This is a genomic window from Cognatilysobacter tabacisoli (assembly GCF_003586305.1).
GTDB classification, from domain to species: domain Bacteria; phylum Pseudomonadota; class Gammaproteobacteria; order Xanthomonadales; family Xanthomonadaceae; genus Cognatilysobacter_A; species Cognatilysobacter_A tabacisoli.
Map to the genome: position 1 here is coordinate 113546 of NZ_QXJI01000004.1, position 223355 is coordinate 336900.

The window sequence follows — 223355 nt, forward strand, 5'->3', positions numbered from 1 at the left end:
ATTGGCCAGCAGCGTGCCTCCGGTGCAGATCGCGAACGCCTTCGGGTTGCCTTGGGTGGCGATGGCGCAATTGATGGCCACGGACGACTCGGCATTCGGGTTGAGCCCGGCCAGCAGCTTGTCGCCGACGGCGCAGTAGCCCAGCGTCCAGTAGTCGGGCTGGCGCCCGGACTGCAGGTGGGTACGGGCGCAGCTGACGAGGTTCATCACGTTGGGGTCGACCTGGTCGCCGGCCAGACACAGCGGGTACTGGTCCCAACGCTCGCCGTACTGGGCGTAGCACTGGCGCACCTTCTCTAGATTGGCGCGTTCGTTGCCGCCCATGTTCTGTGCAAGCAGGCACAGCGTGGCTTCCTGCGGGGACGACGACGACTGCGAGCATTCCAGCGCTGCGCGCTCGCGCTGGCCGAGAGTGGATCCGAGAACGCAGCGATAGAACGCCGAGCTGTCGCCCGCGGCGCTGCTCAAGCAGGTGCTGGCTAGTGCCGGCGCGACGAGCAACGGCTGGCCGACGTACAGGCCCTCGTCGAACAGCTTGGCCGGCAACGTGCGCGGCGCGCCGAAAGTGCCTGGCGCGCCTACATTCTGCGGAGCGAATCCAAACGTGTAGGTCGCGTTGTTCGTCCAGGTAACGGGCTGCGGCATCGGAAACTGCGCCGCGAACATCGGATGGAAATTGCAGGTGCCGAACTGCCGGACACCGGCCTGCGAGATGCTGACGAAGGCGCCGTTGCGCGCGATCCAGAACTGCACGCCGTTAATGGCCGACTGCACCGCCAGCAGGTGGATGCCGGACGGGTCGGGCATCGCGTTGATGATTTCCGGCTGGCCGCCGGGGAACGGAGAGGGCGCGCCGAGGGCGGCGACCTTGTCCGAGTACTGGTTCGAGTAGAACCGCCGCACTTCCAGAAGGTCGTACGTGCGGTTGGCTACCCCGTCGTAGCACGCGCCCACGCGGGCGGTCTGCGTGCCGACCAGGAACGGCTGCGCGTGAGCGCCAGTGGTCACGGCGGCAAGCGCCAACATCCCGCAGAGCAGGCGAATCAGTTGTCTCATCGTCATTTCCTTGATTGAAGGATCAACCCGCGCGCACGTCTGCCCCGCTCGGAAGCGGTGTCCCAGGCTCAATTGCAGCGTCGGTACCGGCAGGCTCCCCAGCCCCGGCTTTGTGATCTTAATCGCAGAACGGGTGCCCGTTCAGGTCCGGCCGACATCGGAGTTGTTGCCGCGTCACGCGGCCGCAGGCTCCAGAAATGCAGACGCCCGACGGATGGAACGGTCTCCATCCGCCGGGCGTTGACTGGTACGGAACAGCGTTACGCCGGGTCAGTCCCCGCTGCCGGCGGCGCGCCGTTGCGCGGCGACTTGGCGAACCGCGACGACAGCTCGCGGCGCGCGGCCTTGAGGCTTTCGCCCTTGCCGGACACGCCGAGCAGGGCGTAGCCCTCCAGCGCGGTGGCCATCAGGTCGGCGCCGAGCGCGATCTCGGTGTCGCTGCCGCGCTCGGCCAGCTGGCGCAGCTGCAGCAGCCGCGGGCGCAGGGCGTCGAGCGCGACCAGATCGGCCTGCGCCTCGGCCAGGCTCAGGCTCGGCGGGACGATCTGGGGGTTGGCGGCCAGCACGTTGAGCGTCTGCCGGCAGAACGCCTCGGACTTCTCGCCCATCTTGGCCAGCCCGCGCACCTCGTCGGCCTGCAGCGTGACCAGCGGGGCGAACACCCGCTGGATCGTCACGATCGCCGCGTCCAGGTCGGTCAGGTCCTGCGCGGACAGGTTCAGCGAAATCAGGTTCTGCATGGCAACTCCTCGTTCCTTGAAGGGATGCACCCGCCGGCTGGCGGGGCCCGGCAAGGTTCGCGGAGTTCGCTGGGCGCGTCAGTCGGGCAACGGCGCGCTGGTGGGTAGGAAAATTCCTATGGCTGCCCGTCGGTCCTTGCTTGCCGCACGGCGACATTGCAACGATGGTGCCCGGGCGCCGGTCGCAATGCGCCGGTGCCCCCAACACCACCAGAACCGGTAAGTCGATTCATCCAGGCATGTGCCGGATCACAGCGGCGCGGTCGTCGCAATCGCACCAACGTCGCTTGACCCGCCGATCCCATTCCCTTCTTCTCCAGCAATCACTCGATGCCCCTGAGAGGAACAATGGACTTCATACGCCGGCACCGGCGCACCCCGCGCAAGTCGCTTCTCGTCGTGGTTCTGTGCTGCTCGGGTGTGATGTCCACGGCCGCCGCCGTCGCCGCATGCCCCAGCCCACCGGCGAGCGCTGGCGGCGTCGTCAACGCGCATACGCGCTTCATCGAGCAGAACGTCTTCCCCGCGGTCATCGAGGCCGGTGCACCGCCACTGCGCCTGCTCGACCGCATGCAGGCGTATGGGGTGCCGGGCATCAGTGTCGCCGTCGTCCATCAGGGCAAGCTGGACTGGGCGCGGGGCTGGGGCGTTCGCGACGCCGACAGCTGCGAGCCGGTGACCCCGGACACGGCGTTCCAGGCCGCGTCCATCAGCAAGCTCGTCACTGGCGCACTCGCCCTGCGCATGGCCGATCAAGGGCGGATCGGACTGGACCGCGACATCAACGCGTACCTGCGCGCCTGGCGATTGCCCGACGCCGGGGCGAGCGCAGCGGCCCCCGTCACCCTGCGACAATTGCTCAGCCACACCGCCGGACTGAACGTGCACGGATTTCCCGGCTACCGGGTCGGCGCTCAGGTCCCGACCGCCGTCCAGGTGTTGAGCGGACAGCCGCCGGCGAATACCGAAGCGGTCCGGGTGACGACGGCGCCGGGCGCCGAATGGCGCTACTCCGGAGGCGGCTACGTCATGGCACAGGTCGCGATGGAGGACGTGGCCGGCAAGCCTTTCGGCCGCCTCGCCGAGGACGAGATCTTCCGTGGGGTCGGCATGCGGCACAGCGCGTTCGCCCAGCCGCCCGCGGGAGCGCTTGCTACGAACATCGCCAAGGCGCATTCCGATGGAAAGGTGATCCCCGGCGGCCACCACGTGTATCCGGAGCTGGGGCCGGCCGGCCTGTGGACGACGGCAGGCGATCTCGCCCGCCTGATGATCGACCTGCAGGCTGCCGCCAACGGGCGACCGGCGCACGTACTGTCGCCGGCGATGGCGACGGCCATGCTCACGCCGGTGCAGGGGAGTTGGGGTCTCGGCCCTGCATTGACCGGCAGCGGCGCAACGCGGCGCTTCGGCCACGACGGCGTCAACGAGGGCTTCCAGTCGACGATGGTGGCCTATGTGGAGAAAGGCGAAGGCGTGGTCGTCCTCACCAATGGTGCGGGCAAGCGCTTGGCCGACGAGATCGTGCGCGCGATCGCCACCGACTACGGTTGGGACGAACTGGCCAGCAAGCCGACGGTCGAAATGCGCCTGCCCGAATCGGCCCTCGCGTCGCTGGTCGGTCGCTATGAAGGCGGCGGCCTGTCGGTCTACCTGGACCAGCGCGAAGGCAGTCTCTTCGCCCAGACCGGCGGACCCGAGCCGGAGCGACTGATCGCCCTGTCCGCGAATCGTTTCAGAACCTCCGTGAGCGGCATCGTCGTCGACTTCGACCGCGCGCCGGACGGCGCGCCGACGGGCTTCCGCATCATCGAGGGCGGACCTCCGATCGCGCTGGCGCGCAGCGCGGGTCCATCGACCGATCCGCTCACGGTGCCGCTGTTCGTTCGCGGGTCGATGAACGGCTGGAGCACCGCGGCGCCGCTGCTTCCGGCGACAGACGGCTCGGTAGTGGCCGATCTGTCGCTCGATGCGGGCGAGCATCAGCTGAAGATCGGGTCCGAGGACTGGCGGGCAGCCGACTTCGGCCTGATCGGCACGACCGTCGTCGAGGAGCCTGTCGGCGATCTGTCGCTGGTGCCTCACGGTGGCAACGTCCGCCTTCAGGTCGCGGCGCCGGGCACGTTCCGCTTTCAGCTCAAGCCCACGTCGGCCGGCGCGGTGCTGACCATCCGGCGACTGGAATCGCGCTGAACCGAGGCACCACGGCCGCCACGCGTTCGCGGGCGGCCTCCTCCATGCGTTGCGGCGGGCGACCCCTTGCACCGTGGCCGCATCGCAACGATGGTGCCCGGGCGCCGGTCGCAATGCGCCGGTGCCGTCAACACCACAAGGACCGACAGGGGGCTTCATGAAGGGATGTATCCGGATCGCCGCGGCGCTGGCCGCGGTGCTGGGAGTGGGCTGTGCGCCGCAGGGCGCGATCACCAAGGCCGATGCCGGGCCGCCGCTGATGCGGATCGGGCTGCTCGCCGACACGCAGCTGACCTCGCCGAAGGCGACCAGCAACTACCTGTTCCGCTCGCAGATCGCCGACCTCGCCGTCAACGTCGCCGTGCGCACGTCGGCGCAGGAGGTGCTGGCCGGCGAGCACCTGGGCTGCCTCGCCGAGGACCTGCTCGCGACGCAGCCCGACGTCCTGCTGTACCTCGGCGACGGCGCCAACAGCGGCTGCGACGACGAGATCGAGCCGTTCTTCGCGCAGCTCGAGCGCATCCGCACGCAGGCCGGCAAGCCGGTGTTCTTCGTCGTCGGCAACCACGACTACCTCGCCACCGGCAACCAGGCGGCCGCGTCGATGCGCACGAAGGCGTGCGCCGGCGGCGGCTACGTGACCAAGGCCGAGCTCATCGCCCGGACCGCGGCGTTCAACCGCGCGTCGTGGCAGCGTTTCGCGTCGCGCGACGCGCGTTTCGTGCGCTATGCGGACAGCCTCGACCATGTCAACGCGACGGACGGCGCCGGCTGCAAGGCCGGCGAAGCCCTGCAGCAGGAACAGGCCTGCTACTACGCCGCGGTGATCGAATGGAACGCGGGCGGCCATCCGACGCAGCTGGTTCTGGCCGACACGTCCGACTACACCGACGTGGTGCGGCAGCCGCGCATCGACGGCGTCGACATCGCCGAGTTCGCTGGCGCGCGCGGGTCGATGGGCTGGGAGGCCGGCGGCCAGAACGCGTGGATCGAGAAGGCGCTCGGCCCGTCGCCGGCGCGCACGCGCGTGATCGCCAGCCACTACCCGACGGCGGACCTGTCGTGGACGCGCTACTACTCGGGTCGGCCGGGCGACCTGATGCTGTCGGACGGGCACAACCTGTGGCTGTCGGGGCACACCCACGATCCCGATCCGGACAGCTACGTCATGCCCGGTTCGTTCGAGGACACCGGCCCGGGCGAGGAGGTGATGTACGACGAGATCAACGTCGGCTCCACCACCGACCACCGCGCGCACGCGGCACTGGTCGCGCTGCACCCGGGCCGTGCGACCAAGCAGCCGGTGCTGGCGATGGATGCCGAGGCGGCGAGTGCCTGCGAAGCGCGCATCGACGGCGTGCAGCTCGGCTCCGGGTACGCGTCGCCGTATCACCGCAACGGCAGCACGCGGCATCGACTTGGGCTGACCAAGCACTACCGCCGCACCGGCTACGACGCGGCGATCGCGCGCAAGAACATCGAGACGTTCCTGGCCGAGCCGGGCCAAGCGGCCGACCGTGAGCAGTGGGTGCGCTGCCTGATGCACGCCGGTGCAAAGGCGGAAGCGAGCAAGTGGCCGGGCTGGATGCTGTAAACGACGTGATCGGGGTGGGTCCCGTGCGCGGCATTCGATGCCGCGCACGGGCGTCACGGAAGTGAATGCGCACCAAGCTTTTTGCTGACGAGTCAGTCACGCATCAGTGCCTAGCGTCGGTTGTCCGAACCGCAACCAGCGAGGACGCGCACATGACCAGCAACAAGCAGCACGAAGGCCAGCACAAGGGCGAAGGCGGCACGGGCAACAACCCGGGCGGCGGGCGCAAGGAGAACGACGCGCCGCGCGCCGGCAACAACGGCGGCGACGGTGGGTTGAAGAACCAGGGCGAGCGCCAGCAGCGCGAAGGCGACGACAACCGCGGCAGCGGCGAAGGCCGCAGCGGCAGCGAGAGTGGCAGCGGCAAGCGCGCCGAGAACGACAACGACCGCAGCGGCGGCCGCGAGCGCGGCGAAGCCAAGCCCGGCGGCGGCGAGGGCGACAAGAACCGCGAGGGCGGCCCGGGCAAGGGCGGCGCCAGCGACGACGGCGGCCCCGGCCGCAAGCAGCACGAGGGCGCGGGCAGCGGCGGGCACTGACCTCCCGCGATTCCGGACGTTGCATCGGAAAGGGCGCCTCTGCGCCCTTTCTCGCGACAGCGGTCCGCGCCTGCTGCGGCGGGCCCGCTAGCGCCGGTGCTTCAGAGGTCCGCGCCGGTCTTGGGGGTTGCTCTAGCGCCTGTGCTTCTTGCCCTTCCCCTTGCCGCGCCCGCCGAACCAGCGCTGCCGCCACGACTGCCAGCGCGACGCCGGTGGCGCATTCCGGTAGCCGTCGTCGCGCGGCGCGCCGAGCGCGCGGGCGCCGAGCGCCGGCGCGGTGAACTGCGACCACATCCGCGCCGGCAGCGCGCCGCCGGTGACGCGCTGCATCGGCGCGTTGTCGTCGTTGCCGACCCACACGCCGACGGCGAGGTCGCCGGCCAGGCCGATGAACCACGCGTCGCGGTAGTCCTGCGTGGTGCCGGTCTTGCCGAACGCCGGCACCGACAGCCGCGCGGCGCGCCCGGTGCCTTCGTTGACCGCGGCGCCGAGCAGCTCGAGCAGGGCGACGCGCTCGTGGTCCTCGAGCACGGCGTCGCCCGGCTCGTCGTCTTCGCCCGTTCGTTGCAGGCCCCGCGGGCGCACCGGCGCGGTCGGCGCACCGAGCGCGGCGTACGCGGCGGTCAGCTCGAGCAGGTTGGTCTCGGACACGCCGAGCGCGAGCATCGGGTCGTCCTTCAACTCACTCTGGATGCCGAGGTCGCGCGCGGCGCGGATCACGGCGTCCGGTCCGACCCGGTCGACCAGCCGCGCCGACGCGACATTGCTCGACTGCGCGAACGCCTGCCGCAGCGGCATCGGCCCGGCGTAGGCGTCGCCGTGGTTGCGCGGGGTCCAGTCGCCCAGCGTGATCGGCGCATCCTCGACGATCGACTCCGGCGTCAGCCCGTCGCGCAGCGCCGCCAGGTACACGAACAGCTTGAACGTCGAGCCCGGCTGCCGCTGCGCCTGGGTGACGCGGTTGAAGGCGCTGTCGGCGTAGTCGCCGCCGCCGACCATCGCGACGACCTCGCCGTTGGTGCGCATCGCCACCAGCGCGGCCTGGCCGACGCCGTCGCGCGCGCCGCGGCGCAGGCCGTCGCGGACCACGCGCTCGGCCAGCGCCTGGAGCCGCGGGTCGAGCGTGGTCGGCACCGCCACCTCGCCGTAGGCGGCGTCGAACGCGGCCTTGGCCTGCGGCGACACCCAGTCGGCGAAGTACGAACCGACCGGCAGCGCCGCCCGGCCGTTGCGCAGCCGCGCCGGGCGCGCGTCGCGCGCTTCGGCCTCGGTGATCGCGCCGGCGTCGACCATCGCCTGCAGCACCACGCGCGCGCGTTTGCGGGCGCCGTCGAGGTTGTCGGTCGGCGCCAGCGTCGACGGCGCCTTGATCATGCCGGCGAGCATCGCCGCCTCGCCGAGGTCGAGGTCCTCCGGGGCGCGGTCGAAGTAGTGCCGCGCGGCGGCGCGCAGGCCGTACACGCCGTCGCCGAAGTAGATGCTGCTCAGGTAGCGCGACAGGATCTCGTCCTTGCTCAGGCGCGCCTCCAGCCACCACGCGATCAGCGCCTCCTGCGCTTTGCGCCGGAACGTGCGTTCGGCCGGCAGGAACGAGGTCTTGGCCAGCTGCTGGGTGATCGTGCTGCCGCCCTGTTCGATCTGGCCGGCCTGCGCGTTGTGCCGCGCCGCGCGCGCGACGGCGCGCAGGTCTATGCCGGAATGCTGGTAGAAGCGGCGGTCCTCGATCGCCAGCACCGCGTCGCGCACGTGCGCCGGCAGCGCGCGCGCATCGACCGGCGCCTCCTTCAGCGCGCCGCGCCGCGCGAACGGCGTGCCCTCGCTGTCGAGCAGCACCAGCGTGGCCTCCGGCAGCGGGTCGAGCGCCTTCGACAGCGGCAGCGCCCAGCTCAGCCAGGCGAACAGCAGCAGCGGCACGGCGAGCGCGAGGGCGGCCGCGCGCCACGGCGAGGCGGTGATCCACGCGCGCAGCCGCGCGGTTCGCGACGGTTCATCGCGTGACGGCGTCGTCGATGCGGGGACGGCGTGTGCGGCGTGGGCGTGTGCGGCAATGCCGGGCGCATCGACGAGGTCGTTCATGCGCGCAGTGTCGGCGGCGGGCCGTCATGGCCGGCGTGAAACGAGCGCGAGCGCCGCGCCGGCGCGCCCACGCGCGTGTGCCTGCGCGTGCATGCGCATGCGTGCCGCGTGTGCGTCGACGGATGCGACCATGAATGCGCACGATGCGACGACGAACATGAAGCAGTGGGCTTCGTGAGCGCGTTCTTCGCGCGCGGGTCACGCTCGCCTAATGGCACGCGGTCCACTCTGATCGTCCGACGATGAGTCGGAGCAAACGAAGGAGACCCACCGTGGCACATACGCCGAACCATCCGAGCCAGAACGATCAGACCAAGCGCGACATGCCGGGCAAGAACCAGGACCAGGGCCAGCAGGGCAACAAGAAGACCGAGCAGGGCCAGGATCAGACCCGCAAGGATTCCCCGCAGCGCGACGATCGCGACGCAGGCAACCGCTGACGCGGCCTGGCGCCGGGAGCCTTCGGGCTCCCGGTGCGTTTTGGCGCCTGAACGCGTGTGCGTCCGACGCCGCGCTGCCCACCCAGTGCAGCCCCATTCAGTGCAGCGGCCGCATCGCATTCGCAGCCGCGCCTCCCCTCCGATACGCCACCACCCCACACAAGGAACAACACCATGGCGCGCGACATCCTGAAGACGCTGCAGACCGAACACGAGAAAGTCCGCGCGCTGTTCGACAAGATCAATGACACCACCGATCGCGCCGTCAAGACCCGCGGCGAGCTGCTCGAGGACATCGAGGACGCGCTGATCCCGCACGCGAAGTGGGAGGAGCTGGTGTTCTATCCCGCGTTCAAGGAGCGTGCCGATCGCGACGGGCTGCAGACCCATGCCGAGGCCGTCGCCGAGCACCACGCGGTCGAGCAGACCGTGATCCCGGACGTGCACGCCGCGGAAGTCGATTCGCCGGCGTTCGCCGGCCGGGTGAAGGTGTTCGGGGAGTTCGTCGACCACCACGCCGGCGAGGAAGAGAAGACCATGTTCAAGATGGCGCGCAGCATGTTCTCGGCCGAGGAGCGCGCGAGCTTGGACGAGCAGTACGAGCAGTGGAAGGCGTCGTCCGAGGCGCAGGCCATCGTCGCCAAGGAAAAGGCCAAGGCGAGCCTGAAGAGCGTGGTTCGCCCGTCCTCGTGACGGCTGCGCGCTGCGCGCGCCGCGGATCGATGCAAGCGAGGGAGCCGGCGAATGCCGGCTCTCTTCGTTCGTGGGATCGGATGACTCCGTAACGGGCGCCGATGCGGCGCGGCGCGCGCTCGGGCCGCAGACCTACGCCGCCAGCCGGTGCTCGTAGTACGGCCGCTCGCGGTCGTCGAGGATCGCGTACAGCGACGCGAGGTCGAGCGGGTCCGGCTGCAGCCATGCGTCGACGTGCTCGCGGCGGATCGGGATGATGCAGCGGTCGTGTCCGGCGGCGGCGACCTCGGGCGGCGGCTCGTCGGTGATCGCGGCGAACGACAGCAGCTCGCTGCCGTCCCGCTCGACCGTGCGCGACCACAGGCACGCGATCACCATCTCGCGGTGGTCCTGCGGGGCGAACTCCAGCACCACGTCGCGGCCGTCGCGCTGCACGTGCTCGTAGAACGCGGTGGCCAGCACCACGCCGTGGCTGTGGCCGAACAGCGCGCCCCAGCTCTTCTCCAGCTTGTCGCGGCGCGCGTTGTAGGTGCCCGGGTACTTGCGCTCGGTGGCCTCGGTCCAGCCGGGCATGCGGCACTGGTAGCGCATCGGCCGCACCACCTTGCGGCCGTCCTCGACCGCCATCACCGGCACGAAGCTGCCGGGAAAGATCCGCGAATCGCGCGGCAGCGGCTCGCTGCGGCGCAGGTCGGCCAGCTGCGCCTTGATCTGCGCGATCTTGTTGCCGGAGATGCGCAGGTCCTCCTGCGCCTTCTTCGTCGTCTTCGCCTGCAGGCTGCGCTCGGCGTCGGCGCGGCGTCGGGTCTGGGCGAACAGCTCCTGCTCCAGCCGCGACGCGTCGGCCTCGTCCCACGCGCGCACCAGCTCGGCCAGCTCCGGCGGGCCCTCGCGCAGCAGGTCCAGGTCCATCGCGCGCGGCGTGCGCGGGCGCCGGTACGGGTCGCGGTCGCGGTCGATCCAGTACCGCTGCACGTACGACTTCAGGTCCATCACCGCGCCGAACTCGCGCTGGTACTTGCGGAACTCGGCGCGGACCAACGCGGAGTAGCACATGGCGGGCCTCGGGGTCGGGTGCGTCGGGCGCATTGTCGCGCGCCGGGCGTGCACGCGCGGCGGCGAGCCCGAGAACGCGGGCGGGCCGGCACTGCCGGCCCGCCGCGTCGTCAGCCGATGGCGCGGTCGGTCAGCGCCAGACGCGATCGGGCATGACGTCGGCGCACGGCGAGGCGCTGCCGGCCGGCATCATCTGCTGCAGCATCTGCGCCATCTGCCGCGCGTAGGCATCGGCGTCGGCTTCGGTCGACGTGCTGCGCTTCATTGCCACGCCGGCGCACGCGGCCCACACCTGCACGTTGGCCGAGTCGGTCTCGATGCGCGCGGCGTAGGACTCGGCCAGTGCCTCCCAGCGTCCGCTTTCGGCCGACTCGACGATCGCATCGGCGCCGCCGGACATCAGCACCAGCCGCGAGCCGACGTTGCCCGGCACATCGGGCTTGAACGCCTCGATCGTGCGCGCATCGAGGTAGCGGATGCCGTAGTTGGTCTGGGTGTTGTCGTTGTAGAAGTGGAACTCGTCGTCGTCGATGCGCGCGTACGGCGAGCGCTTGTTCGGCTCGACGACCACCAGCCCGTCGCCGTCGCGCTGGACGTCGATCGTGTAGCTGCCGCCTTCGAGCATGTAGGTGCCCGGGGTGACGTCGGCGGCGAGCGCGGCCGGCGTGGCGCAGGCGGTGAGCAGTGCGAGCGCGAGTGCGGCGCGCGGCGCGGCGATCCGCGCGCGCGGATGGAGCTTCAGCATGGTGTCCCCCTATGGACTGGCGTGCCCGCGCGGCGCAGCCGCGCGTGGCCCGGCCACGGTGCGGCCCGCGGCGGCCGCCGGCAAGTGCCGGAGCCGCGGAAGGCGACCGCCGCCGGCGCCGCTGCTAGGCTCGGATGAGTTTCTCGACGGCCGGAGCACCGCATGACCCGTTTCCAGTTCCTGCTCGCCGCGCTGCTGGCGCTGTGCAGCGCCGGTGCGCTGGCCGCGCCGCCGGCGACGCTGCGCGTCGACCTGCAGCACGGCGGTGACGCGACCGCGGAGCACTACGCGCTCGAGCGGGTCGTGGTCGAGCCGCTGCCGTGGCCGGGCCACCCGCAGCGCGCGATCGACACGACCAACCGCGGCAGCCAGAAGTTCGAGGTGGCCGACGCGGCCAGCGGCCGGGTGCTGTACTCGCGTGGCTACTCGACGGTGTTCGGCGAATGGCGCACGACCGACGAGGCCAAGGGCCTGCAGCGCAGCTTCCAGGAGTCGCTGCGCTTCCCGATGCCGGACGCGCCGGTGCGGGTGACCGTGTTCGGCCGCGACGCCGCCAACGCGTTCGCGCCGCAGTGGTCGGTGACGGTCGATCCGAAGGCGCTCGACGTCGAGCGCGGCGTGCCGGCGGCGGTCAAGCCCATCGCGATCCGCACCAGCGGCGACCCGGCCGACAAGGTCGACCTGCTGCTGCTCGGCGACGGCTACACCGCGGCGGAGCTGGGTGCGTTCGAGGCGCGGGCGCGCGAGCTGTCCGACTACCTGTTCAGCGTGTCGCCGTTCAAGGAGCGCGCGGCCGACTTCAACGTGTGGGCGCTGGCGCGGCCGGTGCCGGAGTCCGGCATCAGCCGGCCGTCGACCGGCGTGCAGCGCGCGACGTCGACCGGCGCGCGCTACGACATCTTCGGCAGCGAGCGCTACATCCTGACCCTCGACAACCGCGCGTTCCGCGAGCTGGCGCAGCACGCGCCGTACGAGTTCGTCGAGATCATGGTCAACGGCGAGACCTACGGCGGCGGTGGGATCTTCGGCCAGTTCAGTACCGTCGCGGCCAACAACGACTGGCGCAACTACCTGTTCGTGCACGAGTTTGGCCACCACTTCGCCGGGCTGGCCGACGAGTACTACACCTCGCCGGTCGCCTACGCCGCGGCCGACACGCCGACGGTCGAGCCGTGGGAGCCGAACGTGACCGCGCTGCTCGATCCGGCGCGGCCGAAGTGGCGCGTGGATGCCGCCACGCCGGTGCCGACGCCGTGGCCCAAGGGGCGGTTCGAGGCGTACCAGAAGCAGTACCAGGCGCGGCGCGCGCAGCTTCGCGCCGAGCGCCGGCCGGAGTCCGAGATGAGCGCGCTGTTGCGTGAGGAGCGCGACTTCACCGCGCGGCTGTTCGCCCATGCGCCGCACCGCGACGCGGTCGGTGCGTTCCAGGGCGCCAACTACTCGGCGACCGGGTACTACCGCCCGCAGCTGGAGTGCCTGATGTTCACCCGCAGCGAAACGTTCTGCGACGTGTGCAGCGACGCGATCGGCGAGATCATCGACCTCTACAGCCGCGCGCCGTAGCGGGGGTCAACATCGTTCCAGTGCCAGACAAGACGAAGGCCCCGGGAGGGGCCTTCGGTGCGCAGGGGGAGGGTCCGCGCGGTGAAGCGGCGGCTGCGCGGGTCCGTCGACCCGCGTGCCCGTGGTTTCGCGTCAGTAGCCGAGCGCGTTGGCGATCACGCCGGTGGCGATGTTGACCAGCAGGTAGCGGTCGTCCATCGGGCGCACCCAGCGGTAGCCGGCCGGCGGCGTCGTCAGCTGGTAGGCGCGGTAATCGTCGACGTAGTAGCGCTCGTCGATGTTCGTCCACACCACGCGGTCGCCGCGCTTGTACTGCTGCTTGTACCAGCCCAGGTGCAGGCCGTTGTCGCCCTTCATGGCGGCGGCGTGCGGGCCCTTGCCGTGGTGGCCCTTGTGTCCCTTGTGGCCCTTGCCGTCGCCGGCCAGCGCGGGGCTCGCGGCAAACGCGAGCGTGGCCAGCACGGCGGCGATCGGGGTGAGGCGGGTCATCCGGTTCATGGCGAAGTGCTCCTTCGTCGAGGTGTGCGACGCACGCTACGGGCCGGCCGGTGAAGGCGAGCGCAGCGCGCGCTGAACCCCGCGCAACAGTTCAGGCTCGCGAGCGGGGCGTGAGCGAACGCGGTACGCCTGTCGAGGCGCTCGGCGGTACGCCGTGACGTGGCATGCACCGGGTTCTGCAATGATCGCCCCATGACGACTTCGCACACCGCCTCCCTTCCGCCCCAGCGCGTGGCCGATGACCTGCGTGGACTGGGCCGCCTCGCCGTCGACGGCGTCACCGGCGTCGCCGGCCTGGTCGAATCGATGCACGCCGCGGTGCTGCACGCGCCGGCGTGGATCGGGCGCCCCGCGCCGCGCAAGACGCGCGGCGTCAGCCGCCTGGTCTACCGCAGCGTGCACGGCGTCGCGCGGCTGGTCGGCCACGGCGTCGACCGCTCGCTGGCCGGCATCGCGCCGCTGCTCGGCGAAGCGCGCTCGACGCCGCGCCGCGAGGCGCTGCGCTCGGCGATCAACGGCGTGCTCGGCGACCACCTCGAGGCCAGCGGCAACCCGCTGGCGATCCGCATGCAGCTGCGCCGCGACGGCGTGCCGCTGCCGCTGTCGCGGCGCGCGCTGGCCGCGCGCCTGCCGCACGCGACCGGCAAGGTCGTGGTGCAGGTGCACGGACTGTGCATGAACGACCTGCAGTGGACCGCCGGCGGCCACGACCACGGCCTGGCGCTCGAACGCGACCTGGCGCGCACCGCGGTGCAGCTGCACTACAACACCGGCCGCCCGCTGGCGGCGAACGGTCGCGAGTTCGCACGGCTCCTCGAGCGCCTGCTGAAGGCGTGGCCGGTGCCGGTGCAGGAGGTCACGCTGCTGTGCCACAGCATGGGCGGGCTGGTCACGCGCAATGCGCTCGATCACGCATTCGCCAGGCGCCTGCGCTGGTCCACCCTGCCGATCCGCGCGGTGTTCCTCGGCACGCCGCACCACGGCGCGCCGCTGGAGCGCGCCGGGCGCTGGGCGGAGCGATTGATCGGGCTCAGCCCGTACAGCGCGCCGTTCGCGCGGCTGGCGAAGCTGCGCAGCGCCGGCATTCAGGACCTGCGCCACGGCGTGCTCGACGACGTCGGCAAGCCGCTGCCGCTGCCGCCGGCCGTGCGCGCGTACGCGATCGCGTCGACGACGCTGCCGCAGGCCGCGGCCGAGCACGAGGTGCACCACCTGGTCGGCGACGGGCTGGTGCCGGTCGACAGCGCGCTGGGCCAGCACGCTGATCCGGCGCTGGACCTGCGCATTCCGCGGCAGCGCCGCTGGGTCGCGCACGGGGTGAACCACTTCGACCTGCTGTCGAACGCGCAGGTATACGAGCGCATCGCCCGCTGGCTGAAGCGCTGAGCCGCCGCGCTTCGGCCCGCGCGAGCGGGCCGGGGTCGTGCGTCGTGGTGAGGCGCGACGCTACAGCGTTTCGGCGATCAGTTTCGCGCGCAGCGCGTTGAGCTTGTCGACGTGGCCGCGCAGCGTCGGCAGCGTGGCGCTGGCGAAGTCGCGCACCGTGGTCGACCTGGCGTTGGCGGCCTCGCGCTCGAAGTCGGTGATCACCTGCGCGTGCACGGCGACCATGTGGTCGAGCCACTGCCGGTCGAACGCGGCGCCGCTGGCGCTGGACAGCGACTGCAGCCGCGCGCGCGTCGCCGCCTCCGCGGCGGGCGGGTCGCCGGCGCCGGTCTGGGCCAGCCGGGTGTTCAAAGCGGCGAGGTCGCTGCCGATCTGGCCGGCGAGCTCGCGCACGTCGACCGCGTCGGCCTGCTCGCGCGCCAGTTCGACCGCCGCAAGCGCGCGTTCGCTGTCGCCGAGCGCGCGGGTCAGGAACGCACGGTCGTCCGCGGTCACGGTCGCCGGCGATTCGGCGGTGGTCGGGGTGTCGACGTCGGTGCTCGGCGCGGACGTGGTCGAGACCGGCGTTTCCGGCGGCGGGATCGTCTGCGCGGCGGCGGGGGCGCACAGCAGCGCCAGCGAGGTGGCCAGCACGAGCGCGGCAGGCAGGCGGGTCATGGTCGGCTCCGGATCGGCAACGGGTGCAGACGATTACCGGTGCGTCGTCGCGAACGGGGCGTGACAGGGCCTTGAGTGCGCGCGAACGGTTCGGGCGCCGTTCGCGCTTGTCGCGATCGCCGTCACGCCGGCCCCGCGCCATTGGACTGGCCGGGGCCGGCCCCATCTTGAACGCTGCCGCGGCGCCCGCGGTCCGATGCCAGGAGCCCCCATGAGCGAGTACCGCAAGACCCCCGAAGCGATCGCGCGGCTGACCCCGGAGCAGTACCGGGTCACGCAGGAGGGTGCGACCGAGCGCCCGGGCACCGGCGAATACCTCGACAACAAGGCGCCGGGCATCTACGTCGACATCGTGTCCGGCGAACCGCTGTTCGCATCGTCGGCGAAGTTCGATTCCGGCTGCGGCTGGCCGAGCTTCACCAAGCCGATCGAACCGGCGCACGTGGCCGAGCTGCGCGACACCTCGCACGGCATGATCCGCACCGAGGTGCGCTCGGCGCACGGCGACAGCCACCTCGGCCACGTGTTCACCGACGGCCCGCGCGACCGCGGCGGCCTGCGCTACTGCATCAACTCGGCGGCGCTGCGCTTCGTGCCGCTGGAGGAGATGGACGCGGCCGGCTACGGCGCGTACCGCGACCAGGTCGAATCGCGCGACTGAGCGGCGCGATCGGGCGGCGGCGGGCGCGACCGGACGGCGGCGCCCTCCGGTTGCGCCCTGTGCTCATTGCAGCGCTTCGGCCTTGCCGCTGGCGATTGCTTCGTCGATCAGCGCGCGCGACTTCTCGTCGGCCTCGCGACTCATCTCGCCCAGCCGCGCGCCGAGCGCGCCGGCCTGCTCGCCGAGCGCCTGCATCGGCTTAGACGCGGCTTCCATCTCGCGGCCCAGTGCGGCCATCGGCTCGGCGGTCGCCACCATCCGGTTGCTGTGCTGCTGCACCTGCGCCATCAGCGGCCGCATTGCCTCCTGCTTCGCCAGCATCTGCGCCTGTAGCGCGGCGACCTGGCGCTGGTAGGCCTGCACGTCGGCCTCGCTGCCGCCGTCGCGGGCGCCGGCCATGGTCCGCGCGGCCTGCTCCATCTGCTCGCCGAGCTCGGCCTGCTCCTCGCCGAGCGCCTCGATCTGCCCGTGCAGTGCCTCGAGCCGCCCGGTGTCCGGCTCGTGGCTGGCGGCCAGCGCCTCCATGCGCCGGGCGAGCGATTCCATCTGCGCCTCGTGCGGCGCCATGCGCTGTTCGAACGCGCGCATCTGCTGGTGCAGCGGCTCGATCGGCTGCCAGGCCGCGTCGATGCGCGCGAGCACGGCGGGGTCGCGGATCAGGTAGCGCCGGTCGCCGCGGCGCGCCCACACGAAGTCGCCCTTCTCGCGGCTGCGCCAGCGCTCCACTTCGGCGCGATCGGCGTCGCTGCCGACCGTGTGCAGGCCGTCCCGGCCGGCGCGCACGACCGCGTAGCCGCCGTCGTCGCGGCTGGACACCGCGCTGCCGGTGGCGGTGGTCGTGGTCGTCACCGACGCGGTGGTGGCGGTGATCGCCAGCGGCGCGGTGCGCATGTTGATCGCCGCCGACGGCGCGGCGGGCTGCGGCCGGGTCTGCGCATAGGCGACGACGCAGACTGCGCACGCCCCGAGCAGCGGCACGGCGAAGCGCCAGTTCAACGGCGTGGGGGCGGGGCGGAGCAGGCGCTGGATGCGTGACATGAGGTGTCCTCCTTGTGCCGCGGGGGCGGGGTGGGCCGCGAGCGGGCCCGGGGTGTTGGCGCGAAAACGGTCGAGTTCGTGCAGCGCACGCGCCAAGCGGCGCGGGTCAGCGAGCGCGCCGGCCGCGAGGTCGTCGGCGATCTGTTCGCGTTCGACGCGGATCGCGCGCGACAGCCACCAGACCACCGGGTGGTAGAACAGCAGCGCTTCGACCGCGTGCTGGACGAGGTTGACCAGGTAGTCGTGGCGCCGGATGTGCGCGAGCTCATGCGCGAGCAGCGCCTCGACCAGGTCGGTCGGCAGGCGGGCCAGCAGCGCGGCCGGCACCACCACGATCGGACGCCACCATCCGGCGGCCAGCGGGCCGTCGCCGTCGTCGCCGATCCGCAACGTCACCGCGCGATCCAGGCCGATGCGCCGGGCCAGGCCGTCGAGCCGCTGCTGCCAGGCGGTGTCGGCCGGCGTCGCGCGGCCGAGCCGGCCGACCCATGCCAGCCCGGCGAACAGCCGCAGGACCAGCAGCGAGGCGCCTAACGACCAGAGCCCGACGATCCACGGCAGCCGGTCCTGCAGGTCCGGCCGGGAGCCGGACAGCGTGGGCAGCACCGGCGACAGCCGTGCCGCGGCCGCGCCCGCCTGGTCCGGCGGCAGCAGCGGCGCCGCGCCGGCGCGGGCCAGCGACAGCTCGTGCGCGAACTGCCACGCCGGCCACGCCACGCACAGCGCCAGCGCCGCGCACGCCACCGCGTAGCGCGCCTGCGGCCGGGCGTTGCGCAGCAGCGCCAAGGACGCGGCGGCCAGCGCGCCGACCACGGCGCCCTGCCAGACGAAGTGCAGCAGGGTCCAGCCGAGCGCGCGCACCGCGGCGTCGAACCCGGGCAGCGCGGCGATGCCCACGGCGTCGGGATTCATCGCTTGTCCTCATTGAGCAGGCGCTGGATCTCCTCGCGCTCCTTCGCGCTGACGTGGCCGCGCAGCGCGGCCATCACCAGCTCCTTGCCGGAGCCGGCGAACGCCTTGTGGATCAGGTCCTTCAGCAGCCGCGTGCGCAGCGAGTCCTGCGCCTGCGCCGGCGCGTAGACGTGCGAGCGCTGGCTCTCGTCGCGCTGCAGTAAGCCCTTGCCGTGCATCACCTGCATCAGCCGCAGCACGGTCGCGTAGGTGGTTTCCGGGCGTTCCTTCTGCACCGCCTCGTGGACCTGCTTGACCGTCGCCGCGCCGAGCGGCCACAGCGTGCGCAGCAGGTCGAGTTCGGCGGCTGTCGGTTTCGGCGCGGGGGTCGGCTTGGTCATCGGTTGGGCACGGGCGGCAGGCGACAGCGCCGATGCTGGACCGACTAGACCGCTTTGTCTAGACCAATTGGTCTATGACTGATGGCAGGGTGGGCGCCCGGCGCCGGCATGCACCGCGGCGCGGATGCCGCGGCCCGCCGTGCCGACGTCAGGCCAACGGGGTCGTGGCGACCGTATCGTCGAGCGGCTGGTCGAGGCAGACGCGGTTGCGGCCGGCGGCCTTGGCCCGGTACACGGCCGCGTCGGCCGCGTGGTACAGCGCGTCGTCGTCGGCGTGGACGGCCGGGTCGAACTCGGCGATGCCGATGCTCGCCGTCAGCGTCAGCGTGCGGTTCTCGAGCGCGACCGGATGGCCGGCCAGGTCGATGCGGAAATGCTCGGCGCGGCGGAAGGCCGCGGCCAGGTCGTGGCCGGCCAGCACCACCGCGAACTCCTCGCCGCCGACCCGCGCGGCCAGGGCGCCATCGTCGTGGAAGGTGTTCTTCAGCCGCCCGGCGAGCACCTGCAGGCAGGCGTCGCCGACGACGTGGCCGTGGCTGTCGTTGATCCGCTTGAAGTGGTCGATGTCCAGCAGCAGCAGCGCCAGCGGCTCGCCGGTGGCGCCGGCTTGGCGCGTCGCCGCGGCGAGCGCGTCGTTGAACTGGCGGCGGTTGGCCAGTTCGGTCAGCGGGTCGATGCGGCTCTGCCGCGAGAACAGGTCGCGCTGGTTGCGCAGCTCCTGGTCGAGGTCGAGCCGCTGCTGGTACTCGGCGTATGCGCGCAGCAGCGAGATCGCCACGTAGACCAGGTAGATCACCATCATCAGCCCGTTGGCGCGGTGCTGGGGCAGCAGCCACATCAGCACCAGCCCGGGGGTGACCAGCAGGCCGACGCCGGCGAACGCGAACGCGCGGCGCATGCTGAAGGCGTGCGCGATCGCGGTGGCCAAGCCGAGGGTGAACAGCAGCGCGGTGGTCTGCGCGGCGCCGAACGCCGGTTCCCACGTCGTCCAGAAGAACAGTCCGCCCCACAGCGCGGTGGTCGCCAGCACGATGCCCCAGTGCAGCTGCAGCCAGCGCGCGATCGCCGGACCGTCGCTGCCGTCGGGCAGCGGGCGGTGGACGAAGCGCCAGCTCGCCAGGCCGATGAACGCTATCAGCAGCGCCCAGCTCGCGACCGGGGAGCGGGTGAACGCGTCCCCGTAGATCCCGACCAGCAGCCACGACGCGGCGTAGAACATTCCTCCGGTCAGCGCACGCTGATACGTGTCGGCCATTTCCTGGGTGAGCCGACGGGTCTGGACGGGAGTCATCCGCGCACAATACGCACGCGCACGCGAAATTGAGGTGTTGGTCACACCTTGCCGCGACGAAGGGCGCCTGGGGGCGCGCCAGCGGCAGAGGAAACCGGGTCGGAACCGGCCACGGACGGCGTCCCCCGTCGCGGGGATGGCTCGCCGCGCGCGCGGGTGAACCATGGCGTCGACGGCGCCATCGGGGCGCCGGCCCATGGCCGCCGGCCGCCGCCCTCGCGGCACCGGCGCGAGGAGGTGTCCGATGGTCCGTTTCCCGGCCGCGTCCGCGGTCGCGCTGGTCGCCGTGGTGCCCGGTCCGCTCTGCGCCCAGGACCTCGCCACCACCGCCGGCAAGCAGGCCCAGGTGCTGCTCGACAACGAGCGGGTCCGCGTCATCGAGCTCGAGCTGCCGCCCGGCGCGAGCACCGGCGTGCATTCGCACGGCGAGCACCTGGTCTACTTCCTCGCCGACGCGACCGGTCGCCAGACGCACGCCGACGGCACGCATGCCGTCCGGCAGGTGAAGGCCGGCGAGGTCCAGTGGAACGCTGCAACCGTGCACGACACCCGCAACGACGGGGCTTCCCCGTCGCGCACGCTGGTGATCGAACTCAAACCGGCGAAGTAGCGCGTCGTCGATACTGGCGCCCCGTCGCGACGCGCGACGCAGCGCCCGCCGCCGATGCCGCCTCCACCGAAAGCGCCCGCGCCGCGTGCGCCGGCCGCCCGCCCCGCGGCGCCGACGCTGCACCCGCGCAACCGGCACACCGGCCGCTACGACTTCGCGCGGCTGACGGCGGCGCTGCCGGCGCTGGCGCGCTTCGTGCGCCCCGCGCCCGACGGCGACGCAACGATCGATTTCGGCGATCCCGACGCGGTGCGCGCGCTGAACCGCGCGCTGCTCGCCGCCGACTACGGCATCGCCCACTGGGACCTGCCGCCGGGCTACCTGTGCCCGCCGGTGCCGGGGCGCGCCGACTACGTGCACGCGCTGGCCGACCTGCTCGCCGCGTCGAACGGCGGCGTCGCGCCGCGCGGCGCCGCCGTGCGCGTGCTCGACGTCGGCGTCGGCGCGAACGCGATCTACCCGCTGGTCGGGCACCGCGAATACGGCTGGCGCTTCGTCGGCACCGACATCGATGCGGCGGCGCTGCGCGTGGCCGACGCGATCGTGCGCGCCAACGGACTGGCCGCTGCGATCGAGCTGCGCCACCAGCCGCGCCGCGATGCGGTGTTCGCCGGCGTGCTGCACGCCGACGAGCGCTTCGACCTGACGCTGTGCAACCCGCCGTTCCACGCGTCGGCGCGCGCGGCGGCCGAGGGCACCGAGCGCAAGTGGCGCAACCTTGGCCGCGACGCCTCCACGCGCGCGCCCGCGCTGAACTTCGGCGGGCAGTCGAACGAGCTGTGGTGCCCCGGCGGCGAGGCGGCGTTCGTCGGCCGGATGATCGACGAGAGCGCGTCGCGTGGCGCGCAGGTGCGCTGGTTCACCAGCCTGGTGTCGAAGGCTCAGTCCTTGCCGCCGCTGCGCCGCCGCCTGCAGGCAGTCGGCGCGATCGAAGTGCACGAGGTCGCGATGGGCCAGGGCAACAAGCGCAGCCGGTTCCTGGCGTGGAGCTTCCTGGACGCCGCGCAGCGCGCGGCGTGGCGCGCGCTGCGCGACCGGTAGCGCGCCGGCTTACTCGGACAGGCGATAGCCCATCGACATGACGGTGTGCAGCAGGGTCTTGTCGAAGCCGCGGTCGATGGCGCGACGCAGGTTGTACAGGTGGCTGCGCAGCGTGTCGGAGTCGGGCAGGTCGTCGCCCCAGATCTCCTGCTCGATCTCGCGGCGGCTGACCACCCGCGGCGACTCGCGCATCAGGATCGCCAGCAGCCGCCGGCCGATCGGCGACAGCTCGAGCGTGCGGGTGCCGCGCGTCGCCTGCTGGGAGACCGGGTCGAAGCGCAGGTCGCCGACCTGCATCACCGGGCGGGCCACCTCGTTGCGCGCGCGGCGGATGATGTTGCGCAGCCGCGCGTCGAGCTCCTGCGTCGCGAACGGCTTGACCAGGTAGTCGTCGGCGCCGGCGTCCAGGCCGGTGAGCTTGTCCTCGAGCGTGTCGCGCGCGGTCAGCATCAGCACCGGCGTCTGCACGCGGGTCTGGCGCAGGTGGCGGCAGACCTCGATGCCGTTGAGGCGCGGCAGCTGCACGTCGAGCACGATCGCGTCGTACGTGTTCTCTTCGGTCAGTCGCAGCGCGGACTGGCCGTCGCTGGCGTAGTCGACCTCGAAGCCGCGGTCCTCGAGATAGGCGCCGACGCTCTCGGCGATCCCGCGGTTGTCCTCCACCAGCAGCACCATTCCGCATCCGGCCGTGTCGAGCATGTCGGTATCTCCCCCAAATCAATGTGGCGGGGATTCTCCCGTTCGGGCTTGTCTACGGGGGGTGAAGCGCGGCGCGCCGCGCGGCCCGCGCCGACCGCGGTTCAGCGTCCGGCCAGCGTTCGCATTCGCCCTGCGCGGGCGCGGGCATCACAGGCCGTACAGCGCCTGCAGCTCGAACGCGAGCACCTGCAGCAGCGCGATGTCGTCTTCGCTGGTCGGCACCGGCGCGACGTCGAAATGGCACACGCTGCCGTAGGCGCGACCGGCGTGGTCGACCAGCGGCACGCCGCAGTACGCGCGCACCGTGGCGCGCTTGGGGTGGTCGTGCAGGCGTGCGTCGAGCAGCGCGTCGGGCGTGTGGAACACCCCGTGGCTATCGCGCACGAACACGCAGTACGACGCGGCGATCGGGATGTCGTCGGGGCGCGGCTGGTCGGGGTGTTCGCGGTCGTAGAACTCGACGCTGCGCAGGGTGTCGTCGTCGAACCGGTACAGCGAGGTGAAGCGGTGGCCGCTGAGGCCATTGAGGTAGATCAGCGCGTCGCGCACGGCGCCGCGCTCGAGCAGCGCATGCACCTGGGCGATGGCCTGGTCGTTCGGCACCGGAGCGCTCCCGCAACGCGACAGCCGCTGACGGGTGCAACGCGGCGCGCGCGCGGCGACGGCCGGCTGCGCGCACGACCCGGACAGGGGATGGCGTCAGCCCAGCGGCGTCAGGCCGTGGCGGGCGTCGGCGCAGACGACGGCCTCGTCGGCCGCGCTGGCGGTGGCCACGACGCTGACGCGGTCGCCGGGCTTCAGCGCGTCCAGTCCCTGCGGGGCCGGCGCCTGGCACAGGTTCCATCGCGCGGGGAACTGCACCTTCACGGTGCCGTGGGCGGCGGTGTCGACGACGACGACGCCGTTGCCGTCGTACGTCCACGGCGAGAGGTCGACGCTGACGACGCGGCCTTCGAAGCGGACCGGCTGCTCGGCGACCAGCGGCTGCACCGCGCGGCCGGTCGCGCAGCCGCCGGCGAGCACGGCGGCCGCCAGCAGCAGGACGGGCGCAAGTGCGCGCGCGGCGGAACGATGGAGGCGATCAATGAGGAGGCGTGGCGTCGGCTGCATGGGGGGCTCCGGTCGGGAGCCCGATCATCGCAGGCCCGCGTCGCCGCGAGGTGGTCGTGCCGACATGGCCGGCGCGCGCCGCCCCGGATCAGTCGGTCCGCGCCCGCGCCCGCCAGCGCGGCAGCAGCATCGGCACCTGCCGCTGGTAGTCGCGGTAGGTGTCGCCGAACGTCGCAACGAGGTCGCGCTCTTCGAGGAACTTCACCGCGATGACGATGTACGCGGTGGTCGCCAGCGCGAACAGCAGGTGGCCGACGCTCATCGTCGGCGTCGCCCAGAACGCGATCAGGAAGCCGAGCATGATCGGGTGGCGGACCACGCGGTACGCCGCGCGCACCACGAACGGCTCGTCGCGCGACGGGTGCCCCTGTCCGAGCCGCCACACCTGGCGCAGGCCGAACAGCTCGAAGTGGTTGATCAGGAACGTGCCGGTCAGCACCAGCAGCCAGCCCAGCGCCGCCACGCCGTGCAGCGCGACCCGCGCGACGTCGCCTTCGACGTGCCACAGCGGCTGCGGCAGCGGCTGCCAGAAGCGGAACAGCACGATCAGCGCCACGCTCGACAGCAGGACGTAGGTGCTGCGCTCGACCGGCGCCGGCACGAACCGCGTCCACCAGCGTTTGAAGCCGGGCCGCGCCATGCCGCTGTGCTGCACCGCGAACAGGCCGAGCAGCGCGAGGTCGACCGCCAGCGCGGTCGCGAGCGGCGCGGCCGGCCCGCTGTCGATGTGCTTGGGCACGACCAGGCCCATCACGAAGCCGACGGCGTACAGGAACGTCGCGAGGAACGCCGCGTAGCACAGCGCGCCGTACGCGATGGCGAGCGGGCGCAGCGCGTGCGCGGGATGGGGGTGGGACTGGGCGTGCATGGGGCACCTCGACGGGGAGTGCGCGCCGGCCCGGCGGGGTCGGGCCGCGTCGGCGGCGACCGCGACGGTGGCGCGTGACGCATCCTCGGCCGCGGCGCCGCCGGCGCCCATGGGAAAGCTGTCCCGATTGCTCCCGCTGGCCGGGTGACACCCGGGACATTGGTCCCGGCCGGTACGCTCCGGCGTCAGTCGCCGCGCGGCGACAGCCCGTGCTGGTGGGCGTAGGCGATCGCCGCCGCGCGGCTGTGCACGCCGAGCTTGTCGTAGAGGTTCGACAGGTGGTTGCGGACGGTCTTCTCGGCGATGCCGAGCCGGGCGGCGATCTCGGCGTTGCTGGCGCCTTCGCACAGCAGCGCCAGCGCGGCGCGTTCGCGCGGGGTCGCGAGCGCGGCGCCGCCGTCGTCGGCCTGCGCCCGCGCCTGCCCGGTGAAGTCGAGCAGCACCTGCTGGAACTGCTGCCACGCCGGTTCGTGCTCGAGCAGCACGTGGTTGCGCGATTCCAGCTGCACGAAGCTCGCGCCGGGGATGCCGCGCGCGAGCCGCTGGCCCTCGGCGACCGGCACCACCTGGTCGCCGGCGCAGTGCACGACCAGCGTCGGCACCCGCACCTGCGCGAGCAGCTCGCGCGCGTCGACCTCGCCGCGCGCGCCCATCAGCGCCGCGCCGATCTCCGGGGTGGTGGTGCGGATGCACAGCTCGTTGAACCACTCCAGCTGCGCCGGCGTGGCGTCCGGCACGAAGCGCGAGGTGAACAGCTGGCGGAACTGCGGGTTGGCCTGGCCCCAGCCGACGCGCATGACCTCGGTGATCGCGCGGAACTGCGCCTCCGCGTCCGGCTGGCCGCGCCGGTGCGCGCCGACCACGTAGCCGCCGTACAGCACCAGGTGCGAGACGCGTTCGGGGTGGCGCACCGCGTACGCCACCGCGGCCGCGGCGCCCTGGCTGATGCCGATCAGCGCGAAGCGGCGGTCGAGGCGGGCGGCGTCGATAACGCGCTCGAGGTCGTCGACCCAGCGCGGGAACGACAGGTCGCCGACCGCGCGGTCGCTGAGGCCGCAGCCGCGCTCGTCGTGGCGGACGTAGTGGAAGTGGCGCGCGAAGAACCGCGTCCAGTGCCGCCACACCGGGCTTTCCCAGTCGTATTCGAGGTGGGTCAGCCAGTTGGCCGCCTTGACCAGCGGCAGCCCGCGGCCGGCCTCGGCCCAGGCGATGCTGACGCCGTCGTCGGAGCGCACGTAGCGGATGCGCTGCAGCATCGGCGGGCTCCGGTCCGGCGCGCGGTCAGCCGGCGCCGGGCCGGACGTGGAAGCCCAGCGCGCCGGCGACGATCGGCAGCGCCTCGTCGTCGCGCTGGTGGGTGATCCACCCGGCGTGGCGGCCGTCGCCGGTTTCCCAGGTCCACAGCGTGTAGTGGTGCTCGCGCAGCCGGTCGAAGGCCACGTTGATCAGCGTCGGCACCTCGGCGTCGGCCAGCGCGTCGTCGTCGTCGAGCCCCCAGTCGATGCGCAGGTTGAAGCGCGCGGCGAGCTCGTCGAGCGCGTCGACCAGCCCCTCCGGATCGCCTTCGTCGATGTCGAAGCCGGCCTTCCAGTCGATCGCCCGGCGCAGCGCGTCGACCGGGTCCTCGTCGCCGGCCAGCGCCTCGCGGCACGCGGCAAACTGCTGCAGCGCGGCGTCCTCGTCGCCGGGATTGACCAGCAGCAGCAGCTGCCACGCCAGCGCCTCGACGGCGGCCTCCTCGTCGATGTCGGACTCGGGGTCGAACGCGCGCGCGAAGTTGTCGTCGGGGTCGTACTCGGAGTGGCTGCCCATCGTGCGCACCTCGCTGGCCGGGTCACAGGATAGGCCCGGCGCGCGCCGCGGTCTGCACCGCTGGCCGGTCGTTACGAAACGGCAACGCCCGCCCGCGCACACTGCCCGGCCGCGCGACACCCGGCCGGCCGCCCACCCGCCACGCGGTCGAACCGCACTCGCAACCCCCACGAACGATGGAGACCCGCATGTCCCGGATCCTGATGGTGCTGACCTCCCACGACCGGCTCGGCGACACCGGCAAGAAGACCGGCTTCTGGCTGGAGGAGTTCGCCGCGCCGTACTACGCCTTTGTCGACGCCGGTGCAAAGGTGACGCTGGCCTCGCCGAAGGGCGGGCAGCCGCCAATCGACCCGGTGAGCGACGCACCCGACGCGCAGACCGACGCGACCCGCCGGTTCGCCGCCGACCCGGCCGCGCAGCAGGCGCTGGCGAGTACCGCGACGCTCGACGAGGTCCGCGCCGAGGACTTCGACGCGCTGTTCTACCCGGGCGGCCACGGCCCGCTGTGGGACTTGGCCGAAGACGCCCGCTCGGTCGCGCTGATCGAGCGCTTCAGCGCGCTCGGCAAGCCGGTCGGCGCGGTGTGCCACGCGCCGGCGGTGCTGCGCCACGCGAAGGGCGGCGACGGCGCGCCGCTGGTCAACGGCCGCGCGGTCACCGGCTTCAGCAACACCGAGGAAGAGGCAGTCCAGCTGACCGACGTCGTGCCGTTCCTGGTCGAGGACATGCTGGTCGCCAACGGCGGCCAGTACAGTCGATCGGCCGACTGGCAGAGCCACGTGGCCGTCGACGGGATGCTGGTGACCGGCCAGAACCCGGCGTCGTCCGAAGCGGCCGCGCACGCGCTGCTGAAGCTGCTGTAGCCGCGCGTGTAGCCGTTCGAAGGCGCCGCGCCACCGGCGCTGGTGCGGCGGTGGCCGTGGGTGCCGATGCGCAGCGGCCCCGTCGCCGGGGCCGCGGGGTCAGTGCAGCGCTTCGCGGAACAGCCGGCGGACGTCTTCGTCCTGCTCGGGTTCGAACGCCACGCCGATGTGGTCGACCTCCACGCGCGTGACCCGGCAGCGCAGGGTGATCGCGTGGTCGGTGTCGGACAGGAAGCTCAGCGGCATCACCGCGTCCGGCGTCGGCCGCCAGGTGTCGAGCAGGCCGACGCGCGCGCCCCCGAGCGACAGGTCCAGCGCCATGGCTTCCTGGCCGTTGGGCAGGAAGGTGACCGGGCGGAAGACTTCCTCGCGCGGGTACTTGCGGATGTCGGTGAGCAGTCCCATCGGCAGATCCTAGGCACGACCCCGTCCGGCCGCGCCTCAAACCGTAACAGACGTCACACTTTTCCGACCAGTGGGCCGGGCCGGGGGACCGGAGGGCGGGGCGGCCCCGCAGCGCCGCCGGGCGCGCTGCACTGCGGCGAAATGGCGCGCATCGCCGCGCTCAGCGCGCGTCGGCCGGCAGCGCAGCCGCCGGGGCGGCGGCCCGCCCGGCCAGCGCCGGACCGGACACGTCGGCGTCGGTCCAGCCGCGGTCGAGGTCGATGCCGGTCGTCCACCACTCGTGCGCGGTGATGCGCAGCGGGCCGCGCACGCGCTCGTGGAAGCGCGTCGGCAGCAGGTACGGGCCGACCTGCCGATAGGCCAGGAACGTCGTGTCGACGTGCGCGCCCTGGGTGGTCTCGAAACCGTTGAGCGTCATGTGCACGCGGAACAGCCGGGCGGTCTCGGCGTCGATCCACAGCACCACGTCGTCGCTCGCCGCCTCGCCGAACCCGGGCGCCAGCGTCGCGAGCACGCGCCGGTACGTGCGCCCGCCTTCGCGCGCGTCGGGCAGGCGCACCATCGACGTCGCGCGCTCGGCGACGAAGGTCGGGCCGAAGTGGAACAGCCGGAACGCGTCGTTGGTCATTGCCGTGGCGCGCCGCTTCACCGGGTCCGCCTCGGGCACGCCGTTGTAGTGGATCGCCAGCCGGTCGCGCGTGCGCAGCACCTGCTTGCGGCCCCCGGGGCCGGCGTGCGCGACCGCGTACACGCCGTCGCGCGGGCGGTAGCGCTCCTGAGAGGTGACCCGGAACGCCGCGTCGGTGACCACCGGCTGGATGCGCTGGATCGCGCGGTACCAGCGGCCGTCGGTCGACAGGTTGATGTCGCCGTCGTATTGCCGCAGGTCGCCGCCGTGCGCGGCCAGCGACTGCGCGAACACCGCGCGCGCGTCGAGCCCGTCGGCGAAGTCCACGCGTGCCGGCGCGGTCGGGAACGCCGCGCAGCCGCACAGGGCGAGCACGACAGCGAGGGCGAACGTGACCAGGCGCATCGGCGTTTCCGCGACGGAATCCCGCACAGCTACGGGCGGCCGCGCGGGGCGGACGCAACCGCGGACTCCGACACAGCGCTCGCTCCCCCGCCATCCCCCTTGCGGGTGTGGCCGCGCACCGGCGGCCCGGGCGTTGTCCGGATTGCCGCGGCCACCCCGGGCTGCGAGGGGATCGCGCCATGACTCGACACCTGCTTGCGACGGCCGTCGCCGTCGCCGTTCTGACTGTGCTCGGCGGCTGCAACCGCGCCGCCCCCGACGCCGACTCCGCCGCCGCGCCGCCCGCCGCCGGCAGCGACGCCAGCGCCGCCGCGCCGGCTGCGACGGACGCGGCCAAGCAGCCCGCCACCGACCTGGAGAAGCTGGCCGAGCGTCTGGTCACCCAGAGCGCCGCCGTCAAGGAAGGCGAGGTCGTATGGATCAGCGGCCGCACGCACGACGCCGAACTGCTCGAGAACCTCGCCGTGCACGTGCGCAAGGTCGGCGGCTTCCCGATCGTCACCTACAGCAGCGACCGGCTCGCCAAGCGCATGTTCTTCGACGTGCCGGCGAAGTACGACAGCCAGCCCGACGCGCTCGGCATGGCGCTGGCCGACGTGATCGACGTGAACATCAGCCTCGGCAACGGCACCACCCAGGACCTGTTCGAAGGCGCGGATCCGGCGCGCACCGCCGCGCGCGGCAAGGCCGACGAGGCCACGATGCAGGCCTTCATGAAGAACCGCGTGCGCACGGTCGAGGTCGGCAACGACCTGTACCCGACGCCGTGGCGCGCCGAGCGCTACGGGATGGACGAAGCGGCGCTGGCGAAGATCTTCTGGGACGGCGTCAACCTGGACTACACCGAGCTGCAGGCGCGCGCCGAGCAGGTCCGCGCCGCGCTGGCGGCCGGCAACGAGCTGCACGTGACGCATCCCAACGGCACCGACCTGCGCCTGCGCATCCAGGGCCGGACGATCGCCGCGAGCGACGGCATCATCTCGGCCGACGACCTCAAGGCCGGCCCGCCGCCGGCGGTCTACCTGCCGGCCGGCGAGGTCTACACCACGCCGGTGCCGGGCTCGGCCGAGGGCAAGGTCGTCTCCACGCGCAGCTATTACCGCGGCAAGCCGATCGACAACCTGACCCTGACGTTCGCCGGCGGCAAGGCGACCGCAATGACCGGCAGCGGCCCGGGGTTCGCCGGGCTCAAGGCCGAGTACGACGCTGTCGACGATGCGCGCAAGAACGAGTTCGCCTTCATCGACTTCGGCATCAACCCGAACGTCACCCTGCCGGCGAACAGCACCGTCGGCACGTGGGTGCCCGCCGGCGCGGTCACCGTGGGCACCGGCAGCAACCTGTGGGCCGGCGGCAGCAACGCGATCACCTACGGCATGACGATGTTCCTGCCCGGGTCGACCGTCACCCTGGACGGCAAGCCGATCGTCGAGAACGGCACGCTGAAGCTGTGATGCGGCGCGGGCGGCGCGCCCTTCGTGCGCCGCCCGCGCAGTTCCGGAGCCGCCTCGCTGCCGGGCCGTCGGCCCGGCGCCACGGCACATGTGTGTGATTTACGTCACACAATGACGTGGATCGACGCTAAGCTCCGACCGGTCCCCCGACACGAGACGGACGCCGATGGCAGCGAGCTGGCTTGCGCAGTTTGGCCCGACCCTAGGGGTCGCCCTGGTCCTCGGGATCGTCCTCGTGCTCACGTTGCGGCTCGCGGACCGGCGCGAGGCCGAACGCGAGCTCGAGCGGCGCCACCGCCAGTTCGGCACCCCGCTGCCGCGCTAGGCCGGCACTCGCCGGCGCACCGCGCGACCTGCGTGTGAGCGCGGCGCGCGTGCGCATGCCGACATGCGGCCGCCGGTGCCCCGCATCAGCCATCGCCGGCAGCCGACATGGCGCGGTCGTGGCCGGCGCGCATCTCGCCCGCGGTCAGCCGGCCGTCGCCGTCGGCGTCCATCGCCTCGAATATGCCGCGCGAGCCCAGCGCGTGCTCGGTCGCGCTCAGTGCGCCGTCGCCGTTGGTGTCGACGACGCGGATCTTGTCGGCCGAGGTCAGCCGCGCGTCGCCGCCGAGCGTGCGCTGCGCGGCGTCCATCTCGGCAGCAGTCACCGTACCGTCGGCGTCCGCGTCCATCGTCGCGAACATCGACGCCGCGCCTTCGACGTGCTCGTCGATCGTGACCGCGCCGTCGCCGTCGCCATCCATGGCCGCGAAGTGGCGCGCGGCGGCGTCGCCCGCGACCCGCTGCGCCGCGTCCGGCACCGTGGCCGGCGGAACCGCGTCGTCGGCCGCCGGCGCGGCGTTGCGCTCGGCGCCGACGACAACGTCTCGGGGGCTGCGCTGGCACCCCGCGACGGCCACCAGCACGCACAGCGCCAACAGGGACGGAAACGTTCGCATCGTTTGAAGCCCTCGGCCGACCGGCCGCCCTCGATGTGCCACGCTGCTCCGCGTGCGGTGAAGCCGCTGTCCAATGCGGCCGGTTCAGGGGCGCCAACCGGCCGACGTTCGTGAAGCGTTCACGCCGGCGCATCGCGCCACCCTGTCCGGCGTCCGACTGCCGGAGTTGCCCGACGATCGCTGCGCACGCCTCGCGAGCGCCGGCGGCATCGCGTGGACGAGTCCGCGGCGGCCCGCTACTGTCCGCGCGTTGCCCTCGGGGAAAGGACGCACATGCGCGACGGATCGCTTGTACGCCGACTGGCCGTTGCCGCGGCCGTGGTCGCGGCGCTGGTGCTCGGCTGGTCGCTGGGCCGCGTCGGCCAGCCTGGCGGAGATGCGGCGGACGATGCGGCACGATCCGACGCGCTGGACCGGCCGATGCAGCGCGGCGATGCGGCCGCCGACGCGCCGCGCGGACGGACCGATCGACGTGCCGGGACGCCATCCACTGCCGCTGCGTCCCGTCCTGCGGTCGCGTCTGCGCTGCCGCCGCTGAACATGCCGCTGCGGGAGACCATCGACGACCTCTCGCGCCGCGCTGCCGCCGGGGAGCCCGCTGCGGCCTGCCGGCTGGCGGCCGAGTACACGCACTGCAACGAGCTGGAGGACTCGCTGGCGTCGATGCAGCAGATGCTCGAGCTGCAGGAAACCAGCGCCCACGTGCGCGCCGAGGCGGGCGGCGTGGCCGTGCGGATACACGACAGGGCGGACGACATGCAGCGGTCGATCGACGGCATGATCCGCGAGACCGCGCACTGCGACGGCGTCGCGCCGCTGCCGCCGGCCGCGCTGTTCGATCGCTGGCTGCAAGCCGCCAAAGCCGGCAGCGTCACGGCGATGACCCATTACGCCGCCGGCACGCCGTTCCGCCGCCACCAGCTGCTCGATTCGCTTCCGGCGCTGCAGCAATACCGGCGCAACGCCCCGCAGCTGGCGCGCCGCGCTTACGAGGCAGGCGACCTGGACGCCGCAGTGGCGCTGGCGCGCGCGCTGGCGGCCGAGCCTGACGACGCCAACCGTCCGCTGCTGGCGCAGGCGTTGCGGCCCGATCCGGCCGAGGCCCTGACGATCCTGCTGCGGATTCGCGCCGGCCGTGCCGATGGCCCGCGGCACATGCCGCGCGTGGTGGTGGACGCACAGATCGAGCGGGTCGGCGCCCGGCTCGACGCGCGTGAGCGCGCGCAGGCGGAAGCGCGCGCGGCGCGGCTCGGGCCGCTGGGTGCGCGCTCGCCGACGCACTGGGACCTCGCGGTCAACGGACTGGCGTACGGCGAAACGGGCGCGCAGGCCACGGGCAAGCTGATGCGCCGGGCGTGCGAGTCCGGCTGATGGTGGTGCGTCGCTCCGGAGGTTGAACGCAGCGGAGCGCAGTTGCGCCCCGTGCTGCCACGCCGCTACTTCGCGAACAGCTGCCCGGCGATGTCGGCAAACGCCTTGAACTCGAGTGCATTGCCGGACGGGTCGAGCAGGAACAGCGTGGCCTGCTCGCCGGGCTGGCCGGCGAAGCGCACGTGCGGCTCGATCACGAAGCGGGTGCCGGCCGCGCGCAGCCGCTCGGCGAGCGCCTGCCACTCGGGCAGCTCGAGCACGACGCCGAAGTGCGGCACCGGCACGTCGTGGCCGTCGACCGGATTCGAGGCCGGGGCGTCGTCGCCGGCGACCGCGGGGCGCAGGCCGTCGACCTGGTGGCACACCAGCTGGTGGCCGAACAGGTCGTAGTCGATCCATCGGTCGGCGCTGCGGCCCTCGGGACACCCGAGCACGCCGCCGTAGAACGCGCGCGCGGCGGCGAGGTCGTGCACGGGAATGGCCAGGTGGAACGGCGTCAGCGCGGGCATGGTGGGGTCCGGCGGAGAGGGCGGGCGACAGTGTGCGGCATGGCCCGCGCGCGCGCCGCCTACAATGGCGCTCTTTTTCCAGCGCGGCGCGGCCGCAGGCCGTCCATGGCGCCCAAGGCGACCGTCGTCAAAGCCGAACTGCAGGTCAGCGACATGGACCGGCACTACTACGCCACCCACAACCTGACGCTGGCCCAGCACCCGTCGGAGACCGACGAGCGGCTGATGGTGCGGCTGCTCGCGTTCGCGCTGCATGCCGACGACCGGCTCGAGTTCGGCCGCGGCCTGTCGGACGAGGACGAGCCGGCGCTGTGGCGGCGCGACTACACTGGCGAGATCCTGCAGTGGATCGAGCTCGGCCAGCCCGACGAGTCGCGGATCCGGAAGGCCGCCGGCCGCGCGGAGCAGGTGGTCGTGGTGACGTACGGCGGCAACGCGGCCGACGTGTGGTGGAGCAAGAACGCCGCCGCGCTCTCGCGCTTCAAGAACCTCACCGTGCTCGACCTCGACGCGGCCGGCGTGGCCGCGGCCACGGCGCTGCTCGGCCGCGGCATGCGCGTGACCGCGATGATCCAGGACGGCGAGCTGCAGCTGATGGACACCGACACCACCGTCGCGCTGACGCCGACGGTGCGGATGGGGCCGGCCGCGCGCGGCTGACGGCACGACGCGCCGCGGTGCATCCCGGGCGCGCCTGCCGGCGTATGGCCTGCGCGCATCCCGCGCGTCGCCGGTAACGCCCCGCATGTCCGACCTCGTCCAGATCGTCTACATCAGCCGCAGCACGTTCAAGCCGCTGCCGCCCGAGCTCGGCATCGAGCCGAGCGTGACCCGCATCCTCGCCCAGTCGCGGCTCAACAACGCGCGTCGCGGGCTGGTCGGGGCGCTGTACTTCGGCGACGGCTGCTTCTTCCAGTGCCTCGAGGGCGCGGCGAACCAGGTCGACGCGCTGTACTCGCGGCTGCTCGACGACCCGCGCCACACCGACCTGCAGGTGCTGTCGCGCAAGCCGATCGAGCAGCGCAGCTTCGCGACGTGGTCGATGAAGTACGTGCCGCTGGACGCCGACATCAAGGCGCTGCTCGCCAGCCGCGGGCTCGACCGGTTCGACCCGTACCGCTTCGGTCGGGCCGAGGTCGAGCGGGTCATGGAGCTGCTGAAGACCGGCACCGCGGCCGACGAGGGCCCGGCCCCCGTCGCGCCCGCCGACTATCCGGCGCTGCCGGCGGCCCGCGAGGCCGCGCCGGCGAGCACGCACGATCCGGTCGCGCGGCGCACGGCCGCGCTGGCGCTGGCGCTCGCCGCGATCGCGCTGGCGGCGTCGGGGCTCGCGCTGCTGCGCTGACGGTTACGGCGTCGGCGCGCTGGCCGACACCCGCCACACCGCGTTGCCGACGTCGTCGGCGACCAGCAGCGCGCCGTCGCGCGCGATCGCGACGCCGACCGGCCGCCCGCGCGCGTTGCCTTCGGCGTCGACGAAATCGGTCAGTACGTCCTGCGGCACGCCGCTGGGACGCCCGCCGGCGAACGGCACGAACACGACCTTGTAGCCCGCGCGCGGCTTGCGGTTCCACGAGCCGTGCAGGCCGACGAACGCGCCGTCGCGCCAGCGTTCCGGCAGCGTCGCCGACGTGTTGAACGCCAGCCCGAGCGGCGCGACGTGGTTGCCGAGCGCGTAGTCCGGCTTGCGCGCGCGCGTGACGAGGTCGGGCCGCGGCGGCTCGACCCGCGTGTCGATGTTCGCGCCGTAGTAGCTGTACGGCCAGCCGTAGAACGCACCGCGGACCACGTGGGTCAGGTAGTCCGGCACGAGGTTGTCGCCGAGTTCGTCGCGCTCGTTGACCACGGCCCAGAGCTCGTCGCTGCCCGGCCGCCACGCGAGTCCGACGGGATTGCGCAGGCCCGACGCGAACACGCGCGTCGCGCCGCTGGCGATGTCGACCTCGAGCACCGCGGCGCGGTTGACCTCGGCGTCCATGCCGTTCTCGCCGACGTTGCTGTTCGAGCCGACGCCGACGTACAGCGTGCGGCCGTCCGGGCTCGCCAGCAGGCTCTTGGTCCAGTGGTGGTTGAGCTGCTGTCCGCCGCCGGGCAGGTCGACGAGCTTGGCCGGCGCGGCGGTGATCGCGGTGGCGCCGGCGGTGTACGGCACGCCGACCAGCGCATCGGCGTTGGCGACGTACAGCGTGTTGCCAACCAGCGCCATTCCGAACGGCGAGTGCAGGTTCGACAGCAGCACGGTGCGCGTTTCGGCCACACCGTCGCCGTTGCCGTCGCGCAGCAGCGAGATGCGGTCGGCGCTCGGCACGCCGGCGCCGGCGCGCTTCATCACCTGCTTCATCACCGCGCCGCGCACGCCGCGGATGCCGCTCTTGCCGGCCGGGCCGTTGCTCTCGGCGACCAGCACGTCGCCGTTGGGCAGCACGTGCAGCCAGCGCGGGTGGTCGAGGCCGGTCGCGAACGCGCGCACCTGCAGGCCGTCGGCGGCGGTCGGTGTCGCGCCGTCCGGCCAGCCGGTGGCCGGGGCGATCGCGACGGTCGGGATCAGCTTGCGCTCCGGGTCCGGCAGCGACGGCGCGGTGCCGACGCCGGGGTCAGGCTGCTGGTCGAGCGCGCCGGAGCGGCAGCCCGACAGCGCCACCAGCGCGGCGAGCGTGAACAGCGGCAGCCACCGCGGGCACTGCGTGTCGGTCGTCGTCGCCTGCATCGTGCGTGCCTCGCGGTGTCGGTGTGCGTACGCGCGCAGGCTAGGCCGGCCACCGTTGCCGCTGCGTGCACGTGCGTCACGCGTTGGACCGCCGATGCGGCGCGCCGATAGGCGCACTCGATCGCAGCGCGGGGCCGAGAATACGTTTGCAGCGGCGCGCGATCGTCTTGTTGCTGCACCGCGAGCGCGCGCAGAGTCGGTCCGCGGCCGACTCCCCATCCGATGCACGCGCATCCGGCGGAGCGGCCGCGCCGCGCGTCGTGTCGTCGACCGCGGCCCTTGTCGGGAAAGGGAGCGTCACGATGAGCCTGTCGATCGTCCGGTCCGTGCGCGTCGCGCGCATGGCGCTGCTGCTGGTGCTGTCACTGCTGCTGTCGGCGTGCGAGCTGCCGTGGTCGCCCGCCGCGGAGGCCGGCAAGGCGCCGCTGGCCAATGCGCACCAGGGGCAGGGCAACGTGCTGCCGGTCGACGCTGCGGCGCTGTGCGACGCGCCACCGAGCACCGTCCTTGCCGCGATCCCGGCCGGCGCCGTCGACGGCGCGCCGGCGGACGTGCGCATCCGCTACCACCGGCCCGACGGCAACTACGCCGACTGGGGCCTGCACGTGTGGCAGGTCAATGACGCCGGCCAGTACGTCGCCGACTACCCGGGCGTGACGTGGCCGTCGCCGCTGGCGCGCAGCGGCATCGACGACTTCGGCGCGTACTTCGATCTCGAGGCCGCCAAGTTCACCCACCCTCAGGCCGCCGGCTTCGGCTTCATCGTCCACCCGCCTGGGCAGAACGGCGACCCCGGCGTCGACCGCATCGTCAGGTTCGGCGAGGGCACGCAGTTCTGGCTGCGCTCCGGCGACGCGACGGTGTACCGCAGCAACCCGCTCGGCGCGGCGGCCGACATCGACACCGTGCGCGTGCATTACAAGCGCTTCGACGGCAACTATGACGCGTGGGGCCTGCACCTCTGGCCGACCAGCGGCATCGACGTGTCGCGCCTGCCGGGGCTGGCGCTCGACCAGTGGCCGAACCCCGTGCCACTGTCGGCGATGCCGAACTACGCCGCGTCGCCGGACGGCTCGGAGGTGGTGTTCGACCTGCCGGTGCTGAACCCGCAGTCGAACCCGGACCGCAGCGCGGTCGAATTCATCATCCACGGCATGCCGTCGAACCCGAACGGCGGCGTCAACAACAAGGACGGCTGGAACGACAACATCCGCGTCGCGTACGCGTCGCTGACGATCCGCGACGGCACCGGTTCGATCTGGCTGGTGCAGGGCGAGCCGCGCGTGTTCACCGCCTCGCCGGACACGCGCCGCGCGTCGACCACCGACGCGCGCGCGGTGTGGCTGACCCGCGCGCTGCTGCAGTGGCCGCGCACCGACACCGCCGGCACGTTCCGGCTGTACCACTCGGCCACCGGCCAGATCGTCGCGCGCAAGGGCGCGCCGGTCGCCGGCGCCGACGGGTCGATCGCGCTGGCGGTCGGCGGCGCCGTGCCCGCGGCCGCGGCCGAGCGCTTCAAGTGGGTCGAGCCCGGCGTGGTGCTGGCCGTCGACGCCGCCGACGACGTTCGGCTGGCGTCGGTGCTCCCACACCAGCTCGTCGTCGTGCAGCAGGACGTCGACGGCAACGTGCTCGGCGCCACCACCGCGCAGCTGCCCGGCCAGCTCGACGACCGCCATGCATCGGCCGACGCGCTCGACGACCTCGGCGTGCGCATGGAGCGCGGGCAGGCGCGCTTCCGCCTGTGGGCGCCGACCGCGCAGCAGGTGACGCTGTGCGTGTACGCGCCCGGGGGCGGCACGATGCTGCAGCAGGCGATGGACTTCGACCCCGCCACCGGCAGCTGGGCGCTCGCGCGCCGTGGGCTGCCGACCGGCCTGTACTACCGCTACGCGGTGCAGGTGTTCGTGCGCGGCGTCGGGCTGGTGCGCAACCTCGTCACCGACCCGTACGCGATCAGCCTCGACGCCGATTCGCAGCGCAGCTATCTGGCCGACCTCGACGCGCCGCAGCTGCAGCCGCCGGGCTGGCAGCTCGACCGCTCGCCGGCGCGCGTGCGCGAACAGGAGGACATGGCGATCTACGAGCTGCACGTGCGCGATTTCTCGATCGACGACGCCACCGTCGACCCGCGCCACCGCGGCAAGTACCTGGCGTTCGCCAACTGGAACTCGAACGGCATGAAGCACCTGCGCGCGCTGGCGCAGGCCGGGCTGACCGACGTGCACCTGCTGCCGGTGTTCGACCTGGCCAGCGTGCCGGAGACCGGTTGCGTGACGCCGCAGATCCCGATGGCCGCGCCGGACTCGGACGCGCAGCAGGCCGCGGTCGGCGCGGTGCGCGACGCGGACTGCTTCAACTGGGGCTACGACCCGTGGCACTTCACCGCGCCGGAGGGCAGCTTCGCCACCGACGCGCGCGACGGCGCCGCGCGCGTGCGCGAGTTCCGCGCGATGGTGATGGCGCTGCACGCCGCGGGCCTGCGCGTGGGCATGGACGTGGTCTACAACCACACCAGCGCGTCGGGCCAGAACGCGCGCTCGGTGCTCGACCGGGTCGTGCCCGGCTACTACCACCGCCTCAACGGCAATGGCGACATCGAGCGTTCGACGTGCTGCGAGAACACCGCCACCGAGAACCTGATGATGGGCAAGCTGATGATCGACTCGGTCAAGACCTGGGCGGTCGAGCACCACGTCGACTCGTTCCGCTTCGACCTGATGGGCCACCAGCCGCGCGCGGTGATGGAGCGGCTGTACGACGAGGTCTCGGCCGCGGCCGGCCGTCCGATCCAGCTGCTCGGCGAGGGCTGGAACTTCGGCGAGGTCGCCAACGGCGCGCGCTTCGTGCAGGCCAGCCAGCTGTCGCTCAACGGCAGCGGCATCGGCACCTTCAGCGACCGCGCGCGCGACGCGGTGCGCGGCGGGTCGGGCTTCGACAGCGGCGACGCGCTGGTGCGCAACCAGGGCTACATCAACGGGCTGGTCTACGACGACAACGGCAGCGGCGCGAACAAGTCGCGCGGCGAGCTGATGTGGTTCGCCGACCTGGTCAAGGTCGGGCTGGCCGGCTCGCTGCGCGACTACGTGCTGACCACGCACTGGGACGCGACGCTGCCGCTGGCGCAGCTGGACTACAACGGCCAGCCGGCCGGCTACGTCAGCGACCCGCAGGAGGCGGTCAACTACGTCGAGAACCACGACAACCAGACGCTGTTCGACAACAACGCCTACAAGCTGCCGCTGTGGACCACGCGCGAGGATCGCGCCCGGGTGCAGCTGCTCGGCGCGGCGATCACCGCCTTCAGCCAGGGCGTGGCGTACTACCACGCCGGCATCGACACGCTGCGCAGCAAGTCGATGGACCGCAACAGCTACAACAGCGGCGACTGGTTCAACCGGCTCGACTGGACCTACACCACCAACCACTTCGGCACCGGCCTGCCGCCGGCCGGCGACAACGCCGCGAACTGGCCGGTGATGGCGCCGCGGCTGGCGAACCCGGATCTCAAGCCGATGGCCGCCGACATTGCGTGGACGCGCGACGCGTTCCGCGACCTGCTGCGGATCCGCGCCAGCTCGACGCTGTTCCGCCTGCGCACCGCCGACGAGGTGCGCCAGCGGCTGACGTTCCTCAACACCGGTAGCGCGCAGGTGCCGACCGTACTGGCCGCGCGCCTCGACGGCCGCGGACTCGACGGCGCGAACTTCCGCGAGCTGCTGTACCTGGTCAACGTCGACACGCGCGCGCAGACGCTGGAATTCGGCAGCGAGGCGGGCAAGGCCTGGCGCCTGCACCCGGTGCACGCGGCGGCGAACGCGGCCGACCGCCGCGCTGCGAACGCGACCGTCGCCGTCGACAGCGGCACGTTCTCGGTGCCGGCACGCACGGCGGTGGTGTTCGTGGTGCCGTGACGCCGCGGCCGCGCGCCGATGCGCGTGGCCGCGGCGGACATGCAAGAAAAGCGCGGGTCGCGGCGCCCGGGGATGGCGCGCGACCCGCCGCCGCCGTCACGGCGGCGCAAGCGGAGCGGGCGCCGCAATTACGGCAGCGGCGTGCCCTGGTCGGCCACGGCCAGCCAGCGGTTTCCGTCGTGGGTGTAGGTCACGCCGGTCAGCGCTCGGGCGCGGTAGCCGATGCGCGGGATCGCGTAGACCGTCTCGTACAGGATGAAGGCCGAGCGGCAGCCGTCGACGACGCGGTAGCGCTCGGTCCAGCTCCACTGCGCTTCGCGGTTGGCGAAGTGACTGGCGAGCGCCGCCATGATCGCGTCGATGCCGATGCGCGTGGCGCCGCTGCCGAATACGGTGATCGCGCGCTCGTCGTGCACCGCGCGGAACGTCTCGGCGTCGTAGTCGCGGAACGAGGTCATGTCGAGCTGCTGGGCGATTTCGAACTGGCGCGCGCAGCCGTCGGCGGTGGCGGACTGGGCGCGGGCGGGCGATGCGGCGCAGGCAGTGGCCGCGGCGAACGCGACCAGCGCGGCGGTGCAGGGGACGTTGCGGTTCATGGCACACCTCACGGTTCGGGATGTGCCGCGACGTTATGCCCCGCGATTGGTGCGTTCGAGAGCCACTGCGCGCGCGCTGCGTGGGGCCAATGCGCGGGGGCGACTCGCCCGCGCGCGATGGATGGTCAGCGCGCGAGCAGCGGGTACGGATTGATCGGCGTGCCTTCCCACCAGCGCTTCTCCGGGCCGAGCTCGAAGATCGCGAAGTGCAGGTGCGGCGCGGCGGGGTTGGCGTTGCCGGTGCTGCCGACGAAGCCGATGATCTCGCCGCGCCGGACCTCGACGCCTTCGCGCACCGTCGGCGCGTACGACTGCAGGTGCGCGTAGTAGTACGCGCGCTCGCGCTGCGGATCGAACTGGTAGATCGTCAGCCCGCCCGCGGCGCTGGTGAACAGCTTCTCGATCCGCCCGTCGACCGCGGCCAGCACCGGCGTCCCGGCCGGGGCCAGGATGTCGAGCGCCTCATGGCGGCGTTCGGTGCCGCGTGGCTGGTCGAAGGTGTCGAGCAGCTGCGCCTGGGTCACGCCTTCGACCGGCACCAGCAGGCCGGATCCGGCGACCACCGGAGCGGGCGCCGCGTCGGCCAGCGTGGTGGTCGCCGCCGGCGCCGCAGTCGACGCGGCCGGAACGGCAACTGTCGCGACCGGCGCGCTTGCGCTGCCCGTGACCGCCGGCGCGCGCGCGGCGTCCGCGGCCGGCCCCACGTTCACCACCGGGCCGGTCGGCAGCGCGTGCGGCGCGGCGCCGTGGCGCCACGCGTAGTAGCCCGCGTTCGCCGCGAACAGCAGCAGCGCGACGACGGCGATCGTGCGGGTTCGCATCGACGCTGCGCCCCGCTCAGTCCTGCAGCAGCGCCGGCGTCCCCGGGGCGACCGCGGCCGCGACGTCGATCGCGCTCCAGTTCGTCAGGCGGATGCAGCCGTGCGACTGGGTCTTGCCGATGCGCGACGGCTCGGGCGTGCCGTGGATGCCGTAATGGTCCTTCGACAGGTCGATCCACACCGGGCCCACCGGGTTGTTCGGACCGGCCGGAATCTTGGCCTTGGCGTGGTCCGGGTCGGCGTCCCAGAAAAGCTTGGGGTTGTAGTGGAAGACCGGGTCGCGCGCGACGCCCTTGATCGTCCACTTGCCCAGCGGCAGCGGGTCGTGCTGGCTGCCGGTGGTGGCCGGGAAGCGCGCGTAGACCTTGTCCTGCGCGTCGAGCAGCTGCACCGACTGGTCCGAATCGTCGACGACGACGCGCGCGGCCTTCGGCAGCGCCGGCAATGCGGCCACATCGGGCACCCGCAGCACGCTGCCGGCGGCGAACGTCGCGCCGGGGTTCAGCGACGCCAGCAGCTTCGGGCTGACGCGGAAGCGCTCGGCCAGCGCCTCCTGCACCGAGGTGTAGCCCAGCGCCGGCAGCGCGGCCTTGTCCATCATGTCGTCGGGGATCGTCACGAACGGGCCGGCGGCGTCCGCCGCGGTCACGGTGTAGGAGGTCATCACCACCTGCGTGTCGCCGTTGAGCGCGGTCCAGGTCGCATCATCGAGCGTGCCGGTCGACGGCAGGCCGCGCGCGGACTGGAACGCGGCGATCGCGCGGCGCGTGTTGCTGCCGCCCTGGCCGTCGATCTCGCCGGGCGAGAAGCGCGCGCGCTCGAGCAGGATCTGCGCGCGCAGCATCGCATCGGCGCCGGTGCGCGTGGCCGGGTCGTCGACCGGACCGGTCGGCTTGGCCGGTGTCGCCGGCGTGGCCGGCACGGCGGGCGTCGCCGGCTCGCCGGGCGCGCCGGGAGTCGCCGGCGTCGCGGGCACCGCAGGCGTCGCGCGCTCGGTCGGCGCGATCGGGGCGACCGGCTTGGTCTCAGGCTGCGAAGGCTTGGTCTGCGCGCCGGCGACCGGTGCGACGAACGGCGCGCACAGCAGGGTCGACCAGAGCAGGGCGGTGGCGGGGCGGGACGTCGTCATGGAGGCACCAACACGTGAGGAGTGCGCGCATCGTTGGGGCGGGCACGGCGCCGCGGCGTGAACGCGGGCGTCGGTGCGCGCGGCCCGCCGCGCCGCCGGGACGCGCGAACGGCCCGCAAACCCCCGCCGCGCATGGCCCGTCGCGTGCATTAACGATTGGCGAACGCCGCGCGCGACCCGCGCGTTGCGCCGCGTGCCGCCGGCTTCCATCATCGCCGCGCGAGCCGGCCCGGCCGCGCCCGCGGAGCCGTCGCATGCCGCCCCACCCGACGCCGTGGTCGTCCGACATGCTGCCCCGCTTCGAACGCGCAACGCTGACCGGGCTGCGCGGCGTCGACGGTGAGGTTGAGGCCACGCTCGTCCGGCGCGCCGGTGCGACGCCGTCGAGCGCGGCCGTGCTGTACGTGCACGGCTTCGTCGACTACTTCTTCCAGACGCACCTGGCCGACTTCTTCGAACGGCAGGGCCTGCGCTTCTTCGCGCTCGACCTGCGCCGCCACGGCCGCTCGCTGCGACCGGGCCACTGGCCGAACTACACGCCCGACATCGACGAGTACCTGGCCGACCTCGACGCAGCCGTCGCCGCGCTGCGCGACGAACTCGGCGTCGGCTGGCTGCTGGTCAACGGGCATTCGACCGGCGGGCTCGCCGCGGCGCTGCACGCGCACCGCGGCGCGCGCCGCGACGGCGTCGACGCGCTGCTGCTCAACAGCCCGTTCCTCGACATGAACCTGCCGCGCTGGCAGGAGCGCTGGGTCGAGCCGCTGCTGGCGGGAGCCGGGCGCGTGTGGCCGGCGCTGCGGCTGCCGGGGCTGTCGCCGCTGTATGGCCAGAGCGTGCACGCCGCCCACCGCGGCGAATGGGATTTCGACACGCGCTGGAAGCCCATCGACGGGTTTCCGGTGCGGGCCGGGTGGTTCCGTGCGATCCACCGCGCCCACGCCGAGGTGGCCGCCGGCCTCGACGTGCGGGTGCCGTGCCTGGTGCTGCACGCGGCGCGCAGCGCGTGGCCGCGCCGCTGGAGCGATGCGGCGCGCACGGCCGACATCGTGCTCGACGTGGACGACATCCGGCGGCTCGCGCCGCGGCTCGGACCGCACGTCGCCGTGCAGGGGATCGACGGCGGCCTGCACGACCTGGTGCTGTCGGCACCGGCCCCGCGCGCGGCCGCGTTCGACGCGATGGCGCAGTGGCTGGCGACGGTGCCGCCCGTGGAGTGAGCGTGGGCGCCGGCGCAATGCCGGATGAACGGCGCGGCGCGTGCACGACGACTGGCATACGGCGGCCCGCAGGCGCGTGCCTAACCTGCGGCCACGTTCCCCGCATCAGGTCGCGCCATGTCCCGTTCCGCTTGCCGTCCGTTTGCCGTCGCCGCCGCGACCCTCGCCATGGCCGCATGCACCACCGCGCAGGTGCGGCTGCCGCCGGGATTCGCCACCGCCGCGGTGTCGTACGAGGTCAGCGGCCATTCGCCGCGCCGGCAAGGCGAGCCGGTGCGTTTCGGGCCGTACAGCGCGCTGGAGATGCGCGAAGGCGGGACGCTCTCATGGGGCGTGCCGGTGCCGGGGTTCGACCTGGTGCGTTCGGCGAAGCCCGTCGCCTACACGCTGGTGGCGCGCGACCAGTCGCCGGTGGAGGTCCAGTGCCGCAGCCGCGCGTGGACGCTCGGGCGCGGCGACGCCGACCGGCGCCTGGAGATCGATGCGACCGCGCTGGCGGGGCCGCTGCTGGCGTGCGGCCTGAAGCTCGACGGGTTCGAGCCGCGCCCGCTCGTGCTGTCGCGGCAGGGCGGCACGCTGCAGGGGCGGCTGTCGGCGCCGTGGGGACGGGACTACGCGGTGCGTGGCCTCAACGGCCTCGTCGGCAGCCCGCTGCCGCTGGGCGTGCCGGGCGGCTACGCGATCGTCGACGGCGACGTGCCGGTCGCCGTGGTCGACGTGCTCAATGCCGGCCGGGTGCACTTCGACCCGGCGCTGGACGCGGAGCGGCGCGCGTACTTCGCCGCGGCGGCGACCGCGCTGCTGCTGCTGGATCCGGAACTGGGAGGCTGAGCAGCGCGCGGCGCGATGCCGCGCGCGTCGGGCTCAGCGCGCGCGCTTGCCCGAGGCCTTCGGCTTGGACACGGTCGGCGCCGCGTCGGGGCTGTCGACCTTCTGCAGCACGCGCGTGGTGCCCAGCTTCTCGACCCGGCCGCCGCCCTTCTCGAACGCGGCGATCTGCGCGGTGATGCGCTCGCTGTCGATGCGCTTCTGGTTGAGGTCCCCGCCGGCCTGGGTGCCGCGGGTGTAATCGCGGTCCTTGCCGCGAGTCTTGGCGCCTGTCATCAAAAACTCCTGTTCGGCGCCGTCAACGTCCGCGTACGGTCGCGGAAGCCCTGCAGTGTCGAACGGACACTATGCGCCTCCGGGGGCCCTGGCGCACCCCCACGGCGCCCCGCGGGTCAGGGGCGGGCAGGGTGGGGCCGGGCTGACGGGGTTGCAGGCCTCGGGCAGACTGTCGCCCTCGCCAACGACCAGGGACTGTCGAGCGTCATGCCCATCGCGATCAATCGCGCCGTTGCCGGCGCAGTGGCGGCCGTCCTGGCCGGGGCGCTTGCCGGGGAATCGGGCGCCCAGGAGCGCCCCCCGGCGCCGGCGCCGTACTGCATGGACGCGCGGCAGATGGCCGAGGCGGTGCAGCCGGATGCGCACACGCTGGCGATCCGGCTGGCCGACGACAGCCGGTTCCGGGTCGAGCTCGCCGACGCCTGTCCGGGCGCGGCGGTCGACGGCGCCGCGGCGCTGGTCGCGCGCGGCGGCTGGGTCTGCGGCACCAACGAGGAGCACGTGCGGGTCGGCGAGCGCCAGTGCGCGGTGTCCGGCCTGGCGCGGATCGACGCCGAGCAGTTCGCCCGGCTGGCGCAGACGGCCGGCCGCTCCGGCGGCATCCCGACCCTGGCCCCGGTGAAGGTGCGCGGCGAGCGCCGCCGCGGGTTCGCCGGCTCCACGTCGTACTGCCTCGACGCGCGCCAGATGCGCGGCTGGCACGAGGACGCCGACGGCGTCGTCATCGAGGTGTCGCCGCGGCGCAATGGGGGGCACCGCTACTACCGCGTGGAGCTCGCCGGCAGCTGCCCCGAACTCAGCCGCGCCGAGTCGGTGGAGCTGCGCTCCGGGCTCGGCCAGTCGGCCATCTGCGGCAATCCCGGCGACCGGGTGCTGGCGCTGGACGGCCTGTCGACCGGTGCGAGCCTGCCGATCACCCCGATCGTCGGCCTGCGCGGGCAGGGCTGCCCGATCTCGGTGGTGTACCCGCTGGAGCCGGCGGCCCGCGGCGCCGGACGCCAGCGCTAGCGCGGCCCCCTGCATCGGCCGTTGACGCGGCGCTCGCCACACTGCGCGCCCGCCTACGGAGCTTCGCGCATGCCCCGCGTCCTGATGATCGTGACCAGCACCGGCACGCTGCCCGACGGCGGGCCGACCGGCCTGTGGCTCGAGGAGTTCGCGGTGCCGGCGCTGGTGCTCGGCGAGGCGGGCGCCGAGCTCGTCGTCGCCAGCCCGCGCGGCGGCGCGGCCCCGGTCGACCCGCGCAGCGAGCGTGACCCGGACAAGCATCCCGGCTGGGCCGAGGCGGCCCGGGCGCTCGCCGACACGGTCGCGCTCGACAGCGTGCGCGCCGACGAGTTCGACGCGGTCTTCATTGCCGGCGGCCACGGCACGATGTTCGACTTCCCCGGCCACCCGGCGCTCGCGCGCCTGCTGGCGGATGTCCACGCACAGGGCAAGCCGATCGCCGCCGTCTGCCACGGGCCGGCGGCCTTCGTCGGCGTGGTCCGCGCCGACGGGCGGCCGCTGGTCGACGGCTACACGATCACGGCGTTCTCCGACCTCGAGGAAAAGCTGGTCAAGCTCGACGACGCGGTGCCGTTCCTGCTGTCGGCCCGGCTGCGCGAGCTGGGCGCCACCGTGCAGAACGGCGTGCCGGTGCTGGCGAACGTGCGTGAAGACCGCCAGCTGATCACCGGCCAGAACCCCAAGTCCAGTCGCGAGGCGGCCGAGCGCCTGGTCCGACGCCTGCGGACCTGACGGTCGGGGGGGCTACGGCGCGTGGCGATCGGCGCCGAGGCGCGGGCCGAGTTCGCGCTGCGCCCAGCGGTCGATCATGTGCTTCTCGAACCGCAGCGGGTCGTTGTCGAAGCCGCTGCCCGGGCCCATCAGGTAGGCCGCGTCGATCAGCACCACGTCGCGCTCGCCCAGGGGCGCGCCGTCCGCGCCGATGCGCCGCACCCGCATCGCCATCCGCGGCGGGTACAGGTCGGTCAGGAACCGCACGTGGTCGTACTGGATGCCGCGCCACGGCTCGTAGTTGCCGGCCCGGCGAATGTCGGTGATCTCGATCTCGAGGCGTTCGCCGGCCGGCAGCCGGCGTTCGGCGGCGCGACGCAAATGCTCGGCGATGTCGACCACCCAGGTGCCACGGCGCGCTTCGAAGCGGTTGCCGCTGTGGCGCAACTCGGTGAAGGCAGCCGGGTCGGTCCAGCGGACGTCGACCGGCCCCTGCGCGGGCAGGCTGCGCGGCAGGTGGGGATCGAGCACGGTGCGGCCGGCGGCCAGAGCCGGCATGGACGCGGCGGCGAGCGCGGCGGCCAGCAGAAGGGTTCGCAGGTTCATGGCAGGCTCCGGTTCGGGGAACTCGCGCGTTGCCGGTCGAGCGTCTCGATTCTCCGCCCGTTGCGACCGCGCGGCAAATGCGTGGGAGGGGCCAGACGCCGGTGACCGGGCCCGGACCCTTGGGGCGCTCCCGGTGAACAACGACGAGGCGGGCGGCGCTCGCCCGCGCCGCATGCCGGCGCGATCGGGCCGGTCAGCTGCCGGCCCGCGGACCCGCCAGCTGGCGCAGCGCCTGTTCGAACAGTTCGACCGGCTGGCCGCCCTGGATCAGCTGGGCGTCGTTGAAGACCACCGACGGCACCGCGCGGATGCCGCGGGCCTGGTAGTGCTGCTCCCGGGCGCGCACGTCGTCGCCATAGGCCCCGCTCGCGAGCACCTCGCGCGCGGCGGCGGGATCGAGCCCCGTGCCCGCGGCGACGTCGACCAGCACTGCATGCGAGGCCACGTCGCGCCCGTCGGTGAAGTACGCCTTCAGCAGCGCGTGCTTGAGCGCGCGCTCGTGCTCGGCGCCAATCGTCCCCGCCCAATGCAGCAGGCGATGGCAGTCGAAGGTGTTGTAGACCCGCGTGCGGGCGTTGAACTCGAACCCGACGTCGGCGCCGCGCTGGCGCAGCACCTCCCGGTTCTGCGCGAGCTGCGCCGGGGTCGAGCCGTACTTCTGGGTCAGGTGCTCGTCGACGTCCTGACCCTCCGGCCCCATCTGCGGATTGAGCTCGAACGGCTGGAAGTGCAGCTCGACCTCGACCTCGCCGCGCACGCGCTCGATCGCCTGCTCCAGCGCGTTGAGCCCCACCGCGCACCACGGGCAGGCGATGTCGGAGACGAAGTCGATGCGGACGGTGGGCAGCGCGGTCATGGGTGGGCTCGATCGGGGTACGCCCTCGAACTGCGGGCGCGCCGGCGTTCGATCAATGGGCGGGGCCGTGCCTTGCCGGGATGCAGCGTTGCGCGGCCGCTCGATGCGCCGCGCGGGGGTGCAAAACACGCGGCAAAAAAAAGCCCCGCCGAAGCGGGGCTTTTCGAGAGGCCGCGACCGCCCGGGGGCGGTGCGCGCCGTCAGCCTTAGACCGGCTGGACGGCGTCGGCCTGCAGGCCCTTCTGGCCCTGGGTCACGGTGAACGTGACCTGCTGGCCTTCCTGCAGGCTCTTGAAGCCCTGGGTCTGGATGGCGCGGAAGTGGACGAAAACGTCCTCACCGCTCTGGCGGGTGATGAAGCCGAAGCCCTTGGCGTCGTTGAACCACTTGACGGTGCCGGTTTCACGGTTGGACATGTTGCTAACTCCTTGGAACGGATGAAATAAACGTCGCAGTTGTGCGACATGGACGCTGGTTGCAAGGAGAAAGCGAGGTGCAACGATGTGGCGGTGTGCGGCATCGGGTCACGATCACGGTGACCCTTGGAACTCAGCAAGCGCACGGTACCGCCGCCCGGGACGGAAAGCAAACCCCCTCCCCACAAGGCCCGCCCTCCATTCAGCCGGAGGGCGCAGCGGCCCGCTCTTAACGCCTGCCGGCGCCGCGCCTATCCTGTGCGGCCCCGTGGCCCCGGTGGCCACCCGCGAACGAGCCCAGCCATGACCGACGTGCCCCCCGACCGCCTCGCCACCGACCCGCGCAGCAAGTTTCACGACGCCGCGGTGCTCGAGCGGGGCATCGGCATCCGCTTCAACGGTCAGGAAAAGACCAACGTCGAGGAGTACTGCGTCAGCGAAGGCTGGGTGCGACTGCCGGTCGGACGCGCGCTGGACCGCCGTGGCCAGCCGATGACGATCAAGGTCAAGGGTACGGTCGAGCCGTATTTCCTCGACACCGCCGGCGACGCTCCCGCGGCGGACTGAGCACGCGCCGGGATGGCGGTGTACGTCGACGATGCGGTCACTCTGTGGCGCGGCCACCGCTGGGCGCACCTGATGGCCGACACGCTGGCGGAGCTGCACGACTTCGCCGCCCGCCTCGGCCTGCCGCGACGCGCGTTCCAGGACAAGACCAGCGGCGCGCACTACGACGTCGACGCCGCGCTGCGCGACCGCGCGGTCGCGCTGGGGGCCGTGCCGATCTCCCGCCACCGCGATCGCGAGCGGTTGCGCGCGGTGATCCGCGTGGCCAAGGCGCAGGGCCGCGGCGAGCATCCCTGACGCCGCGGGCGTCGCCCTACGCGTTAAATGCGCGTGATGCATCCACGGCCAGAAGGGGGTCGTAACTCCGGTGCGCTGCGACACACGCAGCCTCTTCCCCTACTGCCATGGAGTCGTCCCGATGAAGCCCTCGCTGCTCGCTTTCGCCCTCGCGACCCTCGTAGCCGTTCCGGTGCTCGCCACCGCCGGCCACCATGAAAACAAGGCCGACCACGCCAAGATGGGCCACGGCCCGGCGACGCCGGTGATGGTCGGCGGCGCACCGATGCTCGCCAACAGGGACATCGTCGACAACGCGGTCAAGTCGAAGGACCACACCACGCTGGTCGCCGCGGTCAAGGCCGCCGGCCTGGTCGACACGCTCAAGGGCGCCGGCCCGTTCACCGTGTTCGCGCCGACGAACGCCGCGTTCGACGCGCTGCCGGCCGGCACGGTCGACAGCCTGCTCAAGCCGGAGAACAAGGGCCAGCTGACCTCCGTGCTGACCTACCACGTCGTGGCCGGCAAGGTCGATGCGAAGACCCTGCTGTCGCAGATCGAAGCCGGCGGCGGCACGGCCACGCTGACCACCGTGCAGGGCGGCACGCTGACCGCGAAGGCGGCCGGCGGCGGCGTGCAGATCACCGACGCGAAGGGCGGAAGCGCGCGCGTCACCATCGCAGACGTCAACCAGAGCAACGGCGTGATCCACGTGGTCGACAAGGTGCTGCTGCCGTAGGTCCTCCTCGTCTCCACCTGCGGCATGCACAGGGGTGGCTTCGGCCACCCCTTTTTGCTGGCGGCCGCGCGCGCCGGGGCGCGACCTACAATCCGGCCATGTTCAACCCCAACCCACGCGTGCAGGTCGTGCCGATCGGCCCCGGGCAGGCCTGCTACGTCATCGATGACGCGCTGCTGGAGCCGGACCGCCTGGTCGCCGTCGCGATCGAGCAGCGGGCGCGCTTCGTCGAGGCGGGCCACAACGCCTATCCCGGGCTCGAGCTGCGCATGCCCGACGCCTTCTCGGCCGCGCTCGACCAGTTCTTCCGGCTGCGCGTGCGCGACCTGCTCGGCGTGCGCCGCGTGCAGCGCATGTACAGCCGCCTGTCACTGGTGACGCGGCCGCCGCAGGCGCTGACCCCGCCGCAGTGGCTGCCGCACCGCGACCGGATGCAGAAGGTGCCCGGCGAATGCGTATCGGCCTGCGTGCTGTACCTGTTCCATGACCCGGCGCTGGGCGGCACGCGCTTCTATCGGCCCCGGCAGCCCGAGCGCGACACCGCGCGGCTGCTGTACGACTCGGTGGTCCTGTCGCCGGCCGACTTCGCCGCGCGCTACCCGGTGGCGGCCGGCTACATGGGCGAGTCGAACGCGTTCTTCGAGCACGCGCTGACGATCGAGCCGAAGTGGAACCGGTTGATCTTCTACGACGGCGACGTGTTCCACAGCGGCGACATCCGCGCGCCCGAGCGACTGAGCGACGACCCGGCGGTCGGGCGGCTGACGCTCAATGGATTCTTCACCGGGACGCGCCCGATCCCCGCCTAGCGCCGGGGGCTCGGCAACCTGCTACAACGTCGCCCACGTTTTCCTCTCGCACACGCACGCGATGGCCGCGCGCGCCCCGGAGTCCCGATGTCCGCCAATGGCCTGTCGTTCCACCACCCCGTCGCGTTCTGGCTCGGCTGCGCGCTGATCACCGCCGGGGTGTTCGCGCACCTGCCGATGTTCATGATGGGGGAGCACACGCACTGGCAGATGGTCGGCATGCCGATGACGACCGAGATGTGGGTCGGCATGGGCATGATCCCGGTCGGCCTGGCGCTGGCCGCGTTCGGCCTGATGCCGCGGCTCGCGCTGATGCGACAGGCCCTGCACGGCGACCGCCACGTGCACTTCCACATCGCCGACGGCGTGCCGCTCAACGCCGAGCACTGGAAGCTGGTGATCGTCCTGGTGATCGCGCTGGCCGTCGACGTGATGAAGCCGGCGACGCTCGGCTTCGTGATGCCCGGCATGAGCCTCGAATACGAGATCGCCAAGCCGACCGCAAGCCTGCTGGCGCTGGTGGCGCTGACCGGTACGACGGTCGGTTCGGTGCTGTGGGGTCGCGTCGCCGACCTGTTCGGGCGCCGCGCGGCGATCCTGCTCGGCGCGCTGATGTTCATCGGCACGGCGATCTGCGGGGCCATGCCCACGTTCGAATGGAACCTGGCGATGTGCTTCCTGATGGGCGCGTCGGCCGGCGGCCTGCTGCCGATCACGTTCACGCTGATGGCCGAAACGGTGCCGTCGGCGCACCGCGGCTGGCTGCTCGTCGCGCTCGGCGGCATCGGCACGTCGGCCGGCTATCTGCTGGCCGCCGGCGCGGCGGCGTGGCTGGAGCCGATGTTCAGCTGGCGGGTGCTGTGGCTGCTCGGCCTGCCGACCGGCGCGATCATCGTGGTGCTGTACCGCTTCATCCCCGAGTCGCCGCGGTTCCTGTCCAACGTCGGGCTGGAATCGCAGGCGCGGACGGTGCTGCGCAAGTTCGCCGGCGCGTCGGCGGACGGCGACGGCCGGGTCGAGGCCAGCGCGGCGATCGAGCGCGACGACGCCGCGCACCCCGGCGCGCCGGTGATCGACGAGCAGCACCCGGTGTCCGGGGCGCGCACCCTGCTGCGCGGTCGCCATGCGCCGATCACCTGGGGCCTGCTGGTGTGCGGCGTGGCGTGGGGGCTGGCGAACTTCGGCTTCCTGCTCTGGCTGCCTGTAAACCTGACCCAGCTCGGCGTCGACCCGAAGGCCGCCAGCGCGCTGCTGGCCAAGTCGGCGGTGCTGGCGCTGCCGGGCATCGCGGTGGTGATCTGGATGTACCACCGCTGGAGCAGCGTGAAGTCGCTGGTGGTGTTCATCGCGCTGACGACGCTCGCGCTGCTCGCCTTCAGCGCGATGGGCTTCGCCGGGCTGCGCTCGGAGCCGGCGACCGTCGTGGCCACTGCCGCGCTGCTGGTCAGCATCAGCGGCGTGATCGCGATGCTGATCCCGTACGCCGCCGAGATCTACCCGGTGCACCTGCGCGGAACCGGATCCGGGGTCATCGCCGCCAGCTCCAAGGCCGGCGGCATCCTCGGCGCCGGGCTTGGCGTCATGGGCTTCTTCAGCCACTTCGCGTGGTCGGCGCTGCTGATCGCGGTGCCGATGGCGGTGTCGGCGGCGATGCTGTGGCGCAGCGGCGTGGAAACCCGCGGCCGCCGACTGGAGGAGATCCAGGACGCGCTGGCCGGCTGACGCGCGCCGGGTGGGCGGGGCGGCTCGTCAGCCGCACGCCGCCGCGCGCTGGCGCAGCAGCGCCTGTTCGCGGGCGTTGCGGGTCAGCCCGGCAGCGCGCTCGAACTCGTCGCGCGCCTCGCCGAAGCGGCCGAGCTTGTGCAGCAGGTCGCCGCGCACCGCCGGCAGCAGGTGGTAGTGCTGCAGCTGCGGCGCCTCGCGCAGGGCGTCGGCCAGCGCCAGGCCGGCCGCCGGTCCATCGGCCATGCCGACGGCGACGGCGCGGTTGAGCTCGACGATCGGCGACGGCGCGCGCGCGGCCAGCCGCGCGTACAGCGCGGCGATGCGTGCCCAGTCGGTCGCGTCCGCGGTCGCGGCGCGCGCGTGGCACGCGGCGATCGCGGCCTGCAGCGCGTAGGGGCCGTCGCCGCCGCCCAGCCGCTCGGCCGTTGCGAGCGACGCCAGCCCGCGCCCGATCAGCAGGCGGTCCCATCGGCCGCGATCCTGCTCGAGCAGCAGGATCGGCGTGCCGTCGTCGGCGACTCGCGCCTTCGTGCGCGAGGCCTGGATCTCCATCAGCGCGAGCAGGCCGTGCACTTCCGGCTCGCGCGGTGCCAGGCCGGCGAGCACGCGCCCGAGGCGCAGCGCTTCGTCGCACATTGCCGGGCGCATCCAGTCGTCGCCGGCGGTCGCGGCATAGCCCTCGTTGAAGATCAGGTAGACCACCTCGAGCACCGACGCCAGCCGCTCCGACAGCTCCGGCCCGCGCGGCACCTCGTAGGCGACGTCGGCGCTTGCCAGCGACTTCTTCGCCCGCACGATGCGCTGGGCCACGGTCGGCTCGGGCACCAGGAACGCGCGCGCGATTTCGTCGGTGGTCAGCCCGCCGAGCAGGCGCAGCGTCAGTGCGACGCGTGCCTGCGTCGGAAGGACCGGGTGGCAGGCGGTGAACACCAGCCGCAGCAGGTCGTCGCCGATGTCGTCGTCGAGCCGGTCGGCATCGTCCGGCGCGGCGAACGGCGGCGGCGCGTCCTCGGATTCCACGGCGAGCTGCTCGTGCTTGCGCTGCTGCAGCTGCAGGTGGCGCAGCCGGTCGATCGCGCGGCGCTTGGCGGTCGCCATCAGCCACGCGCCGGGGTTGTCGGGCACGCCGTCACCGGGCCAGTGCTCGAGCGCGGCGACCAGCGCGTCCTGGGCCAGTTCCTCGGCCAGGCCGACATCGCGGACCATGCGCACGAGGCCGGCGATCAGGCGCGGCGCCTCCATGCGCCACACGGTGTCGATGCTGCGGTGGACGTCGCGCGGGCTCATCTCGCGCGATGACAGCATCGCGCGTCGATCCGGGCAAGCCGTCGGCGCCGGCCGCGGCCACGGTTCACGCCGGGTCGCGCTGCCACGGCAGCGCCGAGCGCACGCGCGGGTCGCGCAGCCACAGCCCGACCCATGCCGCAACGCCGAGGTACAGGCCGAACAGCAGGTGGGTCGCGATCGGGCTGCCGGCGCGCAGGTGCGTCGCCATCGCGCCGCCGAGCACGCCGGTCAGCAGCACCGCGCCGAGCGGCGCCGTGCGCGGCCACGCGTACAGCAGCGCGCAGGCCAGCGTCAGCGCGCCGATCGTGCGGGCGATGCCGGCATCGGGCGGGTAGCCGAGCTGCACCAGCGTGTCGATCACGACCTGCAGCGGCACCAGCTTGATTGCGCCGTCGAGCAGCAGGAACACGACCACCAGCGCGCTGAGCGCCCGGCCGGCCCAGCGAGCGCCGGTGTTCGACGACGCGCTCACGACGGCGCCCCGCTGAGGTGCACCAGCTCCCACAGGTGGCCATCGAGGTCCTCGAAGCCGTGCTGGTACATGAAGCCGTGGTCCTGCGGCGGGCGGCCCGGCGTCGCGCCGGCGGCCAGCGCCCGCGCGAACAAGTCGTCGACCCGTTCGCGCGACTCGACCGCGACGCAGACGATCACCGCGGCCTGCGCGCGCGTGTCGGCAACCGGCCGGTCGATGAACGTCGCGAAGAACTCGCGAGTCAGCAGCATCGCGAAGATGTTGTCGCCCAGCACCAGGCAGGCGCCGGAGTCGTTGGTGAACTGCGGATTGAACGCAAAGCCGAGCGCTGCGAAGAACGCCTTTGCCCGCGGCAGGTCGTGCACGGGCAGGTTGACGAAGATCTGCTGGACCATGGGGACTCTCACTGGCGTGGGTGGGGGGCGTTCGCGTTCAGGGCTGGCCGATCTGCGCGCGCAGCCGCGCTTCCTGCTCGCGCAGTTCGGGGGTGAACTCGGCGCCGAAGTCCTCGGCCTCGAACACCGGCCGGATCTCCAGCTGCGACGGGCCGGCGTGCGGATTGGGACAGCGCCGCGCCCACTCGATCGCCTCGTCCATCGAGCGCACCTGCCACAGCCAGAAACCGGCGACCAGCTCCTTGGTCTCGGCGAACGGTCCATCGACCACGGTGCGGGTGGGGCCCTCGAACAGCACCCGGGCGCCGCGCGACGTGGGGTGCAGGCCCTCGCCGGCGAGCATGACGCCGGCCTTGACCAGCTCCTCGTTGAACCGGCCCATCGCCGTCATCAGGGCCTCGTCGGGCATCTCGCCCGCTTCCGACTCGGCCGTCGCCTTCACCATCACCATCACGCGCATCGTCGTTCTCCTGGCTGGGCCCGGGCCGGGCTGGCCGGGCTCTTGACCAGTCGACGAGCGGGCGCGACCGGATTCGACAGGCCGCGCCATTTTTATTGGGGCGCGCAGGGACATCCCGCAGTGGGCCGCGTGCGGCATCATCGGGGCCTTCCCGCGCGGCGCCGCGCCCCACGCCACGGAGGCAACCGATGCAGTACCTGATGCTGGTCTACACCGACGACGCGCTGATGGACGCGCTGCCCGACGGGCAGTTCGACACGCTGATGCGCGGCTGCCTGGAACACGCCGACGAGCTGCGCGCGTGCGGTTCCCTGACCCATTCGCAGCAGCTCGAGCACCCGCGCACGGCGCGCTCGATCCGCGTGCGCGACGGCCGCATGAGCGTGGTCGACGGCCCGTTCAGCGAGACCAAGGAGATGCTCGCCGGCTTCAACCTGATCGAGGCCGACAGCCTCGACGAGGCGGTGCGGATCGCGTCGGAGTTCCCGTGGGCGCGCACCGGCTGCATCGAGGTGCGTCCGGTTCGCGACATGGACGCGGTCCGCCGACGGGTCGGCGCGGCCGTAGCGGCCTGAGGCCGCCGGTCAGGCCTTCAGCTTGTAGCCGGTCCGGAAGATCCAGTAGATGCCGGTCAGGCACAGCGCCAGGAAGCCGACGATCGCCGCCAGGCTCAGGCCCACCGGCACGTCGGCGCTGCCGTAGAAGCTCCAGCGGAAGCCGCTGACCAGGTAGACCACCGGGTTGAACAGCGCCAGCTTCTGCCAGAACGGCGGCAGCATCGTGATCGAATAGAAGCTGCCGCCGAGGAACGTCAGCGGCGTCACCACCATCAGCGGGATCACCTGCAGCTTCTGGAAGCTGTCGGCCCACACGCCGATGATGAAGCCGAACAGGCTGAAGCTCAGCGCGGTCAGCACCAGGAACGCCAGCATCCAGACCGGGTGCTCGATCTGGTAGTCGACGAAGAAGCGCGCGGTCAGCAGGATCAGCGCGCCGAGCATCAGCGACTTGGTCGCCGCCGCGCCGACGTAGCCGGTGACGATCTCCAGCGTCGACACCGGCGCCGACAGCAGCTCGTAGATCGTGCCGGCCCACTTGGGCATGTAGATGCCGAACGAGGCGTTCGAGACGCTCTCGGTCAGCAGCGACAGCATCACCAGCCCGGGAATGATGAAGGCGCCGTAGCTGACCCCGTCGACCTCGCCCATGCGCCCGCCGATCGCCGCGCCGAACACGACGAAGTACAGCGACGTGGTCAGCACCGGCGCGATGATGCTCTCGGCCAGCGTGCGGAAGGTGCGCGCCATCTCGAAGCGGTAGATCGCCGCCACGGCGTGGGTGTTGAAGTGCAGGCTCATGGGCGCGCCTCCGCGCGCGGCGGGCGCGGTCCGTTGTGCACCAGGTCGACGAAGATGTCCTCGAGCGAGCTCTCGCTCGAGTGCAGGTCCTTGAACGCGATGCCGTGCTCGTCGAGCCGGCGCAGCAGCGCGGCGATGCCGGTCTGCTCGCGCTGCGCGTCGAAGGTGTAGACCAGCGCATGGCCGTCGTCGGCCAGCTCGAGCGCGGCGTCGGCCAGCGCCCCGGGCACCGCGGCCAGCGGCTCGGCCAGCTGCAACGTCAGCTGCTTCTTGCCGAGCTTGCGCATCAGGACGTGCTTGTCCTCGACCACGACCAGTTCGCCCTGGCGGATCACGCCGATGCGGTCGGCCATCTCCTCGGCCTCCTCGATGTAGTGCGTGGTCAGGATCACGGTGACGCCGCGCTCGCGCAGGCCTCGCACCATCTGCCACATGTCGCGGCGCAGCTCGACGTCGACGCCGGCGGTCGGCTCGTCGAGGAACAGCAGCCGCGGCTCGTGCGCGAGCGCCTTGGCGATCAGCACGCGGCGCTTCATGCCGCCCGACAGGGTCATGATCTTGCTGTCGCGCTTGTCCCACAGCGACAGGTCGCGCAGCACGCGCTCCAGGTGCGCGTCGTCGCGCGGCTTGCCGAACAGGCCGCGGCTGAAGCGCACCGTCGCCCACACAGTCTCGAACGCGTCGGTCGACAGCTCCTGCGGCACCAGCCCGATCGTCGCGCGCGCGGCGCGGTAGTCGCGGACGATGTCGTGGCCGTCGACGTGGACCGTGCCGCCGCTGGCGTTGACGATGCCGCAGACGATGCTGATCAGCGTGGTCTTGCCGGCGCCGTTCGGGCCGAGCAGGGCGAAGATCTCGCCGGGCGCGATGTCGAGGTCGACGCCCTTCAGCGCGGACAGCCCCGAGGCGTAGGTCTTGGTCAGCTGGCGGATCGAGAGGATCGGCGTCACGGCGTCACCGGGGGCGTGTGCAGGCGGGCATCGTAGCCGCCGCGTTCGCGCCGCCGCGCGTCGCGGCCCATCAGCCCAAGTCGCCGACGCCGCCGGCCGCGGTCGCGGCGGGGGCGCGCGTGAGCCGCGCCAGCAGCGCACGCACCGACGGCACCACCAGCAGTGAGACCGGCAGCGCCACGGCGAACGCGACCGGCCACTGCTGCAGCCACGTCGGCCACACCCGCGCGGTCAGCCCGAGGTTCAGCACCGTCAGGGCGAGGCTGATGAAGCCGGACATCGACAGCGCGACGAGCGGGACGAAGGCGAGCTGGGCCTGTCGGGGCGTGAGCATGGGCCGGGCCTTGCGAAACGGGGGAGCGCACAGCCTACGGACCGAGGCACGCGCCGATAAGCCGCCGCGCGCCGGAATCTTCGTCCCGCCTGCGGGCCAATCGGGTCGTGCGGGGTACGCCGAGACGATGCCTCCGGCGCCGCGGCCGGGTGCATCCCGCGGTTTTTTTCCGCCGTAGCTGGCAACGCCCCGCAGCGATGCGCGGGGCTTCCCCCATCAGCAGCACGACTACGAGGTGATGCATGAAGCAGCAGCTCCTGGCGACCGTTCTGGTCTTCGCAAGCGCCCCCGCCTTCGCCGCGGGTCCGGAAGCCGGCAAGTTTTCCTTCTCGCTGTTCGGCGGCGTCGACGCGCCGGCCAGCGGTGACGTCCACGGCGGTGCGATCGCGCCGGTGCCGGATTTGGGCCCGTTGAACCCGGCGCTGGCCGGCGTCTCGGCCGAACTGCGGATCGAATCGCGCAAGCACGACCGCATCTACGACCTGGCCGAAGGCCTCGGACTGGAGCTGGGCTACGGCCTCAGCGACCGCAGCGAGCTGTTCGGGCAGGTGCGCTACACGCGCGCGGACCAGGGGCGCGTGCAGGTCGGTGGCGCGTTCGTGCCGGCGCTCAACACGACGCTGCCGGTGTACGGCACGTTCGGCGAGTACAAGAGCCTCAGCGCCGAGGTCGGCTACCGCTATTTCTTCATGGACCCCGGGCACGCCCGCCCGTACGTCGCCGCCCGGCTCGGCGCCACCCAGACCGACGACATCGCCGCGACGTTCGAGATCCCGGACGCCGGCATCACGATCAACGACGCGCCGTTCTACAAGAAGGCGTGGAAGGGCAGCGCGGGCCTCGACCTCGGCGTGGTCGTGCCGATCTCGGAGCGCGTGCAGTTCCGCGCCGAGACCGGCGTGCGCTACGTCGACGACCTCGACGGCGACGACAGCGCGATCGGCGGGCTCGGGCTGGCGTCGATCAACGACACCGGCAGCCGGGTGTCCGTCCCGGTGTCGGTGGGGCTGCGCGTCGACTTCTGACCTGCGCGGGCGGCTGCGGGCGGGCGCGGCGCCACGTCGCGCCCGGCCCGCAACGGCGGATGCCCCAACGCCGCCTGAAGGCGAAGGGTGACCGGCGTCGCCAATCGCACCATGCGCGCGCGCGGCCGCCCCCACGGCCGCGCGGGCTGATTACGATCCGCCAGCCGATTCATCCAACCGGGGGGAACCACCATGAAGCGTCTTCTGCTCGCCACGTCGCTCGCGCTGTTCGCGCTCACGTCCACCGCCGCGCTTGCCGATGGCAAGGGCAAGGGCAAGGGTCACGGTGGCGATCGCCATGGCGGCCACTACGGGCACCCGCCGGGCAAGCACAAGGGCTGGCACAAGGGCGAGCGCATCGACGTCGTCTACCTGCAGCCGCGCTACTACGTCGAGGACTACCGCCACTACCACCTGGCCGCACCGCCGCGCGGGCACCGCTGGGTGCGGACCGACGACGGCAAGTTCGTGCTGATCGCGGTGGCCACCGGAATCATCGCCGACATCCTGCTGCACCACTGAGCCGCGCTCGCAGGCGGTCAACGACGAAAGCCCCGCATCGCGGGGCTTTTTCGTGGGCGATTGGGTGTGCCGATGCGGCGCGCGCGCATGCGACCGGTTTGGCCGCTGCCGCGTCCTCGTGACGTGCATCACAGAAGGCGCATGGCGCGTGCTGAACGCGTCATTCCGAGCGCATCGGCGGTCGTGCGTGCATGACGACCGGCACTGTGGTGGCGCGCACGCAGGAGGAGGATGCAGTCATGGACGCGCGATCGAGCGTGATGGTCACACGGCTCCGACTGATCGGTTGGAGCGCGGCGTTGGCGGGTGTCCTGGCGTGCCAGCCGGCCGTGGCGGCGTCGCAGCGCGCACCCGGGTCCGGCCCGGTCAAGGCCGCCGCGCAGGTCGATTTCCGCATCGTGATACCGGAGCGCATCCGGGTGCCGGCCAGCGCGGCGCCCGACGCGCTGCTGGCGCGCGACCAGCACCGCAGCGTCGAGCGTCGCGCCGACCGCACCATCATCACGGTGGCGCAGCCGTAGCGGCGCCACCTTCTCGGCGACCGGGGATCAGTCCTTTTCGGTGCCGATGATCTTCCCGGTCTTCGGGTCCATCCGCACCTCGAAGTCGCGGCCGTTCTCATCGTCGGCCTCGGCCTTCCACACGCCATCGTCCCAGTCGATGTCATGCACGTTCGACCAGCCGGCCGCGGCGAGCTGTGCCTTGACGTCGTCCTTGCTCAGGTTGCCGACGAGTTCGTCCGGAAACACCTCGCCGGTCCGCGCATCCATGCGCAGCTCGACGCGGTTGCCGTCGGCGCTGCGTGCGTCGGCCGTCCACGTGCCGTCGTCGAACTGGATGTCGTTGATCTTGGTGTAGCCCTGCGCCTCGAGCTTGGCGCGCACCTGCGGCTTGGTCAGCGCGTCCTGGGCCATGGCGGTGCCGGTGGCGAATGCGGCGGCAAGGCCGAGGACGAGGGCGGTGCGCAAGGCGCGCGGGGCGAAGGTTCGGTTGGCATCCATCGCGATGCGTCTCCTGGGTGGGGGAGGGCGCAGTCTCGACAGGCGAATTCGAATCGCCGATGAAGCCGGCAGCGCACGGCTCAGCGCGGGTTTCGCGATGTCGGCCCGCCGTGAAGCGCGTCGCCACGGACGCACGCGGGAAGGCGGCCGCTGCGCGCGGCCGCCTCGTCGCGACGCGCTGGCGCCTCAGGCGAGCTTGCGCGAGGTCAGGTAGAAGCCCAGGTGGCCCAGGCCGGTGACGCCGAGCAGCACGGCGATCACGCCCGGGGTGACTTCGCGCCAGCCGGCCGCCTCGATCACGGCGAAGCCGATGGCGAGCGCGAGCAGCACGATGCCCCAGCGCAGCGAGTTGTGGCGGCGCTGGTGCGCTTCGCCCTGCAGCATCGACCGGACCAGCTCGTCGGAGCCGTTGGCTGCGATGAGCTTGGAACGGACGCGGGCGTCGACGACGGACTTGATCGCGTAGACGATGCAGATGAACAGGGTGATCGGGATGAGGATTTCGAAGTTCATGGCGGGCCTCGGGCGGTCGAGCGGGACGGGATGGACGGAATGTCCGGGGTCGAGCCAGGAGATACGGGCCGCGGCGGATCGGTTGCAGGAAAAAAATTCCGGCCCGGCTGCAACCGTCAGGCCCCTTCGCGTATCCAAGCCACCATGACCCGGGACACGCCATGACCGACCCCGACCAGCGCCTCGTCGCCGACGTCCTCGCCGGCGCCCCCGGCGCGTTCGAGCGGCTGGTGCGCGAGTACCAGGGCCTGTGCTGGCACATCATCCAGCGCATGGTCCGCCACCCCGACGACACCCGCGAGCTGTGCCAGGAGGCGTTCCTGCGCGTGCACCAGTGCCTGCACCAGTACCGCGGCGACAGCGCGCTGAAGTCGTGGATCGGCCAGGTCGCGTATTCGGTCGCAAAGCGCCACCTCGAGAAGCGCCGGATCCCGATCGCCGAGGTCGCCGACCCGGACGACGACGGCCTGTCGCTGCTCGACCAGGTCAGCGACGGCTTCGACCTGGAGGCGGCTTGCGCCGACGCCGAGATCGCCGCCGGGCTGCACGCCGAGATCGAGGCGCTGGCCCCGCTGCAGCGCACGCTGCTGACGCTGTATCACCTGGACGACGTGCCGATCGTCGAGATCGCCCGGATCACCGGGCTCGCCGAGGGCACGATCAAGAGCCATCTGTTCCGGACCCGTGCGCGGCTGCGCGAGCGGCTGCAGGCCCGGATGGGAGTGACCGCATGAAGACGACTGATCCGACCCCGCCGCGCCCCCCGTTCGACCCCGCCCGCCCCGGCGAGGTGCGCTTCGACGACCCGCGCGTCCGCGCCGAGTGGGACGCCCAGGAGCGCGCGCTGCGCGAGGAGCGCCTCGGCGTGCCGGTCGGCGACGATGCCCGGGTCGCCGAGTACCGGCTGCTGGCCCGGGCGCTGCGGCATCCGCCGCTCGACGCGGTGCCGTATGACTTCGCCGCGCAGGTGGCCCGCCGCGCGGCGGCCGGGCCGGCGTTCGACGAGCGACTGGAAGGTTGGCTGCTGCGCGGCCTGGTGGCGCTGTTCGCGGTGGCCGCGGTGGCGGTCGCCGGCGCCTACGGCGGCACGTGGTGGCCGTCCGGCGACGCGCTGGGAACGGTGCTGCCGGACGGCGCCGGCACCTGGGCCAGCGCGGTGATCGCGTGCGTGGCTCTGTCGTGGCTGATGCAGGGGCTGATGCGCCAGCTCGACGCCGGCCCCCGCGACGGCGCGCGCGCGGCCTGAGCCGCGCGGCGCCTCATCGGTGCGGCGTCGCGCTCAGCGGCGCATGCGCAGCCACAGCGTCTGCGCGAGCAGCACCGCGGCGATCGCGACCGCGACCCAGGCGGCGGTGTCGGCGCCGGCCAGCGACGAGGCCGACTGCTGCATGTACACGCCCGCCAGGCCCCACAGGCCGGCCAGCGTGTAGCCCACGCTGCCGCGCAGGCGCTGGTTGACCGCCAGCAGCAGCGCCGCGGCCAGCGCGAACAGCACCAGGCTCCAGCCCAGCATCGCGTCGGTCGGCAGCAGCCGGTACGCGACGATGACCTGCGCGGTGTTGAGGAACGCGGCCAGCGACAGCCAGCCGGCGTGCAGCGCCGTCGGGAACGCGGCCCACCAGCCCTGGCCGGGCGACGGCGCCGGGTCGCGCGCGATGCGGATCGCGGCGACCGCCAGCGACGCCAGCGCGCCCCAGATGATCGCCAGCGCCAGCCAGAACAGCTGCTGCGAGAACACCGGCATCCACGCCGCGGTCAGCGCGAAGCCGAGCGCGGCCGGCAGGCGCGCGCGGTCGAGGCCGCTGCCGGCCGCGTCGCGCGCGCGCAGCTGCTGCACGCCGAACACCACGTCGAGCAGGAAGATCAGGCCCCAGATCGCGAACGCGTAGCCGGCGGCGACCAGCAGGGTCGGGTACTGGTTCGACACGGTGCCGTTGTCGGGGCCGAAGGTGCCCGAGTTCGACAGCCACGCCACGACGGGCATCAGCAGGGACAGTAGCAGGACGAGCAGGCGCATCGGGAAATCTCCTTGTCGTGGGACCGGGTGTCGGCCGGGCATCGGCCCGGGGCCGCACCATCCGCTACCTGAATGCGGCTCGGCGTGAAGAAGGCCCCGCGTACCATACGCGTCCCTTCGTACCGCGAGCCCCCATGACCGTCGAGATCGACGACGTCGCCCTGCAGGCCCTGCTGCTGCCGTTCGCCGACGGCCTGCTGCCGTGGCCGGAGGCCTCCGGCGCGCCAGGCGCCGGCCCGGGCCGCGTCCTGTTCCTGCGCGCCCGCGACGGCTGGCCGCTGCACCAGCGCCCGCTGCCCGGGCTGGTGTGCGAGCAGGGCTTCAAGCCGCAGGTCGATGCGCTGCGCCGCTCCGGGCTGGCGGTGGTCGAACCCGACGCCCCCGCCGACGACGCCCGCTACCCGCTCGTGCTGCTGCTGCCGCCGCGCCAGCGCGACGAGGCGCGCGCGCTGTATGCGCAGGCCGTGGCGCGCTGCGCGCCGGGCGGCCGCGTGGTCGCGGCGCTGGCCAACGACGAGGGGGCCAAGTCCGGCGAGGCCGACCTGCGCGCGCTGGCCGGCCCGGTCGGCAGCCTGTCGAAGCACAAGTGCCGGGTGTTCTGGACCGCGCCGCTGGCCGACCAGGTGGACCCGGCGCTCGCGGCCCAGTGGGCGCGCCTCGACGCGCCGCGTCCGATCCTTGGCGGGCGCTTCACCAGCCGCCCCGGCGTGTTCGCGTGGGACCGCATCGACCCGGCGTCGGCGCTGCTCGCCGCGCACCTGCCGGCCGATCTCGCCGGCCGCGCGGCCGACCTCGGCGCCGGCTACGGCTACCTCGCCGCCGAGCTGCTCGAGCGCTGCCCGCGCATCGCCTCGCTGGACCTGTACGAAGCCGAGCACCGCGCGCTCGAACTGGCCCGCGCCAACCTCGCGACGCACGCGGGGACGCGGCCGATCGGCTTCCACTGGCACGACGTGACCGCCGGCATCGACAGCGCGTACGACGTGATCGTCACCAATCCGCCGTTCCACGCGCACGGCCGGCACGAGCGCCCGGACCTCGGCCGCCGGTTCATCGCCGTCGCCGCGCAGGCGCTCGCCCCGGGCGGTCGCCTGTGGCTGGTCGCCAACCGCCACCTGCCGTACGAGTCCGCGCTGGACGCCAACTTCGGCAGCGTGCGCACGGTCGCCCAGCAGGGCGGCTTCAAGGTCGTCGAAGCGGTCAAGGCCGCGCGCCCCGCCGCCCGCACGACCGGGGCGCGGCGGTGAAGCTGGTCAAGCTGATCGCCAACCTCGGCTACGGCAGCCGCAAGGAGGTCGCCGCGATGTTCCGCGACGGCCGCATCACCGATGCCGAGGGCGAGGTGCTGTATGCCGACGACCGGGTCGAGCACGACGCGATCCGCGTCGACGGCGCGCCGCTCGACCCGCCGGCCGGGCTCGCGCTGATGCTGCACAAGCCGACCGGCTACACCTGCTCGACCAAGGACCCCGGCCGCGTCATCTACGACCTGCTGCCGTCGCGCTACCGGCTGCGCTCGCCGCTGCTGTCGCCGGTCGGTCGGCTCGACCGCGACACCAGCGGCCTGCTGCTGATGACCGACGACGGCCAGCTGCTGCACCGCATCGTGTCGCCGAAGTCGCACCTGCCGAAGGTCTACGAGGCCACGCTGGCCAGCGACCTGCGCGGCGACGAGGCCGCGGTGTTCGCCGGCGGCACGCTGATGCTCGAGTCGGAGAAGACCCCCTTGGCCCCGGCCACGCTCGAGGTGCTCGGCCCGCGCCGGGCGTGGCTGACGCTGACCGAGGGCCGCTACCACCAGGTGCGGCGGATGTTCGCCGCGGTCGGCAACCACGTCGAGGCGCTGCACCGGCCGCGGATCGGCGGCCTCGCGCTCGACGACCTGCCCGCGGGGCAGTGGCGCGCGCTCGGCGCTGCCGACCTGCAGCGGCTGTTCGAAAGCGCCGTCCCGTGAGGCGGCTGGACGCGTTCGACGCACCGGCGATCGGGTTCGCGCCCGAGGCGGTGCTGTTCGACATGGACGGGCTGATGATCGAGAGCGAGCGCGCGCTGCTCGAGTGCTGGCGCGCGGCGGCGAGTGACCTGGCGCTCGACCTCGACGACGCGCTGTGGCTGTCGATGGTCGGCCTGCACGACCGCGCCTGCCTGGACCTGCTGCACGCGCGGCTCGATCCGGCGCAGGTCCACGCGCTGGTCGACGGCGCGAACGCGCTGTACGAGGTGCGCGTGCACGCGGGCCTGCCGCTGAAGCCCGGTGTGTTCGAGCTGCTCGGCGTGCTGCAGGGGCGCGGGCTGCCGTGCGCGGTGGTCACGTCGACCCGGCGCGAGCGCGCCCTGTTCAAGCTCGAGCGCTGCGGCCTGCTGGCGCATTTCCGCGACGTCGTCACCGGCAGCGACGTCGAGCACCCGAAGCCGGCGCCGGACATCTACCGGCTGGCGGCGCAGCGGCTCGGCGTCGATCCGGCACGCTGCGTCGTGCTCGAGGATTCCGCGCCCGGCGTGCGCGCGGCGCTGGCGGCCGGGATGACCCCGATCCAGGTGCCCGATCTCGTCCCGCCCGACGACGGCGTGCGCGCGCTCGGCCACCGGATCGTCGAGTCGCTGCGCCATGCGCGCGTGCTGATCGAACCCGCGCTGACCTGACGCGCCGCGCTCAGTCGGCCAGCAGCCGGCGCCAGCCGTCGAGGCCGAGCCGCTCCAGCGTCGCCAGGTTCCGGCTCACGATCACGTCCGGGTCCGGGTACGCCGCGACGGCCCGGTCGATGCTCGCCTCGCGCAGCAGGTGCAGGGTCGGGTACGGCGCGCGATTGGTGCAGTTGCCCGGGTCGTCGGCACTGGTGCCGGCGAACACGTAGTCCGGATGGAAGCTGGCGACCTGCAGCTCGCCGGCCAGGTCCATCGACTCGACCAGCGCGTCGGCGACGTCGAGGAAGTCGTTGTAGTCGAGGAAGTCGACCAGCACGCGCGGATGCACGATCAGCGTGGTGTCGATCGCGTCCGGGTCGGCGTCGCGCAGCAGCGCCAGCTCGCGCGCGAGGTCGTCGCGCAGCGCCTGCGGCGTCGTCGCGTCGCTGAGCACGAAGCGGACCTGGTCCTTGACCGTCACCGCCTTGGCGAACGGGCACAGGTTCAGGCCGATCACCGCGCGTTCGAGCCAGCGGCGGGTGTCGGCAATCGGATCGTGCGTGGCCATCGGAAGCGGGTCGGCGCGGCGCGGCCGGCCTCGTCAGTCGCGGAAGTTGTCGAACTGCAGCGGGCGCTCGAACTCGGCCGCGCGCAGCACCGCGATCGCCGCCTGCAGGTCGTCGCGCTTCTTGCCGTTGACGCGCAGCTTGTCGCCGTTGATCTGGCTGTCGACCTTGAGCTTGGCGTCCTTCAGCGCGGACTGGATCTTCTTCGCCAGCTCGCGTTCGATGCCCTGCTTGACCGTGACCTTCTGCCGCGCGCCGGCGAGATTGGTCTCGACGTCGCCGAATTCGAGGCAGCGCACGTCGATGCCTCGCGCAACCAGCCGCGCGCGCAGGATGTCGTTGAGCTGCTTGAGCTGGAAGTCGCTCGGCGCCGACTGCGCGATGACGCCGTCGTCGAGCTCGAACTTCGCGTCGACGCCCTTGAAGTCGAACCGCGTCGACAGCTCGCGGTTGGCCTGGTCGACGGCGTTGGTCAACTCGTGCTGGTCCACTTCGGAAACGATGTCGAACGAGGGCATGGCGGCGGTGAACGGTGACGGGGCGCGCAGCGTAGCGCATCGCGGTCGAATTGGCCGACAGGCGGTAATTGCAGGGCTGGCGGGTACTTACGTGTCGCTGAAGTGGGAGCGCGGTCACGCGGCGCGCCGGTCACCGCAATCGCGGATGAACGCGAGCCTGAACACACGGAACCTCGACGCCGCTTGCGCCTAGCATCCGGTCCCAGCCGCGCTGGCGGCCCGTTCCGTGAACCACCCTTCCACTGCAGAAAGGACCATGCACATGACCACTTCCATGAAGCTGCTGCCGCTCGCGCTTGCCGCGGCGCTGTTCACGATGACCCCGGTGCTGGCGCAGGACGCCGGCGACGACGCGATTGTCGCCGAAGCCACCGTGCCCAAGGCCAAGCTGGTCGACCGCTACACCGATCTGGCCGGCTCCCCCGAAGCGGCCGCGGACCTGGTGTCCGACCTGCGCAGCGGCGGCGACTTCGTCGTGCTCGAGGAGGTCACCACCACCACGACCAATCCCGATGGCACGACCACGACGACCACGTCGACGGTCGAGCGCACCATCGTCAACCCGAACGGCCCGATGGGCTGGGGCGAGGTCAACATCACCCTGTCGCTGGCGCAGGCGCTGGTCGATGCCGGCACCGCGCCCGACCTGCAGTCGGCGCTGACCGGCGTGACGACCACGACCACCAACCCGGACGGCACCACGACGACGACGACCAGCGGCGGCGTGCTGGCGATGCGCGCCGACGGCATGGGCTGGGGCGCGATCGCCAAGGAGATGGGGTTCAAGCTCGGCAGCCTGATCAGCGCGGGCAACCGCAACGAGGCCGCCGCGGCGGCCAAGGCCGAGCGCGCGACCGGCAAGGCCGAGCGTGTGACCGGGAAGCCCGAGCGCGTCGCCAAGGTCGAGCGCCCGGAGCGTCCGGCCAAGATCGACCGCCCGGAGCGCCCGGAGCGTCCGGCCAAGCCCGAGCGCGCCGGCCGCTGATCGCCGGGCCTGCCCGCATGTGATTCCGACGGGCGCCGCGCGGCGCCCGTCGTCTTGTCCACCGTCCAGGAATATCCAATGAAGCGTTCTGTCCTTTTCGGCGCCCTGCTGCTCGCAGCCGGCGCTTCGCACGCGGCCGACGGGTTCAACCTCGGCGTCGGCGTCGACTACAGCAGCGGTGACTACGGCACCGAAACCACCACCAAGATCCTGTCTGTGCCGGTGACGGCGAAGTACACCGCCGGCGCGTGGACCTACAAGGCGAGCCTGCCGTGGGTGCGCGTCGAGGGCGACCCGAACGTGGTGCCGGGCCTCGGCGGCGTGCTGAACCTCAACCCGAACCGCCGTGGCCGCGGCGGCCTGATCGGCGGCGGTGCGCAGGAGCCGGTCGAACCCGGCACCGAGTCGGGCATCGGCGACCTGCGCCTGGCGGCGACGTACAGCGTCGACACCGGCGGTCCGCTCGGCGTCGACCTGACCGCGAACGCCAAGATCGCCACTGCCGACGAGGACAAGGGCCTGGGCACCGGCGCCAACGACTACGGCGTGGCGGTCGACCTGTACCGCGACTTCAGCGGCACGCTGCTGTTCGGCGGCGTCGGCTACACGCTGCTGGGCGACTCGGACTTCATCGACGTCGACTCGGTGTTCAACGCCAACGTCGGCGCGAGCTGGCGCGTGGGCGAGGGCAACAGCCTCGGCCTGATGTACGACTACCGGCAGCCGGCCTCCGACGACGCCGACGACCGCAGCGAGATCACCGGCTTCTACAGCTTCCCGACCGGCGAGCGCACGAAGATGCAGGTCTACGCCGTCGGCGGCCTCAGCGACGGCAGCCCCGATTGGGGCGCGGGCGTGAGTCTGTCGACCGGGTTCTGATCCGCACTAATTAGCGATTACTTTCCAATCCTCGCCCCCGGGCGCAGTGATTTGCTTCGGCGGCCTTCGGGCCGCCTTTTTTCTGCAGCGCCACGAATGGGGCGGAACGCCGCGTCCCGCGGGCCGGCGCCATGGCGCGGTCGACGCGGGGCTAGACTGCCGGTCCCCCCGAACGACCGGAGCCGCGCCATGCTCAAGACCCCCGCCTACGCCGCCGCCAGCGCGACGTCACCGCTGGCGCCGCACACGATCGAGCGCCGGGAGCCCGGTCCGCGCGAGGTGCTGATCGAGATCCTGTACTGCGGCGTGTGCCACTCGGACATCCACCAGGCCCGCGACGAATGGGGCGGCTCGATCTTCCCGATGGTGCCGGGCCACGAGATCGTCGGCCGCGTCGCACGCGTCGGTGCGCAGGTCACCGGCCTGCAGCCCGGCCAGCACGTCGGCGTCGGCTGCTTCGTCGACTCGTGCCGCACCTGCCCGCAGTGCACGGCCGGCGAGGAGCAGCACTGCGACTTCGGCATGAGCGGCACGTACAACAGCTACGAGCGCGACGCCAACCACCGCTTCGACCGCAGCCGCCCGACCTACGGCGGCTACTCGACCCACATCACCGTCGACCAGGACTACGTCCTGCGGATCCCCGACGGCCTGCCGCTGGACCGCGCTGCGCCGCTGCTGTGCGCGGGCATCACCACGTACTCGCCGCTGAAGCGTTTCGGCGTGACCGCGGGCCACCGCGTCGCCGTGGTGGGCCTCGGCGGGCTCGGGCACATGGCGGTCAAGCTGGCGGTGGCGATGGGCGCCGAGGTGACGGTGCTCAGCAGCAGCGAGTCCAAGCGCGGCGACGCGCTGGCGCTGGGCGCACACCACTTCGCCGCGACCCGCGACCCGGCCACGTTCGAAACGCTGGCCAAGTCGTTCGACCTGATCGTCGACACCGTGTCGGCCGCGCACGACTACAACGCCTATCTGTCGCTGCTGAAGTTCAACGGCGCGATGGTGCTGCTCGGCATCCCGGAACCGTCGGCGGTCGCCGCCGGCGCGCTGGTGATGCAGCGGCGCACGCTGACCGGCTCGCTGATCGGCGGCATCCGCGAGACCCAGGAGATGCTCGACTTCTGCGCCGCGCACGGCATCGCCTCCGACATCGAGCTGATCGGGATCGACCAGATCAACGAGGCCTACGAACGCATGCTCAGGGCCGACGTGCGCTACCGGTTCGTGATCGACATCGCCAGCCTGCGCGACGCCGCCTGACCGATGCCGCTGCTGCTCCTGCTGCCGCTGCTGGCGCTGTGCCTGGTGGCGCTGGTGATCGCGCTGCTGCCGCTGTCGCTGTGGCAGCGCTATCGCCGCGGCCACGCCCGGCGCCGCGCGGTCGGCTGGGCGGTCGGCGTCAACGCCTGGGCGTCGCTGGTCGCGCTGGCGCTGTTCGCGGCCAGCGCGGCGGCGTCGGCGCTGTGGATCGATGGCGCGCTGGTGCACGCGGCCGGCGGCGTCGCGGCGGGCGCGGTGCTCGGCACGGTCGGGTTGTGGCTGACCCGGTTCGAGCACGACGGCGCGCAGCTGCACTACACGCCGAACCGGCTGCTGGTCGCGGCCCTGACCCTGCTCGTGGCGGCGCGCATCGCGGTGGCGCTGTGGCGCTCGGCGCACCTGGGCGACGCCGCGCCGGCGCCGTGGTGGCTGCAGCCGGCCACGCTGTTCTCGACCGGCGGCGCGCTGCTCGGCTACGCCAGCGCGTACGCGTGGGGCGTGCGCCGGCGCCTGCGCGGCGGGTCGGCATGACCGCGGCGGCGTCGTCGCGCGCGGCGATGCTGTCGATGCTGGTGGCCGTCGCGCTGTTCGCGCTGATGGACGCCGGGCTCAAGCAGCTGACCGCCGACTACGGGGCGTTCCAGGTCGCCGCGCTGCGCGGACTGTCGTCGCTGCCGTTCGTGCTGCCGTGGGCGCTGTGGCGCGGCGGCGTGCGGCCGCTGCTGCGCGTGCGCTGGCCGCTGCACGCACTGCGCGGCGTGCTTGGCGTGGTGATGATGGTCGGCTTCGTCTACGCACTGCGCGGGCTGCCGCTGTCGACCGCGTACTCGCTGTTCTTCGTCGCGCCGCTGCTGGTCACCGCGCTGTCGGTGCCGATCCTCGGCGAGCGCGTCGGCCCGCGCCGCTGGACGGCGATCGCCATCGGGCTGGTCGGCGTCGTCGTGCTGCTGCGCCCGACCGGCGACGGCCTGCTGAGCCTGTCGGCGCTGGCGGTGATCGCCTCGGCGCTGGCCTACGCGATCGGCACGCTGCTGGTGCGGGTGCTCGCACGCACAGACAGCACCGAATCGATGATGGTCTGGCTGATGGTGTCGATCGCGCTGGGCTCGACGCTGCTGGCGTGGCCGCAGTGGGTGCCCGTCCGCGGCGAGCACCTGTGGCTGATCGCCGGGGTCGGCCTGTCGGGGGCGCTGGCGCAGTACGCGATCACCGAGGCGTTCCGTCGCGGCGAGGCGTCGCTGATCGCCCCGCTCGAGTACACCGCGCTGGTCTGGGGGGTGCTGCTCGACCTGACGCTGTGGGGCGTGCTGCCGGACGGCGTGACGTGGATCGGGGCCGGCATCATCGTCGCCAGCGGCCTGTACCTGCTGCGGCGCGAGCGCGTGCACCTGGTGTCCGAGCACCCCTGACGTTCGACGAACGGCGCGCAAAAAAAAGCGGGCCCCGCTCAGGGGCCCGCATGCGCACGGGGGAGAGAGATCCGGTGCGCGTTGCTCGTGGTGCGCGTTACTGGATCAGAAGCGCGCGCCGACGCCGACGCCGACCACGACCGGGTTGAGCTCGGCCTCACCGGCGTTGATGCCGTTGAGCTTCACGTCCGAGTTGCCCTGCAGGTAGCGGGCGTCGGCGCGGGCGAACCACGTCGGCGTGATGTTGACGTCGACGCCGACCGTCGCCATCGCGCCCTTGGCGGTCTCGATGCCGATGCGCTGGCCGGCCAGCGGGCCGGTCGGCTCGGCGGTCTCGTTGTCGAAGTTCTGCTCGTAGTAGCCCAGGCCCACGAACGGACGCACGGCCTGCGAGCCGTCGCCGAAGTGGTACTGGCCGCTCAGCGCGTACGGCTGGGCGTTGACGCTGCCGGCCTTGCCGGCGGCCGTGTTGACGCGGTGGCCGAACTTGTCGGCCGCGCCCCAGGCCTCGACCGCGATGTTCGGGGTCGCGTACCAGGTGGCGCTCAGCGTCGCGGCGCCGTCGCCATCGACCTGCGCGCGGGTGCCGGCGATCTCGGGATTCTTGGTCGGCTCGGACAGCGCGTAGCCGCCGACCACGGCGAAGCGCTTGTCGCCCGCGGTTTCGCCGTCCTGCGCGTACGCGACAGGGGCCAGCGCCAGCGCGCCCATCAGGGCAAGGGGCAAACGACGGGACAAGTGGGGAAGACGGATCATGGTGAACACTCCTCGTTCTTGGTTTGGTGCCTTCGCAGGCCGGGCCACCGTAGGAAGCCGTGCATGAACGCTTCTTGGCCCGGCGGTCGTGCACGTGGAACTTCCGCGCTTGAAATCCTGCAGGCCCCGTCGTTGAAGGCTTTCGCGCATGAATCGCGAATGACCGCCGCCGATCGCGCGCGATCGACGGCGTGAAGGGCACATGCAGGAACCGTTTCAAAGCAGCGCGCCGAACGGCATCGCGCCGCGACGCGATTCGCGTCAACATGCCGTCACCGACCGTCGGCCATCCAAGGGGTTTGCCATGCACCTCGCATCCCGCCTGTCCCTCGCGCTGCTGGTCGCCCCCGGCGTCGCCGGCGCCGCAGGCACCGCGCTGGCCGGTGACGATGCCGATGCCGCGAGCTGCCGCGTCGACAGCGACTACGCACTGTCGGTCAGCGAGCGCAGCGTGGTGTTCACCCGCGACGACGCGACGCCCAAGGCCGTCGTGATGCGCCAGGGCCGGCTGTTCGTCGACGGGCGCTGGCGCGAGCTGTCGCCGGCCGACCGCGCGCGGGTCGAGGCGTTCGAGCGCGGCGCGCGCGAGGCGATGCCGGAGGCGCAGCAGCTCGGCCGCGACGCCGCGGACATCGCGTTCGCGGCGCTGTCGGAGGTCGCCGCCGGCTTCAGCAGCGATCCGGCGGCCGCCCAGGCCCGCTACGCGAAGGTGCGCGCGCAGCTCGACGCGCGACTGGCGCGCTCGGTGACCGCCACGCACTTTTCCGCCGACGAGCTCGGCCGCGGCATTGCCGAGGCGGTCGGCGAGGTCATCCCGAGCCTGCTCGGCGACATCGTCGGCGGCGCGATCAGCGCCGCCTTCAGCGGCGACGCCTCGCGCCTGCAGCGGCTGGAGCAGCTCGACGCGCAGATCGAGGCGCAGGTGCAGCCGCGGGCAAAGGCGCTGGAGCAGCGCGCACAGGCGCTGTGCCGCCGCATGCAGGCGCTCGACGCGCTCGACGATGCGCTCGAGCTGCGCATCGACGAGCGCCCGCTGGACCTGATCGAGGCCGACGCGCCGGCCCCGGCGCCCGCGCCGACGCCATCGCCCTGAGCCGAGCGGGGCGGTCGCGGGGCGGCGCCCCGTGCGCGGCGGTGCAAATCCGCGCTGCATACGTATTCCCGGCGGCGATACCGTGCCGTATCCGGTTGGCGTGCGGGGGAACTGCGGCCACAATGGGTTTTTTCGCGCATTGCGGAGCCCCACATGGCTGAGCTGAAGGAAGCACGCGTCCCCGACATCGGCGGCTACGACGGCGTGCCGGTGATCGAGGTGCTGGTCAAGGTGGGCGACACGGTGTCGCAGGACCAGGGGCTGGTCACGCTCGAGTCGGACAAGGCGACGATGGAAGTGCCCGCGCCGTTCGCCGGCGTCGTGCGCGAGCTGAAGGTCAAGCTCGGCGACGAGCTGGCCGAAGGCAGCGTGGTCGCGCTGATCGAGCCCAGCGACGCGGCCGCGCCCGCCGGCGGTGCGCCGAAGGCCGATGCAGCCAAGGCCAACGCACCTGCCCCGGCCGCCGCGCCCGCCGCTTCGGCTGCGCCCGCAGCGGCGACGGTCGCCACGTCCGAAACCGGTGCCAAGGTCGAACCGGTCGCACCGTCCGCGCAGCCGGACAAGCTCGCGCAGCGCGAGATCGTCGCCGCCGCACCGCTCGCCGGGGCCACCTCGGCGATGGACCCCGAAGCGATGCCGCCGAGTTCGCCGCCGGTCGCGTTCACCGCCGACGAACTGATGCCCGACAAGGTGCCGTATGCGAGCCCGGCGGTGCGCCTGTTCGCCCGCGAGCTCGGCGTCGACCTGATGCAGGTCGCCGGCAGCGAGCGCGGCGGCCGCATCAGCAAGGAAGACGTGCAGAAGTTCGTCAAGGGCGTGCTCTCGGGCGGCGCGGTGTCGGCCGGCGCGGCCGCCGGCGGCACCGGCCCGTCGCTCGGCGGCGGCTTGAACCTGCTGCCATGGCCGAAGGTCGACTTCGCCAAGTTCGGCCCGGTGCAGACGCGCGAGCTGACCCGCATCCAGAAGCTGTCCGGCGCGAACCTCGCCCGCAACTGGGCGATGATCCCGCACGTCACCCAGCACGACGACGCCGACATCACCGAGCTCGAAGCGCTGCGCGTCTCGCTCAACAAGGAGAACGCGGCATCGGATAAGAGCGGGGCCGGCGTCAAGCTGACCATGCTCGCGTTCCTGATGAAGGCGGTGGTGACCTGCCTCAAGCAGTACCCGAACTTCAACGCGTCGCTCGACGGCGACCAGCTGGTGCTCAAGCAGTATTTCCACATCGGCTTCGCCGCCGACACGCCGAACGGGCTGGTCGTGCCGGTGCTGCGCGACGTGGACCGCAAGGGCGTGCTGCAGATCGCGCAGGAGACGTCGGAACTGGCCAAGAAGGCTCGCGACGGCAAGCTCGGCCCGGCCGACATGCAGGGCGGCTGCTTCTCTATCAGCTCGCTCGGCGGCATCGGCGGCACCAGCTTCACGCCGATCGTCAACGCGCCGGAGGTGGCGATCCTCGGTGTGTCGAAGTCCGCCATCAAGCCGGTGTGGGACGGCAAGCAGTTCGCGCCGCGCCTGCTGCTGCCGCTGTCGCTGAGCTACGACCACCGGGTGATCGATGGCGCGGCCGCGGCGCGCTTCACCGCCACGCTCGGCCAGCTGCTGGCCGACATGCGACGCACGCTGCTGTGACAGCGCCCTTGCGCACGGTCGCCGCGACGCTGTGCGTCGCGCTGGCGGCGCTCGCATCGCCCGCCGCGCGCGCGGCCGACGACTGCGCGATCGCGCTCGGCCGCGGCTGGCCGCCGGCCACCGAGAACCACGGCGCGGCCGTCGAGCGCCTGCTCGACGGCGGCCTGACCCCGGCGCTGCGGCTGACGAGGTTGCCGGCGTTCGCGACGGAAAGCGGCGTGCTGCTGATCCCGGGCGAAGGCGAGGGCGACTGGACGCTGCGCGTGGCCGAGGCCGACGACCGCGTATCGCGCTGGTCCGGCGGCCGCCTGGAGCTGCGCGTCGACCAGACGCCCGATGCGGAGGAGGTGCCGATGCCGGCACCGCTCGCGCGTCGCCTCGTCGATGCGTGGCAGCGCACGTTCACCGCGCTGGTGCCGGCCGACCGCCCCGCGGCGTTCCACGAAGGCCCCAGCTCGTTCGCCGTCGGCGACCTGCGCGTCAGCGGCCTTGAGCCCGAATGCGGACCCGGGCAGCTGGTGATGGCGCAGGTCGAGCTGCTGGTCGAGGCCAGCGAGGACGGCGACGAACGCCGAGCGCGCCGCTGGGCCGAGCTGGCCGCATCGATCGACGAACTCGAACAGACCCTGGCCGGCCTCGCCGGCGGCGATGCAGGAGAGGCAAATGGCAACGATTGAGGTCAAGGTCCCGGACATCGGCGGCTACGACGACGTCCCGGTCATCGAGCTGCTGGTCAAGGTCGGCGATACCGTCGCCAAGGACCAGGGGCTGGCGACGCTCGAGTCCGACAAGGCCACGATGGAGGTGCCGTCGTCGGCCGCCGGCGTCGTCAAAGAGCTGAAGGTCAAGCTCGGCGACACGGTGTCCGAAGGCAGCGTGATCGCGGTGCTCGAGGCCGAGGCCGCCGACGCACCCGCGGCGCCCGCCCCGGCGAACGCTGGGACGCCCGCGCCGGCACCGGCGGCGCCGCCCGCCGCGACCGTCGTAGCGAAGGCCCCCGCTGCGACAAGCGCGCCGACCGGCGCGCCGCCGAGCGGACGCCAGGCCGACATCGAATGCCGTCTGGTCGTCCTCGGCGCCGGTCCCGGTGGCTACACCGCCGCGTTCCGCGCCGCCGATCTGGGCCTGGACACGGTGCTGGTCGAACGCCACGACACCCTCGGCGGCGTCTGCCTCAACGTCGGCTGCATTCCGTCGAAGGCGCTGCTGCACGCCGCCGCGGTGATCGACGAGGCCGCGCACGCGGCCGACTTCGGCGTCGAGTTCGGCGCGCCGAAGATCGCGCTCGACAAGCTGCGCGGCTACAAGGAGAAGGTCGTCGGGCAGTTCACCAAGGGCCTGGCCGGCATGGCCAAGCAGCGCAAGGTGCGCAGCGTGCAGGGCGTGGCGAAGTTCGTGTCCGCGCACGAGCTCGAGGTCACCGGTGCTGACGGCAAGGCCCAGCTGCTGCGCTTCGAGCAGTGCATCATCGCCGCCGGCTCGCAGGCGGTGAAGCTGCCGGCATTCCCGTGGGACGACCCGCGCGTGATGGACTCGACCGATGCGCTCGAGTTGAAGGACGTGCCGAAGAAGCTGCTGGTGGTCGGCGGCGGCATCATCGGCCTGGAGATGGCGACGGTGTACCGCGCCATCGGCAGCGAGGTCACCGTGGTCGAGTTCATGGACCAGCTGATGCCCGGCGCCGACAAGGACCTGGTCAAGCCGCTGGCCGACCGCCTGAAGAAGCAGGGCGTCGCGATCCACCTCAAGACCAGGGCCGCCGGCGTCGAAGCCGGCAAGAAGGGCCTGACCGTTTCGTTCGAAGGCGCCGACGCCGACAGCGCCGCCGTGCCGGCGCCGATGACGTTCGATCGCGTGCTCGTCGCGGTCGGCCGATCGCCCAACGGCGGCAAGCTCGACGCGGACAAGGCGGGCGTGCAGGTGACCGAGCGCGGCTTCATCCCGGTCGACCGTCAGATGCGCACCAACGTGCCGCACATCTTCGCGATCGGCGACCTCATCGGCCAACCGATGCTCGCGCACAAGGCGACGCACGAAGGCAAGCTCGCGGCCGAAGTCGCCGCCGGCGAGAAGCGCGAGTGGGTCGCGCGCGTGATTCCGTCGGTGGCCTACACCGATCCGGAGATCGCCTGGGTCGGCGTCACCGAGAACGAGGCCAAGGCCAAGGGGCTGCACGTCGGCGTCGGCAAGTTCCCATGGGCGGCGTCGGCGCGTGCGGTCGGGGTCGGGCGCGGCGAGGGCTTCACCAAGCTGCTGTTCGACGAAAAGACGCATCGGATCATCGGCGGCGCGATCGTCGGCAAGCACGCCGGCGACCTGATCGCCGAGGTGGCGCTGGCGATCGAAATGGGCGCCGAGGCCGGCGACATCGGCCACACGATCCACCCGCACCCGACGCTGAGCGAATCGGTCGCGATGGCGGCCGAGGTCTACGAAGGCACGATCACCGACCTCTACATTCCCAAGAAGAAGTAGCCGGTCGCACGAAAAAGCGAAGCCCCGACCGGGCCGGTCGGGGCTTCGTGAGGCCCGCCGCGATACTGCAGGCCGACGAGGAGAGAGTGGCGGCAGGCGTCCAGTAGGTCCGACCGGGCGGCTGCGAAAAGGTTCCGCGCCGGCTACAGCGGCAGTGCACTGGGGCCGGAGGCCCCATTCAGGGCCGCCGCGCGGCGCAGCTCGATGCGCTTCCAGACCTTCTCGTGCAGGTGGAACGCGACGGTGTTGCAGGCCGGCTCGACCAGCGCCAGCGCGCCGCCGACCCACACACTGCCGGTCATCAGGTAGCCAACTGCGAACGCCACGGTGAAGTGCACGCCGGCGAAGCTGAGGGTCTTGGTCATGTCGCGCTCCTCGCAGGGATCGACCCGAGTCTCCCTGTCCGCGGCTCCGGGGGCCAATCGAACGTTTGCCGCCGGGCGATAGGAAGGACCTATCGATTTACCCCGGACCCGTGGCGGCGCGCGCATTACCTGCGCGGTCATTCACCGCCACGGCCAGCGCGGACACAGTGGCGGCATGCCCGGCAGCCCGACCGCGTTTGACCCGACCGCAGCGCGCGCCGTCACGCGACTCGCCGTGACCCCCGGCGGTTGCCCGGAATGCTCACGCGTTCTATACTTTTGCGGCTCCACCGGGCGCTTTTGCGTCCCCTCCCCAGACCGACGAGACCCGCGTGCACGATCCCTTGTCCGCAGGCCGACGGCTGGCGTCGCGCGCGACTGCCTGGCAGGCCGCGGCGACGGCCCTGGCCGCGCTGGCCTGCCTGCCGTTCGGCGCGCCGTCCGCGCTGGCCGCGGCGGTCGGCGGCGGGGCGATCGTGGCGGGCGGCGCGGCGTCGGCGCGGTACGCGTTCGGCGGCGGGGTGCAGTCCGGCAACGCGGCCATCGGCCGGCTGCTGGCGGCGGTGGTGCTGAAGTGGTTGGTGGTGCTCGGAATTCTGGTGCTCGGCTTGGCCGCGCTCAAGCTCCCCGCGCTGCCGCTGGTGCTCGGGGTCGTGGCTGCACTGGCTGCGCTGGCCCTGTCCGCGCTGCGGCGATGACGGCGGCGATCGACAACACATTCATCTCGAAGGTTCAGGACACATGGCGGGCGAGCAAGAACTGACTCCGACCAGCTACATCCAGCACCACCTGCAGAACCTGACGGCATCGGTCGGCGAGGGTGGCTTCTGGACCCTGCACGTCGACACGCTGGTGACGTCGGTGCTGATGGGGCTGCTGATCGTCGTCGCCTTCTGGACGGCCACGCGCAACGCCACTGCCGGGGTGCCGGGCAAGTGGCAGGCGTTCGTCGAGATCTGCCTGGAATTCGTCGACAAGCAGGCCCGCGACACGTACCACGGTTCCAGCAAGCTGGTGACGCCGATCGCGATCACGCTGTTCTTCTGGATCCTCATGATGAACCTGCTGAAGATGATCCCGGCGGACTTCATCGCGCTGCCGCTGGAAGCCCTCGGCGTGCCGTACTGGAAGCCGGTGCCGACCGCCGACGTCAACGCGACGCTGGGCATGTCGATCAGCGTGTTCTTCCTGATGCTGTTCTTCGCGCTGCGGGCCAAGGGCCTGGGCGGCTTCACCAAGGAATTCCTGACGGCGCCGTTCGGCAAGTGGATGGTCCCGTTCAACCTGATCCTCAACATCGTCGAGTGGCTGAGCAAGCCGATTTCGCTGGCGATGCGACTGTTCGGCAACATGTTCGGCGGCGAGATCGTGTTCCTGCTGATCTGGGTGCTGGGCGGCGCGGGCATCATCGGCGCCCTCGCCGGCGGCGCCTTCGGCCTGGGCTGGATGCTGTTCCACCTGCTGGTCATCCCGCTGCAGGCGTTCATTTTCATGATGCTGTCGATCGTGTACCTGAGCCTGTCGGAAGACGCGCACTGACGCTGTCGGCTTCGGCCACCGCTTTTCGATTCACCCTTCGTCGTTTCAATCCTTAAGCACTCGTTTCGGAGACAACCATGGAAATCCTTGCCCACCTCGCTTCGGTTCAGGCCTCCACCGTTCTGGCCGTCGGCATCATGATCGGCCTCGCCGCCCTCGGCGCCGGTATCGGCCTGGCCATCATGGCCGGCAAGTTCCTGGAGTCGGCCGCGCGCCAGCCGGAGCTGATCCCGGTCCTGCAGGTCCGCATGTTCATCACCGCCGGCCTGATCGACGCCGCGTTCATCATCACGGTTGCCGTCGCGCTGCTGCTGGCGTTCGCCAACCCGCTGGCCTCGGCGCTGCTGGCCGAAGCCGGCCGCCTGGCCGGCTGATCCAGCCCGGCTGACGGTGCGGGCCGGTTTGCCGGCCTGCACCACGGTTGAAGGAACGGGCACGGCGACGTGCCCCCTCCCGTCACCTCTGGCAGAGCCCACGTAATGAACATCGGTCTGACCCTATTTGCCCAGGCGCTGGCGTTTGCCGGTCTGATCTGGATCATCGCGACCAAGATCTGGCCGCCGATGATGAACGCCATCGAAGAGCGCCAGAAGAAGATTGCCGAAGGCCTCGCGGCCGCCGACAACAGCCAGCGGGCGCTGGCGCAGGCGCAGGAAACGGCCGACGCCGAACTGCGTGCCGCACGCGTCAAGGCCAACGAGATCATCGAGCAGGCCCACGCCCGCGCGAACCAGATCGTCGACGCCGCCAAGGACGACGCGATCGCCGAAGCCAACCGCCAGAAGGCGCTGGCCGAGGCCGAGATCGTCGCCGCCTCCAACCGCGCCCGCGAGGACCTGCGCCGGCAGGTGTCGTCGCTGGCCGTGAGCGGCGCCGAGAAGCTGCTCAAGCGCGAGATCGATGCCAACGCCCACAAGGCGCTGCTCGACGAGCTCGCGGCCGAAATCTGAGCCAGACGAAGAGCTGATCGATGACCCAGGCCCTGACCCTCGCCCGTCCGTACGCCCGCGCCGCGTTCGCGCTCGCCCGCGACGCCGGCAACGCGTCCGCGTGGTCGCAGGCGCTCGCCTTCGCCGCGCGCGTCGCCGCCGACCCGCAGGTGCACAGCCTGCTGGGCAACCCGCAGCTGGCCAGCGCCGACGCCGTCGGGCTGCTGGTGATCGACGGCGCCGACGAGAACATGACCCGCTTCCTCGCGCTGCTGGCCGACAACCGTCGCCTGCCGCTGCTGCCGGAGATCGCGGGCCTGTTCGAGGACCTGCGCGCGGAGGCCGACCGCATCGTCAAGGCGCGCGTCACCGCGGCCAGCGAACTGCCCGCGGCCGAGCTCGAGACGATCCGCGCCGCGCTGAAGAAGCGTTTCGGCCGCGACGTCGAGATCGAGACGGCCGTGGACGCATCGCTGATCGGCGGCGCCGTGATCGACGCCGGCGACGTGGTCATCGACGGTTCGCTGAAGGGCAAGCTCGCGCGCCTGCAGTCCGCGCTCGCCAGTTAATTTTGAAATCGTAGGGTGGGCTCCAGCCCACCATCACGTGCGGCGGGCTTGAGCCCGCCCTACCTCGGGAAACAAAGATGGCCACCACGCAGCTCAACCCGTCCGAAATCAGCGACCTGATCAAGACCCGCATCGAGAAGGTCAAGCTGGCCGCCGAGGCGCGCAACGAAGGCACCGTCACGTCCGTGTCCGACGGCATCGTGCGCATCCACGGCCTGGCCGACGTGATGCAGGGCGAAATGATCGAACTGCCGAACGCCACCTACGCGCTCGCGCTGAACCTGGAGCGCGACTCGGTCGGCGCCGTGGTGCTGGGCGACTACGAGCACGTGCGCGAAGGCGACGTGGCCAAGACCACCGGCCGCATCCTCGAAGTGCCGGTCGGTCCGGAGCTGCTCGGCCGCGTGGTCAACGCGCTGGGCGAGCCGATCGACGGCAAGGGCCCGATCGGTGCCTCGCAGACCGCGCCGGTCGAGCGCGTCGCCCCGGGCGTGATCTGGCGCAAGTCGGTCGACCAGCCGGTGCAGACCGGCTACAAGTCGGTCGACTCGATGATCCCGATCGGCCGCGGCCAGCGCGAGCTGGTCATCGGCGACCGCCAGACCGGCAAGACCGCGCTGGCGATCGACGCGGTGATCAACCAGAAGGGCACCGGCATCAAGTGCGTGTACGTCGCGATCGGCCAGAAGGCCTCGACCGTGGCGAACATCGTGCGCAAGCTCGAAGAGAACGGCGCGCTGGCGCACACGATCGTCGTCGCCGCCACGGCGTCGGAGTCGGCCGCGATGCAGTACATCAGCGCCTACGCCGGCTGCACGATGGGCGAGTACTTCATGGACCGCGGCGAAGACGCGCTGATCGTGTACGACGACCTGTCCAAGCAGGCCGTCGCGTACCGCCAGATCTCGCTGCTGCTCAAGCGCCCGCCGGGCCGCGAAGCCTACCCGGGCGACGTGTTCTACCTGCACTCCCGCCTGCTCGAGCGCGCCGCGCGCGTGTCCGAGGAGTACGTCGAGAAGTTCACCAACGGCGCCGTGACCGGCAAGACCGGCTCGCTGACCGCGCTGCCGATCATCGAGACCCAGGCCGGTGACGTGTCCGCGTTCGTGCCGACCAACGTGATCTCGATCACCGACGGCCAGATCTTCCTCGAGACCGACCTGTTCAACGCCGGCATCCGCCCGGCCGTGAACGCCGGCATCTCGGTGTCGCGCGTCGGCGGCGCGGCCCAGACCAAGATCATCAAGAAGCTCTCGGGCGGCATCCGCATCTCGCTGGCCCAGTACCGCGAGCTCGCCGCGTTCGCGCAGTTCGCCTCGGACCTCGACGAAGCCACCCGCAAGCAGCTCGAGCGCGGCCAGCGCGTCACCGAGCTGATGAAGCAGAAGCAGTACGCGCCGATGCCGATCGCGCTGCAGGCGCTGTCGATCTACGCGGTCAACGAGGGCTACCTCGACGACGTGCCGGTCAACAAGGTGCTGGCGTTCGAGGACGGCCTGCACGCGCACTTCGCCAACACCCAGGGCGAGCTGCTGGGCAAGATCAACGCCTCGGGCGCGTGGAACGACGAGATCGAGGCCACGTTCAAGGCCGGCATCGCCGAGTTCAAGAAGACCGGTACCTGGTAAGGCACAGCGTGGGCCCCGGCCCACCGTTGCAAGGCTGGATCGAACGGCGGGCCCGGGCCCGTCCTACCGAGAAGAGAAATGGCTGGCGGACGCGAAATCAAAACCAAGATCAAGAGCGTGCAGAACACCCGCAAGGTGACGCGCGCGCTCGAGATGGTCTCGGCCTCCAAGATCCGCAAGGCGCAGGACCGGATGAAGGTCTCGCGCCCGTACGCGCGCGTCATGAAGCAGGTCATCGGCCACCTGGCCCAGGCCAACGCCGACTACCAGCATCCGTACATGGTCGAGCGCAGCACCGTGAAGCGCGTCGGCTACGTGATCGTCTCGTCCGACCGCGGCCTGGCAGGCGGCCTCAACAACAATCTGTTCCGCAAGCTGCTCGGCGAGTTCCGCAAGTGGCAGGAGCAGGGCGTCGAGATCGACGTCGTCACCATCGGTCAGAAGGCCTCGGTGTACTTCCGCCGGCTCAAGGTCAACATGCGCGCCTCGGTCACGCACCTGGGCGACCAGCCGAAGCTCGAGCAGATCGTCGGCGTGGTCAAGGTGATGCTCGACGGCTACACCGCCGGCGAGCTCGACCGCGTGTTCGTCTGCTACAACGATTTCGTCAACACGATGACCCAGCGCGCGGCGTTCGACCAGCTGCTGCCGCTGCCGCCGTCGGAGACGCAGGTCGCCAAGCATGACTGGGACTATCTGTACGAGCCCGACGCGCAGACCGTGCTCGACCACGTGCTGACCCGCTACATCGAGTCGCTGGTCTACCAGGCCGTGCTCGAGAACGTCGCCTCCGAGCACGCCGCGCGCATGGTCGCGATGAAGGCCGCCTCGGACAACGCGAGCAAGCTGATCGGCACGCTGCAGCTGGTCTACAACAAGGCCCGCCAGGCGGCGATCACCCAGGAAATCTCGGAAATCGTCGGCGGCGCCGCGGCGGTCTGAGCCAAACGCATACGCGCGGGCGCCATCCGGCGACCGCGACCCAGAATTAAAGTTACGAGGAAACAACCATGAGCCAGGGCAAGATCGTTCAGATCATCGGTGCCGTCGTCGACGTCGAGTTCCCGCGCGGGTCGGTGCCGAAGGTGTACGACGCGCTGAAGGTCGAGAACACCGAGATCACGCTGGAAGTGCAGCAGCAGCTCGGCGACGGCGTGGTCCGCACGATCGCCCTCGGCTCGACCGACGGCCTCAAGCGCAACCTGGTGGCCAACAACACCGGCAACGCGATCTCGGTGCCGGTCGGCGCCGGCACGCTGGGCCGCATCATGGACGTGCTCGGTCGCCCGATCGACGAGGCCGGCCCGGTCGACGCCTCGGCGCACTGGGAGATCCACCGCGCCGCGCCGTCGTACGAGGACCAGTCGTCCTCGACCGAGCTGCTCGAGACCGGCATCAAGGTCATCGACCTGATGTGCCCGTTCGCCAAGGGCGGCAAGGTCGGCCTGTTCGGCGGCGCCGGCGTCGGCAAGACCGTCAACATGATGGAGCTGATCAACAACATCGCCAAGGCGCACTCGGGCCTGTCCGTGTTCGCCGGCGTGGGCGAGCGTACCCGCGAGGGCAACGACTTCTACCACGAGATGAAGGACTCCAACGTCCTCGACAAGGTCGCGATGGTGTACGGCCAGATGAACGAGCCGCCGGGCAACCGCCTGCGCGTCGCGCTGACCGGCCTGACGATGGCCGAGTACTTCCGCGACGAGAAGGACGCGTCGGGCAAGGGCAAGGACGTGCTGCTGTTCGTCGACAACATCTACCGCTACACGCTGGCCGGTACCGAAGTGTCGGCGCTGCTCGGCCGCATGCCGTCGGCGGTGGGCTACCAGCCCACGCTCGCCGAGGAAATGGGCGTGCTGCAGGAGCGCATCACCTCGACCAAGTCCGGCTCGATCACCTCGATCCAGGCCGTGTACGTGCCCGCGGACGACCTGACCGACCCGTCGCCGGCGACGACCTTCGCCCACCTCGACGCCACCGTCGTGCTGCCGCGAAACATCGCCTCGCTGGGCATCTACCCGGCGGTCGACCCGCTCGACTCGACCTCGCGCCAGCTCGACCCGAACGTGATCGGCAACGAGCACTACGACGTCGCGCGCAAGGTCCAGGCGACGCTGCAGAAGTACAAGGAGCTCAAGGACATCATCGCGATCCTGGGCATGGACGAGCTGTCGGAAGAGGACAAGCAGGCCGTGTCGCGCGCGCGCAAGATCGAGCGCTTCTTCTCGCAGCCGTTCCACGTGGCGGAAGTCTTCACCGGCTCGCCGGGCAAGTACGTCTCGCTCAAGGACACGATCCGCGGCTTCAAGGGGATTGTGGAAGGCGAGTACGACCACCTGCCGGAGCAGGCGTTCTACATGGTCGGCGGCATCGAGGAAGCGGTCGAGAAGGCCAAGAAGATCACCGGCTGATCGCCGCGACCTTCGACCGAACGACCTGAGGAACCTTAGATGGCCACCACGATCCGTTGCGACATCGTCAGCGCCGAGCAGGAGATCTTCCACGGCGAGGCGACCCTGGTGGTCGCCACCGGCGAGCTCGGCGAGCTCGGCATCGCGCCGAAGCACGCGCCGCTGATCACCCGCCTAAAGCCGGGCAAGGTCGTGGTGACCCTGCCCGACGGCGAGCAGCTGGACTTCGCGATCTCCGGCGGCATCCTCGAGGTGCAGCCGACCGTCGTGACCGTGCTGGCCGATTCGGCCGTGCGCGCGCAGGACATCGACGAGGCCGCCGTGCGCGCCGCCAAGGAAGAGGCCGAGCGCATCCTCGCCCGCAAGGACGAGAAGATGGATATCGCCGAGGCGCAGGCGCGACTGGCCGAATCGCTGGCCCAGCTGCAGGCGCTCGAGCGCCTGCGCAAGAACATGAAGCACTGAGCGCGGCCCGCTCCGCGGTATCGAACGCCGGCCTCGTGCCGGCGTTCTCGTTTCGCGGCGTCGCTTCGGCGCGCGCCGTCGCTCAGCGCCGGTAGACCCAGTGGCGCGAGGCGAGGAAGCCGAACAGGCCGAGCGCGAGCTCGACCGCCGGCTTCGCCGCCCAAGCCCACTTCAGGCCGAGGCGGTCGTCGATCTCGTGCATCGCCACCGTGCTCAGCGCGGTCGTCACGAGCCACATCGCGAGGAACCGTGCCGCTTGGCGCCGTCCGACCCGCGTGTCGTCGCCGGCGAACGTGATCCAGCCGTTGAGGGTGAAGCCGAGCAGCGCGCCGCTGATGCGGCCGGCGATGTTGGCCGCCTCGACCGGCGCGCCGGCGTAGCTGACCGCAACCATCACGCCCCAGTCGACCAGCCACTGCACCACGCCGATCGCCAGGTAGTGGCCCCCCTGCCGCGACAGGCTCATTCCGCGCGCTCCGCAGGCAGGCGCCACCACTCGGCCTCGCCGACCGTGCGGACGCGGCGGGCGCCGGCGAGCGCGAGCGCGCTGCGCTGCGCGGGGGTCAACTCCGCGGGCCGCACGATCAGCGCCGCGATCGCGTTCGCCCGCCACGCCGCAACCCACGCCGCGCCGCTGGCGTCGCCGTCGGCGGCCACGCGGATCGCCTCCCAGCGCGGGTCGTACCACGCCGTCGTGCGGCCGCCCGTGCCGAGCTCGGCGTAGGCCGGGTTCGACGCCGACAGCACGAGCACGCGGCCGTTCGCGTCGCCGACGGCGCGCGCCTGGGCGATCAGCACGCGCTCGGGGACGTAGCGCGCCAGCAGCGGCGCGTCGCGGCCGAGCGCGCCGACGCTGCGCTTGACCGCCCCGGTGTGCAGCATCCACTGCGCGTTGCCCTGGTGCGCCAGGTTCACGAAGCACACCGCGATCAGCAGCCACGCGCCGGCGCGCGGCGACAGCCGCGCCTGCACCGCCAGCGCGAGCGCCGGCAGCAGCAGCACGAGCCCGGGGTAGGCGTAGCGCGCGTACTGCAGGCCGGCCAGTGGGATCGCCATCGCCGCGATCGCGCACGCGGCGAGCGCGCGGCTGCGCCGGTCGGACAGCGCCAGCAGTGCGGAGCCGGCCAGCGCGATGAGTACGAAGCCGAAGCCGCCGTCCCAGCCTTCGAGGTACTGCGACGTGTCGAACGTCATCCGCCACGGCAGCAGCGCATCGAATCCGGCACGCCAGCGCGCGTCGTCGAAATCGACCGGCGCGAAGAACGGCGAACGGAACGTGCCGTTGAACAGCGGCAGCACCGGGTTGCCGGCGACCGCCCACGCGTACGTGTAGCTCGACCCGGCGACCACGACCGCAAGCGGCGCTGCCAGCGCCAACGCGACCGGTGCCCGCAGGAAGTCCGCGCGGTGCCGCCAGGCCGCCCACGCCAGCAGGGGCAGTGCCGCTGCCGCGTGCACGAGCTTCAGCCCGAGCAGCAGTCCGAACAGCAACGCGCCCAGCCACAGGCAGCGCTGCGGTCGAGCATCGGGGCGCTCCGACACCAGCACGGCCAGCCACAGCGTCGCCGCGGTGGCCGCGGTCTCGGTCTGCATGCCGGCCTGCAGCGCCGCCGTCAGCGGCAGCGACGCGAACAGCGCTATCGGCGCCCAGCGCATCGCGCCGGTCACGCCGATTGCGGTCGCCAGCCGCCACAGCGCCGCGCACGACAGCAGCAGCCAGGCCACGTTGAGCGGCCCGCGCGCCTCCGTGCGGGCGAGCACCTGGGCCACGCCGTGCAGCGCGTCGCTCGCCCATGCGGCCAGCGCCCACACCTGCGGCGACGGATCGAGTGCGTAGCGGCCGTCGCGCATCAGCTGCCACGGCAGGGCGAGGTGGTAGGCGACGTCGTCGTACTGCATCGTCGGCAGCCACGCGCCGGCCGACGCCAGCCCGGCCAGCGTCACCGCCCCCGCGGCCGCACGCGGGGAGGCCGCGACGGCCTCGCGCCACGCCTGGCGCAGCGTGCCGACCTGCGTCCACAGCGCCTGTCGACGCCACGCCACCAGCGCGAGCAGCACCGGCGCGTATAGCCACAGCCGGTGGACCGGCAGCGGCAGCAGCCAGCCGACCGCGCCGGCGATCACCGCCAGCCCGGCGACCGCGCCCGCCAACGAGCGCTGCGGCCCGGTGAGCGCCGTGCCGATCGCCGCGGCGGCCCCGAGCAGCAGCGCGACCGCCAGCACCGGCAGCGGTCCCCACATCGCCACCAGCGCGATCAGCCACACCGCCGCGAGCGCGCTCGCCCACGGCATCCCGCGCCAGCGCACCAGCGGCCACGCCAGCAGCGCGACCAGTGCCGCAAGCGCCAGCGATTCGCCGAAGCGGCCCCACGGCAGCACCGACCACATGCGATGGGCGATCCAGCCGGCCGCGCACGCGATCGCGCCCGCCCACAGAAGCCAGGCGTGCAATGAACGAGGGGCGGGTGGTGCAGCGGCGGAATTCGGCACCGCGGAATCCTACCAGCGCGTCCACGGCTAGAATCCGATACTCGCTCGCCCACGCACCTCTGGAGCCCGCATGGCCGCACCGCTGCACGTCGTCATCCTCGCCGCGGGCGAGGGCAAGCGCATGAAGTCCGCGGTGCCGAAGGTGCTGCAGAAGATCGCCGGCAGGCCGATGCTCGGCCACGTCATCGACACCGCCCGCTCCCTGGCGCCGGCCGGCATCCACATCGTCTACGGCCACGGCGGTGACGACGTGCGCGCGGCGTTCGCCGACCAGACCGACCTGCACTGGGCCGAGCAGGCCGAGCGCCTGGGCACGGGCCACGCGGTGCAGCAGGCGATCCCCGGCGTGCCGCCGGACGCGCGCGTGCTGGTGCTGTACGGCGACGTGCCGCTGATCGCCGCGCCGACGCTGCAGCGCCTGCTCGAGGCCCCCGGCCGGCTCGCGGTGCTGGTGGCGGACCTGGCCAATCCGACCGGCTACGGGCGCATCGTGCGCGATGCCGAGGGCCGCGTCGGCAGGATCGTCGAACACAAGGACGCCACCGACGAGCAGCGCGAGATCCGCACCGTCAACACCGGCATCCTCGTCGCCGACGGGGAGCCGCTGCGCCGCTGGCTGCAGCACCTGGGCAACGACAACGCGCAGGGCGAGTACTACCTGACCGACGTGTTCGCCGCCGCGGCCGAGGAGTTCAACGCGGCCGAGATGGTGCACGTGTTCGAGCCGATGGAGGTCGAAGGCGCCAATGACGCATGGCAGCTGGCGCAGCTCGAGCGCGCGTTCCAGCTGCGCGCCGCGCGCGTGCTGTGCCTGCAGGGCGCACGGCTGGCCGATCCGGCGCGCTTCGACCAGCGCGGTCGCGTGACCGTCGGCCACGACGTCGAGATCGACGTCGACGTGGTGCTCGAGGGCGAGGTCGACCTCGCCGACGGCGTGCGGATCGGCCCGTTCTGCCGGCTCAAGGACGTCCGGCTCGGCCCGGGCACCGAGGTGCGCGCGCACTGCGACCTCGACGGCGTCGTGGTCGAGGGCGCCGCGCAGATCGGGCCGTTCGCGCGGCTGCGGCCGGGCACGGTGCTGGCCGACGGCGTGCACATCGGCAACTTCGTCGAGACCAAGAACGCGCGGCTGGGCGTGACCAGCAAGGCCAACCACCTCAGCTACCTCGGCGATGCGCTGATCGGCGCGGGCGTCAACGTCGGCGCCGGCACGATCACCTGCAACTACGACGGCGCCAACAAGTCGACCACGACGATCGAGGACGGCGCGTTCATCGGCTCGAACTCCTCGCTGGTGGCCCCGGTGACGGTCGGACGCGATGCGACGATCGCCGCCGGCACGGTGCTGACCCGGCCGGCGCCTCCCGGCCAGCTGACCGTGGCGCGCGTGCGCCAGAGCACCGTCGAGGGCTGGCAGCGGCCGCAGAAGAAGCCGCGCTGACGCCTCCCTGCGCAACCCGGTGTTGCCCGATCCGCGACGAATTCCGACCGGTCCGGGCCGCCCGCGTCGCTAGAATGCGTGTTGAGATCCAGACAAGCAGGAAGGAATCCCATGTGCGGCATCGTCGGCGCGATCGCGGATCGTGATGTGGTACCGGTCCTCGTCGAGGGCCTGAAGCGGCTGGAATACCGCGGCTACGACTCGGCCGGCATCGCCGTGCTCAGCGTCAACGACGCCGGCGTCGCCGACGTCCGGCGCGTGCGCCGCACCGGCCGCGTGGCCGAGATGGAGGCCGCGGCGCAGGCCGACGGCTTCCACGCCGGCATCGGCATCGGCCACACCCGCTGGGCGACCCACGGCGGCGTGACCGAGGCCAACGCCCACCCGCACGTCAGCCACGGCGTGGCGCTGGTGCACAACGGCATCATCGAGAACCACGAAGAGCAGCGCGAGCGCCTGCGCGGGCTGGGCTACCAGTTCGAGTCGCAGACCGACACCGAGGTCATCGCCCACCTGATCCACCACCACCTGGCGAGCGGGCTCGACCTGCTCGGCGCGCTGCAGCGCGCGGTCAAGGAGCTGACCGGCGCGTACGCGCTGGCGGTGGTCAGCCGCAAGGAGCCCGGCAAGCTGGTCTGCGCACGGATGGGCTGCCCGCTGCTGGTCGGCCTCGGCGACGGCGAGAACTTCGTCGCCAGCGACGTGTCGGCGATCATCCAGGCCACGCGCCGGGTGATCTTCCTCGAGGAGGGCGACACCGCCGAGGTCGCGCGCGACGGCGTGCGCGTGTACGGCGCCGACAACGCGCCGGTCGAGCGCGAGGTGCACGTCTCCGACGTGTCGCTGGCGTCGTTGGAGCTGGGCCCGTACCGCCACTTCATGCAGAAGGAAATCCACGAGCAGCCGCGCGCGGTCGCCGACACGATCGAAGCGGTGATCGACGCCGGCGGCTTCCCGGCGCACCTGTTCGGCGCGGCCGCGCCGGACGTGCTGGCCGACGTCGAGTCGGTGCAGATCCTCGCCTGCGGCACCAGCTACTACGCCGGCCTGACCGCGCGCTACTGGATCGAGGCGATCGCCGGGCTGCCGTGCAGCGTCGAGATCGCCAGCGAGTACCGCTACCGCGCCGCGGTCGCGAACCCGAAGCAGCTGATCGTGACGATCTCGCAGTCGGGCGAAACCCTCGACACGATGGAGGCGCTGAAGTACGCCAAGTCCCTCGGCCAGGCCAAGACGCTGTCGATCTGCAACGTGCCGGAGAGCGCGATCCCGCGCGCCAGCAAGCTGGTGTACTACACCCGCGCCGGCGCCGAGATCGGCGTGGCCTCGACCAAGGCGTTCACCACCCAGCTGGTCGCGCTGTTCACGCTGACCTGCACGCTCGCCAAGCTGCAGGGCCGCCTCAATGACGAGCAGGAGGCCGGCCACGTCGACGCGCTGCGCCAGCTGCCGGGCAGCATCCAGCACGCGCTAAACCTCGAGCCGCAGGTGCAGGTGTGGTCGGAGCGCTTCGCGCCGAAGCAGCACGCGCTGTTCCTCGGCCGCGGCGTGCACTACCCGATCGCGCTCGAGGGCGCGCTCAAGCTCAAGGAGATCTCGTACATCCACGCCGAGGCCTACCCGGCCGGCGAGCTCAAGCACGGTCCGCTGGCGCTGGTCGACGAGGCCATGCCGGTGGTCGTGATCGCGCCGAACGACGCGCTGCTGGAGAAGGTCAAGTCGAACATCCAGGAAGTGCGCGCACGCGGCGGCGAGATGTTCGTGTTCGCCGACGCCGACAGCCACTTCGGCGAGTCCGAGCAGGTCCACGTGATCCGCACCCCGCGCCATGTCGGCGTCCTGTCGCCAATCGTGCACGCGATCCCGGTGCAGCTGCTCGCATACCACGCGGCCTTGGCGCGCGGCACCGACGTCGACAAGCCGCGCAACCTCGCCAAGTCGGTGACGGTGGAGTAGCACCGTCACCGCGTCGCCATCAAAAAACCCGGCTTCGGCCGGGTTTTTCGTTGAGCGCGGCCGACGACGCGGATCAGTCGTCGGTGGAGTCGAACAGGCCCGCGCCGGCGTCGTGCGCGTCGCCCGCGGTCTCTTCCATCATCATCGTCGTGTGCACCGGGGCGGCGGCGGGACGGTAGCGTGGCGGCGGCAGCTGGGCGATCGCGGCCTCGGCCGCGGCGACGAGTTCGACCCGGCGCGCGTCGGGGATCTCCTGCCAGTGGCAGTCGAGCAGCGCGCCCTCGATCGCGTACAGCAGGTTCATCGTCGGCTTGAAGCCCGCCCGCTTGACCCGCATGAACGCCTCGATCGCGCCGACGGCCTCGACGTCGGCGCGCGTGCGCAGGCCGACCTGGCGCAGCCAGGCGGCGCTCTTCGGCCCGATGTTGCGCATCTTGTTGTCGGCGTCGGCGCTCATGCCAGGGACTCCACGAACACGCGAGCGACGGCCTCGAGCCCGGCCTGGTCGTCCGCATCGAAGCGGTCGTGCTTCGGGCTGTCGAGATCGAACACGCCGACCAGCGACCCGTCAGCCCCCACCAGCGGCACGACCAGCTCGGAGTTCGACGCCGAGTCGCAGGCGATATGCCCGGGGAACGCGTGCACGTCGGCGATCCGCTGGGTCTGGCGGGTGCGCGCCGCGGCGCCGCACACGCCCTTGTCGAGCGGGATGCGCACGCACGCCGGCAAACCCTGGAACGGGCCGACGACGAGCTCGGTGCCGTCGAAGAAATAGAAGCCGGCCCAGTTGAGGTCGGGCAGGGCGCTGTAGACGAGCGCCGACAGGTTGGCGGCATTGGCGACGCGATCGCGCTCGCCGGCGACAAGCGCGCGGGCCTGGTCGATCAGCTGGGCGTACTGGTCCGGCTTGGCGCCGGCGAGGGTCTGGGCGGCAAACATGGCGCGAGTGTAGCCCCTCGGGCAGTACCATGCCCGCCAGTCACCCGACGAAGCCCGCCATGCGCGCCGACCCCGCCCCCGTCGTCAACGGCTTCCGCCAGCGCGGCCACCAGGTCACGCGGCTGGAGACCTTCGTCGATGCCGCGTTCGCGTTCTCGCTGACGATGCTGGTGATCATGCACGGCCAGCTGCCCGACACGATCGACGAGCTGCGGATGGGACTGCGGCGCGTGCCGACGTTCGCCGCCTGCTTCGTGCTGCTGATGGTGTTCTGGGCGGCGCACAACCGCTGGAGCCGACGCTTCGGCCTCGACGATGCGCGCTCGACGGTGCTCAGCCTCGCGCTGGTGCTGGTGGTGATGGTCTACGTGTACCCGCTGCGCATGGTCATCTCCAGCGCGCTGCACGCGATGACCGGCGGCTGGGTTCCGAGCGAGCTGGGCATCGACACCACGCGCGGCATCGCGCTGTTGAACCGCGACCTGCAGACGGCGTTCATGGTCTACGCGGTCGGCTTTGGCCTGCTGTCGTGGCTGATCTGGCAGCTCAACGCGCACGCGCTGCGCCGCGCCGACGTGCTGGGCCTGAGCGAGCACGAACGCTACGAGACCCGCACCGACCTCGGCCTGCACGTGATCCTGGCCGCGAGCGCGGCGATCAGCCTGGTGCTCAGCCTGCTCGCGCTGGCGTGGCCGTGGGCGACGCTGCGCGGGCTGGTCATGACGCTGCCGGTGTGGGTCTACGCGGCGCTGTCCGGGGTTATGCCGTGGTACGCGATGCGCCGCGGACGCCGCTCGCCCGCGCGGCTGCCGGAGCGCTGACCGATGGCGTCGGTTTACGTCACCGGCACCGACACCGGCGTCGGCAAGTCGGTCGCCAGCGCCGCGCTGCTGCACGCGCTGCGGCGCGATGGCCTGCACGCGGTCGGCATGAAGCCGGTCGCCAGCGGCTGCGAGGTGACCGACGACGGCCTGCGCAACGAGGATGCATTGGCGCTGCAGGCCGCCAGCAGCGCGCCGCAGCCCGCCTATGCCGACGTCAATCCGTTCGCGCTGCCGGCACCGCTGGCGCCGGAGCTGGCCGCGGCGGACGTCGGCGTGACGCTGTCGCTGGACCCGATCCTCGCGGCCTACGCGCGCCTGGCCGCGCGCGCCGATGCGGTCGTGGTCGAGGGCGTCGGCGGCTGGGCCGCGCCGCTGTCGGCCACGCTGGACCAGCTCGACCTGGTCCGCGCGCTCGACCTGCCGGTCGTGCTGGTCGTCGGCCTGCGGCTGGGCTGCATCAACCACGCGCGGCTGACCGCGCGGGCGCTGGCCGCCGACGGCGCGCGGCTGGTCGGCTGGATCGCGAACGAGGTCGACCCGGCGATGGCCCGCATCGACGACAACGTGCGGATGCTCGAAGCGCGGCTGCCCGTGCCGTGCTGGGGCCGCTTGCCCCATGCCCCGGCCGCGGACCCGCGGGAACAGGCGGCGCACCTGCACCCCCGCTGGCCCGCGCCGCGGTGATCTAGCCGGGCGGCCGGCGTCGCCGTGCGCGACCGCGTCGCCGCCGCTGAGACGGGCGCCGCGCACCATGGCCTGGTGCACCGCTGCGGGTGTCACGAGGTTGACCGAAACCGGCGATTCGATTGACCCGGACTTCCGGCAGGGTCCGGGCTGCCCGCGGCGTCGGTAAACTCACCAGTTCAAGAAATGGATGACGAGGCTCCCCCCATGCGTCGTACTGCATTGAAGTCGGGTCTGCTCGCCGTTGCCCTGGCCGGGCTGGTGGCGTGCGGTGGCAAGGAAGCCGGCGGCCCCGGCGGCGGCGCGGGCGGTCCCCCGGGCGGCATGCAGCTGCCGGTGGAGACGGTCACGCTGAAGGCCGAGCCGCTCGACGCGGCGCTGCGCACGGTCGGCAGCCTGCGCGCAGACGAGTCGGTCGTGGTCAGGCCGGAAGTGGCCGGACGCATCGACCGCATCGCCTTCACCGAGGGATCGCGCGTCTCCGCCGGCCAGGTCCTGTTCTCGCTCGACGACAGCATCGCCCGCGCCGCGCTCAACGAGGCGACCGCGAACCTCGAGAACAGCCGTCGCTCGGCCGCCCGCGCCGGCGAGCTCAGCAAGCAGAAGCTGATCGCCCAGTCCGACTTCGACACCGCGCGCGCCGCGCTCGGCGTCGACCAGGCCCGGGTGGAATCGGCCCGCGCCGCGCTGGCGAAGATGACGCTGCGCGCGCCGTTCTCGGGCCAGGTCGGACTGCGCAGCGTCAGCGTGGGCGAGTTCGTCAGCGTCGGCCAGGACCTGGTCACGCTGGTGCGGCTGGACCCGATCGAGGTCGATTTCGCCGTGCCCGAGGGCGCGCTGTCGATGATCCGGACCGGACAGAAGCTGCAGCTGACGGTCGACGCGTACCCGGGCCAGCCGTTCGGCGGCGACGTGGTCGCGATTGACCCGGTGGTCGACCCGAACAGCCGCAGCGCCAGGCTGCGCGCGCGCATCGCCAACCCGGACGGCCGGCTCAAGCCGGGCCAGTTCGCCCAGCTCCAGCTCGACACCGGCGGCAACCGCGCCGACGCGATCCTGGTGCCGGAACAGGCGCTGATGCAGCAGGGCGACACCCGCTACGTGTTCACCGTGGTCGACGGCAAGGCCAAGCGCACCGACATCAAGACCGGCGTGCGCACGCCGGGCTTCGTGCAGGTGGTCGAGGGCCTGAAGGCCGGCGACGTGGTGATCACCGCCGGCCAGGCCAAGCCGATGATGGCCGACGGCGTGCCGGTGGTGTCGCTGCCGGCCGGCGGCGCCGGCGCCCAACCCGGTGCAGCACCGGCGGCAGCCGGCGGCGGCGACGCGGCCAGGAAGCCGGCGGCCGCGGCCGACGGCGCGAAGGAACAGCCCGCCAGCGGCGGCTAACGGAAGGAAACCTCCCCCATGGTCCTGTCCGACATCTCCATCCGTCGCCCGGTCTTCGCCTGGGTGATCAACATCGTCGTCGTGCTGATCGGCATCGTCGCGTACGACCGCCTGGCCGTGCGCCTGATCCCGAACGTCGACACGCCGGTCGTCACCGTCAACACCAGCTACCCCGGCGCCAGCGCGCAGGTGATCGAATCGCAGATCACCCAGCCGATCGAGGACGCGCTGTCCGGCGTCGAGGGCATCGAGTACATCTCGTCGGTCAGCCGCGAGCAGTCCAGCCAGGTCACGATCCGCTTCCGCCTCGACCGCGACCCCGACGGCGCGGCCAGCGACGTGCGCGACCGGGTCGGCCAGGCGCGCGACTTCCTGCCCGAGGAGGCCAACGAGCCGATCGTGCAGAAGCAGGAGGCCGACGCGCAGCCGATCATCTGGATGGCGTTCTCGTCCGACCGCCACAGCAAGACCGAGCTGGCCGACCTGGCCGACCGGCTGGTCAAGGACCGCGTGCAGACGATTCCCGGCGTCGCCCAGGCGCAGGTGTTCGGCGTGCGCTACGCGATGCGCGTGTGGCTGCAGCCGCAGCGGCTGGCCGGCTTCGGCCTGACCCCGGTCGACGTCGAGAACGCGCTGCGCGCGCAGAACGCCGAGATCCCGGCCGGCCGCGTCGAAGGCAGCGCGCGCGAGTTCACCGTGCTGTCGGAGACCGACCTGAAGACGCCGGCGGAGTTCGGCGAGGTGATCCTCGGCCAGTCCAACGGCTATCTGGTGCGGCTCAAGGACGTCGCCAAGGTCGAACTCGGATCGCAGGAAGACCGCTTCCGCGCGCGCTTCAACGGCGTCGACGCGGTGCCGCTGGGCGTGGTCAAGCAGGCCGTCGCCAACCCGCTGGAGATCTCGTCGGCGCTGAAGGCGATGATCCCGGAGATCCAGAAGACCCTGCCCGAGGGCGTCAAGGTCAACATCGCCTACGACTCGACGATCTTCATCGAGAAGTCGATCGAGGAGGTCTACAAGACCATCGCCGAGGCGGTGCTGCTGGTCGTGGTGGTGATCTTCCTGTTCCTGCGCAGCTGGCGCGCGACGCTGATCCCGCTGGTGACGATCCCGGTGTCGCTGATCGGCGCGTTCGCGCTGATGTACGCGTTCGGCTTCACGATCAACACGCTGACGCTGCTGGCGATGGTGCTGGCGATCGGCCTGGTTGTCGACGACGCGATCGTGATGCTCGAGAACATCTTCCGCCACGTCGAGGAAGGCATGCCGCCGTTCGAGGCGGCGCTGAAGGGCAGCAAGGAGATCGGCTTCGCGATCGTCGCGATGACGCTGACGCTGGTCGCGGTGTACGTGCCGCTGGCGTTCTCGACCGGCCGCACCGGCAAGCTGTTCGTCGAGTTCGCGCTGACGCTGGCCGGCGCGGTGCTGGTCTCGGGTTTCACCGCGCTGACCCTGTCGCCGATGATGTCGTCGAAGCTGCTGCGCCACGAGAAGAAGCACGGCCGGTTCTACGATGCCGGCGAGAAGGTGCTGCGCTGGATCGACGACACCTACCGCCGCCTGCTGACGCTCGGCCTGCGCCTGCGCTGGGTCGTGGTCGGCGCCGGCGTGGCGATCTTCGCCGCCGCGCTCGGCCTGTTCACGCTGCTGCCGAACGAACTGGCGCCGCAGGAGGACCAGGGCCTGGTGATCGGCTTCGGCATCGCGCCGGAAGGCTCGACCGTCGACTACACCGACAAGTACGCGCGGCAGATGGAAGGCATGTTCGCGCAGGTGCCGGAGGTCGACCGCTACTTCCAGATCGTCGGCTTCCCGTCGATCACGCAGACGATCGGCTTCGTCGGCCTCAAGGACTGGGAAGAGCGCGACCGCAAGTCGCAGGACGTGCAGGGCGGGCTGTTCCCGCAGTTCATGGGCATCCCGGGGGTGATGGCGTTCCCGGTGCTGCCGCCGCCGCTCGGCCAAGAGGGGTTCGGCCAGCCGGTCAGCTTCGTCGTGCAGAGCACCGGCACGTGGGAAGAGCTCGGCGCCACGGTGCAGCAGCTCATGGCCAAGATGGCCGAGAACCCGCAGCTGACCAATCCGGACACCGACCTCAAGCTCGACAAGCCGCAGCTGACGATCGACGTCAACCGCGACAAGGTCGCCGACGTCGGCAGCAGCGTGGCCAACGTCGGCCGCACGCTCGAGTCGATGCTCGGCGGACGCAACGTGACCCGCTTCAAGATGGGCAGCGAGCAGTACGACGTGATCGTGCAGGTCGAGGACGCCGACCGCCGCACGCCGGGCGACCTGAGCAACATCTTCGTGCGCGCCGGTGACGGCCAGATGGTGCAGCTGTCGAACCTGGTCGACGTCAAGGAGACGGTCGCGGCCAAGGAGCTCAACCACTTCAACAAGCTGCGCTCGGCGACGATCAGCGCGGGCCTCGCGCCCGGCTACTCGATGGGCGAGGCGCTGACGTGGATGGAGCAGGCGCTCGACGAAGTCGCGCCCGAGGCGCAGTACGACCTGTCGGGGCAGAGCCGCGAGTTTCGCGAGTCGTCCAGCGACTTCGCGCTGATCTTCGGCCTCGCGCTGGTGTTCATCTTCCTGGTGCTGGCCGCGCAGTTCGAAAGCTGGATCGATCCGTTCGTGATCCTGCTGGCGGTGCCGCTCGCCGCGTTCGGCGCGTTCCTCGCGCTGAAGCTCACCGACGGCGGCAGCTGGAACATCTACTCGCAGATCGGCATCGTCACGCTGGTCGGACTGATCGCCAAGCACGGCATCCTGATCGTCGAGTTCTCCAACCAGCTGCAGGAGCAGGGCCGGAGCAAGCTCGACGCGGTGATCGAAGCGTCGGCGCTGCGCCTGCGCCCGATCCTGATGACCACCGGCGCGATGGTGCTCGGCTCGCTGCCGCTGGCGATCGCCACCGGCGCCGGCGCCGAGGCGCGCAACCAGATCGGCTGGGTCATCGTCGGCGGCATGGGCATCGGCACGGTGTTCACCCTGTTCGTCGTGCCGGTCGTCTACCTGCTGCTCGGCCGCGACCGCAGCCGGATCACCGCGGCGATGCGCGCGCGCGGCGAGGCCAGCCCGGCGCACTGACGGGCGCGGTCATGCGCGATGACGAAGCCGCCTTCGGGCGGCTTCGTCGTTTGCGGCCGCCGGGGATTGCGCGACGAAGCGCGCGGCGTTCGCCAGGCATGGGGGGACGCCGAGGGCCGGATCCCGCCGCAGTTCGTGCCCGGTGCGTTCGACGCCGGCAGCGGTCGTCGCTCGACGCGGGAAAGCGTCGACGCAGGCACGCACCGCGCCCCGGCGCTCGTCGAATCGCAGCCAACAAAAAACCCGGCAGCCTGCGCTGCCGGGTTTCGTGTTCCGCGGGGGCGGAGAGAGAGACGGTGGGGCTTATTTGCCGGACTTGGCCGACTTGGTGGCCTTCTCGACTTCGGCCTGGGTCTTCTTGACCGCCGACTCGACCTGCGACTTGGCGATCTGGCCGAGGGCCTCGTTCGCCTTCATCGTGCGGCCGAAGACTTCCTGGCCGGTGCTGACGGCGCGCTCGACGTTCTCGCGGGCGATCTGCACGCCCTTCGGCCACAGGTTCTTCATGGCTTCCGGGTCACGGACCTCGGCGACTTCGCCGAAGAACGCGAACGTCGCGTTGGTGCGCTCCTCGAGGGCGGCCATCTGCAGGCCGAACACGGCCTCGGCGTTCTCGAGGGCGATGCGGTTGAACTGGGCAGCCGTGTCGGCGAACTGGCGCGTGGCGGCGGCAAACTGTTCGTTGAACTGCTGGTACATGGCGTGCTCCTGATCAATCCGGGGGAGGGAGTCGGATTGTGCGGTGCAGCATACCGGCGGTTTTGGTGCGGTGCAACATCGGGGCGGGTGCGCGCGGCTGAATCCGTTCAGGCGGACCGCTGGGACGCTCGCGCGGCGGCCGCAGGCTCGCGGGACCCACGCCCGGCAGGCCCGCCTCAGCCCCGGTAGCGGCAGCCCGAAGTGCAGGTCTCGTGGACCACGACCTCGCTCAGCAGGGGCAGGGCCGGCTTGAGCCGCTCCCAGATCCACACCGCCAGCCGCTCGCTGGTCGGGTTCTCCAGCCCCTCGATGTCGTTGAGGTAGTGGTGGTCGAGACGGTCGTACAGCGGCTTGAAGGCCGCCTTGACGTCGGCGAAGTCCATCACCCAGCCGGTGTCGGCACCGATCTCGCCGCTGACGTGCAGCTCGACCCGGAACGAGTGGCCGTGCAGGCGCGCGCACTTGTGGCCCGGCGGCACGTTCGGCAGCCGGTGCGCGGCCTCGAGGGTGAAAACCTTGAAGATGTCCATCGCGCCATTGTCGCACGCGGTCCGCGGCGGTCCCGCAGGGGCGGATGCGTCAGAACCCGTCGGCCGGCACCCGCACCGCGCCGTCCATCAGCACGCGCGCGCTGCGGCTCATGACCGCCTTGGTCACGGTCCACTGGCCGTCGACCAGGGTTGCGGCCGCGCCAACGCGCAGCGTGCCGGACGGGTGGCCGAAGCGCACCGCTTCGCGCGCGCCGCCGCCGGCCGCGCGGTTGACCAGCGTGCCCGGGATCGCCGCGGCGGTGCCGATCGCGACCGCCGCGGTGCCCATCATCGCGTGGTGCAGCTTGCCCATCGACAGGGCGCGCACCAGCAGGTCGACGTCATCGGCGCGCAGGGTCTTGCCGCTCGAAGTGACGTGCTCGTGCGGCGGGGCGACGAACGCCACCTTCGGCGTGTGCTGGCGCGTGGCGGCCTGCGACGCGTCGGCGATCAGGCCCATGCGCACGGCGCCGTGCGCGCGGATCGCCTCGAACCGCGCCAGCGCGGCCTGGTCCTCGTTGATCGCGCCCTGCAGCTCGCTGCCGGTGTAGCCCAGCGCGGCCGCGTCGAGAAAGATCGTCGGGATGCCGGCGTTGATCAGCGTCGCCTCGAACGTGCCGACGCCCGGAACCTCGAGCACGTCGACGGGGTGGCCGGTCGGGAAGATGCCGGTCGCAGCGCGGTCATCGCCGTCGCCCTCGTCGGCCGGATCGAGGAACTCGAGCTGGATCTCCGCGGCCGGGAACGGCACGCCGTCGAGCTCGAAGTCGCCGGTTTCCTGCACCTCGCCGTTGGCCACCGGCACGTGCGCGACGATGGTCTTGCCGATGTTGGCCTGCCAGATGCGCACGGTGGCGACGCCGTTGCGCGGCACGCGGGCCGGGTCGACGAGGCCGTGCGCGATCGCGAACGGACCGACCGCCGACGACAGGTTGCCGCAGTTGCCGCTCCAGTCGACGAATGCGGTGTCGATCGAGATCTGCCCGTAGAGGTAGTCGACGTCGTGGTCGGGCACGGTCGCCCTGGAAATGATCACGCACTTGCTGGTGCTCGACGTCGCCCCGCCCATGCCGTCGGTGTGCTTGCCGTACGGGTCGGGCGAGCCGATCACCCGCATCAGCAGCGCGTCGCGTGCCGGGCCGGGGACGCGCGCCGCCGGCGGCAGGTCGTCGAGGCGGAAGAACACGCCCTTGCTGGTGCCGCCGCGCATGTACGTGGCGGGGACCTTCAACTGGGGGGCGTGGCGCTGCGGTGCGTGCGCCATGTCAGGCCGCCTTCGACGCGTCGAGGAAGTCCTGGGCGAAGCGCTGCAGCACGCCGCCGGCTTCGTAGATCGACACCTCTTCGGCGGTGTCGAGCCGGCACGTCACCGGCACCTCGACGCGCTCCCCGTCGCGGCGGTGGATCACCAGCGTCAGCGTCGCGCGCGGGGTGCGCGCGCCGACGACGTCGAAGGTCTCGGTGCCGTCGATGCCGAGCGTGGTCCGCGTCGTGCCGGGCAGGAACTCCAGCGGCAGCACGCCCATGCCGATCAGGTTTGTGCGGTGGATGCGCTCGAAGCCCTCTGCGGCGATCGCCTCGACGCCGGCCAGGCGCACGCCCTTCGCCGCCCAGTCGCGCGACGACCCCTGGCCGTAGTCGGCGCCGGCGATGATGATCAGCGGCTGCTTGCGCGCCATGTAGGTTTCGATCGCCTCCCACATGCGGGTGACGCGGCCTTCCGGCTCGATCCGCGCCAGCGAGCCTTGGCGCACGGTGCCGTCGGCGTTGCGGACCATCTCGTTGAGCAACTTCGGGTTCGCGAACGTCGCGCGCTGCGCAGTCAGGTGGTCGCCGCGGTGGGTCGCGTACGAATTGAAGTCCTCTTCCGGCAGGCCCATCTTCGCCAGGTACTCGCCGGCCGCGCTGTCGAGCAGGATCGCGTTGCTCGGCGAAAGGTGGTCGGTGGTGATGTTGTCGCCGAGCACGGCCAGCGGGCGCATGCCCGTCAGCGTGCGCGCGCCGGCCAGCGCGCCCTCCCAGTACGGCGGGCGTCGGATGTAGGTGCTCTGCGGGCGCCAGTCGTACAGCGGGCTGACCTTGGCGCCCTGATCGACCGCGAACGTGAACATCGGGTCGTACACCGCGCGGAACTGCTCGGGCTTGACGCTGGACGCGACGATCGCGTCGATCTCCGCGTCGGACGGCCACAGGTCCTTCAGCCGCACCTCGTTCCCGTCGGCGTCGATGCCTAGCACGTCCTTCTCGATGTCGAAGCGCACGGTGCCGGCGATCGCGTAGGCGACCACCAGCGGCGGCGACGCGAGGAACGCCTGCTTCGCGTACGGGTGGATGCGGCCGTCGAAGTTGCGGTTGCCCGACAGCACCGCGGTCGCGTACAGGTCGCGCTCGATCACTTCCTTCTGGATCGCCGGATCGAGCGCACCGCTCATGCCGTTGCAGGTGGTGCAGGCGAAGCCGACGATGCCGAAGCCGAGCTGCTCGAGCTCGCCGAGCAGCTTCGACTCCTCCAGGTACAGCTGCACCGCCTTGGAGCCCGGCGCCAGCGAGGTCTTGACCCACGGCTTGCGGGTCAGCCCGCGCGCGTTGGCGTTGCGCGCCAGCAGGCCGGCGGCGATCACGTTGCGCGGGTTCGACGTATTGGTGCAGCTGGTGATCGCGGCGATGATCACCGCGCCGTCGGGCATCAGGCCCTCGGCCTCCTGCGCGCGCGGCGCGGCCATGCCGGTCGCGATGCCGCGCTCGGCCAGCGCCGAGGTCGGCAGGCGCTTGTGCGGGTTCGACGGGCCGGCCATGTTGCGCACCACCGTCGACAGGTCGAAGTGCAGCGTGCGCCCGTACTGCGCGGTGGCGAGCGCATCGGCCCACAGGCCGGCCTGCTTCGCGTAGGTCTCGACCAGCCGGACCTGCGCGTCGTCGCGTCCGGTCAGGCGCAGGTAGTCGATGGTCTTGTCGTCGATGAAGAACATCGCGGCGGTCGCGCCGTACTCGGGCGCCATGTTCGAGATCGTCGCGCGGTCGCCGAGCGTCAGCGCCGCGGCGCCTTCGCCGCGGAACTCCAGGTACGCGCCAACGACCTTCGACTGGCGCAGGAACTCGGTCAGCGCCAGCACGACGTCGGTCGCGGTGATGCCCGGCTGCGGCCTGCCGGCCAGCTCGACGCCGACGATCTCCGGCAGGCGCATCCACGAGGCGCGGCCGAGCATCACGCTCTCGGCCTCCAGTCCGCCGACGCCGATCGCGATCACGCCGAGCGCGTCGACGTGCGGCGTGTGACTGTCGGTGCCGACCAGCGTGTCGGGGTAGGCGACGCCGTCGACCGCGTGCACGACCGGCGACATCCGCTCCAGGTTGATCTGGTGCATGATCCCGTTGCCCGGCGGGATCACGTCGACGTTCTTGAACGCGCGCTTGGTCCAGTCGATGAAGTGGAAGCGGTCGAAGTTGCGGCGGTCCTCGATCGCGCGGTTCTTCGCGAACGCGTCCTTGTCGAAGCCCGGCGCCTCGACTGCCAGCGAGTGGTCGACGATCAGCTGGGTCGGCACCACCGGGTTGACCTGCGCCGGGTCGCCGCCCTTCTCGGCGATCGCGTCGCGCAGGCCGGCGAGGTCGACCAGCGCGGTCTGCCCGAGGATGTCGTGGCACACCACGCGCGCCGGGAACCACGGGAAGTCCAGGTCGCTGCGGCGCTCGATCAGCTGGGTCAGGTAGTCGGCCAGCCGCTCGGGTTCGGCGCGACGCACCAGGTTCTCGGCATGCACGCGCGAGGTGTACGGCAGCGCGTCCCACGCGCCCGGCCGGATCGCGTCGACCGCCTCGCGCGCGTCGAAATAGTCGAGCGAAGTGCCGGGAAGGGGCTTGCGGTGCGTCGAATTCATGGCGGGCTCTGCGGGCGCGATGCGGCAAACCCGGGATTTTACTCCTCCCGTCGAGCCGGGCCCGCCATCGGCAGCCCCAGCGGACGCCGACCTTGGTCGAGTCCGAGCCCATAGCGCAGGCTGGTGGCGATCCGCTCGGCGAAGCCCGCCAGCACGCGTGCGTTGTCCGGCCCGACGACGTCGTGCGCGGTGTCACTCCACAGCGCCAGCCAGTGTTCGAAATGCGCGGCGGTGATCGGGTGCGGCCGGTGCATGCCCATCGGGTTGCCGCGGTAGCGCCGCGTGCCCAGCGCGACCGACGACCAGAAGTCGACCAGCGTGGCCTTGTGCGCCGGCCAGTCGTGCACCGCCGGGTTGAATACCGGGCCGAGCACGGCGTCGCGCTGCACGCGTTCGTAGAAGCGGTCGACCAGCGCGACGAGGTCGGCTTCGGTCAGGGTGTGATCGGGCGGCATGGGGGCGGGCAGGGCGACTGGGGTCGGCGTGCAGAGGGCGGGTCGCCAGTCTCGCCCGCGCCGGCTGACGCGCCCTTGACCCAGGTCATCGCGCCGCCGATCGCGGCCGCCGAGCATGCCGGCACCCCGAACGCGATGGAGCACCCGATGGAATGCCACGTGATCCCGGCCGGCCCGCTGCCGGCCCCCGCCGCCCTCGAGCGCGCCCTGCGCGCCGCCGACCCCGCCGCCGTCTACGACGTGTCGCCCGACGGCCGTCAGCTGCGCGTGTCCAGCACGCTCGACGAGCACGAGCTGTGCCGGCTGCTGGGCCACCTGGGCTGCGCGGTCACCGCGCGCGACATCGTCCGCCAGCCGTCGACCTGCTGCGGCGGATGCAGCGGCTGAGCTGACGTCAGGCGCGAGCGGCCGCGTGCCGCGTGACCGCGCCTAACCACGCGAGCAGGTCGCGTTGCATGGCAGTCGCGATCGCGTGTCCGCCCGGGTACAGCCGCGTCTGGTGCGGCACGCCGAGCGCGGTTAGCCAGGCATCGGCACGCGTCGCCCAGTCCACGGGCAGCTTCGCGTCGTCGCGCCCATGGCCGATGAAGGCGTGTACGCGAGCAAGCGCATTGCGGTCGGCGAGGATCGGCTCGATCTCGGGCAGGATGCGACCGGCGAGTACGCCGAAGCCTGCAACAAGGTCAGGCCGGGTCAGGCCGACGCTCGCGCTGATGATCCCGCCCTGACTGAAGCCCGCGACGACGGTGGCGGCGGGCTCCACGTCGAGTCGGGATTGCATGGCGTCGATGAACTCGATGAGCCGCTGCCGGCTCGCTTCCGCGGCCTCCAGGTCCGGGTGGGGTCCCGCGGCTGTAAACCGCACGGGGAACCACGCGTATTCCGCCGGCCCGAGCTTCAGTGGCGCGCGCACCAGCAGGACCGCGGTGTCGGCGGGCGCGTCGGCGCCGAGCCCGGCGAGGTTCAGCTCGTTTCCACCGACGCCGTGCGTGAGCACGAGCATGCGTCGCGGTGCCTTCTCCGTGCCGAGAGCCCGGTACGGCAGCGGCGCGTCTTCGCGAAGCGCGGCCGTCATGCCGCCTCCGCGTGCCCGTCCACAGGGAGCCCGAATCCGAACGAGTCCATCGACAGCGTGCCGTACGTCATGCCGCCGGCAAGCAGCGTTCGCGGCTCGTCGGGCGCGCTCGCGCCGAGCGCCACCAGCAGCGGCAGGTAGTGCTCCTCGGTGGGGTGCGCGCGCGCGGCGTGCGGGGCGCGGTCGCGGTAGCCCACCAGCGCGTCGACGTCGCCACGCTGCACGGCATCGGCGATCCAGTCGGCGAACGCCTGCGCGTACTCGGGGTCGGCCACGTGCTGGCGGAACTCGTACAGGTTGTGGGTCAGGCTGCCGGAACCGACCACGAGCACGCCGCGCTCGCGCAGCGACGCCAGCGCGCGGCCGAGGCGGAGCGCGCCGGCGGCGTCGAGGTCGTGCGGCAGCGACACCTGCAGCACCGGCACGTCGGCCGCCGGCTTCAGGTAGCGCAGCGGCACCCACGCGCCGTGGTCGAGACCGCGCGCGGAGTCGGACGCGGCGTCGAACCCCGACGCGGCCAGCAGCGCGACGATGTCCGTCGCTAGTTCCGGCGCGCCGCGCGCGGGGTACTGCAGCGCGTACAGCGGCGGCGGGAAGCCGCTGAAGTCGTGGATCGTCTCGAGCGTGGTGGCGCCGGTGACGCGCACGCCGCGGGTCTGCCAGTGCGGCGAGACCACGACGATCGCGGTCAGGTCCGGCAGGCCGGCCCCGACCTGCCGCAGCGTCGGGCCGAGCCGGCCCGGCTCCAGCGCGAACATCGGCGAGCCGTGGGAAACAAAGAGGGACGGGGCGCGCGGCATCGTGCTTCCTCGGGAGTGGGCTGGATTCCACTCTATTGGCGCCACATCGCGCGATAAACGTGGCGTAGAGTGAATCACCGTCCACGAAACCGAGGCAATCGATGCTCGACCTCCAGCAGCTGTCCAGCTTCCTGGCCGTCGTGCGCGCCGGCAGCTTCGTCGGCGCCGCCGACGCCACCGGGCTGTCGAAGGCGGCGGTGTCGCGGCACGTCGCCGAGCTCGAGGCGCACCTGGGCGTGCGCCTGCTGCACCGGACCACGCGGCGCCTGTCGCTGAGCGAGGACGGCCAGCGCTTCCACGAGCGCGCGGTCGAACTGGTCGGCCAGCTGCAGGAGCTCGAGGCCGAGGCGGCCTCGACTGGCGGCGAGGCGTCGGGCCTGCTGCGCATCAACGCGCCGCTGTCGTTCGGCAACCTGCACCTGGCGCCGCTGTGGCCGGCGTTCCTCGAAGCGAACCCGCGGCTGGCGATCGACGTGACGCTCAACGACCGCGTCGTCGATCTGGTCGAGGAGGGCTACGACGCCGCCGTGCGCATCACCAACCGGCTGGACCCGTCGCTGGTCAGCCGCCGGCTGGCGACCACGCGCGTGGTGCTGTGCGCGTCGCCGGCCTACCTCGCCGCGCACGGCACGCCTGCGCATCCGCGCGAGCTCGCCGCGCACCAGATGTTCGCCTACAGCTACGCCGCCGGCGGCGACGACTGGACGTTCCGCGGCCCGGATGGCGACGTGACCGTCCGCGTCGCGCCGCGCATCCGCACCAACAGCGGCGACACCTGCCGCACCGTCGCGCTGCAGCACCAGGGCGTCGTCCTGCAGCCGGACTTCATCGTCGGCGCCGACCTCGCCAGCGGCACGCTGGTCGAACTGATGCCCGAGTACCGCTCGAACGAGCTCGGCGTGCACGTCGTCTACGCGACCCGCAAGCACCTGCCGATGAAGACCCGGCGCCTGATCGACCACCTCGTCGAGGCGTTCGCGAGCCCGCGCTGGTAGCGGCCGGGGGAGGGCGCCAGTCCATCCTGCCGCGGCGCGCCGCTCGATTGTCTCGAAATCCGGTCCGATGATTCCACGGAGCGGCGGTTTGTTGCTTCGATGGAGGCAAACATACTGCGTCCCGTCGACCGGCACCTCCGCCCAGGTCGCCCTTCAACCACGGGATACCACCGCCATGAACCACTCCGCCCTCCTCGCCGGCCGCACCGGTCTGGCCCTGCTCTTCATCCTCGCCGGCGTCGCCAAGCTCGGCGGCGGTTATGCCGCCACCCAGGGCTACATGGACGCCATGGGCGTGCCCGGCAGCCTCCTGCCGCTGGTGATCGCCCTCGAGATCGGCGGCGGCCTGGCCGTCCTCGCCGGCCTGTTCACCCGCTGGTCCGCGCTGTCGCTGGCCGCGTTCTCGGTCGCCAGCGGCGTGCTGTTCCACTTCGATCTGGCCGACGCGAACCAGTTCAACAGCTTCTTCAAGAACATCGCGATCGCCGGCGGCTTCCTGGTGCTGGCCGCGCAGGGCGCGGGCGACTACAGCCTCGACCGCCTGCTGCAGCGCAAGCCCAACCGCCTCGCCCACGCCTGACACGGAGCATCGACATGATCACCCTGCGTCCCGCCAACGAGCGCGGCCATGCCCGGCACGGCTGGCTCGAGTCCTGGCACAGCTTTTCGTTCGCCGGCTACCACGACCCGCGCCACGTGCACTGGGGCCCGCTGCGCGTGATCAACGAAGACCGCGTGCAGCCCGGCCAGGGCTTCGGCACCCACGGCCACCGCGACATGGAGATCATCAGCTACGTGATCGACGGCGCGCTCGGCCACCAGGACTCGATGGGCAACGGCGCGTCGATCGTCCCCGGCGAGGTGCAGCGCATGAGCGCCGGCCGCGGCGTGACGCACTCGGAGTACAACCACGAGCGCGACCGCGTCACCCACTTCCTGCAGATCTGGATCGTCCCGAAGTTCACCGGCATCCCGCCGAGCTACGAGCAGAAGGCGTTCCCGGAATCCGAGAAGCGCGGCCGGCTGCGGCTGGTCGCCAGCCCGGACGGCGCCGACGGTTCGGTGACGATCCACCAGGACGGGCGGCTGTACGCCGGGCTGTTCGACTCCGACGAAGCGGCCGAGCTCGCGCTGGCGCCCGGGCGCCTGGGCTACGTGCACGTGGTCAAGGGCGCGGCGGTCGTGAACGGCCGCGAGCTGGTCGCCGGCGACGCGTTGCTGTACGCGGACGAAGAGGCCGTGCGCATCGAGCGCGGCAGCGGCGCCGAACTGCTGGTGTTCGACCTCCCGGCGCAGTGACGCGCCGGTCCACGCGTGGCGCACATGGCATCGCGCGCCACGCGTGCTGGCTTTACGCCGCCACGCATGGCCGAGCCCTTTCGTAGGGGCCGGCCGCGGGCCGCAACCCCGGGCGGACAAGCCGTCAGTTGCGAAGCGGTGGGCGTGCCGGACCCTTCGGTCAACTGCGGGGCCGCACGGCCGATCCGGCCCCGACGCCGGTGCCGACGAACCATCGACGGCCGCCATGACCTGGATCAGGGCGAATGACGCCGCACCGCACGACGCTGGACGCCAGCCTTAAAGGAAGCCGCCATGCGCCCGTCCCTGACCGCCTTCTCCGTCGTCCTTGCCATGGCTCTCGCGGGCGCGCCCGGGCACGCGCAGGACCACGCGGACCACCACCCTGCGTCGCCTGCCACGACCGACGCGGCGCCTGCGCAACGCTGGGTCGCCGATGCCACGCTGGCCGAGAACATGCGCGGCATCCGCGTCGCGGTCGATGCGCTCGATCACTACCGGCACGGGCACATCGGGCCCGAGCAGGCGGCGATCCTGGCCGCGAAGATCCGGGGCCACGCCAACGAGATCGTCGCCAAGTGCACGCTGCCGGCCGATGCGGACGCCGCGCTGCACGCGATCCTGGTGCCGCTGATGTCCGGCGCGGCGGCGCTGCAGCGGGATCCGACGCAGACCGCCGCGATCGCGCCGATGCAGGACGCGCTGCGCGACTACGAGCGGCAGTTCGCGCAGGGGCCGGCGACAAACGGCGCGTCGAAGCCGGATTGACTGGCGTGGCGGCTGCGCGGCCCGGCTCACGGCCCGCTTGCGGTGCGCATGGGACGTCTGACGCGCCGTCCGCGCACCCCAACTCGCCGGACTCCGCCGCGTCGAGCAGTTGCATCTCCAGGCGCCCGTCGACCACGCGCCGACGCCGCTGGCGGTGCGCCAGGCGCGTCCGGTCGTCCGCGCTGATCTGGATCAAGGCGCCCGCGCCGCGCGCAGTGGACCCTGTCGCACACCCCACCGGACCACGCCCATGGCCGCCGACGACGATGCGATTGAAACCAGCTGCCGCGCAGACGGCGCCGACGTCGCCCACGCGCTGATCGCGCAGCTGGTCGAAGCGACGCGCGACTACGAACTGCTGTCGCCGGAGTCCGCGGCCGGGCTGGGGCTGTGAGCGCGCCCGCCGATCACGCAGGCGACCGCGCGACGATCGAGGTCGATGCCGCGCTGATCGCGCCGGGGCTGGGCCTCGACGTGGACGGCTTCCGCCGGCTGATGGCTGCACGGCGCATCGCGGTGCTGTGCGAGCGCGGCACCGGCGCGGATGCCGGCCGCGTGCGCGGGACCTTCTACTACGCCGGGCGGCGCGTGCGGATCGTCGTCGACGCCGCGGGAACGCCCGTCGCGCCTGCGACCGTGGTGGCCGATGGACAGCCGTGACGCCACCGCGATCGGCGTCGACGCGGACTCCGACCGCGCGTGGGTGCACGCGTCGATTGCGCGCCTGCGCCGCGAGGCGGCGCGGTCGGCGGACACGCACCTGCTGCACGTCGCGCTGCCGGCGTTCCCCGGCATCGACTTCTACTTCAAGGACGAGGCCTCGCATCCGTCGGGCAGCCTGAAGCACCGGCTCGCGCGCTCGCTGTTCCTGTACGCGCTGTGCAACGGTGGGCTGCGGCAGGGCCAGCGCGTGGTCGACGCGTCGTCGGGCAGCACGGCGATTTCCGAAGCGTGGTTCGCGCGCCTGCTCGGCGTTCCGTTCACCGCGGTCATGCCCGCCTGCACCGCGCCGGACAAGGTGCGCCACGCGCGCTCGCTCGGCGCGTCGTGCGAGCTGGTCGACGACGCCGCGACGGTGCGCGAGCGCGCGGCGATGTTCCAGGCCGACGGCGCCTGCTTCCTCGACCAGTTCGGCCTGGCCGAGCAGGCCACCGACTGGCGCGGCAACAACAACATCGCCGAGTCGATCGTCCACCAGCTCGCGGGCGAGCCGCACCCGGAGCCGGCGTGGATCGTCTGCGGCGCCGGCACCGGGGGCACCTCGGCCACGATCGGTCGCTACCTGCGCTACCGCGGGCTGTCGACGCGCCTGTGCGTGGCCGAACCGACGGGCGGCGCGTTCGCGGTCGGCTGGTTAACGCGACAGCCCGACGCACGCTCGCGCTGTGCGACGCTGATCGAAGGCATCGGCCGGCCGCGCGTGGAGCCGTGCTTCCTGTTCGACCTGGTCGACCGGGTGGTCGAGGTCGACGATGCCGACTCGATCGGCGCGGCGTGGCTGCTGCGCGACCTGCTCGGCGGCTGGTACGGCGGTTCGTCGGGCACCAACCTGGCGGCCTGCCTGCAGCTGGCCGAGGGCATGCGCGCGCGCGGGGAGCGCGGCAGCATCGTCGCCCTGCTGTGCGATCGCGGCGAGCGCTACGCGCATTCGCTGTTCGACCCCCAGTGGCTCGCGCAGCACGGGATCGGCGTCGACGACGCGCGCCGGGCGCTGGAGCGGCGGTTCGGCACGTCCCTGCACACCGACTGATCGGCGGCGCGCGCGGCATGCCCGCGGTCCCAACAGCACTCGTTCCGGGGCACCGCGCGCCGGCGCGAAGGCCGGGACAGCGCCCGGCGCCCTGACGGCGGGGCCGCGACACCGTCAACGCCAACACGCACAGAAGCGCCCAGACGAGAAAAAGGCGCCCGCGTTTCCACGGGCGCCTGCGGCTGGTGGCCCGGGCTCCGCCGCCGACGGGGAATCCCCCGCGCCTGCGCCGACGCCGGACCGTGAAGCGACTACTTGAGCGTCAGCGTGCCGCGCATGATCGACGAGTGGCCCGGGAAGGTGCACGCGTAGGTGTAGCTCTCGCCGGCCTTGAGCTTGGCGACCGGGATCGTGACCGTCGTCGACTGCCCGCCGCCGATCACCTTGCTCGACGCGATGACGCGCGCGTCGCCCGGCTTGACGTACTGGGACGCGGCGCCGGCCTTCATGCCGTCGGCGGCGATGCCCGCGATGTCGGCGGTCTTGCCGAGCACCAGGTTGTGGCCCATCACCGTCGCCGGCAGCTTGCCGACGTGCTTCAGGGTGACGGTGAACGTCTTGCAGCTCTTCGGCACCGTCAGCGCCTTGGTCGTGAACTGCATCGCGTCGGTCGAGTCGATGCTGGCCTTGCACTCGGCCGCGGCGGCGCGGCTGGAGAAGCCGGCGAGGGCGCCGAGGACGAGCAGGCCTGCGATATGGGTGGAACGGATCATCTGGAGCTCCTGTTGCTTCGCGGTTGTCGATGGGAGCCATTCTCGGCAGGCGTCGGCGTTCGCGCCTTGATCCGGATCAGGTCGCGTCGGCTTGCGCGGCGCCGATTGCGAACGGTTCAGGCGGCGGGCCACGCCACGCGGCGTGGCCCGTCGCGCGGCGGTCAGTGCCCCGAGTTCGGGTCGAGCGCCTGTTCGGTGTGGAACACGCCGTCGTCGGCCTTGCCGTTGACGTGCAGGAAGCCGACCAGCCCCTTCTCGAGCCGCGACAGCGCGTGGTCGACGAGGATGTACTTGCCCGGGTACTCGACCTTGAACTCCACCATCGTCGCGCCGCCGGGCGGCACCAGCGTCGTCTGCACGTCGCGCAGCGGCGGCGTCTCCAGCGAGGCCAGGTCGTAGACGCGGTCGAACACCTCGCCGATCACGTGGAAGCTCGAGGTCAGGTTCGGGCCGCCGACGCCGAAGAAGATGCGCACCGTCTCACCGACGTCCGCTTCCATCCTGTACGTCTTGGTCAGCGCGTCCATCGAGCCGTTGAAGGTGATGTGCTCGGGGTTCTCGTCGAGCAGCTTCTCCAGCGAGAACTCGTGCAGCCCGCCCGAGCCGTGCTTCTGCGCGGTGTAGAGCTCGCCCTGCATCACGTAGAACTCCTTGTCGACCGCCGGGAGGCCGTCCTCGGGCTCGACCAGGATCAGGCCGTACATGCCGTTGGAGATGTGGTGGGCGACCATCGGCGTGGCGCAGTGGTAGACGTACAGACCCGGGTTGAGCGCCTTGAAGCTGAAGCTCTTGCTCTGGCCGGGCGCCACCTGTGTGACCGCGGCACCGCCGCCGGGGCCGGTGACCGCGTGGAAGTCGATCGAGTGGATGTTGACGCTGTCGTCGGCGTTCTTGAGGTTGAACTTGACCGTGTCGCCCTTGCGGATGCGCAGGAACGGGCCCGGAACGCGGTTGTCGAACGTCCAGTACTTGTAGGTGCTGCCGTCGGACAGCTTGCCCTCGACCTCGGTGGTCTGCATCGAGAACTCGTGGTGCTTCGGACCGCGCTTGCCGACCGGCGTGCCGACCAGGTTGGGGTCCATTGCGATCTCGGCGGCGGTGTTGGCCACGGCCTTGACGTCACCGACGATCAGCTTGCCGACCATGCCGGCGGCCTTGTGCCCGGGCAGCGAGCAGATGTACTCGAACGTCCCGCTCCTGGTGGTGCGGAACACGATCGTGGTCGACGCGCCCTTGTCCGAGATCTGGTCGGACTGGGCCTGGAACTCGGGGATGGCGATGTCGTGCAGCGCGCCATCGCCGTTGACCAGGTTGATCTGCACGACCTTGCCTTCGGGCACGCGCAGGTCGGGGTTGACCTGGCCCTTGATCGCACCGGCTTCGCCGACGAACACCAGCTTGCCGTCGGCGATCTCGGTGCGCAGCGTAAAGACGACGTCGGCCACCGGGGCGACGTTGGTCGCGCGGTGGGCATCGTGCTGCGCGATGGCCTGCGGAACGACGCCAAGCGCAAGTGCGATGGCCAGCAGGAGGACGGACTTTCTCACGGGGTGTCTCCAGGTTGGTTGTCTTCGTTGTCTGGAGAAAAGGCTACGCACGCGACGACCGCTCCGACCTGACGTGGGTCAAGCGCAACGCATCGGTGCGCGCGGCGTGGCGCGCTGCCGGCGTGCACTGCGGTTGACCTGCGTCAATGCCGCTGCGCGTGCCGCGCGCGAACCTCCGCGCATCCTCGGAGAGCCCCCATGCACCTGCGCGCTACCCTGGTCACCACGATGCTGGCGGCGCTCGCTGCCGCGCCCGCACACGCGAGTCCGCCGACGGAAGCACCGGGCCCGTTCGCCTGGGACGCGAGCGCGCGGCTGCGCTACGAGCACGTGGACGACGCGGGTTTCGCCCGCGATGCGCAGGCGACGACGCTGCGCCTGCGCGGCGGCGTGCGCTGGACGCCCGGCCCGTCGCTCAGCGCGTACCTCGAGGGTGAGGCGGTGCTTGCCGCCGATGACGCCTACAACAGCGGCGCCAACGGACGCACCGCGTACCCGGCGTTGATCGATCCGGAGTCGGCGGAGCTCAACCAGGTTTGGCTGCGCTGGCGCGGAACGGGCAAGGAGGTCACCGCCGGGCGCCAGCGCGTCGAGTTCGACAACCACCGCTGGATCGGCAACGTGGGCTGGCGCCAGAACGAGCAGACGTTCGACGCGGTGCAGGCCCAGTGGCAGCCGGCGGAGGCGCTGACGCTGCGCTATGCCTGGCTCGACCGCGTGCACCGCATCGGCTCGGACCGTGCGCTCGACCTGCTCGCGCGCGAGCGCGACCTCGACGGGCACGCACTGGCTGCGGCGTGGTCGGCGGGACGCCACCGCGTCGCCGCCTACTGGTATGCGATCGACGATCGCGACCTCGCCGCCGCGTCCACGCGCACGCTCGGACTGCGCTACGCGCTCGCGCCGGGTGCCGACGCGCGTCCGTTCGGCGCCACGTTCGAGTGGGCGCGGCAGGGCGAGCACGCGGCCAATCCGCGCCGGTTCTCGCACGCGTACTGGCTGGTCGAACCGGCGGTCGCGACGCGCTTCGCCACGGTTCGCGCCGGGTGGGAACACCTCGGTGGCGACGGGACGCACGCGCTGCAGACGCCGCTGGCGACGCTGCACGCGTTCAACGGCTGGGCCGACCGCTTCACCGCCACGCCGGCCGCGGGCCTCGACGATCGCTACCTGCATGCCACCGGGCGCCTCGGCCGCCAGCGCGCGCAGGGGCCGCTGGACTGGACCGTCGCCTGGCACGACTACCGCGCCGATGTCGGCGGCGCCCGCTACGGCCGGGAGTGGAACGCGTCGCTGTCCGTCCCGTTCGGCCCGCGCTGGCGCGCCCTCGCCAAGCTCGCCGACTACCGCGCCGATCGCTACGCGCGCGACGTCACCAAGGCGTGGCTGCAACTGGAGTGGACGCCGCGCGCGAAGTGACCGGCGTCCACACCGGCTACGGCGCGTGGGGCGCCTTCGACACGCTTGCGGTGCGTTCGGCGAGCAGCAGGCGGATGCGGCCAGCGAGGTGGTCGAAATAGTGATCGATGTAGCTGATGCCGTTCTCGTGGTCGAGCGGGTAGGGGTTCATCAGCGTGTGGCGCAGGATCAGCACGCGGTCGGCGCCGTCGTCGACGCCGAAGCTCGCGGCGTCCAGCCCGAGTGCCCCCAGGATGCGGGCGAGCTCGTCCTGGCCGATGGATTCCGGGCGCAGGGTCGTCGACGACCCGAAGAACTGGCGCGCCTGCAGCGGCTGGGACGGGTCGCAGCGCAGCTCGTCGGCGAGGCGCTGGACGAAGGCGTTGGCGGCCGCGACGTTGCGGTTGCCGACCGGGTTGATCGCCACGCAGACCAGGTTGCTGTCCGGCGCGAACGGCACGAAGGCAATGGCCATTGGCGCGATGTCCGCGGCGAACCGTGCGGCCGCGGCGGCGAAGGCCTCGGCGGCGCGGATCGTCTGGCGCGGCAGTGCGCCGAAATGCGCGTGGTCGAGCGGGAGCACGCGGTGGGTGACGTAGACCGCCGCGGCCGCCGCGCCGGACTTCGACCCCTCGGGAATCACCTGCCCGAGCCGACGGTGCCGCGCGAAGTAGTCGTCGGGCGCGTCGCCGTGGAACACGTAGTCGGCCTGCTCGGCCAGCAGCGCGACGGCGCGGTGGTCGCGGCACACGAACGCACCGGCGCCGTACGGCAGGTAGCCGAGCTTGTGCGGGTCGACGGTGATCGAATCGGTGTCGGCGAGCGCGGCGAAGGCGGCATGCACGTGCGGCTGGGGGAACTGCGCGTGCTCGGCGAGGATCGCCTCGCGCGGGCGCAGCCGGCCGTCGGGCTCGCGGAACAGCGTCGCCATGTAGCCGCCCCAGGCCGCATCGACGTGCACGGCGAAGCCGAGCCCGCGCGCGGTGAAGCGCTCGCGTGCGGCGACGATCCGATCGATCGGGTCGACCGTGCCGTACTCGGTGGTGCCGAGCACGCCGACGCAGGCCAGCACGGGCGTGTGTTCCAGCAGGCAGCGCTCGAGCACGGCGTCCAGTGCGTCGGCATCCATTCGCATGCCGACCTCGGGCACGCGCAGCAGCTGCGCGCGACCGAGGCCGAGCAGCTTCATGCCCTTGCTCCATGAGTAGTGCGCGGTCACCGGCGCCAGCACGACCGGCGGCTGCAGCTGCGGATGCCGCGCGAAGAACGCGGTCAGGCCGGTGTGCTCGGGCCGCGCCTGCTCGACCCGTTCGCGCCACGCGCGCCGGTCGCCGGCCGGCTGCGCGCGCAGCCACGCCTGCCACCGTTCGTGCAGCGCGATCGCGTCGCGCGGCGCGAGGTTGAACGCCTCGCGATCGGACCCGGGCACCTCGATGTCCGGCACGCCGGCGGCGCGCAGCGCGACCGGAAACGCCTTCAGCGCGAGCGCGAGGCGCAGCGCCTGGTAGTTGGCGACGGTGCCGCCGGACGTCAGGTGGCCGAAGGCGCAGTCCGCGCGTGCCGTGTCGTCGGGATAGCCGAACATGCGCGCCAGCTGCAGGCCGGCGCGCACCTCCATCTCGACGGTGACGGGCGCCGCGTCCTCGCAGACGTTGTTCGGGTTGTACGGCAGCGTCAGCATCTGCGCGGCCAGGCCCGGCAGCAGCAGGTCGGAGGCCATGTGCCCGATGTAGCGCGGGCTGTGGAACGGCACCGACTTCTTCAGCGCGGCCGACAGCGCGTGCAGTTCGCGCCGCATGCGCGCCTCGAACGCCTGGTAGCGCGGGTGCTGCGCGGCGCGCGTAGGGATCGCCGGCGGGTCTTCGGGATGGAAGGTGCGCCGCCAGTAGACGTGGTCGCGCAGGAACTCGACGACGAGCTTCTCGAGCAGCGTGTCGTTCTCGCCGTACGGGCCGAGGAAGCACGCGTCGAGGGTGCGGCGCTCGTCCTCCACGCGCAGTGCGTCGAGGTCGGGCAGGTCATCGATCAGTGCGCTCATGGCGGGACTCGGGCGAACGGCGGGTGCGGACCGACCGCTCCACCCGCGCGAACGGTCACGTTCGCCACGGCGGGTCGTTCGGTGCTGGACCCGCCAGCGCGGGCCGCGCCGCGACGGCGCGTGCGCAGGATCCGGCGTCGCGGCTTTGCCGGCCCTGATCTGGGTCAAGCGCCGCCGGAGCGTGTCTGCAGGCGAGGTCATGGCAGCCCGGATGCCATCAGCGCCGGTTGGTGCAGCGGGGTCCGATCGACGACCCGCCGGCCGCGCGACGAGAGCGAGCAGCAAGGGTGACGCGGCGGCGCGCTGCGCAGCCACGCGCGGTCGGGTTCGACGCTGCGACTGGATCGGAACCGGCGGCGAAATGAAGGTCGCGGAGGCCGTCCTCGCCGGGGGCCTCGGCCGCGCAGAAGAGTGGGCCAGTCCGGGCACAAAAAAGCCCGCAGATTCGAGGGCTTAGATGATTCACCGAGTGGTGGCTATGGGTGGACTCGAACCACCGACCCCAGCATTATGAGTGCTGTGCTCTAACCGGCTGAGCTACATAGCCACGCGGAGAACCGCGAATTTTTCCTGCTCGGCGGGCCCCTGTCAATGTCCGCCACCGTCGCTTGTCCCGCCCGGGTGCGCGTGGCAGAGTCGGACGCAGTGAATTTGGAGTCCGCATCGTGATCGATCCGGACGGTTACCGGCCCAATGTCGGCATCGTGCTGATGCACCCCGACGGACGCGTGTTCTGGGCGCGCCGGGTGCATCGCGATGGGTGGCAGTTCCCGCAGGGCGGGATGAACAGCGACGAGACGCCCCTGGAGGCCATGTATCGCGAGCTTCGCGAGGAGACCGGCCTGCTGCCGCACCACGTCGAGGTGCTCGGCGCGACCCCCGGCTGGTTGCGCTACCGCCTGCCGCAGCGGGCAATCCGCCGCAATGACCGCCTCGTCTGCATCGGCCAGAAGCAGGTGTGGTTCCTGCTGCACCTGAAGGGCGACGAGAGCGACCTGCGGCTGGACCTGACCGACAAGCCCGAGTTCGACCACTGGCGGTGGGTCGACTTCTGGTACCCGGTGGAGCACGTGGTGATCTTCAAGCGCGGGGTGTATGCCTCCGCGCTGCGGCATCTGGCGCCGGTCGCCCAGCGCGTGGCCGGCACCCAGGCGGTGCCGCTGCCGGGGCCGGACGTGCGCGGGGGATTCAGCCGCAGCCGGCAGCGGCCGCGGGCGAAGCCGCTTCCTGAACCGGGGCGCGACGGCGGGGACACCGCGTCTAATTGACAATCATTCGCATTCGTGGCGGAATGGCGCTGCAGCCGATCCGGCTGGCCGACCGACCCGCCGCCGTGTACGTCTGCATCTGCAACGGAGTCACCGATCACGAGATCCGCCAGGCCGCCGAAGGCGGCTGCCGGAGCGTGGCCGAACTGACGATGCGCACCGGCGCCGGCGCCAACTGCGGCAGCTGCCTCGACGCGGCCGCGGCCCTCCTCGCCGAGACCCACGCCGTCCGCGAGCTGCCGCTGCCGATCCTGTCCCGGGCCGCCTGACGCCCGGAAGTGTCGGCCCCAACGGCACTGATTCTCGACCGCGACTGCATCTGATTCGCGTTCCGCCGTGCGCGAGGCGCGCGGGCTACAGTGCGCGCCATCACTGCGCAGGAGCACCCGCCATGAAGGGCGACGCCAAGGTCATCGAATTCCTCAACAAGGCGCTCTACAACGAGCTGATCGCCATCAACCAGTACTTCCTGCACGCCAAGATGCTGAAGAACTGGGGGCTGAAGGAGCTCGCCGACCACGAGTACCACGAGTCGATCGACGAGATGAAGCACGCCGACAAGCTGTCGGAGCGGATCCTGTTCCTCGACGGCCTGCCGAACTTCCAGTCGCTCGGCAAGCTGCGGATCGGCGAGAACCCGCGCGAGCTGCTCGGCTGCGACCTAGCGCTCGAGTACGAAGCCCTGCCGCTGCTACGCGAGGCGATCGCCTACTGCGACAGCGTCGGCGACTACACCAGCCGCCAGCTGTTCGCCGACATCCTCGAGTCCGAGGAAGAGCACATCGACTGGATTGAGACCCAACTGTCGCTGATGGATCGCGTGGGCGACCAGAACTACCTGCTGACCAAGATCGAAAGCTGACCGCCGCTTCCGTCGCGCGAGACGAAAACGCCACCGTCGATGCGGTGGCGTTTTTCGTTGTGCCGCTTCTTTCTCCGTGCCCGCAGCGCATCACCCCGGCGCTGGCCGTGGCGAGCGCCGGAACAGCCGTCGCCACACCCACCACAGCGCGGCGGCGAACAGCACCGTCAGCACGATGACGATCCCCAGCGCCACCCACGGGTACGCGAACACCAGCGCCAGCCCGCCCAGCACCGCGGTGTCTTCGGCGACGGACGCCGTCCAGTTGCTGACCGGTTCGGGCGAGGTGTTGATCAGCGCCCGCGAGCCTGATTTCAGCAGGTGGCTGGTCAGCGCGGCGCCTGCGCCGGCCGCCATGGCGCCAACCCCGAGCTCGCCGTCCGGCGACAGCGTGGCCGCGGCGAGGAACGCCCCCACCGGCACCCGCAGCAGCGTGTGCAGCATGTCCCAGCCCGAATCGACGCCCGGGATCTTGTCGGCGAAGAACTCGGCCGCGGCCAGCGCGCCGGACACGCCGAGCACCCACGGCGATTCGGTCGCCGCCAGCGCCGGCGGCAGGTCGAGCCAGCCCACCAGCCCCGCCAGGCCGACGCCGAATACTGTGAGGTAGACGCGGACCCCGGCCAGCCATGCCAGCACGACGCCAATTGCGAACAGGTGCGCATCCGTCATTGCCGGTCCCCGGTAGACTCCGGCCCGAGTATAGGCACTTCGCACCATGCGCCACCGGCGATGGGGATCGCTTCCATGAGCAACGCTTTGCCGCCCCGATTCATGATCGTGGAGCGCCGGCCGGATCGTCGCGGCTGGCGCTGGCTGCTGCTGTCGCTCGCCTGGGTGGCCAGCGTTGCGTTCGCGTGGCTGTGGGCCAGCGAGCGGGCCGCGCCGCGACTGGGCGAGGTCAGCGTCGAACTGGCCGAGACCCGCGAGCGCCTGGGCCGCCAGCAGGCCGAGCTGCGCGAGCTGCGGCAGCGCAACGCCACCCTGGTGCGGTCCGACCAGATCAGCCGCGCGGCCAACCTCGAGGTCCAGCGTGAGCTCGCCCAGCGCGAGCTGGAGATCGGCGAGCTGCGCGAGGACGTCGCCTTCTACGACCGCCTCGGCGGCGCCAACGCCAAGCCGCGCGGGCTGACCGTGCACTCGGCCAAGTTCGTGCCCGAGAGCGGCGGCACCTGGCGCTACGTCGTGATGCTGACGCAGAACCTCAACCGCGGCGCGATCAGCAGCGGGCGACTGCAGCTGTCGATCGAGGGCGTCCGCGACGGCAAGCTGGCGACGCTCGGCTGGGACGACCTGCACCAGCGCCGCGCGATGCCGCCGCAGGACTACGCATTCCGCTATTTCCAGCAGCTGGAGGGCAGCGTCATGCTGCCGCCCGACTTCACCCCGCAGCGCGTCCGCGTGTCGCTGCGGGGCGAGGGCGCGGCAGTGGACCAGACGATGGCCTGGACCGGCGCATCCGCAACCGGGGACACCTGAGATGTTCAAGAGCAAGACGACGCCCGCGGCCGGCCAGGTCGACACGCTGATCGGCCCGCAGGTCGTGATCCGCGGCGATTTCCACTTCAGCGGCGGGCTGTACATCGAGGGCCGGATCATCGGCAAGGTGATCGCCGACGACGGCGCCGGCGCGATGCTGACCCTGGCCGAGAACGGCAGCATCGAGGGCGAGATCCGCGCGCCGCTGGTCGTCATCAACGGCCGCCTCGACGGCGACATCCACGCCGGCGAGCGGGTCGAACTGGCGCCGAAGGCCCGGGTGCACGGCAACGTGCACTACCAAGTGGTCGAGATGCACGCCGGGGCGCAGCTGACCGGCCGGCTGATCCATGCCGACTCGGTGCACGCCGACTCGGCCGCCCACGCGCCGGTGGCCCACGGGCATGCCGGCGCCGGCCGCCTTGAGGCCGAGTTCATTCCCGGTTGATATCCTCCGGGCGCATGCCGCTCCCGGTCCCGCCGCTGTCCTCCCGCAACGTCCGCTGGCGCCTCGCGCTGGCGGGCGCCGTCGCGCTGGCATTCGCCTTCGGCGCGTGGGGCCTGTGGCGCGTGCTCTCGCCGGCGTCGGGGGACATCCGCACGCAGCTGGCCGACCGCGACCGCGATGTGCGCCGGCTCCAGGCCGAGGCCGAACAGCTGCGCCAGCGCGTGTCGACGCTGACCCGCTCCGACCAGATCAGCCGCGACGCCAACCGCGACCTGCAGGGCACGCTGGCCGAGCGCGACGAGGAGATCTCCGCGCTGCGCGCCGACGTCGCCTTCTACGAGCGTCTCGTCGGTGCGACCGGCCAGCGCCGCGGCCTCACCGTCCACTCGCTGCGCATGCAGCCGCAGGGCGAGGGCGGCGCGTGGCACTTCACCGCGACGCTGACCCAGAACCTCAATCGCGGCGCGGTCAGCGCCGGCCAGCTGACGGTCACGATCGAGGGCACGCGCGCCGGCCGCCTGCAAAAGCTGGCGTGGACCGACCTGCGCCAGCAGCCCGCCGCGCCCGCGGTCGGCTACTCGTTCAAGTACTTCCAGCAGGTCGAGGGCGACGTGTTCCTGCCGGCCGGATTCACGCCGGTGCGGGTCGCCGTGCGGCTGGTCCCGCGCGGCGGCGCGGCGACGGAACAGTCGTTCACCTGGGCCGAAGCGACCCGCGACAGCGACGCGCCGGCAACGCAGTAAGCCGCTGCGCAGCTTGAATGCGGGGCCCGCGCGCCCCATCCTGACCTGATGAACACCACGCCCATCGACCTGGCCGAGCTGTCCGCGCCGGGCTACCAGTCGCTCGACCGCCCGCTGGCCTTCACCTCGGCCGCCGCCGCCAAGGTCCGCGAGCTGATCGCCGAAGAGGGCAACGCGGCGCTGAAGCTGCGCGTCTACATCCACGGAGGCGGCTGCTCGGGGTTCCAGTACGGGTTCGAATTCGACGAGCAGCAGGGCGATGACGACCTCGCCGTACACACCGACGGCGTGACGCTGCTGGTCGATCCGCTGAGCCTCCAGTATCTGATGGGCGCCGAAGTCGACTACACCGAGAGCCTGCATGGCGCGCAGTTCGTGATCCGCAACCCGAACGCGAAGACCACCTGCGGCTGCGGCTCGTCGTTCTCGGCGTGAGCGCCGCCGGCGCGCCCTTCGCGTTCGTGGGCGCGCAGGCGTCCGCCGGCGCGCTCGACCGCGCCGACCACCTTCGCGACGACCCGGCCGCGCTGACCGCGCTGTGGCCGCAGGCGCGCGTGCTTCTGCTCGACGACGCCGGCCACGCGCTGGCCTCGGCCGATCGCGGGCCGGCCATTCCCACCGGCACGCAGATCAGCGAAGGCCCCGGCGGCGTCGGCGCGGCGATCTTCCTCGGCCTGCAGGACGACGGCCGCGCGTGGTTCGCGCTCGACGCGGCGCTGACCGCGTTCGACGCGCCGCAGCGCATCGACCTGCGCAGCGCCGCCGCGCACTGGCCGGCACTCGAGGCCGCGGCGTTCGCCCAGGCGCGCGCGCTGCAGCACTGGCGTTCGCGCCAGCGCCACTGCGGCGTGTGCGGCGGCGAGGTGCTGTTCGTGCGCGCCGGCTGGCTCGGCCGCTGCAGCGCGTGCAGCGCCGAGCACTACCCGCGCACCGACCCGGCGGTGATCGTCGCCGTCAGCGACGGCGAGCGCCTGCTGCTCGGCCGCCAGCGTTCCTGGCCGGCGCGTCGCTACTCGGTGATCGCCGGCTTCGTCGAGCCCGGCGAGTCGCTCGAGCAGACCGTCGCGCGCGAGGTGCTCGAGGAAACCGGGGTGCGCGTGCACGCGTGCCGCTACCAGGCCTCGCAGCCGTGGCCGTTTCCCGGCGCGCTGATGCTCGGCTTCATGGCCGACGCGCACGCCGACGAACCGCAGGCCGGCGAGGAGCTCGAGGAGGCGCGCTGGTTCACCGTCGACGAGCTGCTTGCGGCCAAGGCGCGCGAGGCCGGCGAGCGCGACGACGAGGGCCCGCTGCTGTCGGCATCGATCTCGATCGCGCGCTGGCTGATCGAACAGTGGCTCGCTGCGGCGGTCGCCGCGCGCTTGCGCTGAGCCGGAACGCCGCGTCGGGCGCGCTGCGCGCCGGCCGCGCAATCGCCCCACGCTAGAATCCCGTCCAACGCGCCGACGTCGGCGCGCCCGCCGGAGCCCCGCATGTCCGCGACCCTGATCGCCACCGTCGTCGCCCTCGCGCTCGGCCACCTCGCCCAGTCGCTGGCCGCGTCGGTGCGCCACTACGGCTGGTTCGCCGACTGGATCCGCTGGCTCGACACGCGCCTGGGCGACAACGGCGCGTGGCGCGGGCGCTGGGGCGTGGTCCTCGCACTGCTGCCGCCGCTGCTCGCGGTCGGCCTGTTCCAGGCCGCGCTGGCCGCGCCGCTGTACGGTCTGGCCGGGCTGCTGTTCGGCGTCGCCGTGCTGTTCTACGCGTGGGGCCCGCGCGACCTCGACCTCGATGTCGACGCGATCGTCGAAGCGCGCGACCCGTCGTCGCGGCTGACCGCCGCCGCGGCGTTGTACCCGGACGGCCAGCCGCCGTCGCTGGAGCCCGGCGCGCTGGTCGAGGCGGTGTTCGTCAACGCCCAGCGCCGCTGGTTCGGCGTGCTGCTGTGGTTCCTGCTGCTCGGCCCGTTCGGCGCGCTGCTGTACCGGCTGACCGCGATCGCGGTCGACGGCGAGGCCGCGCGCTTCCTGCCGCCCGCCGCGCGCGACGGCGCACGCGTGCTGCTGGGCGCGCTCGACTGGCCGGTCGCCCAGCTGATGACGCTGGCGCTGGCTCTGGTCGGCAACTTCGACACCGTGCTCGGCGCCTGGCGCGACGGCGGCGGCGCCTCGCTGCGGCTGGACAGCGGCTTCCTCGCCGCCGTCGGCCGCGCCAGCGTCCGCTCCGAGCTCGCCGACGAAGCGGCCGATTACGCCAGCGACGACGATCGCGGCGGCGACGGCGAGATGATCACGCCACCGGCGATCCTCAACCTCAGCGACCTGCCCGAACTGCGCGACGCGATGAGCCTGGTCTGGCGCAGCCTGCTGCTGTGGCTCGCGATCCTCGCCCTGTTCGTCATAGCGGGTTGGGTGAGCTGAGCGCGCTCACGCAGCACTGCTGCGTGCGCTCAGCGAACGCCAAAGCGCTATGCGCTTTGGCCGGAGAGCAACCCCGAGCCTTCAGCCCACGCTGACTACTCCGCGAGTACTGGCGCGTGGCCTCAGCGAACGCCCAAACGCTATGCGTTTGGGCTGGGTGAACCAGGCGCGCCCACGCAGCACTGCTGCGTGCGCCTGGTGAACGCCGAGACGCTGTGCGTCTCGGCCGGAGAGCAACCCCGAGCCTTCAGCACGTGCCGACTACTCCGCGCGCAATGACGCGTGGCCTCAGCCAACGCCAAAGCGCGCTATGCACTTTGGCTGGGTGAACCAGGCGCGCCCACGCAGCACCGCTGCGTGCGCCTGGTGAACGCCGAGACGCTGTGCGTCGCGGCCGGAGTGAACGTCCGAGCCTTCAGCACGTACCGACTACTCAGAGCGCCACTGCCGCGTGGCCCCAACCAACGCCCACCCGCGCATCCGTCCAAAAGAAGAAGGCCGCAATCGCGGCCCCCTTCAACGCACGTTCCAGCGCGAATCCTCACCCCGGCGCCAACCACGCAAACGGCCCCACCGGCACGTTGCGCAGCACCCAGTAGGCGCCGATCAGCACCAGCCAGAACGTCGCGCTGCCGAGCGCCTGGCCGATCCAGCGCGGGCCCGGCAGGCGCCGGCCGGTGCCCTGCCAGACCACCATCGGCACGGTCACCGCGAGGAACGGCAGCAGCGGGTTCATCGCGAACACGCCGGCGAGGTCGCCGTGCACCAGCGCGTGCAGCGCCCGCGTGGTGCCGCAGCCGGGGCAGTACCAGCCGGTCAGGCTGCGCAGGATGCACGGCATGAACGGGCTCGCCGCGCCGTTCGGGTCGAAGCTGCGCAGCGCCCACACGCCGAACGCGCCCAGCGCCGCCATTGCGGCGGCGAGGGGCATCCACAGCGTGCGGGCGGCCGGGCTCATCGGTTACTGCATCTGCTGGATCTGTTCCATCGCCTGCATGTACTCGGCCATGCCGCCGGTCGCGAGGAAGCCGATGTTGATCAGCAGGCCGATCGCGGCCAGCACGGTGGTGACGATGCTCCAGGTCTTGGCGTTGCTCGACGCGCGGCGCGCGCCGTCGAGGTCGCCGGCGTTGGCCTTGGTGTTGACCTGCGAGGCGAACACGATCGCGGTGATGCCGCTGATGATCGAAGGGCAGCACAGGCAGAAGCCGACGATGGTGGAAACGATCGCCCACGCCAGGTGGTTCGGGATCGGGGCGGACGCGGTGTGGACGGGAGGCGGCATGCTCATCGGTGCGGTTCCTTGCGGGTGGCGGTGTCTGGAAAGGGTGGTTGCAGCGGGAAGTGTGTGGGCGCGACGTGACCGGTCACGCCCCGGGTTCGCCGAGCAGCCAGCGCGACAGGCGCAGCCACGGCGGACTCGTGATCGCGAGCAGTTCGACGATGTGTACGGCCACCATGGCGCCCCCGGCCCAAATATAGACGGGATGGACGCGTCGGGTCGCCAGCCAGTCGCGCGCGATCGCGACCAGCAGCAGCCCGTCGGCCAGCAGCGAGAACGTCACGAACGGGTTCGGCACGTCCGGGAACAGGTGGCGCAGCCGCAGCCACGCCGGCGCCAGCGCGGAGATCGTCGCCAGCAGCAGCAGGCGCTTGTGCGCCTCGCCGTCGCGGCGGCAGGCGATCGCCGCGCCGACCAGCACGGCGAACAGCGCCATCTCGATCAGGATGTTGACGAACTGCCCCAGCGCGAAGTCGCCGGCGCCTGCGGCCAGGTCGCGGCGCGTGGCGTGCAGCCCGACCGCCACGCCCGACACCACGATCGCGACCGCCAGCGCCGCGCCGAACCGGCCGGTGCGTCGGTGCAGGGCGACCCGGCGCCTCTGGACCAGCGACGACTGCACGATGAAGAACGCCAGCCAGCCGAACAGCAGCGCCCCGTGCACGTGGATCACCGCCGGCGCCTCGAACGTGCCGCGCGCCAGCGGAATGAAGAACGTCGTCGAGAAGCCGACCAGCGCGATCGCGAGGAACAGCAGCGACATCGCCAGGAAGAAGCGCGTGCGCGGTGCAGCATTCACGGCCATGAGCGCCCCCGTCGTCGTGTCCTGCACGCCCCTCGCCGCGTCGCCGCCGCGCCCCCGGGGCCGATCGGCCGCGCGTTGCGCGGCCACCCTGCGCGGCATCCTAGCAGCGCGCGATGGCGGTCAAGCGCGACCGCTGCGGGTCGGACATGCACTGCGGTCGGACACGCTGCAATGCCCCGCAGCCCTCGCAGCCCTCGTAGCCCGGGTAAGCGCAGCGCACCCGGGGCGGTTGGCCCCGTCCGCGACCCGCGCGGTGCGAGGGCCTTCGTCCACCGGCGCCGATGCCGGCGCTGCAGGGAAAGGATTTCGCCTGGCCTCACCCATTGCACCGGTTGCGCGTGGCGGGTTTCGCTTTGCTCAACCCACCCTACGGGCGCGACGGCTCAGGCCGCGTCGCCGCGCAGCGCACGCACCTGCGCTTCGAGGCTCTCGGCGGTGGCCACGCGCCCGTCGACCGGGGCCAGCGCAGCAACCTCGACACGCGCGCGGAAGCGCCGCGGCACGCGCATGCGGCCCAGGCGCCCGCCTTCAGCCGACGTGGATCGGCGGCTCCACATGCTCGCCCACATCCCGCGCAGCGCCATCGGCACCACCGGCACCGCCTGGCCGCGCTCGGCCGCGCGCTGCAGGATGCGTTCGACCCCGCCCTTGAACGGCGCGATCTGCCCGTCCTTCGTCAGCGCGCCCTCGGGGAAGATGCCGACGATCTCTCCCTCGGCCAAGGCCGCGTCGATCGCGTCGAACGCGTCCTGCATCAGCGCGGGGTCCTCGCGCGCGCCGGCGATCGGGATCGCCTTGGCGGTGCGGAAGATCCAGCGCATCACCGGGATGTTGAAGATCCTGTAGTACATGACGAAGCGCACCGGCCGCGGGATCGTCGCCGCCAGGATCAGCGCGTCCATGTAGCTGACGTGGTTGCACACCAGCAGCGCCGCGCCCTCGTCGGGCACGTGCCGCTCGATGCCGTGCAGCCGCAGCCGGTACAGCGTGCGCACCAGCAGCCAGCTGAGGAAGCGCATCAGGAACTCGGGCACGATCGTGAAGATCCACAGCGCCACCAGCGTATTGGCGATCGCCAGCGCCAGCAGCACCTGCGGGATCGACCAGCCGAGCACGCGCTGCACCGCGATGCCCAGCCCGGCCGCCAGCACGATGAACACCGCGTTCTGGATGTTCATGCCGGCGATCACGCGCGACAGCTCGCTGCGCGGCGTGCGGCTCTGGATCAGCGCGAACAGCGGCACGACGAAGAACCCCGCGAACAAGCCGATGCCGGCCAGGTCGACCACGATCCGCGTGCTGCCCGGCTGCGACAGGAAGCCGGCGACGTCGAGCCCGCTGGCGAGCGCGCCGCCGGGCCGGGCGAAGTACAGGTCGAACAGGAACGCGCTGATGCCGAACGCGCCCAGCGGCACCAAACCAATTTCGACCGTGCGCCCGGACAGCTTCTCGCACAGCAGCGAGCCGACGCCGACGCCGATCGAGAACACCGCCAGCGCGAACACGTACAGCGTCTGCGAGCCGCCCAGGTGCAGCTCGGCGTAGGCGGGCAGGTTGCCGGTCAGCACCGTGCCGACGAACCAGAACCACGACACGCCGAGCACGCCGTTGCGCACCGCCAGCTGTTTGCGCGCCAGCCGCCAGATGCGCAGCGACTCGGGCACCGGGTTCCATGCGATGCGCAGGTCCGGCGCGCCCGGCGCGACCGGCGGGATCAGCCGGCTGACCACGTTGCCGGCGATTGCCAGCGCGACCACCACCGCGCCGGCGACGACCGGGCCATTCGCGCCGGCGACGGCGAACACCAGCCCGCCGACGATCATGCCGACCAGGATCGCGATCGACGTGCCCATCTCGACCAGCCCGTTGCCGCCGGTCAGCTCCTCCGGCCGCAGCACCGACGGCAGGATCGAGTACTTCACCGGCCCGAACAGCGTCGACTGCACGCCGGTGGCGAACAATGCGACCAGCAGCACCGTCATGTCCTGCCGCCAGAAGCCGACCGCGGCCAGCGACATGATCGCGATCTCCATCGCGGTGGTGATGCGGATCAGCCGGGCCTTCTCGAGCTTCTCGGCGAACTGCCCGGCGGTCGCCGAGAACAGGAAGTACGGCAGGATGAAAATGGCGGGGGCCAGCTGCGCGTACAGCCCGCGCTGCTCCGGGCTGATCGCCAGGTACCCGAGCAGCCCGATGATCGCCTGCCGGAACACGTTGTCGTTGAACGCGCCGAGCAGCTGCACGACGAAGTACGGCGCGAAGCGGCGCTGGCGCAGGAGCGCGAACTGCGAGTGCGATTCCCGGTGCGATTCCGTTTGCGGTGCCTCGTGCGCCATGCGTCCCCCTGCGGTTGGCGCGAGCCTAGCACTCGCGTTCGCGTCGTCGACACCGCGGCGCGGATGCGGCCAGCGAGTCTCTGCGCGCCGCGGCGATCCGCCGAACCGATGGGCGGCGCGAGCCGTCAGCCTCTGCAGCCCGGATCAGCGCAGCGCATCCGGGACCGAACTTTCGGCGCAGGCATCCCGGATGCGGCCTGCGGCCTTATCCGGGCTACGGCGATCCGGTGCACCGGTGCGCGGCGCGAGCCGTCGGGCTCTGCAGCCCGGATAAGCGCAGCGCATCCGGGGCCGATCGGTCGGCGCTGCTTCCCGGATGCGGCCTGCGGCCTTATCCGGGCTACGGCGACCCGGTGCACCGATGCGCGGCACGAACCGTCGGGCTCTGTAGCCCGGATAAGCGAAGCGCATCCGGGAACGATCGTCGGCGCTGCTTCCCGGATGCGGCCTGCGGCCCTGTCCGGCTCGGCATAAGCGCCCCGCCAAAGTCGACATCGTCAGCAACCCGCTCTGGCCTCCGGCCCCGTGTTCTATCGTTCGCTCCGGAGATCGCCCGCGCCCACGAGGACCGCCCATGCCGCCGACCCGCACCGCGTCGCTGTCCCTGCTGCTCGGCATCGCCCTGGCGCCACTGCCGACGCTTGCCCAGCAGCCGCCCGCGAGCGCACCGCCGTCCTCCCTCAAGGTGCCGTGCAGCACCCTGCAGCTGCAGGCGCTCGGCGACGACGCGGTCTGCGGGCGGCTGCTCGTGCGCGAGTCGCGCGCGCCGGGCAACACGGTGTCGCTGTCGCTGCCCTACGTGGTGCTGCCGGCGACCGGTACCAAGCGGCTCGACGACCCGGTGCTGTACCTGCACGGCGGCCCCGGGCTGGCCACGCTCGAGAACGCGCCGCGCTACGCGCAGTCGACGTCGATCAAGGCGCTGCGCGAGCACCGCGACTACGTGATGTTCGACCAGCGCGGCACCGGCCTGTCGACCCCGGCGGTGTGCCCGGACTTCACCGCCGAGCTGGCGCGCATCGAGAGGGAAGCGCCGCGCTCGAGCGTCGGCACGCAGCGCAAGGTCGCCGCTGCTGAGGCCTGCCGCGCCGAACTGCAGGGGCAGGGCCGCGACCCGGCCGCGTACACGTCGTCGGCGATCGCCGACGACGTCGAAGCGCTGCGCCGCGCGCTCGGCTACCGGCAGTGGACCGTGCTGGCGACCTCGTACGGCTCGTTCCCCGCGTTCGAGCTGGCGCGCCGCCACCCGGCCAGCGTGCGCTCGATCGTGCTGAACTCGCCGTTCCCGCCGAACTCGCCGAACCGCGCCGAGCAACTCAGCACCACGCTAGAGGGCCTGGCCGCGCTGCAGCGGCGCTGCAACGACGACGCCGCGTGCGCCGCCGCGCATCCGGACCTGCGCAAGGACGCGGCCGCCGTCATCGCCCGCGTCAACGCCGCGCCGCTGAAGACCAAGGACGGCCAGATCGACGGCTACACCTTCACCGGCACGGTCTGGAACCTGCTGGTGCGCGGCAAGACCGCGCCGCTGCTGCCCGAGTACCTCAAGCGCGCGGCCGCCGGCGACGAGGCGCTGGTGCGCAAGGTCGGCGAGCCGTTCGCCGGCGCGCAGAGCTTCGGCACCCTGTCGTTCGCGCAGCAGTGGCTGGTCAGCTGCCATGACATCTACCCGCGCCCGTCGGCGGCGGCGGTGCGCAAGGCGCTGGCCGACAACCCCGACTTCGCCCCGGACATGGACCCGGCCGAGACCGACACCGTCTGCGCCGCGCTGCAGCCGACGTTCGCGCCGGCGGCGTTCTACGAGAACGCCAACCTCGCGGTGCCGACGCTGGTCTACGCCGGCGAGTACGACCCGGCCACGCCGACGTCCGACGCCGACGCGACGATGCGGCTGCTGTCGAAGGGCATGCTGGTGCGCGTGGCCGGCGCCAGCCACGCGCCGATGGGCACCGACGACTGCACGCTCGGCATCGCCCGCCGCTTCCTCGCCGACCCGGCCGGCGCGCCCGACCTGGCGTGCCTCGCCGAGCGCCCGAAGCCGGCGTTCCCGGGGCCGGCCGCGCTCGACGAGTTCCTCGGCTCGCTGTGATGCCGCGCGGCTGACGCGCGCCGCGCGACCGGCGCGGCGCCGCGCATTCGGCGTCGCGTCGCGCCCGTCGCACCGCCGCCCCGGCACGCGGTCGCGAGCAGGGGCGGGCGCCCTTCACGCGCCCGGCCCGCTCCGCCGATGCCGCGCGCCGCAATCGCCTACGATGCCCACCGGCCCACGGCGTCAGGCGCACCACATGAACAGCGGGCTGGCGGACTTCATCGAGCACCATTCCGAATCGATCATCGAGCAGGCGATCGAGTTCGCGCGCACGGTGGAGGTCGGCACGCCGATGGACCAGATCGCGCTGCGCGACCACCTGCCGGAGATCATCGCGGCGATCGTCGCCGACCTGCGCACGCCGCAGAGCCGCGCCGAGGAAATCGAGAAGTCCGAAGGCCGCGCCGCGCCGAACGGTCGCGCTCGCTCGGCCGCCGCCGTCCACGCGCTGCACCGCGCGCACAGCGGCTACAGCATCTCCGACCTCGTCGCCGAGTACCGCGCGCTGCGCGCGTCGGTGCTGCGGCTGTGGGCCGATGCGCCCGATCCGGCGTCGCTGCGCGACCTGACCCGCTTCAACGAGGCCATCGACGAGGCCATCGCCGAGTCGGTGACCCACTACGCCGACGAGGTCGCGCGCTGGCGCGACATCTTCCTCGGCGTGCTCGGCCACGACCTGCGCAGCCCGCTCGGCGCGGTGGTGATGACCGCGCAGCTGATCGCGCAGATGGCCGCCGACACCCCGGTCGCGGTCGAGGCGGACCGGCTGGTGCGCATCAGCGGGCGCATGCTCGCGCTGCTCGACAGGCTGCTGGTCTACAACCGCGCGCAGATGGGGCTGGACTTCGAGGTCGACGCGGCCGACGTCGACCTCGCCCAGGCCTGCCGCGAGGAGGTCGAACTGCTGCAGGCCGCGCTGCCGGGGCGCGGCATCGCGTTCGCGTCGCCGGCGACAGTGCGCGGGCGCTTCGACGCCGGCCGCGTGCGCGAGGCGCTGGCCAACCTCGTCGTCAACGCGCACAAGTACGGCACCCGCAGCGGCGAGATCCGCGTCGACCTGCGCGACGACGGCGGCCACGCCGCGCTGTGCGTCAGCAACGACGGCGAACCGATCCCGCGCGAGACCCTCGACCTGATGTTCGAGCCGCTGCGCCGCGGCGGCGTCGCCGACGCCGACAGCGAGCACGCCAGCCTCGGCCTCGGCCTGTTCATCGTCAGCCAGATCGCGCAGGCGCACGGCGGTACCATCCGCGCCGAGTCCGACGGCGGCGTCACCACGTTCTGCCTTCAGCTGCCGCGCGGCTGCCCCGCCGCGGCCTGACCGCGCGCGCGACGTCGCCACCCGCAGCGCCCACCCCGCGCCCGTAGCCCGTCGCCGTAGCCCGGGTAAGCGCAGCGCACCCGGGGCCGGCATCCGGCACGCGCGGCATGACGCTCGCCTCCACCGTTGAACGCGTGCCGTCCGCAGTCGCCGTAGCCCGGGTAAGCAAAGCGCACCCGGGGCCACCATCCGCCATCCGCCACGCGCGGCACGACGCTCGCCTCCACCGTTGAACGCGCGCCGTCCGCACCCACCGCACGGCGTTCGCGTCCACCGTTGAACGCGCGTCGGACGCACGCGCGTGGACGCCCACGCGCCGAGGGCCCCAGGGCTCAGCGTCGCGATCGCGCGCGGCGCGGGATCGCGGCGCGTGTCGACGAGGCGCCCGCCCCCGACGGACCCCGGGTGCGCTGCGCTTACCCGGGCTACGGCGCGGCTCTCCCTCATCGCGTACACGAAAGGCGCGGCTTTCCCTCCCGCACACGGAAGGGCGCGGCTTTCCCTTCTCCCGTAGACGGGAGAAGGTGCCCGCAGGGCGGATGAGGGCGCGCCCGCCGCTGTAGCACGTCTCCCCGCAGAAGACGCCATCGATTCACACCCCCGTCGATCGCGCCTTCGTAGCGTGGACTCCCGTTAACACCGAGCCCCGACCCTGCGCCGTTTCGTCCAAGCGTTCTCCAGCCGCGACGCGCTGCCAGCGACGATGCCCGAGCCGCTCGCGTCGGCGCTGCTCGCGCTGCCGGACCGCTACAACATCGGCGCGCGCCAGCCGGCCGCCGTGACCTACGTCGACGACATACATGGCGACCGCGCGCTCCGGGTCGGCGAGTTCGTCTGGGGCCTGGTGCCGAAGTGGTCGAAGGAACCGCAGACCAAGTACACGACCGTCACCGCGCGGCTCGAGCGCGCGCCGCGCAGCCGCATCTTCCGTGGCCCGTGGGAGCAGCGCCGCTGCGTGATCCCGATGAACGGCTATTACAAGTGGGACCGGAGCGCGAAGCCGGCGGTGCCGTACTTCATCCAGGCCCGCGACGGCCGCGCGCTGTTCGCCGCCGGCCTGTGGGAGCGCTGGGAGCGCGACGACCTGTCGCTGCTGAGCTTCGCCGTGCTGACCCACCCGAACCCGGCGATCCCCGCGCCGCTGGTGCCCGATGGCCCGGTGTTCCTGCCCCACGCGCAGTGGAGCCGCTGGGCCACCGACGCGCCGTGGTTCCCGATGCGCTACCTGACGACGATGAAGCAGCCCGAGCTGGAGGCGTACCGCGTCTCGCGCGCGATCCGCAACCCGGCGCTCGACGACTACACGCTGCTCGAGCCGGCCGATGCCGGCGCGCCGGACGACCCGGTCGACGACGGCGACGCCGATGACTGGGACGAGGACGAGGACTAGCGTGGGGTTGCTTGACTCCCTCCCCCGCCTGCGGGGGAGGGCTGGGGTGGGGGCGATTCCTGCGTCGACCGCCCCGCGCCACGCGTTCCACGCGCCTGCCTCAAACCAATGTCCTTCTCCCCCGCGTCCAAGCCGACGCGGCCGCGCGCGCCCCGCGCCCATCACGGCCCCTCCGCACCCCACGCGCGACGGTTCGCCTTCCACCGCCGCCGTCGCCACCGCTGCGCACCCACCTGGTGAGCCTGTTCGCGCCCACGCCCGTCACCCTCGTCGACGACGCCGAAGGCGGCATCGTCCACTGGCCGCAGTGGCTGCCGCCGTCGCTTGCCGATGCGTGGTTCGATGCGCTGCGCGACGGCGCCGCGTGGACGCACCAGCGCCGGCCGATGTACGACCGTATCGTCGACGTGCCGCGCCTGCTCGCGGCCTACCGCACCGACGCGCTGCCGCCCGACCTGCCGCTGGCCGAGCTGCTCGCGCGCGTGCAGGCCATCGCGCCGGCGCCGTTCAGCGCGGTCGGCCTGAACCTCTACCGCGACGGCGGCGACAGCGTCGCGATGCACAACGACAAGCTGCACACGATCGTCCCGCCGCACCCGATCGCGCTGGTGTCGCTGGGCGCCACGCGCCGCATGCGCATCCGTGCCAAGGACGGCCGCCGCGCGGTCGGCGTCGACCTGGACCCCGGCAGCCTGCTGGTGATGAGCCACGCCTCGCAGATCACCCACGAGCACGGCATCCCGAAGACCACGCGCAACGTCGGCCCGCGGATCAGCGTGGTGTTCCGGGTGCGGCCGGAGAACTGGCGGGTGGACTGACGCGTGCGACGCCGCCGACTGCACTCCCGCGCGCCATGCACGCCAGCGGACGCCCGCGCCACCAAAGAAAAAGGCCCCGAACGTCGGGGCCTTTCTCCTGCTGCCTGATGCAAGCCGCGTCTAGCGCTTACGCCGCCGGCGGCGCCGGCGAGGCCGGGTCCTGGCGCGGGCCGTTATCGAAGCGCTTGCCGAGCATCTGCTTCAGCGCCTCGACGCCTTCGCCCTTGCCGACGGTCTTCAGCACCCCGTAGCCCTGCAGCGCGGCGGCCATCACGTCGCTGCCGAGCGCCATCTCGGCGTCGCGCATCCGTTCCAGCAGGCGCGTGAGCTTGACGATGCGGTCGTTGAGCGCGTCGTGCGTCTCCAGGTCACGGCGCACCTCGGCCAAGTCAAAGTCGCGCGGCATCAGCCCGACGTTCTCCTCCATCACGCCCACCGCCTTGCGGCAGAACGCCTCGGAGCCGTCGCCCATCTTGACCATCGTCTTCTTGGTGGTCGGCGACACCGGCACCAGCAGCGGCGCGGCCGCCGCCTGCAGCTGCGCGAACGCCTGATCGAGCTGCGCCCACTGCTCGGCGCTGAGGTGCGTGGAAACCAGATTCTGTGTCATGGGACGACTCCTCGTGTGTGTGGTGGTCCATTCCGCCGGCCCTCATGGCCGGCCCGCGCAGCCTGCCCACCGCGAGCGCGGCTGTCGGTCGGGCAAGCGCGTCCGGCCGGGTAGGAAAACCCCGCACCCCGGGGTCGGACGACGCCCGCCGAGACGTCGGCGCCGCGCAGAGCGTTGCCCACGCAACGGTGAGGCGTTACTCGCGCGCGTGCAGTGGCCCGGTCGCGGGCGCCGCACGGATCGCCTGCACGCGAGCACGCGCGCGCCCGCGCACTGGCATCGACGCGCCCTCGATCGGACAGTGGCGCGCCTGCGGGGGTGCATCGAGGCGCACTCGTGGGGGTTGCGGCGCGTTCTCGCCCGAGCGGCTCGACGCCGTCGCGCGAATACCCACCCGCCCGCGCACGAGCGTCCACCGCCCTCGAACGCACCCCGGGCGACGTCGTGCGGACCCGCCCGTGCCCGCACGCGAGCGCGCCCGCAGCGTCGCGCGGGCACCCCGGTGCCTGCCCGCGAGCCGCTCACCGCCCGCCGGGCCCCCGCGCGAAGTGCGCTGGCCCCCGCGCGGGCCCTCGCGTGCGAAGGCGCGGCGGGCCACTGGGCCCCGGTTCCGGGCTCGCGCGAGGACCCCGCCGAGCGATCGCCCCCATTCCGGTGGCCGCCCGCGAGCACCGCAGCACTCGCACGCGAGCATCGCTGCGCTAGCCGGACCCCTCCGCGCGCTCGATCACGACCGGTCGAGTGCTCGCGCGACCCGACGCCACCGCTCGCGCAATTCGGCCAGACACCTACGGGTAAATCCCGAAGGCCACCGCCAAGGCGCGCCTAGAGGTGGTCGTGATGTTCAGCGCGCGGAGGGAACGGCCGGCTCATCCCACGGATTCACGCGATTGGGTCGGCGGGTTGGACCGCCGACGTTGAGTGCTACAGCGTGCGAACTAGCCCGCGAAAGTAGGCCTGCGTCTCGGCATCACTGCAGTAAACAAAGCAGCCCTTGAGGCCCCGCGTCATCAGTGTCTTATATGTGTTTCGGATGATCCGGTCGGTGAGTTCGGACGTGCCCTCGGGGTCAGCCTGCATCCGGGTGGTGTATCCCCAGATAGACCTGTCCCTGCCCGAGCGGTTCTGGGGCGCAGAGACGAGCTGACCCTCCCGCATCAGCAGGTCGGGTCCGACGATCACGCCAACGTAGTCGAGCTCCAAGCCTTGGCACGTATGGATGCAGCCCACCTCGTCGATCGAGCTGGGAGTCATGATCCAGAGGCTCCCGTCGCGGTCGAGGTTCCAGCGTTTGGCGTAGCCGTGCTCGGGGAACTCGATATCGAAGGCATCCGGCCTGCGCCTACTTACCCAGTCCCAGCAGTAGCCGGCCACTACGCGTGCCCGGTTCTTAGCCTTGTTCTTCTCGGCGATGAGGGCGTGAAGTTCGACAGGCGAGTCGATCACGCGGAAGTCGAAATCGATTCCGTCGAAGGTGGAATTAGCGGTCTCCCGGATTCCGAGGTTGTGGTCGAGCCACGCGATGTAGCCGTCTGATCCGTTGCATCGGAACTGCGAGCGGAGCTCAAGCTCGCTGACCGCCGCGCCCAAGGTCGACGCCCAGCGTCGTAGCTCTGCGGAGTGTCCAATGTCCTTTAGGGTGACGACCTGATCGTCGTCGACGAAGAACACTGTGCAGTTCGCGCTAGTAATCAGTTCCTTGATCTGGTTCTCGCCGAGGTTGCCGTACAGACCCGACTTCTCGTTGAGCCGGTGGGCCTCGTCGACGACTAGAACGTCGAACGTGTTAGGAGGGGTGTTTATAAAGGCGCCTGATCCGGCGAAGAGGTTGGATATCTCGGTCTGCTTGAGCGTCCCGGTGAGCTTGGCCTTGTAAACGGCTCGAGGCGCTGCGTTCTTTGATACGTACTTCCCGACCAGCCCAAGCTTCGACAGCTCCACGAGCAGGTTGATCGCCACCACCGACTTTCCGGTTCCCGGTCCGCCTTTGATGATCAACACCTGCTTGCTCTCAGGGGAGGCTCGACGAGCAATGGCAATCGCGTTCTCAAACACGACCTTTTGGTCATCGACCAGCACGAACTCGCGGTTGCCCTTGATCATCTTGGCCAGGCTGTCGACCAGCATCTTCGACGGCCGGATGCGACCCTGCTCAATCTTGAAGAGCAGTTCGGCGTTGTCGCCTTTCTTGACATGCTGCTTGATGAACTCGCGCAGGCGCTTGCGTTCCGCCTCGCCCTTCAGGAACAGCGGCGCCTTCTCGATGTAGGGCGCGTAATGCGCGTTATCGATGACGTCGTCCGCGACGTAGTTGTGCAGGTAAGCGCAAGGTCGCAATGCGACCCCGCCGTCATAGACCGCTTCGTTGAAGCCCTCCAGCAGGGCGGCGTAGGACCACGCCTGGTAGGACGGATGGGCGCCTTCGCGCGGGCCCGTGCTGCCACCCCGACGCGCCAGGATGATGCAGTCCTTGTCGCTCAGAAATGATTCCGACCACTGCTTGAGCTCGACGATGATGACGTGCTCCACGTCGTCGTCCGAGCGACCGGACAAGAGGAAGTCGATGCGCTTGGAGGTCTGCGGTATGCCGAACTCGATGCCGACCCCCATGTCGTCGGGAAGGTCCTTGTCGCGCAGGACGTTCGCCATCTGGCCGAGCGAGTGCTGCCAAGAGCGGTACTCGGCATCCGTCGCGTAGCGCCCCGTCGACTTGAGGTATTCGGTGTGGACGATGTCCTCGATGACGCGGTCGGTCACGTCCTCGAGGAAGCGCAACTTGGTGTGCTGGTAGACGATCACGAAAGGCTCCCCCTGCCTGCCGTTTACAGCTCAGTGTACTTGGCGCTCTTTCCCTTCGATTTCTCAACCGGGTACTTCAGCGCGTTCTTCTGAAGCTTTCGATCAGCGGCGGTCGGCAGGTCAATCCCGAGCTTGTCGGAAAGGCGCACGAGGTAGAGGAGAACGTCCGCAAGCTCTTCAGCGACGTCCTCCCGCTTCTCTTCAGGAAGTGAGCGGCTCTGCTCGTCGGTGAGCCACTGGAAATGCTCGAGGATCTCGGCCGCTTCGACCGCCAGCGCCGTGGCTAGGTTCTTGGGGGAGTGGAACTGATCCCAGTCACGCTCAGCCGCGAATAGCCGGAGTGAGGCCTATAGGGAAGGAATGTCCGTCGGCATGGTTGTCGCCCGATTTGTCTGGCAGCATCGTAGTGCACTTGGCGAGCCCGGCAGATCGGTGCCCGCCTTGGCGGATGTTCGGCGGTGGCGAGATGCCGATTCAGGCCTTCCTGATGCGAGCAGCCGACAACGTGGCACAGGGGAGACATCGTGAAGCGCGTTCTGCTCTTGGTCGTTCTGGCGGCAACTTCCTGTACCCAAGCGTCTTCAGACCGCGCCGCCGCCCGCCCCGAACAGGCGGGCCAGCCCATGAACCCGGTTGCCACCGCAGCGCGCATCGCCGCCGTGCGTGCCAATGCGGCCGTCGGCAACCAGGCCGGGGTGAAGCGCGAGATGGAGGCCTTCCACGAAGACTTCCGCAAGTCGATCAAGCGCGCCGACCCGGGTCGGCGCGTCGATCGCGACGCGGCGCGCGCCGCGGCCCGCTCGATCGACGGCGTGCGGTCGGTGGTCTGGGTCGACCACGAGAACCTGCTGGCCATCGTCGAGGCCAACGAGCTGCGCAGCCAGGCCACCATCGATTCGATCTGCATGGCGCTCGAGCCGCTTGGCGACACCCTCGGGGTCGTCGTCAACCTGCAAAGCGGCGCGGCCCGCACCGGCGACGAGCTGGAGGTGCTCAGCCGCAACTGTCAGCTTGCACCCGGCGATCGGGCGATGCTGCAGCGGAACCGGCAGATCGACGTGATCGCGCCCGAGGTGAGGAGGCAGCACCGCGCGAATCAGCGCGACAGCGGCGATCAGGCCAGCGCTGACGCGGCGATCGACGTCCTGAAAGACAGCACGCCGGAGATGTAGTTCTGCCGCGGTTGTGCGGGCGAATGTTCACGCCATTTCCACGCAAATCGCCCCCGTTCCGCGACGAGACAGCTTGAGTTGGCAATCCTGCTTGCGTCACCACCGAAGCAGGAGGTCGTAATGTCCACCGACACCAAGACGCCGTTCGATCACGTGAACGACACGCTGACGCAGCTCAAGGAGATGCGTCACTACTCGAAGAACAACGTCGAGCGGCTGACCACGCAGTGGCTGCTGTTCGACAGCGAGCTGAAGAAGCTCAAGCAGGCCGAGCGCATCGAGGACCTGATGGTCCGCGCCGGCGAGCTGCACGAGGCGATCGAGGCGGAGATCACCGAGCTCGAGGAGCTGGCGGTCAAGCTGCAGCCGGCCGGCGACGACGGCGAGGGCGGCGGCACGATGCACTGATCCGCCGGCGTCCCATGCACCAGCGAGAAGGCCCCGGAAACGGGGCCTTTTCGTTGCAGCGGTTCTGGGTCGGGATGCGAGCGCGCACGGACCGGGCATTCGACCCCGCCATCCGGCACCGCCTGGGGTCGCCCCCAAGGGTGCCGTCGGTGGCCGCTGCCGCGCGTCAGCGGGTCTGCAGCGACACGTCGTCCAGCAGGAACGACGTGGCCACCTGCGCGCCCTCGACGCCCTCGAAGTACACGCGCACGGTCTGGCCGCGGTACGCCGACACGTCGAAGCTGCGCTGCACGTAGGTGCTGCCCTTGTCGAGGTTGGAGTACGTGCCCAGCGTGGCGATCACCGCGTTGCTGCCGTTGCGCAGCTGCACCTTGACCGTGTCGAAGGCCGTGGTCGTGGTGGTCTCGGCGCTGGCGACGCGCAGCCAGAAGCCCAGCGTGGCGCTGGTCGCTGCGGCCGGGATCGCCACCGACTGGTACACGAACTCGGTGTTGGCACTGCCGTAGCCGTTGAGCCACGCCTTCCACGTGCCGGTGCGGGCGGCATACGTGGTGTTCTTGGTGATCACCCCGTTGCTGGCGGTCCAGCCGGTCTTGCCGGCCTCGAAGCCGCCGTTGGTCAGCCGCTCCACCGCCGGCGCGGTGTTGGTGACCGTGAACGCCGCGGCGGCCGACGTGGCGCTGTTGCCGGCGGCGTCGAACGCGCGTGCGGTCAGGCTGTGGCTGCCGTCGGCGACGGTGGTGGAGTCGAACGCGATCGCGTACGGCGCCGCGGCGTCGGAACCGCGCAGCACGCCGTCGACGTAGAAGTCGACCAGCGTCACGCCGACGTTGTCCGACGCGCTGGCCGACAGGGTGATGCTGCCGCTGCCGCCGGCGGTGCTGGCGCTGACCGTCGGCGCGACGGTGTCGGCCGGGGCGGCGTTGTCGACGGTGAACGCCACGCCGGCGGAGGTCGCGCTGTTGCCGGCGGCGTCGAACGCGCGGGCCGTCAGGCTGTGGCTGCCGTTGGCGACGGTGGTCGAATCGAACGCAATGGCGTACGGGGCGGTGGTGTCGCTGCCCACCAGCGCGCCGTCGACGAGGAACTCAACCCGGGTCACGCCGACGTTGTCGCTGGCGGTCGCCGCCAGCGTGACCGTGCCGCTGGTGCCGGACGTGCTGGCGCTGACGGTGGGCGCGACGGTATCGGCCGGGGCGCTGCCCTGGCTGACCCACACCGGCGCCGACCACAGGCGCAGCCCGTTGGCCTGGGTGACCAGCGCGTAGAAGAAGTGCTCGCCGTTGGCCGGGGTGAAGGTGTGGGTGGTGCTGCCCTCGGCCAGCTGCGCCACGGTGCCGTTGCGGCCGGGCACGCCGGCGAAGAACTGCACGCGCTGCACGGTCTGTCCGGTGGTGCTGGCGAAGTTGGCGGTCAGGGTCAGCGGGCCGCTGTTGGCGAAGCTCTCGCCCATCACGCGCCCGTTGCCGGTCAGCACCAGCTGGCCGGACTTGTCCTCGGTCGCGAACACGCGGCGCGCGCGCAGGGCGTCGGTGAACGTGGTGGTGTCGAGCGCGGCGCTGTCGGGCAGAAGCACGCCGGTGCGGTTGGTGAACGACAGGCCCCAGTTGGCGCAGTGGTTGTCCTGGTTGGTCGACGGCGCGACCTTGTAGCCGGCCTCCAGCAGTTTGTTCCAGGCGCCGACGTAGCTGCTGCGGCTGGTTTCGGTCTCGGTGGTGTTGGTCGAGAACGCGGAGCTGTTGAGCACCTCGGTCATCACCATCACGTCGGCGCCGTTGGCGTCGAAGCCCAGCGGCACGCCGCCGACGAGGAACTGGCCGGTGGTGGCCGGGTGGTTGAACTGGCCGATCCAGCCGCGCGCCTTCATCGTCGCGTACAGGGCCGGGTAATCGCTCTTGGGCGTGTCGACCTCGCCGATCAGCTGGCCGGAGCTGTTGTATTCCCAGTTCGGCAGCGCGTCGGCATTGACGATGTTCAGGTGGCCGCCGTTGCTGATGACGCCCCACTCCAGGCCATACAGCGCCATGAAGGACGGGTGTGCGGCGCGGTAGTCGGCGGCGGCCTGCAGGCCGCTGTCGAACAGGGCGATGGCGGTGGCGGGACTGGCCGACGTCGCGGTGCTCGTCGAGCCGTCGTACATGTGGTTGTGCTCGGAGTTGAGCAGGAAGTCGCCGCCGGCTTGGGTGCGCATCGTGGCGTAGGCGTCGGTGGGGCCGAACGCGCCGTTCTGCGGGCCCTGCGAACTGGTGCAGGTGGCCAGGTCGCCGCCGCCGTCGCTGTGGTTCGTCTGGGCGTGGAAGTTGCCGTAGTAGATCGTGTACGGCAGGCCCGAACCGGACGCGATCGCCTGCGTGCTGAGGCTGCTGTCAGCGGTGGTGCTCGGCCCGGCGTCGCGCTGGCGGGCCGTGCGCAGCGGCGCCATGGCGCGGCCGTTGGCCGGACGGACGTCGCCGACCATCACGTCGTAGTCCTGTTCGATCACTTCGTCGGCGAAGGCGGCCATCGACACGGCGATGCGCTCGCGCTCCGGTCGCGCCGCGTCCTCGGCCTGGTCCATCGCCGGCACGGCGCGCAGCCGCAGGGTGTAGTAGCCGGCTGGCAGTCGCTGGCCACGCTCGTCGCGGCCGTCCCACGCCAGCTCCACACGGCCGCGCGGGCCGTCGAGTGTGCGGATGCCCTGCCACTGCCGCACCACGCGGCCGTCGGGCGCGATCGCCTCGAGCGTCCACGCACCGGCCACGGCGCCGTTCGCGTACGGATAGGTGAAGTCCAGCCGGACCGGATACTGCCCGCCGCGCGCGCGGAACGGCGCGTCGAGCGTGGCGCCGAACTCGGCGTGGTCGGGATGGGCCAGGTCACTGGCGACCACGGAACCGCACAGCAACATCAGCGCGGCGGCAAGCGCGCGCCGGCGCAGGGCAATCGACGTCATGGAATGGATGCTCCCCAAGGAATCGCATCCATGCGACGTAGTCCTGCCGCGATGGTGCCGAAGCGTCGCGACAATTGCATGACGCGCTGCGACGCCGCGGGCGCGGGCCTGCCGCGGGGCAAGCCGGGGGCCGCAGCCCAGGCTGCGGCAACGCCTCCGGCCCGCATCGCGTGCCGGGGACATCGCACCGTGCGGGGGCAAGCCGGTGGCCCTGCGTTGACGCGCACCGGGCTGGTGCCGAAGATGCCTCCACCGGCCCGAGGACGAGGGCCGCGCAGTCGACAACGGAGGTCCACTGATGCCCGGCACCACCTTCCTGCACGCCCTCTCGATCGCCGCGCTCCTCGCGCTGCCCGCGTGCACCCCCGCCAGCCCGCCCACCAAGGACGACCCCATGAGCCGAGCGCCCGCGCCCGCCGACAAGTTCAACCTGCAGCCGGTCAAGGAGTGGCCGCTGACGTTCGATTCGCATTCGTTTGGCGTCTACACCTACGACACGTACGGGGTCGAGGTGGTCTACGCCGGTCGGATCCAGCTTCAGGAGTCCGACACCGAGCTGCAGCGCTCGTCGGCCAGCTATGGACCTGATTATCGGAGCGCTTGGGGCAGCGGGCACATCGACATCCGCAACTTTCCGCCGCCGGCGGAAGTGAAGTGGCGTTCCAAGGACGGCACACCGCACCAGGCGCGGATCGACATCGCCGAGATCTTCCGTGACGAGGTGGTTCGTCACAACGTGGCGCGCGACGAAATGAGCGACGTGCCTCACGGCGAGTATCGGTTTGATCCGCATGTCGCGTTGGAGATCAACGACCGAACGCTTCGTGTGTACATGCAGGCATTCGTGCCGACGAAGCACCTACAGATTCCAGGCAACCGCTATAGCGGCTCACGGGATGAGCCTGTGCTGGTGAAGACCTACAACTACTGAGACAAGGAGTGTCGCCATGGGTGGAACCCTAGCGGGCGGAGCCTCGCGCCCGGTCACGGAACACGAGCTGGTCGAGTACGGAGCGATGCAGGCACTGCAGGCGCGGCAGCGCGTCCCGCTGCTGCAGCCCAAGAATGATCCAAACGCGCACGTGTTCGCCGCGCTCTTCGACGGCACCGGACAGGATCTCGGCGACCCCAAGCAACTTCCCACAAACGTCGGCCACCTCGCTCGCCAACTTCAGTCGCTTTCGGAAGACCCCGGCCGCCGCGTCCGCTTTACCTACGTGGAAGGGATTGGCACCCAGTCGAATCCAATCGGTCGTGCGTGGGACGGAGCCGTCGCGCACTCGTGGGACGAGAAGATCGAGAAGGCTTACGTCCAGATGGCGCGCGACGTCGCCCGCTGGAAACAGGCCAACCCCGAGGCGGAGGTCAGGGTGATGTCGGTCGGGTATAGCCGCGGCGCCGTCTTGGCACCGGGCTTCGCCCGGCTGGTTGACCGCTACGGCATTGCCGATCCCGACGGCCTCACCTTCGGCCGCGACGAACACGGCAACATCACCGTCGAATCGCCGCGCCCGCCGCTGATCGCACCCGGTCAGGTCGCGCAGACGCTGGCGCTGATGGACCCGGTCGGCACCAACCTGCCGCGCAACTACGACGCCCGGCCGCCGGCGTCGGTGCTGGCGACGTTCTCGCTGCTGGCCGGCGACGAGAACCGCGAGTTGTTCCCGCACTTGGCCATCGCCGACCTCGAGCTGTCGGCCGACCGCCGCCACCTCGGCGCTGTGGTCGCGGGCGGCCACTCCAACGTCGGCGGCGGCAACCGCGAGGCGGGGCTGGAGACGCTGGCGTTCAACGCGATGGCCGACTTCCTCAACGCGCAGGTCGAGCGGCCGCTGGTCGCGTACCGCGCGCCGCCGGCCGAGCGGGCGCAGTACACCGTGTTCCAGGCCGACGGCGCGACCGCGGTGTTCGGCCTGCGCGTCGACCGCGACGGCCAGCGCAACGTGCGCGAGGAGCTGGCCAACTGCGTGATCGTGAACCCGTGCCGCGACGCCGAGCCGGTCGACGCGGCGCTGGCGTCGCGCTTCGCGTGGCGGCCGGTGACGCCGGGCTGGACGGTGCCGACGCTCGATCAGCTGCGCGCGCCCGGGCTGACCGCGGCGCTGCCGCCGGAGCATCCGTCCGCGGGCACGCTTCGGCACGCCGCGGCGCCGTCGCCCGCCGATCCGTCGCACCCGGACCACGCGATGCTCGAGCAGATCCGCCACGGCGTGCGCGGGCTCGACGCGCAGGCCGGCAAGCCGTTCGACGAGGCCAGCGAGCGGCTCAGCCGCCACCTGCTGGCCGCCAGCAAGGACGGCCGCGACCTGTACCCCGACCGCGGCGGGGCGCCGCTGGACGCGGTCGCGCTGCGCCGCGTCGATCACGTCGTGGTCGGCACCGACGGGCGCTTCGCGTTCGCGGTCGAAGGCCGGCTCGACGACCCGGCCCACCGCCGCGCCGCCGTGCTGCTGGCCGATGCCTTGAAGACCCCGCTGGAGCGCGCCGACGCGCGGCTCGATGACGCCAACCGCGCGCTCGCGCAGGAGCTGGGGCGCGCGCCGACGCAGGTGCAGGCCGAAGAGCGCGTGCGCGAACCGGTGCACGCGGCGCCGGTGCGCTAGGGGTCGGCCCTGGCGCGTGCTCTGGATGCCAAGGCACTCGCAGTGGACGTGGTCCTGGGGTTTGCTCCTTCCCCCGCTGGCGGGGGAAGGCCGGGATGGGGGCGCACGGTGCCGACGTTCGCCGCGAGGGTCGCCCCCACCCCAACCCTCCCCCGCAGGCGGGGGAGGGAGTCGAAAGCGCGGCTCCGGGATGTCTCGCGGCCTTGCCAGCGGGGCCTTCTGTTCAAGGCTGGCGAGTCACGAGAAGGCCCCGGAAACGGGGCCTTCTGTTTGGATCCGATGCGTGTCGCGCGCGTCAGCCGCCCGAACGCTCGCGTTCGATCGCGCGCCAGCCGATGTCGTGGCGGTGGAACTCGCCGTGCCACGAGATGCCGGCGACTTCCGAGTACGCCTTGCGCTGCGCGTCCTCGACGGTGTCGCCGAGCGCGCACACGCACAGCACGCGGCCGCCGCTGGTGACGACCTGGCCGTCGACCAGCGCGGTGCCGGCGTGGAACACCTTGGTGTCGGCCACGTCGGGCACGTCCCACTCGCTGATCGCATCGCCCAGCCGCGGCGTGCCCGGGTAGTTCTCGGCGGCCATCACCACGCCGAGGCTCGGGCGCGGGTCCCACTGCGCCTGCACGCTGTCGAGCCGGCCGTCGATCGCGGCCTCGACCAGCTCGAGCAGGTCGGACTGCAGCCGCAGCATCACCGGCTGGGTCTCCGGGTCGCCGAAGCGCACGTTGTACTCGATGACCTTCGGCGCGCCGGCCTTGTCGATCATCAGGCCCGCGTAGAGGAAGCCGGTGAACGGCACGCCGTCGGCGATCATGCCGCGCACGGTCGGCTCGACGACCTCGCGCATGACCCGCGCGTGCACCTCGGGCGTGACCACCGGCGCCGGCGAGTACGCGCCCATGCCGCCGGTGTTCGGGCCGGTGTCGCCATCGCCGACGCGCTTGTGGTCCTGGCTGGTCGCCATCGGCAGCGCGGTGGTGCCGTCGACCATCGAGATGAAGCTGGCCTCCTCGCCGTCGAGGAACTCCTCGATCACCACGCGCGCGCCGGCGGCGCCGAACGCGTAACCGCCGAGCATGTCGGTGACCGCGGCCTCGGCCTCGGCCAGCGTCATCGCGACGATCACGCCCTTGCCGGCGGCCAGGCCGTCGGCCTTGATCACGATCGGCGCGCCCTTGAGCTTGATGTACTCCAGCGCCTCGTCGACGTGGGTGTGCACGGCGTAGTGCGCGGTCGGGATGCCGTGGCGGGCCAGGAAGTCCTTCGCGTAGGCCTTGCTGCCCTCGAGCTGCGCCGCGGCCGCGGTCGGCCCGAACACGCGCTGGCCGGCGGCGCGGAAGCGGTCGACGACGCCGGCCACCAGCGGCACCTCGGGCCCGACCACGGTCACCGCGACGCCTTCGCGCTGCGCGAGCGCGAGCAGGCCGTCGAGGTCGTCGGCCTTGACCGCGACGTTGCGGCACTTGGCCTCGGTCGCGGTGCCGGCGTTGCCCGGCGCGACCAGCACGTCGGTCACGCGCGGCGACTGCGCGAGCTTCCAGGCCAGCGCATGTTCGCGACCGCCGGAACCGATGACGAGGACTTTCATGGCAGGGAATCCTGGTGAGTTGCGCGCTTGCGGCGAGGCATCGTGTGGCTCGGGTCAGTGCCTGAAGTGGCGCACGCCGGTGAACACCATCGCCAGGCCGTGCTCGTCCGCGGCGGCGATGACCTCGGCGTCGCGCATCGAACCGCCCGGCTGGATCACCGCCTTGATGCCGGCGGCGGCGGCGGCGTCGATGCCGTCGCGGAACGGGAAGAACGCGTCCGACGCCATCACCGAGCCCGGCACCACCAGCCCGGCTTCGTCGGCCTTGAGGCCGGCGATCTTGGCCGACACGACGCGGCTCATCTGCCCGGCGCCGATGCCGATCGTGCGCTGGTCACGTGCGTAGACGATCGCGTTGGACTTGACGTACTTGGCCACGCGCCAGGCGAACAGCAGGTCGTCCATCTGCTTGTCGGTCGGGGCGATCTTCGTGACGACTTTGAGCTCGTCGCGGCCGACCTCGCGGATGTCGCTGGTCTGCATCAGCAGGCCCGAGCCGACGCGCTTGACGTCCATGTTGTTGCGGCCGTCGCCGTGCGGGATCTTCAGCACGCGGACGTTGGCCTTCTTGGTGCAGTAATCGAGCGCGCCTTGCTCGTAGTCGGGCGCGATCAGTACCTCGACGAACTGGCGGTCGAGGATGGCCTTGGCGGTGGCGGCGTCGAGCGTCGTGTTGAACGCGAGGATGCCGCCGAACGCGCTGGTCGGGTCGGTCGCGTAGGCCAGCTCGTAGGCGTCGCCGCACGACACGCCCTGGGCCACGCCGCACGGGTTGGCGTGCTTGACGATGACGCAGGCCGGCTGCTCGAACTGGCGCACGCACTCCCACGCCGCGTCGGCGTCGGCCAGGTTGTTGAAGCTCAGCTCCTTGCCCTGCAGCTGGGTGAACGTCGCCAGCGTGCCGGGCACCGGCCACAGGTCGCGGTAGAACGCGCCGTGCTGGTGCGGGTTCTCGCCGTAGCGCAGGTCCATGACCTTGACGAAGTTGCTGTTGCTCTGCGCCGGGAACAGCTGCGGCGTGCCGGCGTCGTCGAGCCCCGAGAGGTAGTTGCTGATGCACGCGTCGTAGAACGCGACGCTGTTGAACGCGGCCACCGCGAGCGCGAAGCGGGTCTTGGCCGACAGCGCGCCGTCGTTGGCCTCGAGCTCGGCCAGCAGGCCGGCGTACTGCGACGGGTCGGTGGCGACGGCGACGCGGGCGAAGTTCTTCGCCGCCGAGCGCAGCATCGCCGGGCCGCCGATGTCGATGTTCTCGATGATCTCGTCGAACGTGCTGGCCGGGTTCGCCGACACCTGCGCGAACGGGTACAGGTTCAGCACCAGCAGGTCGATCCTGCCGATGCCGTGCGCAGCCATCACCGCGTCGTCGACGCCGGCGCGGCCGAGCAGGCCGCCGTGCACGATCGGGTGCAGGGTCTTGACCCGGCCGTCCATCATTTCCGGGAAGCCGGTGACGTCGCTGACGTCGCGCACCGGCAGGCCGGCGTCGCGGATCGCTTTCGCGGTGCCGCCGGTCGACAGCAGCGCCACGCCGCGCGCGGACAGCGCCCGGGCCAGGTCGATCAGGCCGGTCTTGTCGGAGACGGACAGCAGCGCGGTGCGGATCGGTACGGCCGTGTCGGGCGAGGCGTCGGCGGTCATGCGGGCGAGGGCGGGCAGCGAGGGAGCCGCGAATTATAGCGGCGGCCCCGGGCGCGGGCCTGGCGCTGCAAACGTCGTCAGTCGCATCGCACGCCCGCAGGGCGGGCGCGGCGCGGCTCAGCCCAGGCCGTAGTCGCGCAGCTTCTTGCGCAGCGTCGCGCGGTGGATGCCGAGCATCGCCGCGGCGCGGCTCTGGTTGCCGTCGCAGTGCTCGAGCACTTCGGCGAACAGCGGGATCTCGAGTTCGCGCAGCGCGATCTCGTAGAGGTTCTCGGTGCCGCAGCCGTTGAGGTCGCCGAGGTAGCGGCGGATCGACGTGGCCACGTGGTCGCGCAGCGGTACCCGCGGACCGGGGCGGGCGGAGTCGGTGCGGTCGGCGGCTGCGTTCAAATCGGTCCCCTGCGGTGCACCGTCGTCGGCTCGACCGGACGACGGGAGCGGGAGTCTAGCGCGCGTCCGTCGCGCGGAACAACGCGACCTCGGTCCAGTTGCGTCGCATGCGGCCGCGTGCCGACGGGCGGCAGTGCGACTGACGCATTCAGCGGGCTGAAGCGGTCATTCGAACTCGAACGAGAACGCCACGATGTTCGGCGCCGGTTCGATCACGTCGAACTCGACCAGCGCGCTCTGTCCCGGCGCGAGCACGTCGGTGGGTGCGTGGCCGCGGCGGTATTCGGTCGGCGCGAACGCGCGCGCGCCCGCTTCGCGGCCGTCGACGTCGGACAGGCTCAGCCGCAGCGTCGGCCACGGCTGCGCCCAGCGCGCGTCGTTGCGGAAGCTCGCGCTCACCCGCAGCACGCCGACGGCGCCGGGTTTGGGCTGCACGCTGCGGTCGAGCAGCGCGAACGCGGCCGGCTCGCGCCACGCGGGCAGGTCGCAGCGCAGCACCGCGCACACGCCGGTCAGCAGCGGGCGCCAGCGCGCCTGGGTGGCGAGTTCGTCGCGCTGCGCGAGCAGCAGCTGCAGCGGCAGCAGCGCGGCGAGCACGCCGAGCACGATCCACTCGCGCCGCTGCGTGCGGCGCGCGGCGGGCACCGGCGCGTCGCCGCGGACGAAGCTGGGCGCGGCGCGGCCGCGCGGGGCCGACGCGCGCTTCGCGGCTGGTGCCGGAGTCGCGATGGCTGCGGATGGGGTTGCGGTTTCGCTCGCCGGGGCGGGCGGAGAGTCGGCCTGCGGCGCGATGCCCGCGTCGGTCGCGGCAGGTGCGGCGGATGCGACGGCCGCGTCGGGATCTGGCGCTCGCGCGCCGCCGTCAGCGGCGGCGGCATCGGTCGAGGGCTGCGCCACGTTCGCGTCGTCGCCGTCCATCGCGTTCTCGGCCGCGGTCTCGTGCGGTCCGTCGAGCAGGCCGCCGCAGCGCGGGCAGCGCGGCTCGTCGCCGTCGCCGGGCGCGGTGGGCGCGGTCAGGAAGCCGCAGTGCGGGCAGGTCACGAGCATCGACCGGAGTGTACGGCGCGCGCGCCCGGCCCCGTCGACCGGACGCGGCGCGGCGCAGTGCGCGCGGTCGCAGATCGCGCCGGTCGCCGATCGATCGCGTGCCGCACGCGCGCGCTCAGCGGCGGCGCACGCCGGTGACGCGCATCCAGTCGTCGAGCCGGTCGGCGCGCAGGTCGTCGAAATGCGCCGCGTACGCGGCGATCACCTCGTCCTCCTGCCCGGCGAGGATGCCGGACATCGCCAGCACGCCGCCGGGTGCGACGCGCGCGGTGATCGTGTCGGCCAGTGCGACCAGCGCGGAGGCGAGGATGTTCGCGACCACGACCGGGTAGGTCGCGGCCGGCTCGTCGTCGGGCAGGTACACCTCGAGGCGGTCGTCGACGCCGTTGCGCTGCGCGTTGTCCCGCGTCGCGGTGACCGCCTGCGGGTCGTTGTCGACGCCGATCGCTTGCGCAGCGCCGAGCTTCAGCGCGGCGAGTGCGAGGATGCCGCTGCCGCAGCCGAAGTCGAGCACGCGCGCGTCGCGCAGCGCGCCGGCGTCGGCCAGGCCGTCAAGCCACTGCAGGCACAGCGCGGTGGTCGGGTGCGTGCCCGAACCGAACGCCAGCCCCGGGTCGAGCCGCACCACCGCCGCGTCGGCCGCGTCGGCGCCGTCGGGCAGGTCGTGGTTCCACGGCACGATCCAGGTGCGCCGGCCGAACTGCAGCGGCACGTACTGGTCCATCCACGCGCGCTCCCAGTCCTGGTCGGCGACGTCGCGGAACTCGGCGCGCGACCAGTCGAGGCCCGCGTCGGCGGCGCTCAACGCATGCAGCAGCAGCTCGCGCGGCGTTTCGGCCGGGAACAGCGCGGTCAGCACCATCTCGCCCCACAGCGGCTGCTCGCCGACGCCGGGCTCGAAGATCGCCTGCTCGTCGGGCGCGTCGGCGTGCGCGTCGGCCAGCGTGACCGCGAGCGCGCCGACGTCCTCCAGCGCGCGCTCGTAGCGCGGCTGCTGGAGTTCGGTGCAGGGCAGGGTGAGTTCGAGGAAGGGCATGGGTCATGCTTCCTCGAAGTAATCCGAATCGATACGCTTGACGACGTAGCTCGCAACCGGCGAAACGCCGACATTGTGGTCGATCATGAGACGCGTGATTTGGCGACCATCCAGCAAGACCACCCGCGGATCGATGCGCGTCACATAGTCCGTCGCTTCTGCCGAGAACGACGAAGTTGTCATGAACACGCCTTTACGAGCTCGCTGCCCCTGCAGTGCGCCGACGAATTTCTGAATGTCGGGCCTGCCCACATTGCCTTGCCATCGTTTGGCTTGGATATAGATCGCGTCGAGCCCCAAGCGGTCCTCTTTAATAATTCCGTCGATCCCGCCGTCGCCGCTCTTCCCTATGCGTCGCCCCGCGTCTTCTAGGGAGCCGCCATAACCCATGGCGACGAGGAGCTCGACGACGACACGCTCGAAGAACTCCGGGGATCCGGCGAGCAATCTGGACAGCAGTTCAGACGCCAACTCGTCCGTAATCGACGCGTGCGCGGACTCAAGAATTTCATCAGGAGTGCGTGAGTCTGCCGCCATAGGTTCCGCGGCAGAGATAGTCGCTTCTCCCCCCTGTGCTGCGCCCCCCTTGAGGTAAAAGGCTCTGAATTCGGGAAACCTGGACAGGTACTCAAGATCGATCTTGTGAGGCGCCTCCGCCAACACCTGCTGACCACGAGAAGTGATGAAGAACTGCCCGCGCTTCGGCTTCTCGAGCAGGCCAGCGTTCTTGAGATAAAAGCTCGCCCATCCGGCCCTATTGCGAAGCGTGGTCTGCTGACCGCTGGGGAGGCGTGCCTGTCTGTCCTCGTCGGAGAGGCCAAACTCGCTCGCGAGAAGTGCCTCCGCCTGTGCGAGCGTTTGGGCCCGCTTTTCACCGGCAAGGCGGAGTAGGGGCAGGAGCAGGGTTTGGTAGTCGGGAACGGCCATGGGGTGCTCGCAGAATCAGACGATCGACAGCGCCTTTTCCTTCTGTTCCTTCAGCCGCTTTTCCAGGTAGTGGATGTTCATTCCGCCCTGGGCGAAGCCGGCGTCGGACAGGATGCGCTGCTGCAGCGGCACGTTGGTCTTGATGCCGTCGACGACCATCTCGCTCAGCGCCACGCGCATGCGCGCGATCGCGGTCTCGCGGTCGCGGCCGTGGACGATCAGCTTGCCGATCATCGAGTCGTAGTTCGGCGGCACGCGATAGCCCTCGTAGATGTGGCTGTCGACGCGCACGCCGGGGCCGCCGGGCGCGTGGAAGTGCGCGATCAGGCCGGGGCACGGCATGAACGTCTCCGGGTCCTCGGCGTTGATGCGGCATTCGATCGCGTGGCCGTCGAGGACGACGTCCGACTGCTTGATCGTCAGCTTGTGGCCGGCGGCGATCAGCAACTGCTCGCGGACCAGGTCGATGCCGGTGACCATTTCGGTGACCGGGTGCTCGACCTGGATGCGGGTGTTCATTTCGATGAAGTAGAAGCGGCCGTTCTCGTACAGGAACTCGAACGTGCCGGCGCCGCGGTAGCCGATGCGGATGCAGGCCTCGGTGCAGACCTTGCCGATCTGCGCGCGCTGTTCGGGCGTGATGCCCGGCGCCGGCGCTTCCTCGACGACCTTCTGGTGGCGGCGCTGCATCGAGCAGTCGCGCTCGCCGAGGTGGATCGCGTTGCCCTGGCCGTCGGCGAGCACCTGGATCTCGACGTGGCGCGGGTTCTCGAGGAACTTCTCCATGTAGACCATGTCGTTGCCGAAGGCCGCCTTGGCCTCGGACTTGGTCGTCAGGATCGCGTTGTTGAGGTGCGCCTCGGTGTGGACCACGCGCATGCCGCGGCCACCGCCGCCGCCGGCGGCCTTGACGATCACCGGGTAGCCGATCTCGCGCGCGATCTTGACGTTGGTCGCCGCGTCGTCGCCGAGCGGGCCGCCGCTGCCGGGCACGCACGGCACGCCGGCCTCCTTCATCGCGCGGATCGCCTCGACCTTGTCGCCCATCAGCCGGATGGTGTCGGCCTTCGGGCCGATGAACACGAAGCCGGACTGCTCGACGCGCTCGGCGAAGTCGGCGTTCTCGCTGAGGAAGCCGTAGCCGGGGTGGATCGCCTGCGCGTCGGTGACCTCGGCGGCGGCGATGATCTGCGCCATGTTGAGGTAGCTGTCGGTCGACGGCGCCGGGCCGATGCAGACCGACTCGTCGGCCATCGCGACGTGCTTGAGGTTGCGGTCGACGGTGGAGTGCACCGCGACCGTGCGGATGCCCAGCGCGTGGCACGCGCGCAGGATGCGCAGCGCGATCTCACCGCGGTTGGCGATTACGACTTTGTCGAGCATGAAGAGTTTCCATTGAGCTGAGGCGCCTGAAACGTCCGGCCGATCGGCCTGCAGGCCGATCGGCGTTCGCGGGCCCGCGGCATGCCGCGGGACAGCCCCCGCTTACCCAATCACGAACAGCGGCTGGTCGAACTCGATCGGCTGGCCGTTCTCGACCATCACCTTGAGCACGGTGCCGGACACGTCGGCCTCGATCGGGTTGAACATCTTCATCGCCTCGATGATGCCGAGGGTCTCGCCGGCCTTGACCGCCTGGCCGACGCTGACGAACGCCGGCTTGTCCGGCGAGGCCGACGCGTAGAACGTGCCGACCATCGGCGCGCGCACGACGTGGCCGTCGGGCAGGTCGTGCGCCGGCTTGGCGTGGCCGCCGGTCGCCGCCTCGGTCGGGCCCTGCATCGGCATCACCGGCGCGGCCGGCGCCGCGGGCGCCGGGTGGTAGGCCGGGGCCGCGGCGGCCACGGCGACGCCGCGCGGGGTGCGCGCCAGGCGGACCGACTCCTCGCCCTCCTTGATCTCGATTTCGGCGAGGTTGGATTCCTCGAGCAGGTCGATCAGCTTCTTGATTTTGCGCAGGTCCATCGAACGGGCCTCTGGGTCGGGCGCCCCGGCGACCGGGGCGGGAAGATCGGGAAAGGGGTCAGCCCGCCGGCGCCGCCGCGAGGCGTGCCAGCGCGGCGTCGAGGGCGTAGCGGTAGCTGTCGGCGCCGAAGCCGCAGACCACGCCGACGGCGAGGTCGCTGACGTAGCTGGCGTGGCGGAACGGCTCGCGGGCGTGCGGGTTCGACAGGTGGACTTCGACGAACGGCACCGCGACCGCGGCCAGCGCGTCGCGGATCGCCACGCTGGTGTGGGTGAACGCGGCCGGGTTGATCACGATGAAGGCGGTGCCGTCGGTGCGCGCGGCCTGGATGCGGTCGACCAGCACGTGCTCGGCGTTTGACTGCAGGCTGTCGTAGATGTGACCGGCGGCCTCGGTGCGGGCGCGCAGGTCGGCGTCGATCTGCGCCAGCGTGGTGTGGCCGTAGACCCCCGGCTCGCGCGTGCCGAGCAGGTTGAGGTTGGGGCCGTGCAGGACCAGCAGCTGCGCCATTCGGGACCGGGACCGGCGACCCGGGTTCGGGTCGAAAGGCCGGCAGTGTGCGTGACGGGTCGCAGGGTGTCCAGACGTTCGGCGCCATATCGCCGAACTTGTCGCGATTTAAGCAGTTGTTTGAGTGGCGGCTCTAAACCCGCGTCAGCGCTGTGCCCAGCCGTCGATTTCGCCGCGCGCGAACGGCCCCAGGCGCTGTTTCAGCAGGCGCCCGTCGGCGTCGACCAGCACGCTGTACGGCAGCACGCCGTTGCGGTTGCCGAGCTGCACGCTGCTGTCGCGCGGGCCGGCGGTGTCGAGCGCGATCGGGTAGGCGACCGGCACCTGCTGCAGGAATGCGCGCACCGCGTCGGCGTCGTCGAGCGCGATGCCGACCACTTGCGTGCCGTCGGCGCCCTGCGCCTTGGCGTAGCGGTCGAGCTCGGGCATCTCCTCGATGCACGGGCCGCACCAGCTGGCCCAGAAGTTGATCAGCAGCGGCTTGCCGTCGTTGCGCGGCAGTTCGACGACGTTGCCGTCGAGACCGCGCAGTCTCAGCAGCGGTATCGGTTCGCCGCGACTGGCGACCGGCAGGTCGGCCGGTGGCGCCGGCTGGGTGGCCGCGCCGACGGCCTGCAGCGCGCGCTGCCCGGCCTCGGTGCGCCACAGCGGGCCGGGCCGCTGCACCAGCACGCCGGCGACCACGCCGAGCACCGCGGCCGCCAGCGCGACCGCCAGCACCTTGCCGTTGCCCGGCATCAGCGCGCCGCCACCGGCGCGGTCGACGCGGCGGCGGCCTCGGCCAGCGCGTCGCGCGCGACCTCGGGGGTCAGCACCGTCGGCAGCACCCGGCCTTCGCCACCGCCGGCCGGAAACACCACGTAGAGCGGCACGCCGACGGCCTTGTAGCGCTGCAGGAACGCGGTCAGTTCGGGCTCGACGTTGGTCCAGTCCCCTTCCATGTAGACCGCATTGGCGGCCTCGAGCGCGTCGCGGAAGCCGTCGCGGGCGAACACCGCCTTCTCGTTGGCCTTGCAGGTCACGCACCAGTCGGCGGTGACGTTGACGAACACCACGCGCCCGCTGGCGCGCAGGTCGGCCAGGCGCTGTTCGGAGAACGCGACCTTGGCGAAGGCGGCGTCGTCGGCCACCGCAACTGCAGCGGCGGCCGGGCGCGGCACCTGGTGCAGCTGGGCCAGCGGCCAGATCACCGCCAGCATCGCGGCGCCGGCCAGCGCGGCCAGCCGCGGACGGCCGGTGGCGCGCGCGCGGGTCCAGGCCCAGGCGGCGAACGCGAGCACGATCGCTGCGACCATCCACCATCCCACCGCGTCGGCGCCGCGCTGGCGCGCGAGCACCCATGCCAGCCACGCCGCGGTCAGGTACAGCGGGAAGGCCAGCACCTGCTTCAGCGTTTCCATCCACGCGCCGGGGCGCGGCAGGCGGTGCGCGAGTGCGGGAATGAAGCCGATCAGCAGGAACGGCAGCGCCAGGCCGAGGCCGAGGGCCAGGAACACCGCCAGCGCGACCGCGGTCGGCGCGGTGAATGCCCACGCCAGCGCCGCGCCCATGAACGGCGCGGTGCACGGGGTCGCGACGACGACGGCGAGCACGCCGGTGAAGAAGTCGCCGGCAGGCCCGGACTGCGTCGTCAGCCCGTGGCCGACGCCGGTCCAGCGCCCGCCCAGATGCCACACGCCCGACAGGCTGAGGCCGAGGCCGAACATCAGCAGCGCCAGCACCGCGACGACCAGCGGCTGCTGCAGCTGGAAGCCCCAGCCGAGCGCCAGCCCGGCCGCGCGCAGGCCCAGCGCCAGCGCGCCGAGCGCGAGGAAGCTCAGCAGCACGCCGGCGGTGTACCAGAGCGCGTGGCGACGGGCGCGCGCCGGGTCCTGGCCGTTGCCGGCCAGCGACAGCGCCTTCAGCGACAGCACCGGCAGCACGCACGGCATCAGGTTGAGGATCAGGCCGCCGAGCAGCGCCAGCAGCAGGGCCGAGCCGAGGCCGAGGTCGGCCCCGCGCGGCGCGGCGCTGCCGGCCGCGGCGCCGTTGCCAGTGTTGGTCGCGCTGGCGTCGGCGGCGCTGTCGGCGGCCGACACGGTGCTGACGGTCGCGCCGCCGGCGGGCTGCGCGGCCGGCGCGTCGGCCGCGGCGGGTGACGGGTCGGTTGCGACGGCCGTCCCCGTCGCCGCGCGTGCGTCGGCGGGTGCGGCCGGGTCGGTGGCGACGATGCCGCCGGCCGGCAGCGTCAGCGACACGGTGCGGGTCATCGGCGGGTAGCAGATGCCGTCGGTCTGGCAGCCCTGGAAAGAGGCCGTCAGCGTCAGCGGCGTGGCCGCGGTCGATGTGCGCTGCAGTGGCACCGGCACGTCGATCTGGTCGAAGTACACCGCGACCTGGCCGAAGTACTCGTCTTTCCACGGCGTCGCCTTCGGCCACGTCGGGCGGCCGAGGGTGACCCCCGCCGCTTCGGCGCGCAGCGTCAGCGAGGTCTTGTCGCGGTACAGGTAATAGCCGCGCGCGGGGGTGAAGCGCAGCAGCAGGGTGTTGGCGTCGCCGACGATCGCCTCGAAGCCGAACGCCTGCTCGGCCGGCAGCGGCAGCGCTTCGGTGCCGCCGGCGGTGCCGGCCAGGCCGCCGAGCAGGCCGCCGCCGGCCGCCGGCGCGCCGCTGCCCGCGCCGAACGCGACCGTCGGCGCGGCATCGCCGCCGGCCAGCGCGACGGTGACGGTGCGGGTTTGCGGCGGGTAGCAGATGCCCAGGTCCGCGCAGCCCTGGTAGCGGATCTTCAGCGTCGCCTGCGACGCGGTCGCGCGGCCCGGCAGCGTCGCCTCGAGCGTGCCGCGATAGGTCTCGACGTCGCCGAAAAATTCGTCGCGGTACGCCTTGCCCTTCGGCAGCTGCAGCGGCTGCGCGGCGAAGCCGGCATCGGCGGTGACCGACGTGCGGTGCCGGTAGAGGTAGTAGCCGTCGGCGATCTTCCAGCGGATCGCGATGCGGTCCGGCGCGACCGCCTCGGTGCTCAGCACGAACGCCTCGTCGACCGGCAGCAGGTCGTCCTGGCTGACCGCCGCGGCCGCCACGGCGGGCAGCAGGCCGGCGAGCAGCAGCGCAGCGGACATCAGGCCGGCGCGGAGGCGTCGGCCGGTGCGGATGGAGGAGTCACTCATGCGGTCGGGTCTGCTCGGTTACCCAGGCGAGGTACGGCGCGAGGCCGCCAGCGGCTTCGACCGCGACCAGCTCGGGCAGTTCATGGGGGTGCAGGGCGCGCACGCGCGCGATCAGCGCGTCGAGCCGGTCGTCGCGGGTCTTGGCGATCAGCAGCACCTCGTCGGCCTGCTCGATCGCGCCGTCCCAGCGGTACGTCGAGCGCATCCCCGGCAGCACCTGCACGCAGGCGGCGAGTCGCTCGGCTACCAGCGCGCGGGCGATCGCGTCGGCGGTCGCGGCGTCGGGGCAGGCGCTGTGGACGATCAGGACGGGCATCGCCGCGATTGTAGCGGCGCGGCGCCGTCGGCCCGGCGCCCCCGGCATCCCGCAGCGTTCCGCCGTGCGGCCGGCACGAAGCGCCCGGGCGCGGGCCCGGGCTTTTCGATGCAGCGGCGGGGCCGGCTCAGTTGAGCTGGCAGCTGCTCGGCTTGGTCGAGGTGAACAGCGCCGAGGTCGCCCACTCGGGGTGGTCGATGAACGGGTTGCGGTTGCCCTGGAAGCTGTAGATGACCTCGTTGCGCTCGCGCTCGGCGGCGTCCGGCGGGTCGGCCTGGTGCCAGGCGAGCAGGTTCGACAGCAGCCCCATGTACGCCGGCGACGCCGAGGTGATGACGATCCGGCTGCGGTCGTCGGTCAACTCGAGGTCGGGCTCGGACTGGTTGTTGACCGGGTGGCGGCCGCCCTCGTAGCGGATCGCCATGTACAGGATCGCCCGGGCGATGTCGCCCTTGCGGTGGCCCCAGACCTCGAACGAGCCGGCGTTGCCGTCGGGCCCCTTCACCCAGTTCGAGTTGCCCGGGTACATGCCGGTGCCGCCGCCGAAGCCGGCGTTGGCCTCGGTCGGGCGCTCGCCGCATCCGCCCGACAGCGCGCAGCTTGCGTACGGCTTGTTGCCGCGGTCGGCGTTGAAGGTCGTGTCGCTGAGGTACAGCATGTGCGTATCGGTGTACGGCGCGTACGGCAGGCCGAGGTCGCCGGTGGCGCTGCCGAAGCCGAGCGAGTTCGGCCAGGTGTGCTCGCGGTTGTAGGTGATGCCGGTGCCGGTGCCCGCGCGCTCGCTGCCCTTGACGTAGCTGCGGTTGCGGTAGACGTCGAGGACGCGGCCCGGGTTGTTCGGGTCTTCGTCGGCGATCTCGAGGATGTCCCAGCTGTCGGTCGTGCTGGCGCTGTACGGGTACGCGGTGTGGCCCTTGATCGTCTCGTGCAGCGAGCAGCGCAGCTGGCTGGCGCTGGAGGTGTTGACCCGCGCGTAGTAGCCGCTGCCGCCGCTGGCCGCGACGGTGAAGCCGACCACCTTGTTCTGCGCGAGCTTGGCGCCGCCGGCGTCGGTGACCCGGGTCGCGTCGATCGTGAAGGTGCAGCTTTCACCGCCGGCCAGCGTCGCGCCGGTGGTGATCGTGAAGTTCGTGCTGCTGGCCGGGTAGGCTAGGCCGACCGCGCCGGACTGCGTGCACTGCAGCGCGAACGCGCCGGCGGACAGCGTCACCGATTCGCTGAAGCCCGCGGCCAGGTCGGTGGCCGGCGCCACGCCGGTCGCGCCGTCGGCCGGCGCGGTCGACACCACGGTCGGCGGCGGGTTCGGCGCGGAGAAGCTCTGCGCGGTGTTGCATGCGCCGAAGGTCTGCGTCGCCGACGCGCGCCAGCTGAAGCCCGCGTAGCCGGTGCCGGTGCCGCCGAGCTGCAGCGACGTGTTGGCCGGCGATTCGTTCTCGGCCACCGGCAGGTTGACGCTGGTGCGCCCCGCGGCCGGTCCGTTGGAGCCGGTAACCGTACCTTCGTAGCTGAGGAACTGCACCAGCTGTCCGCTGCCGTTGACCAGCGCGATCGCATCGGGCGCGCCGTTCTGGATGCCGTTGGCGGCGTAGCTGACGGTCGCGATGCGCACGCTGGCGCCGCATGCGACGACGCTGCCGGCCGGCACCAGGTCGTTGTCGTAGAAGGTGGCGGCCGACGGCGTGGCGCCGTTGTACAGGTAGATGCGGTAGCTGGAGAGGCTCTCGCCGGCGGTGGCGACGACTTCGATCCGTTCGCCGGTGTCGCTGCCGCTGTTGTCGTAGTGGATCTCGTTGATGAAGACCTCGGCCGACGCCGCCAGCGGCAGCAGACCCAGCACGGCAACCCACAGGCGGCGCGCGGCGCCGCGGTCCAGCTTCGACATGGTCATCCCTTCCCCGGAAAGAGCCCGGACTCTAGCCGCGGCAGATGACAGTCCGCACGCGGCAGTGCGGCAGCGGGCTAGCGCAGCGCGCGCTTGCCCGGCTCGGCGGCGAGGCGGGCGCGGCCGGTGCGCTGGCTGGCGAGCTGCTCGGCGATCTCGACCAGCGGCGCGCGCGACATCGTCGGCGCGTCGCGAAAGGCGGCCAGCAGGCGCAGTTCGAGCGGGTCGTCGACCAGCAGCGCGTCGGCCGCGGCCACCGAGTCGAGCGCGGTCTCGGCCGACAGGGTCATCCGGCCGCGCCCGGTGGCGAGCCACTCGAACTGCACGCCGGTCGCCATCGCGACGGTGCGCAGGTGCTCGACGCTCGCGTGCTTGCCGCGCGCGGCTTCCCAGTGGCTGACGGCGCTGCGCTGCACGCCGACCGCCGCGCCGAGGGTGGCCTGGGACATGCCGGCGTGGCGGCGTGCGAGTCGAATGCGCTGCTGCGGGGTCATCGAACGGCTCCGAGGTCGCCGGCGGGCGGGTGGCACGGCGAATGCTACCAATCCTCACGCAGCGAGTGATAGACACCCCACTCTGTCTACCAACGGTAGACACTCGCCAAGCCTGTCGACCGCTGTGCAATGGTTTGAGCCGAATTTGAGGGACCCGCGGCTACCGATGGTCAACACCTGGAGCGCGTCGCCCCCCTAGCGCGGAGTGACGCAGCGCGCACAAACTTGCCCCCAGCCGACACGGACGTCGGCTCTAGACAGGGTGTCAGGTCAGGGGAGGGGCGCAGGAAGTGCCGAGCTGAGGATCAGCCGTCTCCGCACCAGAAGAGCGCGACCCTCGGGCCGCGCTCTTCTTTTTTTGCTCCTGTCGGTGGCCGTGGGCGCCCATCGGGCCCCCTCCCCCTTGAAAGCCCGCCGGATGCCCACAGATCCCGGCCACCCCCGGCGCGCCGGGTCTTTTTTGCGCGCAATGCTGGCACTCGTCATGTGCGACTGCTAACGTTTCGCGCCTTTGTCGATCCGCTTCAATCACTTACGAACGTTCTCGGAGGTTGTCCCCATGAATATCAAGCCGCTCTATGACCGCGTGGTCCTCAAGCGCATGGAAGAAGAAAAGATGTCCGCCGGCGGCATCGTGATCCCGGACTCGGCGACCGAGAAGCCGATCAAGGGTGAAGTCATCGCCGTCGGCGAGGGCAAGGCGCTCGACAACGGCAGCCTGCGCGCGCCGAAGGTCAAGGTCGGCGACAAGGTGCTGTTCGGCAAGTACAGCGGCACCGAAGTGAAGCTCGACGGCACCGAATACCTGGTGGTGAAGGAAGACGACATCTTCGCGGTGCTCGGCTAAGCCGACCTGCGGCGGCGGAGCCTCGCCGGCGGACCGGTTCCAGCGCCTGCGCTGACCGTCCTCCCGCGATCGGCCACCGCGTCGCCCCTGCTTCCTTCCTTTCCCTAATTCCCAATCACGCATTCCGGAGTTGAACAACATGGCTGCCAAGGAAATCCGTTTCGGTGAGGACTCGCGCGCGAAGATGCTGCGCGGCGTCAACGTGCTCGCCAATGCCGTCAAGGCCACGCTCGGCCCGAAGGGCCGCAACGTCGTGCTCGAGAAGAGCTTCGGCGCCCCGACGATCACCAAGGACGGCGTGTCCGTCGCCAAGGAGATCGAGCTGGCCGACAAGTTCGAGAACATGGGCGCGCAGATGGTGAAGGAGGTCGCGTCCAAGACCTCCGACAACGCCGGTGACGGCACCACGACCGCGACCGTGCTGGCGCAGGCGCTGATCCGCGAGGGCATGAAGGCGGTCGCCGCCGGCATGAACCCGATGGACCTCAAGCGCGGCATCGACAAGGCGGTGATCGCCGCCGTCGACGAGCTGAAGAAGATCTCGAAGCCGTCGTCGACCTCGAAGGAAATCGCCCAGGTCGGCGCGATCTCGGCCAATTCGGACGCCGACATCGGCGACCTGATCGCCCAGGCGATGGACAAGGTCGGCAAGGAAGGCGTGATCACCGTCGAGGACGGTTCGGGCCTGGAGAACGAGCTCGACGTCGTCGAGGGCATGCAGTTCGACCGCGGCTACCTGTCGCCGTACTTCATCAACAACCAGCAGTCGATGTCGGCCGAGCTCGACGACCCGTTCGTGCTGCTGTACGACAAGAAGATCTCCAACGTCCGTGACCTGCTGCCGGTGCTCGAGGGCGTCGCCAAGGCCGGCAAGCCGCTGCTGATCGTCGCCGAGGAAGTCGAAGGCGAGGCGCTGGCCACGCTGGTGGTCAACACCATCCGCGGCATCGTCAAGGTCTGCGCGGTCAAGGCGCCGGGCTTCGGCGACCGCCGCAAGGCGATGCTCGAGGACATGGCGATCCTGACCGGCGGCACGGTGATCTCGGAAGAGGTCGGCCTGCAGCTGGACAAGGCGACGATCAAGGACCTCGGCCGCGCCAAGAAGGTGCAGGTCTCGAAGGAGAACACCACGATCATCGACGGCGCCGGCGACGGCGAGTCGATCCAGTCGCGCATCAAGCAGATCAAGGCGCAGATCGAGGAGACCTCCTCGGACTACGACCGCGAGAAGCTGCAGGAGCGCGTGGCCAAGCTGGCCGGCGGCGTGGCGGTGATCAAGGTCGGTGCCTCGACCGAGATCGAGATGAAGGAGAAGAAGGCCCGCGTCGAGGACGCGCTGCACGCGACCCGCGCTGCGGTCGAGGAAGGCATCGTCCCGGGCGGCGGCGTCGCGCTGCTGCGCGCCAAGGCCGCGATCGCCGGCCTCAAGGGTGCCAACGAAGACCAGAACCACGGCATCCAGATCGCCCTGCGCGCGATGGAAGCGCCGCTGCGCGAGATCGTGACCAACGCCGGTGAAGAGCCGTCGGTCATCCTCAACAAGGTCATCGAGGGCTCGGGCGCGTTCGGCTACAACGCCGCCAACGGCGAGTTCGGCGACATGCTCGAGTTCGGCATCCTCGATCCGACCAAGGTCACCCGCACCGCGCTGCAGAACGCCGCGTCGATTGCCGGCCTGATGATCACGACCGAGGCGATGGTCGCCGAGCTGCCAAAGAAGGACGAGCCGGCGATGCCGGGCGGCGGCATGGGCGGCATGGGCGGCATGGACTTCTAAGTCCCCGCGTCGCGCGACACCCGACAGGCCCGCTTCGGCGGGCCTGTTTTTTTTTGGGCAGCGTGCAGACACTCGAACGCAGCACGGCGGTGCGGGCTTGGCGCCCGGCCGCGGCTGAACGGGTCAGCCAGCGCGTTCTTGAACCGGCCGGTTCTTTTTTGCGCTGCAGCGTGCAAAGGCTGTAACGAATCCTTCACGATCGCCCCGCATCCCGACGTGGGGGAGGGAGCAGGCCCGCAACCGGTTCGACCGGGGCGGGCTTTTTATTTGCGCAGCGCGCGGTCGCTCGCCGTGCCTCCGCGCCCGCGTGTTCCCTGACCTGTTCACCCGACGCGCCAGCAAATGGCCGTTCGCGCGACCGGTTTGCGTGCACTTGCGCCCGAATCCGCGGCCGCTAGAGTCGATCGCGAAGTCGCGTACAGGGGCGCCACTTCGTCGTGATCACTCACCACGTAGGGGACATCCATGAAGCTTTTGACGCGGGCCATCGTCCTGGCCCTCGGTAGCATCGGCGCGGCCGCCTCGGCCCACGCCGCCACGTACGTCGTCACCGCCAACGCCCAGTCGTTCGACGCCTCGCTGGCGAAGAAGATCGAGGCCGCCGGCGGCCGCGTGACCGCACGCCTGCCGCAGATCGGCGTGGCGATCGTCGAATCGGGCGACAGCAACTTCGCCAGCCGCGCCTCGCGCGTGCCGGGCGTGCGTTCGGCGGTCGCCGACATCACGCTGCAGTTCGACATCCCGGAATCGAGCGACGTCGTCGACATCGACATCGCCAATCCGCCGGCGTCGGGCGACAACGACACCCGTTTCGACCTGCAGTGGGGCAGCGCGGCGATCGACGTCGCCGGGGCGTGGAACGCCGGCTACCGCGGTGCCGGCGCGACGGTCGCCGTGCTCGACTCGGGCGTGGCGTGCAACCACCCGGACATCGCCGGCAACCTGCTGCTCGCCCAGTCCGCGTCGTTCGTCGCCGGCGAAGGCGTCTGCCGAGCGTTCGTGAACGGCTTCAACCACGGCACGCACGTGGCCGGCACGATCGCCTCGCCGGACAACGGCACCGGAACGATTGGCGTCGCGCCGCAGGCCAAGATCATCGGCGTCAAGGTGCTGTCGGAAGTCAGCGGCAGCGGCAGCTTCGGCGGCATCATCCAGGGCATCGTCTACGCCGCCGACCAGGGCGCCGACGTGATCAACATGAGCCTCGGCGTGCGCGGCGGCCTGCCGGTCAGCGGCAAGGGCGCCAACGACGTCGTCGAGCTCGTCAATGCGACCAAGCGCGCGGTGCAGTACGCGCGCTCGCAGAACGCGCTGACGGTCGTGTCGGCCGGCAACGACGGTCGCGACCTCGACCACGACAGCGGCACCCAGGTGTGCGACGTCGACGGCTGCTACCGCCTGAACCTGCGCGCGTTCCCGGCGCAGCTGCCGGGCGCGCTCGCGATCTCCGCGACGGCCCCGACCGGCTGGGCCAAGGCGCCGGCGACCACCAACCTCGACGGGCTGGCGTCGTACTCGAACTACGGCCAGTCGGCCATCTCGTTCGCCGGCCCGGGCGGCGACAGCGCGTACCCGGGCAACGAGAACTGCACGATGGCCGGCCTCGTGCGTCCGTGCTGGGTGTTCGATCTGGTGTTCGCCGCCGGCGGCTACTCGATCTCGGGTGGGCAGGTGTTCGCCTCCTACTCGTGGTCAGCCGGCACCAGCATGGCCGCCCCGCACGTGTCGGGCGTGGCTGCGCTGATCATCGGCAAGCACGGCGGCGAGCTGGCCCCGGCCGAAGTCGAGCGCATCCTGCGCGCGTCCTCGGACGACCTGGGCAAGCCGGGCGTCGACGACGCCTACGGCAGCGGCCGGGTCAACGCGGCGCGCGCCGTGACCTACTGATCCACCGCGTCGGGTTCGACTTGCAGCGGCCGCCTCCGGGCGGCCGTTTGCATGCTGCGTGCCACAATCGGCCGCGATGAACGATGCATCGCCCGATCCGCCCCACGCCGCGCGCGAGGCCGCCGTCGCGCACGCCGACCGCGCGCTGGAGCGGCTGCGGCGCAGCGACGCCGCGCTCGCGTCGCGGCTCGAAGAGGGCGCGACCGCCGAGGCGGTGCGCGCCGTCGCCGTCGCAAGCGACTTCGCGATAGAGACGTTGTTGCGCCAGCCCGAATTGCTGGCCCGCCTGCTCGATGCACCCGATGCGCCAAGCCCCGAGCCGGTGCTCGACCCCGCGGCGCGCGAGACGTGGCCGGCGCAGCTGCGCCGCTACCGCGCGGCCGAATCGACGCGCCTGGTCTGGCGCGACGTGCTCGGCATGGACGACGTCGCCGCGACGCTGGCCGGCAGCACGCGGCTGGCCGAGCGCTGCCTGGCGCTGGCCCTCGACGCGCTCGAGCGCGAATTCGCGCTGCGTCACGGGCGCGTGCGCGCGGCCGACGGGACGGAGCAGCGGCTGGTCGTGTTCGGCCTCGGCAAGCTCGGCGGCGAGGAGCTGAACTTCAGTTCCGACGTCGACCTCGTCTACGCCTACGAAAGCGACGGCACGTCGGACGGGCCGCGCGCGCTCGACGCCGAGACCTATTTCGCCCGGCTCGGACAGCAGTTGGCCAAGCTGCTCGACGAGCCCACCGCCGACGGGTTCTGCCACCGCGTCGACCTGCGCCTGCGGCCGTACGGCAATGCCGGGCGGGTGGCGTGGTCGTTCGCGGCGATGGAGCAGTACTTCCAGCGCGAGGGCCGCGACTGGGAGCGCTACGCGTGGCAGAAGGCGCGGCCGGTCGCGGGCGACCGCGACGCCGGCGAGCGCTTCCTCGCGACGCTGCGGCCGTTCGTGTACCGGCGCTACCTCGACTTCGGCGCGCTCGACGGGCTGCGCGCGATGAAGGCGGCGATCGCGGCCGAAGTCGCGCGCAAGGAGCTCGCCGACGACATCAAGCGCGGGCCCGGCGGGATCCGCGAGATCGAGTTCCTGGTGCAGGCGCTGCAGCTGATCCACGGCGGGCGCGACGCGGCGCTGCGCGGGCGCCGCCTGCGCGACGGGCTGCGCGCGCTGGTGGCGGCGCGGCTGGTCGCGGCCGATGCGGCCGGCGCGCTGCAGGACGGCTACGACTTCCTGCGCCGGCTCGAGAACCGCCTGCAGATGCTGCGCGACGCGCAGACCCACGGGCTTCCGCCGGGCGATGGCGATCGCGTGCGGCTCGCCGCCGGGCTCGGCTTCGACGACTGGGCGGCGCTGCGTGCGGCGCTCGATGCCCACCGCGCGCGGGTGACGGCCGAGTTCGACGCGCTGCTCGCGCCGCGGCGCCGCGACGCCGCCCCGGACGCGCTGGCGATCTACTGGCGCGCGCTGCCCGACGCCGGCGACGCCGACACCCTGGCCGCCGCCGGCTTCGTCGAGGCCGGCAATGCCGACGGCCTGCTGCGCGACTTCGCCCGCAGCCCCGGCGTACGCACCCTGTCGGACGCCACGCGCGCGCGGCTCGACCGCTTGATGCCGGCGCTGCTGCAGGCGGCCGCCGCCTCGGAGCAGCCGATGCTCGCGTTGAAGCGGCTGCTGGCGATGCTGGCCAACGTGCTGCGCCGCAGCGCCTACCTCGCCCTGCTCGACGAGCAGCCGGCCGCGCTCGCGCGGCTGGTCGACGTGGTCGCCCGCAGCGCGCTGCTGGCCGAGCGCTTGGCGTCGTACCCGGTGCTGCTCGACGAGCTGCTCGACGCGCGGATCGGCGGCGCGCTGCCCGGCCGCGACGCGCTGCACGCGGCCTGCGCGGCGGTCGGCGATGACGACGACGCCGAGGCGACGCTGCAGGCGCTCAACGAAGTGCGCCAGGCGCTGAGCTTCCGCATCGCGATGGCCGTGCGCGACGGGCGCGAGACCGCCGCCGCCGGCGCGCGCCAGCTGGCGTGGCTGGCCGACGGCGTGGTCGCGCGGGTGCTGGCCCTGGCCACGCACGAGGTCGTCCACGCGCACGGCCGGGTGCCGGACGCGCGCTTCGCGGTGCTCGGCTACGGCAGCCTCGGCGGCGAGGAGCTCGGCTTCGGCTCCGACCTGGACCTGGTGTTCCTGTACGACGCCGCACGCGATGCGCAGTCCGATGGCGCGCGCCCGCTCGACGCGACGCGCTGGTTCGCGCGTCTGGCGCAGAAGGTCGTCGCGCTGCTCGGCGCGGTGACCGGCGCCGGGTGCCTGTACGACGTCGACGTGCGGCTGCGACCGGACGGCGCCAAGGGCCTGCTGGTGTCGTCGCTGGCGAGCTTCGCCGAGTACCAGCGCGAGCGCGCGTGGACGTGGGAACACCAGGCGCTGGTGCGCGCGCGCTGCGTTGCCGGTGACGCCAGCCTGGCGGCGGATTTCGAAGGGGTGCGCACCGCGACGCTCGCGCGCGCGCGGCCGCCCGACGCGCTGCGCCACGACATCGAGTCGATGCGCGCGCGGATGCGCGCCGAGCTCGACCGCAGCGACGCCGCCGGCGGTTCCGGCGGCATGTTCGACCTGAAGCAGGGCGAGGGCGGGCTGGTTGACCTGGAGTTCCTGCTGCAGGCGCTGGTGCTCGGCCATGCCCACGCCGACGCCGGCCTGCTCGCGCCGCGCGACACGCCGGGGCTGATCGGGGCGCTGCATGCGGCCGGCCACCTCGACGCGGCGACCGCGGCCTCGCTGCGCGAAGCGCACGGGGCGCTGCTCGCGCTCGGCCTGGCGTGCACGCTGGACCGGCGCGCGCGGCGCGTGCCGCACGACGACGTCGTCGCGGCGGCGCGGGCGGCGATCCGCGCGGCGCTGCGCGCGCACGCGCTCGACTTCGGCGCCGCGGCCGCCTGAGCGGCCGTCGTGATCAGCCGTGCGCCAGCCGCTGGCGCACGGCCTCGGCCACGCGCGCGGTCTCGCGCAGCGGCTCGGCGAGGTGCGGCGCCCAGGCGCCGTCGCCGACCGGGTCGAACGGGCACACCCGGCCGCTGGCCAGCAGCGCATCGACGAACGCGCGCGGCCGGCCGCCGAGCGCGTCGATGCCGGCGACGTGGACCGGGACCCGCGTCGCCGCGGCCTCGGACAGCATGTTGACCGAGTCCGCGGTGCAGACGATCCGGTCGGCCCAGCCGAGCAGCCCCGCGTACGGGTTGGCGCCGTCGCGCTCGTCCCGCCAGACGATGCCCGGCACGCCGTCCAGATGATTCGCCAGGCGCTCGCGCACCGGCGCCGGCGTTCGGCGCGACGCGGTCGCGAGCACGCTGCCGCCGTCGGCGCGGACGCGTTCGACCACGGCTCGCACCGTCGCGTCGAGCGCGTCGGCGTCGAGTCGGGAGTGTGCGCTCGCGCCGCCGAGCAGCAGCGCCGTGCGCGGCTGCGGCAGCGCGCCGAGCGCGTGGAAGGCCTTGCGCGCGGCGTCGAGCCACGCGTCGTCGATGGGGTGCAGGCTGCCGAGCAGGGTGATCACGTTGTCGCCGCGCAGGCGGTCGTGCGCCGGCACGATCACCGCGTCCCACGCGCGCGGGTCGACGCGCGGATCGAGGATCTGGACCGCACGCGCGCCGCGGGCGCGCAGCAGGCGCGTCGCCAGCGCGCCCTGGCGGCCGCAGCCGATCGCGAGCAGCGTCGAGGACGGCGTGATGCCGCCCAGCTGCGCGGCGAAGCTCGCGCCGAACGCGGACGCCGCGCCTGGCAGCGGGCGCGGCGCGAGCCAACGCCATGGCGCGCGGGTCGCCAACGTCCAGTCGTGCGTCGGCAGCGCCAGCGCGGCGGCCAGCGCCTGCGCCTGGCGCACGTTGCCGGCGTGGCCATCGGTCAGCGTCCAGGCGTGGTCGGGCGACGGGCGTTGCATGCGTGCGGCTGATCCGTTCTGAACCGGGCGACGGTTCTTAACGAAGCGGACTCTACACTTGCCCGCCTCGGCCACGACGCCGACGCAGCTACCGCCCCGTGTGCGACGGGCCGCGACGCCCGCGTCGGCACGGCCCCCGAACCGGAGATCCCGATGACGCACGCCCTGTCCGACGCCGCCCTCGACCAGCTGTTCCGCACCGCGCGCACCCACAACGTGCTCGGCGGCGGGGTCGGCGACGACACGCTGCGCGCGCTGTACGAGCTGCTGAAGTGGGGTCCGACGACCGCCAACGCGTCGCCGGCGCGCTTCGTGTTCGTCAAGTCCGCCGAAGCGAAGGCGCGGCTTGCGCCGGCGCTCGACGAGGGCAACCGCGCCAAGACCCTGGCCGCGCCGGTGACGGCGATCGTCGCCCACGACCTGGCGTTCTACGAGAAGCTGCCCTACCTGTTCCCGCACACCGACGCGCGCGGCTGGTTCGACGGCAAGCCCGAGGCGGCGCTGGAGACGATCTGCCTGCGCAACGGCAGCCTGCAGGGCGCGTACCTGATCCTGGCCGCGCGTTCGCTCGGCCTGGACTGCGGCCCGATGTCGGGCTTCGACAACGCCAAGGTCGACGCCGAGTTCTTCGGCGGCACGCGCTGGCGCTCGAACTTCCTGGTCAACCTCGGCCACGGCGACGCCTCGCAGCTGTTCCCGCGTTCGCCGCGGCTGGCGTTCGACGAGGCCGCGCAGATCCTCTGAGCTGCCGCGCGCCGCGCTGCGATTCCACTGTTTGTTCCACCCCACGGAGACCGACCATGTTCAAGCGCCTGACCCTCGCCGCCGCGCTCGCCGCCGCGTCGTTCGCCGCCACCGCCGCGCCGGTGGCCTACAAGATGGACGCCAACCACACCAGCGTCGTCGCCAGCTGGAGCCACTTCGGCTTCTCCAACCCGATCGCGAACTTCGGCCAGGTCGATGGCGTGATCAACTACGACCCGCAGAACGTCGGCCAGTCGTCGGTCAACGTCACGATCCCGCTCGCCGGGCTCGACACCCGCGTGGCCAAGTTCGACGAGCACCTGCGCAGCGCCGACTTCTTCGACGCGGCCAAGTTCCCGACGATCACCTTCAAGAGCACCCGGGTCGAGGCCGCCGGCGACAGGAAGCTGCGCGTGTTCGGCGACCTGACGATCAAGGGCATCACCAAGCCGGCGGTGCTGGACGTGACGATCAACAAGATAGGCGAGCAGCCGATGGCCAAGCGCCCGGCGGCCGGTTTCGACGCGAGCACGGTGATCAAGCGCAGCGACTTCGGCGTCGACAAGTACGCGCCGAACGTCAGCGACGAGGTCACGATCACGATCACCACCGAGGCGGTCGTGGCCAAGGCCGACGCGGCCAAGTAAGCGCATGCGGATCGAACGCCCCTCGGCCGCGCGCGGCCGCGTGCAGGCCGGCTGGCTCGACAGCCGGCACACGTTCTCGTTCGGGCAGTACTACGACCCGGCATGGATGGGCTTCGGCCCGCTGCGGGTGATCAACGAGGACCGCGTCGATCCCGGTGCGGGCTTCGCCCCGCACCGGCACGCCAACATGGAAATCCTCAGCTACGTGCTCGACGGCGGGCTTGCCCACCGCGACAGCACCGGCGGCGGCGGGGTGATCCGGCCCGGCGAACTGCAGTGGATGAGCGCCGGGCACGGCGTCGAGCACAGCGAATTCAACGCGTCCGACGCCGAACCGGTGCACTTCCTGCAGATATGGATCCAGCCGTCGCGGCTGAACCACGCGCCGGCGTATGCGCAGCGCGCGGCGACGCCGCTGTCGTCGGCGTGGACGGTGCTGGCCAGCCCCGATGGCGCCGACGGCAGCATCGCGATCCGCCAGGACGCCCGCCTGCGCGCCGTGCGGCTGGCGGACGGCGACGCGGCGGCGTTCGAGCGCGATCCGTCGCGGCTGTACTGGCTGCACGTCGCCCGCGGGACGGTCGACGTCGACGGCCAGGCGCTGTCGGCGGGCGATGCGCTCGGCTGGGCCGACGAAGCCGGCCCGCTGTCGGTGCGCGGGGCCGGGTCCGACGCCGAGGTGCTGCTGTTCGACCTGCCGCGCTGAACGCGGCCGGTGCGGGGCGGCTGGTAAACTCCGCGTCCCCGCGTTGCCGACCGCCGCCATGACCACCACGCCCGCCCATCCGACCCAGGCCAACGCGCAGCAGCGCTACGTCGTCCATCGCGCCGACCTACCGCTGAGCTGTCCGCTGCCGTCGATGGCGCTGTGGAATTCGCACCCGCGGGTGTACCTGCCGATCGAGGCCGAGCACGAGGTGCAGTGCCCGTACTGCGGCGCGCATTTCGTCCTCGGGGACTGATCGCGGCCACGCGATGACGCGGCCGGCCGCCGTTTCGAACCGCCGCGCGGCCGCGTGCCCGGACCGGCCCGCATGCGCCGGCTGACCGTCGTCCAGCTGCTGCCGGCGCTGGAATCCGGCGGCGTCGAGCGCTCCACCCTCGAAATCGCCGCCGCGCTGGTCGCGGCCGGCCACCGTGCGATCGTCGTCTCGGCCGGCGGCCGGCTGGTGCCGCGGCTGGACGCGATCGGCGCAGAACACGTCGCGCTCGACATCGGCCGCAAGTCCCTGCTGACGCTGCGCCACGCGCGCACGCTGCGCGCGCTGTTCGCGCGCGAGCGCGCCGACATCGTGCACGCGCGCTCGCGGCTGCCGGCGTGGCTGGCGGTGCTCGCGCTGCGCGGCACGTCGACCGGCACGCGCCCGCGCTTCGTCACCACCGTGCACGGGCTGAACTCGCCGTCGCGCTACAGCGCGGTGATGGCGCGCGGCGAGCGGGTGATCTGCGTGTCGCGCACCGTGCGCGACTACGTCCTGCAGCACTACCCGGACACCGACCCCGCCCGGCTGCGGGTGATCGACCGCGGCATCGACCCGGTCGACTTCCCGCGCGCGCCGCATCCCGACCGCGAGGCGCGCGCCTGGGCCGCCGCGCAGCACCCGGCGATCGGCGGCGACGGCCCGCTGCTGCTGCTGCCCGGTCGCGGCACGCGGCTGAAGGGCCACTCCGACGCGCTGGAACTGCTGGCCCAGCTGCGTGCCGACCGCCTCGACGCGCGGCTGTGGCTGCCCGGCGCGCGCGAGCCCGGCCGTGCCGAGTACATCGTCGAACTGGAGGCGCTGGCCGCGCGCCGGGGCGTCGCCGACGCGGTCGCGTTCACCGCGCCGACCGACGCGATCGCGCGCGCGTACGCCGCCAGCGACCTGGTGCTGCAGCTGTCGCGCAAGCCGGAGGCGTTCGGGCGCACGGTGATCGAGGCGCTGTCGGTCGGTCGCCCGGTGCTGGGCTGGGCCCACGGCGGCGTCGGCGAATTGCTGGCCCAACTGCAGCCCGATGGCGAGGTCTCGCCGTTCGATACGCACGCGCTGCATGCCCGCGCGCGCGCACTGCTGGCGCGGCCGCCCGTCCCAGCCGTTACGATGCCGCACACCTTGCGTGCGATGCAGGAGGCCACGCTTGCCGTCTACGACGAACTCCGCCGCTGACATGCCTTCCGCCGCGCCGGCGACGCCGCCGGCCGGCTGGCGCTGGGCGCCGGCGTGGATCCTCGCGTACGTCGCCCTGTGGCCAGCGCCGGGCTACGCCGAGGGCGTGCTCGTGCTCGGCGCGCTGGTGGCGATCGTCAAGCTGCTGTCGAGCCGGTTCCGCGGCGGCACGCAGCTGCTCAGCGGCCCGGCGTGGGCGCTGACCAGCGTGCTGTTCTTCGCGTACTGGCTGCCCGAGCTGGTCTCGGCGTTCGACGCGGTCGACCGCGGCCGCGCCCTGCGCGAGGCCGCTGCGGACCTGCGCTACCTGCCGTTCCTGTGGCTGGCGGCGATCGCGGTCGCCACCGAGCCGGGCCGTCGGCGCACCTTCGGTGGGCTGGCGATCATCGTCGGCATATGGACCGTCGACGCGCTGCTGCAGGCGCTGTCGGGCACCAGCCCGCTGTTCTTCGGCCTGGATTCGATCAAGCACGCGATCAGCGGGCGCGGCATGTGCTCGGCCGCGGAGGTCGCCGCGGTCGACCGCCTCAGCGGCGTGCTCGGCCCGTGCAACCTGAAGCTAGGACAGGTCATCGCCAGTCTGTCGCCGTTCGTGCTGCACGCCGCGCGCCGGCGCTTCCACGTCGCCGGCTGGATCGCGGCCGCCGCGGCGGTCGGGCTGGTGATCCTGCTGGCCGGCTCGCGCGCGTCGTGGATCACCTACGCGCTGGTGCTGGTGTGGTCGGGCTGGCGCGTGCTCGGCTGGAAGCGACTGGCCGCGGTGTTCGCGTTCGGCGCGGTGACGCTGGTCGCGCTGAACTTCACCGTTCCGCAGGTGCGCGACCGCATCGACCGCACGCTGCACGCGATGCGGGCCAGCGAGGATGGCGTCGACACGGCGCTGTCCGGGCGCGCGCGCATCTGGGGCGCCGCCGCGTGCATGGCGCGCGAGCACCCGGTCAACGGCGTCGGCGCGCGCGGGTTCCGCGAGGCGTTCCCGGCCTGCGATCCCGAGCCGGGCGAACCGGCCGCGTGGGGCGAAGGCCCGGCGTTCCACGCGCACCAGATCGTGCTCGAGGTCGCCAGCGAGACCGGCGGCTTCGGCCTGCTGCTGTGGCTGGCCGGCGTCGCGCTGGGCTGGCGCGCGTGGCGGTACGCCGAGCGCAGCGCCCGCGACGCCGCGCGCCCGGCGATGCTGGCGCTGGCGGTGACGGTGTTCCCGCTCAACACGCATCTGGCGTTCTATTCGACGTTCTGGGGCGGACTGACGCTGCTGCTGGCCGCGCTGTACGCTGGCAGCCTGCTCGCCAACGACCGCGTCGCGCCCGCGACCGACACCGCGGCGCGCTAGCCGTCGCGCGCTAACTGTCGCGGGGTGCCGGGCCGTCGTCGCGCCGGTACGGCGACGCGAGGCCCGGCGGCCGCCGCTTGAAGCGGCGGTGTATCCACAGGTACTGGCTCGGCGCCTCGCGCACCATCGCCTCGATCGCCGCGTTGACCCGCGCGCTGTCGGCGGTCGCGTCCTTCGACGGAAAGTCCTCCAGCGGGGGCGCGATCCGCAGCACGTAGTCCGCCCCGTCGCGGCGGTGGAAGAACGGCACCACGGCGCAGCCGGCGACGCGCGCGAACTGGTGGGTGGCGGTGATCGTCGCCGCGGGCACGCCGAAGAACGGCGCGAACACCGTGTCCTTGCCGCGCATGTCCTGGTCCGGCGCGTACCACAGGAAGCCGCCCTGCTTGAGGTGGCGCATCGCCGCGCGCAAGTCGTCGTTGGTGAACATCGCGCGCGCGTAGCGCAGCCGGCCGCGCTTGACCGCCCACTCCATCACCGGGTTGCGGTGGCGGCGGTACATGCCGGCGAGCGGCACGTGGTCGCATAGCAGCCGGCCGCACATCTCCAGCGTCAGGAAGTGGCCCGACACCATCAGCACGCCGCGGCCCTGCGCCTGCAGCGCGCGCAGGTGCTCGAGGCCCTCGATGCGTACCGTGCGCCGCATCGGCGCGGCCGAGCCCCACCATGCGCGCGCGAACTCGAACAGGCCGATGCCCAGGTCGCGGAAGCTGTCGCGCAGCAGCCGCGCGCGCGCGGCGTCGTCGAGTTCGGGGAAGCACAGCGCGAGGTTGACCAGCGCCGCGCGCCGGCGTTCGCCGGCGACGCGCAGCGCGAGCGCGCCGACGCCGGCGCCAAGCCAGCGCTGCAGGCCCCACGGCAGCGCCGCCGCGACGCACATCCCCGCATAGCCGAACCATGCCGGCCACAGGCGTGGCGAGGTCAGCGGGGGGCGGGGCGGCAGGGCGGGGTCGGCCATCGCCGTAGTTTAGGCGCTGTGCGCAGCCGCGACGCCCCGTGCGCGCGCCCGTCGCGCCGCCCGATGCGCCGCACCGCTTATCCTTGGCGCATGCCGAAGGACCCGATCGAACGCCTGCTGCGCGCCGCGTATTCGGCCGCGCTGTACCTGCTGGCGCCGATCACGATCTACCACCTGATCTGGCGCGGCTTCCGCCAGCCGGCATACTTCCAGCGCTGGGGCGAGCGCTACGCGACGTTCCGCGACGCGCCGCATGCGAGCACGCTGTGGCTGCACGCGGTCTCGGTTGGTGAGGTCAACGCGGCGGTGCCGCTGGTCAACGCGCTGCGTCGCGAACGCCCCGACCTGACGCTGCTGGTGACGACGATCACGCCGACCGGCTCGGAGCGCGTGCGGGCGCTGTGGGCCGACGCGGTCGAGCACGTGTACCTGCCATACGACCTGCCCGGCGCGGTCGGCCGCTTCCTCGGCCACTACCGCCCGCACGCCGCGCTGATCATGGAAACGGAGCTGTGGCCGAACCTGCTGTTCGGCTGCCGCGACCGCGGCGTGCCGGTGTTCATCCTCAATGCGCGGCTGTCGGCGCGCTCGCTGCGCGGCTACCGCGTGCTGGCGCCGCTGGTCGGGCGCGCGCTGCGCACGGTGCGCACCGTGGCGGCGCAGTCGCACGCCGACGCGCGCCGCTTCGTCGTGCTCGGTGCCCACGCGCACCAGGTGGTCGAGGCCGGCAACCTGAAGTTCGACGTTGCCGTGCCCGACACGCTGGCGGCGTTCGCGCGCGAGTGCAGAGCGCACGCCGGCGCGCGGCCGGTGTGGATCGCCGCGAGCACGCACGAGGACGAGGAGGCCGAGGTCATCGCGATCCACCGCCGCCTGCGCGCGCGGCACCCGGACCTGCTGCTGCTGTGGGCGCCGCGCCACCCGGAGCGGTTTCGCGCCGTGGCCGAGCAGGCGCGCGCGGCCGGCTGGCGGGTCGCGACCCGCTCGCAGGCGCGCTGGCCGGGGCGCGACGACGCGGTGTTCGTGGTCGACACGCTCGGCGAGCTGATGGCGTTCTACGCGTGCGCCGACGTCGCCTTCGTCGGCGGCAGCCTGCAGCCGGTCGGCGGCCACAACCTGCTCGAGCCGGCCGCGACCGGCACCGCGATCGTCACCGGACCGCACCTGCACAACTTCGTCGAAATCGCGCACCGGCTCGAATCGGCCGGCGCGCTCGTGGTCGCGGGCGACACGGCGGCCGTCGGCGACGCTCTGGACCAGCTGCTCGGCGACGAAGCCGAGCGAATCGCGATGACCCGCGCCGGGCACGAGCTCCTCGACAGCGGGCGCGGTGCACTGGCGCGCACGCTGGACCTGCTGCGCCCGGCGTTGCCGCCCGCGCCCGCGCCCTGAAACGACGATGCCGGCGCGGGGCCGGCATCGGGCGTTACGTCCGTCGGCAGCCGTCAGGGCGCCGTCGGCGTGACCTGGGCGGCGGTGTCGACGGTCAGCAGGCGGTTGACGTCCTGCACGTCCTCGACGTCGAGCGTGCCGGCGGCCTGCTCGAGCAGCAGGCGGTTCTGCAGGTAGTTGTAGCGCGCCAGCGCATACGCCTGCTGCGCACTGAACAGGCTGCGCTGGTTGTTGAGCACGTCGAGCACGGTGCGCGTGCCGACTTCCAGCCCGACCTGCGATGCGTCGTAGGCGCTCTGGGCCGAGAACAGCGCCAGCCGCCGCGCCTCGACCTCGCTGACGCCGGCGACCAGCGTCTGGTACGCGTTGCGCGTGTTGCGCTCGAGCGCGCGCTTCTGCTGCTCGTACTCGTCCTGGGTCACGTCACGGCGGGCGATCGCCTCGCGCACGCCCGACTGCGTGGCGCCGCCTGAGAAGATCGGCACGCGCAGGGTCAGGCCGATGCTGCGCGATTGGCTCTCGTTGTCGAAGTCGGTCGCCGCCTGGGTCAGGTTGTTGGTCGAGGTGCCGTCGGACGAACGGTCCGAGTACTGGCCGCCGAAGTACAGCGTCGGCCAGTGGCCGGCGCGTGCGGTTTCGACGTTCGCCTCGCTCGACTCCAGCTGGAACTGCTTGGCCTTCAGCGCGGGGTTGTTGTCGACCGCGCTGGCGACCCAGTCCTGCACGCCGCGGGCGGCCGGCAGCTCGGGCTGGAAGTCCTGCGGCAGGCCCTTGAGGTTGCGCACCGGCTGGCCGGTGATCTCGGCCAGTGCCTGGTAGGCGTCCTCGACCGCGTTGCGCGCCAGGATCGTGTTGGCGCGGGCCGTGTCGTACTGCGCGCGCGCCTCGTGCACGTCGGTGATCGGCGCCAGGCCGACCTCGAGCCGCTTGGAGGCGAAATCGAACTGCTTCTTCAGCGCCGTCTCGGCCGCTTCGGCCGCGGCCAGCGTCTCGAGCTGGACGAGCACGTTGAAGTAGGCGGCCGACGTGCGGGTGATCAGGTTGTCGTTGGCCGACTCCAGCGAGAAGTCGCTGGCCTGGCTCAGCGCGCGCTGGCTGCGGAGAGTCGTGAAGCGCGAGCGGTCGTAGACCATCTGGTTCAGCGTGACGCCGATCGACTCGCTGGTCTGGTCCTGGTCGTTGTCGCTCGGAAACAGCTGGCTGCCGAACACGCTGGTGCCGCTGGATTCGCTGTCGCTCTTGCTGTAGCTGGCCTCGCCGTCGATCTGCGGAAGCATCGCCGCGCGCGCCTGCACCGCGCCCTCGCGCGTGGCCAGTCGGGTCGATTCGGCCGCGGACAGCTGCGGATCGCCGGTGCGGGCCAGTTCGTAGGTCTGCAGCAGGTCTTCTGCCGCGGCGGTCGGCGCGAAGGCCGAGGCGGCAACGGCGGCGGCGAGGGCGAGGGCAAGCGGACGGGAGGTCATGCGGCTTCCTTGTTCTAGAACTCGAAGGCCGGCGCGGGCGCCGCGCCGACGAGGTAGGGGAGGTCGGTTTCGAACAGTGATTCGATGCGCTGGACGCCGTGTTCGTTGCGCACGCGCACCGCTTCCATCGCCGGCGAGCGGCCGCGGACGACGACCATGCGCCCGTCGGGCTGCAGCCAGTCGAGGAAACGCTGGGGGATCGCGTCGACCGCGCCGGTGACCACGATGGCGCTGAAGCGCCGCTCGTTGGCCCACGAGAACGCGTCGGCGGCCTCCACGTTGACGTTGCCGATGCCCTGCGCGGCCAGACGGGCACGCGCCGTGTCGGCGAGGTCCGCGTGGCGCTCGAGGCTCACCACCTCGCGGGCCAGGCGACCGAGGCAGGCGCTGACATAGCCGCTGCCGGTGCCGATCTCCAGCACGTGGTCGGCCGGCGACAGGCCCAGGGAATGAAGCAGGCGGCCGGCCACGACGGGCTTCAGCATCGACTCGCCGTGCGCGAGCGGCAGCGGAATGTCGGTGTAGGCCAGCGTGCGGTGCGCGGCATCGACGAACGCTTCGCGCGGCAGGTTCGCCAGCACGTCGAGCACGCGCGGGTCGAGCACGTCCCACGGGCGGACCTGCTGTTCGACCATCAGTTCGCGGAGCTTGGCGTAATCGAGCATCGTCATGGCGGGCAGAGGGGGGCGAAGGAACCGCGAATTCTACCGCCGGCGCGGGTTCCCGGGCGGCGACAGGATCGCCGCGGGACGCGCGCCGACTGAGTGCCGGAAGTAACCGGGACTGTCGTAACCGGGACTGATGCCGCCGGGGTTGGCGCTGCCGGCGCGAGCCGCTGGGTGATCGATGCCGGCGGGACGGGCCGGGTCGGGCACGATGAAAGCGCAAGCCCGGCACATGCCGGGCGCGCGGGCGCGCCTTTCCCGGACGTTGCGTCGATGGGCCCGAGAGGCGAGGCGGGCGCACGCCTGACCGCGCGCCGCCGGCATCAGCGGGCCGCCACCGGGCGCACCGCGTAGGCGCGCAAGAACAGGTCGACCGACGCGTGCAGGTGCGCCTCGACCTGGGCCGGATCGAGCCCGCCGCAGCCGAACACCAGCAGCGCGTGCGCCTCGCCCTTGACCAGGGTGAAGAACTGCGCGGCCGCGCGCGGCACGTCGTCGATCGCCAGCTCGCCGGCGGCGATGCGGCGCTCGAGCAGCGCGGCCATGTCGCCCTGCACCCGGCGCGGGCCGGCGTCCCAGAACAGCTGGGCCATCGGCGTGCACGCCAGCTGCGGCGAGCACAGGATGCGGTGCCCGGCGACGGCCTCGGGCGCGCTGACCATGGTGTAGAACGCACGGGCGATCGTCAGCAGGCGTTCGTACAGCGGGGTGTCGGGGTCGGCCTCGAACAGCGCCGACGGCAGGCCCAGCTCGCAGTGCGACTTCACCGCCGCGGCGAACAGGGCCTCCTTGTCGCCGAAGTGGCTGTACACCGTCAGCTTGGACACGCCGGCCTCGGCCGCGATCTGGTCCATGCTCGCGCCGTCGAAGCCCTGCTGGGTGAACATCCGCTTCGCCGCGTCGAGGATCGCGGCGCGCTTGCCGAGGTCCTTCGGGCGGCCCGGGCCGAGCGCCCGCGCGCCGTCGGACTTGGCGCGGGGCTTGGCGGGTGCGGCGGTCGAGCGCGTGCGGGTCATCATTGAATACTAGACTACCGGGTTCGTTATTTATACAGTACCGGGAAGTTCATTAATTCAGCCTGAGGCCGCCGCGATGCCGACGCATCCGATCACTCCCGTCCACGCTGCCGCCGGCCCCGGTGCCGATCGTGGCCGAGCGGCCGGGCGGACGGCTTTGCCGTTCGTGGCGGCGTGCCTGCCGCTGCTGCTGCTGATCGGCTGCGGCGGCGACGCCGAGGTCGAGGAGGCCGCGCGTCCGGTGCTGGTCGCACGCCCGGTCGGCGCGGCGGACGCCGCGTCGGCGTTCGCCGGCGAGGTCCGGGCCCGCGAGGAAAGCCCGCTCGCGTTCCGCGTCGGCGGCAACCTCGTCGAGCGCCGGGTCGACGTCGGCGACGCGGTGCGGCGCGGCGACGTGCTCGCCGTGCTCGACCCGGGCGATTTGGAGGCGCAGGCCCGCGCGGCGCAGGCGCAGCTGGGCGCCGCCGAAGCCGAGCTGTCGCGCGCGCGTGCCGACCAGGCGCGCTACGCCAAGCTCGCCGACGGCCAGCTGGTCAGCCGCTCGACGCTGGACGCCGCCAACGCTGCGGCCGCGGCCGCGCAGGGGCAGGCCAACGCCGCGCGCGCGAACCTCGCGGTCGCCCGCAACCAGAGTGCGTACACCCAGCTGCGCGCGCCGCGCGACGGCCTGATCGCCAGCCGCAGCGCCGAAGCCGGCCAGGTCGTCGGCGCCGGCCAGACCGTGTTCGTGCTCGCCGCCGACGGCGCGCGCGAGATCGCGTTCGCGGTGCCCGAGGGCGTGTTCGCCTCCGTCAAGCCGGGCCAGCCGGTGCTGGTCGAGGCCTGGTCGAAGCCGGGCCAGCGCTGGCCCGGGCGCATCCGCGAGATCGCGCCCGCGGCCGACCCGGCCTCGCGCACCTATGCGGCGCGCGTGACGATCGAAGCGCCCGACGGCGCGTTCGAACTCGGCCAGAGCGCGCGGGTGTTCCTGCCGCAGGCGGCCAACGGCGCGCTGAGCGTGCCGCTGGCGGCGATCCAGCGCGGCAACGGCACGACGGCGGTTTTTGTCGTCGACCCGAAGACGCGCGCGGCCATCCTCAAGCCGGTCCAGATCGGCGCGTTCGGCGAAGAGCGCGTGCCGGTGAAGTCCGGCCTTGCGCCCGGCGACTGGGTCGTGATCGCCGGCGGCCACCTGCTGCGCGACGGCCAGAAGGTCGCGCCGGTCGACCGCGACAACCGCCCCGTGCGCCTCTGACCCTGGCCCGACGCCGACACGCCCATTCCACCTGCCGCCCGCCGACCCGCGCGGGCCGCGCCCCCAGGCACCCTCCCCATGCGCTTCAACCTGTCCGAATGGGCGCTGCGCCACCGCAGCCTGATCCTCTACGCGATGCTAGTCGCGGCGATCGCCGGCACGTTCTCGTACCTGCGATTGGGCCGAAGCGAGGACCCGGCCTTCACCTTCAAGGTGATGGTGATCCGCACGCTGTGGCCCGGCGCGACCGCCGAGGACGTCGCCACCCAGGTCACCGAGCGGATCGAGAAGAAGCTCATGGAGACCGGGCAGTACGAGTTCATCCGCTCGTACTCGCGCGCCGGCGAATCGCAGGTGATCTTCGTCGCGCGCGACTCGATGCGCTCGAAGGAAGTCGACCCGCTCTGGTACCAGGTGCGCAAGAAGGTCGGCGACATCAAGGCGACGCTGCCGGCCGAGGTCGTCGGGCCGTTCTTCAACGACGAGTTCGGCGACACCTTCGGCAACATCTACGCGCTGACCGGCGAGGGCTTCGACTACGCGGTGCTGAAGGACTACGCCGAGCGCGTGCAGCTGGCGCTGCAGGACGTGCCGGACGTCGGCAAGATCGAGCTGTTCGGCGTGCAGGACGAGAAGATCTGGGTCGAACTGTCGAACGTGAAGCTGGCCACGCTCGGCGTGCCGGCCGACGCGGTCAAGCAGGCGCTGGAGCAGCAGAACGCGGTGGTGCCGTCGGGCTTCTTCGAGACCGGCAGCGTGCGCGTGCCGCTGCGCGTGGACGGCAAGTTCACCACGGTCGAGCAGATCCGCGCGTTCCCGATCCGGGTCGGCGACCGCACCTTCCGGCTCGGCGACGTCGCCGACGTGCGCCGCGGCTTCAACGACCCGCCGGCGCCGCGGATGCGCTTCATGGGCGAGGATGCGATCGGCATCGGAGTGGCGATGCGCCAGGGCGGCGACATCCTCAAGCTCGGCGAGACGCTCGAGGGCAAGTTCGCGGAGCTGCAGAAGACGCTGCCGGCCGGCATGGAGCTGCGCAAGGTGGCCGACCAGCCCGCGGCGGTGCAGGCCTCGGTCGGCGAGTTCATCAAGGTGCTCGCCGAAGCGGTCGCGATCGTGCTGCTGGTGAGCTTCTTCTCGCTCGGCCTGCGCACCGGCCTGGTCGTCGCGCTGTCGATCCCGCTGGTTCTGGCGATGACGTTCGCGGTGATGGACTTCTTCGACGTCGGCCTGCACAAGATCTCGCTCGGCGCGCTGGTGCTGGCGCTCGGCCTGCTGGTCGACGACGCGATCATTGCCGTCGAGATGATGGCGATCAAGATGGAGCAGGGCTACAGCCGGCTCAAGGCTGCGGCGTTCGCGTGGGAGTCGACCGCGTTCCCGATGCTGACCGGCACGCTGATCACCGCGGCCGGATTCCTGCCGATCGCGACCGCGCGTTCGGGCACCGGCGAGTACACGCGCTCGCTGTTCGAGGTCGTCACGATCGCGCTGCTGGTGTCGTGGGTCGCGGCGGTCGCGTTCATCCCGTACCTCGGCGACAAGCTGCTGCCCGACCACGGCCACGCCGCGGCGCCGAAACCCGGCTCGCTGGCCGCGCGCTGGTACGCGATGCGCGAACGATGGGCCGACCGCCACCCGGCGCTGGCCGACTACGTGCGCCCGCCGCCGCACGACGGCCGCGACCACGACCCGTACGCGAGCGGCTTCTACACCCGCCTGCGCCGGCTGCTGACGTTCTGCGTGCGCCGCCGCTGGCTGGTGATCGGCGTGACGGCGGCCGCGTTCGTGGCGTCGGTGCTGCTGTTCCGCTTCGTGCCGCAGCAGTTCTTCCCCGACTCGACCCGGCCCGAACTGATGATCGACATGGAGCTGGCCGAAGGCAGCTCGCTGCGCGCGACCCAGGCGCAGGCCGAGAAGCTCGAAAAGCTGCTGGCCACGCGCAAGGACCTCGACAACTACGTGGCCTACGTCGGCACCGGCTCGCCGCGCTACTACCTGCCGCTGGATCAGCAGCTGCCGGCCGCCAACTTCGCCCAGTTCGTGCTGGCGCCGAAGGACCTGGCCGCGCGCGAGACCGTGCGCACGTGGCTGATCGACGAGGTCACCCCGCGCTTCCCGGACCTGCAGCTGCGCGTCACGCGGCTGGAGAACGGCCCGCCGGTCGGCTACCCGGTGCAGTTCCGCGTGTCCGGCGAGCACATCGACCAGGTCCGCGCGATCGCGCAGCAGGTGCAGGCCAAGGTCCGCGAGAACCCGCACGTGGCCAACGTCAACCTCGACTGGGACGAGCCGAGCAAGGTCGTGCGCCTGCTGGTCGACCAGGAGCGCGCCCGCGCGCTGGGCATCAGCTCCGCGGCGCTCTCGCAGTTCCTGTCGAGCTCGCTGTCGGGCTCGCGGATCAGCACCTACCGCGAGGGCAACGAGCTGGTCGAAATGCTGCTGCGCGGACCCGAGGAGGAGCGCCTGCGACTGGACATGCTCGGCAGTCTGATGGTGCCGACGGCCAGCGGCCGCAGCGTGCCGCTGACCCAGATCGCCACGCTCGAGTACGGCTTCGAGGAGGGCATCATCTGGCACCGCGACCGCCAGCCGACGATGACCGTGCGCGCCGACATCTACGACGGCAGCCTGCCGGCGGCGCTGACCGCGGAGATCTCGCCGACGCTCGACCCGATCCGCGAGACCCTGCCGTACGGCTACTCGATCGAGGTCGGCGGCAGCGTCGAGGACTCCGCGCGCGGCTCGAAGTCGATCGCGGTCGGCATGCCGCTGTTCGTGTTCGTGGTGTTCACGCTGCTGATGATCCAGCTGCGCAGCTTCTCGCGCAGCGTCATGGTGCTGATGACCGCGCCGCTGGGGCTGATCGGCGTGACCGCGTTCCTGCTGGTGACGCGCGTGCCGTTCGGGTTCGTCGCGATGCTCGGCACGATCGCGCTGGCCGGCATGATCATGCGCAACTCGGTGATCCTGGTCGACCAGATCGAGCAGGACATCGCCAGCGGCATGGAGCGCTGGCAGGCGATCGTCGAGGCGACCGTGCGCCGCTTCCGTCCGATCGTGCTGACCGCGCTGGCCGCGGTGCTGGCGATGATCCCGCTGTCGCGCTCGGTGTTCTACGGGCCGATGGCGGTGGCGATCATGGGCGGGCTGATCGTCGCGACCGTGCTGACGCTGCTGTTCCTGCCGGCGTTGTACGCGGCGTGGTTCCGGGTCAAGCCGCCGCAGGCGGCGTGAGCGACGCAAGGATCGGATAGCGGCGCCGCGGCGCCACCGGCACGCTGGCGTCCCCGGTTCACCCACGGAGACGCCACGTGCTGACGCTGTACGACTACCTGCCGTCGCAGAACGGCTACAAGATCCGCCTGCTGCTCAGCCACCTCGGCCGGCCGTACCGCAGTGAGTACGTCAGCATCTTCGAGGGGCACGGCCAGCGGCCGGCGTACTTGGCGGTCAACCCGACCGGCGCGGTGCCGGCGATCCGCCTCGACGACGGCCGCACGCTCGCCGAGTCGAACGCGATCCTGCAGTTCCTCGCCGACGGCACGCGCTACCTGCCCGGCGACGCGTTCGGCCGCGCCAAGGTCGCGCAGTGGCTGTCGTTCGAAGCCGACTACGTGCAGGCGACGATGGGCTCGCTGCGCTACTGGACGCTGACCGGCAAGCTGCCGCAGCGGCCGCCCGCGCTGCTGCAGATGAAGCGCGACGGCGGCCTGCGCGCGCTGGCCGCTCTGGACCGCGAGCTGGCGTCGCGGCCGTTCCTGCTCGGCGACGACTACACGATCGCCGACCTGTCGGTGTTTGCGTACGGCCACCTCGCCGGCGACGCCGGCCTGCCGCTCGATGGGTTCGGCCACGTGCTCGCATGGATCGAGCGCGTGCGCGCGCAGCCGGGCTTCGTGCCGACGGTGCACCCGTACGCGATCGACCCGCACAGCACGGCCGAACTGCCGTAGCGCGTCGCCGGCGCTGCGGTCAGTTGCCGGCGCCCCACGGCGCCGGCGGCGCGGGCACCGGCCGGGTCAGGTCGAACTCGACCCGGAACAGCCGCTGCGGGCGCGCGAGCTCATAGACGAACGCGCGGCCCGGTTCGACTTCCATGGCCCAGGTGTTGGTGTTCGAGACGCTGCGGCCCTCGCGGGTGAACATCGCGCGCGATTCGGCGTCGACCGGGAATTCCTGCCGCGCCGCGGTGCCGGCCGCGGCGGTGTCGCCGCCGTACATCGTCACCGCATCGGGCGAGCCGTCCTGATGGCGATGGTCGTGCTTCAGGCGCAGGCCGGACGCGGTGCGGGTGACCACCCAGGTGCGCGAGCGGTCGCTGCCGACGTGGAACGGGATGCGCAGCTCGTTCGCGCTGCACTCGCGCACGTGCATCACCAGCGGCTGGTTCGCGAACGGATCCGCGCCAGTCGGCGGCGGCGTGTCGGCGACGACGCGACCGGCGAACGCCTGCCCGCACAGCGCGGACACGCGGGTGAAGAACGCGTCCTGCGGCGAGGCGGGCGCGGCGGCCGGCGCGGACGGGGTGGACGCGCAGCTGGACAGCGCCAGCGCGGCGGTCGTAGCGACGGACAGGGCCAGCAGTCGGGTGTTGGTCATGCCCGCACGCTAGCGGCGCCGGGCGCGCGGCGCAAACCGCCGCGCCGCTTCAGTCCAGCAGCAGCGCGCGAAGCGCGTCGTAGTCGACCGCCATCGGCTCGGCGTGCGCCGGCCGCGCGAGCTGCGCGGCCAGCGGCGCCGGCGGCGTGACCGCATGGCCCACCAGCGGCTCCACGATCGTGTCGAACTTGGCCGGGTGCGCGGTCGCCACGACGGCCCACGGGCGCGCGTCGCCGGCGGCGCGCAGCGCGTCGAGCACGTGCAGTCCGACCGCGGTGTGCGGGCACGGCACCACGCCGTGGTGCGCGGGCGCGGTGCGGATCGCATCGGCGATCGCAGCGTCGTCGACCGCGACCGCGCGCATCGCCGCGCGCACGGCGTCGTCGCTCGCGTGCCAGGCACGCAGGCGCTCGAAGTTGCTCGGCGCGCCGACGTCCATCGCGTTGGCCAGCGTGGCGACGCTCGGCTGGGGCGCGTAGTCGGCGCCGGCGAAGTAGCGCGGCAGCACGTCGTTGGCGTTGCTGGCCAGCACGATGTCGCCGATCGGCAGGCCCATCGCCCGCGCCAGCCAGCACGCCAGCGCGTTGCCGAGGTTGCCGGTCGGGACCACGTAGTTCAGCGGCCCGCCGTGCGCGGCTTCGTGCGCGCGCGCCGAATGCGCGTAGTACGCCGCCTGCGGCAGCAGCCGGCCGAGGCTGATGCTGTTGGCCGAGCCGAGCGGGGCGCGCGCGCGCAGGTCGGCGTCGGCGAGCGCCTGCTTCACCAGCCGCTGGCAGTCGTCGAAGCTGCCGGCCACGCGCAGCGCGCGCACGTTGTCGCCGAAGCAGCCCAGGCCGTGCGCCTGGCGCGGCGACACCCGGCCGTCGGGGTACAGGATCACCACGCGGAAGCCCGGCCGACGGTGGAACGCCGCGCCGACCGCGGCGCCGGTGTCGCCCGAGGTCGCGACCAGGATCGTGATGTCCGGATCGTCGGCGCCGCGCAGCCGCGCCATCACCTCGGCGAGGAACCGGGCGCCGACGTCCTTGAACGCGGCGGTCGGGCCGTGGAACAGCTCGAGCAGGTGGTCGCCGTCGCCGCGCTGTGGGCGCAGCGGGGTCGGGAAGTCGAACGCGGCCGCGCAGATCGCGGGCAGCGCGTCGCGCAGGCGCGAGCCGGCGAAGTACGGCGCCAGCAGCGCCGCGGCGGTCGGCGCGAGGTCGTCGGACGGCGGCGGCAGCGCGATGCGGTCGCCGTCGACGGTCGCAATGCGTTCGGGCAGGTACAGCCCGCCGTCGGGCGCCAGCCCCGCGGCGATCGCGTCGTCCAGCGACGCCGGCGCGGCGTGGCCGCGCGTGCTTACGAATCGCACGCGATCAGCTCCGCGCGCGGGCCGTTGACCGGCGACACGTACGCGCGGCTGCCCAGTCCCGCGCCGGCGAACGCCTGCTGCATCGCGTCGGCCGCCGCCGCGGCGTCGGCCTCGCTGGCGAACCAGCCGAACACGGTCGGCCCGGCGCCGGAGATGCTCGCGCCGAGCGCGCCGTGGTCGAGCGCGGCCTGTTTGACGTCGGCGAAGCCGGGGATCAGCGCCGCGCGGCGCGGTTCGACCAGCACGTCGCGCAGGCCTTCGCCGATCAGCGCGACGTCGCCGCGCACCAGCCCGGTCAGGAACAGCGCCAGGTACTCGCTCTGCTTGACGAAGTCGGCCAGCGGGTACGGCTCGGCGAGCGCGGCGCGCGCGCGGCGCGTTTCCAGCACGAAGTCCGGGTGCACCGCGGCGCAGAACAGCCCCGGCGCGGACAGGCGGATCGCGCGGGTCGACGTCGCCAGGGTCACGCCGCCGAACAGCATCGGCGCGACGTTGTCGCCGTGCAGGCTGCCGCTGGCGACGGCTTCGCCGGTGAGGGCCAGGTGGTACAGCGCGTCGCGCGACAGCGGTGCATCGAGGGTCGCGTTGGCCGCGACCAGCGCCGCCACGCACGACGCCGCCGAGCCGCCCAGCCCGCTGCCGAGCGCGATGCCCTTGTGCAGCTTCAGCTCGAAGCCGTGCTCGAGGCCGTGCTGTTCGCGCAGCGCGATCAGCGCGCGGCCGCCGGTGTTGCGCTCGGCCGCGAGCGGAATGACCTCGATGCCGGCGACGTCGCCGGTGATCGCGAGCACCCGCACTTCGGGCGCGTCGATGCGGCGCACCCACGCGCGGTCGCCCGGGCCAGCCAGCGTGTGGCCGAGCAGGTCGAAGCCCACGCCGATGTTGCCGACGCTGGCCGGCGAGAACGCGCACGCCTCCCGCACCCTGCCGCCGTCCTGCACGCCCATGCCCGCTCCCGCTTCCACTGCTGCCAGATCCAAAGCGATCACAGCCGGGCCCCGAGGGCCTGCGCGATCGCCAGCACGTCGCCGAACACGCCGGCGGCGGTGACGTCCGGCCCGGCACCCGGGCCCTGCACCACCAGCGGATTATCGGCGTAACGCGCGGTCCGGAACTGGATCAGGTTGTCGGTCAGGCGCCCGTGGCGGCTGGCGTGGCCGTCGCCCGGCGCGACCAGCCCGACCCGCGCCCGGCCGTGGGCGTCGAGCCGGGCGAGGTAGCGCAGCACGCCGCCGCCGGCGCGCGCCTGTTCGAGCCGCGCCAGCAGCGGCGCGTCGAGTTCGGAGGCGCGGGCGAGGAACTGCTCGCGCGGCACGTCGCGCAGCGCCGGCGGCACCAGGCTCTCGATCTCGACATCGGCCAGCGACAGCTCGCGGCCGGCCTCGCGCGCGAGGATCACCAGCTTGCGCGCGACGTCGAGGCCGGACAGGTCGTCGCGCGGGTCCGGCTCGGTGTAGCCCAGCGCCTGCGCCTCGCGCAGCAGGGTCGAGAATGGCACCGAGCCGTCGAAGCGGTTGAACAGCCACGCGAGCGTGCCCGACAGCAGGCCGTCGACCTCGGTCAGCGTGTCGCCGGTGTCGAGCAGGCCGCGCAGCGTCTGGATCACCGGCAGGCCGGCGCCGACGGTCGCTTCGTAGCGGAAGCGACCGCCGTGGCGCTCGGCGGCGCGGATCGCGCGGTAGCGGTCGAGCGGCCCGCTGCCGGCGTGCTTGCTCGGCGTCACCACGTGGATGCCCGCCGCGAGCCAGTCGGCGTAGCGCGCGGCGACCGCGTCGCTGCCGCTGCAGTCGACGATCAGCGCGTGCGGCAGGTGCTCGGCGCGCACGTGGGCGGCAAAGCGGTCGAGGTCGAGCGTTTCGGCGCCGTCGAGCGCGTCGACCGCGGCGACGGGGTCGAGCTTTCGCGCCGCCAGGTGCATGCGCCGGCTGTCGGCGACCGCGCGCAGGCGCAGGTCGAGGCCGGCGTGCCCACCGTCGCGCTGGTGCGTCGGCAGGGCGCTGGCGAACTGCGCCAGCAGCGCGCGGCCGACGTTGCCGGGCCCGATCAGCCCGACCGACACGGTCTGCGGCGACAGCCAGAACGCCGCGTGCGCCGCGCGCAGCCCGCGCACCGCGTCGCCGGCGTCGAGCGCGACCGAGATGTTGCGCTCGCTCGCGCCCTGGGCGATCGCGCGGATGTTGACGCGCGCCTTCGCCAGCCCGTCGAACAGCCGCGCCGCCACGCCCGGCGTGCCGACCATGCCGTCGCCGACGGCCGCGAGCACGGCGATGCCGGGCGTGACCTCGACGCCTTCGACCTGGGCGTCGGCGATCGCGTCGGCGAACGCGTGCGCGACCGCGTCGCGTGCGCGCCCCGACTGCGCCGCGGGGACCACGCAGCAGATCGAGTGCTCGCTCGAGCCCTGCGAGATCACCGTCACCGACACGCCGGCCTCGCGCAGCGCCGCGAACAGCCGCTCGGCCGTGCCCGGCACGCCGATCAGGCCGGCGCCGCTGAGCTCGAGCAGCGCCAGGTCGGTGACCAGGCTCAGGCCCTTGACCGGCGACGCGGCCGGGGCCGACTCGCGCGCGATCCACGTGCCCGGCGCCGACGGGTCGAGCGCGTTGCGGATGCGGATCGGCAGGCCCGCCTGCATCGCCGGCGCCATCGTCTGCGGGTGCAGCACCTTCGCGCCGAAGTACGCCAACTCGCAGGCCTCGGCGTACGACATCGACGACAGGCACACCGCGTCGGGCACCAGCCGCGGGTCGGCGCTGAGCACGCCGTCGACGTCGGTCCAGATCGTCAGCGCGCTCGCGTCGAACAGCACCGCGAAGATCGCGCCGGAGTAGTCGCTGCCGTTGCGGCCGAGCGTGGTCGCGCGGCCGTCGGCATCGCGCGCGATGAAGCCGGTGACCACCACGTCGCGCTGCGGGTGGCCGGCGCGCCACGCAGCCAGGTTCGCGCGGCTGCGCGGCCAGTCGACCGCCACGCCGAGCTCGCCGGGGTGCACGACCAGCACCTCGCGCGCGTCCAGCCGCGCCCAGCCGGCGGCGTCGCCGCCGAGCGCGGCGTGCAGCAACCGCGACGACCACAGCTCGCCGAGCCCCTGGATCGACGCGAACGCCGACGCGCCCAGCTCGCCGGCGTCGGCCGCGGCGCGCAGGCTGTCGTGCAGCGCGTCGAACTCGCCGTCGAGCCACGCGGCCAGCGCGTGCCGGTCGGCGCTGCTGCCGTGCCCGTCGATCTCCGCCGCGGCGGAGAGGTGCCGGGCGCGCAGCCGCGCCCAGTCCTCCTGCCACGGGGCGTGGGCGACGGCGTCGCGGGCCAGCGCGGTCAGCGCGTCGGTGACGCCCTGCATGGCCGAGACCACGGCCACGCGCGGTGCCGGGTCGTCGGCGAGCAGCGCGGCCACGGCGGCAATGCGGCCCGCGTCGGCGACGCTGCTGCCGCCAAACTTGTGCGCGCTGCAGACGGCGGCCGGCGATGCGGTGGCGACGACGCGCGCCGCGGCGGCGTCGGGGTGGAGCGGTGAAGAAGGCATCGGTGCAGCTCCTTGGGGGGCCAGCGCCCACCGGGTCCGCGCTCGGCACCCGGGTCGGATGCGGAGCGGGGGGTGGGGAGGTCAGTCCGTCACGTCCGTCCACACCCGCACGTCCGTCGTGCGGGCGTCGGTGGTCGTGGTGGTCGTGGCGGTGCTCGTCGTGATGTGGGCGTCCGTGGCCGCACTCGCGCGCGCGCCGCCGGCCGCGAGGCGGCGAACGAAGGCGGCGCGGCGGTGGCGTCGGCGCATGCGGCTGGATTCCGGCGGGGCGGGCGTTAGTCGATCGGTGGGGCCGCGTCAGTCGCGCAGCTCGGCGACGTGGCAGTGGCACTGCAGGTACTCGAGCACCGCGGCGGTGGCCTCGCGCGTGCCGATCGCGTTGCCGGCCGGCGCCAGGTCGGCGGTGAACGCGCCGGCGTCGAGCGCCAGCGCCACCGCGCGCTCGACCAGCGCCGCCTCGTCCTCCAGTCCGAGCGAATGGCGTAGCAGCATCGCCACGCTGAGGATCGTCGCGTACGGGTTGGCGACGCCGCGGCCGGCGATGTCCGGCGCCGAGCCGTGGATCGGCTCGTACAGTCCCATCACAGTGCGCTGGCCGTCCATGGCGTTGCGTGCGGTGGTCTCGAAGGCCCCTGCCCGGCCATCCGTGGCCGGGCGTCCAGCGGCGCACGCACTGTCGATAGGACAGTGCGCAAGCGCGCCGCCGGACCCCAGCGACGCCGACGGCAGCAGCCCGAGCGAGCCGGCCAGCATCGAGGCCTCGTCGGTCAGGATGTCGCCGAACAGGTTCTCGGTGACGATCACGTCGTAGTCGCGCGGCTTGGCGATCAGGTGCATCGCCATCGAGTCGACCAGCTGGTGCTCGAGCGCGACGTCGGCGAACTCGTCGCGATGCACGCGCGTGGTGACTTCGCGCCACAGTCGCGACGTCTCGAGCACGTTGGCCTTGTCGACCGACGTCACCCGCCCGCGGCGGCCGCGGGCGAGGGTGAACGCGCGCCGCACGACGCGCTCGACCTCGGCCACGGTGTATTCGCACACGTCGCGCGCGCGGTCGGCGCCGCGCGACTTCTCGCCGAAATACAGGCCGCCGGTCAGCTCGCGCACGACCAGCAGGTCGACGCCGTTGAGCAGGTGCGGCTTGATCGGCGACGCGCCGAGCGCGGCCGGGTGCGGGCGCACCGGGCGCAGGTTCGCGTACAGCCCGAGCGCCTTGCGCAGGCCGAGCAGGCCCTGCTCGGGGCGCACCGGCGCGCCGGGGTCGGACCACTTCGGCCCGCCGACCGCGCCGAGCAGGACCGCGTCGGCGCGGCGGCACGCCGACAGCGTCGCGTCCGGCAGCGCCTCGCCGGTCGCGTCGATGGCCGCGCCGCCGATCAGCGCGGTCGTGGTGGTGAACGCATGGCCGAAGCGGCGGCCGATGGCCTGCAGCACCTCGACGCCGGCGGCGGTGACCTCCGGGCCGATCCCGTCGCCGGGCAGGACGACGATCTCAGCGCGCATGGTGGCGCTCCCCGTGGGACTGGCCATGGTGCGACTCCTCGTAACGTTGGATGGCGGGGCGCTGCTTGAGCAGGTAGCCGAGCTGGTCGACGCCTTCGAGCAGGCAGGTCTGCGCGAACGCGTCGAGCGGGAAGCGGAACCGGCGGAAGTCCGGCAGCATCACCTCGCGCGCGGCGACGTCGACGTGCAGCGACAGCCCGGGTGAATCGAGCAGCTCGTCGACGACGGCTTCGTCGAGCACGATCGGCAGCAGCCCGTTCTTCAGCGCGTTGCTGCGGAAGATGTCGGCGATCTCGGCGCTGATCACCGCGCGCACGCCGAGATCGAGCAGCGCCCACGGCGCGTGCTCGCGCGACGAGCCGCAGCCGAAGTTGCGGCCGGCCACCAGGATCGCGGCGCCGTCGTTGGCCGGGTCGTTCCCATGCTGGTTGAACGGGAACGCCGGGTTCGGCGCGCCGTCGGCGGTCCGGCGCCAGTCGTGGAAGGCGTGGCGGCCCAGCCCGCTGCGCTGCGTCGTCGTCAGGAAACGGGCGGGAATGATCTGGTCGGTGTCGATGTTGCGCTCGCGCAGCACGACGGTGCGCGAGGTGAAGTGGGTGATGGGCGCCATCAGGAGCGCTCCTGCGATGCGGGTTGGGGGCCACGACGCGAGCACGTGGTGGCGCGACAGGCGACAGCGGCCATCACGCACACTCCAGCGACGCGGAACTGCGCGGCTCGGCGTCGCTGCCGTCGATGTCGACCAGCGCACGCACGTCGGCGATCGCCCCGGCGACCGCGCACGCCGCGGCGCTGCGCGGGGAGGCCAGCACGGTGCGCGCGCCGGGGCCCTGGCGGCCTTCGAAGTTGCGGTTGGACGTCGACACCGCCAACTGGCCGGGGCCGACCAGGTCGCCGTTCATCGCGATGCACATCGAGCAGCCCGGCTCGCGCCACTGCGCGCCGGCGGCGCGAACGATCGCGTCGATGCCCTCGGTCTCGGCCTCGCGCTTGACCTGCATCGAACCGGGCACGACCAGCATGCGCACGCGCGGGTGCACGCGGCGGCCGCGCAGCACGTCGGCGACCTCGCGCAGGTCGTCGAGCCGGGCGTTCGTGCAGCTGCCGACGAACACCACGTCGACCGGACGGCCCAGCAGCGCCTGCCCGGCGGACCAGCCCATGTAGTCGCGGGCCTTGGCATCGTCGGGGTGCGCCCCGGCCGGCACCTGCGCGTCGACGGCGGCGACCTGGCCCGGATGGGTGCCCCAGGTGACGGTCGGGCGGATGTCGCGCGCGTCGATCCGCACCTCGCGGTCGAAGCGCGCGCCGGGGTCGCTGTGCAGCGTGCGCCAGTGCGCCACGGCGGCGTGGAAATCGCGGCCCTGCGGCGCGCGCGGAGTGCGGCGCAGGTAGTCGAACGTGACCTCGTCCGGTGCGACCAGCCCGGCGCGCGCGCCGGCCTCGATCGACATGTTGCAGACGGTCATGCGCTCGTCCATCGACAGCGCGCGGATCGCGCTGCCGCGGTACTCGATTACGTGGCCGGTGCCGCCGTTGACGCCGATCACGCCGATCACGTGCAGGATCAGGTCCTTGGCGGTGACGCCCGCGCCGAGCGCGCCGTCGACGGTGATGGCCAGGGTCTTCGGCTTGCGCTGCAGCAGGCACTGGGTCGCGAGTACGTGGCCGACCTCGCTGGTGCCGATGCCGAACGCCAGCGCGCCGAACGCGCCGTGGGTCGCGGTGTGGCTGTCGCCGCAGACGATCGTCATCCCGGGCAGCGTCAGCCCGAGCTCCGGCGCGAACACGTGGACGATGCCGCGGTGCGCGCTGTTGAAGTCGAACAGCTCGATGCCGTGGCGCGCGGCGTTCGCGCGCAGCGTCTCGACCTGGTGCTCGGCCGCCGGCGTGTAGTACGCCAGCGCGCCGTCCGCGTCGGCGGGCAGGGTCGGCGTCGAATGGTCGAGCGTGCCCTTGGTGCGCCCGGGCCGGTGCACGCGCAGGCCGCGCGCGTCGAGTTCGGCGAACGCCTGCGGCGTCGTGACCTCATGGATCAGGTGCAGGTCGACGTAGAGCACCGCGGGCGCGGCGTCCGTCTCCGGGGTGACCACGTGGGCGTCCCACAGTTTGTCGAGCAGGGTGCGGGGGGTCGAGGTCATCGCGGACGATTTCCTTGGCATGTTGATGGGGTGGCGGCGGTCGCCACGGCGGCGGCGATTCGCCAAGCGGGGTGGAGCCGGTGGGCGCGGCCTCGCGGCGCGCTGCGTCGGGGGGCGGAAGCGGAGCAGCTGCGGCTCATGCCACCACCACCTCGCGTTCGGGCGCCGCGCTGCGCACGCGCTGGGCGCGGTTGGCGATCTCCAGCCACGCCAGCGCGCTGGCCTCGAGGATGTCGGTGCTGGTGCCCGAGCCGGTGTGCTCAATACCGTCGACGCGGGCGGTGACGCTGGCCTGGCCCTGGGCGTCGTCGCCGGTGGTCACGCTCGACACGTGGTACTGGTCGACGTCGACGCGCAGGCCGGTCGCGCGCGCCAGCGCGGCGAACAGCGCGTGCACCGGGCCGTCGCCGACCGCGGCTTCGGACACGCGGGTGCCGTCGGGCGCGAGCAGCTGCACGCTGGCCGTCGGCAGGCTGTCCTCGGCCACGCCGGTGCTCACGTGCGCGCGCAGCAGGCGCCAGCCGCGCGCCGCGCGCGCGTCGGTGCCGAGCACCAGCGCCTCGAGGTCGGCGTCGAACACCTCGCGCTTTTTTTCGGCCAGCGCCTTGAACGCGGCGAACACGCCGTTGAGCTGGGCCTCGTCGACCGCCAGCCCGAGCGTGCGCAGCCGGTCGGCGATCGCCGCGCGCCCGCTGTGCCGGCCCAGCACCATCTGCGACTGGGCCCAGCCGACGTCTTCGGGCCGCATGATCTCGTAGGTGCCGCGGTGCTTGAGCATGCCGTGCTGGTGGATGCCGGACTCATGCGCGAACGCGTTCTGCCCGACCACCGCCTTGTTGCGCTGCACGTGCATGCCGGTGATCCGTGCCAGCAGGCGCGAGGTCGGCACCAGCCGGCGCGTGTCGATGCGGGTGCCGACGCCGTACCACGCGCGGCGCACGTTCAGCGCCATAACCAGCTCCTCGAGCGCGGCGTTGCCGGCGCGCTCGCCGATGCCGTTCACGGTGCACTCGACCTGGCGCGCGCCGCCCTCGATCGCGGCCAGCGAGTTGGCGACCGCCAGCCCGAGGTCGTCGTGGCAGTGTGCGCTGAACACCGCGCGGTCGGCATCGACCACGTGCGCGCGCAGGTGCTCGAACAGCGCGCGGATCTCGGCCGGCGTCGTGACGCCGACGGTGTCCGGCAGGTTCAGCGTGCGCGCGCCGGCGGCGATCGCCGCGCTGCAGACCTCGACCAGGAAGTCCGGCTCGGTGCGCAGCGCGTCCTCGGCCGAGAACTCGACGTCGTCGACGTAGTGCCGCGCGAGCGCGACGCCGGCGACGGCGCGTTCGAGCACCTGCGCGCGGTCCAGGCCGAGCTTGTGCTCGCGGTGCAGCGGGCTGGTCGAGATGAACACGTGAATGCGCGGCCGCGCCGAGCCGTCAAGCGCGCGCGCACAGGCCTCGATGTCCGCGTCGACGCAGCGGGCCAGCATCGCGATCGTCGCGCCGCTGACGTCGCGCGCGATCGCGCGCACCCCGTCGAAGTCGGCCTTCGAGCTGGCGGGGAACCCGGCCTCGATCACGTCGACGCCGAGCTCGGCCAGCGCGTGCGCGAAGCGCAGCTTCTGCGGCGCGCTCATCGAGCAGCCGGGCGACTGCTCGCCGTCGCGCAGGCTGGTGTCGAAGATCGTGACGGTGTCGACCGGTACGTCGGCCGGCGTGCGGGCGTCGGTCATGCGCTGAGCTCCTGGGCGGCGGGGCGGGGGCGCCGGGGCGCGGGCGGGGCGGAGGCGGGCGCGGCCGGGGACGGCAGCGGAATCACGTCAGCGACCGGCGCGGCGTCGCGACGGCGCTGGCGCGGGCGGCGCGGCGCGCGCGGGCGCACCTCGGCCAGCAGCCGGGCGAGGACGGCGGCGTCGACGTTGCCGCCCGACACCACCGCGCACTTGCGCCGGCCGGCGACGCGGCGGCCGGCCGCGAGCGCCAGCGCGCCGGCGCCCTCGGCAATCACGTGCTCCTCGAGCGCGAGCCGGACCAGCGTCTCGCGCAGTTCGGCCTCGCGCACGATCACCAGGTCGTCGAGCAGGGTCGCCAGCAGCGCCGCGGTCAGCGTGCCCGGCACGCGCACGCGCACGCCGTCGGCCAGCGTCGCGGCCGGCACGAACTCACTCGCGTCGCCGCGCAGCACGCGCGCCATCGCGTCGACGTGCTCGACCTGCGCGCCGACGATGCGCACGCCCTGCGACTTCAGCGCCAGCGCGACGCCGGCCGCCAGCCCGCCGCCGCCGATCGGCACGATCACCACGTCCGGCCCGAGCGCGCCGAGCTCGAGGCCGACCGTGCCCTGCCCCGCGATCACGTCGGGATCGTCGAACGCCGACAGCAGCCGGTAGCCGTGCTGCGCGGCGAGTTCGACCGCGAACGCGCGGGCCTCGTCGTAGGTGTCGCCGTGCAGCCGCACCGCCGCGCCCCAGTGGGCGACGCCGGCGACCTTGGTGGCCGGCGCGTTGCGCGGCATCACCGTGATCACCGGCAGGCGCAGCCGGTGGCCAGCCCATGCCAGGCCCTGCGCGTGGTTGCCGGCCGACGCGGCGATCACCGGCCGGGCGTCGCCGCGCTCGCGCCCGGCCAGCAGCGCGTTGAGCGCGCCGCGCACCTTGTACGAGCCGGTGCGCTGCAGGTTCTCCAGCTTCAGCCAGCAGCCGAAGCGCTCGGCGTGGTGCAGCGGGGTGGCCGACAGGTGCGGGCGCAGGCGCGCCTGCGCGGCCAGCACGCCGGACGCGGTGACGGCGGCGCGTGCATCGGCGCGCGCTACGTCGGGCTCGGCGCGGGCGACGTCAGACATGGGTCAGCCAGTGCGCGTGCGCGCGATCTTCGCCACGCACGACGCGGCGGTAGGCGTGCGCCAGCTCGGTGCCGATCCGGCTGGACCGGTACGCGCGGCCGTCGAGCGAGGCGATCGGGGTGACCTCGGCCGCGGTGCCGCAAACGAACACCTCGTCGGCGTCGATCAGTTCGTCCAGCGACATCGCACGGGATGCGGCGCCGGTCAGCTGACGAAGCGTGTCGCGGGTGATGCCGGCCAGCGCGTCGGGGTGTTCGACGGCGGTGATGCTGTCGCCGTGCACCGCGAACACGTTCGCGCCGGTGCACTCGACCACGCGACCGTCGGCGTCGACGAACAGCGCCTCGTCGAACCCGCGCGCCCTGGCCTCGTGCTTGGCGAGGATCGAGTTGACGTACCCGCCGCACAGCTTCAGCGGCGGCAGCGACGACGCCGGGTTGCGCCGCCACGACGACACGCCCAGCTTCACCGCGGTGCCGGCCAGGTGCACCGCAGTGGCGAAGGTGGCCACCATCAGGTGCTTGGGCTGCGGGCCGACGTCGAGTCCGATCGTGCCGCTGCCGCACCACGCCAGCGGACGCACGTAGGCGTCGCGCTGGCCGAGCGCCTCTCGGTTGGCGCACAGCACGGCGAGCGTGGCGTCGGTGGCGACGGCGACGTCGAACGCGATGCCGAGCAGCTCGCAGCCGCGCCGCATCCGCGCCAGGTGCTCGGGCAGGCGGAACACCGCGCTGCCGCCGTCGGCGGTGGCGTAGGCGCGGATGCCCTCGAACACGCCGCTGCCGTAGTGCAAGGCATGCGCGGTCAGCGGGAGCTGCGGCGCGTCGGCGTCGACCAGCGCGCCGTCGAACCACAGTCGCGCCTGGTCGGGCTCGCGCCGCGCCGCGGGCTCGGCCGGGGCCGCCTCGGCGCTCACGTACACGACCACGACTCCGACGGGGCGTCGACGGCCGAGACTTCGACCGCGAGGCAGTCGTAGAGCTTTTCCAGCTGCGCCTGCAGCGAGTCGGCACTGCGGTCGCCTTCGACCGCCAGCCGCAGGTGCCAGCGGTCGCCGTCGGCCTGGGTTTCGCCGTCGACGCTGACCGGGGTGAAGCCGCGCCGCTCGGCGGTGCCGAGCACGCGGGCCAGCGCGCCCTCGGCGCGACGCAGGGTGAGGTCAAGTTGGTAGCGTTGCATCGGCGTCCTCACTGTCGGCGTGGATGGGGTCGAACAGCATTTGCGCGTTGTTGCGGTTGGGCGGGACCAGCGGCCAGACGTTGGCGTGCGCGTCGATCGCCACGTGCAGCAGCGCCGGGCCGGGCATCGCCAGCAGGGCTTCGATCGCGGCGTCGACGTCGGCGGCGCGGTCCAGCCGCAGCCCGGGCACGCCGAAGCTCGCGGCCAGCGCGACGAAGTCGGGGTTGTCGGACAGATCGGTCTCGCTGTAGCGGCGGTCGAAGAACAGCTCCTGCCACTGGCGGACCATGCCGAGGCGCTGGTTGTCGAGCAGCACGATCTTCACTGGCAGGCCGTAGCGGCCGAGCGTGGCCAGCTCCTGGATGTTCATCAGGATCGAGCCGTCGCCGCTGACGCAGACGACTTGCGCGTCCGGCAGCGCGAGCTGCGCGCCGATCGCGGCCGGCAGGCCGAAGCCCATCGCGCCGAGCGCGCCGCTGGTCAGGTGCCGGCGCGGGTCGTTGAAGCGCCAGTGCTGGGCGACCCACATCTGGTGCTGGCCGACGTCGCAGGCGACCACCGCCGACGGCGCCGCTTCCGACAGGCGCTTGAGCAGCGCCGGCGCGTACACGTCGCGTCCGGGCGCGTCGTAGCGCGCGGCGAAGCGCTGGCGGTTGGCCCGGCACTGTGCGCGCCATGCGGCGCACTCGGGCATCGCGGTGGCCAGCGCATCGAGGCTGGTGCGCAGCTCGCCGCGCAGCGCCGCGTCGGCGACGCGCAGCTTGCCGAGCTCGGCCGCGTCGACGTCGAGGTGGATGACCTTCGCGTGCGGGGCGAACTCGGCCAGCTTGCCGGTGGCGCGGTCGTCGAAGCGCGCGCCGACCACGACCAGCAGGTCCGTTTCCTGCACCGCCTGGTTGGCCGCGCGCGTGCCGTGCATGCCGAGCATGCCGAGGTTCAGCGGGTGCGCGCCGTCGAGCGCGCCGACGCCCTGCAGCGTCAGCACCGTCGGCAGCTGGGTGGCCTCGACGAACGCGCGGAACTCCGCCACCGCATCGCCGAGCTTGATCCCGCCGCCGCCGTAGACCAGCGGCCGGCGCGCGTTGCTGAGCAGCTCCAGCGCGCGGGTCAGCTCGGCGTCGCCGGCCACCGGCTCGGGATCGACCGGCGCCGGCACGTGCGCGGGCAGGTGCGACGCGTCGGCGGTCTGCAGGTTCTTGGGCAGGTCGACCAGCACCGGCCCTGGCCGCCCTGAGCGCGCCAGCCGGAACGCCTCGCGCACCGCGCCGGGCAGGTCGTCGACGCGGCGCACCAAGAAGCTGTGCTTGACGATCGGCAGGGTCATGCCGAACACGTCGACCTCCTGGAACGCGTCGGTGCCCATCAGCGTGGTCGGCACCTGCCCGGTCAGCACCACCATGGGTACCGAGTCGAGCAGCGCGTCGGCGATGCCGGTGACCAGGTTGGTCGCCCCCGGGCCGGACGTCGCCACGCACACGCCGACCCGGCCGCTGGCGCGCGCGTAGCCGTTGGCGGCGAACGCCGCGCCCTGCTCGTGCCGCACCAGGATGTGCTTCAGCGGCGCGTCGTACAGCGCGTCGTAGAACGGCATGATCGCGCCGCCCGGGTAACCGAACAGCGTGTCGACGCCTTCCGCGGCCAGTGCGTGCACCAGCCACTGCGCGGCGTTCATGCAGCGGCCTGCTCGGGTTTGGCGTCGGCGTGCGCCGGCGCGGCGCTCGCGTTCGCGTTGACCGGCGCCGCCGCCGCGGCGTTGCCGAGCCAGGCCATCGCCGAGCGCAGCTTGCGGCCCGTGGCCTCGATCGGGTGCTCGAGGTCGCCCTGCTTGAGCGCCTTGTAGTTCGCGTTGCCGCCCGCGTACTCGGCGATCCACTGGCGCGCGAACGTGCCGTCCTGGATCTCCGCGAGCACCTTGCGCATCTGCGCGCGGGTGTGGTCGTCGACGATGTACGCGCCGCGGGTCAGCGCGCCGTACTGGGCGGTCTCGCTGATGAACTCGTGCATCCGCGTGATGCCGCCCTCGTAGAACAGGTCGACGATCAGCTTCAGCTCGTGCAGGCACTCGTAGTACGCGACCTCGGGCTGGTAGCCGGCCTCGACCAGCGTCTCCCAGCCGGCCTGCACCAGCTTGGTCGCGCCGCCGCACAGCACCGCCTGCTCGCCGAACAGGTCGGTCTCGGTCTCTTCCTTGAACGTGGTCCGGATCGCGTTCTGGCGCGCCCCGCCGATGCCGCCGCAGTACGCCAGCGCGAACGCTTCGGCGCGGCCGCTCGCGTCCTGGTGCACCGCGTACACCGACGGCACGCCGCGGCCGATCTCGTACTCGCGACGCACCAGCGCGCCGGGGCCCTTCGGTGCGACCAGCACCACGTCGAGGTCCGCGCGCGGTGCGATCTGGCCGTAGTGGACGTTGAAGCCGTGCGCGAACAGCAGGCACGCGCCGGGGGCGATGTTCGGCTCGATCACGTCGCGGTACAGCTGCGGCTGGACCATGTCGGGGGTCAGCACCGCGACGAGCTCGGCGCCGGCGACGGCCTGCGCGGGAGGCTGCACGGCAAAGCCGTCGGCACGGGCCTTGAGCTCGGTCGGGCCGCCGGGGCGCAGGCCCACGGTCACGTCGAAGCCGGAGTCGCGCAGGTTGAGTGCGTGCGCGCGGCCCTGGCTGCCGTAGCCGATGACGGCGATGCGCGGGCGGGGAGGGGTCACGGTGGTGGTCATCGCGGGTTCCTGGGTGGTCGAAGGTGGAAGGGCGGAAAAGTGGAAAGGCGGGGCCGGTCGATTCAGGCCGGTGCCAGCGCGTCGTCGACGCGCAGCACGCTGGGAATGCCGCGGTCGACCGGGGCATCGAGCGGGCCCGGCGCGGTGACCGCGCCGCGCGAGGCCGGGCCGACGCTGCGCGCGTACTTGGCCAGCACACCGGTGGCCACGCGCGGGGCGATCCGCGCCGGCGGCCGCGCGGCGAGGTCGGCGTCGACGTCGAGCCGGCGCGTGGCGACGTCGATGCGCACCACGTCGCCGTCGCGCAGCCGCGCGATCGGGCCGCCGTGCGCGGCCTCGGGGCAGACGTGGCCGACCATGAAGCCGTGGGTCGCGCCGCTGAAGCGCCCGTCGGTCAGCAGCGCGACGTCGTCGCCGAGGCCCTGGCCGACCAGCGCGGCGGTGACGGCGAGCATCTCGCGCATGCCGGGGCCGCCGGCCGGGCCTTCGAAGCGGATCACGACAACGTCGCCGGCCCGGACCTGCCGCGCCTGCACCGCGGCGAACGCGGCCTCCTCGAAGTCGAACACCCGCGCCGGACCCTCGAAGCGTTCGCGGCCGTGTCCGGCCAGCTTGACGATGCAGCCGTCCGGGGCGAGGTCGCCGTAGAGGACGGAGTACCCGCCGCGCGGCTTCAGCGGCGCGTGCACCGGGCGCACGACGTCCTGCTGTGCCGCGGTCTCGACCTCGTCGAGCTCGGCGAAGAACCCGCGGCCGGTGACCGTCGGCACATCCTCGATCAGCCCGGCCGCGCGCAGCTCGCGCGCGACCAGCGCGACGCCGCCGTGTTCGAACATCTCGGCGGCGGTGTAGCGGCCGCCGGGCTTGAGGTCGGCGATCACCGGCGTGTGCCGCGCGGCGGCTTCGAACTCCTCGAGGTCGAACGGCACGCCGGCCTCGTGCGCGATCGCCAGCAGGTGCAGCGCGGCATTGGTCGAGCCTGCGGTGGCGGAGACCGCGCGCGCGGCGTTGCGCAGCGACGCGGGCGTCAGCAGCGCGCGCGGGCTCGCCGCGCCGTCGTGCAGCCGCTGCATCACCAGCTCGCCGCAGGCGCGCGCCGCCGCGGCCTTGCCCGGGTGCATCGCCGGAATGTCGTTGAGCTGCAGCGGCGACAGGCCGAGAAAGGTCAGCACCATCGCCATCGTGTTGGCGGTGAACTGCCCGCCGCACGCGCCCGCGCCGGGGCAGGCGTGTGACTCGATGCGGTGCAGCTCGGCGTCGTCGATGCGGCCGGCCGCGTGCGCGCCTACCGCCTCGAACACGTCCTGCACCGTCAGCGCGCGGTCGCTGCCGTCGCGCTCGCAGTGGCCGGGCAGGATCGTGCCGCCGTAGAGGACCACGGTGGGGATGTCGAGGCGCGCGGCGGCCATCGCCGCGGCCGGGATGGTCTTGTCGCAGCCGACCAGCAGCACCATCGCGTCGAGGCAGTGGCCGCGCACGGCCAGCTCGATCGAGTCGGCGATCGTCTCGCGCGATGCCAGCGAGGCGCGCATGCCGTCGCTGCCCATCGCGATGCCGTCGGTCACGGCGATGGTGTTGAACTCGACCGGCGTGCCGCCGCCGGCGTGGACGCCTTCGCGCACGTGCTGGGCCAGCGCGCGCAGCGTGAGGTTGCACGGCGAGACGTCGGTCCAGGTGTGGATCACCGCGACCAGCGGCCGGGCGATGGCGGCATCGTCGAGCCCGGTCGCGCGCAGCATGGCGCGGGCCGGGGCGCGGGCGGGTCCGAGTTTGATCGCGTTGCTGTTCACTGCGTTGGGGTTCCCGTTGCGATGGCCTGGAGCGGATGCCGGCCGTACAAACGAAAACCCCGCGCCTCTTTCGGGGCGCGGGGTTCAGGTTCTACTGCCTGGGTGTGTGTGTTTCAGCTACACATGCCCGAACCCCGCGCCTTGAAGGACGGTAATAAGCACGGTGGTAAGTACGAGTGCGGTGGTCAGCGCGACCGCGGGCCGCGCGGTCGGCATCGCGGCGACCCGGGTCGGGGTCGGCGGCGTGGAGTGCCTCGGCGGGGGCGTGTTGCGCTGCGTCATGGAATCGACAGGAACACGGCGTTTTTTCGTTGTCAACACTTTTTGCAGAAACTTTTGCAAGTTGCGCGGAAGCGACGCGGCGGTGCGGCTGTGGCGACATTCCATGTGCTCATGAGGGCGCGCACGGCCGTCGCCGCCGGTGGTTGCGCGCGAAACCGAACGCCCGTTTGGCTGGCCGCGGGCGGGCGCGCATGCTCCAATGCGCGACGAAGCGGGGGTACCGCGGCCGGTGCGGCGCGGTTGAGAAACACCCTTGGAACCTGGGCACTCGTGCCGATACCGGCTGACACCGGCGTAGGGAAGCTTCGCAAGCCGGTCCGCCGGCTCTGCGCCGCCGCTTTGATGCGCGCCGTCCGCCCGCGGACCGGATCGCCACAGCCCGCACGCCCGTGCGGACTCTTCAAGCCGCAGGCGGAGCTCCCCCGATGAATGCAGTGCCCTCCGAACTCGTCCAGCAGGCCGACCAGCTGTCGGCCGACGTGACCCGGCCGATCCCCGGCTCGCGCAAGATCCACGTGGAGGGCTCGCGGCCCGACATCCGCGTGCCGATGCGCGAGATCGAGTTGGCGCGCACGCCGACCATCTTCGGCGGTGAGGACAACGCGCCACTCGCCGTCTACGACACCTCGGGCCCGTACACCGATGCCGGCGCGACGATCGACCTCGCCACCGGCCTGCCGCCGCTGCGCGCGCCGTGGATCGCCGAGCGCGGCGACACCGAGGTGCTGGCCGGGCTGAGCTCGGCGTTCGGCCGCCAGCGCGAGCTCGACCCGAAGCTCGACGCCGTGCGCTTCGGCAACCGCCCGCTGCCGCGCCGTGCCCTGTCGGGGGCCAACGCCACCCAGATGCACTACGCGCGCCGCGGCATCGTCACGCCGGAGATGGAGTTCATCGCGATCCGCGAGAACCAGCGGCTCGAGCAGCTCCGCGAGGCGCACCTGCGGGTCCAGCACCCCGGCGAGTCGTTCGGCGCGAATATCCAGAAGATCATCACGCCCGAGTTCGTCCGCGACGAGGTGGCCCGCGGCCGCGCGGTCATCCCGAACAACATCAACCACCCCGAGTGCGAGCCGATGATCATCGGCCGCAACTTCCTGACCAAGGTCAACGCGAATATTGGCAACTCGGCGGTGAGTTCCGGGATCGCCGAGGAGGTCGAGAAGCTGGTGTGGTCGATCCGCTGGGGCGCCGACACGGTCATGGACCTGTCGACCGGCAAGCACATCCACGAGACCCGCGAGTGGATCATCCGCAACGCGCCGGTGCCGATCGGCACCGTGCCGATCTACCAGGCACTGGAGAAGGTCGACGGCCGCGCCGAGGAGCTGACCTGGGAGATCTTCCGCGACACGCTGGTCGAGCAGGCCGAGCAGGGCGTCGACTACTTCACGATCCACGCCGGCGTGCTGCTGCGCTACGTGCCGCTGACGGCCAAGCGCGTGACCGGCATCGTCTCGCGCGGCGGTTCGATCCTGGCCAAGTGGTGCCTGGCGCACCACAAGGAGAACTTCCTCTACACGCACTTCGACGAAATCTGCGAAATCATGAAGGCGTACGACGTGACGTTCTCGCTCGGCGACGGACTGCGCCCGGGCTCGATCGCCGACGCCAACGACGCCGCGCAGTTCGGCGAGCTCGAGACGCTCGGCGAGCTGACCAGGATCGCGTGGAAGCACGACGTCCAGACCATGATCGAAGGCCCCGGCCACGTGCCGATGCAGCTGATCAAGGAAAACATGGACAAGCAGCTGGCCGTGTGCGGCGAGGCGCCGTTCTACACGCTCGGCCCGCTGACGACCGACATCGCGCCCGGCTACGACCACATCACCTCGGCGATCGGCGCGGCGATGATCGGCTGGTTCGGCACGGCGATGCTCTGCTACGTCACGCCGAAGGAGCACCTGGGCCTGCCGAACAAGCACGACGTGCGCGAGGGGCTGATGGCCTACAAGATCGCCGCGCACGCGGCCGACCTGGCCAAGGGCCACCCGGGCGCGCAGGCGCGCGACAACGCGATGAGCAAGGCGCGCTTCGAGTTCCGCTGGGAGGACCAGTTCAACCTCGGCCTCGACCCGGAGCGCGCCCGCGAGTACCACGACGAGACGCTGCCGAAGCAGGCGCACAAGGTCGCGCACTTCTGCTCGATGTGCGGCCCGCACTTCTGCTCGATGAAGATCACCCAGGACGTGCGCGAGTACGCCAAGGAGCACGGGGTCGACGAGCAGGCCGCGATAGCGGAGGGCATGGCCGAGAAGGCCGCCGAGTTCCGCGCGGCCGGCGCGCAGGTGTACAAGCCGGCCTGACCGCCGATGCGCCGGCGCGCGTTCCTGCAGCTGGGCTGCGCCGCGATGGCGGCCCCGTGGGCCGCGCGCCTGCACGCCGCCGCGCGCGGCGCATCGACGGTCGACGACTACTGGTCGCGTGTGTTGGGCCGCATGCCGCCCGGGCTGGCCGCGGTCGCCGCTGCGCCGGAGCACGAGGTCCAGCTGCGCGCAGTCCGGGTGCGCCGCGACGCCGATGGGCACGCGACGTTCGACACGCACGACCACGGCCTCGCGCCGCGGCGCTGGTTCGCCGCGGCGAGCGTGGCCAAGCTGCCGATGGCGCTGCTGATGGCCGAACGCGTGCACGCGCTCGGGCTCGATGCGCATGCCGTCATCGCCGTCGACGCGCCGCCGGCCACCGGCGCGTGGCCCGCCGACGAGCCGCTGGCCGAGCGTTTCGGCCGCGGGCTGGCGCGCACGTTCGCGGTCAGCGACAACGCGCCGTACAACCGCTGGTACGAACTGCTCGGCGGCGACGCGATCCACGCGCGGCTCGCGGAGCTCGGCTACCCGCACGCGCGGCTGGTGTCGCGGCTGGGCTCCAGCGACGCCGACGCCAACCGACGCACCGGCGGCGGGTCGGTGCGCGCCGCCGACGGCCGCATCGCCGCGCGGCTCGCGCCGGCGCACGCGCAGGCGCGGCACTTTCCGTTCGGCCGCGCGCTGAAGGGCACGGGCTGGCAGCGCGACGACGGCGCCGTGGACGCCGGTCCGCACGATTTCTCGACCGGCAACTTCCTGCCGCTGGCCGACAGCCTGCGCATGCTGCAGGCGTTCGTGCGGCCCGACAGCGTGCCCGCGCACCAGCGCTGGCGCATCGACGGGGCGCTGCGCTCGCAGCTGCTGCGACTGCTCGCGCTGCGGCCGCGCGACAGCGACGACCCGCGCTACGACGAGGCCGCGCACCCCGATGGCTATGCGCGCTGGCTGCTGGTCGGGGATGGCGCGCAGCGCTACCCCGACGGCGTCGGCGTGTTCGGCAAGACCGGGATGGCCTACGGCTACCTGAGTGAAGTGGCCTACCTCGTCGACGCGGCCAGCGGCGCCGAGCTGCTGCTCGCGGCGTCGATCCACGTGAACGCAGACGGCGTGTTCAACGACGACCGCTACGAGTACGACACGATCGGGCGACCGTTCCTGGCCGCGCTCGGGCGCGCAGTGCTGGCGGTCGAGCGCGATGCGACGGGCCGACTCGCCCCTTCCCAGCCGTGACCGCGCGACCGATGATGCGCGCTGCCTCCCGCGCGCCGACCCCGCCATGCTGACGTCCCGCTTCCGACTGCTGCGCATGCGCGTGCTCGCGCGTCGCCACCCGTCGGCGTGGCTGCTGGCCGCGCAGCTGGCCAGCCTGATCGCGTACCCGCTGTTCGACGAAAGCCGCGGCGGTCGCGTGGTGTTCGGCGCGATCGGGGCGATGCTGCTGATGCTGGTGCTGTGGGTCGTGCGCCGCAGCCCGGCGGTGACGTGGGTCGCGTGGCTGCTGGCGATCCCGGCGTTCGGCGCCTCGATGCTGGCTGCGGCGATCGACAGCCCGGTCCTGCTCGCGCTGTCGTCGTCGCTGGAGGCGCTGCTGTACTTCTACGCCGCCGCGAGCCTGATCGCGTACATGCTCGACGACCACCGCGTCACCGCCGACGAGTTGTTCGCCGCGGGCGCGACGTTCACCCTGCTCGCGTGGGGCTTCGCGTACGCGTACGTCGTCTGCCAGATCTGGTACCCCGGCAGCTTCGTCGGCGCGGTCGATCCCGACCAGCCGCGCACGTGGCTGGAGCTGCTGTTCCTGAGCTTCACGACGCTGTCGGGCGTCGGACTCGGCGACATCCTGCCGATGAGTTCGCCGGCGCGCGTGCTGGTGATGCTCGAGCAGGTCGCCGGCGTCGCCTACATCGCCACCGTGGTGTCGCGCCTGATCGGCCTGACGATCCTCCGCCACGACGCGCGCGGCCGCGGGCGCTGACGCCAAAAAAAAACGCGCCGTGAGGCGCGCAAGCGGTGCATTGGGAGCGGAGTGACCGGTTTGGGGTCCGGCCGCCGCGCCGGTCCACGTCAACCCGGGCGGCCCCCGCACGTTAGAATCCGGCTCCCCCACGGCGCCTGCCGATCCGTGCCGCGTGTGTTTGCCGACTCTGGCGGCAGCGCGGATGCCGTCCAGCACATGACGCGCCGGCGCTACCCGTTCAGCATGCCCGCCTGATGACCCTGACCCCCGAGCCCGTGCCGGCGTGGCCGCCCGAGCGCCTGCGCATTGGCGAATGCATCGTCGACGTGCCGCTGCGCGAGGTCACCGCGCCCGGCGCGCGCCGGGCCCGGCGGGTGACGCCGAAAGCGCTCGGCGTGCTGCTGGCGCTTGCGCGCCAGCCCGGCCGGGTGGTCAGCCGCGAGGCGCTGCTCGACGAGGTGTGGCCGGACACGCTGCCGACGAACGACGTCGTCACCCAGGCGGTGACGCAGCTGCGCAAGGCGTTCGGCGAACAGCGCGGCGACGCGCGCTACATCGAGACGATCTCGAAGAACGGCTACCGGCTGCTCGCGCCCGTCACCGCCGAAGGCGCCGCGCCGGCGGCCGAGAACACCGGCGAGCCCGCGTCGCGCGGGGACCAGGCTGCCGAAGCGTCGGTGCCGGGCCCGATGCGGGCGGGCGAGCCCGTCGCGGCGCGCCGCCCGCGGCGCCGCTGGCCCGTGCTCGCCGCGCTCGGCGCCGTCGCCGCGGCCGCACTGCTCGCGGCGCTGGCGCTCGGACCGTGGCGCCGCGAGGCCGCGCCGGCGACGCCCGCCGCGGCGCTCGCGGCCCCCGGCGCGACCCCGTTCCGGTTGATCACGTCGGCGCCGGGGTTCGAGGTCAGCCCGTCGCTGTCGCCCGACGGCGCGATGGTGGCGTACGCGGCGAGCCTGCCGGACCGGCTCGAGCGGGCGATCCTCGTGCAGACGACCGGGCCGACCGCGCCGCGCCAGCTGACCCGCCCCGAGCCCGGCTCCTCCGACCGCCTGCCGGCGTGGTCGCCGGACGGGCGCGAGATCGCGTTCCAGCGCGCGGGCCCCGGCAACAGCTGCCAGATCCGGGTCATGCCGGCCAGCGGCGGGCCCGAGCGCGTCGTTGCCGGCTGCGACCTGCGCGACCTGATCTCGTTCTCGTGGACGCCCGACGGCCGCGGCCTGCTGTTCGGCAGCATGCGCACCCCGGACGGGCGCGCCGGCATCCGCGTGCTCGACCTCGGCAGCGGCCAGTGGCGCGCGATCGCTTACCCGACCGGCGCCAATGAGCTCGACTACCTGCCGCGCTACTCGCCGGACGGCCGCTGGATCGCGTTCGTGCGCAACCCTCAGCTCGGCGACCTGTGGCTGATGCCGGCCGAGGGCGGCACGCCGCGGCCGCTGACCCGCCAGTTCGTCGAAGTCCGCGGCTGGGACTGGCTGCCGGGCAGCCGGGCGCTGGTGTTCGGCCGTCGCGTGGACAGCGAGACGCGGCTGTACCGGGTCGCGCTCGACGGCGGGCCGGTGCAGGACCTCGGGGTGCAGGGGGCACAGTCGCCGTCGGTCGCCGTCGGCGCGAATGCGATCGCGTTCGTCAACCGCCGGCCGAAGTTCGGCCTGTTCCGCTACGCCCTGCCGGGCGACGGCGGGGAGGCCGCCACACCCGGCGAGCCGCTGTTCCGCTCGACCGGCCGCGACGTGCAGCCGTCGATCGCCCCGGACGCCGCCCAGCTGGTGTTCGGCTCCGATCGCTCCGGAACGTACGCGCTGTGGTGGGCGGACCTGCGCCGGCCCGAGTCGCTGCGGCTGTTCGAGGGCGTGCTGCCGGACTCGCGCCGGCTGGCCGAGTGGTCGTGGGACAGCCGCCGCGTGCTGGTGCCCGGCATCGGCGCCGACGGCCGCTACGGCCTGCACGAGATCCTGCCGGCGAGCGGGCAGGTCGCCCGCCTGGATGTCCCGATGGCCGACCCGATCCAGGGGCTGTACCTGCCCGACACGACGCGGCTGCTGGTCGGCGGCGCCACCGGCGCCGACGGCCGCCTGCACCTGACTCTGTACGACCGCAGCGTCACCCCGTGGCGCGCGCTGCAGGTGGTCGAGGACGTGTCGCTGGCGCGGGTCGATCCGGACCGCCGGCGCGTGCTGTTCACCCGCACGACCGGCGACGGCCTGTGGCAGGCCGACCTCGACCTCGACCCGGCCAGCGTGCGCGTCGCCGACCCGGCTTTCCCGTCGCGCTGGCGCTACCGCAACTGGGACATCGCCAGCGACGGCCGGGTGTTCTACGTGGACCTGACCGCGCAGTGCCAGGCCCTGGTCCGCGAGATCGCCGCGACCACGCCGGCGCCGAGCCGCTGCCTGCAGCGCGACCGGCTTTCGGCGACCAACGGGATCAGTGTCAGCGGGCGCAACAACGCGCTCTACGTGCCGCTGGCCACCGACGACGGCACCGACATCGCGTTCATGCCGCTGCCGCCGGGCTGGGGGCTTGACGGCAAGTGATTGATGCGGCTGAGAAAACCGCCTTCGGTTTTTCTTCGTAACCGGCTTCGCCAAGATTTCGCACAAGCGTCCGCCAAAGTTCCTGCCCCCAGGCGCGGCGTCCGGCAAACCCATCGGCCTTCCTCGGCAAACGATGGGTGATGCATGGAACAGGCGGAGTGGGCCGATCGCGGCCAGCAGGTGCAGCTCGATGCGCCGGAGCCGACGGGCGCGCCGGTGTGCCTCGGCGTCTCGCGGCTGGGCAGCCTGCAGCTGGGCGGCAGCGCGTTCACGGTCTGGGTGCAGCTGCGCGGCAGCGCGTGGATAGAGGCCAAGGAGGGGCGGTTCCGGCTGCGGCGCGGGGACTGGATCGCGCTGGACAAGGATTCGCGCCCGCAGCTGCAGGCCGACCGCCACGGCACCACGATCGGGCTGGCGCTGAACGCCGACGCGCTGCGCGGCCTGTCGCGCTTCTCCGAGTGCCACCTGTACGCCGGCCGCGGCCGGATGACCCGCCGCGATGCGCGCACCGCGGTGCGGCTGTGGCGCGAGGCCGCCGCGCGACTGTCGACCGACCCGGCCGCGCCGCTCGACCCGCAGGCGCTGCGGCCGATCGTGCTGCACCTGGCCGGCGTGCAGCGCGAGCTGTCGGCGCGCCTGCCGCGCTGCCCCGGGCGCTCGCGCCAGCGCAAGCGCCAGGTGTTCGGCCGCCTGCAGCGCGCGCACCTGTACCTGGAAGGCAACTGCGACCGCGTCGTGCGGATCAGCGAGCTGGCCGAGCTGACCAGCTTCTCGAGCTGGTACTTCTCCAAGACCTTCCACAGCCTGTACGAGGAGAGCCCGCAGGCCGCCTCGGCGCGCATGCGGCTGGAGCGCGCGGCGGACCTGCTGCATTCGACGTCGATGATGATCGGCGAGGTGGCCGCCGCGTGCGGCTTCGACAACTGCTGCAGTTTCGCGCGGGCGTTCCGCGCGCGCTTCGGCATGCCGGCGTCGCGCTACCGCGCGCTCGGCGCGCATGCCGTGCGGGCAGAGTCGGCAAACCCTCCCGCGGTCGCGCGCAAAGCTTCGCTGCGAACCGGAACGTAACGTTGGTCGGCGTTTTAACGCGCCCGTAACAGCGGACGGCACCCCCGCCCGCACACGCACCAGCGGCGCTGTCGACACCGCGCCGCCAACCAACGCGTCATCCGGAGAGAGACTAGATGAACCATCGCACCACGCGTCGCGTGCTGCCGCTCGGGCTGCTGCCCGCCGGTATCGCAATCGCGCTGAGCCCGGCCTTCGCCGTGGCGCAGGAAGCGGCCCCCGCGCAGGAGCAGCAGGCCACGACCCTCGATCGCATCGAGGTCACCGGCTCGCGCATCCGCCAGGTCGACACCGAAACCGCCGCCCCCGTCCTGCAGATCACCCGCTCGGACATCGAGAACCAGGGTTTCCAGTCGGTCGCCGACATCCTGCAGAACATCAGCGCGGCGGGTTCGCCGGCCATCAGCCGCACCTCGCCGCTGTCGTCGGGTGAAGCGGTCGGCGGCCAGTACATCGACCTGCGCAACCTCGGCCCGAACCGCACGCTGATCCTGGTCAACGGCAAGCGCCTGGGCATCACCAACGACGGCCTGCAGGACGTCGCCTCGATCCCGGCCTCGATGGTCGAGCGCATCGAAGTGCTGAAGGACGGCGCGTCGACGATCTACGGTTCCGACGCCATCGCCGGCGTCATCAACATCATCACCCGCAAGAACTTCGAAGGCGCCGAAGCCAACGCCTACGTCGGCCAGTACGACCAGGGCGACGGCCAGCGCCAGGTCTATGACTTCGTCATGGGCTTCACCGGTGACCGCGGCTCGGTCACCGCCGGCGTCGAGTACTCGAAGGAAGACCCGGTGTGGGCGCGCGACCGCTGGTTCTCGGAAGTGCGCTTCCCGACCGGCGAGAAGAGCGATCCGCGTCCGGGCGGCCTGTCGGGCATCAACCAGTTCGGCACGCTGATCCGTTCCAACGGCAGCCGCTTCAACCTGATCCGTGACGGCCAGGAGCGCGACGCGACGGACTTCAGCAACTTCCGTCCGACCAACGGCACCGACGTCAGCAACCCGAACCAGCAGTCGACCGTGTACTCGGGCATCGAGCGCCGCTCGGTGTTCTTCAACGGCCGCTACGACATCACCGACAGCCTCAGCTTCGACGCCGACGTGCTGTACACGGACCGCGATTCGTTCGCGCAGAACGCCGGCTACCCGTACCAGTCGGCTGCGTTCGGCACGCCGATGTCGGCCAACAGCGTCTACAACCCGCTCGGCAGCCAGAACACCGGCGGCCCGGGTGAGGTCGTCAACTTCCTGCGCCGCGGCTGGGACGTCCCGCGCGAGGTCAACAACAGCCTGACCACGTTCCGCTTCAGCGGCGCGTTCAGCGGCGGCTTCGAGATCGGCGAGACCTTCTGGGACTGGGATGCGGGCTACCTGTACAACCAGAACGAAGGCAAGCAGATCAGCACCGGCAACCTGAACACCCAGGCGGTGGCGCTGGCGGTCGGCGACTCGTTCATCAACAGCCAGGGCGTCGCCCAGTGCGGCACCGCGGCCAACCCGATCCCGCTGGGCTTCGGTCCGGGCGCGTGCACCCCGTGGAACCCGTTCGTGCCGGCCGGCAGCCTCGCCCCGGGCGGCCTGGCCAACCCGGACGTGCAGGCCTACCTGTACCTGCCGGGCCAGGCGCTGTCGGAAACCACCACCAAGGTGTACTACGCCAACCTCGCCGGCACGCTGTTCGCGCTGCCCGCCGGTGACGTGGGCGTCGCGGTCGGCGTCGAGCACCGCAAGGAGCAGGGCTTCTTCTCGCCCGACGCGCTCGCGCAGACCGGCATCTCGACCGACCTGGCGGCCGGCCCGACCGGCGGCGGCTACGCGCTCGACGAGATCTACGCCGAGCTGCAGATCCCGCTGCTGGCCGACGTGGCCTTCGCGAAGGAGCTGACCGTCAGCGTGGCGTCGCGCTACTCCGACTACGACACCTTCGGCGACACGGTCAACAGCAAGTTCGGCTTCACCTGGAAGCCGGTCGACTCGCTGCTCGTCCGCGGCACCTGGTCCGAGGGCTTCCGCGCCCCGACCGTGGCCGACCTGTTCGGCGGCGTCTCGCAGAGCTTCGAGTTCTACACCGACCCGTGCGACACGCTGTTCGGCGCTGCCGGCGGCAGCGCGGCCTGCCTGGCCGACGTGCCGGCGAACTTCCGCCAGCCGGCGCAGGCCGGTGGCGTCGCCCCAGGCCCGGGCACGCAGACGCCGGTGCCGTTCCTGTCCGGTTCGAACCCGAACCTGACGCCGGAAACGTCGGAGTCCACGACCCTCGGCTTCGTCTGGAGCCCGGGCTTCGCCGAAGGCCTCAACGTGTCGCTCGACTGGTGGAACATCCGCATCGAGAACACGATCGTCGGCGACGACCCGAGCACGCTGCTGGACGACTGCTACATCCGCGGCATCGCCTCGCGCTGCCAGGGCCCGGACACGTTCACCCGTGACCCGGTCACCGGCGAGATCACCAGCCTGTCGTTCGGCGGCCGCAACGCCGGCTTCGTCGAGACCGAAGGCTTCGATTTCGACCTGAGCTACTCGATGGAGACGGCCTACGGCAAGTTCGGCCTGTCGTGGTTGAACACCTACGTCAGCAAGAACGAGCTGAAGGTCGACAACCTCGAGGGCGTGCCTTCGCAGCAGAACGGCTTCGGCGGCAACTTCCGCCTGCGCTCGAACGCCAGCCTGAACTGGGAGAAGGACAGCTGGGGTGCAACCTTCAGCTCGCGCTACTACTCGGGCACGAAGGAGAACTGCTACTTCGCCGACCGCTGCACCCTGCCGGACTACTCCGCGCCGGACACGCAGGGCCTGAACGTGCCGCTGAACGAGCTGGGCGCCAACACCTTCCACGACGTCCAGGTCCGCTGGAACGCGCCGTGGGACGCCACGATCGCGATCGGCGCCAACAACGTGTTCGACCACTACGCGGCCCCGGCCTACGACCAGCCGAACTCCGGCTTCTCGTACTACGGCGGTTTCGACATCGGTCGCTTCGTGTACCTGAAGTACCAGCAGCGCTTCTGATCCACCGCGCTGTCACGCACCACGCCACGGCCCCGAAAGGGGCCGTGGTTTTTTTTGGTCGGCCGCCCAGGCCCTCGTTCGGGCCGGCCGCGTGCGGTGGCGCGGTTGGGCGGGCGGGACCGGGGAGGTAGCATGGCCCCCATGCACAGGCCGAGTTCCCGATGAAGCTCCAGGTACCGTTTCTCCAGCTGCCGCTGTCGTTCGACGCCGCGCGCCTGGCCGCCGAGATCGAAGCGCTCGGCGAGGCGCCGTGGCGACCGCACCCGCAGGGGTTTGCCGGCAATTCGATGCTGCCGCTGGTCGCCGCCGACGGCGATCCGGCCAACGAGGCGTTCGCCGGCGCGATGCGGCCCACGCCGGCGCTGCAGCGCTGCCCGTACCTGACCCAGGTGTTCGCCAGCCTCGGGGCCACCGTCGGCCGCAGCCGGCTGATGCGCCTGTCCGGGCACGCCGAGGTCACCCGCCACGCCGACCAGGGCTACTACTGGGCCGAGCGCGTGCGCGTGCACGTCCCGATCGTGACCCAGCCGACCGTGCGCTTCGAATGCGGCGACGCGACGATCAACATGGCCGCCGGCGAGTGCTGGATCTTCGACACGTGGCGCCAGCACCGCGTCATCAACGACGCGGTCGAGTCGCGCATCCACCTGGTGGTCGACACGGTCGGCGGCGGCGGCTTCTGGGAGCTGGTCGCGCGCGGCCGGCCGCACTCCGCGCGCGCCGCGGGCGGCTGGGCGCCGACGCCGCTGGCCCCGCGCGACGGCGTGGCCGCATTCCCGTGCGAGACGGTCAACATTCCCGCGGTCATGAGCCCGTGGGAACTCAACGCGCACTTCGGTCTGCTGTTCGCCGACGCGCTGCCGCACCCGGGCCTGATGGCGACGCGGCAGATCGCGATGCGGTTCGCGCGCACGTGGCAGGGGCTGTGGTTCGAGCACGGCGACCGCCCCGCGGGCCGAGCCGCGTACCGCGCGGCGCTGCAGGCGTTCATCGACGAGGTGCGCGGCCCGAGCCAGGGCATCGTGCTGAACAACGAGATCCGCTGGTTCAACGCGATGATGACGATCGTGGCGAAGTTCGCCGTCGGCGGCGACGGCGCCGCCGCCACGCCCGCGCAGCAGCGCGCCGTCGGGGACAACGCGTGAGCGCGGTGCCCGAGGCGCCGCGCACGGCCGACGCGCCGGTGTTCGACCGGCCGGTGTTCATCGTGTCGTCGCCGCGCTCGGGCTCGGCGCGGCTGTTCGACGCGCTGGCCGGCGCGCCCGAGGTGTTCACGGTCGGCAAGCAGGCGCACCGGCTGATCGAAAGCATCCCGTCGCTCGACGTGCGCCAGCGCGGGTTCGATTCGAACCGGCTCGACGCCGGCGACGCGACCGCGCACGTGGTCGGCGAGCTGCGCCGCGTGCTGCGCGAGCATGCGCGCGACCGCGATGGCGCCGCGCCCGGCTCAGGGCCGTTCCGCCTGCTCGACAAGACGCCGAAGAACGCGCTGCGCATCCCGTTCCTCGCCGAGGCCTTCCCCGAGGCGCATTTCCTGTACTACCACCGCGACCCGCGCGAGGTGCTGGCGCAGATGTTGCTGGCGTGGCACTCCGGCCAGTACCGCACCTACATGGGTCTGCCCGGCTGGCCGCACCGCTACTGGGCGCTGCTGCTGACGCCGGGGTGGCGCGAGCTGGCCGACCGTTCGATCGTCGAGATCGTCGTCGCGCAGTGGAAGGTCGCGCTGCAGATCCTGCTCGACGACCTCGAGGCGCTGCCCGCGCACCGCTGGCGCGTGGTGCGGCACGCGGACCTGGTCGACAACCCGTCCGGCGAGATCGCGCGGCTGTGCCTGGCGCTCGACTACCGCTGGGACCGGCCGCTGGACGGCGGGCTGGCCAGGCAGCCCGACCCGGCCAGCGCCGACGATGCGGCGGTCATACGCGGCTACGCCGCCGAACTGCAGCGGCTGTGGCCGGGCGTGCAGCCACTGGCCGAGCGCGCGGCGAAGTTCGCCGGCGGCTGAGGCTCCGCGCCGCGCAAACACGAAGGCCGCCCTCGGGCGGCCTTCGTGCGTTCGACGCGCGGTCGACGATCAGAACTTCGGCTTGTCCTCGTCGGAGATCGCGTTGAAGCGCTCGATCGCCTCGGACAGGATCGCCTTGGCCTCGGCGGCGCCGCCGAAGCCGTCGAGCTTGACCCACTTGCCCTTCTCCAGGTCCTTGTAGTGCTCGAAGAAGTGGCCGATGCGATCGAGCCAGTGCTGCGACACCTGGGCGATGTCGGTGACGTGAGCGTACCCGCCGAACACCTTCGGCACCGGCACGGCGATCAGCTTCTCGTCGCCGCCGGCCTCGTCGGTCATCTTCAGCACGCCGACCGGAATGCAGCGGATCACCGAGCCCGGCACCAGCGGCAGCGGCAGGATCACCAGCACGTCGGCCGGGTCGCCGTCGCCGCACAGCGTGTGCGGCACGTAGCCGTAATTGCACGGGTAGCGCATCGGGGTCGACAGGATGCGGTCGACGAAGATCGCGCCGGTGGCCTTGTCGACCTCGTACTTGACCGGCTCGGCATCCTTCGGGATCTCGATGATGACGTTGATTTCGTCCGGCGGGTTCTTGCCGGTGGGGACGAGGTCCAGGCCCATTGCTGCTGCTCCGACGTGCTGCGCGCGCGGCCGGCGGGGCCCGCGGCGGATGGTGGGGAAGGGCGCGCATTCTACCGGTGATCCCCCCGCTTGGCGGCACGATTGCGCGGGCCGCGACGCAATTCGCGGCCGGGATCGGGCGATCGCGGCGGGCCGGCCGCCGGCGCTGGGTACCGTCCGGGGACCCTGGCCTGCGCCGTCGGACCGTCGTCCGCGCGCAAAAAAAAGAGCCCCGCCGAAGCGGGGCCCTCGAAGGCGTTGCGCGGCGGTCGCCGTTACAGCAGCGGCACCATCAGCAGCGCGACGATGTTGATGATCTTGATCAGAGGATTGATCGCCGGGCCGGCGGTGTCCTTGTACGGGTCGCCGACGGTGTCGCCGGTGACCGAGGCCTTGTGCGCCTCGCTGCCCTTGCCGCCGTGGTGGCCGTCCTCGATGTACTTCTTGGCGTTGTCCCACGCGCCGCCGCCGGTGGTCATCGAGATCGCCACGAACAGTCCGGTCACGATCGTGCCGATCAGCAGGCCGCCGAGCGCCTTCGGGCCGAGCACCAGGCCGACCACGATCGGCACCGCGACCGGCAGCAGCGACGGAATGATCATTTCCTTGATCGCCGACTTGGTCAGCATGTCGACGGCCTTGTCGTACTGCGGCTTGCCGGTGCCCTGCATGATCCCGGGGATCTCGCGGAACTGGCGGCGCACTTCCTCGACCACCGCGCCGGCCGCGCGGCCGACGGCTTCCATCGCCATCGCGCCGAACAGGTACGGGATCAGGCCGCCGATCAGCAGGCCGATGATCACCACGTGGTCGGACAGGTCGAAGCGGAACGCCTCGAACGGCACGCCCGCGGCCAGCGCCTCGGCCGCGCCGGCGGTGTTGAGGTTGTGCGTGTAGTCGGCGAATAGCACCAGCGCGGCCAGCGCCGCCGAGCCGATCGCGTAGCCCTTGGTCACCGCCTTGGTGGTGTTGCCGACCGCGTCGAGCGGGTCGGTCACCGCGCGCACTTCCGGCGGCAGCTCGGCCATCTCGGCGATGCCGCCGGCGTTGTCGGTGATCGGGCCGTAGGCGTCGAGCGCGACGATCATGCCGGCCATCGACAGCATCGCCGTGGCGGCGGTGGCGATGCCGTACAGGCCGGCGAGCTCGAACGTGCCCCACATCGCCGCGCACACCGCCAGCACCGGCAGCGCGGTCGAGCGCATCGACACGCCGAGGCCGGCGATGATGTTGGTGCCGTGGCCGGTGGTCGACGCCTGCGCGACGTGCTGCACCGGCTTGAACTGCGTGCCGGTGTAGTACTCGGTGATCCACACGATCACGCCGGTCAGCACCAGGCCGATCAGCGCGCAGCCGAACAGGTTGGCGGCGCCGAGCGGGCTGTCGCCCATCAGCATCGTCGTCACCGGCCAGAACGCGATCGCCGCCAGCACCGCCGAGACGATCACGCCGCGGTACAGCGCGCCCATGATCGAGCCGCCGGCCTTCACCTTGACGAAGAACGCGCCGATGATCGACGCGATGATCGACACGCCGCCGAGCACCAGCGGGTACAGCACGCCGTTGGCGCCGATCTCCGCGGCCATCATGCCGCCGAGCAGCATCGTCGCGATGACCGTGACCGCGTAGGTCTCGAACAGGTCGGCGGCCATGCCGGCGCAGTCGCCGACGTTGTCGCCAACGTTGTCGGCGATCACCGCCGGGTTGCGCGGGTCATCCTCGGGGATGCCGGCCTCGACCTTGCCGACCAGGTCCGCGCCGACGTCGGCGCCCTTGGTGAAGATGCCGCCGCCGAGGCGAGCGAAGATCGAGATCAGCGAGCTGCCGAACGCCAAGCCGACCAGCGCGTGCAGCGCGTCGTCCTGGGCGTAGCCCATCGCGCCGAGCACCATCCAGTAGCCGGCGACGCCGAGCAGGCCGAGGCCGACGACGAGCATGCCGGTGATCGCGCCGCCGCGGAACGCGACGTCCATCGCCTGGCTCATGCCGTGGCGCGCCGCTTCGGCGGTGCGCACGTTGGCGCGCACCGACACGTTCATGCCGATGTAGCCGGCCGCGCCGGACAGCACCGCGCCGATCAGGAAGCCGATCGCCGACGCCCAATCGAGGAAGAAACCGATCAATACGAACAGCACCGCGCCGGCGATCGCGATCGTCGTGTACTGGCGGTTGAGGTAGGCGCGCGCGCCTTCCTGGATCGCGCCGGCGATCTCCTGCATGCGTGCGTTGCCGGCGGGTTGGGCGCTGATCCAGCGCGCGGAAATGATCCCGTACAGGATCGCGATGACGGCGCAGACCAGCGCCAGGACCAAACCGTACTGCTCCAGCATGAACCCCTCCCCAGAGTGGATACATCGGGACAACGGATGTCGCGTTCGAGTTGTGGTGCGCGTGCGGCGGGGCGCACGCGACCGGGCGACTATGGCACAGGGTCCGGACGCGCGGAACCTCGTGAAACCGGGGTTCAGCGGCCCCGTGACAGCCTGCGACCCCGATCACGGCTCACCGATCCGGTGACAGGAGCCCCCCCGATGCGTCCCGTTCTCGTCCTGCTTGCCGCGCTGTCGCTGCCCGCCGTCGCGGCCGAACCGGCGCCGGAGATCACGCGCGCAGTCGGCACGCCCCAGGCCACCGGCGTGGTGCACACGCTGCGGCAGATCCCCGAGGCCTGCGCGCGCATCGAAGGCGCGTTCACCGGCCAGGCGGCCGACCCGTACAAGTTCGCGGTCGTGCGCACGAGCCCGACCTGCCAGCAGCGCGCGCGCTTCGTCGACGCGGCCAAGGCCAAGCCGACCGCGGCCGCCGGCTGGGTGTTCAACGATCTGATCCGCGTCCCCAGCGCGGCCTGCCCGACGCAGCAGGCGGTGGTGCGGGTCTGGCGCAAGCCGGTCGCGGTGGCGCCTCCGAAGCTCGACGGCCAGGGCAAGTCGCGGCTGTACCTCGACGAGCAGCGCAAGGCCGCCGCCGCCGGCAAGCTCGCGGCCGTGCCGATGTTCGCCGCCGCGATGGCGGTCGAGGGCACGCCCTGCCGCTAGGCCGCATGCACTGGGTTGGATCTCGAAGACGAAGGCCGCTTGCGCGGCCTTTGTCATTTGTGCGGACGGCGACGCTGTCCGCTGCGACCTTGAGGGCGATCAGTCCGCGAGCTTGAGCTTCGCGGCCATGCCGTCGAAGGTCGCTTGGTCGGAGGGGGACAGGTTCGGCCGGCCGGCCATCAAGCCCATCGTGATCGTGCCCTGCACGTAATAGGTCTCGCCGGCCTCGACCTCCATCGTCAGCACGTCCTTGGCTTCGGAGTGGACGGTGTAGCTGTGCGTGCCCGGCTCGACCAGCGCAATGAAGTACTTGCCGCTGCGCAGCTTGCCCAGTTCGGTCTCGCCTTCGCGCACCTTGAAGCCGACCGCGCCGCCGGCGAATTTTGACGGACGGAAAAACACGATCTGACCCTTGTCTGCGGGCGCGGCGCCGACAAGGCCGGAGCTTGCCGCCACGACCGGCGCAGCAGTCGCTTCGGCGGCGACGGGGGTGCCGGTCGGGGCCGTCGCAGAGGCGTCCTGGGCGGAAGCGAGGGCGGGCAGCAACAGCAGCGAACAGGCCAGCAGGGTAAACGTCGAACGCATCGATACGGCTCCTTGGTCAGGGTGCAGCGGGTGATGGAACGGAAGGCGGGACGGTTGGCACGTCAGGCGCCGGCGGGGCCGCGGTGACGTTGGCGGCTAGCTTCGCGGTGACCCGCGTGCCGGCGGGAATCTCGATTTCGCGGCCACGGATGAACATTGCGAAGGGGCCCGCGGCCAGCGACACGCCCAGCGCCATGCCGCTGTTGTCGCCGCCGGTCACCCCGAGCTTGAGTCCGCGCAGAGGCGCGGCGGGTCCTGGCAGGTCGAGGCTGCGCGCCGCGATCAGCAGCTCGCCCGGCGCGCCGCCGCCGCGTGCGGCGGCAGCGTGGACGACCTCGCCCCGGCCCACGGTGCCGGCCGGGACCACGACGACGCCGTCGACGGTGATGGCCTCGACGACACGGATCGCGAAGGCGTCACCGCGCGCGTTGCGCGATGAATTGAGCGTGTCGAGGATCTCCAGAGAGACGACCGTGCCGGCGGTCACGATGCAGCACGCCGGGGCCGCGACCGGGGTCGACGGCCGCGCTGCCGGACCAGCGGGGACAGGGACTGTCGCGTCGGAATGGGCCGCCGGTGTCGGCGCCTGTGCGCAGGCCGAACCCGTCGCCAGCGCGGCGACAAGCGCAGTGATACATCGCTTCAAGGTCGGCTCCCCCCGTCCGTGAAGCCCGCGACGCTAATCGAAGTGGTGGGGCTTGCCAACTGTTTCCGCGCGCTCAGCCCGCCCAGTCCGGCAGCTGGCGCTTCACCGCGACGTTCTTCAGCGTGACGTACTTCGGCAGGCCGTCGCGGCCGTACGGAGGCGGCGCTTCGCCGCGGATCAGCGGCTCCAGGTAGCGGCGGGCGGCGTCGGTGATGCCGTAGCCGTCCTTGCGGACGAACGCGGCCGGCATCTTCTTCTCGTGGTTGGCGACCTTCGCCAGCGGCGCGGCCTCCACTTTCCACCGGTACGGCGCGTCCGACGTGCGCACGATCACCGGCATCACCGCGTTCATGCCCTTCAGCGCGAACTCGACCGCCTTGCGCCCGACCGCCTGCGCCTGGTCGAGGTCGGTCTTCGACGCGACGTGCCGGGCCGAGCGCTGCAGGTAGTCGGGCAGCGTCCAGTGCACCTTGTAGCCGAGCGCGTCCTTGACCCGTCCGGCCAGGTGCGACGCCACGCCGCCGAGCTGGGTGTGGCCGAACGAATCCTTGCCGCCGCCGGCGTCGGCGACGAAGCGCCCGTCGGCGGTCTGGATGCCTTCGCTGGCGACGACGACGCAGTAGCCGACGCGTTCGACCGTGGCGCGCACGCGGGCGAAGAAGTCGCCCTCGTCGTAGGGGCGCTCGGGGAACAGGATCAGGTGCGGCGCCTCGTCCGGGCCGTTGCCGGCCAGTCCGGCCGCGGCGGCGAGCCAGCCGGCGTGGCGCCCCATCGCCTCGTAGACGAACACCTTCGTCGAGGTCTCGGCCATCGCCGCGACGTCGAGGGCGGCCTCGCGCACCGACACCGCGGTGAACTTCGCCGCCGAACCGAACCCGGGGCAGCAGTCGGTCACCGCCAGGTCGTTGTCCACCGTCTTGGGCACGCCGACGCAGGTCAGCGGGTAGTCGAACTCGCGGGCCAGCTGCGACACCTTCAGTGCGGTGTCGGCCGAATCGTTGCCACCGTTGTAGAGGAACCAGCGCACCTCGTGGGCGCGGAACACATCGAGCAGCCGCTCGTACTTCGCGCGGTCGGCGTCGAGCGACTTCAGCTTGACCCGGCACGAGCCGAACGCGCCGCCGGGCGTGTGCGCGAGCGCGCGAATGGACGCCGCCGACTCCTTCGTGGTGTCGATCAGCTCCTCGCGCAGCGCACCGAGGATGCCGTTGCGCGCGGCCAGCACCCCGACCTTGCGGGCGCGGGCGCTGTCGATCACCGCCGAGGCGGTGGCGTTGATGACGGCGGTGACGCCGCCGGACTGGGCGTAGAGCAGGGTTCCCGCGGCCATGGTCTAGGGGTCCTGGGGGCGGAGGAGGGGTCGGGATACGGTAAAGTGGCGCCCGTCGGTGTCCGGCGGGACGAGGGCTGCTGCGAGTGTAGCGCCGCGTCGGCGGACCCCGGGGCCACGCGCCGCGACCCGGCCAGGCGATCCGGTTCCGTCGCCCCGCGCAGCGCGATCGCGCGTGCAGCCGCCGCAGCGCAGGGCCCAAGCGAACACGATTCAGGAGTGATGTTGATGCGATTGGTTCTTCTGGGGGCGCCCGGCTCGGGCAAGGGCACGCAGGCATCGCGGCTCAAGGAGCACCTGCAGGTCCCGCACGTCTCCACCGGCGACCTGCTGCGCGCGGAAGTCGCCGCCGGCAGCAAGCTCGGGCTGGAGGCCAAGGGCATCATGGCCGCCGGCAACCTGGTCAGCGACGAGATCCTGCTCGGCATGCTCGAGGACCGCTTCTCGCGCCCGGACACCGGCGGCGGCTTCATCCTCGACGGCTACCCGCGCAACCTCGCCCAGGCCGACGCGCTCGGCCGGCTGCTGCAGCGGATCGGCCAGCCGATGGATTTCGCGGTGCAGCTGGACGTGCCGACCGAGCTGCTGGTCGAGCGCATCGCCGGCCGCGCCCAGGCGGAAGGCCGCGCCGACGACAACCCCGAGTCGGTGCGCAAGCGGCTGGACATCTACACCTCGCAGACCGCGCCGGTGATCGAGTTCTACCGCCAGCACGGCCAGCTCACCGTGGTCGACGGCGTCGGTTCGCTCGACGAGGTGTTCACCCGCATCATCGAGGCCATCGCGCCGTCGCGCGACGTCGGCTGATCGCAGTCCCCCGCGCGCCACTGGCCCGCGGGACCGACACGCCCGGCGCCACGCGCATCGCCGCACTGGCGCCCCAGCAGGAACCGCCCGCTTGAAACTGCACATCCTCGGCATCGCCGGCACCTTCATGGGCGGGGTCGCCGCGCTCGCGCGCGAACTCGGCCACACGGTCGAGGGCAGCGACCAGGCCGTGTACCCGCCGATGTCGACCCAGCTCGAGCAGCTCGGCATCGCGCTGCGCCAGGGCTACGCGCCGGAGAACATCTCGCCGGACTGCGACGAGGTCGTGATCGGCAACGCGCTGTCGCGCGGCAACGCCGCGGTCGAGCAGGTGCTCGACGACGGCCGCCGCTACGCCTCGGGCGCGCAGTGGCTCAGCGAGCGGCTGCTGCCCGGGCGCGACACGCTGGCGGTCGCCGGCACCCACGGCAAGACCACGACCACGACGATCCTGACCTACCTGCTGCAGGCCGCCGGGCGCGAGCCGGGCTTCCTGATCGGCGGCGTGGCCGAGGACTTCGGCGTGTCGGCGCGCATCGGCGCCGGCCGCGAGTTCGTCGTCGAGGCCGACGAGTACGACACCGCGTTCTTCGACAAGCGCAGCAAGTTCGTGCACTACCGGCCGCTGGTCGCGATCCTCAACAACCTCGAGTACGACCACGCCGACATCTTCCCGGACGTCGCCGCGATCCAGCGCCAGTTCCACCACCTGGTGCGCACCGTGCCGCGCCGCGGCCGGCTGATCGTCAACGGCGAGGACGCGCGCCTGGCCGAGGTGCTGGCAATGGGCTGCTGGACGCCGGTGGAGACGTTCGGCCTCGACGCCGGCGCCAGCGTGTCGGGGCAGCCGTTCGACTGGACCGCGCGCCTGCTCAGCGAGGACGGCAGCGGGTTCGTGCTGGTCCACCGCGGGGTCGAGGTCGGCACGGTGAACTGGCCGCTGCTTGGCCGTCACAACGTGATGAACGCGCTGGCCGCGCTCGCGACCGCGCACGCCGTGCGCGTCGACCTCGCGGCGGTGCTGCCGGCGCTGGCCGGGTTCCGCAGCGTCAAGCGCCGGCTGGAGGTGATCGGCCAGGCGCGCGGCGTGACCGTGTACGACGACTTCGCCCACCACCCGACCGCGATCGCGACCACGCTCGCCGGCCTGCGCGCGCGCGTGGGGCAGGCGCGGATCGTCGTGGCGATGGAGCCGCGCAGCAATTCGATGCGGCTGGGCGCGCACGCCGACGCGCTGGCGCCGTCGCTGGACCTGGCCGACGCGGTCGTGTTCCTGCACCGGCCGGAGCTGGCGTGGGACGGCGGCAAGGTCGTCGCCGCCCTGCGCGGCGAGGGCATCGCGGTCGCCGATGCCGACGCGCTGATCGCGGCGCTGCGCGAACGCACCCGCGACGGCGACCACGTGGTGTTCATGTCGAACGGCGGCTTCGACGGGGCGCCGCGGCGCTTCCTCGCCACGCTCGCCGACGGCTGACGCGCGTCACGCCTTCACACCCTGCGCCAGCGGAGCCTCGCGCCGGCGTGCACCGGCGCGCGCATACTGCCGTCATGGCCGATGACGCTGCCGATACGCAGGCAATCCCGCCGTCCGACCCCGACGCCCCGCGCGCCGAATCGCTCGGACTGTTCCCGCTGCACACCGTGCTGGTGCCGGGCGCGCGCCTGGGCCTGCGCGTGTTCGAGCGGCGCTACCTGGACCTCGTCCGCGACTGCGGCCGCAGCGGCCGCGGCTTCGGCATCTGCCTGATCCTCGACGGCGAGGAGGCCGGGGCGACCGCGGCCGCGGCGGCATTCGGCACCGAGGCGGTGATCGAGGACTTCGGCACCGGCGACGACGGCCTGCTGACGCTGCAGGTCCGCGGCGCGCGGCGCTTCCACGTCGAGCGCGTCCGCGTGCGCGACAGCGGGCTGCAGGTCGCCGACGTGGCGTGGTGCGAACCGGACATCGACGACCCGCTGCGGCCCGAGCACGGCCTGCTGTCGACGATCCTGCAGACGCTGCTCGAGCGCGTCGGCGGCGAGCACGCACGCGCGCCGGCGGCGAAGTTCGACGAGGCGTCGTGGGTCGGCTGGCGGCTGGCGGAGATGCTGCCGCTCGAGGACCGCCAGCGGCAGCAGCTGCTGCAGATGCACGACCCGCACGAGCGGCTGGACTGGCTGCTGTCGCTAATCGCCTGACGCGGGCGCGGCGACCCGCACGCGCAGCACCGGGGTCCCGCCGTGCGGGTGCGGCGCCTCGATCGAGGTGAACCCGCCGAGCGCGGTGTGGACCTCGGCCAGCGCGTCCGCATCGGCGCCGGGGACCGGCAGCCATACCGTCGCCGCACCCAGCGGGCGCGACAGCCGCAGCGCCTGCGCCGAGCCGAGCCACAGCGGCGTCGCGTCGGCCAGCCGCGCCGGCGCCGGCCACAGGCGCAGCGCGAGGCGTTCGTCGGCGCCCGGGCCGTCGCGCACCATCAGCAGCGTCTCGGCCTGTGCATCGAGGGTCGCCGGCAGCACCGGCTGCTCGCGCGCGGGGATGTCGTCGTCGAGCAGGCCGAGCGTGGCGACCCAGTCGGCCTGCGCCTGCACCCGCCAGCCCTGCGCCTCGAGCGCGCGCTGCAGCGGCGGCAGCGGGCCGGCCACCTGCAGGTGCAGCGGCCAGCGCCGGCGCGCGTCGTCCTCGTTGCGGTGGTCGGGCAGCGTGGCCCAGTCGCGCTGCCACCAGTCGTCGCTGCCGATCACCCGCGCCGGCTGCGCCGCGCTGAATTGCGCGAGCAGCGGCGCCGCCGCGCGCGGCGCGTGCCACAGCGCCGCCGCCACGAAGGTGCCGTAGAACAGCCACGCCAGCGGGCGCATCCAGAACGACCGCTGCACGTGCCGGCGGTACGCGATGCCGAGCGCGAGCAGCCACAGGATGCCGAAGAGCGTGCCGCCGACCAGGTCGCTCGGCCAGTGCGCGCCGAGGTACAGCCGCGCGAAGCCGACCACCGTCGTGACCACGCCGGCCACCATGTACGGCCACACCCGCCGCCGCCCGGGCAGCTCGCGCGCGATCAGCACCGCGAAGAACCCGAGCACGACCGTCGTCATCGTCACCGCGACCGACGGGAAGCCGAAGCCCGCCGGCGCGGTCGGCGGCCGCGGCATCTCGATCGCCGCCTCGAGCAGCGCCGTCAGCGCCAGCCCGAACACGACCGCGGCCAGCCAGTGCGCGGCCGCCATCCAGCGCCGCCGCCACAGGAGGTACGCCAGCGCGATCGCGGCCGCCGGCACCAGCACGGCGGGGTCGCCGACGCTCGCCAGGCCCGCCATCAGCCGGTCGGCGAGCGGGTTGCGCAGGCTCCACATGAACGTGTGCACGGTGTGGTCGATCGCCAGCGGCCCGCCGCTGGCCAGCAGCGTGGCCAGCAGCGTGAACCACACCCAGCTGATCGCCAGCAGGCACGCGGCCAGCATCAGCAGCGACGGCGACTCGGGCCGGTTCGGGTCCATCAGCGCCGCGGCGTAGCGGCCCAGCCGCGGGTGCGCGCGGGTCCACGCCAGTGCGCGCGCCAGGAGTTTATCGGCGTGGGCTGCGAACCAGCGCCACGTGTACAGCACCGACGCCCACACCAGCGCGACCGCCGCGGCCAGGCCGGCGAGCACCAGCGCGAGGCGGTCGGCGACCGCGGCCACCGCCTCGTACGACGCGCCGAGCAGCCAGCCGGGCGCGAGCCCCACGGCCGACCACGCGATGCATGCGAACGCGCTGACCAGCACGTAGCGACGCAGCGGCATGTGCAGCATGCCGGCGATCGCCGGCACGAACGGGCGCACCGCGCCGACGAACCGCGCGATCAGGATGCTCTTGGTGTGGTGGCGGCGGAACATCGCCTCGCCGCGGTTGATCCACTGCGGGTAGCGCGCGAACGGCCAGCGCCCGCGCATCTGCGGGCCCCACCGCCGGCCGACCCAGTAGCTCAGTCCGTCGCCGCAGAACGCGCCGGCGGCGGCGCAGGCCAGCGCGTACGGACCGTTGATGTGGCCCAGTCCCACCAGCGCGCCGACCGCGAAAAGCAGCGGCAGCGCCGGCACGACGATGCCCACCACGACCAGCGCATCGCAGAACGCGATCAGGAACACCAGCGCGCCGGCGGCGTGTGGGTTCGCGCCGATCCAGGCGACGGCGCT

The 223355-nt window shown here is 72.1% G+C and carries 215 protein-coding genes, 1 tRNA gene and 1 pseudogene (2 of these 217 running past the window's edge); 111 read left to right on the forward strand and 106 right to left on the reverse strand.

Translation table 11 applies throughout. The annotated features are described in order from the left end of the window. Both D3A60_RS12980 and D3A60_RS12985 read right to left on the reverse strand, forming a co-directional pair. On the reverse strand, positions 1-1128 hold the 5' portion of the coding sequence (locus D3A60_RS12980) for a hypothetical protein (protein WP_157981482.1). The gene continues 348 nt to the left of window position 1, outside the view; 1128 of the gene's 1476 nt are visible here — the first part of the coding sequence; it begins with the start codon at positions 1126-1128; the stop codon falls past the left edge of the window. A gap of 188 nt (positions 1129-1316) precedes the next feature. Continuing rightward, positions 1317-1796 (reverse strand): hypothetical protein, encoded by a 480-nt coding sequence (locus D3A60_RS12985; protein WP_119719199.1) that lies wholly within the window; start codon positions 1794-1796, stop codon positions 1317-1319. 348 nt (positions 1797-2144) lie between these two features. Here D3A60_RS12985 and D3A60_RS12990 point away from each other — a divergent pair, with 348 nt between their 5' ends. The 3 genes from D3A60_RS12990 (at position 2145) to D3A60_RS13000 (ending at position 6122) form a co-directional block, all read left to right on the forward strand. Continuing rightward, positions 2145-3989, forward strand: coding sequence for a serine hydrolase (locus tag D3A60_RS12990; RefSeq protein ID WP_196778747.1), 1845 nt, complete (start codon positions 2145-2147; stop codon positions 3987-3989). 157 nt (positions 3990-4146) lie between these two features. Further along, positions 4147-5583: a metallophosphoesterase family protein gene (locus tag D3A60_RS12995; RefSeq protein WP_119719201.1), complete on the forward strand. Its 1437-nt coding sequence runs from the start codon at positions 4147-4149 to the stop codon at positions 5581-5583. Positions 5584-5735: 152 nt separating this feature from the next. Continuing rightward, on the forward strand, positions 5736-6122 hold the full coding sequence (locus D3A60_RS13000; RefSeq protein ID WP_119719202.1) for a hypothetical protein: 387 nt from the start codon (positions 5736-5738) through the stop codon (positions 6120-6122). Between the two features lie 132 nt (positions 6123-6254). On the opposite strand, the gene D3A60_RS13005 is transcribed toward D3A60_RS13000, so the two are convergent. Beyond that, positions 6255-8198 carry a transglycosylase domain-containing protein gene (locus D3A60_RS13005; protein WP_119719203.1) on the reverse strand — a complete coding sequence of 648 codons (1944 nt, stop codon included), beginning with the start codon at positions 8196-8198 and terminating at the stop codon, positions 6255-6257. Positions 8199-8470: 272 nt separating this feature from the next. On the opposite strand from D3A60_RS13005, the gene D3A60_RS14575 reads away from it, so the two are divergent. Beyond that, positions 8471-8638, forward strand: a complete 168-nt coding sequence (locus D3A60_RS14575; RefSeq protein ID WP_157981483.1) for a hypothetical protein — start codon at positions 8471-8473, stop codon at positions 8636-8638. A gap of 174 nt (positions 8639-8812) precedes the next feature. Next, positions 8813-9331 (forward strand): hemerythrin domain-containing protein, encoded by a 519-nt coding sequence (locus D3A60_RS13010; RefSeq protein WP_119719204.1) that lies wholly within the window; start codon positions 8813-8815, stop codon positions 9329-9331. A 132-nt stretch (positions 9332-9463) separates the two neighbouring features. Here D3A60_RS13010 and D3A60_RS13015 read toward each other — a convergent pair whose 3' ends face one another. Then, a complete protein-coding gene (locus D3A60_RS13015; protein WP_119719205.1) occupies positions 9464-10387 on the reverse strand; it encodes an SOS response-associated peptidase family protein in 924 nt (307 codons plus the stop codon). 130 nt (positions 10388-10517) lie between these two features. Continuing rightward, the gene (locus D3A60_RS13020) at positions 10518-11132 is read right to left on the reverse strand and encodes a hypothetical protein (RefSeq protein ID WP_119719206.1); all 615 of its coding nucleotides are present in this window, start codon (positions 11130-11132) and stop codon (positions 10518-10520) included. 162 nt (positions 11133-11294) lie between these two features. Between D3A60_RS13020 and D3A60_RS13025 the strand changes: the two genes are divergently transcribed. Further along, positions 11295-12695 (forward strand): M64 family metallopeptidase, encoded by a 1401-nt coding sequence (locus D3A60_RS13025; protein WP_119719207.1) that lies wholly within the window; start codon positions 11295-11297, stop codon positions 12693-12695. 132 nt (positions 12696-12827) lie between these two features. Here D3A60_RS13025 and D3A60_RS13030 read toward each other — a convergent pair whose 3' ends face one another. Next, a complete protein-coding gene (locus D3A60_RS13030; protein WP_119719208.1) occupies positions 12828-13193 on the reverse strand; it encodes an RcnB family protein in 366 nt (121 codons plus the stop codon). A gap of 192 nt (positions 13194-13385) precedes the next feature. Here D3A60_RS13030 and D3A60_RS13035 point away from each other — a divergent pair, with 192 nt between their 5' ends. Beyond that, positions 13386-14579, forward strand: coding sequence for an esterase/lipase family protein (locus D3A60_RS13035; RefSeq protein WP_119719209.1), 1194 nt, complete (start codon positions 13386-13388; stop codon positions 14577-14579). 60 nt (positions 14580-14639) lie between these two features. On the opposite strand, the gene D3A60_RS13040 is transcribed toward D3A60_RS13035, so the two are convergent. Then, complete coding sequence (locus D3A60_RS13040; protein ID WP_119719210.1) at positions 14640-15236, reverse strand: DUF4142 domain-containing protein; 597 nt, start codon at positions 15234-15236, stop codon at positions 14640-14642. 211 nt (positions 15237-15447) lie between these two features. On the opposite strand from D3A60_RS13040, the gene msrB reads away from it, so the two are divergent. Further along, positions 15448-15897, forward strand: a complete 450-nt coding sequence (gene msrB / locus D3A60_RS13045) for a peptide-methionine (R)-S-oxide reductase MsrB (RefSeq protein ID WP_119719211.1) — start codon at positions 15448-15450, stop codon at positions 15895-15897. 63 nt (positions 15898-15960) lie between these two features. On the opposite strand, the gene D3A60_RS13050 is transcribed toward msrB, so the two are convergent. The 3 genes from D3A60_RS13050 to D3A60_RS13060 all read right to left on the reverse strand — a co-directional run bounded on the left by D3A60_RS13050 (position 15961) and on the right by D3A60_RS13060 (position 19518). Continuing rightward, on the reverse strand, positions 15961-17847 hold the full coding sequence (locus D3A60_RS13050; protein WP_119719212.1) for a M56 family metallopeptidase: 1887 nt from the start codon (positions 17845-17847) through the stop codon (positions 15961-15963). After that, positions 17844-18227, reverse strand: a complete 384-nt coding sequence (locus D3A60_RS13055; RefSeq protein WP_119719213.1) for a BlaI/MecI/CopY family transcriptional regulator — start codon at positions 18225-18227, stop codon at positions 17844-17846. The genes D3A60_RS13050 and D3A60_RS13055 overlap by 4 nt, the downstream gene beginning before the upstream one ends. A gap of 148 nt (positions 18228-18375) precedes the next feature. Continuing rightward, a complete protein-coding gene (locus D3A60_RS13060; protein ID WP_157981484.1) occupies positions 18376-19518 on the reverse strand; it encodes a GGDEF domain-containing protein in 1143 nt (380 codons plus the stop codon). A 244-nt stretch (positions 19519-19762) separates the two neighbouring features. Here D3A60_RS13060 and D3A60_RS14580 point away from each other — a divergent pair, with 244 nt between their 5' ends. Beyond that, positions 19763-20128 carry a cupin domain-containing protein gene (locus tag D3A60_RS14580; RefSeq protein WP_157981485.1) on the forward strand — a complete coding sequence of 122 codons (366 nt, stop codon included), beginning with the start codon at positions 19763-19765 and terminating at the stop codon, positions 20126-20128. Between the two features lie 54 nt (positions 20129-20182). Further along, positions 20183-21169: a 23S rRNA (adenine(1618)-N(6))-methyltransferase RlmF gene (gene rlmF / locus D3A60_RS13070; RefSeq protein ID WP_119719216.1), complete on the forward strand. Its 987-nt coding sequence runs from the start codon at positions 20183-20185 to the stop codon at positions 21167-21169. Positions 21170-21178: 9 nt separating this feature from the next. On the opposite strand, the gene D3A60_RS13075 is transcribed toward rlmF, so the two are convergent. The 6 genes from D3A60_RS13075 to D3A60_RS14585 form a co-directional block, all read right to left on the reverse strand. Continuing rightward, entirely contained in the window at positions 21179-21868 is a 690-nt protein-coding gene (locus D3A60_RS13075; protein WP_269203668.1) for a response regulator transcription factor, read from the reverse strand. Positions 21869-22015: 147 nt separating this feature from the next. Continuing rightward, a complete protein-coding gene (locus D3A60_RS13080; RefSeq protein ID WP_157981486.1) occupies positions 22016-22471 on the reverse strand; it encodes a GAF domain-containing protein in 456 nt (151 codons plus the stop codon). A gap of 96 nt (positions 22472-22567) precedes the next feature. Next, on the reverse strand, positions 22568-22978 hold the full coding sequence (locus tag D3A60_RS13085) for a hypothetical protein (RefSeq protein WP_119719218.1): 411 nt from the start codon (positions 22976-22978) through the stop codon (positions 22568-22570). Positions 22979-23066: 88 nt separating this feature from the next. Then, positions 23067-23846 (reverse strand): methanethiol S-methyltransferase, encoded by a 780-nt coding sequence (mddA, locus tag D3A60_RS13090; protein ID WP_119719405.1) that lies wholly within the window; start codon positions 23844-23846, stop codon positions 23067-23069. Between the two features lie 185 nt (positions 23847-24031). Then, on the reverse strand, positions 24032-25102 hold the full coding sequence (locus tag D3A60_RS13095) for an alpha/beta fold hydrolase (protein ID WP_119719219.1): 1071 nt from the start codon (positions 25100-25102) through the stop codon (positions 24032-24034). A 25-nt stretch (positions 25103-25127) separates the two neighbouring features. Beyond that, entirely contained in the window at positions 25128-25658 is a 531-nt protein-coding gene (locus D3A60_RS14585; RefSeq protein ID WP_157981487.1) for a DUF6630 family protein, read from the reverse strand. A gap of 188 nt (positions 25659-25846) precedes the next feature. On the opposite strand from D3A60_RS14585, the gene D3A60_RS13105 reads away from it, so the two are divergent. Beyond that, complete coding sequence (locus D3A60_RS13105; RefSeq protein WP_119719220.1) at positions 25847-26524, forward strand: type 1 glutamine amidotransferase domain-containing protein; 678 nt, start codon at positions 25847-25849, stop codon at positions 26522-26524. 99 nt (positions 26525-26623) lie between these two features. Here the strand turns inward: D3A60_RS13105 and D3A60_RS13110 are convergent, their stop codons facing one another. Together D3A60_RS13110 and D3A60_RS13115 are read right to left on the reverse strand one after the other, a co-directional pair. After that, positions 26624-26929 (reverse strand): PilZ domain-containing protein, encoded by a 306-nt coding sequence (locus tag D3A60_RS13110; RefSeq protein ID WP_119719221.1) that lies wholly within the window; start codon positions 26927-26929, stop codon positions 26624-26626. Between the two features lie 160 nt (positions 26930-27089). Next, entirely contained in the window at positions 27090-27962 is an 873-nt protein-coding gene (locus D3A60_RS13115; RefSeq protein ID WP_196778748.1) for a hypothetical protein, read from the reverse strand. 179 nt (positions 27963-28141) lie between these two features. Between D3A60_RS13115 and D3A60_RS13120 the strand changes: the two genes are divergently transcribed. Further along, positions 28142-29416, forward strand: coding sequence for an aminopeptidase (locus tag D3A60_RS13120; RefSeq protein ID WP_119719222.1), 1275 nt, complete (start codon positions 28142-28144; stop codon positions 29414-29416). 166 nt (positions 29417-29582) lie between these two features. After that, positions 29583-29741 carry a hypothetical protein gene (locus tag D3A60_RS14590; RefSeq protein ID WP_157981488.1) on the forward strand — a complete coding sequence of 53 codons (159 nt, stop codon included), beginning with the start codon at positions 29583-29585 and terminating at the stop codon, positions 29739-29741. An 85-nt stretch (positions 29742-29826) separates the two neighbouring features. Here D3A60_RS14590 and D3A60_RS13125 read toward each other — a convergent pair whose 3' ends face one another. Then, a complete protein-coding gene (locus D3A60_RS13125; RefSeq protein WP_119719223.1) occupies positions 29827-30357 on the reverse strand; it encodes an EF-hand domain-containing protein in 531 nt (176 codons plus the stop codon). A gap of 273 nt (positions 30358-30630) precedes the next feature. On the opposite strand from D3A60_RS13125, the gene D3A60_RS13130 reads away from it, so the two are divergent. Continuing rightward, positions 30631-31728 (forward strand): hypothetical protein, encoded by a 1098-nt coding sequence (locus tag D3A60_RS13130; protein ID WP_157981489.1) that lies wholly within the window; start codon positions 30631-30633, stop codon positions 31726-31728. A gap of 65 nt (positions 31729-31793) precedes the next feature. On the opposite strand, the gene D3A60_RS13135 is transcribed toward D3A60_RS13130, so the two are convergent. Further along, positions 31794-32237, reverse strand: a complete 444-nt coding sequence (locus tag D3A60_RS13135; protein WP_119719225.1) for a VOC family protein — start codon at positions 32235-32237, stop codon at positions 31794-31796. A gap of 105 nt (positions 32238-32342) precedes the next feature. On the opposite strand from D3A60_RS13135, the gene D3A60_RS13140 reads away from it, so the two are divergent. Both D3A60_RS13140 and D3A60_RS13145 read left to right on the forward strand, forming a co-directional pair. After that, positions 32343-32897, forward strand: coding sequence for a YaeQ family protein (locus tag D3A60_RS13140; protein ID WP_119719226.1), 555 nt, complete (start codon positions 32343-32345; stop codon positions 32895-32897). Positions 32898-32982: 85 nt separating this feature from the next. Beyond that, on the forward strand, positions 32983-33582 hold the full coding sequence (locus tag D3A60_RS13145; RefSeq protein ID WP_119719227.1) for a BLUF domain-containing protein: 600 nt from the start codon (positions 32983-32985) through the stop codon (positions 33580-33582). Positions 33583-33585: 3 nt separating this feature from the next. Here D3A60_RS13145 and D3A60_RS13150 read toward each other — a convergent pair whose 3' ends face one another. Further along, positions 33586-34944: a PQQ-dependent sugar dehydrogenase gene (locus D3A60_RS13150; RefSeq protein WP_119719228.1), complete on the reverse strand. Its 1359-nt coding sequence runs from the start codon at positions 34942-34944 to the stop codon at positions 33586-33588. A 302-nt stretch (positions 34945-35246) separates the two neighbouring features. Here D3A60_RS13150 and D3A60_RS13155 point away from each other — a divergent pair, with 302 nt between their 5' ends. Next, positions 35247-38858 (forward strand): alpha-1,6-glucosidase domain-containing protein, encoded by a 3612-nt coding sequence (locus D3A60_RS13155; protein WP_196778749.1) that lies wholly within the window; start codon positions 35247-35249, stop codon positions 38856-38858. Between the two features lie 128 nt (positions 38859-38986). On the opposite strand, the gene D3A60_RS13160 is transcribed toward D3A60_RS13155, so the two are convergent. The 3 genes from D3A60_RS13160 to D3A60_RS13170 form a co-directional block, all read right to left on the reverse strand. Then, on the reverse strand, positions 38987-39454 hold the full coding sequence (locus D3A60_RS13160; RefSeq protein WP_119719229.1) for a Cif family virulence factor: 468 nt from the start codon (positions 39452-39454) through the stop codon (positions 38987-38989). A 125-nt stretch (positions 39455-39579) separates the two neighbouring features. After that, complete coding sequence (locus D3A60_RS13165; protein ID WP_119719230.1) at positions 39580-40275, reverse strand: M23 family metallopeptidase; 696 nt, start codon at positions 40273-40275, stop codon at positions 39580-39582. A 16-nt stretch (positions 40276-40291) separates the two neighbouring features. Next, a complete protein-coding gene (locus D3A60_RS13170; RefSeq protein WP_119719231.1) occupies positions 40292-41404 on the reverse strand; it encodes a L,D-transpeptidase family protein in 1113 nt (370 codons plus the stop codon). 254 nt (positions 41405-41658) lie between these two features. Between D3A60_RS13170 and D3A60_RS13175 the strand changes: the two genes are divergently transcribed. After that, positions 41659-42624 carry an alpha/beta fold hydrolase gene (locus D3A60_RS13175; protein WP_119719232.1) on the forward strand — a complete coding sequence of 322 codons (966 nt, stop codon included), beginning with the start codon at positions 41659-41661 and terminating at the stop codon, positions 42622-42624. Positions 42625-42741: 117 nt separating this feature from the next. Further along, a complete protein-coding gene (locus D3A60_RS13180; protein WP_157981490.1) occupies positions 42742-43455 on the forward strand; it encodes a hypothetical protein in 714 nt (237 codons plus the stop codon). 33 nt (positions 43456-43488) lie between these two features. Here D3A60_RS13180 and D3A60_RS13185 read toward each other — a convergent pair whose 3' ends face one another. Then, a complete protein-coding gene (locus tag D3A60_RS13185; RefSeq protein WP_119719234.1) occupies positions 43489-43728 on the reverse strand; it encodes a hypothetical protein in 240 nt (79 codons plus the stop codon). A gap of 207 nt (positions 43729-43935) precedes the next feature. Between D3A60_RS13185 and D3A60_RS13190 the strand changes: the two genes are divergently transcribed. Both D3A60_RS13190 and D3A60_RS13195 read left to right on the forward strand, forming a co-directional pair. Continuing rightward, positions 43936-44736: a hypothetical protein gene (locus D3A60_RS13190; protein ID WP_119719235.1), complete on the forward strand. Its 801-nt coding sequence runs from the start codon at positions 43936-43938 to the stop codon at positions 44734-44736. A 69-nt stretch (positions 44737-44805) separates the two neighbouring features. Continuing rightward, complete coding sequence (locus D3A60_RS13195; protein WP_119719236.1) at positions 44806-45468, forward strand: type 1 glutamine amidotransferase domain-containing protein; 663 nt, start codon at positions 44806-44808, stop codon at positions 45466-45468. Between the two features lie 12 nt (positions 45469-45480). Here D3A60_RS13195 and D3A60_RS13200 read toward each other — a convergent pair whose 3' ends face one another. From D3A60_RS13200 to D3A60_RS13210, 3 genes are all read right to left on the reverse strand, one after another. Continuing rightward, positions 45481-46053, reverse strand: a complete 573-nt coding sequence (locus D3A60_RS13200; protein ID WP_119719237.1) for a DUF3016 domain-containing protein — start codon at positions 46051-46053, stop codon at positions 45481-45483. 193 nt (positions 46054-46246) lie between these two features. Then, positions 46247-46909, reverse strand: coding sequence for a DsbA family oxidoreductase (locus D3A60_RS13205; protein ID WP_119719238.1), 663 nt, complete (start codon positions 46907-46909; stop codon positions 46247-46249). 206 nt (positions 46910-47115) lie between these two features. Beyond that, entirely contained in the window at positions 47116-47325 is a 210-nt protein-coding gene (locus tag D3A60_RS13210) for a cold-shock protein (protein WP_119719239.1), read from the reverse strand. A 303-nt stretch (positions 47326-47628) separates the two neighbouring features. Between D3A60_RS13210 and D3A60_RS13215 the strand changes: the two genes are divergently transcribed. The 5 genes from D3A60_RS13215 (at position 47629) to D3A60_RS13235 (ending at position 51438) form a co-directional block, all read left to right on the forward strand. Further along, positions 47629-47892 carry a DUF3297 family protein gene (locus D3A60_RS13215; RefSeq protein WP_119719240.1) on the forward strand — a complete coding sequence of 88 codons (264 nt, stop codon included), beginning with the start codon at positions 47629-47631 and terminating at the stop codon, positions 47890-47892. Between the two features lie 12 nt (positions 47893-47904). After that, positions 47905-48189 (forward strand): DUF4031 domain-containing protein, encoded by a 285-nt coding sequence (locus tag D3A60_RS13220; protein ID WP_119719241.1) that lies wholly within the window; start codon positions 47905-47907, stop codon positions 48187-48189. 220 nt (positions 48190-48409) lie between these two features. After that, positions 48410-48907, forward strand: a complete 498-nt coding sequence (locus D3A60_RS13225) for a fasciclin domain-containing protein (RefSeq protein ID WP_231120528.1) — start codon at positions 48410-48412, stop codon at positions 48905-48907. A gap of 98 nt (positions 48908-49005) precedes the next feature. Then, positions 49006-49716 carry a DUF6445 family protein gene (locus D3A60_RS13230; RefSeq protein WP_119719243.1) on the forward strand — a complete coding sequence of 237 codons (711 nt, stop codon included), beginning with the start codon at positions 49006-49008 and terminating at the stop codon, positions 49714-49716. An 87-nt stretch (positions 49717-49803) separates the two neighbouring features. Next, a complete protein-coding gene (locus tag D3A60_RS13235; RefSeq protein WP_119719244.1) occupies positions 49804-51438 on the forward strand; it encodes an MFS transporter in 1635 nt (544 codons plus the stop codon). A 27-nt stretch (positions 51439-51465) separates the two neighbouring features. On the opposite strand, the gene D3A60_RS13240 is transcribed toward D3A60_RS13235, so the two are convergent. From D3A60_RS13240 to D3A60_RS13255, 4 genes are all read right to left on the reverse strand, one after another. Then, complete coding sequence (locus D3A60_RS13240; protein WP_119719408.1) at positions 51466-52728, reverse strand: RNA polymerase sigma factor; 1263 nt, start codon at positions 52726-52728, stop codon at positions 51466-51468. A 64-nt stretch (positions 52729-52792) separates the two neighbouring features. After that, positions 52793-53200 carry a DoxX family protein gene (locus D3A60_RS13245; protein ID WP_119719245.1) on the reverse strand — a complete coding sequence of 136 codons (408 nt, stop codon included), beginning with the start codon at positions 53198-53200 and terminating at the stop codon, positions 52793-52795. Further along, positions 53197-53607 carry a VOC family protein gene (locus D3A60_RS13250; RefSeq protein ID WP_407062787.1) on the reverse strand — a complete coding sequence of 137 codons (411 nt, stop codon included), beginning with the start codon at positions 53605-53607 and terminating at the stop codon, positions 53197-53199. The genes D3A60_RS13245 and D3A60_RS13250 overlap by 4 nt, the downstream gene beginning before the upstream one ends. Positions 53608-53632: 25 nt before the next feature. Continuing rightward, on the reverse strand, positions 53633-54055 hold the full coding sequence (locus tag D3A60_RS13255) for a YciI family protein (RefSeq protein ID WP_119719247.1): 423 nt from the start codon (positions 54053-54055) through the stop codon (positions 53633-53635). A gap of 188 nt (positions 54056-54243) precedes the next feature. Between D3A60_RS13255 and D3A60_RS13260 the strand changes: the two genes are divergently transcribed. Continuing rightward, positions 54244-54630 (forward strand): YciI family protein, encoded by a 387-nt coding sequence (locus tag D3A60_RS13260; RefSeq protein WP_119719248.1) that lies wholly within the window; start codon positions 54244-54246, stop codon positions 54628-54630. A 9-nt stretch (positions 54631-54639) separates the two neighbouring features. Here the strand turns inward: D3A60_RS13260 and D3A60_RS13265 are convergent, their stop codons facing one another. The 3 genes from D3A60_RS13265 to D3A60_RS13275 form a co-directional block, all read right to left on the reverse strand. After that, positions 54640-55413 (reverse strand): ABC transporter permease, encoded by a 774-nt coding sequence (locus tag D3A60_RS13265; protein WP_119719249.1) that lies wholly within the window; start codon positions 55411-55413, stop codon positions 54640-54642. Further along, positions 55410-56363: an ABC transporter ATP-binding protein gene (locus D3A60_RS13270; RefSeq protein WP_119719250.1), complete on the reverse strand. Its 954-nt coding sequence runs from the start codon at positions 56361-56363 to the stop codon at positions 55410-55412. The genes D3A60_RS13265 and D3A60_RS13270 overlap by 4 nt, the downstream gene beginning before the upstream one ends. 70 nt (positions 56364-56433) lie before the next feature. After that, a complete protein-coding gene (locus D3A60_RS13275) occupies positions 56434-56697 on the reverse strand; it encodes a DUF2798 domain-containing protein (RefSeq protein ID WP_119719251.1) in 264 nt (87 codons plus the stop codon). 242 nt (positions 56698-56939) lie between these two features. Here D3A60_RS13275 and D3A60_RS13280 point away from each other — a divergent pair, with 242 nt between their 5' ends. The 3 genes from D3A60_RS13280 to D3A60_RS13290 all read left to right on the forward strand — a co-directional run bounded on the left by D3A60_RS13280 (position 56940) and on the right by D3A60_RS13290 (position 58765). Then, positions 56940-57722, forward strand: a complete 783-nt coding sequence (locus D3A60_RS13280; protein ID WP_119719252.1) for a hypothetical protein — start codon at positions 56940-56942, stop codon at positions 57720-57722. A gap of 192 nt (positions 57723-57914) precedes the next feature. Beyond that, on the forward strand, positions 57915-58244 hold the full coding sequence (locus D3A60_RS13285; RefSeq protein ID WP_119719253.1) for an RcnB family protein: 330 nt from the start codon (positions 57915-57917) through the stop codon (positions 58242-58244). Between the two features lie 239 nt (positions 58245-58483). Next, positions 58484-58765: a hypothetical protein gene (locus tag D3A60_RS13290; RefSeq protein ID WP_119719254.1), complete on the forward strand. Its 282-nt coding sequence runs from the start codon at positions 58484-58486 to the stop codon at positions 58763-58765. A 27-nt stretch (positions 58766-58792) separates the two neighbouring features. Here the strand turns inward: D3A60_RS13290 and D3A60_RS13295 are convergent, their stop codons facing one another. Both D3A60_RS13295 and D3A60_RS13300 read right to left on the reverse strand, forming a co-directional pair. Continuing rightward, the gene (locus tag D3A60_RS13295) at positions 58793-59245 is read right to left on the reverse strand and encodes a PepSY domain-containing protein (protein ID WP_119719255.1); all 453 of its coding nucleotides are present in this window, start codon (positions 59243-59245) and stop codon (positions 58793-58795) included. A gap of 186 nt (positions 59246-59431) precedes the next feature. After that, on the reverse strand, positions 59432-59758 hold the full coding sequence (locus D3A60_RS13300; protein ID WP_119719256.1) for a DUF6249 domain-containing protein: 327 nt from the start codon (positions 59756-59758) through the stop codon (positions 59432-59434). Positions 59759-59919: 161 nt separating this feature from the next. Between D3A60_RS13300 and D3A60_RS13305 the strand changes: the two genes are divergently transcribed. Further along, positions 59920-60492: an RNA polymerase sigma factor gene (locus D3A60_RS13305; RefSeq protein WP_119719257.1), complete on the forward strand. Its 573-nt coding sequence runs from the start codon at positions 59920-59922 to the stop codon at positions 60490-60492. Further along, positions 60489-61004, forward strand: coding sequence for a hypothetical protein (locus D3A60_RS14595; protein ID WP_157981491.1), 516 nt, complete (start codon positions 60489-60491; stop codon positions 61002-61004). The genes D3A60_RS13305 and D3A60_RS14595 overlap by 4 nt, the downstream gene beginning before the upstream one ends. 33 nt (positions 61005-61037) lie before the next feature. On the opposite strand, the gene D3A60_RS13315 is transcribed toward D3A60_RS14595, so the two are convergent. After that, a complete protein-coding gene (locus D3A60_RS13315) occupies positions 61038-61775 on the reverse strand; it encodes a hypothetical protein (protein ID WP_119719259.1) in 738 nt (245 codons plus the stop codon). A 134-nt stretch (positions 61776-61909) separates the two neighbouring features. Between D3A60_RS13315 and D3A60_RS13320 the strand changes: the two genes are divergently transcribed. From D3A60_RS13320 to D3A60_RS13330, 3 genes are read left to right on the forward strand one after another with little or no spacing between them, the layout of a single operon-like run. After that, entirely contained in the window at positions 61910-63022 is a 1113-nt protein-coding gene (locus D3A60_RS13320; RefSeq protein WP_119719260.1) for a class I SAM-dependent methyltransferase, read from the forward strand. Further along, complete coding sequence (locus D3A60_RS13325) at positions 63019-63729, forward strand: pseudouridine synthase (RefSeq protein WP_119719261.1); 711 nt, start codon at positions 63019-63021, stop codon at positions 63727-63729. The genes D3A60_RS13320 and D3A60_RS13325 overlap by 4 nt, the downstream gene beginning before the upstream one ends. Before the next feature lie 5 nt (positions 63730-63734). After that, positions 63735-64418, forward strand: coding sequence for an HAD family hydrolase (locus D3A60_RS13330; RefSeq protein ID WP_407062792.1), 684 nt, complete (start codon positions 63735-63737; stop codon positions 64416-64418). A 10-nt stretch (positions 64419-64428) separates the two neighbouring features. Here D3A60_RS13330 and D3A60_RS13335 read toward each other — a convergent pair whose 3' ends face one another. Then, positions 64429-64968 carry a DUF1415 domain-containing protein gene (locus D3A60_RS13335; RefSeq protein ID WP_119719262.1) on the reverse strand — a complete coding sequence of 180 codons (540 nt, stop codon included), beginning with the start codon at positions 64966-64968 and terminating at the stop codon, positions 64429-64431. 33 nt (positions 64969-65001) lie between these two features. Further along, entirely contained in the window at positions 65002-65484 is a 483-nt protein-coding gene (locus D3A60_RS13340) for a YajQ family cyclic di-GMP-binding protein (RefSeq protein ID WP_119719263.1), read from the reverse strand. A 262-nt stretch (positions 65485-65746) separates the two neighbouring features. Here D3A60_RS13340 and D3A60_RS13345 point away from each other — a divergent pair, with 262 nt between their 5' ends. From D3A60_RS13345 to D3A60_RS13365, 5 genes are all read left to right on the forward strand, one after another. After that, positions 65747-66469: a hypothetical protein gene (locus D3A60_RS13345; RefSeq protein WP_157981492.1), complete on the forward strand. Its 723-nt coding sequence runs from the start codon at positions 65747-65749 to the stop codon at positions 66467-66469. 78 nt (positions 66470-66547) lie between these two features. Next, positions 66548-67348 carry a transporter gene (locus D3A60_RS13350; protein ID WP_119719265.1) on the forward strand — a complete coding sequence of 267 codons (801 nt, stop codon included), beginning with the start codon at positions 66548-66550 and terminating at the stop codon, positions 67346-67348. Positions 67349-67537: 189 nt separating this feature from the next. After that, positions 67538-68608, forward strand: a complete 1071-nt coding sequence (locus D3A60_RS13355) for an NAD(P)-dependent alcohol dehydrogenase (protein ID WP_119719266.1) — start codon at positions 67538-67540, stop codon at positions 68606-68608. 3 nt (positions 68609-68611) lie between these two features. Then, a complete protein-coding gene (locus tag D3A60_RS13360) occupies positions 68612-69139 on the forward strand; it encodes a CcdC protein domain-containing protein (RefSeq protein ID WP_119719267.1) in 528 nt (175 codons plus the stop codon). Then, positions 69136-70017 carry a DMT family transporter gene (locus tag D3A60_RS13365; protein WP_196778750.1) on the forward strand — a complete coding sequence of 294 codons (882 nt, stop codon included), beginning with the start codon at positions 69136-69138 and terminating at the stop codon, positions 70015-70017. The genes D3A60_RS13360 and D3A60_RS13365 overlap by 4 nt, the downstream gene beginning before the upstream one ends. A gap of 105 nt (positions 70018-70122) precedes the next feature. On the opposite strand, the gene D3A60_RS13370 is transcribed toward D3A60_RS13365, so the two are convergent. Then, complete coding sequence (locus D3A60_RS13370; protein WP_119719268.1) at positions 70123-70773, reverse strand: OmpW/AlkL family protein; 651 nt, start codon at positions 70771-70773, stop codon at positions 70123-70125. A 304-nt stretch (positions 70774-71077) separates the two neighbouring features. Between D3A60_RS13370 and D3A60_RS13375 the strand changes: the two genes are divergently transcribed. From D3A60_RS13375 to lpdA, 4 genes are all read left to right on the forward strand, one after another. Further along, the gene (locus tag D3A60_RS13375) at positions 71078-71866 is read left to right on the forward strand and encodes a DUF2884 family protein (protein ID WP_157981493.1); all 789 of its coding nucleotides are present in this window, start codon (positions 71078-71080) and stop codon (positions 71864-71866) included. A 153-nt stretch (positions 71867-72019) separates the two neighbouring features. Further along, positions 72020-73498, forward strand: a complete 1479-nt coding sequence (locus D3A60_RS13380; RefSeq protein ID WP_119719270.1) for a dihydrolipoyllysine-residue acetyltransferase — start codon at positions 72020-72022, stop codon at positions 73496-73498. 8 nt (positions 73499-73506) lie between these two features. Further along, positions 73507-74175, forward strand: a complete 669-nt coding sequence (locus D3A60_RS13385; RefSeq protein ID WP_231120518.1) for a hypothetical protein — start codon at positions 73507-73509, stop codon at positions 74173-74175. Beyond that, positions 74162-75973: a dihydrolipoyl dehydrogenase gene (gene lpdA, locus D3A60_RS13390; RefSeq protein ID WP_119719271.1), complete on the forward strand. Its 1812-nt coding sequence runs from the start codon at positions 74162-74164 to the stop codon at positions 75971-75973. The genes D3A60_RS13385 and lpdA overlap by 14 nt, the downstream gene beginning before the upstream one ends. 143 nt (positions 75974-76116) lie before the next feature. Here the strand turns inward: lpdA and D3A60_RS13395 are convergent, their stop codons facing one another. Next, positions 76117-76338, reverse strand: a complete 222-nt coding sequence (locus D3A60_RS13395) for a DUF2061 domain-containing protein (RefSeq protein WP_119719272.1) — start codon at positions 76336-76338, stop codon at positions 76117-76119. Positions 76339-76682: 344 nt separating this feature from the next. Between D3A60_RS13395 and D3A60_RS13400 the strand changes: the two genes are divergently transcribed. From D3A60_RS13400 to D3A60_RS13440, 9 genes are all read left to right on the forward strand, one after another. Continuing rightward, positions 76683-77036: a hypothetical protein gene (locus D3A60_RS13400; protein WP_119719273.1), complete on the forward strand. Its 354-nt coding sequence runs from the start codon at positions 76683-76685 to the stop codon at positions 77034-77036. Positions 77037-77079: 43 nt separating this feature from the next. Beyond that, positions 77080-77877 (forward strand): F0F1 ATP synthase subunit A, encoded by a 798-nt coding sequence (gene atpB, locus D3A60_RS13405; RefSeq protein WP_119719274.1) that lies wholly within the window; start codon positions 77080-77082, stop codon positions 77875-77877. 77 nt (positions 77878-77954) lie between these two features. Next, positions 77955-78251 carry a F0F1 ATP synthase subunit C gene (atpE, locus tag D3A60_RS13410; protein ID WP_119719275.1) on the forward strand — a complete coding sequence of 99 codons (297 nt, stop codon included), beginning with the start codon at positions 77955-77957 and terminating at the stop codon, positions 78249-78251. A 105-nt stretch (positions 78252-78356) separates the two neighbouring features. Further along, positions 78357-78827, forward strand: coding sequence for a F0F1 ATP synthase subunit B (locus D3A60_RS13415; RefSeq protein ID WP_119719276.1), 471 nt, complete (start codon positions 78357-78359; stop codon positions 78825-78827). A gap of 20 nt (positions 78828-78847) precedes the next feature. Then, positions 78848-79375, forward strand: a complete 528-nt coding sequence (locus tag D3A60_RS13420; protein WP_119719277.1) for a F0F1 ATP synthase subunit delta — start codon at positions 78848-78850, stop codon at positions 79373-79375. Between the two features lie 77 nt (positions 79376-79452). Then, complete coding sequence (gene atpA, locus D3A60_RS13425; protein WP_119719278.1) at positions 79453-81003, forward strand: F0F1 ATP synthase subunit alpha; 1551 nt, start codon at positions 79453-79455, stop codon at positions 81001-81003. Positions 81004-81081: 78 nt separating this feature from the next. Continuing rightward, positions 81082-81945 (forward strand): F0F1 ATP synthase subunit gamma, encoded by an 864-nt coding sequence (atpG, locus tag D3A60_RS13430; protein WP_119719279.1) that lies wholly within the window; start codon positions 81082-81084, stop codon positions 81943-81945. Positions 81946-82013: 68 nt separating this feature from the next. Beyond that, positions 82014-83414, forward strand: coding sequence for a F0F1 ATP synthase subunit beta (gene atpD / locus D3A60_RS13435; RefSeq protein WP_119719280.1), 1401 nt, complete (start codon positions 82014-82016; stop codon positions 83412-83414). Positions 83415-83453: 39 nt separating this feature from the next. Further along, complete coding sequence (locus D3A60_RS13440) at positions 83454-83879, forward strand: F0F1 ATP synthase subunit epsilon (protein ID WP_119719281.1); 426 nt, start codon at positions 83454-83456, stop codon at positions 83877-83879. Positions 83880-83961: 82 nt separating this feature from the next. Here D3A60_RS13440 and D3A60_RS13445 read toward each other — a convergent pair whose 3' ends face one another. Together D3A60_RS13445 and D3A60_RS13450 are read right to left on the reverse strand one after the other, a co-directional pair. Then, positions 83962-84345 carry a GtrA family protein gene (locus D3A60_RS13445; RefSeq protein WP_119719282.1) on the reverse strand — a complete coding sequence of 128 codons (384 nt, stop codon included), beginning with the start codon at positions 84343-84345 and terminating at the stop codon, positions 83962-83964. Continuing rightward, entirely contained in the window at positions 84342-86330 is a 1989-nt protein-coding gene (locus D3A60_RS13450) for a hypothetical protein (RefSeq protein WP_119719283.1), read from the reverse strand. The genes D3A60_RS13445 and D3A60_RS13450 overlap by 4 nt, the downstream gene beginning before the upstream one ends. A 109-nt stretch (positions 86331-86439) precedes the next feature. Here D3A60_RS13450 and glmU point away from each other — a divergent pair, with 109 nt between their 5' ends. Next, entirely contained in the window at positions 86440-87810 is a 1371-nt protein-coding gene (glmU, locus tag D3A60_RS13455) for a bifunctional UDP-N-acetylglucosamine diphosphorylase/glucosamine-1-phosphate N-acetyltransferase GlmU (protein WP_119719284.1), read from the forward strand. Positions 87811-87921: 111 nt separating this feature from the next. Continuing rightward, positions 87922-89766 (forward strand): glutamine--fructose-6-phosphate transaminase (isomerizing), encoded by a 1845-nt coding sequence (gene glmS / locus D3A60_RS13460; RefSeq protein WP_119719285.1) that lies wholly within the window; start codon positions 87922-87924, stop codon positions 89764-89766. A gap of 73 nt (positions 89767-89839) precedes the next feature. On the opposite strand, the gene D3A60_RS13465 is transcribed toward glmS, so the two are convergent. After that, positions 89840-90223, reverse strand: a complete 384-nt coding sequence (locus tag D3A60_RS13465; protein ID WP_119719286.1) for a TfoX/Sxy family protein — start codon at positions 90221-90223, stop codon at positions 89840-89842. Beyond that, a complete protein-coding gene (locus tag D3A60_RS13470) occupies positions 90220-90705 on the reverse strand; it encodes a GAF domain-containing protein (protein WP_119719287.1) in 486 nt (161 codons plus the stop codon). The genes D3A60_RS13465 and D3A60_RS13470 overlap by 4 nt, the downstream gene beginning before the upstream one ends. A 59-nt stretch (positions 90706-90764) precedes the next feature. On the opposite strand from D3A60_RS13470, the gene D3A60_RS13475 reads away from it, so the two are divergent. The 4 genes from D3A60_RS13475 (at position 90765) to D3A60_RS13490 (ending at position 96692) form a co-directional block, all read left to right on the forward strand. After that, positions 90765-91526 (forward strand): TMEM175 family protein, encoded by a 762-nt coding sequence (locus tag D3A60_RS13475; RefSeq protein WP_157981496.1) that lies wholly within the window; start codon positions 90765-90767, stop codon positions 91524-91526. A gap of 3 nt (positions 91527-91529) precedes the next feature. Then, a complete protein-coding gene (gene bioD / locus D3A60_RS13480; RefSeq protein WP_119719289.1) occupies positions 91530-92213 on the forward strand; it encodes a dethiobiotin synthase in 684 nt (227 codons plus the stop codon). A gap of 207 nt (positions 92214-92420) precedes the next feature. Next, positions 92421-93602: an efflux RND transporter periplasmic adaptor subunit gene (locus tag D3A60_RS13485; RefSeq protein ID WP_196778751.1), complete on the forward strand. Its 1182-nt coding sequence runs from the start codon at positions 92421-92423 to the stop codon at positions 93600-93602. Positions 93603-93620: 18 nt separating this feature from the next. Next, positions 93621-96692, forward strand: coding sequence for an efflux RND transporter permease subunit (locus D3A60_RS13490; RefSeq protein ID WP_119719291.1), 3072 nt, complete (start codon positions 93621-93623; stop codon positions 96690-96692). A gap of 303 nt (positions 96693-96995) precedes the next feature. Here the strand turns inward: D3A60_RS13490 and D3A60_RS13495 are convergent, their stop codons facing one another. From D3A60_RS13495 to D3A60_RS13515, 5 genes are all read right to left on the reverse strand, one after another. After that, positions 96996-97391, reverse strand: coding sequence for a phasin family protein (locus D3A60_RS13495; protein WP_119719292.1), 396 nt, complete (start codon positions 97389-97391; stop codon positions 96996-96998). Between the two features lie 176 nt (positions 97392-97567). Continuing rightward, positions 97568-97921, reverse strand: a complete 354-nt coding sequence (gene queD, locus D3A60_RS13500) for a 6-carboxytetrahydropterin synthase QueD (protein WP_119719293.1) — start codon at positions 97919-97921, stop codon at positions 97568-97570. A gap of 49 nt (positions 97922-97970) precedes the next feature. Further along, entirely contained in the window at positions 97971-99185 is a 1215-nt protein-coding gene (gene prpF / locus D3A60_RS13505; RefSeq protein ID WP_119719294.1) for a 2-methylaconitate cis-trans isomerase PrpF, read from the reverse strand. Position 99186: 1 nt separating this feature from the next. Beyond that, entirely contained in the window at positions 99187-101799 is a 2613-nt protein-coding gene (gene acnD / locus D3A60_RS13510; protein ID WP_119719295.1) for a Fe/S-dependent 2-methylisocitrate dehydratase AcnD, read from the reverse strand. Positions 101800-101837: 38 nt separating this feature from the next. Then, entirely contained in the window at positions 101838-102254 is a 417-nt protein-coding gene (locus D3A60_RS13515) for a group III truncated hemoglobin (protein ID WP_119719296.1), read from the reverse strand. Positions 102255-102329: 75 nt separating this feature from the next. Between D3A60_RS13515 and D3A60_RS13520 the strand changes: the two genes are divergently transcribed. Next, positions 102330-102641, forward strand: a complete 312-nt coding sequence (locus D3A60_RS13520) for a hypothetical protein (protein ID WP_119719297.1) — start codon at positions 102330-102332, stop codon at positions 102639-102641. Positions 102642-102648: 7 nt separating this feature from the next. Here the strand turns inward: D3A60_RS13520 and D3A60_RS13525 are convergent, their stop codons facing one another. Both D3A60_RS13525 and D3A60_RS13530 read right to left on the reverse strand, forming a co-directional pair. After that, on the reverse strand, positions 102649-103329 hold the full coding sequence (locus D3A60_RS13525) for an alpha/beta hydrolase (RefSeq protein ID WP_119719298.1): 681 nt from the start codon (positions 103327-103329) through the stop codon (positions 102649-102651). Beyond that, positions 103326-104129 carry a dioxygenase family protein gene (locus tag D3A60_RS13530; RefSeq protein ID WP_119719299.1) on the reverse strand — a complete coding sequence of 268 codons (804 nt, stop codon included), beginning with the start codon at positions 104127-104129 and terminating at the stop codon, positions 103326-103328. Before D3A60_RS13530 ends, D3A60_RS13525 begins: the two co-directional genes overlap by 4 nt. 101 nt (positions 104130-104230) lie before the next feature. On the opposite strand from D3A60_RS13530, the gene D3A60_RS13535 reads away from it, so the two are divergent. From D3A60_RS13535 to D3A60_RS13560, 7 genes are all read left to right on the forward strand, one after another. Then, complete coding sequence (locus D3A60_RS13535) at positions 104231-105124, forward strand: LysR family transcriptional regulator (RefSeq protein ID WP_119719300.1); 894 nt, start codon at positions 104231-104233, stop codon at positions 105122-105124. A gap of 175 nt (positions 105125-105299) precedes the next feature. Next, entirely contained in the window at positions 105300-105704 is a 405-nt protein-coding gene (locus D3A60_RS13540; RefSeq protein ID WP_119719301.1) for a DoxX family protein, read from the forward strand. Between the two features lie 14 nt (positions 105705-105718). Beyond that, entirely contained in the window at positions 105719-106423 is a 705-nt protein-coding gene (locus tag D3A60_RS13545; RefSeq protein ID WP_119719302.1) for a pirin family protein, read from the forward strand. Positions 106424-106717: 294 nt separating this feature from the next. Beyond that, positions 106718-107191 (forward strand): DnrO protein, encoded by a 474-nt coding sequence (locus D3A60_RS13550; RefSeq protein ID WP_119719303.1) that lies wholly within the window; start codon positions 106718-106720, stop codon positions 107189-107191. 250 nt (positions 107192-107441) lie between these two features. Continuing rightward, positions 107442-107585 (forward strand): hypothetical protein, encoded by a 144-nt coding sequence (locus tag D3A60_RS14600; RefSeq protein ID WP_157981497.1) that lies wholly within the window; start codon positions 107442-107444, stop codon positions 107583-107585. Continuing rightward, positions 107582-107851, forward strand: coding sequence for a DUF6522 family protein (locus D3A60_RS13555; protein ID WP_119719304.1), 270 nt, complete (start codon positions 107582-107584; stop codon positions 107849-107851). The genes D3A60_RS14600 and D3A60_RS13555 overlap by 4 nt, the downstream gene beginning before the upstream one ends. Then, positions 107838-108941, forward strand: coding sequence for a PLP-dependent cysteine synthase family protein (locus D3A60_RS13560; protein ID WP_119719305.1), 1104 nt, complete (start codon positions 107838-107840; stop codon positions 108939-108941). The genes D3A60_RS13555 and D3A60_RS13560 overlap by 14 nt, the downstream gene beginning before the upstream one ends. 251 nt (positions 108942-109192) lie before the next feature. Here the strand turns inward: D3A60_RS13560 and azu are convergent, their stop codons facing one another. After that, positions 109193-109654, reverse strand: coding sequence for an azurin (gene azu / locus D3A60_RS13565; RefSeq protein WP_119719306.1), 462 nt, complete (start codon positions 109652-109654; stop codon positions 109193-109195). Between the two features lie 161 nt (positions 109655-109815). Continuing rightward, positions 109816-111201 (reverse strand): copper-containing nitrite reductase, encoded by a 1386-nt coding sequence (nirK, locus tag D3A60_RS13570; protein WP_196778752.1) that lies wholly within the window; start codon positions 111199-111201, stop codon positions 109816-109818. Between the two features lie 198 nt (positions 111202-111399). Between nirK and D3A60_RS13575 the strand changes: the two genes are divergently transcribed. Beyond that, positions 111400-112620, forward strand: a complete 1221-nt coding sequence (locus D3A60_RS13575; RefSeq protein ID WP_119719307.1) for an alginate export family protein — start codon at positions 111400-111402, stop codon at positions 112618-112620. A gap of 16 nt (positions 112621-112636) precedes the next feature. Here the strand turns inward: D3A60_RS13575 and D3A60_RS13580 are convergent, their stop codons facing one another. Both D3A60_RS13580 and D3A60_RS13585 read right to left on the reverse strand, forming a co-directional pair. After that, positions 112637-114637: a pyridoxal phosphate-dependent decarboxylase family protein gene (locus D3A60_RS13580; RefSeq protein ID WP_119719308.1), complete on the reverse strand. Its 2001-nt coding sequence runs from the start codon at positions 114635-114637 to the stop codon at positions 112637-112639. Positions 114638-115107: 470 nt separating this feature from the next. After that, positions 115108-115184: transfer RNA gene (locus tag D3A60_RS13585), tRNA-Met, on the reverse strand. Between the two features lie 118 nt (positions 115185-115302). Here D3A60_RS13585 and D3A60_RS13590 point away from each other — a divergent pair. The 3 genes from D3A60_RS13590 to bfr all read left to right on the forward strand — a co-directional run bounded on the left by D3A60_RS13590 (position 115303) and on the right by bfr (position 116767). Next, positions 115303-115905 carry an RNA pyrophosphohydrolase gene (locus D3A60_RS13590; protein WP_119719309.1) on the forward strand — a complete coding sequence of 201 codons (603 nt, stop codon included), beginning with the start codon at positions 115303-115305 and terminating at the stop codon, positions 115903-115905. A 65-nt stretch (positions 115906-115970) separates the two neighbouring features. Further along, positions 115971-116174 carry a (2Fe-2S)-binding protein gene (locus D3A60_RS13595; RefSeq protein ID WP_196778759.1) on the forward strand — a complete coding sequence of 68 codons (204 nt, stop codon included), beginning with the start codon at positions 115971-115973 and terminating at the stop codon, positions 116172-116174. A gap of 122 nt (positions 116175-116296) precedes the next feature. Next, entirely contained in the window at positions 116297-116767 is a 471-nt protein-coding gene (gene bfr / locus D3A60_RS13600) for a bacterioferritin (RefSeq protein ID WP_119719311.1), read from the forward strand. 90 nt (positions 116768-116857) lie between these two features. Here the strand turns inward: bfr and D3A60_RS13605 are convergent, their stop codons facing one another. Continuing rightward, positions 116858-117439 carry a DUF4126 domain-containing protein gene (locus tag D3A60_RS13605; protein WP_119719312.1) on the reverse strand — a complete coding sequence of 194 codons (582 nt, stop codon included), beginning with the start codon at positions 117437-117439 and terminating at the stop codon, positions 116858-116860. 75 nt (positions 117440-117514) lie between these two features. On the opposite strand from D3A60_RS13605, the gene D3A60_RS13610 reads away from it, so the two are divergent. From D3A60_RS13610 to D3A60_RS13635, 6 genes are all read left to right on the forward strand, one after another. Then, positions 117515-118246, forward strand: coding sequence for a DUF6776 family protein (locus tag D3A60_RS13610; RefSeq protein WP_407062788.1), 732 nt, complete (start codon positions 117515-117517; stop codon positions 118244-118246). Position 118247: 1 nt separating this feature from the next. Continuing rightward, positions 118248-118694, forward strand: coding sequence for a bactofilin family protein (locus D3A60_RS13615; protein WP_119719314.1), 447 nt, complete (start codon positions 118248-118250; stop codon positions 118692-118694). A gap of 14 nt (positions 118695-118708) precedes the next feature. Continuing rightward, positions 118709-119437, forward strand: coding sequence for a DUF6776 family protein (locus D3A60_RS13620; RefSeq protein WP_231120519.1), 729 nt, complete (start codon positions 118709-118711; stop codon positions 119435-119437). Between the two features lie 48 nt (positions 119438-119485). After that, positions 119486-119872: an iron-sulfur cluster insertion protein ErpA gene (gene erpA / locus D3A60_RS13625; RefSeq protein WP_119719315.1), complete on the forward strand. Its 387-nt coding sequence runs from the start codon at positions 119486-119488 to the stop codon at positions 119870-119872. Then, on the forward strand, positions 119869-120807 hold the full coding sequence (gene nudC / locus D3A60_RS13630; RefSeq protein WP_231120520.1) for an NAD(+) diphosphatase: 939 nt from the start codon (positions 119869-119871) through the stop codon (positions 120805-120807). The genes erpA and nudC overlap by 4 nt, the downstream gene beginning before the upstream one ends. A 102-nt stretch (positions 120808-120909) precedes the next feature. Then, positions 120910-121839: a hypothetical protein gene (locus D3A60_RS13635; protein ID WP_119719316.1), complete on the forward strand. Its 930-nt coding sequence runs from the start codon at positions 120910-120912 to the stop codon at positions 121837-121839. Between the two features lie 541 nt (positions 121840-122380). Here D3A60_RS13635 and D3A60_RS13640 read toward each other — a convergent pair. From D3A60_RS13640 to D3A60_RS13655, 4 genes are all read right to left on the reverse strand, one after another. Next, positions 122381-122797 (reverse strand): DUF2752 domain-containing protein, encoded by a 417-nt coding sequence (locus D3A60_RS13640; RefSeq protein ID WP_231120521.1) that lies wholly within the window; start codon positions 122795-122797, stop codon positions 122381-122383. A 3-nt stretch (positions 122798-122800) separates the two neighbouring features. Next, positions 122801-123130 (reverse strand): CD225/dispanin family protein, encoded by a 330-nt coding sequence (locus tag D3A60_RS13645; protein ID WP_231120522.1) that lies wholly within the window; start codon positions 123128-123130, stop codon positions 122801-122803. Between the two features lie 76 nt (positions 123131-123206). Then, the gene (locus D3A60_RS13650; protein WP_119719317.1) at positions 123207-123926 is read right to left on the reverse strand and encodes a hypothetical protein; all 720 of its coding nucleotides are present in this window, start codon (positions 123924-123926) and stop codon (positions 123207-123209) included. Positions 123927-124309: 383 nt separating this feature from the next. After that, positions 124310-126262, reverse strand: a complete 1953-nt coding sequence (locus D3A60_RS13655; RefSeq protein WP_119719318.1) for an MFS transporter — start codon at positions 126260-126262, stop codon at positions 124310-124312. Between the two features lie 574 nt (positions 126263-126836). Between D3A60_RS13655 and D3A60_RS13660 the strand changes: the two genes are divergently transcribed. The 4 genes from D3A60_RS13660 (at position 126837) to D3A60_RS13675 (ending at position 131880) form a co-directional block, all read left to right on the forward strand. Then, positions 126837-128351 (forward strand): alpha/beta fold hydrolase, encoded by a 1515-nt coding sequence (locus tag D3A60_RS13660; RefSeq protein ID WP_119719319.1) that lies wholly within the window; start codon positions 126837-126839, stop codon positions 128349-128351. A gap of 196 nt (positions 128352-128547) precedes the next feature. Next, positions 128548-129672, forward strand: coding sequence for a sensor histidine kinase (locus tag D3A60_RS13665; protein ID WP_196778753.1), 1125 nt, complete (start codon positions 128548-128550; stop codon positions 129670-129672). A gap of 703 nt (positions 129673-130375) precedes the next feature. Continuing rightward, the gene (locus tag D3A60_RS13670) at positions 130376-131062 is read left to right on the forward strand and encodes an SOS response-associated peptidase (protein WP_119719321.1); all 687 of its coding nucleotides are present in this window, start codon (positions 130376-130378) and stop codon (positions 131060-131062) included. A gap of 236 nt (positions 131063-131298) precedes the next feature. After that, on the forward strand, positions 131299-131880 hold the full coding sequence (locus tag D3A60_RS13675) for an alpha-ketoglutarate-dependent dioxygenase AlkB family protein (protein WP_119719322.1): 582 nt from the start codon (positions 131299-131301) through the stop codon (positions 131878-131880). 127 nt (positions 131881-132007) lie between these two features. Here D3A60_RS13675 and D3A60_RS13680 read toward each other — a convergent pair whose 3' ends face one another. From D3A60_RS13680 to D3A60_RS13690, 3 genes and pseudogenes are all read right to left on the reverse strand, one after another. After that, positions 132008-132490 carry a hypothetical protein gene (locus D3A60_RS13680; protein ID WP_231120523.1) on the reverse strand — a complete coding sequence of 161 codons (483 nt, stop codon included), beginning with the start codon at positions 132488-132490 and terminating at the stop codon, positions 132008-132010. Positions 132491-133414: 924 nt separating this feature from the next. Then, positions 133415-135289 carry a DNA/RNA helicase domain-containing protein gene (locus D3A60_RS13685; RefSeq protein ID WP_119719323.1) on the reverse strand — a complete coding sequence of 625 codons (1875 nt, stop codon included), beginning with the start codon at positions 135287-135289 and terminating at the stop codon, positions 133415-133417. A gap of 23 nt (positions 135290-135312) precedes the next feature. Further along, positions 135313-135576 (reverse strand): annotated as a pseudogene (locus D3A60_RS13690) (nucleotide pyrophosphohydrolase); the annotation flags it as partial. Between the two features lie 237 nt (positions 135577-135813). Between D3A60_RS13690 and D3A60_RS13695 the strand changes: the two are divergent. After that, positions 135814-136461: a hypothetical protein gene (locus tag D3A60_RS13695; RefSeq protein WP_196778754.1), complete on the forward strand. Its 648-nt coding sequence runs from the start codon at positions 135814-135816 to the stop codon at positions 136459-136461. A gap of 120 nt (positions 136462-136581) precedes the next feature. After that, on the forward strand, positions 136582-136869 hold the full coding sequence (locus tag D3A60_RS13700; protein ID WP_119719325.1) for a hypothetical protein: 288 nt from the start codon (positions 136582-136584) through the stop codon (positions 136867-136869). A 166-nt stretch (positions 136870-137035) separates the two neighbouring features. On the opposite strand, the gene D3A60_RS13705 is transcribed toward D3A60_RS13700, so the two are convergent. Then, the gene (locus D3A60_RS13705; RefSeq protein ID WP_119719326.1) at positions 137036-139801 is read right to left on the reverse strand and encodes an Ig-like domain-containing protein; all 2766 of its coding nucleotides are present in this window, start codon (positions 139799-139801) and stop codon (positions 137036-137038) included. Between the two features lie 298 nt (positions 139802-140099). On the opposite strand from D3A60_RS13705, the gene D3A60_RS13710 reads away from it, so the two are divergent. Together D3A60_RS13710 and D3A60_RS13715 are read left to right on the forward strand one after the other, a co-directional pair. After that, positions 140100-140732 (forward strand): hypothetical protein, encoded by a 633-nt coding sequence (locus D3A60_RS13710; protein ID WP_119719327.1) that lies wholly within the window; start codon positions 140100-140102, stop codon positions 140730-140732. 16 nt (positions 140733-140748) lie between these two features. Next, entirely contained in the window at positions 140749-142404 is a 1656-nt protein-coding gene (locus D3A60_RS13715) for a T6SS phospholipase effector Tle1-like catalytic domain-containing protein (RefSeq protein WP_119719328.1), read from the forward strand. Between the two features lie 295 nt (positions 142405-142699). On the opposite strand, the gene purD is transcribed toward D3A60_RS13715, so the two are convergent. From purD to D3A60_RS13785, 14 genes are all read right to left on the reverse strand, one after another. Continuing rightward, positions 142700-143992 carry a phosphoribosylamine--glycine ligase gene (gene purD, locus D3A60_RS13720; protein ID WP_119719329.1) on the reverse strand — a complete coding sequence of 431 codons (1293 nt, stop codon included), beginning with the start codon at positions 143990-143992 and terminating at the stop codon, positions 142700-142702. A 54-nt stretch (positions 143993-144046) separates the two neighbouring features. Beyond that, positions 144047-145633 (reverse strand): bifunctional phosphoribosylaminoimidazolecarboxamide formyltransferase/IMP cyclohydrolase, encoded by a 1587-nt coding sequence (gene purH, locus D3A60_RS13725; RefSeq protein ID WP_119719330.1) that lies wholly within the window; start codon positions 145631-145633, stop codon positions 144047-144049. 117 nt (positions 145634-145750) lie between these two features. Continuing rightward, positions 145751-146023: a DNA-binding transcriptional regulator Fis gene (gene fis / locus D3A60_RS13730; RefSeq protein WP_119719331.1), complete on the reverse strand. Its 273-nt coding sequence runs from the start codon at positions 146021-146023 to the stop codon at positions 145751-145753. A gap of 165 nt (positions 146024-146188) precedes the next feature. Further along, positions 146189-147070 carry a DUF3426 domain-containing protein gene (locus D3A60_RS13735; protein WP_119719332.1) on the reverse strand — a complete coding sequence of 294 codons (882 nt, stop codon included), beginning with the start codon at positions 147068-147070 and terminating at the stop codon, positions 146189-146191. Positions 147071-147185: 115 nt separating this feature from the next. After that, positions 147186-148106, reverse strand: a complete 921-nt coding sequence (gene prmA, locus D3A60_RS13740) for a 50S ribosomal protein L11 methyltransferase (RefSeq protein ID WP_119719333.1) — start codon at positions 148104-148106, stop codon at positions 147186-147188. Positions 148107-148109: 3 nt separating this feature from the next. After that, positions 148110-149033 (reverse strand): restriction endonuclease, encoded by a 924-nt coding sequence (locus D3A60_RS13745; RefSeq protein WP_119719334.1) that lies wholly within the window; start codon positions 149031-149033, stop codon positions 148110-148112. Positions 149034-149048: 15 nt separating this feature from the next. Then, on the reverse strand, positions 149049-150416 hold the full coding sequence (gene accC / locus D3A60_RS13750; protein ID WP_119719335.1) for an acetyl-CoA carboxylase biotin carboxylase subunit: 1368 nt from the start codon (positions 150414-150416) through the stop codon (positions 149049-149051). 102 nt (positions 150417-150518) lie between these two features. Continuing rightward, positions 150519-150998, reverse strand: coding sequence for an acetyl-CoA carboxylase biotin carboxyl carrier protein (gene accB / locus D3A60_RS13755; RefSeq protein WP_119719336.1), 480 nt, complete (start codon positions 150996-150998; stop codon positions 150519-150521). 58 nt (positions 150999-151056) lie between these two features. Continuing rightward, positions 151057-151509, reverse strand: coding sequence for a type II 3-dehydroquinate dehydratase (gene aroQ / locus D3A60_RS13760; protein WP_119719337.1), 453 nt, complete (start codon positions 151507-151509; stop codon positions 151057-151059). A gap of 144 nt (positions 151510-151653) precedes the next feature. Beyond that, positions 151654-152181 (reverse strand): TlpA disulfide reductase family protein, encoded by a 528-nt coding sequence (locus D3A60_RS13765; RefSeq protein WP_407062793.1) that lies wholly within the window; start codon positions 152179-152181, stop codon positions 151654-151656. A gap of 65 nt (positions 152182-152246) precedes the next feature. Then, positions 152247-154658, reverse strand: coding sequence for a protein-disulfide reductase DsbD (locus tag D3A60_RS13770; protein WP_119719339.1), 2412 nt, complete (start codon positions 154656-154658; stop codon positions 152247-152249). Next, complete coding sequence (cutA, locus tag D3A60_RS13775; protein WP_119719340.1) at positions 154651-154974, reverse strand: divalent-cation tolerance protein CutA; 324 nt, start codon at positions 154972-154974, stop codon at positions 154651-154653. Before cutA ends, D3A60_RS13770 begins: the two co-directional genes overlap by 8 nt. 127 nt (positions 154975-155101) lie before the next feature. Next, positions 155102-156856 (reverse strand): endonuclease, encoded by a 1755-nt coding sequence (locus tag D3A60_RS13780; RefSeq protein ID WP_119719418.1) that lies wholly within the window; start codon positions 156854-156856, stop codon positions 155102-155104. Between the two features lie 77 nt (positions 156857-156933). After that, a complete protein-coding gene (locus D3A60_RS13785; protein WP_119719341.1) occupies positions 156934-157350 on the reverse strand; it encodes a helix-turn-helix transcriptional regulator in 417 nt (138 codons plus the stop codon). A 559-nt stretch (positions 157351-157909) separates the two neighbouring features. On the opposite strand from D3A60_RS13785, the gene groES reads away from it, so the two are divergent. The 4 genes from groES (at position 157910) to glnE (ending at position 164781) form a co-directional block, all read left to right on the forward strand. Then, positions 157910-158197, forward strand: a complete 288-nt coding sequence (gene groES / locus D3A60_RS13790) for a co-chaperone GroES (RefSeq protein WP_119719342.1) — start codon at positions 157910-157912, stop codon at positions 158195-158197. A 139-nt stretch (positions 158198-158336) separates the two neighbouring features. Then, positions 158337-159974 (forward strand): chaperonin GroEL, encoded by a 1638-nt coding sequence (gene groL / locus D3A60_RS13795; RefSeq protein ID WP_119719343.1) that lies wholly within the window; start codon positions 158337-158339, stop codon positions 159972-159974. A 465-nt stretch (positions 159975-160439) separates the two neighbouring features. Next, complete coding sequence (locus D3A60_RS13800; RefSeq protein WP_119719344.1) at positions 160440-161861, forward strand: S8 family serine peptidase; 1422 nt, start codon at positions 160440-160442, stop codon at positions 161859-161861. Positions 161862-161937: 76 nt separating this feature from the next. Further along, positions 161938-164781, forward strand: coding sequence for a bifunctional [glutamate--ammonia ligase]-adenylyl-L-tyrosine phosphorylase/[glutamate--ammonia-ligase] adenylyltransferase (gene glnE / locus D3A60_RS13805; RefSeq protein WP_119719345.1), 2844 nt, complete (start codon positions 161938-161940; stop codon positions 164779-164781). A 13-nt stretch (positions 164782-164794) separates the two neighbouring features. Here the strand turns inward: glnE and D3A60_RS13810 are convergent, their stop codons facing one another. Beyond that, the gene (locus D3A60_RS13810) at positions 164795-165778 is read right to left on the reverse strand and encodes a mitochondrial fission ELM1 family protein (RefSeq protein ID WP_119719346.1); all 984 of its coding nucleotides are present in this window, start codon (positions 165776-165778) and stop codon (positions 164795-164797) included. 153 nt (positions 165779-165931) lie between these two features. On the opposite strand from D3A60_RS13810, the gene D3A60_RS13815 reads away from it, so the two are divergent. From D3A60_RS13815 to D3A60_RS13840, 6 genes are all read left to right on the forward strand, one after another. Beyond that, entirely contained in the window at positions 165932-166522 is a 591-nt protein-coding gene (locus tag D3A60_RS13815) for a malonic semialdehyde reductase (protein ID WP_119719347.1), read from the forward strand. Between the two features lie 56 nt (positions 166523-166578). Continuing rightward, positions 166579-167169: a YceI family protein gene (locus D3A60_RS13820; RefSeq protein ID WP_119719348.1), complete on the forward strand. Its 591-nt coding sequence runs from the start codon at positions 166579-166581 to the stop codon at positions 167167-167169. 4 nt (positions 167170-167173) lie between these two features. Next, complete coding sequence (locus D3A60_RS13825; protein WP_119719349.1) at positions 167174-167875, forward strand: pirin family protein; 702 nt, start codon at positions 167174-167176, stop codon at positions 167873-167875. A gap of 58 nt (positions 167876-167933) precedes the next feature. Then, on the forward strand, positions 167934-168131 hold the full coding sequence (locus tag D3A60_RS13830; RefSeq protein ID WP_119719350.1) for a zinc-finger domain-containing protein: 198 nt from the start codon (positions 167934-167936) through the stop codon (positions 168129-168131). A 72-nt stretch (positions 168132-168203) separates the two neighbouring features. Further along, complete coding sequence (locus D3A60_RS13835; RefSeq protein WP_119719351.1) at positions 168204-169316, forward strand: glycosyltransferase; 1113 nt, start codon at positions 168204-168206, stop codon at positions 169314-169316. Position 169317: 1 nt separating this feature from the next. Further along, positions 169318-170646 (forward strand): O-antigen ligase family protein, encoded by a 1329-nt coding sequence (locus D3A60_RS13840; RefSeq protein WP_119719352.1) that lies wholly within the window; start codon positions 169318-169320, stop codon positions 170644-170646. A 10-nt stretch (positions 170647-170656) separates the two neighbouring features. On the opposite strand, the gene D3A60_RS13845 is transcribed toward D3A60_RS13840, so the two are convergent. After that, positions 170657-171604: an LpxL/LpxP family Kdo(2)-lipid IV(A) lauroyl/palmitoleoyl acyltransferase gene (locus D3A60_RS13845; RefSeq protein WP_119719353.1), complete on the reverse strand. Its 948-nt coding sequence runs from the start codon at positions 171602-171604 to the stop codon at positions 170657-170659. A gap of 90 nt (positions 171605-171694) precedes the next feature. Between D3A60_RS13845 and waaA the strand changes: the two genes are divergently transcribed. Then, positions 171695-172996, forward strand: coding sequence for a lipid IV(A) 3-deoxy-D-manno-octulosonic acid transferase (gene waaA, locus D3A60_RS13850; RefSeq protein WP_119719354.1), 1302 nt, complete (start codon positions 171695-171697; stop codon positions 172994-172996). Between the two features lie 53 nt (positions 172997-173049). On the opposite strand, the gene D3A60_RS13855 is transcribed toward waaA, so the two are convergent. From D3A60_RS13855 to D3A60_RS13865, 3 genes are all read right to left on the reverse strand, one after another. Beyond that, positions 173050-174459 (reverse strand): TolC family outer membrane protein, encoded by a 1410-nt coding sequence (locus D3A60_RS13855; protein ID WP_119719355.1) that lies wholly within the window; start codon positions 174457-174459, stop codon positions 173050-173052. Positions 174460-174473: 14 nt separating this feature from the next. Further along, positions 174474-175124, reverse strand: coding sequence for a protein-L-isoaspartate O-methyltransferase family protein (locus tag D3A60_RS13860; RefSeq protein WP_407062794.1), 651 nt, complete (start codon positions 175122-175124; stop codon positions 174474-174476). Between the two features lie 323 nt (positions 175125-175447). Then, positions 175448-176140 (reverse strand): TetR/AcrR family transcriptional regulator, encoded by a 693-nt coding sequence (locus D3A60_RS13865; RefSeq protein WP_119719419.1) that lies wholly within the window; start codon positions 176138-176140, stop codon positions 175448-175450. A 157-nt stretch (positions 176141-176297) separates the two neighbouring features. Here D3A60_RS13865 and D3A60_RS13870 point away from each other — a divergent pair, with 157 nt between their 5' ends. The 3 genes from D3A60_RS13870 to D3A60_RS13880 all read left to right on the forward strand — a co-directional run bounded on the left by D3A60_RS13870 (position 176298) and on the right by D3A60_RS13880 (position 181330). Further along, a complete protein-coding gene (locus D3A60_RS13870; protein WP_407062789.1) occupies positions 176298-177374 on the forward strand; it encodes an efflux RND transporter periplasmic adaptor subunit in 1077 nt (358 codons plus the stop codon). Positions 177375-177452: 78 nt separating this feature from the next. Continuing rightward, the gene (locus D3A60_RS13875; protein ID WP_119719358.1) at positions 177453-180611 is read left to right on the forward strand and encodes an efflux RND transporter permease subunit; all 3159 of its coding nucleotides are present in this window, start codon (positions 177453-177455) and stop codon (positions 180609-180611) included. Between the two features lie 77 nt (positions 180612-180688). Then, positions 180689-181330 carry a glutathione S-transferase family protein gene (locus D3A60_RS13880; RefSeq protein WP_119719359.1) on the forward strand — a complete coding sequence of 214 codons (642 nt, stop codon included), beginning with the start codon at positions 180689-180691 and terminating at the stop codon, positions 181328-181330. 19 nt (positions 181331-181349) lie between these two features. Here the strand turns inward: D3A60_RS13880 and D3A60_RS13885 are convergent, their stop codons facing one another. The 15 genes from D3A60_RS13885 to ilvD form a co-directional block, all read right to left on the reverse strand. Beyond that, positions 181350-181976: a hypothetical protein gene (locus D3A60_RS13885; protein ID WP_119719360.1), complete on the reverse strand. Its 627-nt coding sequence runs from the start codon at positions 181974-181976 to the stop codon at positions 181350-181352. Positions 181977-182025: 49 nt separating this feature from the next. Beyond that, positions 182026-183327 (reverse strand): threonine synthase, encoded by a 1302-nt coding sequence (gene thrC / locus D3A60_RS13890; protein ID WP_119719361.1) that lies wholly within the window; start codon positions 183325-183327, stop codon positions 182026-182028. Continuing rightward, on the reverse strand, positions 183315-184274 hold the full coding sequence (locus D3A60_RS13895) for a homoserine kinase (RefSeq protein WP_119719362.1): 960 nt from the start codon (positions 184272-184274) through the stop codon (positions 183315-183317). The genes thrC and D3A60_RS13895 overlap by 13 nt, the downstream gene beginning before the upstream one ends. A gap of 38 nt (positions 184275-184312) precedes the next feature. Beyond that, on the reverse strand, positions 184313-186850 hold the full coding sequence (gene thrA / locus D3A60_RS13900; protein ID WP_119719363.1) for a bifunctional aspartate kinase/homoserine dehydrogenase I: 2538 nt from the start codon (positions 186848-186850) through the stop codon (positions 184313-184315). Between the two features lie 81 nt (positions 186851-186931). Continuing rightward, positions 186932-187099, reverse strand: a complete 168-nt coding sequence (locus D3A60_RS14605) for a hypothetical protein (protein ID WP_157981498.1) — start codon at positions 187097-187099, stop codon at positions 186932-186934. Positions 187100-187147: 48 nt separating this feature from the next. Next, positions 187148-188353, reverse strand: coding sequence for a 3-isopropylmalate dehydrogenase (gene leuB / locus D3A60_RS13905; protein WP_119719364.1), 1206 nt, complete (start codon positions 188351-188353; stop codon positions 187148-187150). Then, positions 188343-188963, reverse strand: a complete 621-nt coding sequence (gene leuD / locus D3A60_RS13910) for a 3-isopropylmalate dehydratase small subunit (protein WP_119719365.1) — start codon at positions 188961-188963, stop codon at positions 188343-188345. Before leuD ends, leuB begins: the two co-directional genes overlap by 11 nt. A 73-nt stretch (positions 188964-189036) precedes the next feature. Then, positions 189037-190494, reverse strand: coding sequence for a 3-isopropylmalate dehydratase large subunit (gene leuC / locus D3A60_RS13915; protein WP_119719366.1), 1458 nt, complete (start codon positions 190492-190494; stop codon positions 189037-189039). Between the two features lie 136 nt (positions 190495-190630). Continuing rightward, positions 190631-192211 carry a 2-isopropylmalate synthase gene (locus D3A60_RS13920; RefSeq protein ID WP_119719367.1) on the reverse strand — a complete coding sequence of 527 codons (1581 nt, stop codon included), beginning with the start codon at positions 192209-192211 and terminating at the stop codon, positions 190631-190633. After that, positions 192208-193320, reverse strand: a complete 1113-nt coding sequence (locus D3A60_RS13925) for a threonine dehydratase (RefSeq protein ID WP_119719368.1) — start codon at positions 193318-193320, stop codon at positions 192208-192210. The genes D3A60_RS13920 and D3A60_RS13925 overlap by 4 nt, the downstream gene beginning before the upstream one ends. After that, positions 193313-194242 carry an aminotransferase class IV gene (locus D3A60_RS13930; protein ID WP_157981499.1) on the reverse strand — a complete coding sequence of 310 codons (930 nt, stop codon included), beginning with the start codon at positions 194240-194242 and terminating at the stop codon, positions 193313-193315. The genes D3A60_RS13925 and D3A60_RS13930 overlap by 8 nt, the downstream gene beginning before the upstream one ends. Further along, complete coding sequence (locus tag D3A60_RS13935; protein WP_119719370.1) at positions 194233-194499, reverse strand: ACT domain-containing protein; 267 nt, start codon at positions 194497-194499, stop codon at positions 194233-194235. The genes D3A60_RS13930 and D3A60_RS13935 overlap by 10 nt, the downstream gene beginning before the upstream one ends. Further along, positions 194480-196171, reverse strand: a complete 1692-nt coding sequence (gene ilvG, locus D3A60_RS13940; protein WP_119719371.1) for an acetolactate synthase 2 catalytic subunit — start codon at positions 196169-196171, stop codon at positions 194480-194482. The genes D3A60_RS13935 and ilvG overlap by 20 nt, the downstream gene beginning before the upstream one ends. Continuing rightward, positions 196168-197217, reverse strand: coding sequence for a ketol-acid reductoisomerase (gene ilvC / locus D3A60_RS13945; RefSeq protein WP_119719372.1), 1050 nt, complete (start codon positions 197215-197217; stop codon positions 196168-196170). Before ilvC ends, ilvG begins: the two co-directional genes overlap by 4 nt. Before the next feature lie 62 nt (positions 197218-197279). Further along, positions 197280-199007, reverse strand: coding sequence for a dihydroxy-acid dehydratase (gene ilvD, locus D3A60_RS13950; RefSeq protein WP_119719373.1), 1728 nt, complete (start codon positions 199005-199007; stop codon positions 197280-197282). A gap of 707 nt (positions 199008-199714) precedes the next feature. On the opposite strand from ilvD, the gene thiC reads away from it, so the two are divergent. The 8 genes from thiC (at position 199715) to D3A60_RS14610 (ending at position 212176) form a co-directional block, all read left to right on the forward strand. Then, a complete protein-coding gene (gene thiC, locus D3A60_RS13955; protein ID WP_119719374.1) occupies positions 199715-201592 on the forward strand; it encodes a phosphomethylpyrimidine synthase ThiC in 1878 nt (625 codons plus the stop codon). A 6-nt stretch (positions 201593-201598) separates the two neighbouring features. Further along, positions 201599-202825 (forward strand): serine hydrolase, encoded by a 1227-nt coding sequence (locus D3A60_RS13960; RefSeq protein WP_119719375.1) that lies wholly within the window; start codon positions 201599-201601, stop codon positions 202823-202825. Positions 202826-202871: 46 nt separating this feature from the next. After that, entirely contained in the window at positions 202872-203570 is a 699-nt protein-coding gene (locus D3A60_RS13965) for a potassium channel family protein (RefSeq protein ID WP_231120526.1), read from the forward strand. Between the two features lie 236 nt (positions 203571-203806). After that, positions 203807-206086 carry a winged helix-turn-helix domain-containing protein gene (locus D3A60_RS13970; protein ID WP_119719376.1) on the forward strand — a complete coding sequence of 760 codons (2280 nt, stop codon included), beginning with the start codon at positions 203807-203809 and terminating at the stop codon, positions 206084-206086. Between the two features lie 144 nt (positions 206087-206230). Further along, on the forward strand, positions 206231-207154 hold the full coding sequence (locus tag D3A60_RS13975) for a helix-turn-helix domain-containing protein (RefSeq protein ID WP_119719377.1): 924 nt from the start codon (positions 206231-206233) through the stop codon (positions 207152-207154). Positions 207155-207270: 116 nt separating this feature from the next. Further along, complete coding sequence (locus tag D3A60_RS13980; RefSeq protein WP_119719378.1) at positions 207271-210168, forward strand: TonB-dependent receptor plug domain-containing protein; 2898 nt, start codon at positions 207271-207273, stop codon at positions 210166-210168. A 161-nt stretch (positions 210169-210329) separates the two neighbouring features. Continuing rightward, complete coding sequence (locus D3A60_RS13985) at positions 210330-211313, forward strand: aspartyl/asparaginyl beta-hydroxylase domain-containing protein (protein WP_119719379.1); 984 nt, start codon at positions 210330-210332, stop codon at positions 211311-211313. Beyond that, positions 211310-212176, forward strand: coding sequence for a sulfotransferase family protein (locus tag D3A60_RS14610; protein WP_157981500.1), 867 nt, complete (start codon positions 211310-211312; stop codon positions 212174-212176). Before D3A60_RS13985 ends, D3A60_RS14610 begins: the two co-directional genes overlap by 4 nt. 69 nt (positions 212177-212245) lie before the next feature. Here the strand turns inward: D3A60_RS14610 and ppa are convergent, their stop codons facing one another. Beyond that, positions 212246-212800 (reverse strand): inorganic diphosphatase, encoded by a 555-nt coding sequence (gene ppa, locus D3A60_RS13995; RefSeq protein WP_119719380.1) that lies wholly within the window; start codon positions 212798-212800, stop codon positions 212246-212248. Between the two features lie 275 nt (positions 212801-213075). Continuing rightward, positions 213076-215130: a sodium-translocating pyrophosphatase gene (locus tag D3A60_RS14000; protein ID WP_119719381.1), complete on the reverse strand. Its 2055-nt coding sequence runs from the start codon at positions 215128-215130 to the stop codon at positions 213076-213078. Positions 215131-215331: 201 nt separating this feature from the next. On the opposite strand from D3A60_RS14000, the gene D3A60_RS14005 reads away from it, so the two are divergent. Next, positions 215332-215835, forward strand: coding sequence for a hypothetical protein (locus tag D3A60_RS14005; protein WP_119719382.1), 504 nt, complete (start codon positions 215332-215334; stop codon positions 215833-215835). Positions 215836-215934: 99 nt separating this feature from the next. On the opposite strand, the gene D3A60_RS14010 is transcribed toward D3A60_RS14005, so the two are convergent. The 3 genes from D3A60_RS14010 to D3A60_RS14020 all read right to left on the reverse strand — a co-directional run bounded on the left by D3A60_RS14010 (position 215935) and on the right by D3A60_RS14020 (position 218396). Continuing rightward, positions 215935-216420: a DUF2846 domain-containing protein gene (locus D3A60_RS14010; protein ID WP_119719383.1), complete on the reverse strand. Its 486-nt coding sequence runs from the start codon at positions 216418-216420 to the stop codon at positions 215935-215937. Between the two features lie 16 nt (positions 216421-216436). Next, on the reverse strand, positions 216437-216907 hold the full coding sequence (locus D3A60_RS14015) for a hypothetical protein (protein WP_119719384.1): 471 nt from the start codon (positions 216905-216907) through the stop codon (positions 216437-216439). A 232-nt stretch (positions 216908-217139) separates the two neighbouring features. Continuing rightward, positions 217140-218396 (reverse strand): 6-phosphofructokinase, encoded by a 1257-nt coding sequence (locus D3A60_RS14020; RefSeq protein ID WP_119719385.1) that lies wholly within the window; start codon positions 218394-218396, stop codon positions 217140-217142. 228 nt (positions 218397-218624) lie between these two features. On the opposite strand from D3A60_RS14020, the gene D3A60_RS14025 reads away from it, so the two are divergent. From D3A60_RS14025 to D3A60_RS14035, 3 genes are all read left to right on the forward strand, one after another. After that, positions 218625-219203, forward strand: a complete 579-nt coding sequence (locus D3A60_RS14025; protein WP_119719422.1) for an adenylate kinase — start codon at positions 218625-218627, stop codon at positions 219201-219203. Between the two features lie 91 nt (positions 219204-219294). After that, positions 219295-220677 (forward strand): UDP-N-acetylmuramate:L-alanyl-gamma-D-glutamyl-meso-diaminopimelate ligase, encoded by a 1383-nt coding sequence (gene mpl, locus D3A60_RS14030; RefSeq protein ID WP_269203669.1) that lies wholly within the window; start codon positions 219295-219297, stop codon positions 220675-220677. Positions 220678-220751: 74 nt separating this feature from the next. Then, positions 220752-221381, forward strand: coding sequence for an LON peptidase substrate-binding domain-containing protein (locus D3A60_RS14035; protein WP_119719386.1), 630 nt, complete (start codon positions 220752-220754; stop codon positions 221379-221381). Here the strand turns inward: D3A60_RS14035 and D3A60_RS14040 are convergent. Continuing rightward, positions 221370-223355 carry the 3' portion of a bifunctional DedA family/phosphatase PAP2 family protein gene (locus D3A60_RS14040; protein WP_119719387.1) on the reverse strand. The gene runs 21 nt beyond the window's last position, so the window shows 1986 of its 2007 coding nt (coding positions 22-2007); its start codon lies beyond the right edge, outside the window; its stop codon occupies positions 221370-221372. The two genes, D3A60_RS14035 and D3A60_RS14040, sit on opposite strands and share 12 nt — an antisense overlap.

Excerpts from the sequence above, each read along its gene's own strand:
- accB (WP_119719336.1), bottom strand. The coding sequence starts at position 150,998 with ATGGACCTGCGCAAAATCAAGAAGCTGATCGACCTGCTCGAGGAATCC.
- D3A60_RS13135 (WP_119719225.1), bottom strand. The coding sequence starts at position 32,237 with ATGCCCGCGCTGACGCCGTTCCACCTGGCCATTCCCGTGCACGACCTC.
- D3A60_RS13985 (WP_119719379.1), top strand. The coding sequence starts at position 210,330 with ATGAAGCTCCAGGTACCGTTTCTCCAGCTGCCGCTGTCGTTCGACGCC.
- D3A60_RS13125 (WP_119719223.1), bottom strand. The coding sequence starts at position 30,357 with ATGCGAACGTTTCCGTCCCTGTTGGCGCTGTGCGTGCTGGTGGCCGTC.
- D3A60_RS13355 (WP_119719266.1), top strand. The coding sequence starts at position 67,538 with ATGCTCAAGACCCCCGCCTACGCCGCCGCCAGCGCGACGTCACCGCTG.
- D3A60_RS13465 (WP_119719286.1), bottom strand. The coding sequence starts at position 90,223 with ATGAGCGCCGACGCCGACAACAAGATGCGCAACATCGGGCCGAAGAGC.
- D3A60_RS13650 (WP_119719317.1), bottom strand. The coding sequence starts at position 123,926 with ATGGCCGTGAATGCTGCACCGCGCACGCGCTTCTTCCTGGCGATGTCG.
- D3A60_RS13840 (WP_119719352.1), top strand. The coding sequence starts at position 169,318 with ATGCCTTCCGCCGCGCCGGCGACGCCGCCGGCCGGCTGGCGCTGGGCG.
- D3A60_RS13150 (WP_119719228.1), bottom strand. The coding sequence starts at position 34,944 with ATGCAGGCGACGACGACCGACACGCAGTGCCCGCGGTGGCTGCCGCTG.
- D3A60_RS13005 (WP_119719203.1), bottom strand. The coding sequence starts at position 8,198 with ATGAACGACCTCGTCGATGCGCCCGGCATTGCCGCACACGCCCACGCC.
- D3A60_RS13800 (WP_119719344.1), top strand. The coding sequence starts at position 160,440 with ATGAAGCTTTTGACGCGGGCCATCGTCCTGGCCCTCGGTAGCATCGGC.
- D3A60_RS13055 (WP_119719213.1), bottom strand. The coding sequence starts at position 18,227 with ATGACCAAGCCGACCCCCGCGCCGAAACCGACAGCCGCCGAACTCGAC.
- D3A60_RS13830 (WP_119719350.1), top strand. The coding sequence starts at position 167,934 with ATGACCACCACGCCCGCCCATCCGACCCAGGCCAACGCGCAGCAGCGC.
- purD (WP_119719329.1), bottom strand. The coding sequence starts at position 143,992 with ATGAAAGTCCTCGTCATCGGTTCCGGCGGTCGCGAACATGCGCTGGCC.
- D3A60_RS12985 (WP_119719199.1), bottom strand. The coding sequence starts at position 1,796 with ATGCAGAACCTGATTTCGCTGAACCTGTCCGCGCAGGACCTGACCGAC.
- D3A60_RS13925 (WP_119719368.1), bottom strand. The coding sequence starts at position 193,320 with ATGTCTGACGTCGCCCGCGCCGAGCCCGACGTAGCGCGCGCCGATGCA.
- D3A60_RS13345 (WP_157981492.1), top strand. The coding sequence starts at position 65,747 with ATGACCACTTCCATGAAGCTGCTGCCGCTCGCGCTTGCCGCGGCGCTG.
- acnD (WP_119719295.1), bottom strand. The coding sequence starts at position 101,799 with ATGAATTCGACGCACCGCAAGCCCCTTCCCGGCACTTCGCTCGACTAT.
- D3A60_RS13165 (WP_119719230.1), bottom strand. The coding sequence starts at position 40,275 with ATGCGAACCCGCACGATCGCCGTCGTCGCGCTGCTGCTGTTCGCGGCG.
- D3A60_RS13085 (WP_119719218.1), bottom strand. The coding sequence starts at position 22,978 with ATGCAGCCGACGCCACGCCTCCTCATTGATCGCCTCCATCGTTCCGCC.
- D3A60_RS13885 (WP_119719360.1), bottom strand. The coding sequence starts at position 181,976 with ATGACCAACACCCGACTGCTGGCCCTGTCCGTCGCTACGACCGCCGCG.
- D3A60_RS13705 (WP_119719326.1), bottom strand. The coding sequence starts at position 139,801 with ATGACGTCGATTGCCCTGCGCCGGCGCGCGCTTGCCGCCGCGCTGATG.
- atpD (WP_119719280.1), top strand. The coding sequence starts at position 82,014 with ATGAGCCAGGGCAAGATCGTTCAGATCATCGGTGCCGTCGTCGACGTC.
- D3A60_RS13620 (WP_231120519.1), top strand. The coding sequence starts at position 118,709 with ATGCCGCTCCCGGTCCCGCCGCTGTCCTCCCGCAACGTCCGCTGGCGC.
- D3A60_RS13655 (WP_119719318.1), bottom strand. The coding sequence starts at position 126,262 with ATGGCGCACGAGGCACCGCAAACGGAATCGCACCGGGAATCGCACTCG.
- D3A60_RS13960 (WP_119719375.1), top strand. The coding sequence starts at position 201,599 with ATGCGCCGGCGCGCGTTCCTGCAGCTGGGCTGCGCCGCGATGGCGGCC.
- D3A60_RS13485 (WP_196778751.1), top strand. The coding sequence starts at position 92,421 with ATGCGTCGTACTGCATTGAAGTCGGGTCTGCTCGCCGTTGCCCTGGCC.
- D3A60_RS13320 (WP_119719260.1), top strand. The coding sequence starts at position 61,910 with ATGACCGTCGAGATCGACGACGTCGCCCTGCAGGCCCTGCTGCTGCCG.
- glmU (WP_119719284.1), top strand. The coding sequence starts at position 86,440 with ATGGCCGCACCGCTGCACGTCGTCATCCTCGCCGCGGGCGAGGGCAAG.
- D3A60_RS13200 (WP_119719237.1), bottom strand. The coding sequence starts at position 46,053 with ATGAACCTGCGAACCCTTCTGCTGGCCGCCGCGCTCGCCGCCGCGTCC.
- D3A60_RS13440 (WP_119719281.1), top strand. The coding sequence starts at position 83,454 with ATGGCCACCACGATCCGTTGCGACATCGTCAGCGCCGAGCAGGAGATC.
- D3A60_RS13015 (WP_119719205.1), bottom strand. The coding sequence starts at position 10,387 with ATGTGCTACTCCGCGTTGGTCCGCGCCGAGTTCCGCAAGTACCAGCGC.
- ilvC (WP_119719372.1), bottom strand. The coding sequence starts at position 197,217 with ATGACCACCACCGTGACCCCTCCCCGCCCGCGCATCGCCGTCATCGGC.
- D3A60_RS13375 (WP_157981493.1), top strand. The coding sequence starts at position 71,078 with ATGCACCTCGCATCCCGCCTGTCCCTCGCGCTGCTGGTCGCCCCCGGC.
- D3A60_RS13810 (WP_119719346.1), bottom strand. The coding sequence starts at position 165,778 with ATGCAACGCCCGTCGCCCGACCACGCCTGGACGCTGACCGATGGCCAC.
- D3A60_RS13050 (WP_119719212.1), bottom strand. The coding sequence starts at position 17,847 with ATGAATCCCGACGCCGTGGGCATCGCCGCGCTGCCCGGGTTCGACGCC.
- waaA (WP_119719354.1), top strand. The coding sequence starts at position 171,695 with ATGCCGAAGGACCCGATCGAACGCCTGCTGCGCGCCGCGTATTCGGCC.
- D3A60_RS14600 (WP_157981497.1), top strand. The coding sequence starts at position 107,442 with ATGGCCGCCGACGACGATGCGATTGAAACCAGCTGCCGCGCAGACGGC.
- D3A60_RS13935 (WP_119719370.1), bottom strand. The coding sequence starts at position 194,499 with ATGCAACGCTACCAACTTGACCTCACCCTGCGTCGCGCCGAGGGCGCG.
- D3A60_RS12995 (WP_119719201.1), top strand. The coding sequence starts at position 4,147 with ATGAAGGGATGTATCCGGATCGCCGCGGCGCTGGCCGCGGTGCTGGGA.
- D3A60_RS13580 (WP_119719308.1), bottom strand. The coding sequence starts at position 114,637 with ATGAGCGCACTGATCGATGACCTGCCCGACCTCGACGCACTGCGCGTG.
- D3A60_RS13895 (WP_119719362.1), bottom strand. The coding sequence starts at position 184,274 with ATGGGCGTGCAGGACGGCGGCAGGGTGCGGGAGGCGTGCGCGTTCTCG.
- D3A60_RS13030 (WP_119719208.1), bottom strand. The coding sequence starts at position 13,193 with ATGAACCGGATGACCCGCCTCACCCCGATCGCCGCCGTGCTGGCCACG.
- D3A60_RS13745 (WP_119719334.1), bottom strand. The coding sequence starts at position 149,033 with ATGGCCGTTCCCGACTACCAAACCCTGCTCCTGCCCCTACTCCGCCTT.
- atpB (WP_119719274.1), top strand. The coding sequence starts at position 77,080 with ATGGCGGGCGAGCAAGAACTGACTCCGACCAGCTACATCCAGCACCAC.
- D3A60_RS13175 (WP_119719232.1), top strand. The coding sequence starts at position 41,659 with ATGCCGCCCCACCCGACGCCGTGGTCGTCCGACATGCTGCCCCGCTTC.
- D3A60_RS13710 (WP_119719327.1), top strand. The coding sequence starts at position 140,100 with ATGCCCGGCACCACCTTCCTGCACGCCCTCTCGATCGCCGCGCTCCTC.
- msrB (WP_119719211.1), top strand. The coding sequence starts at position 15,448 with ATGAGCGAGTACCGCAAGACCCCCGAAGCGATCGCGCGGCTGACCCCG.
- D3A60_RS14580 (WP_157981485.1), top strand. The coding sequence starts at position 19,763 with ATGGTCCGTTTCCCGGCCGCGTCCGCGGTCGCGCTGGTCGCCGTGGTG.
- D3A60_RS13975 (WP_119719377.1), top strand. The coding sequence starts at position 206,231 with ATGGAACAGGCGGAGTGGGCCGATCGCGGCCAGCAGGTGCAGCTCGAT.
- D3A60_RS13660 (WP_119719319.1), top strand. The coding sequence starts at position 126,837 with ATGCCGCCGACCCGCACCGCGTCGCTGTCCCTGCTGCTCGGCATCGCC.
- D3A60_RS13610 (WP_407062788.1), top strand. The coding sequence starts at position 117,515 with ATGAGCAACGCTTTGCCGCCCCGATTCATGATCGTGGAGCGCCGGCCG.
- D3A60_RS13000 (WP_119719202.1), top strand. The coding sequence starts at position 5,736 with ATGACCAGCAACAAGCAGCACGAAGGCCAGCACAAGGGCGAAGGCGGC.
- D3A60_RS13380 (WP_119719270.1), top strand. The coding sequence starts at position 72,020 with ATGGCTGAGCTGAAGGAAGCACGCGTCCCCGACATCGGCGGCTACGAC.
- D3A60_RS13105 (WP_119719220.1), top strand. The coding sequence starts at position 25,847 with ATGTCCCGGATCCTGATGGTGCTGACCTCCCACGACCGGCTCGGCGAC.
- D3A60_RS13575 (WP_119719307.1), top strand. The coding sequence starts at position 111,400 with ATGCACCTGCGCGCTACCCTGGTCACCACGATGCTGGCGGCGCTCGCT.
- bfr (WP_119719311.1), top strand. The coding sequence starts at position 116,297 with ATGAAGGGCGACGCCAAGGTCATCGAATTCCTCAACAAGGCGCTCTAC.
- D3A60_RS13225 (WP_231120528.1), top strand. The coding sequence starts at position 48,410 with ATGGGCCACGGCCCGGCGACGCCGGTGATGGTCGGCGGCGCACCGATG.
- D3A60_RS13640 (WP_231120521.1), bottom strand. The coding sequence starts at position 122,797 with ATGAGCCCGGCCGCCCGCACGCTGTGGATGCCCCTCGCCGCCGCAATG.
- D3A60_RS14010 (WP_119719383.1), bottom strand. The coding sequence starts at position 216,420 with ATGCGTTCGACGTTTACCCTGCTGGCCTGTTCGCTGCTGTTGCTGCCC.
- D3A60_RS13140 (WP_119719226.1), top strand. The coding sequence starts at position 32,343 with ATGGCGCCCAAGGCGACCGTCGTCAAAGCCGAACTGCAGGTCAGCGAC.
- thiC (WP_119719374.1), top strand. The coding sequence starts at position 199,715 with ATGAATGCAGTGCCCTCCGAACTCGTCCAGCAGGCCGACCAGCTGTCG.
- D3A60_RS13490 (WP_119719291.1), top strand. The coding sequence starts at position 93,621 with ATGGTCCTGTCCGACATCTCCATCCGTCGCCCGGTCTTCGCCTGGGTG.
- D3A60_RS13530 (WP_119719299.1), bottom strand. The coding sequence starts at position 104,129 with ATGCCGCGCGCCCCGTCCCTCTTTGTTTCCCACGGCTCGCCGATGTTC.
- D3A60_RS12990 (WP_196778747.1), top strand. The coding sequence starts at position 2,145 with ATGGACTTCATACGCCGGCACCGGCGCACCCCGCGCAAGTCGCTTCTC.
- purH (WP_119719330.1), bottom strand. The coding sequence starts at position 145,633 with ATGACCGCCGACGCCTCGCCCGACACGGCCGTACCGATCCGCACCGCG.
- D3A60_RS13130 (WP_157981489.1), top strand. The coding sequence starts at position 30,631 with ATGCGCGACGGATCGCTTGTACGCCGACTGGCCGTTGCCGCGGCCGTG.
- D3A60_RS13215 (WP_119719240.1), top strand. The coding sequence starts at position 47,629 with ATGACCGACGTGCCCCCCGACCGCCTCGCCACCGACCCGCGCAGCAAG.
- D3A60_RS14590 (WP_157981488.1), top strand. The coding sequence starts at position 29,583 with ATGGCAGCGAGCTGGCTTGCGCAGTTTGGCCCGACCCTAGGGGTCGCC.
- D3A60_RS13735 (WP_119719332.1), bottom strand. The coding sequence starts at position 147,070 with ATGCTCGTGACCTGCCCGCACTGCGGCTTCCTGACCGCGCCCACCGCG.
- D3A60_RS13260 (WP_119719248.1), top strand. The coding sequence starts at position 54,244 with ATGCAGTACCTGATGCTGGTCTACACCGACGACGCGCTGATGGACGCG.
- D3A60_RS13195 (WP_119719236.1), top strand. The coding sequence starts at position 44,806 with ATGCCCCGCGTCCTGATGATCGTGACCAGCACCGGCACGCTGCCCGAC.
- D3A60_RS13240 (WP_119719408.1), bottom strand. The coding sequence starts at position 52,728 with ATGAGCCCGCGCGACGTCCACCGCAGCATCGACACCGTGTGGCGCATG.
- D3A60_RS13420 (WP_119719277.1), top strand. The coding sequence starts at position 78,848 with ATGACCCAGGCCCTGACCCTCGCCCGTCCGTACGCCCGCGCCGCGTTC.
- D3A60_RS13835 (WP_119719351.1), top strand. The coding sequence starts at position 168,204 with ATGCGCCGGCTGACCGTCGTCCAGCTGCTGCCGGCGCTGGAATCCGGC.
- aroQ (WP_119719337.1), bottom strand. The coding sequence starts at position 151,509 with ATGGCGCAGCTGCTGGTCCTGCACGGCCCCAACCTCAACCTGCTCGGC.
- D3A60_RS13170 (WP_119719231.1), bottom strand. The coding sequence starts at position 41,404 with ATGACGACGTCCCGCCCCGCCACCGCCCTGCTCTGGTCGACCCTGCTG.
- D3A60_RS13495 (WP_119719292.1), bottom strand. The coding sequence starts at position 97,391 with ATGTACCAGCAGTTCAACGAACAGTTTGCCGCCGCCACGCGCCAGTTC.
- queD (WP_119719293.1), bottom strand. The coding sequence starts at position 97,921 with ATGGACATCTTCAAGGTTTTCACCCTCGAGGCCGCGCACCGGCTGCCG.
- D3A60_RS13920 (WP_119719367.1), bottom strand. The coding sequence starts at position 192,211 with ATGACCGACGCCCGCACGCCGGCCGACGTACCGGTCGACACCGTCACG.
- D3A60_RS13290 (WP_119719254.1), top strand. The coding sequence starts at position 58,484 with ATGGACGCGCGATCGAGCGTGATGGTCACACGGCTCCGACTGATCGGT.
- D3A60_RS13360 (WP_119719267.1), top strand. The coding sequence starts at position 68,612 with ATGCCGCTGCTGCTCCTGCTGCCGCTGCTGGCGCTGTGCCTGGTGGCG.
- D3A60_RS13665 (WP_196778753.1), top strand. The coding sequence starts at position 128,548 with ATGAACAGCGGGCTGGCGGACTTCATCGAGCACCATTCCGAATCGATC.
- D3A60_RS13540 (WP_119719301.1), top strand. The coding sequence starts at position 105,300 with ATGAACCACTCCGCCCTCCTCGCCGGCCGCACCGGTCTGGCCCTGCTC.
- D3A60_RS13155 (WP_196778749.1), top strand. The coding sequence starts at position 35,247 with ATGAGCCTGTCGATCGTCCGGTCCGTGCGCGTCGCGCGCATGGCGCTG.
- D3A60_RS13370 (WP_119719268.1), bottom strand. The coding sequence starts at position 70,773 with ATGATCCGTCTTCCCCACTTGTCCCGTCGTTTGCCCCTTGCCCTGATG.
- D3A60_RS13970 (WP_119719376.1), top strand. The coding sequence starts at position 203,807 with ATGACCCTGACCCCCGAGCCCGTGCCGGCGTGGCCGCCCGAGCGCCTG.
- atpG (WP_119719279.1), top strand. The coding sequence starts at position 81,082 with ATGGCTGGCGGACGCGAAATCAAAACCAAGATCAAGAGCGTGCAGAAC.
- D3A60_RS13700 (WP_119719325.1), top strand. The coding sequence starts at position 136,582 with ATGTCCACCGACACCAAGACGCCGTTCGATCACGTGAACGACACGCTG.
- D3A60_RS13470 (WP_119719287.1), bottom strand. The coding sequence starts at position 90,705 with ATGTTTGCCGCCCAGACCCTCGCCGGCGCCAAGCCGGACCAGTACGCC.
- D3A60_RS13095 (WP_119719219.1), bottom strand. The coding sequence starts at position 25,102 with ATGCTGCAGCGCATCCGCTACGTGCGCTCCGACGACGGCGTCAGCATC.
- D3A60_RS13875 (WP_119719358.1), top strand. The coding sequence starts at position 177,453 with ATGCGCTTCAACCTGTCCGAATGGGCGCTGCGCCACCGCAGCCTGATC.
- D3A60_RS13560 (WP_119719305.1), top strand. The coding sequence starts at position 107,838 with ATGGACAGCCGTGACGCCACCGCGATCGGCGTCGACGCGGACTCCGAC.
- D3A60_RS13255 (WP_119719247.1), bottom strand. The coding sequence starts at position 54,055 with ATGCGCGTGATGGTGATGGTGAAGGCGACGGCCGAGTCGGAAGCGGGC.
- D3A60_RS13645 (WP_231120522.1), bottom strand. The coding sequence starts at position 123,130 with ATGAGCATGCCGCCTCCCGTCCACACCGCGTCCGCCCCGATCCCGAAC.
- D3A60_RS13855 (WP_119719355.1), bottom strand. The coding sequence starts at position 174,459 with ATGACCTCCCGTCCGCTTGCCCTCGCCCTCGCCGCCGCCGTTGCCGCC.
- D3A60_RS13180 (WP_157981490.1), top strand. The coding sequence starts at position 42,742 with ATGTCCCGTTCCGCTTGCCGTCCGTTTGCCGTCGCCGCCGCGACCCTC.
- D3A60_RS13550 (WP_119719303.1), top strand. The coding sequence starts at position 106,718 with ATGCGCCCGTCCCTGACCGCCTTCTCCGTCGTCCTTGCCATGGCTCTC.
- D3A60_RS14605 (WP_157981498.1), bottom strand. The coding sequence starts at position 187,099 with ATGCGCCGACGCCACCGCCGCGCCGCCTTCGTTCGCCGCCTCGCGGCC.
- thrA (WP_119719363.1), bottom strand. The coding sequence starts at position 186,850 with ATGCCTTCTTCACCGCTCCACCCCGACGCCGCCGCGGCGCGCGTCGTC.
- D3A60_RS13615 (WP_119719314.1), top strand. The coding sequence starts at position 118,248 with ATGTTCAAGAGCAAGACGACGCCCGCGGCCGGCCAGGTCGACACGCTG.
- leuC (WP_119719366.1), bottom strand. The coding sequence starts at position 190,494 with ATGACCTCGACCCCCCGCACCCTGCTCGACAAACTGTGGGACGCCCAC.
- D3A60_RS14000 (WP_119719381.1), bottom strand. The coding sequence starts at position 215,130 with ATGCTGGAGCAGTACGGTTTGGTCCTGGCGCTGGTCTGCGCCGTCATC.
- groES (WP_119719342.1), top strand. The coding sequence starts at position 157,910 with ATGAATATCAAGCCGCTCTATGACCGCGTGGTCCTCAAGCGCATGGAA.
- D3A60_RS13035 (WP_119719209.1), top strand. The coding sequence starts at position 13,386 with ATGACGACTTCGCACACCGCCTCCCTTCCGCCCCAGCGCGTGGCCGAT.
- D3A60_RS13845 (WP_119719353.1), bottom strand. The coding sequence starts at position 171,604 with ATGGCCGACCCCGCCCTGCCGCCCCGCCCCCCGCTGACCTCGCCACGC.
- D3A60_RS13010 (WP_119719204.1), top strand. The coding sequence starts at position 8,813 with ATGGCGCGCGACATCCTGAAGACGCTGCAGACCGAACACGAGAAAGTC.
- D3A60_RS13190 (WP_119719235.1), top strand. The coding sequence starts at position 43,936 with ATGCCCATCGCGATCAATCGCGCCGTTGCCGGCGCAGTGGCGGCCGTC.
- D3A60_RS13525 (WP_119719298.1), bottom strand. The coding sequence starts at position 103,329 with ATGACGGCCGCGCTTCGCGAAGACGCGCCGCTGCCGTACCGGGCTCTC.
- atpA (WP_119719278.1), top strand. The coding sequence starts at position 79,453 with ATGGCCACCACGCAGCTCAACCCGTCCGAAATCAGCGACCTGATCAAG.
- D3A60_RS13535 (WP_119719300.1), top strand. The coding sequence starts at position 104,231 with ATGCTCGACCTCCAGCAGCTGTCCAGCTTCCTGGCCGTCGTGCGCGCC.
- leuD (WP_119719365.1), bottom strand. The coding sequence starts at position 188,963 with ATGGCGCCCATCACCCACTTCACCTCGCGCACCGTCGTGCTGCGCGAG.
- D3A60_RS13860 (WP_407062794.1), bottom strand. The coding sequence starts at position 175,124 with ATGCTCGATTACGCCAAGCTCCGCGAACTGATGGTCGAACAGCAGGTC.
- D3A60_RS13115 (WP_196778748.1), bottom strand. The coding sequence starts at position 27,962 with ATGCGCCTGGTCACGTTCGCCCTCGCTGTCGTGCTCGCCCTGTGCGGC.
- D3A60_RS13265 (WP_119719249.1), bottom strand. The coding sequence starts at position 55,413 with ATGAGCCTGCACTTCAACACCCACGCCGTGGCGGCGATCTACCGCTTC.
- prmA (WP_119719333.1), bottom strand. The coding sequence starts at position 148,106 with ATGCCCTTCCTCGAACTCACCCTGCCCTGCACCGAACTCCAGCAGCCG.
- D3A60_RS13300 (WP_119719256.1), bottom strand. The coding sequence starts at position 59,758 with ATGAACTTCGAAATCCTCATCCCGATCACCCTGTTCATCTGCATCGTC.
- accC (WP_119719335.1), bottom strand. The coding sequence starts at position 150,416 with ATGCTCGACAAAGTCGTAATCGCCAACCGCGGTGAGATCGCGCTGCGC.
- D3A60_RS13275 (WP_119719251.1), bottom strand. The coding sequence starts at position 56,697 with ATGCTCACGCCCCGACAGGCCCAGCTCGCCTTCGTCCCGCTCGTCGCG.
- cutA (WP_119719340.1), bottom strand. The coding sequence starts at position 154,974 with ATGCCCGTCCTGATCGTCCACAGCGCCTGCCCCGACGCCGCGACCGCC.
- D3A60_RS13230 (WP_119719243.1), top strand. The coding sequence starts at position 49,006 with ATGTTCAACCCCAACCCACGCGTGCAGGTCGTGCCGATCGGCCCCGGG.
- D3A60_RS13235 (WP_119719244.1), top strand. The coding sequence starts at position 49,804 with ATGTCCGCCAATGGCCTGTCGTTCCACCACCCCGTCGCGTTCTGGCTC.
- D3A60_RS13670 (WP_119719321.1), top strand. The coding sequence starts at position 130,376 with ATGCCCGAGCCGCTCGCGTCGGCGCTGCTCGCGCTGCCGGACCGCTAC.
- ilvG (WP_119719371.1), bottom strand. The coding sequence starts at position 196,171 with ATGAACGCCGCGCAGTGGCTGGTGCACGCACTGGCCGCGGAAGGCGTC.
- D3A60_RS13965 (WP_231120526.1), top strand. The coding sequence starts at position 202,872 with ATGCTGACGTCCCGCTTCCGACTGCTGCGCATGCGCGTGCTCGCGCGT.
- ppa (WP_119719380.1), bottom strand. The coding sequence starts at position 212,800 with ATGGGCCTGGACCTCGTCCCCACCGGCAAGAACCCGCCGGACGAAATC.
- D3A60_RS14585 (WP_157981487.1), bottom strand. The coding sequence starts at position 25,658 with ATGGGCAGCCACTCCGAGTACGACCCCGACGACAACTTCGCGCGCGCG.
- D3A60_RS13865 (WP_119719419.1), bottom strand. The coding sequence starts at position 176,140 with ATGACCCGCACGCGCTCGACCGCCGCACCCGCCAAGCCCCGCGCCAAG.
- D3A60_RS13280 (WP_119719252.1), top strand. The coding sequence starts at position 56,940 with ATGAAGCAGCAGCTCCTGGCGACCGTTCTGGTCTTCGCAAGCGCCCCC.
- D3A60_RS13770 (WP_119719339.1), bottom strand. The coding sequence starts at position 154,658 with ATGAGTGACTCCTCCATCCGCACCGGCCGACGCCTCCGCGCCGGCCTG.
- D3A60_RS13025 (WP_119719207.1), top strand. The coding sequence starts at position 11,295 with ATGACCCGTTTCCAGTTCCTGCTCGCCGCGCTGCTGGCGCTGTGCAGC.
- D3A60_RS13545 (WP_119719302.1), top strand. The coding sequence starts at position 105,719 with ATGATCACCCTGCGTCCCGCCAACGAGCGCGGCCATGCCCGGCACGGC.
- D3A60_RS13335 (WP_119719262.1), bottom strand. The coding sequence starts at position 64,968 with ATGGCCACGCACGATCCGATTGCCGACACCCGCCGCTGGCTCGAACGC.
- lpdA (WP_119719271.1), top strand. The coding sequence starts at position 74,162 with ATGGCAACGATTGAGGTCAAGGTCCCGGACATCGGCGGCTACGACGAC.
- D3A60_RS13820 (WP_119719348.1), top strand. The coding sequence starts at position 166,579 with ATGTTCAAGCGCCTGACCCTCGCCGCCGCGCTCGCCGCCGCGTCGTTC.
- rlmF (WP_119719216.1), top strand. The coding sequence starts at position 20,183 with ATGCCGCCTCCACCGAAAGCGCCCGCGCCGCGTGCGCCGGCCGCCCGC.
- D3A60_RS13475 (WP_157981496.1), top strand. The coding sequence starts at position 90,765 with ATGCGCGCCGACCCCGCCCCCGTCGTCAACGGCTTCCGCCAGCGCGGC.
- D3A60_RS13075 (WP_269203668.1), bottom strand. The coding sequence starts at position 21,868 with ATGCTCGACACGGCCGGATGCGGAATGGTGCTGCTGGTGGAGGACAAC.
- D3A60_RS13110 (WP_119719221.1), bottom strand. The coding sequence starts at position 26,929 with ATGGGACTGCTCACCGACATCCGCAAGTACCCGCGCGAGGAAGTCTTC.
- D3A60_RS13415 (WP_119719276.1), top strand. The coding sequence starts at position 78,357 with ATGAACATCGGTCTGACCCTATTTGCCCAGGCGCTGGCGTTTGCCGGT.
- D3A60_RS14595 (WP_157981491.1), top strand. The coding sequence starts at position 60,489 with ATGAAGACGACTGATCCGACCCCGCCGCGCCCCCCGTTCGACCCCGCC.
- D3A60_RS13350 (WP_119719265.1), top strand. The coding sequence starts at position 66,548 with ATGAAGCGTTCTGTCCTTTTCGGCGCCCTGCTGCTCGCAGCCGGCGCT.
- D3A60_RS13040 (WP_119719210.1), bottom strand. The coding sequence starts at position 15,236 with ATGACCCGCCTGCCTGCCGCGCTCGTGCTGGCCACCTCGCTGGCGCTG.
- D3A60_RS14035 (WP_119719386.1), top strand. The coding sequence starts at position 220,752 with ATGGCCGATGACGCTGCCGATACGCAGGCAATCCCGCCGTCCGACCCC.
- groL (WP_119719343.1), top strand. The coding sequence starts at position 158,337 with ATGGCTGCCAAGGAAATCCGTTTCGGTGAGGACTCGCGCGCGAAGATG.
- leuB (WP_119719364.1), bottom strand. The coding sequence starts at position 188,353 with ATGCGCGCTGAGATCGTCGTCCTGCCCGGCGACGGGATCGGCCCGGAG.
- D3A60_RS13395 (WP_119719272.1), bottom strand. The coding sequence starts at position 76,338 with ATGACCAAGACCCTCAGCTTCGCCGGCGTGCACTTCACCGTGGCGTTC.
- D3A60_RS13220 (WP_119719241.1), top strand. The coding sequence starts at position 47,905 with ATGGCGGTGTACGTCGACGATGCGGTCACTCTGTGGCGCGGCCACCGC.
- D3A60_RS13785 (WP_119719341.1), bottom strand. The coding sequence starts at position 157,350 with ATGACCCCGCAGCAGCGCATTCGACTCGCACGCCGCCACGCCGGCATG.
- erpA (WP_119719315.1), top strand. The coding sequence starts at position 119,486 with ATGAACACCACGCCCATCGACCTGGCCGAGCTGTCCGCGCCGGGCTAC.
- D3A60_RS13020 (WP_119719206.1), bottom strand. The coding sequence starts at position 11,132 with ATGCTGAAGCTCCATCCGCGCGCGCGGATCGCCGCGCCGCGCGCCGCA.
- D3A60_RS13120 (WP_119719222.1), top strand. The coding sequence starts at position 28,142 with ATGACTCGACACCTGCTTGCGACGGCCGTCGCCGTCGCCGTTCTGACT.
- D3A60_RS13365 (WP_196778750.1), top strand. The coding sequence starts at position 69,136 with ATGACCGCGGCGGCGTCGTCGCGCGCGGCGATGCTGTCGATGCTGGTG.
- bioD (WP_119719289.1), top strand. The coding sequence starts at position 91,530 with ATGGCGTCGGTTTACGTCACCGGCACCGACACCGGCGTCGGCAAGTCG.
- atpE (WP_119719275.1), top strand. The coding sequence starts at position 77,955 with ATGGAAATCCTTGCCCACCTCGCTTCGGTTCAGGCCTCCACCGTTCTG.
- azu (WP_119719306.1), bottom strand. The coding sequence starts at position 109,654 with ATGATCCGTTCCACCCATATCGCAGGCCTGCTCGTCCTCGGCGCCCTC.
- D3A60_RS13605 (WP_119719312.1), bottom strand. The coding sequence starts at position 117,439 with ATGACGGATGCGCACCTGTTCGCAATTGGCGTCGTGCTGGCATGGCTG.
- glmS (WP_119719285.1), top strand. The coding sequence starts at position 87,922 with ATGTGCGGCATCGTCGGCGCGATCGCGGATCGTGATGTGGTACCGGTC.
- D3A60_RS13780 (WP_119719418.1), bottom strand. The coding sequence starts at position 156,856 with ATGTCGAAGCTGGACCGCGGCGCCGCGCGCCGCCTGTGGGTTGCCGTG.
- D3A60_RS14020 (WP_119719385.1), bottom strand. The coding sequence starts at position 218,396 with ATGGCCGCGGGAACCCTGCTCTACGCCCAGTCCGGCGGCGTCACCGCC.
- D3A60_RS13715 (WP_119719328.1), top strand. The coding sequence starts at position 140,749 with ATGGGTGGAACCCTAGCGGGCGGAGCCTCGCGCCCGGTCACGGAACAC.
- D3A60_RS13635 (WP_119719316.1), top strand. The coding sequence starts at position 120,910 with ATGTCCGCGACCCTGATCGCCACCGTCGTCGCCCTCGCGCTCGGCCAC.
- prpF (WP_119719294.1), bottom strand. The coding sequence starts at position 99,185 with ATGGCGCACGCACCGCAGCGCCACGCCCCCCAGTTGAAGGTCCCCGCC.
- D3A60_RS13315 (WP_119719259.1), bottom strand. The coding sequence starts at position 61,775 with ATGCGCCTGCTCGTCCTGCTACTGTCCCTGCTGATGCCCGTCGTGGCG.
- D3A60_RS13680 (WP_231120523.1), bottom strand. The coding sequence starts at position 132,490 with ATGACACAGAATCTGGTTTCCACGCACCTCAGCGCCGAGCAGTGGGCG.
- D3A60_RS13295 (WP_119719255.1), bottom strand. The coding sequence starts at position 59,245 with ATGGATGCCAACCGAACCTTCGCCCCGCGCGCCTTGCGCACCGCCCTC.
- D3A60_RS13445 (WP_119719282.1), bottom strand. The coding sequence starts at position 84,345 with ATGAGCCTGTCGCGGCAGGGGGGCCACTACCTGGCGATCGGCGTGGTG.
- D3A60_RS13285 (WP_119719253.1), top strand. The coding sequence starts at position 57,915 with ATGAAGCGTCTTCTGCTCGCCACGTCGCTCGCGCTGTTCGCGCTCACG.
- D3A60_RS13205 (WP_119719238.1), bottom strand. The coding sequence starts at position 46,909 with ATGACCGCGCTGCCCACCGTCCGCATCGACTTCGTCTCCGACATCGCC.
- D3A60_RS13185 (WP_119719234.1), bottom strand. The coding sequence starts at position 43,728 with ATGACAGGCGCCAAGACTCGCGGCAAGGACCGCGATTACACCCGCGGC.
- D3A60_RS13815 (WP_119719347.1), top strand. The coding sequence starts at position 165,932 with ATGACGCACGCCCTGTCCGACGCCGCCCTCGACCAGCTGTTCCGCACC.
- D3A60_RS13515 (WP_119719296.1), bottom strand. The coding sequence starts at position 102,254 with ATGCCGCCCGATCACACCCTGACCGAAGCCGACCTCGTCGCGCTGGTC.
- D3A60_RS13980 (WP_119719378.1), top strand. The coding sequence starts at position 207,271 with ATGAACCATCGCACCACGCGTCGCGTGCTGCCGCTCGGGCTGCTGCCC.
- D3A60_RS13060 (WP_157981484.1), bottom strand. The coding sequence starts at position 19,518 with ATGACTCCCGTCCAGACCCGTCGGCTCACCCAGGAAATGGCCGACACG.
- D3A60_RS13340 (WP_119719263.1), bottom strand. The coding sequence starts at position 65,484 with ATGCCCTCGTTCGACATCGTTTCCGAAGTGGACCAGCACGAGTTGACC.
- D3A60_RS13145 (WP_119719227.1), top strand. The coding sequence starts at position 32,983 with ATGTCCGACCTCGTCCAGATCGTCTACATCAGCCGCAGCACGTTCAAG.
- D3A60_RS13160 (WP_119719229.1), bottom strand. The coding sequence starts at position 39,454 with ATGAACCGCAACGTCCCCTGCACCGCCGCGCTGGTCGCGTTCGCCGCG.
- D3A60_RS13305 (WP_119719257.1), top strand. The coding sequence starts at position 59,920 with ATGACCGACCCCGACCAGCGCCTCGTCGCCGACGTCCTCGCCGGCGCC.
- mddA (WP_119719405.1), bottom strand. The coding sequence starts at position 23,846 with ATGCACGCCCAGTCCCACCCCCATCCCGCGCACGCGCTGCGCCCGCTC.
- glnE (WP_119719345.1), top strand. The coding sequence starts at position 161,938 with ATGAACGATGCATCGCCCGATCCGCCCCACGCCGCGCGCGAGGCCGCC.
- D3A60_RS13825 (WP_119719349.1), top strand. The coding sequence starts at position 167,174 with ATGCGGATCGAACGCCCCTCGGCCGCGCGCGGCCGCGTGCAGGCCGGC.
- D3A60_RS13210 (WP_119719239.1), bottom strand. The coding sequence starts at position 47,325 with ATGTCCAACCGTGAAACCGGCACCGTCAAGTGGTTCAACGACGCCAAG.
- D3A60_RS14025 (WP_119719422.1), top strand. The coding sequence starts at position 218,625 with ATGCGATTGGTTCTTCTGGGGGCGCCCGGCTCGGGCAAGGGCACGCAG.
- D3A60_RS14005 (WP_119719382.1), top strand. The coding sequence starts at position 215,332 with ATGCGTCCCGTTCTCGTCCTGCTTGCCGCGCTGTCGCTGCCCGCCGTC.